The sequence below is a fragment of the Vibrio sp. Y176 genome (genome assembly GCF_033438945.1).
The window spans coordinates 1-230,686 of the sequence record NZ_JAWOQS010000005.1 but is presented as its reverse complement, the minus strand read 5'-3'; the positions used below and the strand labels follow the sequence as shown (position 1 = coordinate 230,686).

At 44.5% G+C, this 230,686-nt stretch carries 198 protein-coding genes, 4 tRNA genes and 1 other annotated feature (1 of these 203 cut by a window edge); of the genes, 120 read left to right on the top strand and 82 right to left on the bottom strand.

Annotated features, from left to right (window positions below; translation table 11 throughout):
* Positions 1 to 1,748, top strand: partial view of a maltodextrin glucosidase gene (malZ, locus tag R7O13_RS14655; RefSeq protein WP_318304142.1) — the 3' portion only. Its footprint begins 79 nt before the window's first position; the window shows 1,748 of its 1,827 coding nt (coding positions 80–1,827); the start codon falls outside the window, past its left edge; its stop codon occupies positions 1,746 to 1,748.
* A gap of 174 nt (positions 1,749 to 1,922) precedes the next feature.
* The gene (locus tag R7O13_RS14650; RefSeq protein ID WP_005387278.1) at positions 1,923 to 3,383 is read left to right on the top strand and encodes a sensor domain-containing diguanylate cyclase; all 1,461 of its coding nucleotides are present in this window, start codon (positions 1,923 to 1,925) and stop codon (positions 3,381 to 3,383) included.
* Between the two features lie 51 nt (positions 3,384 to 3,434).
* Here the strand turns inward: R7O13_RS14650 and dusC are convergent, their stop codons facing one another.
* Positions 3,435 to 4,394 (bottom strand): tRNA dihydrouridine(16) synthase DusC, encoded by a 960-nt coding sequence (gene dusC, locus R7O13_RS14645; RefSeq protein ID WP_017633856.1) that lies wholly within the window; start codon positions 4,392 to 4,394, stop codon positions 3,435 to 3,437.
* A gap of 170 nt (positions 4,395 to 4,564) precedes the next feature.
* On the opposite strand from dusC, the gene R7O13_RS14640 reads away from it, so the two are divergent.
* Positions 4,565 to 5,182, top strand: a complete 618-nt coding sequence (locus tag R7O13_RS14640) for a YecA family protein (protein WP_005380818.1) — start codon at positions 4,565 to 4,567, stop codon at positions 5,180 to 5,182.
* 79 nt (positions 5,183 to 5,261) lie between these two features.
* On the opposite strand, the gene dsbB is transcribed toward R7O13_RS14640, so the two are convergent.
* Entirely contained in the window at positions 5,262 to 5,798 is a 537-nt protein-coding gene (gene dsbB, locus R7O13_RS14635) for a disulfide bond formation protein DsbB (RefSeq protein WP_031779052.1), read from the bottom strand.
* Positions 5,799 to 5,881: 83 nt separating this feature from the next.
* Positions 5,882 to 7,468 carry a Na(+)/H(+) antiporter NhaB gene (gene nhaB, locus R7O13_RS14630; RefSeq protein ID WP_005380822.1) on the bottom strand — a complete coding sequence of 529 codons (1,587 nt, stop codon included), beginning with the start codon at positions 7,466 to 7,468 and terminating at the stop codon, positions 5,882 to 5,884.
* A 639-nt stretch (positions 7,469 to 8,107) separates the two neighbouring features.
* Here nhaB and fadR point away from each other — a divergent pair.
* Positions 8,108 to 8,947: a fatty acid metabolism transcriptional regulator FadR gene (gene fadR / locus R7O13_RS14625; RefSeq protein ID WP_005380824.1), complete on the top strand. Its 840-nt coding sequence runs from the start codon at positions 8,108 to 8,110 to the stop codon at positions 8,945 to 8,947.
* A 110-nt stretch (positions 8,948 to 9,057) separates the two neighbouring features.
* Here fadR and R7O13_RS14620 read toward each other — a convergent pair whose 3' ends face one another.
* A complete protein-coding gene (locus R7O13_RS14620) occupies positions 9,058 to 9,867 on the bottom strand; it encodes a hypothetical protein (protein WP_017821380.1) in 810 nt (269 codons plus the stop codon).
* A gap of 652 nt (positions 9,868 to 10,519) precedes the next feature.
* Here R7O13_RS14620 and R7O13_RS14615 point away from each other — a divergent pair.
* The 4 genes from R7O13_RS14615 (at position 10,520) to R7O13_RS14600 (ending at position 12,030) form a co-directional block, all read left to right on the top strand.
* The gene (locus R7O13_RS14615) at positions 10,520 to 11,086 is read left to right on the top strand and encodes a hypothetical protein (protein WP_318304137.1); all 567 of its coding nucleotides are present in this window, start codon (positions 10,520 to 10,522) and stop codon (positions 11,084 to 11,086) included.
* Between the two features lie 23 nt (positions 11,087 to 11,109).
* Positions 11,110 to 11,253, top strand: a complete 144-nt coding sequence (locus tag R7O13_RS14610; RefSeq protein WP_318304135.1) for a hypothetical protein — start codon at positions 11,110 to 11,112, stop codon at positions 11,251 to 11,253.
* A gap of 10 nt (positions 11,254 to 11,263) precedes the next feature.
* A complete protein-coding gene (locus R7O13_RS14605) occupies positions 11,264 to 11,602 on the top strand; it encodes a hypothetical protein (RefSeq protein WP_062730501.1) in 339 nt (112 codons plus the stop codon).
* Between the two features lie 182 nt (positions 11,603 to 11,784).
* Complete coding sequence (locus R7O13_RS14600; RefSeq protein ID WP_226975267.1) at positions 11,785 to 12,030, top strand: hypothetical protein; 246 nt, start codon at positions 11,785 to 11,787, stop codon at positions 12,028 to 12,030.
* A 78-nt stretch (positions 12,031 to 12,108) separates the two neighbouring features.
* On the opposite strand, the gene metG is transcribed toward R7O13_RS14600, so the two are convergent.
* Positions 12,109 to 14,184 (bottom strand): methionine--tRNA ligase, encoded by a 2,076-nt coding sequence (gene metG, locus R7O13_RS14595; RefSeq protein WP_005387290.1) that lies wholly within the window; start codon positions 14,182 to 14,184, stop codon positions 12,109 to 12,111.
* A 162-nt stretch (positions 14,185 to 14,346) separates the two neighbouring features.
* Between metG and apbC the strand changes: the two genes are divergently transcribed.
* The 3 genes from apbC (at position 14,347) to R7O13_RS14580 (ending at position 18,521) form a co-directional block, all read left to right on the top strand.
* Positions 14,347 to 15,423, top strand: a complete 1,077-nt coding sequence (gene apbC, locus R7O13_RS14590; protein WP_318304132.1) for an iron-sulfur cluster carrier protein ApbC — start codon at positions 14,347 to 14,349, stop codon at positions 15,421 to 15,423.
* A gap of 180 nt (positions 15,424 to 15,603) precedes the next feature.
* Positions 15,604 to 16,245 carry a uridine kinase gene (udk, locus tag R7O13_RS14585; protein WP_005380833.1) on the top strand — a complete coding sequence of 214 codons (642 nt, stop codon included), beginning with the start codon at positions 15,604 to 15,606 and terminating at the stop codon, positions 16,243 to 16,245.
* 188 nt (positions 16,246 to 16,433) lie between these two features.
* A complete protein-coding gene (locus R7O13_RS14580; RefSeq protein ID WP_318304130.1) occupies positions 16,434 to 18,521 on the top strand; it encodes an AsmA family protein in 2,088 nt (695 codons plus the stop codon).
* Between the two features lie 62 nt (positions 18,522 to 18,583).
* Here R7O13_RS14580 and cobO read toward each other — a convergent pair whose 3' ends face one another.
* Entirely contained in the window at positions 18,584 to 19,189 is a 606-nt protein-coding gene (gene cobO, locus R7O13_RS14575; RefSeq protein WP_005380837.1) for a cob(I)yrinic acid a,c-diamide adenosyltransferase, read from the bottom strand.
* A 117-nt stretch (positions 19,190 to 19,306) separates the two neighbouring features.
* Here cobO and R7O13_RS14570 point away from each other — a divergent pair, with 117 nt between their 5' ends.
* The gene (locus R7O13_RS14570) at positions 19,307 to 19,756 is read left to right on the top strand and encodes a low molecular weight protein-tyrosine-phosphatase (RefSeq protein WP_025767219.1); all 450 of its coding nucleotides are present in this window, start codon (positions 19,307 to 19,309) and stop codon (positions 19,754 to 19,756) included.
* A 60-nt stretch (positions 19,757 to 19,816) separates the two neighbouring features.
* On the opposite strand, the gene R7O13_RS14565 is transcribed toward R7O13_RS14570, so the two are convergent.
* The gene (locus R7O13_RS14565; protein WP_318304128.1) at positions 19,817 to 21,376 is read right to left on the bottom strand and encodes a SulP family inorganic anion transporter; all 1,560 of its coding nucleotides are present in this window, start codon (positions 21,374 to 21,376) and stop codon (positions 19,817 to 19,819) included.
* 332 nt (positions 21,377 to 21,708) lie between these two features.
* The gene (gene rne / locus R7O13_RS14560; protein ID WP_318304126.1) at positions 21,709 to 24,783 is read right to left on the bottom strand and encodes a ribonuclease E; all 3,075 of its coding nucleotides are present in this window, start codon (positions 24,781 to 24,783) and stop codon (positions 21,709 to 21,711) included.
* A gap of 639 nt (positions 24,784 to 25,422) precedes the next feature.
* Between rne and rluC the strand changes: the two genes are divergently transcribed.
* Positions 25,423 to 26,367, top strand: coding sequence for a 23S rRNA pseudouridine(955/2504/2580) synthase RluC (rluC, locus tag R7O13_RS14555; RefSeq protein ID WP_021033985.1), 945 nt, complete (start codon positions 25,423 to 25,425; stop codon positions 26,365 to 26,367).
* Positions 26,368 to 26,425: 58 nt separating this feature from the next.
* Here the strand turns inward: rluC and R7O13_RS14550 are convergent, their stop codons facing one another.
* On the bottom strand, positions 26,426 to 27,007 hold the full coding sequence (locus R7O13_RS14550; RefSeq protein WP_213889477.1) for a Maf family protein: 582 nt from the start codon (positions 27,005 to 27,007) through the stop codon (positions 26,426 to 26,428).
* Between the two features lie 149 nt (positions 27,008 to 27,156).
* Between R7O13_RS14550 and yceD the strand changes: the two genes are divergently transcribed.
* The 15 genes from yceD to R7O13_RS14475 all read left to right on the top strand — a co-directional run bounded on the left by yceD (position 27,157) and on the right by R7O13_RS14475 (position 40,305).
* Positions 27,157 to 27,681: a 23S rRNA accumulation protein YceD gene (yceD, locus tag R7O13_RS14545; protein ID WP_005387307.1), complete on the top strand. Its 525-nt coding sequence runs from the start codon at positions 27,157 to 27,159 to the stop codon at positions 27,679 to 27,681.
* Between the two features lie 59 nt (positions 27,682 to 27,740).
* Positions 27,741 to 27,911 (top strand): 50S ribosomal protein L32, encoded by a 171-nt coding sequence (gene rpmF / locus R7O13_RS14540; protein ID WP_005396978.1) that lies wholly within the window; start codon positions 27,741 to 27,743, stop codon positions 27,909 to 27,911.
* 10 nt (positions 27,912 to 27,921) lie between these two features.
* Positions 27,922 to 28,947 (top strand): phosphate acyltransferase PlsX, encoded by a 1,026-nt coding sequence (plsX, locus tag R7O13_RS14535; RefSeq protein WP_017633846.1) that lies wholly within the window; start codon positions 27,922 to 27,924, stop codon positions 28,945 to 28,947.
* Between the two features lie 5 nt (positions 28,948 to 28,952).
* Complete coding sequence (locus tag R7O13_RS14530) at positions 28,953 to 29,903, top strand: beta-ketoacyl-ACP synthase III (RefSeq protein ID WP_262638642.1); 951 nt, start codon at positions 28,953 to 28,955, stop codon at positions 29,901 to 29,903.
* Positions 29,904 to 29,978: 75 nt separating this feature from the next.
* Positions 29,979 to 30,902, top strand: coding sequence for an ACP S-malonyltransferase (gene fabD, locus R7O13_RS14525; protein ID WP_005387313.1), 924 nt, complete (start codon positions 29,979 to 29,981; stop codon positions 30,900 to 30,902).
* 45 nt (positions 30,903 to 30,947) lie between these two features.
* Positions 30,948 to 31,682 carry a 3-oxoacyl-ACP reductase FabG gene (gene fabG, locus R7O13_RS14520; RefSeq protein ID WP_025767222.1) on the top strand — a complete coding sequence of 245 codons (735 nt, stop codon included), beginning with the start codon at positions 30,948 to 30,950 and terminating at the stop codon, positions 31,680 to 31,682.
* A gap of 246 nt (positions 31,683 to 31,928) precedes the next feature.
* A complete protein-coding gene (gene acpP, locus R7O13_RS14515) occupies positions 31,929 to 32,162 on the top strand; it encodes an acyl carrier protein (protein WP_004406112.1) in 234 nt (77 codons plus the stop codon).
* Positions 32,163 to 32,255: 93 nt separating this feature from the next.
* Positions 32,256 to 33,506 (top strand): beta-ketoacyl-ACP synthase II, encoded by a 1,251-nt coding sequence (gene fabF, locus R7O13_RS14510; protein WP_033905745.1) that lies wholly within the window; start codon positions 32,256 to 32,258, stop codon positions 33,504 to 33,506.
* A 107-nt stretch (positions 33,507 to 33,613) separates the two neighbouring features.
* The gene (gene pabC / locus R7O13_RS14505) at positions 33,614 to 34,429 is read left to right on the top strand and encodes an aminodeoxychorismate lyase (protein WP_065274708.1); all 816 of its coding nucleotides are present in this window, start codon (positions 33,614 to 33,616) and stop codon (positions 34,427 to 34,429) included.
* Entirely contained in the window at positions 34,426 to 35,442 is a 1,017-nt protein-coding gene (mltG, locus tag R7O13_RS14500) for an endolytic transglycosylase MltG (RefSeq protein ID WP_005372950.1), read from the top strand. Before pabC ends, mltG begins: the two co-directional genes overlap by 4 nt.
* Positions 35,439 to 36,071 carry a dTMP kinase gene (gene tmk / locus R7O13_RS14495; RefSeq protein WP_005387350.1) on the top strand — a complete coding sequence of 211 codons (633 nt, stop codon included), beginning with the start codon at positions 35,439 to 35,441 and terminating at the stop codon, positions 36,069 to 36,071. Before mltG ends, tmk begins: the two co-directional genes overlap by 4 nt.
* 24 nt (positions 36,072 to 36,095) lie before the next feature.
* A complete protein-coding gene (locus R7O13_RS14490) occupies positions 36,096 to 37,058 on the top strand; it encodes a DNA polymerase III subunit delta' (RefSeq protein WP_005372955.1) in 963 nt (320 codons plus the stop codon).
* Positions 37,049 to 37,816 (top strand): TatD family hydrolase, encoded by a 768-nt coding sequence (locus R7O13_RS14485; RefSeq protein WP_005372957.1) that lies wholly within the window; start codon positions 37,049 to 37,051, stop codon positions 37,814 to 37,816. The genes R7O13_RS14490 and R7O13_RS14485 overlap by 10 nt, the downstream gene beginning before the upstream one ends.
* Before the next feature lie 444 nt (positions 37,817 to 38,260).
* On the top strand, positions 38,261 to 39,691 hold the full coding sequence (gene ptsG, locus R7O13_RS14480) for a PTS glucose transporter subunit IIBC (RefSeq protein WP_005372959.1): 1,431 nt from the start codon (positions 38,261 to 38,263) through the stop codon (positions 39,689 to 39,691).
* A gap of 212 nt (positions 39,692 to 39,903) precedes the next feature.
* Positions 39,904 to 40,305, top strand: a complete 402-nt coding sequence (locus R7O13_RS14475) for a hypothetical protein (RefSeq protein WP_005372960.1) — start codon at positions 39,904 to 39,906, stop codon at positions 40,303 to 40,305.
* A gap of 68 nt (positions 40,306 to 40,373) precedes the next feature.
* Here R7O13_RS14475 and R7O13_RS14470 read toward each other — a convergent pair whose 3' ends face one another.
* The 3 genes from R7O13_RS14470 to R7O13_RS14460 all read right to left on the bottom strand — a co-directional run bounded on the left by R7O13_RS14470 (position 40,374) and on the right by R7O13_RS14460 (position 43,092).
* Positions 40,374 to 40,469 carry a MetS family NSS transporter small subunit gene (locus R7O13_RS14470; protein ID WP_005372963.1) on the bottom strand — a complete coding sequence of 32 codons (96 nt, stop codon included), beginning with the start codon at positions 40,467 to 40,469 and terminating at the stop codon, positions 40,374 to 40,376.
* Positions 40,466 to 41,932, bottom strand: coding sequence for a sodium-dependent transporter (locus R7O13_RS14465; protein ID WP_318304119.1), 1,467 nt, complete (start codon positions 41,930 to 41,932; stop codon positions 40,466 to 40,468). Before R7O13_RS14465 ends, R7O13_RS14470 begins: the two co-directional genes overlap by 4 nt.
* Positions 41,933 to 42,501: 569 nt before the next feature.
* Complete coding sequence (locus R7O13_RS14460) at positions 42,502 to 43,092, bottom strand: outer membrane protein (protein ID WP_213963874.1); 591 nt, start codon at positions 43,090 to 43,092, stop codon at positions 42,502 to 42,504.
* Positions 43,093 to 43,219: 127 nt separating this feature from the next.
* Between R7O13_RS14460 and R7O13_RS14455 the strand changes: the two genes are divergently transcribed.
* Together R7O13_RS14455 and R7O13_RS14450 are read left to right on the top strand one after the other, a co-directional pair.
* A complete protein-coding gene (locus R7O13_RS14455) occupies positions 43,220 to 43,312 on the top strand; it encodes a YnhF family membrane protein (protein ID WP_005372970.1) in 93 nt (30 codons plus the stop codon).
* Between the two features lie 44 nt (positions 43,313 to 43,356).
* Positions 43,357 to 44,508: a patatin family protein gene (locus R7O13_RS14450; protein ID WP_005372971.1), complete on the top strand. Its 1,152-nt coding sequence runs from the start codon at positions 43,357 to 43,359 to the stop codon at positions 44,506 to 44,508.
* 108 nt (positions 44,509 to 44,616) lie between these two features.
* On the opposite strand, the gene pyk is transcribed toward R7O13_RS14450, so the two are convergent.
* Complete coding sequence (gene pyk, locus R7O13_RS14445; RefSeq protein ID WP_005372972.1) at positions 44,617 to 46,059, bottom strand: pyruvate kinase; 1,443 nt, start codon at positions 46,057 to 46,059, stop codon at positions 44,617 to 44,619.
* Between the two features lie 407 nt (positions 46,060 to 46,466).
* On the opposite strand from pyk, the gene R7O13_RS14440 reads away from it, so the two are divergent.
* Positions 46,467 to 47,684, top strand: a complete 1,218-nt coding sequence (locus tag R7O13_RS14440; protein ID WP_005372973.1) for an ROK family protein — start codon at positions 46,467 to 46,469, stop codon at positions 47,682 to 47,684.
* 363 nt (positions 47,685 to 48,047) lie between these two features.
* Entirely contained in the window at positions 48,048 to 49,001 is a 954-nt protein-coding gene (locus R7O13_RS14435) for a chemotaxis protein CheV (protein ID WP_005372976.1), read from the top strand.
* Positions 49,002 to 49,073: 72 nt separating this feature from the next.
* On the opposite strand, the gene R7O13_RS14430 is transcribed toward R7O13_RS14435, so the two are convergent.
* The 4 genes from R7O13_RS14430 to R7O13_RS14415 all read right to left on the bottom strand — a co-directional run bounded on the left by R7O13_RS14430 (position 49,074) and on the right by R7O13_RS14415 (position 55,152).
* Positions 49,074 to 52,148 (bottom strand): error-prone DNA polymerase, encoded by a 3,075-nt coding sequence (locus tag R7O13_RS14430; RefSeq protein ID WP_318304116.1) that lies wholly within the window; start codon positions 52,146 to 52,148, stop codon positions 49,074 to 49,076.
* Positions 52,149 to 52,175: 27 nt separating this feature from the next.
* A complete protein-coding gene (locus tag R7O13_RS14425) occupies positions 52,176 to 53,579 on the bottom strand; it encodes a Y-family DNA polymerase (protein ID WP_262638640.1) in 1,404 nt (467 codons plus the stop codon).
* Positions 53,580 to 53,583: 4 nt separating this feature from the next.
* Positions 53,584 to 54,276, bottom strand: a complete 693-nt coding sequence (imuA, locus tag R7O13_RS14420) for a translesion DNA synthesis-associated protein ImuA (RefSeq protein ID WP_186584799.1) — start codon at positions 54,274 to 54,276, stop codon at positions 53,584 to 53,586.
* A 129-nt stretch (positions 54,277 to 54,405) separates the two neighbouring features.
* A complete protein-coding gene (locus tag R7O13_RS14415; RefSeq protein ID WP_005372980.1) occupies positions 54,406 to 55,152 on the bottom strand; it encodes a YciK family oxidoreductase in 747 nt (248 codons plus the stop codon).
* 254 nt (positions 55,153 to 55,406) lie between these two features.
* Between R7O13_RS14415 and sohB the strand changes: the two genes are divergently transcribed.
* From sohB to R7O13_RS14375, 8 genes are all read left to right on the top strand, one after another.
* Entirely contained in the window at positions 55,407 to 56,468 is a 1,062-nt protein-coding gene (gene sohB / locus R7O13_RS14410; protein ID WP_005385819.1) for a protease SohB, read from the top strand.
* A 208-nt stretch (positions 56,469 to 56,676) separates the two neighbouring features.
* Entirely contained in the window at positions 56,677 to 57,357 is a 681-nt protein-coding gene (cmk, locus tag R7O13_RS14405) for a (d)CMP kinase (protein ID WP_021033981.1), read from the top strand.
* A 110-nt stretch (positions 57,358 to 57,467) separates the two neighbouring features.
* Positions 57,468 to 59,138: a 30S ribosomal protein S1 gene (gene rpsA / locus R7O13_RS14400; protein ID WP_005385817.1), complete on the top strand. Its 1,671-nt coding sequence runs from the start codon at positions 57,468 to 57,470 to the stop codon at positions 59,136 to 59,138.
* Positions 59,139 to 59,351: 213 nt separating this feature from the next.
* Positions 59,352 to 59,633, top strand: coding sequence for an integration host factor subunit beta (gene ihfB / locus R7O13_RS14395; protein WP_005385816.1), 282 nt, complete (start codon positions 59,352 to 59,354; stop codon positions 59,631 to 59,633).
* Positions 59,634 to 59,914: 281 nt separating this feature from the next.
* A complete protein-coding gene (locus R7O13_RS14390; protein ID WP_206957918.1) occupies positions 59,915 to 60,211 on the top strand; it encodes a LapA family protein in 297 nt (98 codons plus the stop codon).
* An 18-nt stretch (positions 60,212 to 60,229) separates the two neighbouring features.
* Positions 60,230 to 61,405, top strand: a complete 1,176-nt coding sequence (lapB, locus tag R7O13_RS14385; RefSeq protein ID WP_005376665.1) for a lipopolysaccharide assembly protein LapB — start codon at positions 60,230 to 60,232, stop codon at positions 61,403 to 61,405.
* An 84-nt stretch (positions 61,406 to 61,489) separates the two neighbouring features.
* Positions 61,490 to 62,191 carry an orotidine-5'-phosphate decarboxylase gene (pyrF, locus tag R7O13_RS14380; protein ID WP_017821659.1) on the top strand — a complete coding sequence of 234 codons (702 nt, stop codon included), beginning with the start codon at positions 61,490 to 61,492 and terminating at the stop codon, positions 62,189 to 62,191.
* 499 nt (positions 62,192 to 62,690) lie between these two features.
* Entirely contained in the window at positions 62,691 to 64,529 is a 1,839-nt protein-coding gene (locus R7O13_RS14375) for an extracellular solute-binding protein (protein ID WP_318125769.1), read from the top strand.
* 60 nt (positions 64,530 to 64,589) lie between these two features.
* On the opposite strand, the gene R7O13_RS14370 is transcribed toward R7O13_RS14375, so the two are convergent.
* The 10 genes from R7O13_RS14370 to dsrO all read right to left on the bottom strand — a co-directional run bounded on the left by R7O13_RS14370 (position 64,590) and on the right by dsrO (position 76,670).
* The gene (locus R7O13_RS14370) at positions 64,590 to 64,829 is read right to left on the bottom strand and encodes a hypothetical protein (protein WP_005385812.1); all 240 of its coding nucleotides are present in this window, start codon (positions 64,827 to 64,829) and stop codon (positions 64,590 to 64,592) included.
* Positions 64,830 to 65,035: 206 nt separating this feature from the next.
* On the bottom strand, positions 65,036 to 65,809 hold the full coding sequence (locus R7O13_RS14365) for a hypothetical protein (protein ID WP_005385811.1): 774 nt from the start codon (positions 65,807 to 65,809) through the stop codon (positions 65,036 to 65,038).
* 102 nt (positions 65,810 to 65,911) lie between these two features.
* Positions 65,912 to 66,490 (bottom strand): membrane integrity-associated transporter subunit PqiC, encoded by a 579-nt coding sequence (locus R7O13_RS14360; RefSeq protein ID WP_318304112.1) that lies wholly within the window; start codon positions 66,488 to 66,490, stop codon positions 65,912 to 65,914.
* The gene (gene pqiB / locus R7O13_RS14355) at positions 66,490 to 68,136 is read right to left on the bottom strand and encodes an intermembrane transport protein PqiB (protein ID WP_318304111.1); all 1,647 of its coding nucleotides are present in this window, start codon (positions 68,134 to 68,136) and stop codon (positions 66,490 to 66,492) included. Before pqiB ends, R7O13_RS14360 begins: the two co-directional genes overlap by 1 nt.
* Positions 68,129 to 69,460 carry a paraquat-inducible protein A gene (locus R7O13_RS14350; RefSeq protein ID WP_318304109.1) on the bottom strand — a complete coding sequence of 444 codons (1,332 nt, stop codon included), beginning with the start codon at positions 69,458 to 69,460 and terminating at the stop codon, positions 68,129 to 68,131. Before R7O13_RS14350 ends, pqiB begins: the two co-directional genes overlap by 8 nt.
* Positions 69,461 to 69,763: 303 nt before the next feature.
* The gene (locus R7O13_RS14345; RefSeq protein ID WP_005376684.1) at positions 69,764 to 70,816 is read right to left on the bottom strand and encodes a c-type cytochrome; all 1,053 of its coding nucleotides are present in this window, start codon (positions 70,814 to 70,816) and stop codon (positions 69,764 to 69,766) included.
* Positions 70,817 to 70,824: 8 nt separating this feature from the next.
* On the bottom strand, positions 70,825 to 71,388 hold the full coding sequence (locus tag R7O13_RS14340) for a c-type cytochrome (RefSeq protein WP_372059261.1): 564 nt from the start codon (positions 71,386 to 71,388) through the stop codon (positions 70,825 to 70,827).
* 277 nt (positions 71,389 to 71,665) lie between these two features.
* Positions 71,666 to 74,758: a tetrathionate reductase subunit A gene (locus R7O13_RS14335; protein WP_318304108.1), complete on the bottom strand. Its 3,093-nt coding sequence runs from the start codon at positions 74,756 to 74,758 to the stop codon at positions 71,666 to 71,668.
* Positions 74,759 to 74,775: 17 nt separating this feature from the next.
* A complete protein-coding gene (gene nrfD / locus R7O13_RS14330) occupies positions 74,776 to 75,906 on the bottom strand; it encodes an NrfD/PsrC family molybdoenzyme membrane anchor subunit (RefSeq protein WP_318304106.1) in 1,131 nt (376 codons plus the stop codon).
* On the bottom strand, positions 75,903 to 76,670 hold the full coding sequence (gene dsrO, locus R7O13_RS14325) for a sulfate reduction electron transfer complex DsrMKJOP subunit DsrO (RefSeq protein ID WP_005376699.1): 768 nt from the start codon (positions 76,668 to 76,670) through the stop codon (positions 75,903 to 75,905). Before dsrO ends, nrfD (R7O13_RS14330) begins: the two co-directional genes overlap by 4 nt.
* Positions 76,671 to 76,848: 178 nt before the next feature.
* Here dsrO and R7O13_RS14320 point away from each other — a divergent pair, with 178 nt between their 5' ends.
* The 5 genes from R7O13_RS14320 to R7O13_RS14300 all read left to right on the top strand — a co-directional run bounded on the left by R7O13_RS14320 (position 76,849) and on the right by R7O13_RS14300 (position 82,497).
* Complete coding sequence (locus tag R7O13_RS14320; protein ID WP_238843895.1) at positions 76,849 to 78,681, top strand: sensor histidine kinase; 1,833 nt, start codon at positions 76,849 to 76,851, stop codon at positions 78,679 to 78,681.
* Positions 78,682 to 78,705: 24 nt separating this feature from the next.
* Complete coding sequence (locus tag R7O13_RS14315; protein ID WP_238843896.1) at positions 78,706 to 79,308, top strand: response regulator transcription factor; 603 nt, start codon at positions 78,706 to 78,708, stop codon at positions 79,306 to 79,308.
* A 102-nt stretch (positions 79,309 to 79,410) separates the two neighbouring features.
* Positions 79,411 to 79,809, top strand: coding sequence for a hypothetical protein (locus R7O13_RS14310; RefSeq protein WP_005376702.1), 399 nt, complete (start codon positions 79,411 to 79,413; stop codon positions 79,807 to 79,809).
* A 64-nt stretch (positions 79,810 to 79,873) separates the two neighbouring features.
* A complete protein-coding gene (locus R7O13_RS14305) occupies positions 79,874 to 81,985 on the top strand; it encodes a protein-disulfide reductase DsbD family protein (RefSeq protein ID WP_238843897.1) in 2,112 nt (703 codons plus the stop codon).
* A complete protein-coding gene (locus tag R7O13_RS14300; RefSeq protein WP_238843898.1) occupies positions 81,982 to 82,497 on the top strand; it encodes a protein disulfide oxidoreductase in 516 nt (171 codons plus the stop codon). The genes R7O13_RS14305 and R7O13_RS14300 overlap by 4 nt, the downstream gene beginning before the upstream one ends.
* A gap of 49 nt (positions 82,498 to 82,546) precedes the next feature.
* Here the strand turns inward: R7O13_RS14300 and R7O13_RS14295 are convergent, their stop codons facing one another.
* Entirely contained in the window at positions 82,547 to 82,768 is a 222-nt protein-coding gene (locus R7O13_RS14295) for a hypothetical protein (RefSeq protein WP_005385790.1), read from the bottom strand.
* A 423-nt stretch (positions 82,769 to 83,191) separates the two neighbouring features.
* Between R7O13_RS14295 and R7O13_RS14290 the strand changes: the two genes are divergently transcribed.
* The 7 genes from R7O13_RS14290 to R7O13_RS14260 all read left to right on the top strand — a co-directional run bounded on the left by R7O13_RS14290 (position 83,192) and on the right by R7O13_RS14260 (position 90,280).
* A complete protein-coding gene (locus R7O13_RS14290) occupies positions 83,192 to 84,004 on the top strand; it encodes a TIGR02594 family protein (RefSeq protein ID WP_054577663.1) in 813 nt (270 codons plus the stop codon).
* A 2-nt stretch (positions 84,005 to 84,006) separates the two neighbouring features.
* The gene (locus tag R7O13_RS14285) at positions 84,007 to 84,441 is read left to right on the top strand and encodes a hypothetical protein (RefSeq protein ID WP_017821643.1); all 435 of its coding nucleotides are present in this window, start codon (positions 84,007 to 84,009) and stop codon (positions 84,439 to 84,441) included.
* Positions 84,442 to 84,658: 217 nt separating this feature from the next.
* A complete protein-coding gene (locus tag R7O13_RS14280) occupies positions 84,659 to 85,792 on the top strand; it encodes an efflux RND transporter periplasmic adaptor subunit (protein WP_064368623.1) in 1,134 nt (377 codons plus the stop codon).
* Positions 85,785 to 87,056 (top strand): TolC family protein, encoded by a 1,272-nt coding sequence (locus R7O13_RS14275; RefSeq protein ID WP_318304102.1) that lies wholly within the window; start codon positions 85,785 to 85,787, stop codon positions 87,054 to 87,056. Before R7O13_RS14280 ends, R7O13_RS14275 begins: the two co-directional genes overlap by 8 nt.
* Positions 87,053 to 88,267 carry an ABC transporter permease gene (locus tag R7O13_RS14270; RefSeq protein WP_318304101.1) on the top strand — a complete coding sequence of 405 codons (1,215 nt, stop codon included), beginning with the start codon at positions 87,053 to 87,055 and terminating at the stop codon, positions 88,265 to 88,267. Before R7O13_RS14275 ends, R7O13_RS14270 begins: the two co-directional genes overlap by 4 nt.
* A 2-nt stretch (positions 88,268 to 88,269) precedes the next feature.
* The gene (locus R7O13_RS14265; protein WP_132936824.1) at positions 88,270 to 89,553 is read left to right on the top strand and encodes an ABC transporter permease; all 1,284 of its coding nucleotides are present in this window, start codon (positions 88,270 to 88,272) and stop codon (positions 89,551 to 89,553) included.
* A gap of 22 nt (positions 89,554 to 89,575) precedes the next feature.
* Positions 89,576 to 90,280, top strand: a complete 705-nt coding sequence (locus R7O13_RS14260; RefSeq protein ID WP_025767247.1) for an ABC transporter ATP-binding protein — start codon at positions 89,576 to 89,578, stop codon at positions 90,278 to 90,280.
* A 65-nt stretch (positions 90,281 to 90,345) separates the two neighbouring features.
* On the opposite strand, the gene R7O13_RS14255 is transcribed toward R7O13_RS14260, so the two are convergent.
* Both R7O13_RS14255 and R7O13_RS14250 read right to left on the bottom strand, forming a co-directional pair.
* The gene (locus R7O13_RS14255) at positions 90,346 to 91,029 is read right to left on the bottom strand and encodes a topoisomerase I (protein WP_213911088.1); all 684 of its coding nucleotides are present in this window, start codon (positions 91,027 to 91,029) and stop codon (positions 90,346 to 90,348) included.
* A 75-nt stretch (positions 91,030 to 91,104) separates the two neighbouring features.
* Positions 91,105 to 92,022, bottom strand: coding sequence for a leukocidin family pore-forming toxin (locus R7O13_RS14250; protein ID WP_005376731.1), 918 nt, complete (start codon positions 92,020 to 92,022; stop codon positions 91,105 to 91,107).
* A gap of 1,100 nt (positions 92,023 to 93,122) precedes the next feature.
* Here R7O13_RS14250 and R7O13_RS14245 point away from each other — a divergent pair.
* Positions 93,123 to 94,097, top strand: coding sequence for a DUF1852 domain-containing protein (locus tag R7O13_RS14245; protein WP_017636059.1), 975 nt, complete (start codon positions 93,123 to 93,125; stop codon positions 94,095 to 94,097).
* Positions 94,098 to 94,127: 30 nt separating this feature from the next.
* Positions 94,128 to 95,156: a methionine synthase gene (locus R7O13_RS14240; RefSeq protein ID WP_005376742.1), complete on the top strand. Its 1,029-nt coding sequence runs from the start codon at positions 94,128 to 94,130 to the stop codon at positions 95,154 to 95,156.
* A gap of 813 nt (positions 95,157 to 95,969) precedes the next feature.
* Here the strand turns inward: R7O13_RS14240 and R7O13_RS14235 are convergent.
* Positions 95,970 to 96,989, bottom strand: coding sequence for a DUF2955 domain-containing protein (locus R7O13_RS14235; RefSeq protein WP_213966768.1), 1,020 nt, complete (start codon positions 96,987 to 96,989; stop codon positions 95,970 to 95,972).
* A 9-nt stretch (positions 96,990 to 96,998) separates the two neighbouring features.
* Entirely contained in the window at positions 96,999 to 98,063 is a 1,065-nt protein-coding gene (locus R7O13_RS14230) for an HlyD family secretion protein (protein WP_318114166.1), read from the bottom strand.
* A gap of 99 nt (positions 98,064 to 98,162) precedes the next feature.
* On the opposite strand from R7O13_RS14230, the gene R7O13_RS14225 reads away from it, so the two are divergent.
* Positions 98,163 to 99,023 carry a LysR family transcriptional regulator gene (locus tag R7O13_RS14225; protein WP_318114165.1) on the top strand — a complete coding sequence of 287 codons (861 nt, stop codon included), beginning with the start codon at positions 98,163 to 98,165 and terminating at the stop codon, positions 99,021 to 99,023.
* A 150-nt stretch (positions 99,024 to 99,173) separates the two neighbouring features.
* Complete coding sequence (locus R7O13_RS14220; RefSeq protein ID WP_005457944.1) at positions 99,174 to 99,716, top strand: hydrolase; 543 nt, start codon at positions 99,174 to 99,176, stop codon at positions 99,714 to 99,716.
* Positions 99,717 to 99,755: 39 nt separating this feature from the next.
* On the opposite strand, the gene R7O13_RS14215 is transcribed toward R7O13_RS14220, so the two are convergent.
* The 3 genes from R7O13_RS14215 to R7O13_RS14205 form a co-directional block, all read right to left on the bottom strand.
* Positions 99,756 to 100,652: a 1-aminocyclopropane-1-carboxylate deaminase/D-cysteine desulfhydrase gene (locus R7O13_RS14215; RefSeq protein WP_005376749.1), complete on the bottom strand. Its 897-nt coding sequence runs from the start codon at positions 100,650 to 100,652 to the stop codon at positions 99,756 to 99,758.
* 107 nt (positions 100,653 to 100,759) lie between these two features.
* Positions 100,760 to 102,046, bottom strand: coding sequence for a HAMP domain-containing sensor histidine kinase (locus tag R7O13_RS14210; protein WP_318304096.1), 1,287 nt, complete (start codon positions 102,044 to 102,046; stop codon positions 100,760 to 100,762).
* The gene (locus R7O13_RS14205) at positions 102,043 to 102,720 is read right to left on the bottom strand and encodes a response regulator transcription factor (RefSeq protein ID WP_053349650.1); all 678 of its coding nucleotides are present in this window, start codon (positions 102,718 to 102,720) and stop codon (positions 102,043 to 102,045) included. The genes R7O13_RS14210 and R7O13_RS14205 overlap by 4 nt, the downstream gene beginning before the upstream one ends.
* Before the next feature lie 152 nt (positions 102,721 to 102,872).
* Between R7O13_RS14205 and R7O13_RS14200 the strand changes: the two genes are divergently transcribed.
* From R7O13_RS14200 to R7O13_RS14190, 3 genes are read left to right on the top strand one after another with little or no spacing between them, the layout of a single operon-like run.
* Entirely contained in the window at positions 102,873 to 103,913 is a 1,041-nt protein-coding gene (locus R7O13_RS14200; RefSeq protein WP_080996823.1) for a glycosyltransferase family 2 protein, read from the top strand.
* 2 nt (positions 103,914 to 103,915) lie between these two features.
* Positions 103,916 to 105,322, top strand: a complete 1,407-nt coding sequence (locus R7O13_RS14195) for an ArnT family glycosyltransferase (protein WP_045412049.1) — start codon at positions 103,916 to 103,918, stop codon at positions 105,320 to 105,322.
* A 4-nt stretch (positions 105,323 to 105,326) separates the two neighbouring features.
* On the top strand, positions 105,327 to 105,749 hold the full coding sequence (locus R7O13_RS14190; protein ID WP_065274686.1) for a GtrA family protein: 423 nt from the start codon (positions 105,327 to 105,329) through the stop codon (positions 105,747 to 105,749).
* Positions 105,750 to 105,875: 126 nt separating this feature from the next.
* On the opposite strand, the gene R7O13_RS14185 is transcribed toward R7O13_RS14190, so the two are convergent.
* The 3 genes from R7O13_RS14185 to R7O13_RS14175 all read right to left on the bottom strand — a co-directional run bounded on the left by R7O13_RS14185 (position 105,876) and on the right by R7O13_RS14175 (position 112,947).
* Positions 105,876 to 106,826, bottom strand: a complete 951-nt coding sequence (locus tag R7O13_RS14185; RefSeq protein ID WP_318304093.1) for a hypothetical protein — start codon at positions 106,824 to 106,826, stop codon at positions 105,876 to 105,878.
* 3 nt (positions 106,827 to 106,829) lie between these two features.
* Positions 106,830 to 110,351 (bottom strand): T6SS effector BTH_I2691 family protein, encoded by a 3,522-nt coding sequence (locus tag R7O13_RS14180; RefSeq protein WP_318304092.1) that lies wholly within the window; start codon positions 110,349 to 110,351, stop codon positions 106,830 to 106,832.
* 262 nt (positions 110,352 to 110,613) lie between these two features.
* The gene (locus R7O13_RS14175; protein WP_318304091.1) at positions 110,614 to 112,947 is read right to left on the bottom strand and encodes a YgiQ family radical SAM protein; all 2,334 of its coding nucleotides are present in this window, start codon (positions 112,945 to 112,947) and stop codon (positions 110,614 to 110,616) included.
* Positions 112,948 to 113,372: 425 nt separating this feature from the next.
* Here R7O13_RS14175 and R7O13_RS14170 point away from each other — a divergent pair, with 425 nt between their 5' ends.
* The 3 genes from R7O13_RS14170 (at position 113,373) to R7O13_RS14160 (ending at position 116,979) form a co-directional block, all read left to right on the top strand.
* Complete coding sequence (locus R7O13_RS14170; RefSeq protein WP_256913635.1) at positions 113,373 to 115,829, top strand: EAL domain-containing protein; 2,457 nt, start codon at positions 113,373 to 113,375, stop codon at positions 115,827 to 115,829.
* 86 nt (positions 115,830 to 115,915) lie between these two features.
* On the top strand, positions 115,916 to 116,626 hold the full coding sequence (locus tag R7O13_RS14165; protein WP_005376761.1) for a hypothetical protein: 711 nt from the start codon (positions 115,916 to 115,918) through the stop codon (positions 116,624 to 116,626).
* A gap of 152 nt (positions 116,627 to 116,778) precedes the next feature.
* Positions 116,779 to 116,979, top strand: a complete 201-nt coding sequence (locus R7O13_RS14160; RefSeq protein ID WP_005376762.1) for a DUF4250 domain-containing protein — start codon at positions 116,779 to 116,781, stop codon at positions 116,977 to 116,979.
* A gap of 21 nt (positions 116,980 to 117,000) precedes the next feature.
* Here the strand turns inward: R7O13_RS14160 and metR are convergent, their stop codons facing one another.
* Positions 117,001 to 117,912 (bottom strand): HTH-type transcriptional regulator MetR, encoded by a 912-nt coding sequence (gene metR / locus R7O13_RS14155; RefSeq protein WP_005386724.1) that lies wholly within the window; start codon positions 117,910 to 117,912, stop codon positions 117,001 to 117,003.
* A gap of 281 nt (positions 117,913 to 118,193) precedes the next feature.
* Here metR and metE point away from each other — a divergent pair, with 281 nt between their 5' ends.
* Complete coding sequence (gene metE, locus R7O13_RS14150; protein WP_318304090.1) at positions 118,194 to 120,476, top strand: 5-methyltetrahydropteroyltriglutamate--homocysteine S-methyltransferase; 2,283 nt, start codon at positions 118,194 to 118,196, stop codon at positions 120,474 to 120,476.
* Between the two features lie 133 nt (positions 120,477 to 120,609).
* On the opposite strand, the gene R7O13_RS14145 is transcribed toward metE, so the two are convergent.
* From R7O13_RS14145 to R7O13_RS14110, 8 genes are all read right to left on the bottom strand, one after another.
* A complete protein-coding gene (locus R7O13_RS14145) occupies positions 120,610 to 121,002 on the bottom strand; it encodes a GspS/AspS pilotin family protein (RefSeq protein WP_005386726.1) in 393 nt (130 codons plus the stop codon).
* 3 nt (positions 121,003 to 121,005) lie between these two features.
* Entirely contained in the window at positions 121,006 to 121,302 is a 297-nt protein-coding gene (locus tag R7O13_RS14140; RefSeq protein ID WP_005386727.1) for a YciI family protein, read from the bottom strand.
* A 115-nt stretch (positions 121,303 to 121,417) separates the two neighbouring features.
* Positions 121,418 to 121,813 carry an acyl-CoA thioester hydrolase YciA gene (gene yciA / locus R7O13_RS14135; RefSeq protein ID WP_005376768.1) on the bottom strand — a complete coding sequence of 132 codons (396 nt, stop codon included), beginning with the start codon at positions 121,811 to 121,813 and terminating at the stop codon, positions 121,418 to 121,420.
* A gap of 225 nt (positions 121,814 to 122,038) precedes the next feature.
* Positions 122,039 to 122,602 (bottom strand): septation protein A, encoded by a 564-nt coding sequence (locus R7O13_RS14130; RefSeq protein ID WP_005386728.1) that lies wholly within the window; start codon positions 122,600 to 122,602, stop codon positions 122,039 to 122,041.
* Between the two features lie 198 nt (positions 122,603 to 122,800).
* Complete coding sequence (locus R7O13_RS14125; protein WP_017634694.1) at positions 122,801 to 123,043, bottom strand: hypothetical protein; 243 nt, start codon at positions 123,041 to 123,043, stop codon at positions 122,801 to 122,803.
* 111 nt (positions 123,044 to 123,154) lie between these two features.
* Complete coding sequence (locus tag R7O13_RS14120) at positions 123,155 to 125,695, bottom strand: hybrid sensor histidine kinase/response regulator (protein ID WP_151514976.1); 2,541 nt, start codon at positions 125,693 to 125,695, stop codon at positions 123,155 to 123,157.
* Entirely contained in the window at positions 125,688 to 126,872 is a 1,185-nt protein-coding gene (locus R7O13_RS14115; RefSeq protein ID WP_225474058.1) for an acyl-homoserine-lactone synthase, read from the bottom strand. Before R7O13_RS14115 ends, R7O13_RS14120 begins: the two co-directional genes overlap by 8 nt.
* Before the next feature lie 156 nt (positions 126,873 to 127,028).
* Entirely contained in the window at positions 127,029 to 128,288 is a 1,260-nt protein-coding gene (locus R7O13_RS14110; RefSeq protein ID WP_005376774.1) for a dicarboxylate/amino acid:cation symporter, read from the bottom strand.
* 543 nt (positions 128,289 to 128,831) lie between these two features.
* Here R7O13_RS14110 and R7O13_RS14105 point away from each other — a divergent pair.
* The gene (locus R7O13_RS14105; RefSeq protein ID WP_054577046.1) at positions 128,832 to 130,373 is read left to right on the top strand and encodes a long-chain-fatty-acid--CoA ligase; all 1,542 of its coding nucleotides are present in this window, start codon (positions 128,832 to 128,834) and stop codon (positions 130,371 to 130,373) included.
* Positions 130,374 to 130,499: 126 nt separating this feature from the next.
* Here R7O13_RS14105 and R7O13_RS14100 read toward each other — a convergent pair whose 3' ends face one another.
* From R7O13_RS14100 to R7O13_RS14065, 8 genes are all read right to left on the bottom strand, one after another.
* The gene (locus R7O13_RS14100; protein ID WP_005376777.1) at positions 130,500 to 131,195 is read right to left on the bottom strand and encodes a Crp/Fnr family transcriptional regulator; all 696 of its coding nucleotides are present in this window, start codon (positions 131,193 to 131,195) and stop codon (positions 130,500 to 130,502) included.
* Positions 131,196 to 131,391: 196 nt separating this feature from the next.
* Positions 131,392 to 132,198, bottom strand: a complete 807-nt coding sequence (gene trpA, locus R7O13_RS14095) for a tryptophan synthase subunit alpha (protein WP_054574754.1) — start codon at positions 132,196 to 132,198, stop codon at positions 131,392 to 131,394.
* Positions 132,198 to 133,388 (bottom strand): tryptophan synthase subunit beta, encoded by a 1,191-nt coding sequence (gene trpB, locus R7O13_RS14090; RefSeq protein ID WP_005445041.1) that lies wholly within the window; start codon positions 133,386 to 133,388, stop codon positions 132,198 to 132,200. Before trpB ends, trpA begins: the two co-directional genes overlap by 1 nt.
* A gap of 64 nt (positions 133,389 to 133,452) precedes the next feature.
* Positions 133,453 to 134,892 carry a bifunctional indole-3-glycerol-phosphate synthase TrpC/phosphoribosylanthranilate isomerase TrpF gene (gene trpCF / locus R7O13_RS14085; protein WP_318304087.1) on the bottom strand — a complete coding sequence of 480 codons (1,440 nt, stop codon included), beginning with the start codon at positions 134,890 to 134,892 and terminating at the stop codon, positions 133,453 to 133,455.
* Between the two features lie 13 nt (positions 134,893 to 134,905).
* On the bottom strand, positions 134,906 to 135,916 hold the full coding sequence (gene trpD, locus R7O13_RS14080) for an anthranilate phosphoribosyltransferase (protein WP_017635721.1): 1,011 nt from the start codon (positions 135,914 to 135,916) through the stop codon (positions 134,906 to 134,908).
* A gap of 37 nt (positions 135,917 to 135,953) precedes the next feature.
* Positions 135,954 to 136,562, bottom strand: a complete 609-nt coding sequence (locus R7O13_RS14075; RefSeq protein ID WP_054730331.1) for an aminodeoxychorismate/anthranilate synthase component II — start codon at positions 136,560 to 136,562, stop codon at positions 135,954 to 135,956.
* A 16-nt stretch (positions 136,563 to 136,578) separates the two neighbouring features.
* Complete coding sequence (locus R7O13_RS14070) at positions 136,579 to 138,144, bottom strand: anthranilate synthase component 1 (protein ID WP_025767265.1); 1,566 nt, start codon at positions 138,142 to 138,144, stop codon at positions 136,579 to 136,581.
* Between the two features lie 126 nt (positions 138,145 to 138,270).
* Positions 138,271 to 138,374, bottom strand: a sequence feature (Trp leader region).
* Entirely contained in the window at positions 138,321 to 138,446 is a 126-nt protein-coding gene (locus R7O13_RS14065) for a trp operon leader peptide (protein ID WP_005376787.1), read from the bottom strand. It overlaps the preceding feature by 54 nt.
* A 95-nt stretch (positions 138,447 to 138,541) precedes the next feature.
* On the opposite strand from R7O13_RS14065, the gene rnm reads away from it, so the two are divergent.
* Both rnm and R7O13_RS14055 read left to right on the top strand, forming a co-directional pair.
* Entirely contained in the window at positions 138,542 to 139,399 is an 858-nt protein-coding gene (gene rnm, locus R7O13_RS14060) for an RNase RNM (protein ID WP_005386777.1), read from the top strand.
* A 59-nt stretch (positions 139,400 to 139,458) separates the two neighbouring features.
* Positions 139,459 to 140,079, top strand: coding sequence for an L-threonylcarbamoyladenylate synthase (locus R7O13_RS14055; RefSeq protein WP_005376791.1), 621 nt, complete (start codon positions 139,459 to 139,461; stop codon positions 140,077 to 140,079).
* A 93-nt stretch (positions 140,080 to 140,172) separates the two neighbouring features.
* On the opposite strand, the gene R7O13_RS14050 is transcribed toward R7O13_RS14055, so the two are convergent.
* Positions 140,173 to 140,883 (bottom strand): calcium-binding protein, encoded by a 711-nt coding sequence (locus R7O13_RS14050; RefSeq protein WP_005376796.1) that lies wholly within the window; start codon positions 140,881 to 140,883, stop codon positions 140,173 to 140,175.
* Between the two features lie 565 nt (positions 140,884 to 141,448).
* Here R7O13_RS14050 and rluB point away from each other — a divergent pair.
* On the top strand, positions 141,449 to 142,387 hold the full coding sequence (gene rluB / locus R7O13_RS14045; protein WP_005376798.1) for a 23S rRNA pseudouridine(2605) synthase RluB: 939 nt from the start codon (positions 141,449 to 141,451) through the stop codon (positions 142,385 to 142,387).
* Positions 142,388 to 142,573: 186 nt separating this feature from the next.
* On the opposite strand, the gene R7O13_RS14040 is transcribed toward rluB, so the two are convergent.
* Together R7O13_RS14040 and yeiP are read right to left on the bottom strand one after the other, a co-directional pair.
* Positions 142,574 to 142,894, bottom strand: coding sequence for an HI1450 family dsDNA-mimic protein (locus tag R7O13_RS14040; protein ID WP_005376800.1), 321 nt, complete (start codon positions 142,892 to 142,894; stop codon positions 142,574 to 142,576).
* Between the two features lie 2 nt (positions 142,895 to 142,896).
* Positions 142,897 to 143,463, bottom strand: coding sequence for an elongation factor P-like protein YeiP (gene yeiP / locus R7O13_RS14035; protein WP_005376801.1), 567 nt, complete (start codon positions 143,461 to 143,463; stop codon positions 142,897 to 142,899).
* Positions 143,464 to 143,657: 194 nt separating this feature from the next.
* Here yeiP and R7O13_RS14030 point away from each other — a divergent pair, with 194 nt between their 5' ends.
* The gene (locus R7O13_RS14030; RefSeq protein ID WP_318304084.1) at positions 143,658 to 144,425 is read left to right on the top strand and encodes a nucleotidyltransferase domain-containing protein; all 768 of its coding nucleotides are present in this window, start codon (positions 143,658 to 143,660) and stop codon (positions 144,423 to 144,425) included.
* Here R7O13_RS14030 and R7O13_RS14025 read toward each other — a convergent pair.
* Positions 144,422 to 146,785: a DNA polymerase II gene (locus R7O13_RS14025; RefSeq protein ID WP_318304082.1), complete on the bottom strand. Its 2,364-nt coding sequence runs from the start codon at positions 146,783 to 146,785 to the stop codon at positions 144,422 to 144,424. The genes R7O13_RS14030 and R7O13_RS14025 overlap by 4 nt on opposite strands.
* Before the next feature lie 427 nt (positions 146,786 to 147,212).
* Here R7O13_RS14025 and uvrY point away from each other — a divergent pair, with 427 nt between their 5' ends.
* From uvrY to nspC, 10 genes are all read left to right on the top strand, one after another.
* The gene (gene uvrY, locus R7O13_RS14020) at positions 147,213 to 147,857 is read left to right on the top strand and encodes a UvrY/SirA/GacA family response regulator transcription factor (RefSeq protein WP_005386783.1); all 645 of its coding nucleotides are present in this window, start codon (positions 147,213 to 147,215) and stop codon (positions 147,855 to 147,857) included.
* A 1-nt stretch (position 147,858) separates the two neighbouring features.
* Positions 147,859 to 149,691, top strand: coding sequence for an excinuclease ABC subunit UvrC (uvrC, locus tag R7O13_RS14015; RefSeq protein WP_318304080.1), 1,833 nt, complete (start codon positions 147,859 to 147,861; stop codon positions 149,689 to 149,691).
* Between the two features lie 46 nt (positions 149,692 to 149,737).
* On the top strand, positions 149,738 to 150,295 hold the full coding sequence (pgsA, locus tag R7O13_RS14010; protein WP_005394805.1) for a CDP-diacylglycerol--glycerol-3-phosphate 3-phosphatidyltransferase: 558 nt from the start codon (positions 149,738 to 149,740) through the stop codon (positions 150,293 to 150,295).
* A gap of 463 nt (positions 150,296 to 150,758) precedes the next feature.
* Positions 150,759 to 150,832, top strand: a tRNA-Cys gene (locus R7O13_RS14005).
* A 36-nt stretch (positions 150,833 to 150,868) separates the two neighbouring features.
* Positions 150,869 to 150,944: transfer RNA gene (locus R7O13_RS14000), tRNA-Gly, on the top strand.
* A gap of 78 nt (positions 150,945 to 151,022) precedes the next feature.
* A tRNA-Leu gene (locus tag R7O13_RS13995) sits at positions 151,023 to 151,109 on the top strand.
* A 13-nt stretch (positions 151,110 to 151,122) separates the two neighbouring features.
* A tRNA-Gly gene (locus R7O13_RS13990) sits at positions 151,123 to 151,198 on the top strand.
* Positions 151,199 to 152,096: 898 nt separating this feature from the next.
* Positions 152,097 to 154,973 (top strand): pyridoxal phosphate-dependent class III aminotransferase, encoded by a 2,877-nt coding sequence (locus R7O13_RS13985; protein ID WP_053350827.1) that lies wholly within the window; start codon positions 152,097 to 152,099, stop codon positions 154,971 to 154,973.
* An 18-nt stretch (positions 154,974 to 154,991) separates the two neighbouring features.
* Entirely contained in the window at positions 154,992 to 156,236 is a 1,245-nt protein-coding gene (locus R7O13_RS13980) for a carboxynorspermidine synthase (RefSeq protein WP_012841628.1), read from the top strand.
* Between the two features lie 103 nt (positions 156,237 to 156,339).
* A complete protein-coding gene (nspC, locus tag R7O13_RS13975; RefSeq protein WP_054577687.1) occupies positions 156,340 to 157,473 on the top strand; it encodes a carboxynorspermidine decarboxylase in 1,134 nt (377 codons plus the stop codon).
* A gap of 77 nt (positions 157,474 to 157,550) precedes the next feature.
* On the opposite strand, the gene R7O13_RS13970 is transcribed toward nspC, so the two are convergent.
* Together R7O13_RS13970 and R7O13_RS13965 are read right to left on the bottom strand one after the other, a co-directional pair.
* Entirely contained in the window at positions 157,551 to 158,063 is a 513-nt protein-coding gene (locus tag R7O13_RS13970; protein WP_005376814.1) for a glycine cleavage system protein R, read from the bottom strand.
* 221 nt (positions 158,064 to 158,284) lie between these two features.
* Entirely contained in the window at positions 158,285 to 159,187 is a 903-nt protein-coding gene (locus tag R7O13_RS13965) for a DUF3943 domain-containing protein (protein WP_005376815.1), read from the bottom strand.
* Positions 159,188 to 159,378: 191 nt separating this feature from the next.
* Between R7O13_RS13965 and R7O13_RS13960 the strand changes: the two genes are divergently transcribed.
* Positions 159,379 to 160,611: a CinA family nicotinamide mononucleotide deamidase-related protein gene (locus tag R7O13_RS13960; protein ID WP_318304078.1), complete on the top strand. Its 1,233-nt coding sequence runs from the start codon at positions 159,379 to 159,381 to the stop codon at positions 160,609 to 160,611.
* Between the two features lie 83 nt (positions 160,612 to 160,694).
* Here R7O13_RS13960 and yfaE read toward each other — a convergent pair whose 3' ends face one another.
* The 4 genes from yfaE to ubiG all read right to left on the bottom strand — a co-directional run bounded on the left by yfaE (position 160,695) and on the right by ubiG (position 165,683).
* The gene (gene yfaE / locus R7O13_RS13955) at positions 160,695 to 160,976 is read right to left on the bottom strand and encodes a class I ribonucleotide reductase maintenance protein YfaE (protein ID WP_005376817.1); all 282 of its coding nucleotides are present in this window, start codon (positions 160,974 to 160,976) and stop codon (positions 160,695 to 160,697) included.
* The gene (nrdB, locus tag R7O13_RS13950; RefSeq protein ID WP_005376818.1) at positions 160,976 to 162,109 is read right to left on the bottom strand and encodes a class Ia ribonucleoside-diphosphate reductase subunit beta; all 1,134 of its coding nucleotides are present in this window, start codon (positions 162,107 to 162,109) and stop codon (positions 160,976 to 160,978) included. Before nrdB ends, yfaE begins: the two co-directional genes overlap by 1 nt.
* Before the next feature lie 82 nt (positions 162,110 to 162,191).
* Positions 162,192 to 164,474, bottom strand: coding sequence for a class 1a ribonucleoside-diphosphate reductase subunit alpha (gene nrdA, locus R7O13_RS13945; RefSeq protein ID WP_005376819.1), 2,283 nt, complete (start codon positions 164,472 to 164,474; stop codon positions 162,192 to 162,194).
* 501 nt (positions 164,475 to 164,975) lie between these two features.
* Complete coding sequence (gene ubiG / locus R7O13_RS13940; RefSeq protein ID WP_005376820.1) at positions 164,976 to 165,683, bottom strand: bifunctional 2-polyprenyl-6-hydroxyphenol methylase/3-demethylubiquinol 3-O-methyltransferase UbiG; 708 nt, start codon at positions 165,681 to 165,683, stop codon at positions 164,976 to 164,978.
* Positions 165,684 to 166,158: 475 nt separating this feature from the next.
* Here ubiG and gyrA point away from each other — a divergent pair, with 475 nt between their 5' ends.
* The 3 genes from gyrA to R7O13_RS13925 all read left to right on the top strand — a co-directional run bounded on the left by gyrA (position 166,159) and on the right by R7O13_RS13925 (position 170,214).
* Entirely contained in the window at positions 166,159 to 168,870 is a 2,712-nt protein-coding gene (gene gyrA / locus R7O13_RS13935) for a DNA topoisomerase (ATP-hydrolyzing) subunit A (RefSeq protein ID WP_017636128.1), read from the top strand.
* 123 nt (positions 168,871 to 168,993) lie between these two features.
* Positions 168,994 to 169,617, top strand: coding sequence for a tetratricopeptide repeat protein (locus tag R7O13_RS13930; RefSeq protein ID WP_054701274.1), 624 nt, complete (start codon positions 168,994 to 168,996; stop codon positions 169,615 to 169,617).
* 42 nt (positions 169,618 to 169,659) lie between these two features.
* Positions 169,660 to 170,214, top strand: a complete 555-nt coding sequence (locus tag R7O13_RS13925; protein ID WP_017636126.1) for a hypothetical protein — start codon at positions 169,660 to 169,662, stop codon at positions 170,212 to 170,214.
* Positions 170,215 to 170,332: 118 nt separating this feature from the next.
* Here R7O13_RS13925 and nrfA read toward each other — a convergent pair whose 3' ends face one another.
* Positions 170,333 to 171,760, bottom strand: a complete 1,428-nt coding sequence (gene nrfA, locus R7O13_RS13920; RefSeq protein ID WP_025767277.1) for an ammonia-forming nitrite reductase cytochrome c552 subunit — start codon at positions 171,758 to 171,760, stop codon at positions 170,333 to 170,335.
* 450 nt (positions 171,761 to 172,210) lie between these two features.
* Here nrfA and nrfB point away from each other — a divergent pair, with 450 nt between their 5' ends.
* From nrfB to R7O13_RS13845, 15 genes are all read left to right on the top strand, one after another.
* On the top strand, positions 172,211 to 172,813 hold the full coding sequence (nrfB, locus tag R7O13_RS13915; protein ID WP_025767278.1) for a cytochrome c nitrite reductase pentaheme subunit: 603 nt from the start codon (positions 172,211 to 172,213) through the stop codon (positions 172,811 to 172,813).
* 1 nt (position 172,814) lies between these two features.
* Positions 172,815 to 173,501 (top strand): cytochrome c nitrite reductase Fe-S protein, encoded by a 687-nt coding sequence (gene nrfC, locus R7O13_RS13910; protein WP_086046905.1) that lies wholly within the window; start codon positions 172,815 to 172,817, stop codon positions 173,499 to 173,501.
* Positions 173,498 to 174,469 (top strand): cytochrome c nitrite reductase subunit NrfD, encoded by a 972-nt coding sequence (nrfD, locus tag R7O13_RS13905; RefSeq protein WP_213876414.1) that lies wholly within the window; start codon positions 173,498 to 173,500, stop codon positions 174,467 to 174,469. Before nrfC ends, nrfD (R7O13_RS13905) begins: the two co-directional genes overlap by 4 nt.
* 9 nt (positions 174,470 to 174,478) lie before the next feature.
* Entirely contained in the window at positions 174,479 to 176,386 is a 1,908-nt protein-coding gene (locus R7O13_RS13900) for a heme lyase CcmF/NrfE family subunit (RefSeq protein WP_213876418.1), read from the top strand.
* Positions 176,364 to 176,897 (top strand): DsbE family thiol:disulfide interchange protein, encoded by a 534-nt coding sequence (locus R7O13_RS13895; protein WP_005376839.1) that lies wholly within the window; start codon positions 176,364 to 176,366, stop codon positions 176,895 to 176,897. The genes R7O13_RS13900 and R7O13_RS13895 overlap by 23 nt, the downstream gene beginning before the upstream one ends.
* On the top strand, positions 176,884 to 177,294 hold the full coding sequence (gene nrfF / locus R7O13_RS13890; protein WP_053306573.1) for a heme lyase NrfEFG subunit NrfF: 411 nt from the start codon (positions 176,884 to 176,886) through the stop codon (positions 177,292 to 177,294). Before R7O13_RS13895 ends, nrfF begins: the two co-directional genes overlap by 14 nt.
* 146 nt (positions 177,295 to 177,440) lie before the next feature.
* Positions 177,441 to 177,617, top strand: coding sequence for a hypothetical protein (locus tag R7O13_RS13885; protein ID WP_020480909.1), 177 nt, complete (start codon positions 177,441 to 177,443; stop codon positions 177,615 to 177,617).
* 271 nt (positions 177,618 to 177,888) lie between these two features.
* Complete coding sequence (locus R7O13_RS13880) at positions 177,889 to 178,485, top strand: GTP cyclohydrolase II (RefSeq protein WP_025767283.1); 597 nt, start codon at positions 177,889 to 177,891, stop codon at positions 178,483 to 178,485.
* Positions 178,486 to 178,660: 175 nt separating this feature from the next.
* A complete protein-coding gene (locus R7O13_RS13875; protein ID WP_213973228.1) occupies positions 178,661 to 179,923 on the top strand; it encodes an imelysin family protein in 1,263 nt (420 codons plus the stop codon).
* Between the two features lie 92 nt (positions 179,924 to 180,015).
* Positions 180,016 to 181,398: a di-heme oxidoredictase family protein gene (locus R7O13_RS13870; protein WP_318304073.1), complete on the top strand. Its 1,383-nt coding sequence runs from the start codon at positions 180,016 to 180,018 to the stop codon at positions 181,396 to 181,398.
* A gap of 10 nt (positions 181,399 to 181,408) precedes the next feature.
* Positions 181,409 to 182,446, top strand: a complete 1,038-nt coding sequence (locus tag R7O13_RS13865; RefSeq protein WP_151514963.1) for an imelysin family protein — start codon at positions 181,409 to 181,411, stop codon at positions 182,444 to 182,446.
* Positions 182,427 to 183,509 (top strand): DUF1513 domain-containing protein, encoded by a 1,083-nt coding sequence (locus R7O13_RS13860; protein WP_025998733.1) that lies wholly within the window; start codon positions 182,427 to 182,429, stop codon positions 183,507 to 183,509. Before R7O13_RS13865 ends, R7O13_RS13860 begins: the two co-directional genes overlap by 20 nt.
* A gap of 153 nt (positions 183,510 to 183,662) precedes the next feature.
* Entirely contained in the window at positions 183,663 to 185,204 is a 1,542-nt protein-coding gene (locus R7O13_RS13855) for a L,D-transpeptidase family protein (protein WP_005376852.1), read from the top strand.
* Positions 185,205 to 185,370: 166 nt separating this feature from the next.
* Positions 185,371 to 185,919 carry a DUF882 domain-containing protein gene (locus R7O13_RS13850; protein WP_025998732.1) on the top strand — a complete coding sequence of 183 codons (549 nt, stop codon included), beginning with the start codon at positions 185,371 to 185,373 and terminating at the stop codon, positions 185,917 to 185,919.
* Between the two features lie 129 nt (positions 185,920 to 186,048).
* Positions 186,049 to 186,705 carry an MBL fold metallo-hydrolase gene (locus tag R7O13_RS13845; RefSeq protein WP_005376855.1) on the top strand — a complete coding sequence of 219 codons (657 nt, stop codon included), beginning with the start codon at positions 186,049 to 186,051 and terminating at the stop codon, positions 186,703 to 186,705.
* Between the two features lie 18 nt (positions 186,706 to 186,723).
* Here R7O13_RS13845 and R7O13_RS13840 read toward each other — a convergent pair whose 3' ends face one another.
* Entirely contained in the window at positions 186,724 to 187,389 is a 666-nt protein-coding gene (locus tag R7O13_RS13840; protein ID WP_005386825.1) for a DUF2982 domain-containing protein, read from the bottom strand.
* A 273-nt stretch (positions 187,390 to 187,662) separates the two neighbouring features.
* Between R7O13_RS13840 and R7O13_RS13835 the strand changes: the two genes are divergently transcribed.
* The 6 genes from R7O13_RS13835 (at position 187,663) to R7O13_RS13810 (ending at position 193,665) form a co-directional block, all read left to right on the top strand.
* Positions 187,663 to 188,067: a MarR family transcriptional regulator gene (locus R7O13_RS13835; RefSeq protein WP_318304070.1), complete on the top strand. Its 405-nt coding sequence runs from the start codon at positions 187,663 to 187,665 to the stop codon at positions 188,065 to 188,067.
* Between the two features lie 414 nt (positions 188,068 to 188,481).
* The gene (locus R7O13_RS13830; protein WP_017636112.1) at positions 188,482 to 189,573 is read left to right on the top strand and encodes a TRAP transporter substrate-binding protein; all 1,092 of its coding nucleotides are present in this window, start codon (positions 188,482 to 188,484) and stop codon (positions 189,571 to 189,573) included.
* Between the two features lie 115 nt (positions 189,574 to 189,688).
* Entirely contained in the window at positions 189,689 to 190,228 is a 540-nt protein-coding gene (locus tag R7O13_RS13825; protein WP_053306570.1) for a TRAP transporter small permease subunit, read from the top strand.
* Positions 190,229 to 190,240: 12 nt separating this feature from the next.
* Positions 190,241 to 191,527 (top strand): TRAP transporter large permease, encoded by a 1,287-nt coding sequence (locus tag R7O13_RS13820; RefSeq protein ID WP_005376871.1) that lies wholly within the window; start codon positions 190,241 to 190,243, stop codon positions 191,525 to 191,527.
* Between the two features lie 151 nt (positions 191,528 to 191,678).
* Positions 191,679 to 193,034, top strand: coding sequence for a cache domain-containing protein (locus R7O13_RS13815; RefSeq protein WP_005376873.1), 1,356 nt, complete (start codon positions 191,679 to 191,681; stop codon positions 193,032 to 193,034).
* Positions 193,027 to 193,665 carry a response regulator transcription factor gene (locus R7O13_RS13810; RefSeq protein ID WP_318304067.1) on the top strand — a complete coding sequence of 213 codons (639 nt, stop codon included), beginning with the start codon at positions 193,027 to 193,029 and terminating at the stop codon, positions 193,663 to 193,665. The genes R7O13_RS13815 and R7O13_RS13810 overlap by 8 nt, the downstream gene beginning before the upstream one ends.
* 40 nt (positions 193,666 to 193,705) lie before the next feature.
* Here R7O13_RS13810 and R7O13_RS13805 read toward each other — a convergent pair whose 3' ends face one another.
* Positions 193,706 to 194,182 (bottom strand): MarR family winged helix-turn-helix transcriptional regulator, encoded by a 477-nt coding sequence (locus tag R7O13_RS13805; RefSeq protein WP_005376877.1) that lies wholly within the window; start codon positions 194,180 to 194,182, stop codon positions 193,706 to 193,708.
* Between the two features lie 387 nt (positions 194,183 to 194,569).
* Here R7O13_RS13805 and R7O13_RS13800 point away from each other — a divergent pair, with 387 nt between their 5' ends.
* Both R7O13_RS13800 and R7O13_RS13795 read left to right on the top strand, forming a co-directional pair.
* Positions 194,570 to 196,141, top strand: a complete 1,572-nt coding sequence (locus tag R7O13_RS13800) for a BCCT family transporter (protein ID WP_005376879.1) — start codon at positions 194,570 to 194,572, stop codon at positions 196,139 to 196,141.
* Positions 196,142 to 196,372: 231 nt separating this feature from the next.
* On the top strand, positions 196,373 to 198,256 hold the full coding sequence (locus R7O13_RS13795) for a methyl-accepting chemotaxis protein (RefSeq protein WP_005376880.1): 1,884 nt from the start codon (positions 196,373 to 196,375) through the stop codon (positions 198,254 to 198,256).
* A 72-nt stretch (positions 198,257 to 198,328) separates the two neighbouring features.
* Here the strand turns inward: R7O13_RS13795 and R7O13_RS13790 are convergent, their stop codons facing one another.
* Entirely contained in the window at positions 198,329 to 199,048 is a 720-nt protein-coding gene (locus R7O13_RS13790) for a 3'-5' exonuclease (RefSeq protein ID WP_005376881.1), read from the bottom strand.
* 8 nt (positions 199,049 to 199,056) lie between these two features.
* Positions 199,057 to 200,946 carry a DUF294 nucleotidyltransferase-like domain-containing protein gene (locus tag R7O13_RS13785; protein WP_033905640.1) on the bottom strand — a complete coding sequence of 630 codons (1,890 nt, stop codon included), beginning with the start codon at positions 200,944 to 200,946 and terminating at the stop codon, positions 199,057 to 199,059.
* Positions 200,947 to 201,260: 314 nt separating this feature from the next.
* Between R7O13_RS13785 and R7O13_RS13780 the strand changes: the two genes are divergently transcribed.
* A complete protein-coding gene (locus R7O13_RS13780; protein WP_025767291.1) occupies positions 201,261 to 201,902 on the top strand; it encodes an outer membrane beta-barrel protein in 642 nt (213 codons plus the stop codon).
* Between the two features lie 89 nt (positions 201,903 to 201,991).
* On the opposite strand, the gene R7O13_RS13775 is transcribed toward R7O13_RS13780, so the two are convergent.
* The 3 genes from R7O13_RS13775 to R7O13_RS13765 all read right to left on the bottom strand — a co-directional run bounded on the left by R7O13_RS13775 (position 201,992) and on the right by R7O13_RS13765 (position 204,290).
* Positions 201,992 to 203,182, bottom strand: a complete 1,191-nt coding sequence (locus tag R7O13_RS13775) for an amino acid aminotransferase (protein ID WP_017636105.1) — start codon at positions 203,180 to 203,182, stop codon at positions 201,992 to 201,994.
* Positions 203,183 to 203,514: 332 nt separating this feature from the next.
* Positions 203,515 to 203,814 (bottom strand): hypothetical protein, encoded by a 300-nt coding sequence (locus R7O13_RS13770; protein WP_005376885.1) that lies wholly within the window; start codon positions 203,812 to 203,814, stop codon positions 203,515 to 203,517.
* Between the two features lie 245 nt (positions 203,815 to 204,059).
* Positions 204,060 to 204,290, bottom strand: coding sequence for a hypothetical protein (locus R7O13_RS13765; protein ID WP_017636104.1), 231 nt, complete (start codon positions 204,288 to 204,290; stop codon positions 204,060 to 204,062).
* Between the two features lie 258 nt (positions 204,291 to 204,548).
* Here R7O13_RS13765 and R7O13_RS13760 point away from each other — a divergent pair, with 258 nt between their 5' ends.
* Positions 204,549 to 205,940, top strand: coding sequence for a PLP-dependent aminotransferase family protein (locus tag R7O13_RS13760; RefSeq protein WP_262597377.1), 1,392 nt, complete (start codon positions 204,549 to 204,551; stop codon positions 205,938 to 205,940).
* Positions 205,941 to 206,038: 98 nt separating this feature from the next.
* Positions 206,039 to 206,263: a hypothetical protein gene (locus R7O13_RS13755; protein WP_017636102.1), complete on the top strand. Its 225-nt coding sequence runs from the start codon at positions 206,039 to 206,041 to the stop codon at positions 206,261 to 206,263.
* Positions 206,264 to 206,353: 90 nt separating this feature from the next.
* Here R7O13_RS13755 and asnS read toward each other — a convergent pair whose 3' ends face one another.
* Both asnS and R7O13_RS13745 read right to left on the bottom strand, forming a co-directional pair.
* Entirely contained in the window at positions 206,354 to 207,754 is a 1,401-nt protein-coding gene (asnS, locus tag R7O13_RS13750; RefSeq protein ID WP_017636101.1) for an asparagine--tRNA ligase, read from the bottom strand.
* A gap of 189 nt (positions 207,755 to 207,943) precedes the next feature.
* Positions 207,944 to 209,569 carry a methyl-accepting chemotaxis protein gene (locus R7O13_RS13745; protein WP_318304063.1) on the bottom strand — a complete coding sequence of 542 codons (1,626 nt, stop codon included), beginning with the start codon at positions 209,567 to 209,569 and terminating at the stop codon, positions 207,944 to 207,946.
* A gap of 293 nt (positions 209,570 to 209,862) precedes the next feature.
* Between R7O13_RS13745 and queD the strand changes: the two genes are divergently transcribed.
* A complete protein-coding gene (gene queD / locus R7O13_RS13740) occupies positions 209,863 to 210,225 on the top strand; it encodes a 6-carboxytetrahydropterin synthase QueD (protein ID WP_005376896.1) in 363 nt (120 codons plus the stop codon).
* A gap of 89 nt (positions 210,226 to 210,314) precedes the next feature.
* Here queD and R7O13_RS13735 read toward each other — a convergent pair whose 3' ends face one another.
* From R7O13_RS13735 to R7O13_RS13715, 5 genes are all read right to left on the bottom strand, one after another.
* The gene (locus tag R7O13_RS13735) at positions 210,315 to 210,782 is read right to left on the bottom strand and encodes a GNAT family N-acetyltransferase (protein ID WP_318304062.1); all 468 of its coding nucleotides are present in this window, start codon (positions 210,780 to 210,782) and stop codon (positions 210,315 to 210,317) included.
* A 94-nt stretch (positions 210,783 to 210,876) separates the two neighbouring features.
* Entirely contained in the window at positions 210,877 to 212,592 is a 1,716-nt protein-coding gene (locus tag R7O13_RS13730; RefSeq protein ID WP_031778938.1) for an EAL domain-containing protein, read from the bottom strand.
* A 211-nt stretch (positions 212,593 to 212,803) separates the two neighbouring features.
* Positions 212,804 to 214,165: an L-serine ammonia-lyase gene (locus R7O13_RS13725; RefSeq protein WP_005376899.1), complete on the bottom strand. Its 1,362-nt coding sequence runs from the start codon at positions 214,163 to 214,165 to the stop codon at positions 212,804 to 212,806.
* 97 nt (positions 214,166 to 214,262) lie between these two features.
* Entirely contained in the window at positions 214,263 to 215,516 is a 1,254-nt protein-coding gene (locus tag R7O13_RS13720) for an aromatic amino acid transport family protein (RefSeq protein WP_005388284.1), read from the bottom strand.
* A gap of 345 nt (positions 215,517 to 215,861) precedes the next feature.
* Positions 215,862 to 216,461, bottom strand: coding sequence for a CoA pyrophosphatase (locus R7O13_RS13715; RefSeq protein WP_005376901.1), 600 nt, complete (start codon positions 216,459 to 216,461; stop codon positions 215,862 to 215,864).
* Positions 216,462 to 216,692: 231 nt separating this feature from the next.
* On the opposite strand from R7O13_RS13715, the gene R7O13_RS13710 reads away from it, so the two are divergent.
* A complete protein-coding gene (locus R7O13_RS13710) occupies positions 216,693 to 217,232 on the top strand; it encodes a heme NO-binding domain-containing protein (protein WP_005388282.1) in 540 nt (179 codons plus the stop codon).
* A gap of 7 nt (positions 217,233 to 217,239) precedes the next feature.
* On the top strand, positions 217,240 to 218,940 hold the full coding sequence (locus tag R7O13_RS13705; protein ID WP_151514958.1) for an ATP-binding protein: 1,701 nt from the start codon (positions 217,240 to 217,242) through the stop codon (positions 218,938 to 218,940).
* Between the two features lie 365 nt (positions 218,941 to 219,305).
* On the opposite strand, the gene pabB is transcribed toward R7O13_RS13705, so the two are convergent.
* Positions 219,306 to 220,670: an aminodeoxychorismate synthase component I gene (gene pabB / locus R7O13_RS13700; RefSeq protein ID WP_318304059.1), complete on the bottom strand. Its 1,365-nt coding sequence runs from the start codon at positions 220,668 to 220,670 to the stop codon at positions 219,306 to 219,308.
* 270 nt (positions 220,671 to 220,940) lie between these two features.
* Between pabB and R7O13_RS13695 the strand changes: the two genes are divergently transcribed.
* The 8 genes from R7O13_RS13695 to R7O13_RS13660 all read left to right on the top strand — a co-directional run bounded on the left by R7O13_RS13695 (position 220,941) and on the right by R7O13_RS13660 (position 228,830).
* Complete coding sequence (locus R7O13_RS13695) at positions 220,941 to 222,458, top strand: fumarate hydratase (RefSeq protein ID WP_005376905.1); 1,518 nt, start codon at positions 220,941 to 220,943, stop codon at positions 222,456 to 222,458.
* A gap of 174 nt (positions 222,459 to 222,632) precedes the next feature.
* Positions 222,633 to 222,818, top strand: a complete 186-nt coding sequence (locus tag R7O13_RS13690; protein ID WP_005376906.1) for a hypothetical protein — start codon at positions 222,633 to 222,635, stop codon at positions 222,816 to 222,818.
* 256 nt (positions 222,819 to 223,074) lie between these two features.
* Complete coding sequence (locus tag R7O13_RS13685) at positions 223,075 to 224,451, top strand: YcjX family protein (RefSeq protein WP_318304058.1); 1,377 nt, start codon at positions 223,075 to 223,077, stop codon at positions 224,449 to 224,451.
* The gene (locus R7O13_RS13680) at positions 224,448 to 225,488 is read left to right on the top strand and encodes a TIGR01620 family protein (protein WP_318304056.1); all 1,041 of its coding nucleotides are present in this window, start codon (positions 224,448 to 224,450) and stop codon (positions 225,486 to 225,488) included. Before R7O13_RS13685 ends, R7O13_RS13680 begins: the two co-directional genes overlap by 4 nt.
* Positions 225,489 to 225,588: 100 nt before the next feature.
* Positions 225,589 to 227,133, top strand: a complete 1,545-nt coding sequence (gene tyrR, locus R7O13_RS13675; RefSeq protein ID WP_017820442.1) for a transcriptional regulator TyrR — start codon at positions 225,589 to 225,591, stop codon at positions 227,131 to 227,133.
* A 36-nt stretch (positions 227,134 to 227,169) separates the two neighbouring features.
* Positions 227,170 to 227,754 carry a ribosomal protein S5-alanine N-acetyltransferase gene (rimJ, locus tag R7O13_RS13670; RefSeq protein WP_005376916.1) on the top strand — a complete coding sequence of 195 codons (585 nt, stop codon included), beginning with the start codon at positions 227,170 to 227,172 and terminating at the stop codon, positions 227,752 to 227,754.
* Between the two features lies 1 nt (position 227,755).
* Positions 227,756 to 228,343 (top strand): HD domain-containing protein, encoded by a 588-nt coding sequence (locus tag R7O13_RS13665; RefSeq protein ID WP_005376917.1) that lies wholly within the window; start codon positions 227,756 to 227,758, stop codon positions 228,341 to 228,343.
* Positions 228,344 to 228,356: 13 nt separating this feature from the next.
* Entirely contained in the window at positions 228,357 to 228,830 is a 474-nt protein-coding gene (locus R7O13_RS13660; RefSeq protein ID WP_064354115.1) for a DUF2947 domain-containing protein, read from the top strand.
* A 43-nt stretch (positions 228,831 to 228,873) separates the two neighbouring features.
* Here R7O13_RS13660 and R7O13_RS13655 read toward each other — a convergent pair whose 3' ends face one another.
* Positions 228,874 to 229,836, bottom strand: a complete 963-nt coding sequence (locus R7O13_RS13655; RefSeq protein ID WP_318304055.1) for an integron integrase — start codon at positions 229,834 to 229,836, stop codon at positions 228,874 to 228,876.
* A gap of 236 nt (positions 229,837 to 230,072) precedes the next feature.
* Here R7O13_RS13655 and R7O13_RS13650 point away from each other — a divergent pair, with 236 nt between their 5' ends.
* Entirely contained in the window at positions 230,073 to 230,489 is a 417-nt protein-coding gene (locus tag R7O13_RS13650) for a lysozyme inhibitor LprI family protein (protein ID WP_025507156.1), read from the top strand.
* The last annotated feature ends 197 nt before the right edge of the window (positions 230,490 to 230,686 follow it).

The following is a 230,686-nucleotide window of genomic DNA, read 5'->3' as shown; positions in this document are numbered from 1 at the left end:
AAACCGAGACATTGGATTTTGATTCCGTCTATGTGCGTATTGAGCCGGACAATGAAGAATATCTGGTCGACATGGCTCAAGTAGGAACGGCTGGTGAATTATTACTATGGGAGGCATCGTTTCGACCAAATCAAGATCGAGATGTCACACATTATGTGTTTAAGCTCCTCAAAGACGGACAACAATACTGGCTCGATGCACGAGGCGTACAAAAGCGTATTCCACCCAAAGAGTTCCACTTTAAGTTGAATGTGGAGCATCAACCACCAAGCTGGGTCCAAGAGCAAGTTTTCTATCAAATCTTTCCTGACCGTTTTTCTGCTAGTAAAAGTGAGTCCGATATTCGCCACGCTTATGCTCAGTATGATTCTGCATCGATCGTCAAGGCGTGGGGAGACGCGGTAGGCTCTCACCAAAATACCGGGGCGCGTGAATTCTTTGGCGGCGACCTCAAAGGTGTGGAGCAAAAGTTGGACTATCTTGAACAGCTCGGCGTTACTGCGCTTTATTTTAATCCGATCTTTTCTTCACCAAGTAATCATAAATACGACACCACCGATTACTTCACTGTTGACCCTATGTTCGGCACCAATGATCAGTTTGCTGAACTGTGTGAGAAAATCCGCGGTAAGAATATGAAGATTGTCTTAGACGCGGTGTTTAACCACACATCAGTGCATCATCCTTGGTTTGATATAGAACAAAAAGGAGAAGGAGCGTATGGCAATCCGCAGTCAAAGTTCCGTGATTACTACTTTTTCGAAGGCGAAACCAATCACTACATTGGTTGGAAAGGCATTGGTAACTTACCGGTTCTGAACTTTGAAAATGAACAGGTGCGCGACTACATCTACCAAAGTGAAGATTCTGTCATCAAGTATTGGCTGAAGCCACCGTACTTGGTTGATGGCTGGCGGTTTGATGTAATCCATATGCTTGGCGAAGGAGACGGCGCGAAAAACAATGCTCATTATGTGGCAGCGTTTCGTAATGCGACTAAGTCAGTAAACCCGAATGCTTATGTGTTAGGTGAGCACTTTTTTGAAGCAACGCAGTGGTTGCAAGGTGATCAAGAGGATGGGGCGATGAACTACTACGGTTTTGCTCATCCAGTTCGAGCTTTTATCGCACGACAAGACATTATGTACGATCCAATCAACATTGATGGTTTGGAGTTTAAAGCATGGTTGGACGAAGCCAGAGCAAAAATCCCATTTTCTAATCAGCTATCGCAGCTAAATCAACTCGATAGTCACGATACTGCTCGGTTTATCACACTGGTTGATGGTGATAAGCGTAAAATGAACATCGCGCTAGCAATGCTTATGACTTACGTTGGCACGCCTTGTCTTTACTACGGGAGTGAAGTCGGTCTAGAAGGAGGTCTAGACCCGGATAATCGTCGCTGTTTTCCTTGGAATGAAATCGAAAGTTCACAATGGCTATCGCTTTACCAACAATGGATCAAGATACGTAAACAATGTAAGCCTTTACAGTCGGGCTGTATTCAATGGCTGCATTGCACTGACAACCAGTTGGCGTACGCACGTGTACTAGGTCGTGAAGCAGTCGTTGTTATGATTAATCTCAGTGGTAATGAATGTTCAATCGATTTACCTATGTGGCAACTGGGCTTGGAGGTTAGCCAAGTTGTATCGTTGTTAGATGACACAGAACAGCTTGATTATAAAGGTCATATCTCTGTCAATATGTCGGCACAGAGCTGCAAATTATGGCGACTAAAGTGACACCACACTCTATATTGATTAAACTCCTTTAATATATAAACGGTCTCAAACAGCGCGCACACATTTGTTTGGTCTCTTGTTATCTGGTGCTGCATTGCATGCGTCACCAGATAACGAGTATCAATTTAATAGCAGTCATAAGAGACTATTGACCTTTCATATGCATGGTACTCAATGGTAAACCAAAGGCGATTTAGCCTCTCATTTGTCATCTTTTTTCCTCTGGCGTTATTTGTAGTGGTTTTACTCGTGACAACGAAAAATTACTATGATGCGGTTAACCGCTATATCGATTCTGAGTATTCGCGTATCGAGCGTGCAATGTCTCGCGGTATTAAAGTACTCACGGCTTTAGATTACAGCTTCACCAACTATACCAATTACGCTAACCCACTGTTTGAAGAACATAATTCTTTAGTCAAAGAAGGGCTTTGTTATCTTTGGCCTATAGATGTGTTATTACTCGAAAGTGTTTATAGTGAAGGGTTACCTGCGGTTGACCTTGATTATATGATCGTAGGGGACGAAAGCTTATGTCAGCAAGGTTCAACGATTAACCAGTTAGCTGAACAAAAGGCGGGTTTTGCGCCGTCATTGTCATTTCTGCACGATATTGAATCGCACATTGTTGGAATCCATTACATTGACAAGCGCGGTTACGTTATCTCCTCACCCGATACCTACGCAAAAAATTTCACAAGAGAGCTTTTGTCAACGCTAAAAGCCCGACCTTTTTGGCAAAAAACCGCGCAAGATAAAGTGAACATTACCTTGGCTGGACCAGGGCCTGTGTTGGACTCGATGGAAGGTCAAGTCATTAGTATGACGGTACCCGTCTATGAGAAAGGAGAACATCAAGGTGTTTTGTCTATTGATTTTGACATCAATACGCTCATGGCTTCGTCGCTAGGTCTTGTTGGTCAGTTTCATTTGGTTTCCAATTTACAATCCATTCCTTCAAACAGTACACGAATCAAACCAGTCGAATTAGAGCGATTGAGTGCGAATCACAGCATGTACTACGAGTACAACCTTTGGGATGAAGCTAAGAACCTAGCGGTTTTTGAAAAATACAGCCTTATTGTCGCACTATTTATTTACGTGCTGAGTACAGTCGTCTTGTTCTATGTGAATATGCATAGCGAGCGACGTTACTTTAAAGAACTGGCAGCAAGAGACCCAATGACCAGCTTATTGAATCGTCGAGGTATGCAAACCGTGTGGCGTAATAAGATGACAAAAAAACAGGTTGCTTTGGCAGTGTTCGATATTGATAACTTCAAGAAGATCAACGACACCTATGGTCATGATGTCGGTGATTCTGCAATTCAGCTTGTTGCAAAATGTATACGTGAAAATATTCGCCATACCGATGTTGCCTCAAGGTTTGGTGGCGAAGAGTTCGTTTTAGCTATTTATGACGAAGATTCAGAAGGCATTAAACTCATTTTAGACAGAGTAAAAAAAGCCATAGATGAGCGCTCGATACGCGTAACGAAAGAAGGCTTTACGATCTCTGGCGGTGTGGTGTTTAGTAAAGAGAGCCGAGTAGAAAACTTTGATGAATTGTTTAAAGCGGCGGATGAAAAGTTATATCAAGCCAAAAGTACCGGCAAAAATAAGATCTGTTACTAGGATTTAGGTACAAAAAAGGACGAGATATTCGTCCTTTTTTGTGTTCGGGAGTTATGCAACCTGAGAGTTTAAGTCATCGCGGTAGCGTTGAATATGCTCAACAATTGGTGCGGCTTTGTTGAACGTTCTGATTTCTCTAAATAGGTCTTTTGCTTCAGGATAAGCCTGACGTAAGTAAGAGAACCATTGTTTTACGCGGTTTGGGTAATACAAGCCTTTATCGCCTTTCATCTCAAACTTGGAATAATAGATGAGCAACTCAACCACCTCGGGCCATGACATTGGCTGGTGGTTATGTTTTACCATATTGCCTAAGTTAGGGATATTGAAAGCGCCTCGGCACACCATCAAAGAGTTAACGCCAGTCGTTTCAATGCAACGTTGACCGTCTTCATAATTCCAAATTTCACCATTCGCTATCAGTGGGATATCGAAACGTTCGCGAATTTGGTTGATGTAATCCCATTTTATCTCAGAAGCTTTATAACCACCTTGTTTAGTACGTGCGTGTACGGTCAATTCATTTGCGCCAGCAGACTGAATGGCATCGACAATTTCAAAGCAATCTTCAGGGTTCTCCCAGCCAAGACGAATTTTTGCAGTTACGGGAATGGCTTCTGGAACGGCTTCTCGACAAGCTTTAACCACACGGTGAATGAGCTCTGGATGCTGGAGTAGCGCTGCTCCACCTTTACTTTTGTTGACCATTTTGGCTGGGCAACCAAAGTTTATATCAATACCTCTGGCGCCAAGGTTTGCCGCTTTAATTGCGTTCTCAGCCATCCAGTTCGGTTCTTGTCCCAACAATTGCACATGTACTGGCACACCAGATGCAGTCTGAGAACCTTGCAACAGCTCCGGGCATAAACGGTGAAATACATGATCGGGTAATAGCTGGTCGATTACGCGAACAAACTCCGTAACACACAGGTCATAGTCGTTTATCTCGGTCAGGATTTGGCGCATCAAATGATCTAAAACGCCTTCCATTGGGCCTAGTACAACTCGCATAGCTTGCCTAATACAGTTTGGTGGTAAAAAGGAGGGCGATTGTAGCGATGTAAGTTAAGTTTGTCATTAAAAGAGTCGAAGCGCCCAATGCAGTCAAACACACAACGTTAGGTTACGTGCTTTTGAGCTCTGAGGTATAATGCCGCCAAATTTATGGGAAACCAGATGTCATGCAATACACATTGATTGAAAAAGGTGAAGTTCACGTCGATGAATCTTGCCTATTTATCGAAGGCGCAGTGTTAGCTGCGAATCTGACGACAAAACCACTCGCTCCTGAAAAGTGGTTAGAGCCGCTATTAGGTGAGGGATTCAAAGCGATTCAACCAGCTGTGGAAGAGCAAATTCACAAGCAGCATAACCGAATTCAACGAAACGAATATTCCGTGCTAGAGCTAACAGGCAAAGAACCTGAACAACTTGCTGATTTTGCCGAAGGCTTTATGTCTGTTTGGCCAATGATTGAAGAACAGTGGCAAGACGTTGAGCTCAATGATGGATTACAGCGTATGCTGCAAGCATTACTGACCACTTTGATGCTGGCGATCGATGAGCCAGCAACGCAGCAACAGATGCGTGACGCAGGTATTGAAACGCCACCGGCCCTGACAGATTTAGTCGACCAGCTTGATTTAATGGTCGGTGAAGTCGCGCTGGGCGCGGATGAGTTGATGGTAGGCAATAAAGCTCAAAGCCTAAACCCATTCAAAGGTATCGGGCGCAATGATCCCTGTCCTTGTGAGAGCGGAAAAAAATTCAAGCAGTGCTGTGGTCAATCACGCGGCTAAAGCGAATCGCCGCGCTATCCACTTAACAAAAAGCCGACCAGATGGTCGGCTTTTTGTTAATTTTTACGCGTCAGTAGGATTAACGAATTGGATTAACGCGTTTTGCAGGGAAGAATTGTGCAATTACAATTAATGCCAAAGCGATTAAATTGCCTGCAAAAATTACTACTAACCATTGTGGCATTGATAAATCAAGGAGCTGCCACACAACCTTAGAGCAATCACCATATGCTTCAAACATCCAAGGAACCCACTGATTGAGCGGAGCCCAGCTGGGGAATGTGACGAATAAATCGCAAGTCGCGAATGGTGATGGATTAAACTGGTAGTCAACGTGCTGCATTGCAAGTAACAAACCCTTGTAAGCACTTAATCCCCAGCCTATCAAACCTAGCCAGCGGAAAATTGGGTTCTTGGGTGCCAATATACCAACCATTGCAGCGACGCCCACTCCCATCATCGCGACTCTTTCATAAATACACATGACACATGGTGCAAGCATCATGACGTGCTGAAAATAGAGGGCGCATGCTTCAAAGAAAACGACGAATAGCAGAAGCAGTAGCCACGATAAACGTCCCTTTGAAAACTGGTTAAGTGAATTTAAAATAGTCACGTTTTTGTTCCTGTCTGAAATAGAAAAAGCTCTGAATACTCAGAGCTTTTTATCGTGGATAAGTTTCCTAATCAACTCAAATTTTAGTGACCACCGGATACTACGGGAGTCAGATCACCACTATGAGGTAAAATCCAACCAGCTTCGTAGAAAGAAGCTGTTGCAGGCTCTAGGAAGAACATGATTCCCATCAGACCGACAATCGCAAGAACGACGGTGTAAGGCAGCGCCATGATAACCATTCGACCGTAAGACAGACGAATTAATGGAGCGAGAGCCGATGTGAGTAAGAATAGGAATGCCGCTTGACCGTTTGGCGTTGCAACAGAAGGCAGGTTAGTACCAGTATTGATTGCCACCGCCAGTAAGTCGAACTGATCACGAGTAATGAGACCCTCAATGAGTGCAGTTTTTACTTCATTGATGTAAACCGTACCAACGAACACGTTATCCGACACCATAGATAATAAGCCATTCGCCACATAGAACAGAGCTAGCTGAGTACCTTTATCTTCAACGGCAAGCACCGCATCGATGACTGGTTTAAACAGCTCTTGGTCAATGATTACGGCAACGATCGAGAAAAATACTGCAAGCAGTGCAGTGAAAGGCAGGGCCTCTTCAAACGCTTTCCCCATGGAGTGCTCTTCAATGACACCAGTAAATGCGGTCGCTAATATGATCACAGAAAGGCCAATTAAGCCGACAGCCGCTAAGTGCAAAGCGAGTGCAACGATCAACCAAACCGCAATAAGACCTTGAACCCAGAGTTTTGCGACATCTTGATTTGTTCGCGTTTTACGCTCTTCACGGTCAAAATCGACGAGGATCTGACGAACGTTATTAGGAAGCTTCGCGCCGTAGCCAAACACTTTAAGCTTTTCAACTAAAGCACAAGTGATGAGACCACAGAAAAATACAGGTAGTGTCACTGGAGACATACGGATTAGGAATTCACCAAATAACCAACCCGCTTGGTCTGCAATAATTAAGTTTTGAGGTTCACCAACCATCGTGGTTACGCCACCTAAGGCAGTACCTACACCAGCATGCATCAACAAAGAGCGCAAAAACGCACGATAGTTTTCTAGGTCATCACGCGTTAGTTCAGTGATCGTGTCATCTTGTGTATGGTCATGGTCACCGATAGGGTTACCAGACGCTACTTTGTGATATATAGAGTAAAAGCCGATCGCCACGCTGATAACAACGGCGATAACCGTCAAGGCATCCAAAAATGCAGACAAAAATGCCGCAGCAAAGCAGAACGCGAGTGATAGTAGGGTTTTAGAGCGAATGCCAAGTAAAATTTTGGTAAAAATGAACAGCAATAGCTGCTTCATGAAGTAGATGCCCGCAACCATAAACACCAGAAGTAGCAGTACTTCGATATTTGCTACTAATTCGTGCTTAACTTGCGCAGGGCTAGTCATGCCGATAGCAATGGCTTCAATAGCAAGTAAACCGCCAGGTTGTAATGGGTAGCATTTTAATGCCATTGCTAGCGTGAAAATAAATTCAGCGACCAACAACCATCCAGCTACAAATGGGTTTATTAGGAAGAATACAATCGGGTTAATTATTAAGAAGGCTATAATGGCAACTTTGTACCAATCAGGCGCTTTACCAAGGAAGTTCTTGATAAAAGCGTTTCCGAGCGATATCGGCATGATAATTCTCTTTATAACAAAATTATGAATAGACACTACAATAGTGCTTAAGTATCTGTTTGTTAGACTTATTAACTAGTCTTTAAAAACAATAACTTAGTAAAACAACAATCCTTTGTTTATTGTAGTCTTGCCAAGTTACTTCCCCTGAACTCAAGCACCGCTCACTTTCGACCGCAAACTCTACACTCAGGCATTTATTAGTCAATAACAAAACGTGATGCTACCGACTAAAATGACTTTTTAAATGTAATAACGCGATCAAAACGGCGTTACTATACCATGAAAGTCTTAAAAAAATCCTCTTGGATTTTAAATGACGGTCAGTGACGAGAAAAGGCAAATTAAGAAAGAATATTAACTGTGATATACAAAGTAATTTTTCATATTTTGAATATAAAAATGTGACACGGTTGTCTTTATTTCTCCGAGATTTGTGAGCTGTTTAATTAAATGAAAATTCATATTTTACTGCTTTCGCTCGCATGTTAGAGCCTCTTAAATTGACACAACATATAGAGTATTAACTCTATGTTATGGAGTCATTTCCACTATTGATCGTAAATTTTCTCAAACCGCTAAGTAGTGGTATGATGAGTAGTATCGACCCTCAGAAATCAATATTGGATAAAAAGTAGAATGGTCATAAAGGCGAAAAGCCCTGCGGGATTCGCAGAAAAATATATTATCGAGAGCATTTGGAACGGCCGTTTTCCTCCAGGCTCAATTTTACCTGCTGAGCGCGAGCTGTCCGAACTGATTGGTGTTACTCGAACGACTTTAAGAGAGGTTCTTCAACGACTAGCCCGTGACGGATGGTTAACTATCCAGCACGGCAAACCTACGAAAGTTAACCAATTTATGGAGACCTCTGGCCTGCATATTTTGGATACTTTAATGACGCTAGACGTTGATAATGCGACAAACATTGTAGAAGATCTGCTTGCGGCACGTACCAACATCAGTCCTATCTTTATGCGCTATGCATTTAAAGCGAACAAAGAGAGCTCTGAGCGTACAATTAAGAACGTAATCGAATCTTGTGAAGCTTTAATGAATGCGGCTTCCTGGGACGAATTCATCGCTTCTTCGCCGTATGCTGAAAAAGTTCTGCAGAATGTGAAAGAAGATAACGAGAAAGATGAAGCGAAGCGTCAAGAAATCTTGATTGCTAAAACGTTCAACTTTTACGATTATATGCTTTTCCAGCGCCTAGCATTCCATTCAGGAAATCAAATTTACGGTTTGATCTTTAATGGTTTGAAGAAGCTCTACGATCGTGTCGGTAGCTACTACTTCTCAAATCCAGCTTCTCGTGAGCTAGCTCTGAAGTTTTACCATCAATTGCTCGAAACTTGTGAAAGTGGCCAGCGTGAGCAACTACCAGTAGTGATTCGTCATTATGGTATGGAAAGTGCGTTGATCTGGAACGAAATGAAAAAGCAATTACCAACGAACTTCACGGAAGACGACAGCTAAGCGCTGACAAGTTGGATAAACGAAAACCGCAGTGCCTTAGGCCTGCGGTTTTTTTGTTTTTATTTATAAGTCGGCGACGAACCAAGCACCAATAATAAGGTATGGAACGTTTATCCTGCTAGTGAGAGTCTGGGTAACGGTAGATATAATGACTCTACGACATCTGAAAGGACATGGTCGTAAGTATTGAAGATGGTCAATGACAAGTCCGATGTGACGCCATAAAGCTCTGCTTCTGTTAAGTCGACATGACTCCCTGTCACGTATTCATTTAGCGTCTGTATTGAGCGCGTGGAAGCAGGAGAGGTAATGCTAAGTGGAGCGATAACCGCTAGTTGGTTTAGCTTACGCATCATGACCGATGCATAGTTTTTGAAACGCTCATTTCCGCCTTGTTCTCCTAAATCTTGAATGCTGATTCGTAACTGAGTCAGGGTCTCCAAGCTATCCATAATGTTTTGCCAGTTCATGTGATACTCATTATGCAAGTCATCTCTTTGCTCAACCGCTAGCCATGCGATGGTTACTTCATCCATCAAAAACAAGCAATGACGAATTAACTTACCATGCTCCATCTGGTTTCTTGCAACACTATGGTCATTCCATTGTTCAAGTAGTTTCCCTACTTTAATCTGTAATACGCGATACATGGGTTTGTTTTCAAACCGTGATGTTTCGACTAAAAGATGCAGCTTGTTAGTCAGAGCATCATGAAGAGCGTCCAATTTTTGTTGATCGTTTTGTTGGAATTGAAGCGAGTAGTGAGTAGCAGCTCGGTGGTGTCTCAGAAGGTGAACAACATCTCGCAACAATGTTAACAGCTGATATTTGCGCGCATGTTGCTGCTCTCGTTTAGAAGATAAGTGATATATTCCGGCTAAAATAGCGATGGACAATAGTGTGGAAATCAAAACAAACATAACCAACTCCTTGTTAGTGTTTGGACCTAACAAGGAAGATTGCAGTTTTGATGCCAAACAAAAACTCAATTTAAACAATTGGTTATATTGAATGTTCTTTTTGAATGGTCGTTGTTGGTGCATGGATTCACCAAATTTGTGAATATGGTTGATTATTCGGTGTCGATGCTTGGTGTACGCGTTATTCTTTGTGAGTTACATATTGATTACTTTTTGTAGTCTGATTCAAGTCACAATGTTTAGAAATTAAAATACTCGAACACTTCATATGATATAAGTTGTCTATTTTGTTGATTGTTCGAGGTAATTAATTTGTCTAATAAATTCGACCTATGCTTCAGTACTCACTCAAAGATAACGCTCCCTATCGATACAAATGATGAGGATAGGTACCTTCAGTTTCGTAAGGACAACCCACATATATTTGGTAGTTTTATTCCCGCAGGTACTCCTTTCATACTGAACGAAGGCTCTGTGAACAACATAGCTAAGTTGCGTAGCGAGAGACCTGATATAGCTTGTGCTCTTGATACTGTAAAAAGTTGGTCACAAGAAACCAAAAGAAATGTAGCCAATCTAACACGTGAGTTTGGCGATGAAAACTAACAAGCGGTAGCCCTCCTCTATGAAAAAGAGATTAAGCCTTTTTTAGATGCTACTAATCATACTATGGGGGGGGGGAATCGATGAGTATACTGCAGTAGGTGCTGCCGCTACTGCTGTTAATGAAAAGCAAGTCAGATTGAGTAATTTCGGGAAAGCTTTGCTCAAATATCAAAACGCCTTACTAGATGTACGTACAGCCTCACGAAGTGGTGCGCAGAAAAAGGAGCTTGTGAAGCTTGGATATAGAGTTAAAGAAGCTCACAGTTCTTTGAATGCAAAATTTATAAAAGAGCTTGCCCATTATGCAGGACGAGTTAAAAGTAGCCGTGGAAACATTTGGAGCAACCCGAATAGGGCTGTCAATATCGCGCGAAGTGGCAGGGATATAACTAAGTTACATTTAACATCTATAGCTAACATCCGCTCAATTCGATTTCTTGAACAAAGCTCTAGTATTGTGGGTAAAAAGATCATCATGATTGATGCTGGTGTTCGCTTTAACAATGTTCGAAATGCCAAGAATAACGGAGAAAATTGGCAAAAAGAGCAGCAATGGAAGTTGCAGGGTTTGGTGCGAGCAACGCTGCTGGCGTTTGGACCACATCCAAAGTGATTGTATCTGGAATGGGAGTCGCTTTGGCTGCTGGCCCATTTGGAGTAGTAGTATTAATAGGTGTTGGTTTAGGGGCTGGTTATGCGGCTGCAAAAATGGGTGATTGGTTTGGGCAAGGTTTAGCAGAAAAAACCTATGAAACTAGCTCTAAAGTAAATTGGTTTTAAAGGAGTAGTTGTGTTTTGTTTCGATCTTATAGTGATGATTGTTGGTTGGACATGGTTACTGAGCACATTGGTTTTTATTCGTGTATCAGCAAAGCGGATTGAGACAAAAATATTGCAGGATGGTCATGATCCAATTGGCTGGGACAGAAATGGGTGGGGTTTTAGATTTCCCATGTACGCCTCAGTGTTGATGCGAGGTAAACCTGCGAAAGTATCGCTGGTAGAAGACAAACTTATTCTAAAGTACGCGACGGTCTTTGACCGAGTGCTTGCGTATATTGTCACAATAAGCTTCGTGATGGCACTTGCTTTGGGAGCAGTAATGGGGTTGGGGCCTGAAGAGTACTGAGTGAAAACCAGTTAAGCGCAGGGCTCTGTAGAACGGTGAATACAAGCCTAGTTGAAAAGCCAAATCCTAGTAAAGGGAACAAAGTGTTTTATTTTGATATTGTAAACATTATTGTTGGATGCACTTGGCTAGTGAGTACCTTGTTTTTTATTCGTATATCGGTAAAGCGGATTGAGAAAAAGATGTCGAAGGATGGTCATGGCCCTGTCGGTTGGGATAGAGATACCTGGGGGGTTAGATTCCCAATGTATACTACAGTTTTAATGCGAGGCAAGCCTGCGAAAGTATCACTTGTAGATGATCAGTTAATACTAAAATACGCAACGACATTTGATCGAGTTCTCGCTTTTGTAGTCACGATCAGCTTTGTACTTTTCCTTGCATGTGGCGCGATTATTACTTGGGGTCCAGAAGAATTCTCTTTGTAGTACAATCAAGCTTAATCGATAAGCTTAACTGCGAGAAAAGGCTTAACTGATTTAGTTAAGCCTTTTCAATAAAGATACTTACATTACGCGCATGCCAGGTTGAGCGCCTTCGTGTGGCTCAAGGATCCACAGGTCGCTACCACCAGGGCCTGCCGCTAGGATCATACCTTCAGACATACCAAACTTCATCTTACGAGGTTTTAGGTTTGCTACCATTACCGTTAGCTTGCCTTCTAGCTCTTCAGGTTTGTAAGCTGACTTGATGCCAGAGAATACCTGACGAGTTTCACCACCGATGTCCAATTGGAACTTAAGCAGTTTGTTGGCTTTTGGTACTTCTTCACAAGAGATGATACGAGCGATACGCATATCTACTGCAGCAAAAGCATCGAACTCAATCTCTTCAGCGATTGGTTCTTTGTCTAGCTCGGTTTGGCTAGCCTTGTTCTTTTCCGCTTCAGCTTTCTCTTTCGCCGCCATTTCTGCCGCCGCATCTTCTTTAGACGCTTCGATCATCGCTTCAACATTCTTCGGATCGATACGGTTGAACAGTGCTTTGAACTTAGTGATCTCGTGGCCTGTTAGTGGAGCAGCGATGTTTTCCCAAGTTAGCTCTTGGTTTAGAAACGCTTCAGTACGCGCAGCTAGCGATGGCATTACTGGTTTCAGGTAAGTCATCAGTACGCGGAATAGGTTGATACCGACAGAACAGATGTCTTGTAGTTCCTGATCTTTGCCTTCTTCTTTTGCTACAACCCACGGTGCTTTTTCATCAACGTATTGGTTAGCTTTGTCTGCCAATGCCGTGATTTCACGGATTGCACGACCAAACTCACGCGTTTCGTAAAGCTCAGCGATACGGTCAGCCGCAGCAACAAATTCGTTGTAAAGTTCAGGCTCTGCAAAGTTGTCAGACAGTTTGCCTTCAAAACGTTTCGCGATGAAACCTGCGTTACGAGATGCCAGGTTAACGATCTTGTTAACAACGTCAGCGTTTACGCGCTGAGTGAAGTCTTCAAGGTTAAGGTCTAGATCGTCGATACGGCTGTTTAGTTTCGCAGCGTAGTAGTAACGTAGACACTCAGGGTCTAGGTGCTCTAGGTAAGTGCTTGCTTTTACAAATGTACCTTTAGACTTCGACATTTTTGCGCCGTTTACGGTTACGTAACCGTGTACGAATACGTTGTTAGGCTTGCGGAAGCCAGAACCTTCTAGCATTGCTGGCCAAAATAGGCTGTGGAAGTAAACGATGTCTTTACCGATGAAGTGGTACAGCTCTGCTGAGCTGTCTTTTTTCCAATACTCGTCGAAATCTAGGTCGTCGCGCTTGTCACATAGATTTTTGAAAGAGCCCATGTAGCCGATAGGCGCGTCTAGCCACACGTAGAAGAATTTGTTTTTCTCACCAGGGATCTCGAAGCCAAAGTATGGTGCGTCACGTGAGATATCCCATTGCTGCAAACCAGATTCGAACCATTCTTGCATTTTGTTCGCTGTTTCAGCTTGTAGCGAGCCAGAGCGAGTCCACTCTTTTAGCATGCTTTCAAACTGAGGTAGGTCGAAGAAGAAGTGCTCTGAATCTTTCATTACTGGCGTCGCACCAGAAACCGCAGATTTAGGATTGATCAGTTCTGTTGGGCTGTAAGTCTCACCACAGTTGTCACAGTTGTCACCGTACTGGTCTTCAGACTTACATTTTGGACAGGTACCTTTTACGAAACGGTCCGGTAAGAACATCTCTTTTTCTGGATCGAACAGCTGAGAGATAGTGCGGCTAGAGATAAAGCCATTTTTCTTCAACTCAAGATAAATGTGTGACGCTAGCTCACGGTTCTCATCTGAGTGTGTGCTGTGGTAGTTATCAAAGCTGATATCAAATCCAGCGAAGTCTTTTTGGTGCTCTTCGCTAACTGCGGCAATCATTTCTTCAGGAGTAATACCCATCTGTTGCGCTTTAAGCATGATTGGCGTGCCGTGAGCATCGTCAGCACAGATGAAGTTTACAGTGTTGCCGCGTAGGCGTTGGTAACGAACCCAAATGTCCGCTTGGATATGCTCAAGCATATGACCAAGGTGGATCGAACCGTTAGCGTACGGAAGGGCACAAGTTACCAGCATTTTCCTTGACGGAAAGTTTTTTGGATCGTTTGCCATACTTAATATTCGCTTTTCTTGATAGGTATAAATAAATTTTGATGGATAATACTACCCCATGAACTGATTAACTCCAAGGTGTCAAACTGCGGAATGCCTTAGTTTTTTTGGGGTTCTGGTTGAGCCTGGACGGTGGTAGCATGACATCTAAAAGGAGGGCTTATGCATCAGTTCACTTCAAAACAAGATTTTTGTCACTGGTTTAACCAATTCCAACATCCACAGTTGGTGGAAAACTGGGCAGATATTCATGGCGCAATTTCGATTACGACACAGGGTTCTATTGATATAACGTTGCCATTCGCAAGTAATGAGCTTCAAACCGTACTGCATGACTGGATCAAACAGCAGCAAGCCTCAGGTAAAGTGGCTGAATTCCCATTTAATATTCGCCTTGGAGTTAAAGCTTTAGAAACTCAAGTGGCTAACTCGGTTAAGGGTGTTACGAACATCATTGCCGTCAGTTCTGCGAAAGGTGGCGTTGGTAAATCTACTACCGCAGTCAACTTAGCGTTGGCGATTGCTCAATCTGGGGCGAAAGTGGGATTGTTGGATGCAGATATCTATGGTCCGTCTGTACCTATGATGTTGGGGCAAGAAGATGCTAAACCAGAAGTTCGTGATGGCAAGTGGATGGAACCCATTTTTGCTCACGGCATCTATACTCATTCTATCGGTTATTTGGTGGATAAATCAGAAGCGGCGATATGGCGCGGTCCAATGGCTTCAAAAGCGTTGTCGCAGTTATTAACTGAAACAGATTGGCCAGATTTGGATTATTTGGTGATTGATATGCCGCCAGGTACGGGGGATATTCAATTGACTCTGTCACAACAAATTCCGGTAACAGGTAGCGTGCTAGTCACAACACCGCAAGATTTAGCCCTTGCCGATGCAAGGAAGGGAGCGGCAATGTTTAACAAAGTCCATGTCCCGGTTATTGGTGTTGTGGAAAACATGAGTTATCACATTTGTAGTCAATGTGGCGCGAAAGAGCATATTTTTGGTATGGGCGGAGCTGAAAAAATGTCGCAAGAATTTGGCTTAGCATTGTTAGGACAAATTCCGCTTCATATCTCTATGCGAGAAGATATTGACGCTGGCGTGCCAACGGTAGCAAGACGCCCAGAAAGTGAGCATGCAGGGTATTATAAGCAACTTGCCGATCGCGTATGTAGCACGATGTTTTGGCAAGGCAAAGCAAAACCAGATGCGATTAGCTTTACAATGGTGAACTAAGTTTACTATGCCTGTTGGTTGATAATTGCACATTTTAACGTTTGCTCGGAGGTTAATCCTCTGAGCAGGCAGAAACTTATGACTAAACCCTAATTCCAACTAGTAACTATGGGGTGAACTCCCTATAATCAGGCAGTTTATCTTTTTATGTGACTAGAAATCATCATCGGGTGCAAACTAATGTCTGATAATAATCAATGCGTCATCGTAGGTATTGCTGGCGCTTCTGCTTCTGGAAAAAGTCTGATCGCGAGCACTATTTATAATGAGCTTCGCGCGAAAGTAGGCGATCATCAAATCGGTGTCATCACGGAAGATTGCTACTACAACGACCAAAGCCACTTAAGCATGGAAGAGCGAGTAAAGACGAACTACGATCACCCGAGTGCGTTGGACCACGACCTACTGTGTGAGCACCTAGAAAAATTGGTACGTGGTGAAGCAGTAGAAGTGCCTGAGTACAGCTACACTGAGCACACAAGAACAATTAACACCACCACAATGACACCTAAAAAGGTGATCATTCTAGAAGGTATCCTTCTTCTTACAGACCCTCGTCTTCGTGATTTGATGCATGCGACAGTATTTATGGACACACCGTTAGATATTTGCTTGCTTCGCCGTGTTAAGCGTGATGTGGAAGAACGAGGCCGAACTATGGAGTCTGTTCTTAAGCAATACCAACAAACAGTACGTCCGATGTTCATGCAGTTTATCGAACCTTCTAAGCAATATGCGGACATTATTGTTCCTCGCGGCGGTAAAAACCGTATCGCAATTGATGTATTAAAAGCTCACATTGCAAGACTTTTGAAAGCTTAAGCCTATAGACGGCTATATCGCTTTATTTTTAAGAGAAGAAGTGGCACCTTAAGTGCCACTTCTTTTTTTGTTTTTAAATTAGTCAGTTGCAGGTTAAAACCAGACACTTTTCACGCTTTTGTGGAACTGTCAGCGGTAAATGGAGTCTGCGCTTATAATTGTAAAAACACTCGAGCAAGGAAAAACAAATGAAGAAACTGCTCTTAATTCTAGCAATACCGATTGTGGTCATTTTGGTCGCAATTTTAGCGTTAACCATCTTCGTCAATCCGAATCAGTTTAAACCCCTTATTGTTGAGCAAGCGCAAAAGCAAACGGGATTAGAGTTGGTGATTGAAGGGGATATCAGTTGGCAATTTTTCCCATCGATTGGCTTTGAGTTGGGACATACAGAATTGCGAAACCCACAAGGCTTTAGTAAACCCAATTTATTCAAAGTTGATACCGTTGGTGTAGACATCTCTGTTATGCCACTTTTTAGTCAACAGCTTGAAATTGGAAACGTCACGCTTGATGGTGCTGAGTTCTACATTGAAACCAAGAAAGATGGCAGCAAGAATATTGATGCATTGACGAAAGCCCAAACACAACAAGCAGAACAAGAGAGCAATGCTGCGCCTACGCAAAATGGTGAAACGCAAACTTCTGGTTCTGATTGGAGTATTAATCTTGCTGGCGTTACGGTTTCTAACGGTTCATTAGGAATGCAGGATAAGCAAGCCGGTAGTTACACCAAACTTTATGATATTTCATTAAACCTTTCCGAATTCGCTTTTGACAACTGGACAACGGCTGATTTTGGCGTGAAGGGCGAAATGAACGACCAAAAGTTCACCGCGAAAGGTCAGGCAGACTTTAAGCTAGAAAAAGGTTTGGCAAACTACGCGCTAAAGAACATCAACTTTGATGCGACATACTCTGACCCTGCCAATAAAATTGAATCGGCAACGATCGGTTTAGACACGTTTGAATTCGATAAAGTAAATAACCTGACTTATGCCATTAAGGGTGTCGCTGGTGGTATGAAGTTAGATATGCAGGGTGCTGGTCAACTTAGCGTGGACAAGGCTATCAGCAAAGTACAGTTGGATAAGTTAACTCTTAAATCGACTTTTGAGGGTGATGCTTTACCTCAGTCCCCGATGAAAGTCGACATGGTGTCTGATCTGTCTTTCGACCTAACGAAAAACCATCTGAGTTTTGTTCTAGAGAAGTTAACAGCGAATGCTATCGCCCTAGATGGTAAGGCAGATGTGACACTCGGTGATATTCCTAAAGTACGCTTTGCTCTCCATAGCCCCAATATCGATCTTGATGAGTTTTTAGGGTTAGATAAGCAAGCTGCCGAAGGTAATAAGCCTGCTTCTGGTGGCGAGAGTGCTCCTGCCGGACCTGAGGTTGAGCCTGATTTGTCTGCGTTGAAAACGTTAGATGTAAAGGGTGACATTACCATCGACAAATTCAAAGCGGCAAATGCGAAGATGGAAGCGGTAAAAACGAGCTTCACTGTAAATCGTGGCGTGTTTGAGCTTACATCTTTTAGTTCGAAGTTGTACCAAGGCTCAATCTCAGCGACAGCGAAGTTAGATGCACGCCAATCACCAGCGACTTACAGTGTTAAAAAGTCAATCAAAGGCGTGAAAGTTCAACCGCTACTTATAGACGTTGCTGAAAACGACAAACTTGAAGGGACAGGTAACATTGATGTGAATGTTACAGGTAAGAGTCTCACGCCTACCGGTATCAAGAAGAATCTATCTGGTACGGTTGTTATCAATTTTGCTGACGGTGCGGTGAATGGCATCAACGTTGCTCAGTTGATTCGTGAAAACTATGCGAAATTTAAAGGGCAAAAAGTTGAAGGCACCAATGAAGCTAAGAAAACAGACTTCAGTGCGATGACGGCGACATTGAAACTCAACAAAGGTGTTGTATCAACGGATAATATGCAAGCTCAGTCTCCATTGTTACGTGTTCGTGGTAAAGGTACCGCAAACTACATTAATGAAACAGTCGACTTTACTATCAGCACGTCAGTTGTAGGCAGCCTAGAAGGCCAGGGCGGTAAAGATATAGATGAGCTGAAAGACATCACGATTCCAATCAATGTGTCTGGTAAGTGGGCAGAACCTAAATTCAAGCTCGTATTCGATGATGTTCTGAAGCAGAAAGCTCAGAAAGAAATCGATCGTGGCGTAGAGAAGCTAACGGACAAAATCAAAGACGAGAAAACCAAAGATGCGGTCGATGGTTTATTGAAGAATCTTTTCAACTAACCGTGCGTGAAAATCAAAAGGGTTGGCATTTTGCCAACCCTTTTTAAATTACTCTGCGAGTGTTACCAATCGACGCCTTTGAGGGCTTTTACGCCAGATTCAAATGCGTGCTTTACATTTTTCACTTCAGAAACGGTATCGGCCATTTCAATCAGGGTTCGATGTGCGCCACGCCCAGTAATAATAACCGACTGCATTTTAGGTCGGTTGCTCAGCGCTTCGACCACTTCGTCTAAGTCGATGTAGCCGTAGCTCACCATATAAGTTAGCTCGTCAAACAAGATGACATCGATAGAGTCGTCTTGCAGCATGCGCTTACATTCTTGCCATACGCCTTGCGCTGCTTCGGTATCAGCGGCTTTGTTTTGAGTTTCCCACGTAAAGCCGGTTGCCATTACTTGGAATTCAACGCCGAGTTTCTCAAGTAGGTTGCGCTCACCGTTGTCCCAAGTACCTTTAATAAACTGCGCGACAGCACAATTCAAACCATGACCCACTGCGCGTGCGATCGTACCGAATCCTGATGTCGATTTACCTTTACCATTTCCGGTAATGATCAGTAGCAGACCTTTTTCCTCTTGAGCAGCAGCGATTTTTGCGTCTACCTGTTCTTTGACTTTTTGTTGGCGAGCTTTATGGCGTGCTTCTTTATTTTCTTCGATAGACATAATACTTCCTCAATTCCTTTTCGTGCTGTGCCCAAGTTAATTTGGGTTCATTGATTTATCTCGCTATGATAGACCAACATATCGTGAAGAAAAACCACCGATAATTCAGGGAATAAAATGAAGAAAATACTTGTTGTTTGTATGGGAAACATTTGTCGGTCACCAACTGGAGAGGCAGTGTTAAGAGCGAAAGCTCAAAAGCTAGGCGTTGAAGTAGAGGTTGATTCGGCAGGTACAATTGGCTACCACGCAGGAAACCGACCGGATTCAAGAGCGATGGCAGCAGGAAAGCAGCGAGGTTATTCTTTTAAAGGAATGCAAGCGCGCCAAGTCACCATTGATGACTTTGAAAAGTTTGACCTTATATTAGCCGCAGATAAAGCAAATTTGGCCGATTTATTGGATATTTGTCCGTTGAAGTATCGACACAAAGTATCGTTATTTTTAAGTCATTCTGAGTCAGGTTACGACGAAGTCCCGGACCCATATTATGGTGGGGAAGATGGCTTTGAACTGGTGCTTGATTTAATCGAAGAGGCATCAGACGCAATTTTGAAGAAGCTATAATCGCCGTGCTTGAAGACAATAGAAAAAGGGATGAGCTCAGCTCATCCCTTTTTATTCGTGTTAACCCGCTAGTATGTCGGTTGCGACTTTGTAGCTTGGGTCTTCCTTCACGTTAATTTCAACCAAGCTGCCAGCTTTGTCCAAAAGTTTACGACAATCTGGGCTTAGGTGACGAAGGTGCAGCGTTTTACCTTGAGCATTGTAACGCTCAGCCAGTGTTTCAATGGCTTCAATTGCAGAGTGATCTGTCACGCGAGAGTCTGCAAAATCGACAATCACATCTTTTGGATCTTCAGGCGCGTTAAACAACTCCAGGAAGTTAGCCGCAGAGCCAAAGAAAATAGGGCCGTGAATCTTGTACTCTTTTGAACCTTCCTCGTTTAAGCACGTGTCGGCATAGATGTGCTTAGCGTGTTGCCATGCAAACATTAATGCAGAAACGATAACACCAACCGCTACGGCAACAGCAAGGTCAGTAAGAACAGTAACAACGGTCACAAGAACAATAACGAAGAAGTCTTGCTTCGGTACGCGGCGTGCTAGCTTAAATGTTGCCCATTCGAATGTACCAATGACAACCATGAACATCACACCAACCAGAGCAGCGAGTGGGATCATTTCAATTAGCGAAGAAGCGAATAAGATAAACATCAATAGAGCGATAGCCGCAACGATACCAGATAGACGGCCGCGACCACCTGAGTTTACGTTGATCATCGACTGACCAATCATCGCACAACCACCCATTGCGCCAAACACAGAACACGTCATGTTTGCCATACCTTGACCGATACATTCGCGGTTAGATTGACCACGAGTATTCGTCATCTCATCTAAAACTGTCAGTGTTAGTAGAGATTCAATTAGACCAATGGCCGCGAGAATGATCGTGTATGGAAGAATGATTTGTAGTGTCTCTAGTGTAAATGGTACCGCAGGAATAGAGAAGGTTGGTAGTGAACCTGCGAGTGTTGCAGCTTCATCACCAGACATTGTACGCAGGAAGTCAACAACAGTGCGAGTTTCCAGATCCAAGCCAACCACTAAAGCCGTCACCGTTACGATCGCAACAAGTGAAGAGGGTACAGCTGTTGTGATTTTTGGTAGAAAGTGAATGATTGCCATAGTCAGCGCAACCAAACCAAGCATTAGCAGCATCTGGTCTTGTGGTAGCCAAGTAAGCATGCCGTTGATGTCTGGCGCTTTAAACTGACCCAACTGAGCTAGGAAGATAACAATAGCCAGACCGTTCACAAAACCGATCATCACAGGGTGAGGTACGATACGGATGAACTTACCCAATTTAAACATACCAGCGGCAATTTGAAGAATACCAGCGAGCATGATGGCTGCGAATAGGTACTGGACACCGTGAGTCGCGACAAGCGAAACCATTACGACTGCCATGGCACCTGTTGCACCAGAGATCATGCCAGGACGACCACCGAAAATGGAAGTAATAAGACCAACGATGAATGCAGCGTAAAGACCGACCATCGGATCTACGCCTGCGACGAACGCAAATGCGACAGCTTCAGGAACCAATGCTAGCGCAACGGTTAAGCCTGATAGCACATCATTTTTTACGGAGTGCTTAGAAAATTGGGGAAATTCGAACATGTTTGTTTTTAAGTTCTCTTTGCAATGAGTTAAACCCGACACATATTCGTATTTGCACAAGCCACTGGAAGGTTGAATTTTAATCAAACATTGCAGTGTAAACCGTAGTATTAAAAGAGCAGCATCAGAATGGTGTCGAAAACTTGAGTCGGCGCATGCTACCGAAAAGTGTGATTAAGTTCAAGAATGATACGAATAATGGCGTACAAATGTGATCACGAATTGGTATTTATATGAACAATTTTTTGGGCAAATATGAAGATAAAAAAGGCTACCAGATGGTAGCCTTTAATTTATTTATGCCGTTAAGCAGTTGAACGTAATGATTTAGCCTAGTTAAAGTTAGGCTTTGTCATCTCTGCCGATGCACGGTTTTTAGCCACTTGGCTACCTGCACCTTTAGCTTGGTAACGTTCGGTTTTGAACGGCGCTGCTGCAACCGTGATTTCGCGTAGCTCTTGAGGGCCAGGTGCTTTCGTCATCGGTGCGCTAGCGTTTAGCTTAGCCGCAACTTTAATGGCTTCGACTTTAGGCTCTGGTTTATCTACTGGCGCTTCGGCTGCAATCTCTTTTGCTGCTTCAACGATAGGCTCTTCAGCAGGTGCCGTTTCTACAATGACATCAACCGGTTCAGCATGTTCAGTTACAGGAGTTTCAACGATAGGCTCTACCGATGCTGTTTCTACTACTGCCGATTCAGCTTTTTCTGCGATTACTGTTTCAACAACAGGTGCTTCTACTACTGGAGCTTCCACTTTCGCTTCAACGGTTTCTTGAACCTTGTGTTCAACAACTGGCGCATCTGTTACGACAGGTTGCTCGCGACGAATAATCACTTTACCCATTGCCATTTCTGGACACGCAAAGCCACCTTGGATTGTAGGTACTGCTGCTACAGCTTCTTCCTTAACTCGCTCTTCCTTCTTAGGTGCTGGTTTCGGAATGTAACGTGGCATTACTTTACCCATAGCCATTTCAGGAGAAGCGACACCTCCCTTACGTAGGCGGAACGGGTTAGGGCGGCGATCACGGCCACGGCGACGACGCTGGCCGCTTGCACGCAGGTGACGTGGCGAACGACGATTACGACGTTGCTTAGACTCTGCTTGCTTGTTGTCTTGCTGTGCCTCTACCGCTGCTTCTGTTGGTTTTTCAACTTTAGCTTCAACCGTTTCTTGAGTCTTAACCGCTGTTTCTTCGGCTTTCTTCTCAATAGCTTCTTGGTCCTTAACGCGTACAGACTTGTTCAATTTGCGACGTTGGCGGCGCTCTTTCACTTTTTCTGCTTTCGCATTTTGCTGCTTCGGTTTGCTCTCTTCTGGTTTTGTTTCAGTACGAGCTTCCGCTGCTAGCTGCAGACCTTTTTCCGCTACTTTTGCGTTTGCTTTCTGCTCTTGGGCTTTATCTGCCTGTTGAGCTTTAGGTTTACGCTTTTGGTTACGGTTTTGCGGTTTATTTGTTTGTTGTTGAGCTTCGTTTTGCTCATTAGCCTGCTCATCACGAGGCTTACGACGACGTCGGTTATCGCGATTGTCGCGGTTATCACGATTATCGCGCTGGTTGCTATTGCGACGACGATCGTTACGATCACGTTTGTTAGGTCGATTATCGCGATTTGGTTTTTTCTCTTCCTGAGGTTTCTGTTCTTCTTTTGTTTCTTCAGAACCACCGAATAGGAAGCTACCAAGTGCTTTAAACAGACGGCTGAACAATCCAGGTTTCTCTTCTTGTTCAACGTTTTGTTCTTTCTTCTTCGCCTCAGGAGCTGGTTTAGCTGCTGGTGCAGGTGCGGTTTGAGACGGAGCCGCAAAGCCTTTAAGAACTGGCTCTTCAATTCGTTTTGGTTTTACGTCAACTTCCGCTGGCTCTTTACCTTCTGCTTCTTTCATTGCTTCCAGTTTCTTAGGAAGTAAGTAAGAAATCAGATCGAACTCTTCGCCTTCACGAACACGGATAACTTCAAAGTGCGGTGTTTCCATATCAGAGTTAGGAACAACCGTAATTTTCACTTCTTGAATGCGTTCGATATGGTTTACTGAACGACGTTTTTCGTTCAATAAGTAAGAGGCGATTGGCACAGGTACGACTGCAAGTACTTGTGCTGTGTTGTCTTTTAGCGCTTCCTCTTCAATTAAACGAAGTACAGAAAGTGCTAGAGATTCGTTGTCGCGAACGACACCAGTTCCGCTACAGCGAGGACAGATGTGATGGCTTGCTTCTGCAAGAGAAGGGCTCAAGCGCTGGCGTGACATCTCCAACAAACCAAAGCGAGAAATACGACCGATTTGTACACGAGCGCGGTCAAGGCGAACGGCTTCACGTAGACGGTTTTCTACTTCTCGTTGGTGACGAACTGGGGTCATATCGATAAAGTCGATAACCACTAAGCCACCTAAGTCACGTAGACGCAATTGGCGAGCAATTTCGTCGGCTGCTTCTAGGTTCGTGTTTAGAGCTGTTTCTTCAATATCGCCGCCCTTGGTTGCACGAGCAGAGTTGATATCGATAGACGTTAGTGCTTCAGTCGGGTCAATAACAATAGAACCACCAGATGGCAGACGCACTTCACGTTGGAAAGCCGATTCAATTTGGCTTTCGATTTGGTAGTGGCTGAATAGTGGAACTTCGCCTTCATATTTCTTAACGCGGTTAAGGAAATCAGGGCGCACCAATTGAATGTGCTCTTTTGCACGTTCGTAGATGGTGTTGCTATCAATTAAGATTTCGCCAATATCACGACGCAAATAGTCACGGATTGCACGAACGATAACGTTACTTTCTTGGTGGATTAAGAATGGAGCAGGGTTAGAGTCCGCTGCACCTTTGATTGCACCCCAGTGGTTAAGTAGTACATTCAAATCCCACTCAAGCTCTTCAGCACTCTTGCCAACGCCAGCAGTACGTACGATTAGGCCCATGCCCTGAGGCAGTTCCAAAGTACTTAATGCGGCTTTTAGTTGAGTACGCTCGTCACCTTCGATTCGACGAGAAATACCGCCAGCACGAGGGTTGTTAGGCATCAGAACAAGGTAACTACCAGCAAGAGAAATGAAAGTAGTAAGAGCTGCGCCCTTGCTTCCACGTTCTTCTTTTTCCACTTGAACGATAACTTCTTGGCCTTCCGTTAGCACTTCTTTGATGCTTGGACGACCTTGGTAGGTGTAACCTTCAGGGAAATATTCGCGGGCAATTTCTTTGAGAGGGAGGAAACCGTGACGCTCGGCGCCGTAATCAACAAATGCGGCTTCTAAGCTTGGTTCGATACGTGTGATACGTCCTTTGTAGATATTCGCTTTTTTAGATTCATGACCTGGACTCTCGATATCAAGATCGAAAAGTCGCTGGCCATCAACCAGAGCGACACGCAACTCTTCTTTTTGAGTTGCGTTAATTAACATTCTTTTCATTGAAAATTCTCGTTGTCTTTTCTTTTATATCTTTCTTGTCGACTTGCCACTGTTTTTTCGCTCTTTCACGGTGCCTGATCCCATGGCTTGTATTTTGCAGCCTCCCGGCTGGAAGGGGATGCTCTCGGGCACTTCAGTCATCACAAGCCTCTTGTGGTTTCTGTTGGAAACGTAGACTTGTGACCCGCTATTTGGGCGGTAGGTACTCAACGTGAATATGCGAGGAGTAGGGTGGCAAGAGTGTTGAATTCGATGTGTCTCACGCCAATGCTGCACTCGACCTTCAACGATCTACTCACATTGCTTGAGGATAAATGATTGGTAATGAATAAAATGTAACCAAACCTTCCTTAGCAGCTGTGAACTATAGCAGTGCGCGTGGCTATCAGCAATCTGCTTTCACGCAAACGATAGAAAATTTGCCGCTAAACTCAAAATTTCTAATTTATAACTGGCTGTTTCATAAGCAATTGAGATGTGCAAACTGTTCAGGACAGAAAACAAATTGAGAACTTGATTGAGAGTTTTAATAATTTAAACAAAAGCTTGGCGAAATTTAGACCAGTATGTGTCACCGAGTGTTTCTTTTACGACAAGAATAATGTGAAGTCGCACGAAATTGAGTTTACAATACGGCTCATGAACGAAATAAGAACAAAAGTCCAGTTCGTCGACATTGACGAAGATATGGCGGGTCAGCGCATTGATAATTTTTTGCGCAACCAATTAAAAGACATTCCTAAAAGCATGATTTATCGAATTGTGCGTAAGGGCGAAGTGCGCGTAAATAAAAAGCGTATAAAAGCAGAGTACAAGTTAAAAGCAGGCGATCTCGTTCGTATTCCACCGGTGACCGTCGAGAAAAAAGATGACGATGTCGCACCAAGTACGAAACTTAACAAAGTCGCTGAGTTGGAAAATATGATTATCTTCGAAGATGATCATATGTTGATTCTAAACAAACCATCTGGCACCGCTGTGCATGGTGGCAGTGGTTTAAAGTTTGGTGCGATTGAAGCGCTTAGGGCTCTGCGACCTCAAGCTCGCTTTCTTGAACTTGTGCATCGTATTGACCGTGATACTTCAGGGATTTTGCTGGTTGCTAAGAAGCGTTCTGCACTTCGTCACTTGCAAGCCCAGTTTCGTGAAAAGACAGTAAAGAAGTTTTACTTAGCTCTTGTCATGGGGCAATGGAAAAGCAGTTGTAAGGTTGTGAACGCGCCACTGCTCAAAAACGAAGTGAACAGTATTGTTCGTGTTAACCCTAATGGTAAGCCGTCAGAAACGCGTTTTAAGATTTTGGAAAAGTTCGAACAAGCTACATTGATTCAGGCGAGTCCGATTACTGGTCGAACTCACCAAATCCGAGTTCATACGCAATACACTGGTCACCCAATCGCTTGGGATGATCGCTACGGTGATCGCCGCTTTGATGCTTATACAGGTCAAGTTGGTTTAGATCGTTTGTTCCTACACGCGGCAAACATTAAGTTCCAACACCCATCAAATGATGAGTGGATGGAAATCAACGCACCGATGGAACCGAAACTAGAAAAAGTGTTGGCGGGTTTAAGAAACGCGTAACCATGTTTTCCTCGCGGATGCAAAAGGGAGCCACAGGCTCCCTTTTATCGTATTTGGGTTAAAGGACATCGAGTCCTTGAACATGCAATATATCAATCAAATCAATCAATGGTAGTCCGACAAGTGTGTTCGGGTCTTTACCAACTAATTTCGTAAACAAACAAATTCCCATGCCTTCGGCTTTAAAGCTGCCTGCGCAGTAAAAAGGTTCTTCCCTGTCGACGTAGCGTTCGATTTGTTCAAGCGTTAAATCTCTAAAGTGCACCTCGAAAGAATCAAAGCCGACTTCTGTATGGTTTGTGACGGTGTTATGTACTGCAAGACCAGTATAGAAAGTGATGACTTTTCCACTTTGAGCCAAAAGTTGATTTATCGCGTTATCTCTATTTAAAGGCTTGCCAACGATTTCACCATTAATGACACAAACTTGGTCACTGCCGATAACTAAACTTGCTGTATCCGTCTGGCAAGATATTGCTTTCTCTTGGGCCAGTCTCTGCACAAGTTCAGTTGGCGTTTCTTGGTCAAAAGGTGTTTCATCGCAATCAGGTGATAAACAAACGAATGGTAGTGAGAGCTTTTCAAGCAGTTGTTTACGAAAAGGGGAGGTTGAGGCTAAAACCAGTTGGTAATTTTTCATTTTGAATTACAATTCGTGGGAGCATTTCCAATAGGATAATCGATCAAAAATGATTCTGGCTAATGCTCTGTATGTTAAGCGTAAAAAAGTACAACTTTTTTGCCTTTTTCTTTGACTAATTTTGATTTGGAAGATAATATTCGCGCCCTATGCAAAAGGTAAAAATACCGCGAACGGTTGACCCAGCTAAAGCTGCACAGAAACGATTGGATTACGATGGCATCATCCAAGCTAGTCTTTTCAAGCGCTTAGTGGAAACAACTGAAGGCGTAAAACGCGACGCAGAAGTCTCATTGTCATTTGGGATGGATGAACAGCGACTCGTTGTTATCTCTGGTAAAGCTAACATCGAAGTCGATTTAGAGTGTCAGCGTTGTAATGAGGTATTCGCACATGAGTGCGAAGTTGAATTCCTTTCTACTCCTTACTACGGTGAGAAAACAGAACAGGAAGCACCAGAAATTTATGATTTGGTAGATCTAAATGAATATGGTGAATTAGACCTCATACAACTTGTTGAAGACGAGTTCATCTTAGCATTACCTCAAATTGCGATGCACGATGAAGCGGATTGTAGCGTTGATTCAAATAACATGGTTTTTGGTGAGATTCCTGAAGAAATTGAGGAAGAAAAACCGAATCCATTCGACGTTTTGAAAAGTCTGAAAAAGTAATAGGTGTGGTAGCCGATTCTTCTTCAGGTTTTTAACCCAATAGTATAGGAGTAGGGTCAATGGCCGTACAGAAAAACCGTAAAACTCGTTCTAAGCGCGGTATGCGTCGTTCACACGATGCGCTAACTACAGCTGCTCTATCTGTAGACGCGACTTCTGGTGAAACTCACCTACGCCACAATGTAACTGCTGAAGGTTACTACCGTGGTCAAAAGGTTATCAACAAGTAAGGTTGAACCTTTGCAAAGTATTACCGTTGCACTTGATGCAATGGGCGGGGATTTCGGTCCACGCGTAACAGTGCCTGCCGCCGTGCAGGCACTGTCTCATTTCCCAGAGCTAAAAGTGATTCTTATTGGTGATCAATCTCTGATCACGTCTCAATTATCTCAACTCGGTACCTCGACCAGTTCCCGCTTGACTATTCTTCACAGCGAGAAAGTTATCTCGAACTCAGAAAAACCTTCATTGGCGTTACGTAATAGCCAAAATAGTTCTATGCGTATGGCTATCGATTTGGTTTCTGAGCAGAAAGCGGATGCTTGTGTTAGTGGTGGCAACACCGGTGCATTAATGGCACTATCGCGTTTCATTCTTAAGTTACTTCCTGGCATTGAACGTCCTGCTTTAGTTTCCGCTTTACCGACGATTACCGGAAAGCGCACTTGGATGCTAGATCTGGGGGCGAATGTATCGTGCGATGCTGATAGCTTGTTCCAATTTGCTGTAATGGGCAGTGCATTAGCTGAAGAACACTTGGGTCGTCCTCCTCGCGTTGCTGTACTCAATATTGGCGCAGAAGAGATTAAAGGTAACGATTTAGTCAAACGTTGCGCAGAAATGCTTTCTCAGACCGATGCGATTAACTTTGTCGGTTATATTGAAGGTAATCAAATTTTGCATGATGTTGCGGACGTCATTGTTTGTGATGGATTTGTCGGCAACGTATGCTTAAAAGCCAGTGAGGGAACAGCTCAACTTTTTATCGAAAAAATTAAAACCAGCATAATGGCATCAACGATAAAGGGTTGGATAGCTAGAAAGTTGTTTTCTAGGCTGTTTAATGAACTAAAAACACTGAACCCCGACCAGTATAACGGCGCAAGTTTGCTAGGATTGCGCGGCATTGTCATAAAAAGCCATGGAAGTGCGGATGTATCTGCGATTGTCAATGCACTTGGCGAGGCAGTACACGAGGTCAAACGACAAGTACCAAGCCGTATTAGCGATCGTTTGGAAGCGGTTTTACTCGAGAGGCATTATTAGTCTTCATGTATAGCAAAATTTTAGGTACTGGCAGCTACCTGCCATCTCAGGTGCGTACAAACGCAGATCTAGAGAAAATGGTAGATACAAGTGATGAGTGGATCGTTGCTCGCACGGGTATTAAAGAGCGTCGAATTGCTGCAGAAAACGAAACTGTAGCAGACATGGCATTCTACGCAGCTGAAAACGCTATCGATATGGCGGGTATTGATAAAAACGATATCGACCTGATTATCGTAGCCACAACGAGCAGTAGCCATACTTTCCCTTCATCTGCGTGTCAGGTGCAGGCAAAGCTTGGCATTAAAGGTTGTCCAGCTTTTGACTTAGCCGCTGCTTGTTCTGGTTTTGTGTACGCATTATCTGTTGCAGACCAACATATCAAATCTGGTATGTGCCAAAACGTACTTGTGATTGGTTCAGATGCTTTGTCTAAAACGTGTGATCCGACAGACCGTTCAACCATCATCCTATTTGGTGATGGTGCCGGAGCCGTTGTCGTAGGCGCTAGCCAAGAGCCTGGCATTATCTCTACCCACATATACTCGGATGGTCAATTCGGAGAGCTTCTAAGCCTACCTGTACCTGTGCGGGGGCAAGATGCGGATAAATGGCTTCATATGGCTGGGAACGAAGTATTCAAAGTCGCTGTCACTCAGCTATCGAAACTAGTAAAAGATACGCTTGAAGCCAACAACATGCATAAGTCTGAACTAGACTGGCTAGTGCCGCACCAAGCGAACTACCGCATTATTTCAGCGACAGCGAAGAAACTTTCGATGTCACTAGACCAAGTCGTGATTACACTTGATAAACACGGCAACACATCAGCTGCTACTGTGCCAACAGCACTAGATGAAGCGGTACGTGATGGTCGTATTAAACGCGGTCAAACTCTGCTTCTTGAAGCGTTTGGCGGCGGATTCACTTGGGGCTCGGCCCTTGTGAAGTTCTAAGTTTCACAAGAATTCAAAATTTAAGGTGCACTTGGTGCATCTTATTTCTTTTTACTTTGCTTAAAGGAAAACAACATGAGCAAGTTTGCTATCGTATTTCCAGGTCAAGGTTCTCAAGCTGTAGGTATGCTTGCAGAACTAGGCGAACAATATGACGTAGTAAAACAAACATTTGCAGAAGCATCTGACGCACTAGGTTACGATCTATGGGCGCTTGTTCAAAATGGACCTGCAGAAGATTTAAACGAGACTTTCCGTACTCAACCAGCTTTGCTAGCTTCATCTGTTGCAATCTGGCGTGTATGGCAGGAACTTGGCTTAGAGCAACCAGCCAACCTAGCTGGTCACAGCCTAGGTGAGTACTCAGCACTTGTATGTGCGGGTGTTATTGACTTTAAAGAAGCCATCAAGCTGGTTGAATTACGTGGTCAACTTATGCAAGAAGCAGTACCAGCTGGTACTGGCGCAATGTACGCGATTATCGGTTTGGCTGATGATGCGATTGCAAAAGCGTGTGAAGACGCAGCGCAAGGCGAAGTGGTCTCTCCAGTAAACTTTAACTCGCCTGGCCAAGTCGTTATCGCTGGTAGCAAAGACGCAGTAGAGCGAGCTGGTGCGCTATGTAAAGAAGCTGGTGCGAAGCGTGCGCTTCCTCTTCCTGTTTCAGTACCTTCACACTGTGCACTTATGAAGCCAGCAGCGGAAAAACTTGCTGTAGCTCTTGAGTCTATCGAATTTAACTCACCACAGCTGCCAGTTATCAACAACGTTGATGTGGTTGCTGAGACAGATCCTGCAAAAATCAAAGATGCGCTTGTTCGTCAGCTACATAGCCCAGTTCGTTGGACTGAAACAGTTGAACTGATGCACGAACAAGGCGTAGAAAATCTTCTTGAGCTTGGCCCTGGTAAAGTTTTAACAGGTCTAACAAAACGTATCGTGAAAACGCTAACTGCAGCAGCAGTGAATGATATCGCATCGCTAGACGCTGCGAAGTAATCCATCAAGCGATAAATTTGCGATAAGAAAAGGAAACACAACATGATGAATCTAGAAGGTAAGATCGCGCTAGTTACCGGCGCAAGCCGTGGTATTGGCCGCGCGATCGCGGAACTTCTTGTCGAGCGAGGTGCTACGGTTATCGGTACTGCTACTTCTGAAAGTGGTGCGGCTGCTATCAGCGAGTATCTTGGTGATAACGGTAAAGGCTTAGCGCTTAACGTGACTGATGTCGAGTCTATCGAAGCGACATTAAAAACGATCAACGAAGAATTTGGTGTGATCGATATTCTGGTGAATAACGCTGGTATTACTCGTGACAACCTATTGATGCGCATGAAAGATGATGAGTGGAACGACATCATCGATACCAACCTAACGCCTATCTACCGCATGTCTAAAGCGGTTTTACGCGGTATGATGAAAAAACGTGCGGGTCGTATCATCAACGTAGGCTCTGTTGTTGGTACCATGGGTAATGCTGGTCAAACTAACTACGCAGCAGCGAAAGCGGGCGTGATTGGTTTTACTAAATCAATGGCTCGTGAAGTTGCGTCTCGTGGTGTAACAGTGAACACTGTTGCTCCTGGTTTCATCGAAACTGACATGACTAAGGCGCTAAGTGATGACCAACGTGCGGCAACTTTGTCGAACGTGCCAGCAGGTCGTTTAGGTGACCCACGTGAAATTGCATCAGCAGTAGTTTTCCTTGCTTCTCCTGAAGCAGCGTACATTACTGGTGAAACTTTGCATGTAAATGGTGGCATGTACATGGTTTAATGCGACAGTTTATGCAAAATAAGCTATTTTACATTGTGAAAAATAGCCTATAGTTGCAGTTAACTGTCATGAACTTGTCATGCTTATGCGCAAGATTTGTGCATGATTTAAGTCAAAAATGTATTGAAATTCGGTTAAATTCGCTAATTTTGTGGTTTGACCAGCAAGGACCCCCTTGCAACTTTCAATAGTTCGAATAAACTACGGAATCATCGCATTAGGCGAAATCTGTAAAGGAAAAGAAAAATGAGCAACATCGAAGAACGCGTAAAGAAAATCATTGTTGAACAGCTAGGTGTAGACGAAGCAGAAGTTAAAAACGAAGCTTCTTTCGTTGACGATCTAGGTGCTGATTCTCTAGACACTGTAGAACTAGTTATGGCTCTAGAAGAGGAATTCGACACTGAGATTCCTGACGAAGAAGCTGAGAAGATCACTACTGTTCAAGCTGCAATCGACTACGTAAACAGCGCTCAGTAATTAGCTCTCCCAGGCGGTCTCCTAGACCGCCTGTGTTCTTTCTAACTTCTTCTATCCTCTCATAGAAATATTCAATTCCCGGAGAATTATATCGTGTCCAAGCGTCGTGTAGTTGTCACTGGCATGGGTATGTTGTCACCGGTAGGCAACACAGTAGAATCATCTTGGAAAGCCCTGCTAGAAGGTCAAAGTGGTATCGTAAATATCGAGCACTTTGATACTACGAACTTCTCAACTCGTTTTGCAGGTCTTGTTAAAGATTTCGATTGCACAGAGTACATGTCTAAAAAAGATGCTCGTAAGATGGACCTTTTCATCCAGTACGGCATTGCAGCGGGTATTCAAGCTCTTGATAACTCTGGCTTACAAATTACCGAAGAAAATGCGGCTCGAGTTGGTGTTGCTATCGGCTCAGGCATTGGAGGTCTTGACCTTATCGAAACTGGCCATACCGCATTAGTAGACAAAGGCCCTCGCAAAGTTAGCCCATTTTTTGTTCCTTCGACCATTGTAAACATGGTTGCAGGTAACCTATCTATCATGCGTGGTCTTCGTGGTCCAAATATCGCGATTTCTACCGCATGTACTACTGGCCTGCATAATATCGGCCATGCAGCACGTATGATTGCCTACGGCGATGCAGATGCGATGGTTGCTGGTGGTGCAGAAAAAGCTTCTACGCCTCTTGGCATGGCTGGCTTCGGTGCAGCTAAAGCGCTATCTACTCGTAATGACGAGCCTCAAAAAGCGTCTCGCCCATGGGATAAAGGCCGTGATGGTTTTGTTCTAGGTGATGGTGCTGGCATGATGGTGCTTGAAGAGTACGAACACGCGAAAGCACGTGGCGCGAAGATTTACGCAGAACTGGTTGGTTTTGGTATGTCTGGTGATGCTTACCACATGACATCTCCAAGCGAAGACGGCTCTGGTGGTGCACTTGCGATGGAAGCGGCGATGCGTGACGCTAACATCACAGGTACTCAAGTAGGTTATGTGAATGCTCACGGTACTTCTACTCCTGCTGGTGATGTTGCAGAAATCAAGGGCGTGAAACGTGCTCTTGGTGAAGAAGGTGCGAAGCAAGTTCTTGTGTCTTCAACTAAGTCGATGACGGGTCACCTATTAGGTGCTGCTGGCTCTGTTGAAGCAATTATCACGGTTATGTCTTTGGTTGACCAAATTGTTCCGCCAACCATTAACCTTGATGATCCAGAAGAAGGTCTAGACATCGACCTTGTGCCGCATACAGCGCGCAAAGTTGAAGGTATGGAGTACGCTATCTGTAACTCGTTTGGCTTTGGTGGTACAAACGGTTCTTTGATCTTCAAGAAGTTCGCTGAGTAACACTATCTAACCTAATTTAGATAAGCGAAACTTGTATTCTAACGGCTCGATGCTTAGCATTGAGCCGTTTTGTTTTATTTGTTGTCTGCTAATTTGAAGGTACGTGAATGTTTTGGGTAAATGGAGTTCCGCAAACGCATGTAGAGCTAGGTGATCGCTCATTCCAATACGGTGATGGAGGCTTTACCACCATCCTGACCCAAAATGGAGAGTTGGTTTACTGGCAGGAACATACTGAGCGCATGAGTGCTTGCCTTGACGCTTTGAAGATCTCTTCACCTGACTGGAAAGTTGTGCATGATTGGGCAAGCAAAGCGGTTTTATCTGACGCACGAGCGGGGGTGAAGATTCACGTTAGCCGCGGTATTGGCGGGCGAGGGTATAGCCCTAATGGGATTGAAAGCCCTATCGTGACGATTTCCAATTTTGCGTTTCCTTCTCATTATTCATCTTGGCAAGAACAAGGTGTGGACTTGGGCGTTTGTAATACTCGTCTAGGGATTCAACCTTTACTTGCGGGACATAAGCACAACAACCGTTTAGAGCAGATTCTCGCCAAGGCTGAAATCGACAATACAGAGTTTGCAGATGCAATAACGTTAAATGTGCAAAACCATGTCATTGAAACTACAATGGCCAACCTTTTTTGGGTTAAAGGTAATAAAGTATTTACGCCGGAGCTGACCTTATCAGGCGTTACGGGCGTAATGCGTCGTAAGGTGCTTGAGTTACTTAAAGTAAGTCATATTGAAGTCATCGAGGGGCGTTTTATACTTCCAGATTTGCTGAGTGCTGACGAGGCTTTCATGTGTAACTCAATATTAGGTGTCGCACCTATTCGCAGCATAGTGACATCGAACTCTAAGACTATATTTCCGATAGGAAAATTGACTCAACGACTGCAAGGGAATTTAACTACGTGATTAAAAAACTGTTGGCTTTTGTTGTGCTGATCGCAGTGATAGGCGCAGCAGCTGTTTTTTATATAATTTCACAGGCTAAACAATACGTTGAAAAGCCTATTCTATTGGAACAACCTCAGCTGTTTACTGTAGAAAGTGGTACAAGCTTTCATCATGTCATGCGCGCCTTAGTTGAAGATGAGGTGATTGAAACATCGGAGTACATCCGTTTAATTCCTCACTTATATCCAGAATTGTTGCAGGTGCGAGCGGGTACTTACCAACTTGAGCCTGGTATGTCGCTTTCGCAAACATTGGAGCATCTGAATACTGGAAAAGAATACCAGTTTGCGATCACTTTTGTTGAAGGCAGCCGCTTTTCTGAATGGGTAGATCAACTAAAAAGTGCTCCTTATTTAAAGCATGATTTAACCGATCTTTCAGAAAAAGAAATGGCTGCGAAGCTCGGAATTGAGAGAGAAAAGCTAGAAGGGTTGTTTTTAGCAGAAACCTACCATTACACAGCGGGTGCGAGTGAAAGCCAGTTATTAAAACGAGCGCATCGAAAACTCAATAAAATACTGGATGCTAGCTGGGAAGCTCGTCAAGAAAAGCTGCCATTACAGGACAAATATGAAGCCTTGATTCTCGCGTCTATCATCGAGAAAGAGACGGCTATTGATTCTGAGCGTGAGCGCGTCGCTTCTGTGTTTATCAACCGATTGAACAAACGTATGCGGTTACAAACTGATCCGACAGTTATTTATGGTATGGGTGACGCCTACGATGGCAACATTCGTAAGAAAGATTTGCGTACGCCGACACCATATAACACCTATACCATCAATGGTTTGCCACCAACACCGATTGCGATGGCTGGTGAAGCTTCCATTGAAGCGGCTTTGAATCCAGAAAGCAGCAACTATTTATATTTTGTAGCAAGTGGAAAGGGCGGACATGTATTCTCGAAATCCCTTGCTGAGCACAACCGTGCTGTTCGTGCCTATTTAAGAGAACTAAGAAAGAACAAATGATGAAAGCAAACTTTATTGTCGTTGAAGGCCTAGAAGGCGCGGGTAAAAGCACTGCGATTAAAACCGTTTTAGATACGCTAAAAGCGGCCGGTATTGAGGATATCGTAAATACCCGTGAGCCAGGAGGCACACCGCTAGCAGAAAAAATGCGCGCTCTGGTGAAAGAAGAGCACGAAGGCGAAGAACTTAAGGACATGACGGAGTTGCTTCTTCTGTACGCTGCACGTGTTCAGTTGGTTGAGAACGTGATCAAACCAGCTTTGGAAAACGGTCAGTGGGTGGTTGGTGACCGACACGATATGTCGTCGCAAGCTTATCAAGGTGGTGGCCGTCAGATTGACGCATCGTTAATGAAAAATCTCCGGGATACAACGCTTGGTGATTTTAAACCTGCTCTCACTCTCTATATGGATATTGACCCTCGTGTTGGGCTTGAGCGTGCACGTGGGCGTGGTGAGTTAGATCGTATAGAGAAGATGGATATTAGTTTCTTCGAGCGTACACGTGAGCGTTATTTGGAGATTGCTCATGCCGATCCTTCCATCGTTATCATTAACGCAGAACAGACGATTGAAGGCGTGTCGCGTGATATTCGGGACGCTCTAAACGAGTGGCTAGCTCGTCAATAAGTGAAACGTAAATTTAGGTGACTCATGTTAAATGATTATCCATGGCTACAGCCAATATGGGATAACCTCAAAGTAGGGTTAGAGTCGGACAGAATACCAGGTGCGCTTTTATTACAAAGCGAGCAGGGCTTGGGCATCGAAAAACTTATCGAGTTTTTTAGCCAAGCACTTCTTTGCCAAAATTACGCGAGTGAAGCATGCGGTTTTTGTCATAGCTGCCAGCTAAATCAATCTCAAAACCACCCTGATTTACACTGGATCAAGCCAGAGAAAGAAGGAAAGGCGATAACGGTGGACCAAATTCGCGCTTGTAACCGTCTTGCTCAGGAATCATCTCAGCTTAATGGTTACCGCCTATTTGTAATAGAACCGGCGGACTCTATGAACGAGTCGGCATCGAATGCGCTGTTAAAGACGCTAGAAGAGCCTGGGGCAAAGTGCTTGTTTTTGCTCGTTACCCACAATCAGGAGCGTCTGCTCCCAACGATTCGTAGCCGTTGCCAACACTGGGTTGTTGCGCCTCCGTCAGCGGAACAAGCGATGCAATGGATGCACGAACAAGGGGCGAAGCAAGTTCCTGCTTATGCCTTAAAACTGAATATGGGCTCTCCAATAAAAACATTGGATGCGTTAAATAATGGCGATCTCGAAGCTTACTTGGCTTTTGAACGCAGTTTTATTAAGGCAATGTCTTCGCCTGTTTCAGACGTTTCTGAGTGTGCTTCTTTAATCGCTAAACACTCAGAGCAATCACTAGACTGGGCATGGTATTTACTGACAGATGCTCAGAAAGCGCAGTTTGGTGTATCAGAAGCTCAAATGCTTCCGGGCGCGACAAAGTTTCAACCGGACAACTATAACGGTTTGTACTCATCAGCGAAGGCGCTGATGAACCTGAAAGCTCAGGTGCAAGCCTTTCCTGGCCTGAACCTTGAGCTACTATCAATGAATTGGTTAATTGAATCACGAGAGGCATTATGTTCGTAGATTCTCATTGTCATTTAGACAAATTGAATTACGACGATCTCCACATCAATGTGGAAGACGTTATTAACAAAGCTAAACAAGCAAACGTAACTGAACTACTTTCTGTTGGAGTAACGCTGGATTCTTTCCCGAAAATGATGGAAATGATCGAGCCTTATGACAATGTTTATGCTTCGTGCGGTGTGCACCCACTTGATGTTGAAAGCGACTTTTCGATGGACGTATTGCGCCACCATGCGTCGAATGCAAAAGTCGTCGCTATTGGCGAAACGGGTTTAGATTATCATTACAAGCCCGAAACGGCCGCGTTACAGAAAGAGCGCTTTGAGCAACACGTTGATCTTGCAGTGGAGCTCAACAAACCTTTAATTATCCATACCAGAAACGCACGTGCGGATACTCTAGATATTTTGCGTAAGGGTGGGGCAGAGAAATGTGGTGGTGTTATCCACTGTTTTACAGAAGATCTTCCATTTGCTGAAGCTGCACTGGAGCTGGGGTTTTATATTTCTATCTCGGGGATTGTTACTTTCCGTCAAGCTACAGAGTTAAAAGAAGTGGTGAAGACTCTACCTTTAGAGAAGCTTCTTATTGAGACAGATTCTCCTTACTTGGCTCCTGTCCCTCATCGTGGCAAAGAGAATCAACCCGCTTATGTTGTCGAAGTCGCTTCTTATATTGCGCAACTCAAATCGTGCTCTCTTTCTGAAGTGGCACAAAAAACCACCGAAAACTTCCGAAATCTTTTTTTGCGATGAAAAAATAATAAGAGCATAAAAAAGGAGCTTAGGCTCCTTTTTTGTTGATAAAAACAACAGATACGCTCACGAGTTTAATGTTTACTAAAAATGTTGATTTAATAACATTCAAAAATCACAAATGTAATTTTGTTACTAAAAATAACATTGAGGCGTATTTTATTTACGCCTTAAAATTAATTATATAAATAATTAATTCTTTATAAAACAGTAATATAAGTGCAATGCAAACCTTTTCATCGGCTGTTTTTGGGTGTGATCCAAGACTTGTTTTGAAACTAAATTTCGTAACTGTGTGGAAAGTTTGAGGGTCATCAATATATATTTAGAGCCGGAAAATATAATGCAGTTGTGGTTACATTTTCATTGGGTGCTAACCTTTAGGCTACGGGGGTGTGCCGTTAGTGCCCAAATAATACTTATAAATTTATCAGGAGCATAAACATGTTTAAGAACCTTTTTGCTAACCTGCAAAAAGTTGGTAAGGCTCTGATGCTTCCAGTATCAGTTTTACCAGTTGCAGGTATTTTATTAGGTGTGGGTGCTGCCCATCTAAGCTTTATTCCAGAGATCGTTTCTAATCTTATGGAACAAGCTGGTGGTTCAGTATTCGGCCAAATGGCACTTCTATTTGCAGTAGGTGTAGCTTTAGGCTTCACTAACAACGACGGTGTTGCAGGTCTTGCAGCTATCGTTGGTTACGGCATCATGACGGCAACGCTAGGTGTAATGGCGGGCGTTATGGGTGTTGAGAAAATCGATACAGGTGTACTAGGTGGTATCCTTGTCGGTGGTGTGGCTGCTTGGGCATTCAACCGTTTCTTCAAAATCCAACTTCCAGAGTACCTTGGCTTCTTCGCTGGTAAGCGCGCAGTGCCAATCATCACTGGTTTTGCTGCGATCATCCTAGGTGTTATCCTTTCTGTTATCTGGCCACCAATTGGCGGTGCAATTTCTGCATTCTCTGATTGGGCTGCACACCAAAACCCACAGCTAGCATTCGGTATCTACGGTGTTGTTGAGCGTTCTCTAATCCCATTCGGTCTACACCACGTATGGAACGTACCGTTCTTCTTCGAAGCAGGTTCTTGTGTTAACGCTGCCGGTGAAGCTCAAAATGGTGTACTAACTTGTTACCTAGTTGCTGATGAAGCATCTCGTGCTGCTGGTAATGGCTTCGGTCAGCTAGCGGGTGGTTACATGTTCAAGATGTTCGGTCTACCAGCTGCAGCAATCGCAATTGCTCATTGTGCTAAACCAGAAAACCGTGCAAAAGTAATGGGTATCATGGCGTCAGCTGCACTGACTTCATTCCTAACTGGTATTACTGAGCCAATCGAATTCTCATTCCTATTCGTTGCTCCACTACTATACGGTATCCACGCTCTACTAGCTGGTTCTGCATACATCGTTTCGAATACTCTAGGCTTTGTACACGGTACTTCTTTCTCTCACGGTCTGATCGACTTCCTAGTTCTATCTGGTAACGCTCAGAAGATGGTGCTAATGATTGCCGTTGGTCTAGTTTACGCAGTAATTTACTACGTAGTGTTCCGTGGTGTAATCACAGCGCTTGACCTAAAAACACCTGGCCGTGAAGATGAAACGGAAAGTGCAGCTGTAACTTCTGGCTCTGATATGGGCGGTGAACTGGTTGCAGCGTTTGGCGGTAAAGCTAACATTACTGGTCTAGATGCATGTATCACACGTCTACGTGTAGCAGTTGCAGATACAGCAGCTGTTGACCAAGACAAGCTAAAACAACTAGGCGCTGCTGGTGTTGTAGTTGTAGCTGGTGGTGTACAGGCTATCTTCGGTACTAAGTCTGATAACCTAAAAACTGAAATGGATGAGTGGATTCGTAACCACGGTTAATCGCAGTCATTCATAGTAATGCATAAAAGGAGGCTTCGGCCTCCTTTTTTAGTTCCTATTTTATTAACTGACAGTTCCTTTTTAGTGTGATCCTAAACTCATCTTTACTTTTGTCAGCTTTTTCATACATCGAGCTTACCCATCGTTGACATATTGATATGCCATTATGTTTGAATAGCGAATAATGTTTTTTTGAATAATTGATAACGTGTATGAAGAACAAATTCATTTTAGTTTTGGGACTAGTTTCTAGTACGGCAATGGCGGCAAGCGAACCAACGGATCTATCAGTTGGTATGGCTGTCGATCAACAATTAAGTGTTGTTGTAGAGTTAGATAACAAATATCGTGGCATTATCGGAAACGATGGTATGGCGTTTGATTACATCGCTAAGCGTGGAACATTCGATCAAAACATGCCTGTGACTTGGTATGTCGGCGTTGGTGGCTGGTATGAATGGGATGACGAGTTTGGTGTGAGAGTACCACTTGGTGTGAACTGGGATTTATCACGCGGCTGGGACCTTTATGGTCAAATACACCCAGAGCTAGATCTTTACAAAGGTGCTGACTTGCAACTTGGCGGCGCCGTTGGCATCAAGTACAGTTTCTAGAATTGAACTAATGTATGTACAAAAAACGCCGGTAACTACCGGCGTTTTTTTATATGGAACTTAACGTTCTATTGTTTATCCATGGCTCGCTTGATGCAAACGGCAGCGCCGCCCCAAGTGATACCTAAACCAATAACCATCATAATAATTGCGCTGATTGTCATTTTGCTGTCTCCTTGCGGTTCACTGCGTTGATCACTAGACCAAAGATAAAGAGTGCGGCGATAAGTGCCCAGCCTAAAGTTAGATCATAGCCACCGTAGCCTTCAGTAATTAGGGCGTATAGCTTGGTCGCTAAGATAATGGCGAGCATGATTGGTGTAACGAAGCGTAAGCAGATCTCGAACCATTGACCAACAGAGAAATCAGAGCGCTCGTTAACGTAATTACGTACTTCTGGCACGCGCTTCAATAGCCACGCCATCAAGACAATCTCAACCAGACCACCAACCATGATGCCAACGTTGTTTGCAAAGTGGTCTACTAGATCGAGTAGCAGCAGACCGCCATTGGTAGCAAACGCCATAGAGACAACGAAGCCAATACCAATCACAACATTTGCAGCTTTTTTACGGCTCCACTTCAGCTTGTCGATAATGGCTGAAGTTACGGCTTCCATAATTGAAATATGCGAACTTAGACCAGCAACCACCAGTGCAAAGAAGAACAGTGGACCAAGAATATATGGGGCAGGTAGTAGGTTAATTGCCGCAGGTAAAGTAACAAAAGCCAAGCCAACGCCTGCAGATACCACCTCTGTTAACGGCTTACCTTGCTCTTGAGCCATGTAACCCAATACTGAGAAGATCATGATGCCGGCTAGGATCGAGAAGCCACAGTTGATCAACACGGTCATAAACGCGTTATTCGTTATGTCCGACTTTTCTGGTAGGTAGCTAGAGTAAGCTAGCATGATGGCGAAGCCGATACTTAGCGTAAAAAAGATCTGACCATATGCCGCTGCCCATACTTTCACATCCCAAATTTTGCTGAAATCGGGTTCGAACATGTAGTTCACGCCATCTAGAGCTCCTGGCAAGAAAATCATACGTCCGATTAAGAAAATCACCATCAAGAATAGGATTGGCATCATAATTTTAGATGCTCGTTCAATTCCTGATTTCACGCCTTTGGCAATGGCGGTGTAAGTAATTGCCCAAGCAATTACCATGGATAAAGCAATCTTCCATTGAATACTGCCTAAGTCTGTTGGTGAGTTGCCACCTAGCTTTAGGTATTCACTAAAGAAAAATGCGTTGGTATCGGTTCCCCAACCTTGAGTGAACGACAACCCAAAGTAAGAAATCGACCAACCGATAACAGCCACATAGTAAACGGCAATAACTGCAGCCACACCAACTTGGAACCAGCCAAGCCATTCAAATTTAGAATGAATTTTCGCAAGTGTTTTTGGTGCCGAGCCTCGGTATTTTTGTCCCATACTGAACTCAAGGATCATAAATGGAATACCGGCAGTGATCATGGCAAAAATGTAAGGAATAAAAAATGCGCCGCCACCGTTTTCATAGGCCATGTATGGGAAACGCCAAATGTTTCCCAAACCGATAGCAGACCCAACTGCTGCTAAGATGAATCCCGCCCGGGATCCCCATTGTTCTCGCTTCATATTTGACTCCTATAAGACTCCCTGAGGAATGAAGCTCTCTACGTAACACAGTAATAATTGCGCCAACAGTTGGAAGAAAGGACCGCTGTTATCCATCAGCTTTTCTATCCTTAATTCTAACTTCTTATAATTTTATAGAGCTATATTCTGGCTACTGTAAGAGAAAGTAGATTATTAATCTTAAAATTTTGATGTGTGTTTGATAAAACTGAAATATTTATCTGTTTTCACTGATCAGACTAACTTCTAATAATACTTAGCGCAATAGAATCTAAATGTTAATTCAGATGCGTTGTCTGGTTTTAATCTTGTTAAATTTGAGTTTGATTGTGGTTTTGTGTGGGTGGGTGGTTGTTTGTCTGGAATAAATGACTGGGATCTAATAATTGCTTTGGTATTTAAGACTATTTTGATTAATTAGGGCGTACGGCTATCTTTTGTGCACCTATCTAGATGATGCTTCGTTACTTTGCCAAACAATGGTGTTTAGACGATATCCTTTATCGGCTCTGTGCAGGACTCGTTCAGCGTTCTTTGTGACGAGCCCTACAGAGGAACATGCATAAAAATTAGAAGCGGAAACTAAAACCAACATTTGATTGGAATTGGTTCATCCAATCAGTATCGAACTTAATGATACAGTTTGAGCCGTCATTAGGTAGATTACAGGCGCCAGATGTATCGTTATCAACGACCGTTCCTAACCATCTCAGTTGGGCTGTTAATGCAAAGTTCTTTGAAAATTCATATTCCAGCCCTGCAAAAGCGCTAGCCGAAAATCCGTATTTTTTGTCTACCCAATCCACATCGGCATAAGAAGCGCCCAAACCTACACCGATATAGGTTTGCCAATTTTCTGCGACAGGATAGTACATGCTGCTTTGGAAGTGCAGATAATGGATATCTGCTGAGTTGGACAGCTTTTCAAGTTCCGTCGATTGATTGGAGTAAAACAATCCGATCCTTCCTTTTTCTAAGGGAGTCTCGACTGAAAGAGCGTAGTTCACTGCGGGGGCGAGATCGTATGTATTACCACTTTCATCCTCTACTTGGCCGCCTCCTGTATAGCCTATGTATGGTGTAACGATGATATTCGCTTGTGCATTGATAGCAGTACTCATCATCATGATTCCTACTAGCCAGCTGAGTTTTTGGTTCATGCCCTATCTCCTTATTATGACTAAGCTAATTGTGATGGGTTAGTCAAAATTGCGCGACTAAATTAAGCAAATCTTGAACATATTTCACACCGGTGTTATTAATTTGTTACATGTTAAGGAGGTGTTTATGGAACACGATCTAAAATCCGCATTAATCATTGTGGTGACTGTTTTTGCAGTGCTTTTGTCATTTGGCATCATTGCTATTACAACAGCTTAAGATAACCACTTTTACCAAACGTTTTAACAAAATGGCGTGAGCCTATGATACGTAACAGCGGTATAATCACAGAAAGCCATGCAGAGCTTGATGTAAAAGTTTATGAGCACTTTAGGCATGGTAAAACTGCTTTAGTCACTCAAGGTGGAGGGCAGAGAGGGATTTTTACCGCTGGCGTTTTAGACGCCTTTTTACTTTCCAACTTCGATCCTTTCGATGAATTCTATGGCACCTCTGCCGGAGCACTTAACTTATGTTCTTACTTGTGTCGTCAACATGGCATGGGCAAAGCTTTTATTACCGAGCTGACAACGTCTCCTGAATTTTTTAATCTGTTTCGCTATATCCGAAAGCAGCAGTACTTAGGTTTAGAGTGGGCATTAGAACGGATTCAAGATTTCCCATACAAGCTTGACCTTGATTTAGGTCGCAGCGCATTGGGAAAACGAGGAGCGTTTGCTGCGGTAACGAATATAGAGACGCTATCAGATCAATATCTACCAATCTTGGATGACTCGTGGTTTAACACTATGCTAGCGACATGTGCGATTCCCAAGTTGTACCACGGACCTGTCGACGTAAATGGCAATAAGTTTGTTGATGGCGGCGTGTCTGCCTCTATCCCTGTTCAAGAAGCGTGGCGTCAGAATGCTCGCAACATTATTGTCATTCGCACAGAGCCGTTTTCAGAGATTGAAGCGAGAGCCCAAAGTGAAGTGGGGGATGTGCCTGTCGAATGGTATCGAGAGTCTATCAACTCAGTACAGCAATCATGGCAGCAAAAAGTGAATCAGTGGAAGCTGGATTGGGCGTCGTTCTTCCAACAAAAAATTAATGCAGCACATCAATCGAAGCTTGCAGGGAAAATGCTGTTAAATGGAGGCCGTTGGTTGTTCGGTGCCGATAACTTGTATCGTTTAAGTCATCTGATTGGTGAGAATTTTGATTCAGGTTTAGCCGACATGCTGATGATTCATTATCAAACATTTGAGCTCACTCAGGCCTTTATATCTGCTCCACCTGACGACACTTTTATTTTACAAGTTGCGCCTAAAGAGGGACTTCGTTCTTCTTCTTTGTTAAGTGACCAAGAGTCACTAGAGCATGACTATCAACTTGGGCTTCAAGCTGGGTTTAACCTAGTTCAACTCTATGACCAGCTGGATGTTGAAATTGATGGTAGAGAGAGTGCATAAACCTTCTTACGTTCACGATGTGCGCAATATACAAAGCATATAAATAAGGCTCCATTTTCGGAGCCTTATTTGCGGGTTCTTGTGGTTAATTCCAGTTAGGTATAACGACTACGCTTGTAGAATGCGCATGCAGTTGGTTGAGCCCACAACATCCATTACATCGCCTTGAGTAATAATGACTAAATCACCTTTGTGCAAGAACCCTTGCTCTTTAAGGCTAGTAATCGCTGCTTGAGCCGTTGGTAAACCCGCATCACTTTTTGACTCGAAATATACAGGTGTCACGCCTCGGTATAATGCTGCTCGATTTAGTGTCGATTCATTCCGTGATAAGGCAAATATTGGCAAGCCAGAGCTTAAGCGAGACATCATCAACGCAGTCCTGCCGGACTCAGTTAACGAGATCATCGCTTTAATTCCTTCCATGTGATTCGCAGAGTACATGGTTGCCATTGCGATGGTTTCTTCAGCGGTTTCGAAGGTTCTATCTAAGCGATAGGTTGATAGACTTGCCTCCGACATTTTTTCTGCCCCCACACATACTTCGGCCATAGATTTGACCGTTTCTACAGGATATTTACCTGCAGCAGTCTCTCCAGACAGCATCACCGCGTCAGTGCCGTCTAGAACCGCATTGGCTACATCCATCACTTCAGCACGCGTTGGCATTGGGCTAGTAATCATGGATTCCATCATTTGTGTCGCAGTAATCACGATACGGTTTAAACTGCGTGCGCGGCGAATCAGTTTTTTCTGGACACCTATGAGCTCAGGGTCACCGATTTCTACACCAAGGTCACCACGTGCAACCATCACTACATCGGATGCGAGAATAATGTCGTCAATAGACTCATTGGTCGCGACGGTTTCTGCTCGTTCGACTTTAGCCACTAACATGGCTTCAAGGCCTGCATCTCTGGCTAAGCGTCGAGCGTAATGCATGTCTTCGCCGTTACGCGGGAATGAAATAGCAAGGTAGTCTACTTGAATTGCTGCGGCGGTAAGAATGTCGGCTTTATCTTTCTCTGTGAGCGCATCGGCTGACAATCCGCCGCCTTTTTTGTTGATCCCTTTATTGTTGGACAGTGGACCACCGACAATCACACGGGTATGAACTTTATTACCCTCTACTTTGGTAACTTGCAGCTGAACGCGTCCATCATCGAGTAATAAAATGTCATTTGGTGAAACATCTTGCGGTAGTTCTTTATAATCTAACCCTACAGATTCTTGATTGCCTTCACCTTTTGGTAAATCACTATCTAATGTGAATTTATCGCCCACATTCAAAATGACTTGGCCGTCTTTAAACGTTGATACACGGATTTTAGGGCCTTGTAAGTCACCAAGAATTGCAACCTGACGCCCAAGTCTTGCTGCAATGGTACGGACTTTGTTCGCACGTTGAATGTGGTCTTCACTGGTTCCATGTGAAAAATTCATACGGACAACGTTTGCACCGGCTTTGATGATCTCCTCAAGTATATTGTCCTTATCCGTTGAAGGACCCAGCGTAGTGACAATTTTTGTTCGTCTTAATTTGGAAGTCATAGATTCTCCGATGAATGTGTGTGTACAGGTAACTTGAACTCTATCCTTACTTTACGCAATCGCTCTCAAGGTTAGCCTCGCTTAGCCCACACCTTAAAGCTACTTGAATATAAGTATATGCACAGAATGTTTACATTAAGAGTAACCCCGGTAAAACAGACAGATATTCGACAGGCAATGGCCTTATTGATAAAAATACGCTGCTTTAAAGGCATTACTTCATAATTTAGTGAATAAAAATAAGTTATTTTTCAAACAATTTAACAGGAGTAGATTCTTCGTTATTTGATTGAATACACAAACAAACAGGTTTATACGTGATGCTTGTCACGGGGATTTATTAATTCACTTCACAATTAGTTCGCAAAGTAAAAAAATTGTCCCGTTATAGAATTTCGGAGTGCAAGATGTACATGGCTCAACCGGGCCATATTGATCATATCAAACAGGTCAATGCTGGTCGTGTATATAAACTAATTGACCTAAAAGGTCCTATTTCTCGAATTGATTTGTCCAAGCAGAGTGAGCTTGCTCCTGCTAGTATCACCAAAATCACTCGAGAATTAATTGAAGCGCACTTGATTCATGAAACGACAGTACAAGAAGCGACGAGTCGTGGTCGACCTGCTGTCGGTTTGCAGGTCAATAATGAAGGCTGGCAATTTTTGTCAATGCGTTTGGGGCGGGGTTATTTAACCATTGCTTTGCATGAGTTAGGCGGTGATGTACTAATCGATACTAAAATCGAGATACACGAGCTTGATCAAGACGATGTGCTTGAGCGCCTGCTTTACGAAATTGATGAATTCTTTCAGACTTACGCGGATCAACTTGATCGTGTTACCAGTATTGCCCTTACGCTGCCTGGTCTCGTGAACTCAGAGCAAGGTGTCGTTTTGCAGATGCCTCATTACAATGTCGAAAATCTTGCTCTTGGACCAGAGATATACAAAGCAACGGGCTTGCCAGTTTTCATTGCCAATGACACGCGAGCTTGGGCATTAGCAGAAAAGCTTTTTGGTCATTCTCAAGATAATGACAACTCCGTTCTTATCTCTATCCACCACGGTTTAGGTGCGGGCATCATTCTGGATGGGCGCGTTTTGCAAGGCCGTCACGGTAACATTGGTGAACTCGGGCATATTCAAATTGACCCAAATGGAAAACGTTGTCATTGCGGCAATATAGGCTGTTTGGAAACCGTTGCCAGTTCTCAGGCAATTCGTGAAGAAGTCGTAAGACGAATCGCTGATGGCGAAGACTCTATTCTTGCTAAACAAGAGGAAATGAGTATTGAGAGCATTTGTGAAGCCGCTGCAAACGGTGATCCTTTGGCCGTCGATGTGATTGAAAAACTTGGAGGCTACTTAGGCTCTGCAATTGCTATTGTGATCAACTTATTTAACCCTGAGAAAATCTTGATCGGTGGTGTGATTAACCAAGCAAAAGATGTGCTTTATCCTGCGGTTCGTCGCTGTATCGAAGAGCAGAGTTTACCTGTTTATCACCAAGATCTTGAGCTGGTGGAGTCTCGTTTCTATAAGCAAGCCACAATGCCTGGTGCCGCGTTGATTAAGCAAGCGTTGTACGATGGTCAACTATTGATGAAGGTTGTGGAAGGTTAAGTACTTTTTAACATGATGATGTGCCTGGCTGTTGAGACTGCATTTGTAGGTGATTTAGGGTGAGACTTAACGGCTCACCCTTTTTGATCGCCTATTACTAGAATGGGAATTTGAGTTATGTTGCATTGCTATATCTGCGCCATTCATGTAATTTCCTAAAAAGCTCAAGTAAATAAACAAAATGGCTTTCAATGTGCTGCGTGACTTTGCGTCTGATGCAAAGAGAAGTAATACGCTAAAACTGTTGTACTTTAAAGCTGTGCTCGAAAAGCCAAATATTTTAAGGTTATTTGGTTATATAACCTTGCTGTGTCTGTACTGATTTCGAGTAAAATAAGAATTATCCATAATTTAGGTAGTAGTATGTCCGGAGTGTTAAATACGGTTGACCAGCGTACAAACTTGGTTGGTGAAAATCGACTAGAGCTTCTGCTGTTCACTTTAAATAGTCGCCAATTATTTGCGATTAATGTGTTCAAAGTGAAAGAGGTCATCAAGCTTCCACCGTTAACCAAGCTCCCTGGATCGCACTACAATATTCGTGGGGTTGCTTCTCTACGAGGTGAAGCGGTACCAGTGATTGATTTACGAGGCGCAATTGGTTTTCCTGCTTTACGTGGTGAAGCGGAAGAAGAAAATTTGATCGTGACAGAGTACAACCGCACGGTGCAGGGCTTCTTAGTCGGTCCGGTTAAAAACATTATTAATACGGCATGGACTGAAATTCAGCCGCCTCCTTCTACGTCTGGTCGCTCGAATTACCTCACGGCTATCACGCAAATCAAAGAGGGGGATGCCTCTCAAATTGTCGAAATTATTGACGTTGAAAAAGTTTTAGCAGAGATCGTGCATTACGACGTGACTATTTCGGAGGACATTCTCGATCAAGAATTGGCCCAAGCAATGGTCGGGCGTAATGTTCTGATTGTAGATGATTCCTCTACAGCTCGTAATCAAGTTCGCGATACGCTTTCTCAATTGGGTATGAATATCATCGAGTGTCGTGACGGGCTAGAAGCGCTAACGGTTTTAAAACGTTGGTGTGATGAAGGTAAAGATGTAGAAAAAGAGCTGTTGATGATGATTACGGATGCTGAAATGCCTGAAATGGACGGTTATAAACTGACCCATGAAGTGCGCCAAGATCCACGTATGTCTAAGTTGTTTATCACATTGAACACTTCTCTGAGCGGTAGTTTTAATGAAGCCATGGTGCAAAAAGTAGGCTGTGATCGCTTTATATCTAAATTCCAACCGGATCTGCTGGTTGAAGTTGCTCAAGACCGATTACGCCAGATGCTTTCTAAAAGTGCATGATTAGATCTAGTGAAATCAGAGGGAGCGCACCTCTCTCTGATTTTTAACATCTCTCTCCTTAATTCCTCTGTACTAATGGAAATCCCGAGATTTACTTTGTAGATTGTTCAAGTAGTGCGTGCAATCAATCAACTTACCAGCAATGACGTGCGTGACTTCTCCCTCTCTTTCAAGAATGCCTTTCACCATTAATACTTTAGCGCCTAAATACGCTTGCTTTTGGGCTCGTGCTGTCGCTTGCCAAACGACCACATTAATGTTGCCCGTGTCATCTTCTAACGTAAAAAATGTCACGCCAGCGGCGGTGCCTGGAGATTGTCTTCCTGTTACCACACCTACCACTGTGACCAGTGACTTATGCGGTTTCTCTGTCAGTTGCCTCATGCGGGTAAAGTGAGGGAGTTTGCCCGTTTCTTCTAATAATTTAATTGGATGGCGGCTAAGAGATAGTCCCGTGCTTGCGTAATCCTCAATTAAATTTTCATATTCAGAAGGTTGAGTCTGGTAGCTAACATTGGGTTCTTCGACCTTGTGAAACAATGGTAGGTCAGATAAGGAATCCATTGCTGCCCAGCGAGCATTATAACGATTTCCCGATAAGGCCTGAAATGCATTGGCTGAAGCCAATAATTCAATATCACTTCGGTTTCTTAATATCTGCTTTACTTCTTGAATCGATCGGTAACCATTAAGTGGTTTGCGCTCAATAAGCCTTTGTGCGCTTTCTGCGTTAAAGCCTTTCACCAAGCGAAAACCAAGTTGCACGCCGAGCCTGCCATTCGGACGTGAGACGAGATGATGTTGATATTTTGAATGATTGACGCACACCGGCAATACTTCGACGCCATGTCGGCGAGCATCTTGTACTAATTGCGATGGGCTATAAAATCCCATTGGTTGGCTGTTCAACAATGCAGTGCAAAATTCGGCTGGGTAATAATATTTTAACCATGCAGAACAATATGCCAGCACTGCGAAAGACGCTGAATGACTTTCAGGGAAGCCGTACTCACCAAAGCCGCAAATCTGATCGAAAATGCGCTCAGCAAACGCTAAGTCATAACCTCTCTCTTGCATACCATTGATCAGTTTTGGTCTGAATTTAGCGAGATCGCCATTCTTTTTCCATGATGCCATTGCTCGACGGAGTTGATCGGCCTCGCCGCCGCTAAACCCTGCGGCTACCATGGCTAGCTTGATGACTTGCTCTTGGAAAATAGGGACGCCCATAGTCCGCTCAAGAACGCTTTTTACTTCTTCCGATGGATAACTGACAGGCTCTTTGTGATCTCGTCGTTTTAAAAAAGGATGCACCATATCACCCTGAATAGGGCCTGGACGAACAATTGCAATTTGAATCACTAAGTCGTAATAACAAGCAGGCTTTAGGCGAGGAAGCATGCTCATTTGTGCACGAGATTCAATTTGGAATACGCCTATCGTGTCAGCTTTTTGGATCATGCGGTACACGTGTGGATCATCTTGTCGGCGAGTGATTTCGGAAATAGAGAGGGATCGTTGGTGATGTTTCTCGACCAGCTGAAAGCACTTTTTGATGGCGTTTAACATGCCGAGTGCGAGTACATCGACTTTTAGTAGCTTCAAGCTTTCTAAATCGTCTTTATCCCATTGAATGATAGTGCGATCTTCCATCGAGGCATTTTCAACAGGTACCAACTCATATAAAGGGCCAGATGAAATTACAAAGCCACCTACGTGCTGAGATAAATGGCGTGGGAAGCCAATGATCTCGTTGACCAATTGGATGAACTGCTGCCCTTTGAGAGATTCTGGTTGTAAGCCCAGTTCAATAATTTGAGCTTGCCAGCCTTGGCGGCGATCTCGGCGATTAACGTTCTTAATGAAAAAATCCAATTGGGTCTCTTCAATCCCTAGTGCTTTACCGACTTCACGCACGGCACTTTTAAAGCGATAGCTGATCACTGTTGCAGCAAGTGCTGCACGCTCACGGCCATATTTTTTGTAAATATACTGGATAACTTCTTCACGGCGCTCGTGTTCAAAGTCTACATCAATATCCGGCGGTTCCTTACGTTCTTTACTGATAAATCGTTCGAATAAGACAGCGATTTGTCGAGGATCGACGGCGGTAATTTCCAGGCAATAACACACCACAGAGTTTGCAGCGGAACCTCGCCCTTGGTAAAGAATGCCTTGCTGTTTCGCGAACATTACGATGTCGTGAATAGTAAGGAAGTAGTAGTGGTATTTCAGCTCTTGAATAAGCGCTAGTTCATTCTCGATGGTTTGATTGACTTCTGCTGGCACGCCTTCAGGAAAACGCAGCTTTTTACCGCGTTCGACCAACATACGTAAGTAAGAGTCGGGTGTGTAACCATCTGGGATCAGCTCGGTAGGATATTCGTATTTTAAATCGGAGAGCTTAAACTCGCATAAATCGGCGATGTAAGTGCTTTCTTCCAGCCATTCTGGTTTGTAAATCCGAATCAACTTTTTAAAAGGACGAAGTGCTCGCTCAGTATTCGAAATACGATCAAAACCGAGTTTATCGACGCTACACCCATGCTTTATAGCAGTAAGTACATGCTGTAATGGCAAGCGTTCAACATCATGCATGAGAACGCCTCCGCAGGCAGTTATAGGTAATTGAAATTCATGTGCTAACTGCTCGCAGTGCGCAATGTACTCAGTATCGTTGTTACTCAAATGGCGCTGAATCGCTACCCACAAACGATTAGCGTGGTGTTGATTGAGCCAGCGCCCCCAATAGTGATCACTCTCTTGATGTGTGGGCAGCCACAATACCAAACAATGTCGAACCGACATCAAATCCCATTCGAACAGTTGATAGTTGCCTTTTTCACTGCGTCTCCTTGCGTTTGTGATGATACGACACAACTCGGCATAAGCCTTGCGACAAGGGCAAAGCAGTACGATTTGGCATTCATCATTTAACCAAAACATACTTCCAACGATTTGTTTGATATCGAGTTTATGTTGTTCGATGGTCGCATGGGCTTTGACAACGCCCGCGACTGAACATTCATCCGTTATGGCTAGAGCTTGATAGCGATAGAAAGCAGCTTGGAGTACCAGCTCTTCTGCATGAGAAGCCCCAGTCAAAAAAGAAAAGTTAGACTGACAAAATAGTTCCGCGTAACTCATAATGATCCAACAAAAATAACTGTCGATTTAACAAAAATAGCCATGAAGAAACCAGTGCTTGTGCTGATCACGAAATATCCATAACCAGCGGCCTTGCTTGGTGTGTGCAATGTAGTAATCACGCATGATCTCATCACCATCCCACCACCCAGAAACTATTCGCTCAGGTCCGTGGACCAAAGAAACTTGTTCTTGCAATACAATGGGAGTGGGTAATTGCATTGCGGGGCGTAGTATGGAAGGTATGGCGTGCCCCTTTTCATCCGGAGCATCAGCAGGGCGATACTGACTGGCCTTTTCTGGTCTAGGATCGCAAGCAATATTGGGTTTTAAAACGGCACTTTTCCCCAATTTAGCTTGCAGTAAAGAGAGCAGCTCTAAAGCATTCATGTTTCCTTTCTGCCCAGCAAAGAGATCGCGTGATGCACTAAGAGGCTCACCTTGACGGATGACTTTTAACGTTAGCCCTGTGACTGGGCCATTAAGCGAGAGTGACTCTAAGCTCAAACTCGCTAACTGTTGCCAACGCTGACATAGGTAATCACCTTGCGCAGAAGTGAGTTGAAGGTGTTGCTCTTGTTTCTCACGCTGGTGGAGTGTTAAACACAGTTCAAAAGCGACCTTATCTCTTAATTTAAGAAAGGTTTCGAGTTGACGAAGTAATTTGGCCAACGGCTTTTCAATCCACTGAACGTTTTCGATCTCAAACAAGAGCTCTAAATAAACTTGGAAGGATTCGGTAGGGTGATAAAAGTCGACAGGGTGTTTAAACTGCCCAGTCAGTCGACCAACGTAGTTCACCAAATCGATATCAAAGCGTCGTGCGATGTCTTGCAATGGCAGTTCAAGCAGGTTTTGCAATGTGGTGACGCCTACACGTTGTAACTTCTCTACGGTAGCGTTTGATAAATCTGTCAGTTTTAACGGTAGTGGTGATAAAGCTTTTTGTATGGCAGATTTGTCTTCACTGATGACGTTCGCTCCTGATATTGCCATCAATTTGGCAGCAAAAGGCGAAAAACCACATCCGAATTGAAAACTCAGTTTCAGCTCCGATAAGTGAGCTCTGACTTTATTCCAATAGTTTTCAAGCCCTTCATACAGAGCGAGCATTGGAGTAGCACGCAGTAAAATACCTTGGTTTGGCATCAACACAACGTCAGATGTGATCAAATACAGCCATTGAGCAATTTCTTGTAACTTGCTCCATTCGGTGTGCGGATGATAAGGATGCACTTGTAAATCTCGACACAAGGACGCAGCACTGCCTAGTCCCATACCTGGCTTAATGCCTTGTTGTTCGGCAATCTCGTTGTATTGAATAATCTGGCAACGTTGGCTTTCGACAATCACCACGGGTTGTTCTTGGTTATCACCAAAGAGTGCGTCTAGCTGCAGGCGAGGGAAGTGCAAGTAAATCCACAGAGCCATATCACTAACCTTGGTTCGCCAGTGGGAAATTGACCACAGTCGAGTGCACAGTTTCAGATGATGGTTTCACCAGTTGCGGGTAATGGTGTTGGAAGCCGATACTAACGCTACCTCTATTCCAGCCTCCTTTCCTTTTCAGCACTTCAACATTAATCCCTTGCTCGTCGCCTTTCAGTTTTAAACTGAGTGACACAGGCAAAGACAAGCGGTTGATAGTATCTGTTTTAAGCATAAAGAGAGGGCAACTCCCTTGTTCACTTGCTACCTGTAAGCGTTTCACTTGATGTATTTCAAGCTCTTCTTGCCATAACAAAACATTACTGCATACCCCACTTTTCAGACATTGCTCTGCAGCCCAAAGAGCATCTTTGGGGTGAGTTGGAGTAACAACCCACACTTGGTTTATATCCAACCCGATGTAGTGTAAAAACAGAGAATTCACTAGCGCAGGTGGTTGAATAAATGCGGTCATACCATTGGTCTGAGTGGCTTTTAAATAGGGAGCGAGCAAACGCAATTCACCAATACTACCAATAGATTCCATCTCCACTACGCCATGAGGTGGAAAGCCTCCGCCGAGCAAATCATCTAATTCAGAAAAACCGGAACTAGTCTGCAACTGCTGAGGATCTGCTTTCGTTAAATTTGCTTGCCAAACAAGGTGTTGGCTTTTTAAGTTCTGAATAATATCTTGCATAATAAATACCTGTATATACATACAGTATATTTCTGTGGGAGAAAGTCGCAAGATTTTTATGAAGAGAGAGATGAAAAAAGGCAGCGTTTGCTGCCTTTTCAATCGATTATGTGAGGTAACCTGAATGAGTTATTTACGCTTCGGTTGAGCGTCGATGCACTGACCGTTCACATCGGTAACCGCAGGATCCATTAAGTGCAAATATAGCGGCATGATATCCAGTGGCGTTTTGAGAGTATTCGCATCTTCACCCGGATATGCTTTTTCACGCATGCGAGTACGAGTGGCACCAGGGTTAATTGCGTTAACGCGAATCGGTGTATCACTCAGCTCGTCAGCTAAAACTTGCATCATGCCTTCTACGGCAAATTTAGAGATAGCGTATGGCCCCCAGAATGCGCGGCCAGAGTGGCCGACGGTTGAAGAGGTAAAGATAATACGCCCAGCTTCTGATTTACGCATCACAGGCAGTAGTGCTTGAGTCATTAGCACTTCGGCTTTCACGTTGATCTGCATGATATCGTCGAAGTCTTCCTCTTTGATTTGATCAAATGGACACAGCGAACTCAAGACACCTGCGTTGTGTAATAGACCATCCAAGCGACCAAACTGTCCTTCGATTGTCTCTGCCATATCAATGTAATTCTGCTGAGTTGCGCCCTTGAGATCCAATGGAATGATAGCTGCTTGTGGATAGCCAGCAGCTTCAATCTCATCATAGATAGATTCAAGGTTTTGCACATTTCTACCCAAGAGAATAACAGTTGCACCGTGCTCGGCATAAGAAAGCGCGGCTTGACGGCCGATGCCATTACCAGCGCCAGTAACAAGAATGACTTTACCTTTTAGAGCATCAGCTGAAACGGAGTAGTTCACGGCGATAAATCCTTATTATTGTAAGAGGGTCCATGATAGTTAATTGACGCTAAAAAACGCCTGTTTCTCAATGGAAAATCTTGGTAATCGTGACAAGATGGTTACAATACACCAATTCATGTGTTATACCAATTCCAGAACTTTCGTTAGGTATGCTATCAATCAGAACAAGTGGTTACAAACCGCGCTGCCTTCTCGCTGATGTTTCTGCGTAACATACTAACGTCATCTGAAATGAGATAAAGGAGCTCTCGTTGGAATTTTTATTAGATTATGGTCTGTTTCTGGCCAAAATTATCACGGTGGTTGCTGCGATAATTGTTCTGCTCATTATTGCAAAATCGGCTGGTGGCAAATCGGGTGCGGCGAAAGGGGAGTTAGAGATTACCAACCTTTCAGAGCAACACAAACAATCTGTTGAGCAGTTAGAGCATCATTTGCATGACGATGCTTTCATCAAGGCTCGAGATAAAGCCGTCAAGAAAGAAGAAAAAGAGAAGAACAAATCTCGCGAGAAAGAAATCAAACAAGCGAGCAAAGACGGTTCATTAGATAGCAAGCGTGAACCACACCTATTTGTTCTTGATTTCAACGGTAGCATAGACGCAAAAGAAGTCGCGTCTCTACGTGAAGAAATCACCGCTATTTTGGCTGTCGCACGTGAAGGTGATGAAGTGTTACTTCGCTTAGAGTCTGGCGGTGGTATGGTTCATGGTTACGGCCTTGCCTCTTCTCAACTGGACCGAATCAAAGCGGCGGGTCTTCCTCTGACCATCTCTGTTGACAAAGTTGCGGCAAGTGGCGGTTACATGATGGCATGTGTAGCAGATAAGATTGTTTCTGCACCATTTGCAATTGTGGGTTCTATTGGCGTTATCGCACAAATTCCTAACTTCAACAAACTGTTGAAGAAACATGACATTGAGTACGAACAACTAACAGCGGGTGAATATAAACGCACGCTAACGATGTTCGGTGAGAATACCGATAAAGCGCGCGATAAGTTTAAGCAAGAACTTGAAGAAACACATGTCTTGTTTAAAGACTTCATCCGTGAGCGTCGTCCTAGTTTGGACCTAGACAAAGTAGCCACTGGTGAGCACTGGTTCGGTACACAAGCGAAAGAGCTTGGTTTGGTGGATGACATTAGTACATCTGATGATATCGTTGTTGCAGCATGCAAAGATAAAACTGTACTTTCTGTGCATTATGTACAAAAGAAAAAACTGGCCGACAAGCTAGCAGGTGTGGCGGGTAAAGTCGCTGATAGTGTGATTTTAAAGTTAGCTGAGCGTGGTCAAAAGCCGATTGTTTAATCGAGCTTAAGTTCATGATATTTAAAACGGCGAGGGCGGAAGCCCTCGCCGTTTTTGTTGAACTTTATGTTTATTGATGAATCCAATTACGCATTAGGTGTAATGCTTTACACGACATTTTTCCTCGCTCCAAAGACTTATTACCCGTATAATGTGCGCCTCGAAAACCGAGCAAATTGCTGAAAAGAAACTATTGGTGGAGAAGAACATGTCCTCTCAAACTCCGGTTGTAACCGTAGATGGACCTAGTGGTGCAGGTAAAGGCACTTTATGTATGTTGCTGGCGAAAAAGTTGGGTTTCCAACTCTTAGATTCTGGCGCAATTTATCGTGTACTTGCACTCGCTGCGATTCACCACGGTGTCGACACCGAGTCAGAAGATGCTCTTGTCCCACTAGCAACCCACCTAGACGTTCAATTTATCGCGGAAGGTGACTTAGTTAAGGTCATTCTAGAAGGCGAAGACGTGTCAGGGGAGCTTCGCAAAGAAGAAACAGGTATGGCAGCATCTAAAGTTGCGGCTTTGCCACGTGTTCGTGAAGCATTACTACGTCGTCAGCGTGCATTTGAGACCGCTCCGGGTCTGGTTGCTGATGGTCGTGATATGGGCACAATTGTATTCCCGAGTGCGCAAGCAAAAATCTTCCTTGATGCGAGTGCTGAAGAGCGTGCAAATCGACGCCTTAAACAGTTGCAAGAGAAAGGGTTAGATGTTAGATTTGCTGACCTTTTAAGCGAGATCCAAGAGCGTGACGACCGAGATCGTAATCGCCCAGTGGCGCCATTACGCCCTGCCGAGGATGCGCTTGTGCTAGATTCTACGTCGATGACTATCGACGAAGTAGTAGAAAAGGCACTACAATATATCGAATCGAAGCTAGCTGAGTAATAATACTCGACTAGGCTAAGAGCGTTGGTCGCAAGGATGATGACTGGCGAATTTAATAACCCCATGCGGTAGGATACCCGTGGAAGTTTAATTTATTGAAGATTAATTAAATGACTGAATCTTTTGCTCAACTCTTTGAAGAGTTTCTAAACGAAACAGAATTCCAACAAGGCAGCATCGTTAAAGGTACTGTAGTAGCTATCGAGAACGGTTTCGTTCTTGTTGACGCTGGTCTTAAGTCTGAATCTGCTATCCCTGCTGAACAGTTCAAGAACGCTGCTGGCGAACTTGAAGTTGAAGTTGGCGCTGAAGTAGACGTAGCTCTAGACGCTGTTGAAGATGGTTTCGGTGAAACTCAACTTTCTCGTGAGAAAGCTAAGCGTCACGAAGCTTGGATCGTACTTGAGAAAGCTTACGAAGAAGCTGAAACTGTTGTTGGTATCATCAACGGTAAAGTTAAAGGCGGTTTCACTGTTGAACTAAACGGTATCCGTGCTTTCCTTCCTGGCTCTCTAGTAGACGTACGTCCAATCCGCGACACTGCTCACCTAGAAAACAAAGAGCTAGAGTTCAAAGTTATCAAACTTGACCAAAAACGTAACAACGTAGTTGTTTCACGTCGTGCAGTTATCGAATCAGAGAACAGCGTTGAGCGTGACGAGCTTCTAGAAACTCTACAAGAAGGTTCTGAAGTTAAAGGTATCGTTAAGAACCTTACTGACTACGGTGCGTTCGTTGACCTAGGTGGCGTTGACGGTCTTCTACATATCACTGATATGGCTTGGAAGCGCGTTAAGCACCCATCTGAAATCGTTAACGTTGGTGACGAGATCCAAGTTAAAGTTCTTAAGTTCGACCGTGAGCGTACTCGCGTATCACTAGGTCTTAAGCAACTAGGCGAAGATCCATGGGTAGCAATCGCTAAGCGTTACCCAGAAGGTCACAAACTAACTGGTCGCGTAACTAACCTAACTGACTACGGCTGCTTCGTTGAAATCGAAGAAGGCGTTGAAGGTCTAGTTCACGTTTCAGAAATGGATTGGACTAACAAGAACATCCACCCTTCTAAAGTTGTTAATGTTGGCGACGAAGTTGAGGTTATGGTTCTTGAAATCGACGAAGAACGTCGTCGTATCTCTCTAGGTCTGAAACAGTGTAAAGCTAATCCATGGCAGTCATTCGCTGAAGCACAAGCTAAAGGCGACAAAGTTACTGGTAAGATCAAGTCTATCACTGACTTCGGTATCTTCATCGGTCTAGAAGGCGGCATCGACGGTCTAGTTCACCTATCTGACATTTCTTGGAATGTTGCTGGCGAAGAAGCTGTACGTGAGTACAAGAAAGGCGACGAGATCTCTGCAGTTGTTCTAGCAGTAGACGCTGAGCGTGAGCGCATCTCTCTAGGCATCAAGCAAATGGAAAATGACCCATTCAATGCTTACGTTGCTGACAACAAGAAAGGTGTTCTAGTTAACGCTACTGTAACTGCTGTTGACGCTAAAGGCGCTACTGTTGAAATCGCAGAAGGCGTTGAAGGTTACATCCGTGCTTCTGAAGTATCACGCGATCGCGTAGAAGATGCTTCTCTAATCCTAAGCGCTGGTGATGTTGTTGAAGCGAAGTTCACAGGTGTAGACCGTAAGAACCGCGTAATCAACCTATCTATCAAAGCTAAAGACGAAGCTGACGAGCAAGAAGCAATGGCATCTATCAACAAGCAAGATGACAATGCATTCGGTAACGCAATGGCTGACGCTTTCAAAGCTGCTAAAGGCGAATAATATACTCGCTTAAGCAAAAAAGGAGCCGCAAGGCTCCTTTTTTATATTTGGTCATATTTAAGTAGTAATACTAATGACAGTAAACTATCTTAATAAAAGGCATTTCTTCATTGCGCATTTTGCATAAAATTTGTCTAGAATTGTCAGCAAGTGTTTGTTGGAATTAGTATTACTTACTATAATAAGTGATAAAGATACTCAAAGAGGGCAACTATGACTAAGTCTGAACTGATTGAAAGACTCTGCGCTGAGCAAACACACTTATCAGCGAAAGAGGTAGAGGATGCTGTAAAAGATATTTTAGAGCACATGGCCTCTACACTAGAGAGCGGTGACCGTATCGAGATCCGTGGCTTTGGTAGTTTTTCTCTTCATTACCGCGAGCCTCGCGTAGGTCGTAACCCTAAAACGGGCGATAAAGTGGAATTGGAAGGTAAATACGTTCCACATTTCAAACCAGGTAAAGAACTTCGTGAGCGTGTAAATATTGGTTAATGCACTCTTATTAGTTTGAAAAAAGCGGCATACGTTTGTGTATGCCGCTTTTTTGTAATGTATCCAAGTTAGTCATACATCCAAGATCGTTTACTAATCTAATTGTGGATTCAGCCGTTTTCCTTGCTGCTTTCTATACCCAAATAACTTTAACTTCTAAGCATGTCTACAAACTAAGCATCTTGAGGTTACTTGGGTATAGATTATTGCTAATATACGTAGTCTGAAGAAGCATTTTCCTGCATAATCTTACCGACTTACTCCTAGAAGGGTGATGTAACATGAAAATTATAAAAATCGTTGCTGTTTTAGCTCTCTTTTTAATTGCATTGGCGTTAGGTTCCCAAAACCAAGAGCTCGTGACTTTTAACTATCTTCTAGCAAAAGGAGAGTTCCACTTATCTACGCTATTAGGTGTAGTATTTGTGGTTGGCTTTGCTTTAGCGTGGGTTATCTTTGGTAGCATCCAACTGAAAACTCAGCTACAGGTCCGTCGTTTAAAGAAAAAACTGAAAAAGTACGAACCAACTGAATCAAGCAACGCTGCTGATAAGCCAGCCATTGAAAAACAGGCATAAGGATAAGGCTTAACTTTAATGCTTGAACTACTCTTCTTGTTGTTGCCTATAGCTGCTGCGTATGGCTGGTATATGGGGCATCGCAGCGCTCAGCAAGACAAGCAGAAGCAATCTCATCAAATCTCTCGTCAGTATATGACGGGTCTTAATCTGCTGCTCTCTGACCAATCAGATAAGGCTGTCGATCACTTTATTGAATTGCTCCAAGTTGATAACGAGACCATCGATACTCACCTTGCGTTGGGTAACCTGTTCCGGTCTCGTGGTGAAGTCGACCGCGCAATCAGAATTCACCAAAATCTTATTTCTCGTTCAGGCTTAACACTGGACCAAAAGAACCTCGCCCTTCAACAGTTAGCGAAAGACTACATGGTCTCTGGTTTTCTTGATCGTGCAGAGAAAATCTTTGAACAGTTAGTCGAAGAGCCAGATTACAAAGAGGCGGCTCTTCAACAATTAGTGACCATTTATCAGCAAACACGAGAATGGGAAAAGGCGATTTATTACGCGAACCAATTGGCTAAGTTAGGTAATAAACGCTCAAGGATGCGTGCAAATATTGCCCATTTTTGGTGTGAAATAGCCATGCTCGACCAAGCTGATGGGAATACTAATAAGGCAATACAGCATTTTAAAAAAGCGTTAGCGGAAGACCCGAAGTGTGTTCGAGCAAGTATTGCTTTGGGACGAATTTACCTAGAGTCTGAAGACTATAAGCACACCATCAAATATCTGACGGGGGTACTTGAGCAAGATAAAGACTTTATCAGTGATGTCTTGCCAACTATTGCAGAATGCTATCATCATCTGGGTCAGGAAGATGAACTTGTCGAGTTTCTGAGAGCTTGTATTGATAAGAAAGCAGGCGTATCAGCCGAGTTGATGTTGGCTCAATTAGTTGCTCATCACGAGAACGTTGGGGCTGCTCAAGAGTTACTGACGAAACAATTGCTGAAAAACCCAACCATGAAGGGCTTCTACCGTTTAATTGACTACCACATTGCAGAAGCAGAAGATGGTCGAGCGAAAGACAGCCTATCAACACTACAAGCGATGGTGGGTGAACAGTTAAAAGTGAAACCGCATTACCGATGCCGGAAGTGTGGATTTTCTACCCATTCCCTTTATTGGCATTGTCCGTCCTGTAAAGGATGGGGGACGATCAAGCCAATCCGCGGATTGGATGGTGAATAATTCTTAATGCAGCTGGCAGAGTTTCTGTCCGCTGCATTTTTTTAACTTTTTATTTAATAAGAACCAAAACAGTTAGGAGATGAAATGATCGACCAAAAAGTTATTGTCGCACTGGATTATGATAACCAAGCAGATGCACTTGCGTTTGTAGATAGAATTGATCCTGCGTCATGCCGACTAAAAGTTGGCAAGGAGATGTTTACGCTATTTGGTCCTGATTTTGTACGTGAACTCCATAAACGTGGTTTCTCTGTATTCCTAGATTTAAAATTTCACGATATTCCAAACACCTGTTCGAAAGCAGTTCGCGCTGCGGCTGAAATGGGTGTATGGATGGTGAACGTACACGCGAGCGGTGGTGAGCGTATGATGACGGCATCACGTGAAATTCTTGAGCCATATGGTAAAGATCGTCCACTTCTTATCGGTGTAACGGTACTAACCAGTATGGAACAAAGTGATTTAGCTGGTATTGGTTTGAATGTTGCGCCTCAGGAGCAAGTTATTCGTCTAGCAACCTTGACCAAAAACGCAGGCTTAGATGGTGTCGTATGTTCAGCGCAAGAGTCCTCATTACTGAAGAGCGAACTAGGCCAAGAATTTAAATTAGTGACCCCTGGTATTCGACCTGCTGGCTCAGAACAAGGTGACCAACGCCGTATCATGACGCCAGTAGACGCTATCCAATCAGGTTCAGATTATCTTGTGATTGGTCGCCCTATCACTCAAGCGTCAAATCCTGCAGAAGTGCTGAAGTCGATCAATGAGAGCTTATCTAAAATGTAAGCACTGTCTCGATTGTATGGAGAAAAGTGAGGCTAAGATGCCTCACTTTTTATATCGAATGAAAATACTAATCGCGGTAAAAAACCATTCCTTTTAACCAGCTATGTCTGATCATTTACTCGCTGTAACAGGTATATCGGGGCCAATTGAGATAAAGGTTCTGCGGTTTACTCTGAGTAAAGTAGGGCTTGGTACTATGCCGTTCACACTTTTGTAACATAACTCACTGTGATGCCTCGAAAATGCAACCATGTGTTATTGATGGCTTGCGTTACAAATGTCTAAAGAATACTATGGCGAAGATGCATTCACTGCGTTGTAAGGTCTAGGATGACCTAGTGAAACTCTTTGAAATTAATATAGAAGCTGGCAGGACGTCACTTCATATTACGTTCCTATTATTTCCTATCTGCGTATTTTAAATCGCAGCTTTCTGTGAGCTTTCACACGCTGTCTTCCTTGTTACGACCTTAGTGCGCAAACACAACAAGGAAGAAACATGACTAAAAAACTGCCATTTTCAGTACTAGCAACACTGACCGCTGCCAGTTTTCAACTGAGTGCGGCAGAATTGCCAGCTGATATCGAATGGATTTCAAACAACAACGAACCTCTATTTGCCTCTGAAGAGGCGGTACGAGGTGGCACCTATCGCACTTACATTCAGAGCTTTCCGCAAACATTACGAAGTGTTGGTCCAGATGCGAACTCAGGTTTGCGCCAATACTTAATGGATGGTTCACCAAAACTGGCTCAGCGTCATCCAAATACTGGCAAATGGATCCCTCAACTTGCTAAGTCATGGGCATTTGGAGAGGACAACAAAACCGTATTCTTTAAACTCGACGAAACGGCCGAGTGGTCAGATGGTGAAAAAATTACAGCAGATGATTACGTCTTTATGATGAAGTACTACACGTCAAAAGACATTATCGATCCGTGGTATAACGACTTCTTCACAAACAGTATTGTGAGTGTTGAAAAAATTGATGACTACATGATCAAAGTCAATCTTGCTGTAGCTCAAAGTCATGACTCACTTATGGTTATGATTAACATGCCAAGTAATGGTTTTCAGCCTCGTCCTGAACACTTCTTTGAAGGAGAAAAGGACGCAAATAACGATGGCATGCCTGATAACTTCGTCAGAAAGTTTAACTTTAAATCTGAGCCAACCGCAGCGCCTTACTACATTGATCAAGTGAAGAAAGGTAAGAGCGTGACATTCAAACATGTCGGTGAAGATTGGTGGGGATACAACAACCGCTACTATAAAAACCGTTATAACGTTGAAAAGGTTCGCATTAAGGTGATTCGCGATCCTGATATTGCCATGAAGCACTTTGAGAAAGGCAACTTAGACTACTTTGAGATGGTGCTACCAAGCTTTTGGCATGACAAAACCAATAGTGATGTGTACAAAAAAGGCTATATCCAAAAGTACTGGGGCTTTAACGAAGCACCGCAAGGAGCTGGTGGTCTTTGGATGAACACAGCGATGCCGATGTTGGATAACCTAGAAGTGCGTAAAGGTGTTATGGCAGCCACTGACTATGACGGCATGATTGAAAACATCATGCGTGGAGATTATTCACGTAAACCGCATGGACTCGGCTTTGGTCATGGCGAATACGATGATCCTAACAATACACCGCCAAAGTTTGATGCTGATGCGGCGGTTAAACACTTCGAAAAAGCGGGCTTTGACAAAGTGGGCGCAGATGGTATTCGTGTTAACGACAAGGGCCAACGCTTGAGCTTTGCTATCACCTACGGATACAACTCTTGGACACCGCGTATTGCATACCTGAAAGAGCAAGCGAAACTTGCTGGTCTTGAGTTCACGTTAAACTTGGTGGATGGCTCATCTGCGTTTAAATACATTCTTGAGAAAAAGCATCAGTTAGCGTTTTTGAATATGGGCTCTGGTGAGATCCCTGCGTATTGGGAATACCTACACTCGGATAATGCAAATCGACCACAAACGAATGCTCACACCAACTACAGCAGCCCTGAGCTAGACAAGTTAATTGAAGCGTATGATTCTGAGTTTGATCAGGAGAAGCGTTACGACTTGTCGCATCAAATCCAAAACTATGTCAGCAAAGCGAATATCATCGTTCCTGGCTACATGGTGCCTTATTCTCGAGTTGCTCATTGGCGCTGGGTTAAAATTCCTAAAAACGGCATGACAAAAGCGACAGAATGGGTGCTTCATCCAATGGATATCGGTAATTTCTGGATTGATAACCAAGTAAAAGAAGAGACAGAGGAAGCGATGGACGAGGGTAAAACCTTCCCAGAATTAACGGTAATTGATGATCGTTACAAATTGTAAGTCATTAGTTTAGATAGAAAATGATAGCCCCGGTAATGAATTTTATCGGGGCTTTCTTTTTTACTTAATAAGGTAAGACACTTCTAAAAGGTAGGTTTTTGCATCACCAAGCAAAGAGAAAGCTTTATCGATGGTTTTAAATCGATCATCAAGCGAGTCGCTTGATATCAGCTGGCTGAATGTTTGCAACGAGAAAGCTTCGTTTGCTTTGAAGAACTGATGTACGTTTTCAAGCTGCACTTTATGAATATGCTCCACCTTATTTAGGGCGGTGGTTAGATCGGAAATGTTAATCGACATTGCTACTCGGGAACCTTATCAACAAGACCTATATGAGGTCATAGAGTGGGGTTTTATATTTTGCGACAGAGAGTAACACCGAAGAGCAATTTATAGTCTGATGAAGATCAATTTGCCTTATTTAAGCATCTGTAACGCGGCACTAGACGTGTACCTAGAGCTAGTACACGTTACAACGCTTGAATATAGGCTAGGGTTTCACCTGATCAAAAGTAAAAGCCAAGTCCGACTAAAAGCCCTTGAGAAGCTGTATCATATTCAAATACTCCCTCATTTTTGTAATCAACCCAGGTCGACTTGTAAGCTAAGTTGAGATCAGACCATTCGTTAAAACGATAACGAACACCAGTTTGAATGGCATAAGTGAAGTGAGTATCGTTGCCAAGTCCGGCGTCGATGCTGGCATGAAATCGCCAGTTTTCGCTCAATTCATCAATGAGTCGCAAGCCAACTAAAAAATCGACCCAATCTTCTTGTAATGACAGTCTATCTTCTAGTACCCGGTTGTCATTACGATACAGCTTGCCGGTGATGTCATTGTCCCACCAACGTAATCCAAACATATAATCCAGTTTACCAAATGAATATTGTTCGCGTTGGAATGCCTTTGCTTCTAGAACACCTTGCCGTATTTCGATGTCCGCACGATAACGAGCGTTAGGCAGAGCGCCCTTGATATTATTAACATCACCACTTAAGTTCATGAAACTATAATCTATGTAGTAGCCCCACTTACTTTGGTAAATACTCTCGAATCGCAACATCGCCCCAATATCGAGGTGGTCTACGATGAACTTAGGATCGACATCCACCTCTGATGAAAAGCGACCAATACTGGTATCCCCGTGGATATTCAGTCCTAGCATGTACACTTCTATGCTATTTCGCCAACGAGATTCTTGTGTCTCGGCTGAGAGCGCTACTGATGTAGGTAATACAAGAATGAGTGAGGAGAGTGATAGCAGGTTACATGGTTTCATCCAATTTCCTTTTCGGCTTTTCGTCAGCTTTCAGCTTAGTAGAAGTCGCTACACTCTGCATAAAAAAGGGAAGCAACTTGCTTCCCTGTAATTAACATTGACTTAGAGTTGTTTGGCAATGTCTGAGGTTAGGCTTTCTAAGCCTATGGATAAAGCGTTGACGAGCGCTTCATAGCCTTCATCTTGAAGCGGCTTTGAGATTTGTATTGGCGCACTGTTTTCGACCTTACCTTCGGCATTAATGAGTAACCATTCTCCCTCAATTTCGATATTACCTTTGTAGCTGCCATTAAATTTATTTAACGTAAGCTGTAGTTTGGCTTCACCGCTTTGATCCAACAGATTATTCATTTCAGCCGGCCAGTAATGACTTTGCTTGTGACGCAGCTCCGCGACGACTCTCTGAGTGATTTGCTCAGAAATACTGTGCGCCCATTGATTGTGTTTCGCCTGAATAACTTGGGTCTCAGAGGTTCGATAAACAATGCCACTATCATTCAAATAACTCGCCAATGTCACTGGACGAACAACTAAAGTTGGGCGCTGAGCGATATCAGAAGAGCTCAGCGTCACTGGTTCCACCTTAGGTAGAAGGTACATAGCTCCTTTAGTTTGCGGAGCGCTACTGCAACCCGTTAGACCGACAAATAGCGCGATAGACAGAAAGAATACTCGTTTCATTAGTTTTGGCCTTTAACTGGTATTGGGTCACTGATTTCATCTTCTCCAAACACAAGAGAGTTTGGCTTTTCGTTTAGCTGTTTAAGTACGGGTTTAAACTCTGTCATCACGCTTTCTAATTCTTTTAGCGTGGCTTCCATTTCGCTGTACATGGTTGAGTTGGGCCCATAACCATCGAGTGTTTTTTGTAATTGCTGTAAGCTTTGGCGAATATCTGTTGGAATCTCTTGCGTTTCTTTTTGATTCAAAAGTTTATCAATACTGTCCGCCACGCGTTCTGCTGAAGCTAACGTTTTTTCGGACGTTTTTAACGTTGAATTGAGAGAATCTAGCGTTTCTTCCATCGGTAAGTTATTAATCTTATTTAGGAAGTCGTTCACTTGGCGCTGAACCTGCGCAAAACCACCACGCATGGTTGGGAAAACATCTAAATCAGCAAACTTACTCGGTACGTAAGGCTCGTCATTTGGATAGAAGTCGGCGTCAACATACAGTGCGCCTGTTAATAAGTTACCTGTTTTTAAAGTACCACGTAGGCCTTTAGCAAACTCACTCTTCAATTTATCTTTTAACATTGGTAAAGATTGGGATTGGAAATCGCCATAAACACGGCCGAGCTCGATACGTACCAATACAGGGATTTTTTTCGCAGAAAAGTTCTCTTCTGGGGTTGGAAGTCGCATTGGTACACGCATCACAGTACCAACTCTCAAGCCTCGATATTCGACAGGTGCCTTACGTTTAAGTCCTCGTACCGATTCATCAAAAAGCATAACGAATTCAATATAATCATCGTACATACCTTCTCGAAGTTGTTTAATATCATCGTACAAGCGGAAGTTGACCATATTTTCAGTGAGCTGTTCACCGGATTCAAGACCTGGAACGGTATCGAAGGTAACACCACCCGTTAGCATGCTCTCTAATGAGCCAAACTTGACTTCGAACCCTTCAGCATTGAGCTGTAAATCTACGCCAGAATTCAGCCAGAACTTGGTACGAGTGCGCACTAAGCTGTCATAAGGCTTGAAAATAAAGAGTTGGTATAACGCTTTGCGAGTGTCAACATCAAAGCTGGTTTTCTCTACGCGACCAACCGTAAAGCCTTTATAAATGACGGGGTCACCAACGCCTAGCTTACCAGCCTCGCGGTGTGTTAACACAAGGCGTAACCCCTCTGCATCAGGAGAGGCGACTGGGGGAACATCTAAGACCGTAAAGCGCTCTTTCTCTATTTTAGATTTACCCGGCTGAAGTTGGATATAAGCGCCAGAGAGCAAGGTTTCTAAACCTGAAACGCCATCACGGCCAATACGAGGCTTCACCACCCAAAACATGGTGTCATCTCGCAGCATGCGTTCTGCATCCTTGTTCATTTGTGCCTTAGCGATGATGTGATCGTAATTTTCACTGAGAGTGACTTCAGTAATCAGTCCGACTTTTACATTCAATGCTCGGATTTCGGTTTTGCCAACCTCAATCCCATCTGCGGTTGGCAGTTGGAGAGTAATTTGTGGGCCTGTACTGTTGATATATTGGAACAGCATCCACGCTCCCATGGCTAGCGCAAGGATCGGGACAATCCATATCGCAGAAATCTGCTTTTGCGGTTTTATTTGAGCGGTTACGTTGTTCTCATCACTCATATTTGGCTTTCTCGTTTAAGTTGTCAGAAATCGGCTCCTGCACTTCGTTTTGTGGCAATTGCCACAACAAACGTGAGTCAAATATCATTGCAGAAAGCATAGTAAAAATGACCACTGCCGCGAAAGAGAGCGCAGCAGGACCTGGATAAATCGCCATTAAGTTTTGCAGCTGAACCAGTGCAACTAAGATCGCGACGACGAAGATATCGATCATGGACCAACGGCCAATAAACTCAGTTATACGGTAGATCTTTAAGCGTGAAATACTCTCTTCGTGCGGAAGATATCGCGCTTTTTGCGCATTGTAATACAGCCACGCGAGTGCCAGCATTTTCGCCATTGGAATAAATACGCTAGCAAAGAAAATTACCATCGCAATAGGGTAAGAACCTAAATGCCAAAGCAATATTACCCCCTCCATGATAGTTGAACCTTCTGCATGTCCAAGGCTTACGGTGTACATCATAGGGTAGAGGTTCGCAGGGATATAGAAAATGATTGAAGCAAACAAAAGCGCCCAAGCTTTTTGTAAATTGTCTGCGGGGTTGTATTTGTGAATAGGGCTTTTACAACGAATGCAGTGTTGGTGTTTTTTAGCTTCAATAGGGTTGAGCTGGTGGCACGTATGACAACCAATATGGTTGTGGTTATGGTGCGTATCACCCTCTTTTACATCAGGTAGCTCGATAGCTGGAATAAAGTGCCCCCAGAGCCAGCTTTTGTCGACCATTGATATGCATTTGACTACCAGAACGGTATATACACAAAACGCCCAGAATGAAGTGCCCATTCCTATGTCTGCGAGGGAAGCGATTTTAATTAAGCTGACCAACACGCCAATCAAAAATACATCCACCATTAACCAAGGTTCGACTCGAAACAGAAGACGGCATAAAACTTTTGCCATTCGTTGCTGCTTTTTAGAGGGGGTATGTTTACGTGCTTTTAATGCTTCAAGGTGAAGAAAGAGAATGAGACCAACATAGATTGCAGGCAAAACGATAACTGTTGCGAGTAGCAGCACACCCAAAAGCACATTTTGAAACTCAGCCAGCATTTTGGCAGCGTGCAACAAGGTGATTTCTTGCGACAACCCTTGCACGCTGAACGACATAAAAGGGAAAGAAATGCTTAGCACTAACATGATCAAACATGCCGATGATATGGCGATCACGCTTTGGTAAGGCTTGGCATTCACTTTAGTCAGCGAATGCGAACATCGAGGACATTGTGCTTTTTGCTCCTGTTCGATATCGGGAATGCGAACAACAAGGCCGCACTCTTCGCATGAAATTAACTGACGGGAATTAGGTTGAATACTCATCGGGTAGGTTTTAGATTCATTTGCTTTAAGAATACTCTTTTTTCACTAGGCACGCTTGTTTTGATTCAGGAGTTTACGAGTTTCTTACTTTTGGCATTAGAGGATATGGGAGATCTAAGACATAAACGAAGTCGCGTTTGGTACAAGATTTTACGGCGAAGATGAGTATGTTGGAAGTCGAAAATAATGTGATATTGCTTGTCTGTGGAGGGGGGTAATTACTTGTTTTTAAGGGTAAGTAACCCTGCCCAGATAATCAGAGCAGGGAAAAAGAGCATTTTATTTAAGGTACTTAGTTGTACTTTACTTGACCGTTCCGCTCTTAAAGGCATTGGAGCCGACTTGCGTACCGTTGAGCGTTTTGCCGTAATAGCCTTGGTGCTGGTGATATTTCTCCGCGTTTGCGGTGACATTGCCTTTGAATCGAGGATCTTGTGGACGCTCATGGCTGTTGACGTATGCTGCGACATCCCAAGCTTCTTGCTCTGTCAGCTGCACACTTTTCCCAAGCGGCATGTTTTCGTAAATAAAATAGGCCGCTGTGTTAATCCGGTGCATACCTGCGCCCCAGTTATACGCATATTCGCCCCAAAGTGGTGGAATGTATGAATGGTCGTTGGTGTCTTTGATGCCTGAACCGTCGGCGCGATGGCAAGTTTCACAGTTCTTTTCGTAGACCAATGCGCCTCGCTCTATTGATGGTTCTTGCTCAGGGGCGGCGATTTTTGGGTAGCCACGCCCAGAGAGATTACCCCGCTTTTCAATTGGTAATGCTTGTGCGATGGCTTCGGGCAACGGGAAGTCTTTTGCTTTTCCACCAATTTGCAACGTTTTTGCGTCTAGTTCTGGAATGGGTTCATCCGCCATACCATGTTTGTCAAGCAAGCCGCCCATCGCTAACCAGTAGGCGTAAGCACTAAGGGCAACAATTTCTGTCGAATCGTAAGCGGGCGCTTTACCGTTCATGGAATACTCGAAACAACCTTGGATACGGTCAGCATAGCTGTTTACGCGATCGTTTTTCTTACGATATGCCGGGTATGCCATGTAAGCTGCCCACAGTGGCGCAGCGTTTGCTTTTCGTCCTGCCTCCATATGGCAGTTCACACAGTTTTGTTCGTTGCCAACGTATTTTCCGCGCATTTGTTGTGAGTTAACAAAGAGCGAGTAACCGCGTTTTACTTGCTCACCAAATGCGGTGTTTGGGATTGTGCTGAGATCACGCGGTTTTAAGTATTCACCGTGCTTTTCTTTTTCTATCGCAGGTAGCTCTTTCTGGCGGTCCGGTAATGGAGCGTTAGCTAGTACGAGCGTAGAAATGAAAGGCAGTGCGAACAAAGAATAGAAACGTTTCATGACTGCTCCTAGTAACGTAATGAGGCAAAGTAGTAAGCAAGATTTTCGATCTCTTTGTCAGTGAGATTTTTTGCGATGGTCCCCATCATATTGAGCGGGTCGCCACTGCGAGTGCCGTTTTTCCATGCCATCAATTGCGTTTTTAAGTAATCAGCATGTTGGCTTGCGAGGCGAGGGAACTTGTCGACGCCCATACCGCTGGCTCCATGACAAGTTGCGCAAGCTGGAATATTTCTATCCCAATCGCCTTGGAAAATTAACTTACGATACGGGTTACGAATATCAGCTTGGTCGCCGCGTTGTTCTGGATTCGTGAACTCATAGCTCGGGAGGTTAGCAAAGTACTCCATAACTTCCTTACGGCCTGCGGGATCGCTGAGTTCCTTCGCCATGCCTTGCATGACCACATTTTGGCGTTCGCCACTAAGGAATAGTTCGATTTGAGTGTTGAGATAATTCGCGTTTAAACCAGCGATCATCGGCGCGATATTTGGCTGTCCCATGCCATCTTGGCCGTGACAACCGCTACATACGCTGGCTTTTTCCGGAATAGACGAGGCGCTTGCGCCCATAGTGGTTGCTAACAAACAGGCCACCACCACTGGAAGAATTTTTGACATGCTGACTCACTTTAATTTTTATTAATATGTCTAAGTGCTACTTGGTAGTCACTCGGACGATATTGTCGGCCTTGTCAATAATGAAAGGTATTGTGGATTTCCACATATTTAATAAGTGTAAATGGCCGTATTTGTTTTTATTGGTTGTTCTATAAGCTATAAAAACAAAGTGGTGAAGAGCTGCACAAATCGGCAGCTCTAAGTGGTAGAGACGTCTTAACGTGCGGCGTTACGCTTTGCGGATTTTGGCCGGCAAGGACTGACGTGCCGCGGCGCCCACTACCCAATCCAACAATACACCTTTACCTTCTCGGGTAGGATCAATTAAGCCAATGTCGTTAATGTTGACGCCATCTTGGCTGCGCGTTTTTACGGGTTGTTGTTTATCGCCGATCCAGTGCGAGCGTTGTCCTAGCTCGGTATGACCAAACCCATGTTCAAATCCGAGTGTGCCAGGGCGAATCCCGTTGACTATCATCGCAAGTGCTTTGGTGCTTGCAGATGGTGTCTCGATAACAAACTCATCACCCGTTTTAATGCCTGCGCGCTCGGCATCGATTGGATGGATGTACACTGGGTTTACGCCTTTAATCGAGTTCAACCTTGGCGATAGGTTGGATACCGCACTGTGAATATTGGATTTAAAGTTCGTTAGGCTGAAAGGCCATTCTGAGCTTGGGAACTGGTCTTCCATTGGTGTGCCATCGGCCAGTTTTTGTGGATGCCATGTTGGGCAACCCGTGTAGAAATCACCGGTCATGGTGTTTCTTGCGCTGCCGACACGTTCATTCCATATCGCGACAGGTCGTGTCCATTTGTGCTTCATTTGCTCACCTTGATACGCTTCGGTTGCATTTTCAAAACGTCCACCGCGAGCAAAAATAAACGCCACACGTTTCATCTCATCCGCTGTCAGCGTCTTCTGCATGGCTGGCATTAAACGCTCTAGGCCGGACCACGCAATGTCTTCTGCCGAAACTTCAGGCACCCCGCCTTTCACATAAGCCAAGTTTGCCGCGGAACGTAAGTAGAAATCTTCAGCGCTGTGGAGAGCGTGCCAATTCCCTTGCGCATCTTGAATCGCGTTGTCACCAAAGCCGCCTAGTTGCATTTTCTTGGCGACATCAATCAAAAAGTTTTCTAAGCAAATTGAACGACCATCGGCGGTTTTCTCTGTTCGCGCTTCCACAATCGGCCAGCGAGCGGTGACGGTTTTCACCGGAACGTCGTGCCAAGGCGTTGCCATACCCCAGCTTTCGTAGGTGACCGTGTCCGGCACAATATAATCCGACAATGCGGTGGTTTCGTTAATGAACGCATCAACAGACACAATCAAACCGAGTTGTTTTGGATCTTTAAGCTTGTCTTCCAGCAGCGTTTTCAAACCGGGCACACCATACATCGGGTTCGCCATGTGGTTGATCCACGCTTTAACGCGATATGGATAACCATCAATAGCCGCAGATAGGTGTTCTGTCAGCAGTGGCGCTGCAAACGGATACCAAGGTGCGCGAGTTGGATAAGGGGATTCACCAGCCTCAACGCGACGTTTGTATTCGCTGGTTTTGTGGTATGGGAATTTACTGCGCGATAAAAAGACGCCTTTCGGGCCGACTTTGCCAGCAAATTTGGTGAAGTCGTAACGAGGACCCGCAGCGGAAGTTGGGTAGCCACCCGCTTTCGCCATCGCGCCGCCTTTCATGTTGATGTTACCAATCAACGCATTGAGCATCATGATGGTAAACGAGTTATAGAACCCATTGGTGTGCATGTTGCCACCGTGGGTATCGACCACCGCTTTTGTGCCATAGCTTGTGAAGCGTTTCGCTAGTTCTGCGATTTGCTCTACAGGGATCTCACATTGTTGACTGTAGAACGCAAGGCTGTATTTAAACGCCTCTTCTTTGAGCCTTTGTAGAGACGATTTTACTCGCACTTCGCCCGATGCAAGCGAAACCGTTTTATCGACAAACAGTGCCGCTTCCTCAGCTTGGGTATGAACACCAAATTCGCCGCTTTGCTCATCCACGATGACGTACGGGTCGGAGTCAGACAACGCTTCGCCCTCGAATGGCAGATTCAAGTCCGACGCGCGTAAAAACGTGCCGTTTCTCGGGTGCTGATTATCGCTTATCACGAGATGCGTAGCATTACACCAGTGCGCGGTGCCGGCTCGTTTCATCGCGTTTGCCCCCGGCTGCGCCAAGAAGGTTTTGTTGTAGCGTTGGTTTTCGATGATCCACTGGATCATGCCAAGCACGAGGGCAGAGTCGGTGCCCGGTTTGATTGGTATCCAGCGGTTGTTGTCACCGGCAGCCAAGCTCGATGAACCCGCAGGCAAACTTGGCGTGATGATGGAGTATTCCAAGCCACCTTCTGTTCGCGCATTGGCGAGTTGGCGCGCCTGACGCTTAAAAGGGTTGCCAGCTTGCGCAGGCGACATACCGATGAAGATGATGTATTCCGCATTATCAAAATCTGGCTTTAAGTGTGCGTTCTTATCTAAGTCGTTCATAAATGCGCCGCTGCCAGCACGAAATGCGTAGCCGCAGTAAGAGCCGTGATGCCCAAAGTTACGTGTACCATAGCTGTTGAACGCGAAGCGTTTAAATATGTCGTCTCGGCCTTCGTTGCCGGCGTTGGTCATTAACAGTTGGTTGGCTTTCGGCCCATATTCTGGGTTTTCAGGATCAACGGGCGTTGTTAAATCGCGAATGTCGCGTAAGCCATCAACATGGCCTTCACCAAATAAATCACCACCTTCTACGACTTCTTCTATCAATTGCTCGTAGCTGATCGGAATCCATTTTCCTTCGCCGCGTTTTCCAACTCGTTTCAGTGGCTGAGTAATGCGGTACGGGCTGTTGCGAATTTCTAACATCCCATTGCCACGTGCGCATGCTGTTGAACGACCGTCAAGGCCCGCTTCTCCTGCCAAACTTAAATAAGCATCTTTGACTGGCGTTTCGAACGGCATGTGTTGCTGATGAGAGAGTGGGTGATATGGGTTGCCAGTAATGCGCAAAATCTCGTCGCTGCGGTTATCAATGCGTACACGCAATCCGCACAGTGACCAACAACCAAAACACATCGATGGTGCAACGCGCTGATTTGGATTAGGGATTAGGTTGCCTTTGCTGTTGACCGTGTACTCTGGTTCAAGCGAGTTACCGTGGTGAATATCACGCGTTTTTTCTCCCGCAGTGCCTTCGAGCGCACCCTCGACCATGTGTTTGGTGGTGGTGGCGTAACCCGCAGCGAATGCGCCAAGCCCACCCACTGCAATGCCTGATTTCAAAAACTGACGGCGTTTGTTATCCATGATGAAATCCTCTTTGATTAGCGTTCAGTTAAGGTGAGTGATGAGGCTTTTACTTCGATCTTTTGTTTTGGCTGAACCAGCTCCGAACCGAGCAGTGCCAGTGCAAGCCATAATCCGAGCATGCCGATAATGCCTATCCAGCCATTTCCATCCATAGTGAGTTGGTATGGATACAGCCCTGCATCGAACTTGGCGATGGTTTGCACTTCCATGATGGTAAACCAGCGAATCAGCCATGCACTTGCCAGTGCGGCAGCAGACACAAAACTGAGCCCTATGACGTGACGAAATCTGGCTGATGCGGACTTTTTGGTATCGCGCAAGAAGATGAAAGCGAGCAAAACACAACCTAAAACGACAAAAGTGAGCAGGGCAATGTTGTGCATCCATTGTTCGCTAGAATAGAGCGAAAATGCGGAATTGTTGGATGCCCAAATCGGTAGCAGTATCAGCGTTAATACACCGCTGGTAACCACTGATTTTTTAAGTAAATTAGTATCGCCAGATGTCAGCGTCTTTGACTGACTAGGCAGCAAGAGCCAAATCAACAGAGAAAATCCGACCGCGCTCATAAACGCAGTGACAAACCAAAGAACCGGCGACGCGGGTTGGTGCCATAAAGAGCGCGATTTAACGACTACAATTTCAGCGCCTGTGTAGACTGCAATGGTGATGCCTGATAGCACCGTGATAACAGATACCATAAGCATGACTCTACGAGAGAGCGCCCAGTCACCCAGTGACAGCTTTGAAATTAGAGGCAGTACTTTCCCTGGCTGATTACGTAAGTTGATCAGATCCTCGCGGAGATACAGCCATGCAGTCACTACCGCTAAACCTGAGAAAACAGGCAAGAAAAGCGACCCTAAAGACATCCATGACCACGGAGTGATGTGTGCGTAAAAATGCCATGCGCGTCCCGGCTGGTGAAGGTCGCCAGTTAACGCTAATGGCCCCACGATGGCGCCGATGGCCAGCGTCAGAACAAGCGCAGCGCGCAGTCTGTGACTGGTGTGTTTTTCAAATAATAGGGCGATTAGGAATAAAACAGCAGCCGCATAAGCCGAACCGATGTAGAAGAAATACTGCACCGCCCACGGGAGCCAAGCCATCGCTTGAGGTTGGACTAACACTTCGGTGATGTTCATGCGCGATCTCCTTGTGGGTCGTAAATAGCAGGTTGTCCGTCGATGTGGCTGGTGAAGCGTTCATCCATGCCGATGTAAAACACGTGAGGCTTGGTGCCTTCATTGGGTTTTAGCACTTTGATATCGTCTTGGTGCTTCGCAATTAAGCGGCGGACTTCACTTGATGGATCATTCAAATCACCAATTACACGTGCTCCGCCAACACAGGTTTCCACGCAGGCAGGCAATAGACCTTTTTCTAGACGGTGAGCACAGAAGGTACATTTATCTGCGGTGAGCGTGTCCTCATTGATAAAACGAGCATCATAAGGGCAAGCTTGTACACAGTACGCGCAGGCGACGCAGCGACTGTTATCCACCATGACAATACCATCTTCGCGCTGAAAGGTTGCTTGAACCGGACACACTGCCACGCAAGGTGGGTTGTCGCAGTGGTTACAAAGGCGCGGTAGCATAAAGGCTTTTGCTTCTCGCGTGGCTGTAGAGCCATCATCTAACGTAACTTCGTATTGCTTTACGGTGGTTCGGAATTGACCAATTGGCGCTTGGTTTTCAATGCTGCAACCTACGGTGCACGCTTGGCATCCGACACATTTACGCAAATCTATCACCATGGCATAACGCTTGCCGATTTGTCCTTTTCGGTCAGCGGACTGGTTATTTCGAATAATGTTTCCCGCAGTTGCCGTGCCAATGCCTGCGACTGGAATTAACGCGGCTCCGGCTGTGACCGCGCTGAGAAAGCGACGTTTGGTGGAATCCATAACTCACCTGCTTTTTTGTTGTATTTGAATTGACTGATTCCATTGTGAGAAATGCACTGCGAGGCTTATATTGTGGATTTCCACATACCCAGATCAAACTTGATCTAAAACAAATGTGGTTTAGGGAAGGTAGCTGTTATTCTTGTCGTACTCTCTTGACGGAACGATTCGACTCATCATGAAAAAAGCACTGTGGCTTCAGCTTTGGATTCTTTGCTTAGTTGCCTTTGCATCTTTGACTCAGGGCGCAGTTTCTGAACAAGCAGATCTGCAAGGAATGCAAGAGCAAAAAGCAGAGCAGCCACAGGCCAAGCAAAAAGTCGAAGTGGGCGTGTTAGCGATACGCGGCCATCTTTATGCTGAGCAGAGATGGCAACCGACCATTGATTGGCTCAATCAGCAAATTTCCGATGTGCATTTTGTCCTTCATCCCCTTAACTTGGATGAAATGGGCAAAGCGGTGAAGTTTCAGACCATGGATTTCATCTTAACCAACCCAGGTCAGGCAGTGCGATTGGGCAGGCAATACGCGCTGTCGTGGATGGCAACGCTAACCAGCAGAGCCCCACAAAACTCGAATTACGGCATTGGTTCGGCGCTTGTGGTTCGAGCCAATTCAAGTTATCAAACGGTGCAAGATGTCTCAGGACGTCCCGTTGCGGCGGTATCAGAAAAAGCGTTTGGTGGTTATCTAACGATGCGCTATCAAATAGTCGAAATGGGGCTTAATCCAAACGATTTCTTTTCTGATGTCCGCTATCTTGGTTTTCCTATTGATGCCAACCTGTATCAATTACGTGATGGTAATGTGGAAGCGGCCGTCGTCCCTGCTTGTTTATTGGAACAGATGCTAAGTGAAGGGCTTTTACAACCGGGTAATTACCGAGTTTTAAATCAACAGCCGAACGAGCGCTCGTTATGCGCTGTTTCCACACCGCTTTATCCTAACTGGTCATTTGCCAAAACAGAGCGCGGCTCAGCTCAGATCGCCAAACAGATTGCGCAAGTATTGTTAGCGATGCCACCTGAACACCCTGCGGTTATTGTGGCAGGCGCGTCAGGTTGGACGTCCCCCGTCAGCTTGCTGAGCATCGACAAACTTTATCAGGCGTTGGATCTCCATCCGTTGCAACAACCCTGGTGGAGTGAGGCTCTACGCTGGCTGCGTAGTCATCAAGAATGGGCATGGGCTCTGTTCATGTTTGTGATTGTGTTGAACGCGTACCACTTTTGGCTTGAGTATCGATTTAGCAAGAGTAAGCAAGCGTTGGAGCAGACATCGTTACGATTAAAAGAGAAAAGTGAACAGTTAGAACATTCACAAAGGGTCGCGATTGTCGGAGAAATCGGCACTAGTCTTGCCCATGAACTCAATCAGCCATTGGCGGCCATTCGCAATTACAGTGAAGGCGGTTTACTTCGCTTGGCCAAAAAGCGCCCTCATGAAGATATTGTCCCAGTGCTTGAGAAAATACAGGGGCAAGTTGAACGAGCCGATGCAATTATTCAGCGCTTAAGAACGTTGATCCGCAAGCGTAGTGTCGACAAAGCGCCGTGCGATCCTCAAGTACTCATTGATGACACGATTGAGTTGCTCCATTTTCGAATGCAGAAGCAAAATATTTCGATTGTGACCAGTACAGAAGGGAACATTCGTCCGTTACTTGTCGATGCAGTTGGCGTACAACAGGTTTTAGTTAATGTGATCAGTAACGCGATTGATGCGTGTACTTTGTTCCAAGAGAAATATCACTCATCAGGTTATCAAGGTAAAATTGCCCTGCATAGTGACTACCAAGTCAATCAACTTTCCATTCGAGTATTGGACAACGGCACAGGGTTGCAGCAAGAGAATCCAACTCAAGCATTTGTGAGTAGCAAAGAAGAGGGGCTCGGGCTGGGGTTAGCCATTTGTCGTGATGTAATGGAAATGCATGGTGGCGAGTTTCTCATCAGCTCGACAGCACCACATGGTTGTTTGGTTGAGCTTGTATTTCCATATCAAAACTAATCTGAACTAGGCATAGGAGCATTCATGAGCAGCGGTGAAAAGCAGCTATCTGTTTTTGTAGTCGATGATGATGAATCGGTGCGTGACTCTCTCGCTTTTATGCTGGAAGAGCATGACTTCAACGTGACGACTTTTGCTGATGGGCAATCTTTTCTCGATAAAGTGAACATTCATCAGGCCGGATGCGTGATCCTTGATAGTCGAATGCCCAACCTTCGTGGTCAGCAAGTGCACCAAATTTTAAATCAAGCCAACAGCCCGTTGGCCGTTATTTATCTGACAGGGCATGGTGATGTCCCGATGGCGGTCGATGCATTGCAAGCTGGGGCGGTCAATTTCTTCCAAAAACCAGTCAAAGGCGATGAACTGGCACGAGCCATTTTGCAGGGACAGGCACGGTCTGCCACAAACCTCGATATGGCAGCAGCAAAATCGGCTTATGAGTCGCTCACACCTAGAGAAAAAGACATTTTACGTTTGATCATTGAAGGAAAACGCAACATTCGTATTGCTGACGAACTTTGCATAGCAATGCGAACGGTTGAAGTACACCGAGCCAATCTATTGAAGAAGTTCTCGGCAAAAACCGTCGCAGAGTTGGCATATATTTATGGCAAGCTAGATTAAAGCTTAGCGAGTGAAGCCTCTTAAGGCTATTTAGAGGATACAACTTGAGCTTTATGACGACTCGCGTATTATCTTCTTCGTTCTTACTTTATCTGAATTCTTATGAGTTTGTTGACTAAACGACATCACACGCCACATAAGCGGGCAAAATGGCTACTGGCGATAATTGGCTGGGTGGTCGTTGTGTGTCTGATGCAAAATTCAGGCTTTGCATCGTCATGCTCTATGAAATATGAGACGGAATCGCCCGCGGTTTCACTTGCTGATGAGCGTTCGAGCGTCAAGTCGATTGATACTAAAGAAACCAGCAAGTGCGAATTGTCTGAAAAGTTAATTCAGTTTTCTCAACATCAACTCGATGTATTTATTGTTGTTCTGTTTGTCGGTCTTTTTGCTTCGGCAATTTGGTTGTGCAGTGCCTATATTGGTGCGCAACATTGGACGGAACCGATAGGCCGTAAGTATCGAGTCCACCTGACTTTCTGTGTGTTCCGAGAATAAAAGCGTGCTTTCTGACCACTAGCGTCAGTTATTTAGCACCTTTGTCTTTTAACTAGGAATCACTATGAATCAAATTACTAAACTGACTCAGTTTGCGTTCATGTTTTTTATGACGCTTGCTTTGAGTTTGCTCTCTCTAAGTATTTCAGCTCAAACTACTGATACAGGTTGGCTAACCAACCCACAACATCCTCCAGTGCAAACGCGCTTTGTGCTCACTGGTCAACAAGAACCGCAAGCCAAAACACTTACAGGTTATTTGGATGTCAAGTTAACCGGAGACTGGAAAACTTACTGGCGTTCACCTGGTGAGGGCGGCGTAGCACCATCTATTGATTGGCAAAATTCACAAAATTTATCCAAAGTGGATTGGCAATGGCCGCACCCACAAAAATTCGAACTATTAGGTATCGAGACTCTTGGGTACAAAGGCGACACTTTGTTCCCCATGACGCTGCACGTCGAAGACATGTCCAAACCTGTCACGATTGATGCGGTACTGACACTTTCTTCTTGTACGACGATTTGTGTGCTGACGGACTATCAAATTCAATTGACGTTCTTGCCTTCTGATCTAACAGTCGATGAAGACGTGATGTTCAGTTACGCTCAAGCAGTGAGTAACGTGCCGCAGCCATCGCCGTTTATTGATGTTACTCAGGCGAGTTGGGATGCGAACCAATCGAAACTACAAATCAAGTTAAAGAACAGTCAGGGTTGGCAACAACCACAAGTGCTGGTGGATGGTGTCGATGAAGCAACGCGAGACTATAGCTTCAAGCTTGAAGGAATGCATCAAGAAGGAAACATCGTCACCGCGAGCTATATCGTTGATACTTGGCTGGGCGATGTGGAGTTAGATGGTCAGTCGCTGTTTGTGACCATCAAAGACACCAATTTACTAGCAGAAGAAACCACTCAAGCAACTGCTGAGGCAATAGTTGAACCGTTGCCGAGCACGTCTCTAACGAGTGTTTTTCTATTCGCGTTGCTCGGCGGTTTAATTCTTAACATCATGCCTTGCGTTCTTCCGGTTTTGGGGATGAAGCTAAGTAGTATTGTTGCCGCTCAAGGTATCGAGCGTCGTCAAATTCGCGCTCAGTTTGTTGCCTCGTCACTTGGTATATTAACGTCGTTCTGGATTCTCGCTGGTTTTATTTTGGTGCTTAAGCTAACAGGTAATGCCATTGGCTGGGGCGTGCAATTTCAAAGCCCTTGGTTCTTAGGTTTGATGGTGTTGGTCACCACTTTATTTGGGGCAAATATGCTGGGGCTGTTTGAAGTCCGTCTATCATCGGGTACCAATACATGGCTGGCCTCGAAAGGTGATAACTCCCTAGTTGGTCACTATGTTCAAGGTATGTTTGCCACATTGCTTGCGACGCCTTGCTCCGCGCCTTTTCTAGGAACGGCCGTGGCGTTTGCCTTGGGTGCCGACGTATTAACGTTATTTGCAACCTTTACAGCATTAGCATTGGGTATGGCACTGCCTTGGCTCTTAGTCGCTGTGTTTCCAAATATCGCGCTGAAACTACCAAAGCCTGGCTCGTGGATGAATGTCGTTAAAATCGTGTTTGGCATAATGATGCTGGCGACTAGCATTTGGCTACTTTCATTAATGGCAAATCATGTACCGATGTTATGGATTGCACTTATAGCTGTGGTTGCTTTTGTTGTAATGATGGCAAGAGTTAAGAAAGTGTATGGTGAGAAAGCGCTTGCTGTATCCGGAACTGCGTCATTAGTGTTGATAGCTGGTGGCTTATTACTTGGTAGCGTCACTGCCGACCAATGGGCGACACCGCTTCCTGAGGACTTAGCGTGGCAGAAGCTTTCTAACTCGGCGATTGAAGATCACGTCAATAATGGGCGAGTGGTGTTTGTTGATGTAACGGCAGATTGGTGTGTCACGTGTAAAGCGAACAAGATCGGTGTGATCTGGCAAGATCCTGTCTACTCATTGCTGCAAAGCCCTAATGTAGCGACGTTAAAAGGGGATTGGACACATCCGGACGGCTCGGTAACTGACTTTTTACGAGCTCATGGGCGTTACGGTGTGCCGTTTAACATCGTCTATGGCCCGGCGGCGCCACAAGGTATCCCGTTACCTGTTATTCTGACTGATGATGTTGTTTTAAGCGCGGTGAAACAAGCGAGTGGGGGAACCATTCAATGAGTTCGACAAAGCAGCGTAGAACATTCCGATATTGGCTCGTTCAAATCGTACAGATGGTGCTCATTGTCACCGTCATTTCCATCGCGATGGATTGGTATCGCACTAAAGATATTCCTAAACAGGAGTTACCACCATTGAGCTCCGTATTGAGCGCTGGTGAACACTTCGATGCCATCGCGCAAAGTTATGAACAACCTGTCGTTGTTTATTTTTGGGCGACTTGGTGTCCCGCTTGTAAATTTGTAAGCCCAAGCGTGAGCTGGCTGAGTGATTACTACACCGTAGTTGGCGTTTCTGGATCGTCGGGACCGAATGAGCGTGTGGCGCAGTTTATGAGGGCAAAAGAATATCGTTTCGAAAACATAAACGATCCTTCAAGCGATATTATGCGTGAATGGAAAATTAGCGTGACCCCAACCATTTATGTTTTAAGAAATGGTGAAATTTCCTCTGTCACAACTGGCGTTACCACTCCGATAGGAATACTAGCGAGAATTTGGTTAGCTCGATAACGCTATAAAAATCCGATATTCAAAATATTGAGTATCGGATTTTTTCTTTTTATTTTCTCGCTCTAACGGGAATAATAATGTGTGCGTATGGCATACCATTCCACATCACGTATGGGCCATCATAACTTGAACCGGTTGGTAGAGAGTCGAGCAACACTTGGTCTAGGGTAATAATCATCATGTGTGGTTCTTCCACAATCCATTGGTTATCGTCCGTTATTCCTTCTGAAAATGGGTCGGTGTTATTGGCGCCGCCATCACCCGCTAACATGCCAAAAAGTACAATTAACTGAAATGAAATTAGTTAAATAGTCAGATTAATAAATCAAAGCTCAATTTAATAAAAAATTAAAGTTTGATAAATTTAATTATAGATTGATCTTAAAAAGGAGTTTTATTTAAATTTAAAATAGTAATTGATAGTTTTACTATGTTAATTTAAGTGTTCTTTTATAAACATTTTTCGTCTATTAATACGCATGGTTTAAAACATCTGGCTGTTCTGCTTTGAAGCGTGACCAAAAGATGCTAAATAGATGTTTTTAGTGATATGAGCTGAGTTTATTTGTAATCTATATTTTCAACACCTAATTTCCCTCGTATGGCTAATCGTATAAAACAACATTTTATCTTTATTGTTGTCACGCTAAAGCGTACTTTCTTAATTATATGATTGGTTATAAAGGTAACGAGAATGGGATTAAAAATCCGTGGCTCTGTTGGTATAAATGGCACTAATTCGAAAAATGATGTTAAAGCAGTTCAACAATTTTTAAATGATAACCAAAAGAGAATAGGTTTTACCCGACTGTTGGTTGTTGATGGCTCGTTAGGGCGGAGTCCTCATTTGTCGAAAACAGTAGAGGCAATAAAAGTGTGTCAGCGTAAGCTACTTTATATGGTAAAGCCAGATGGTCGGATCGACGTAAATGGTAGAACTCATCGTAAGCTCAATGGATTACCAACCTATAGCTCATTGAAAAATGATCCTCATGATGCTCAAAAACTAGTAACCAAAGTACCTTGGATGAAAACAGCGTTGGGAGAAATTGGACAAAAAGAAGTTTCAGGCACTAAGGGCAATCCAAGGATTTTAGAGTATTTTACAGCATCTAAGTTCTGGGGCACTGATGACTCTGGAGGTCAAAATGCTTGGTGTGGTTCGTTTGCCGCTTGGGTTTTTAAACAACACGGAATCACTCCAGTAAAAGAAGCTTATCGAGCAAAGGAGTGGAAGGGTTTTGGTAAAAACATCTCAGAACCTATACATGGAGCTCTAGGGATTAAATCGAGAAAAGGTGGTGGGCATGTTGCTTTTGTCGTGGGAAAGAGCCCTGATGGTAGGCATTTGTACATGTTAGGAGGAAACCAAAGCAACCAAGTCAACATAGCAAAGTACTCTATTGATGTCTGGGACAAGTTCGTAGTACCGAGTAACTACGATGAAACAAAAGGTACTTTACCTGTATATACAAAAGGCTCTGCCTTAGCAGGAACGGAAAGCTAAATATGAAGAAATTTATAAGTTTGCTAGGCTGTGTGAGCTTATCAGCTTGTGCTTCACAGGGAGTGTACTCTCAGAATGAGGTACTCAAAGATGCGATATTTCAAACGCCCTATTCTGCAGTGGTGAAAATTACAGGTTTTGAAAAGTTTGCTGAACACGAGGAAGATGTTCTCTTTAAAGTTCAAGCAGAAGTGATTCAGAAACTTCGTGGAGACGTTGGGTCTGAGATTACTTTCAGTATGTATGGCGAGCTAGGAGATGAGCCCAATATACACAATGATCCTGTCATTCTCACACTATGTCGTGATAAAGATACATATTATTGGCCTGGAACGGGGGCTGAGTTTGGGGCTAATCAAGAGAACATATTAAACGCTCAAGAAACAGCTGCTCACTTGGATACAGATCAGCGCCATTTTGCACATTGTTCAGAATGAAAAGGGTGGCGGTTGAAACGAGCGGTTACAGAGCTTGTTAGTCGCCATCGTAGACAACGTCTTTGCTGAATGATTCTTTAGTTTTTGATTGTCAGAGCCGACTGACAAAACCATACCAACTGTGACAACCAAACCGCTATTAAAGCAGGATATTATTCCTTCAACTTTGTGTTTTAGGAGTAGTCATTAGACTACCCAATAATTGTTGGAATAAATAATGACGAAACGTTGGTTTGTCTCCGCTGTGAGCTTCGCGCTGCTCGGCGGTGGTACGTATTTCTATCTCCAATCTGCTGCTCAACCAGAATTGCTGCCTACATTGATTGTGGAAAAAGGCACGATTGAAAAACAAGCGGTGGCTGTTGGTAAAATTGTCCCTGCACACTCCGTGTCTATCAAGTCACAAATCGACGGTATCGTCGGTGAAATTTACGCGAAAGTTGGTGAAAAGGTGAAGCAAGGCCAGCCGCTGATCAAAGTGCGTCCAAACCCAACACCCCAAGCATTAACGGATGCATCGGCAGAGCTCATGCGTAGCGAAGCCGATCTGGAATCCGCCAAACAAAAACTGTCCAACTTAGAAAGCTTGGTCAAGCAGGACATTATTCCAAGTAACTACGACGAATACGTAAGTGCGCGCTCGGCAGTCAAATCTGCGCAAGCGGACGTATTGCAAAAGCGCCAGAATCTCGAACTCATCCGCAGTGGTGAGGCGTCTATCGGCGATGCACGTTTAACGTCGACGATCTACGCGCCAATTGATGGCACGGTACTCAACCAGAAAGTTGAGGTCGGAGAGCCGATCATCTCGACTCAATCAAGCCAAGCCGCGACTGAAATGATGTCATTGGCCGACATGAACAGTCTGATTTTTAAAGGTAGCGTCAGTGAGCATGATGCTGCGCAGTTGTCTCCGGGAATGCCCGTTATGTTGACGGTTGCGCCTTATCCTGATGTGGCGATTTCTGGTGTGCTAACCAAAGTGGCGATTCAATCTGAGAACCTTAACTCACCAGAGGGCAATGCTTCTGCAAAAAGTTTTGATAACGGTTTTGAGGTTGAAGTGGGAGAACTCAAGATCCCACAAGATGTGTTGCTTCGTTCTGGTTTTTCATCGACGGCTCAAATCATTCTGAAGAAGTCTGAAAACGTGCTCACTCTACCGGAGCGCGCTCTGCAATTTGATGGTGACGCACCGAATGTTCTGATCCCCGATAGCTCAGAACAAGGGTTTCATAAACAACCTGTGAAACTCGGTCTGTCAGATGGCATCAATGTCGAAGTGCTTGACGGCGTGGAGCTTGATGAAGAGGTTATCGACAACAGTATGATGGGAGCGGCGCATGGTTAAGCTGCAACGACCAACAATCGCCTTTGTATTGTTGGCTACCACGCTCAGTTTGCCTACCTATGCAATTTCTATTGAACAAGCTTGGCAACAAGCAAAGCAGAACGATCCAAATTACGAAAAAGCGAAAATCGGCGTCCAGCTTGGCGAGGTTGGTGTACAGAGTAGCCGCAGTGCGTTATTGCCGGGTTTAAGTGCCAGTGCGTCAGCGGATTGGAATGAGTCCTCAAGCCATTCGAACAGTTACGGCGCTACCTTAACTCAAACTATTTGGGATAGTAGTTTGTGGTCGGAACTGGATCAAGCGAATGCCAATTATCTCAAAGTACAGTTAGAGTTATCTCAAGCGCATAACGAGCTTGCGCAAAAGTTGCTCACCGCTTACCTAGATGTGGCAAGCGCACAGGGCGACCTCAAATTGGCGCAGTCCAAGCTGGAGGAGGGGAAAGAACTTCTCAACATCATCGAGAAACGCTATCGAGCAGGCAAAGTGAAGTCGGTTGATGTCGAAGAGATGAGAGCGAATCAAGTCTCTGAGCAAGCAAGTATCCTCAATGCAAAAGCCGATCTCGAAGTGAAAAAAGCAGAGCTTGCGGCGTTAATCAATCAAATGCCGGAGAGTGTCGACCAAATTCGAACGGATTCTTTGATTCAGCCGCCGATGCTGGTGGACTCTCAGGAGCAATGGCTAAAGCTGGCTAAAGACAGCAGTCCAGAGCTGTTGGTGGCGGCGCAGATGGTGAAAGCGAGCGAGTTCGCGAAAGATTCAGCTAAAGGTGGATACTACCCAACCGTCAAAGGCAGTGTGGGCTACAGCGATGGTGACAATCGTTCAAACGGCGAGTTTAACGCTGGGATTAGTTTGAGTTTGCCGATTGACCTCAATGGTGCAGTGCGAGCGAAAGTGGACGAAGCATCGTTGAACATTTTAAGCGCCAAGCAAGATATGCGTAGAGTGGAAATTGATATTCAGAAACGAATTATTCAGCAGTTTACGCAGGTCGATATCAACTGGAATCAAGTTTTGATAGCGAACGAGCTAGTTGAGTCGCGCGCCAGAGTGTTGCAAAGCAAAGAGAAACTTTACGACGCTGGCCTGCTTGAAGTGTCGGAAGTTATCAGTGCACACAACAGCTTGTTTGAGGCGAAAAACAGTCTGCAAACCAACTTGTACAGCTATTGGCGTAAGAGAATCGGCTTACTGCAAACCGCAGGGAAACTCGATGACGATACCATGGCGTTGATCTCTCGGGCTTTTCATTCATGAGCAGCCTGTTGCAGCAAACTTGGCAAACGTTGATGGCGCACCGCATGAAGAGCGTGCTAGCCATTATCGCGATTGCTTGGGGCGTGATCTCTGTGGTGGTGTTAATCGCACTTGGCGAAGGCTTTTATCGCCATCAGACCCAGTCGTTTTCATTTATGATCAACAATGTGCAAGTGGTGTTTCCGTCGACTACCAGTAAACCGTGGCAAGGGTTACCTTCAAGACGACAAATTGATATTCCACAAGAAAAAGTCGACATGATCAAACAGTCGGGCTTCGTGCAACAGGCGTCGAGCGTTTACGCCAAATGGGATGCGAATATCACCAATCTCAAAGGACAGAATTTATCGAGTACGGTCAGCGGTATTGATACGTCTTACTTTCCTTTAATGCAACGCAAGCTGCAATCCGGTTCGAGAAACCTGTCACCAAGTGATATGGACAACCACACTCGCGTGGCAGTGTTAGGCGATCAAATTGCGCAAATGGGCGGAATCCAAATCGGGGATAGGCTTAAAGTCAACGGCATTCCGTTTTTGGTGATTGGGATAACCGTTGGTGAGGACACTGGCATTTCATTCGGCGATAGCCGCACGGTTTTCATTCCTCAAACAACGTACCGCGATTTGTGGGATGCGAAACCTTGGATGGTATTGATGAAGCCGAGAGAAGGGATGGATGCATCGTCATTTCGACAAAATATCGTAAATTTTTTCGCCAAGCAGCTTCATTTTGACCCAAGTGATAAAGATGCGGTCGAATTACCCGATTTTAGTGAAGGTGCGGCGGTCATCAGTGGAATTTTGCGTGGCATTCAGATTTTTCTCGGAGCGAGCGGTGCGATGACCATGGCGGTCGGTGCGCTTGGTGTTGCCAACATCATGTTTTTATCCGTCACTGAGCGCACGCGTGAAATCGGTGTGCGTTTGGCGATCGGGGCGACTCAAAAATCCATACTCAGTCAGTTTATTCTTGAGGGGCTTATTTTGGTAGCTGTGGGCACGGCATTAGGTCTGATGTTTTCGTATGCCGTGGTATCTGTCCTAAGCAGCATGGGATTACCGGAATGGATTGGTTTGCCTGTGATCACGCCAGATTCCATTGCTTGGTCTTTACTTGTGACGCTTATCTTGGCATTGATGGCATCGTATTTCCCAGCAAGGCGAGCATCACGTCTCACGCCAGTCATTGCTTTGAGTGCGAGGGCTTAGCCATGTTGTTACCGATGAGACAAATTTTCCAAGAAATGGCCGCAGAAAAGCTGAGACTGGGTTTGACCATTCTAGCAGTAGCGTGGGCGACCCTTTGTATCGCTGCTATGTTGGCGGTAGGTGAGGGTATTCGTCAGGGCGTATTGAAAACCGCACAAAATGGTAACGGCAACTTGATTTATTTGACCGGAGGGATGGCCACCGTCGACCACGGTGCTTTTCACCAAGGTAAGTTTCTGACACTAAAAATGGACGATTCAGAGGTTGTTCGAGCGTTACCCGATGTAAAAAGCGTTGCGCCAACGGCGAAGTGGAAAGAGCGCATCACCGTTGGTGACAGAAGCTCGTGGCAAGAGCCGTTAGCGGTCACGAGCGAGTTTCAATCCATGACCAATTTGGTGCCGATGGCGGGGGGACGATGGTTAAACCCACTCGATCAAAAAGAGACGCGCAAAGTCGTTGTACTGGGTTATGAACTGGCAGCCGACTTATTCAACCCGAATGAGGACTTTAGTTGGTTTGCGACAGTCACATTGCAAGTCAACCCTGTGGGGAAAAAGGTAAAAATCGGCAATGAGGAGTTCACTGTTGTGGGCGTATTGGAGAAAAACAGCGCCCAAATAGAACTGGGGGATCTTATCAACTATTCCAGCTTTGTGCCGTTAGCGACGTGGAAGCGATTTCATGTCAACGGTGAAATTGGTGGCATCAATGTGCAGCCACAAGCGGATGTAGACCGAGAAGCCTTAGCAAAGACGATCAGGCAAGTGATTGCCCGTAAACACGGGGCAAGTGTCAGTGATGAACAGGTCGTCCAAGTCGATGATATGTTCCTTAAGCAAAAGAGTATGCAGCAGTTTCTGATAGGTTTGCAGAGTTTCCTTGGCATTATCGGCTTCGTGACGTTAGCTGTTGCTGGTGTTGGCATCGCCAATGTGATGTATGCCACCGTAAAGCGATCTACGCGTGATATCGGTGTGCGCATGGCAGTCGGTGCAACCCCAACGGCTATTCGCATGCACTATTTAGTACAGTCTTTATTGACAATGATGATGGGGGGGGCGTTTGGGTTAGCCGTGACGTACGCGCTGGTGTCTGCCATCAGTTCCATTCCTTTAGAGGGCAATGCTTTTTATGAACAACTGGGTAAACCTGTCCCTGAGTTGTCGTGGGTCGTTGTCGCGATTGTCATCCTCACCTTAGTGATCATTGGTGTGGCATCTGCATGGTTACCTGCAAACCGAGCCGCAAAAGTCAGCCCGTTGGAGGCGCTACAAAGTGAATAACAACAATAACTCTGGAAAGAACATGTCGAACAAGCCGCTTGTTGAGCTGACCAACATCTGTAAATACTACTCAAGCGGGGAGGCGGAAGTTCGCGCGCTAGACGGCGTTGACTTAACCATTAATCAAGGTGAGTTTCTTTCGATTCTTGGCCCGTCCGGTTCAGGCAAATCAACGTTGATGAACATGCTCGGCTGTTTAGATAAGCCCACCGATGGCAAGTACCAACTTGGCGGCCAAAACGTCGCAAGTTTAAGTGCGAATGAGCTGGCTGGCATTCGTAACCAAAAGATCGGATTTGTCTTCCAAAGCTTTAACTTATTGGAATACGCGACGGCGCTTGATAACGTGGCACTGCCGTTGGTTTACTCTGGTATCAAAGCCAAAGAACGTCGCCAGCGCGCAGCTAAATTGCTAGAGCAAGTCGGGCTAGGGGATCGTTTAGACCATAAACCAAACCAGCTTTCTGGTGGTCAAAAACAGAGGGTCGCGATTGCAAGAGCCTTGGTCAACGATCCGCAAATCATCTTAGCAGATGAACCAACGGGTGCATTGGATTCAAAATCCGGCGCAGAGATTGAAGCCTTGTTCAACCAACTCCACGCCGAAGGTAGAACGCTGATCATCGTGACGCACGATAACGCTCTGGCAGAGCGCACTAAACGCATCATCACCATCAAAGACGGCAAGGTGATTTCGGATAGGGTGCCGGTAAGTAGGGAGAAATGAGCTTTTCTTAATTGAGAACTGAGTTTTAAGGGAAATAGCGATACAGAGGCTATCTCCCTTTACTTTTATTCGCGATGTTCGTTTTGTCTCTCTTTTATCAAGTCATGCTTTTGTTCTTTAAGTAGAGTGATTGCGAGCTTAGTGTCCTCAATCAATTTACTGTTATCGTTGAGATCTTTGCTCTTCAAAGGCAAAACTAGATAATGAATGCTGCCATCTGCATTCTGTACTCCGGTAGCGATGATGACATCACCTTCAGACGCCGTACCAAAATACTCTGATACGACTTTGGTTTCGCTGACACCGTAGCTATCCAAATAGGATGACTCCGTATTGTCAAACAAGATAGGAACCCCTTGCTTAGCTAATGTTCGCAATTGTTTTTGCTTTTGATCGTCGAATGGATAGTCGGTCGTACTGATGTAACTTACCTGTTCAGCTTCAATAAAATCGTACAGTTCATTGCTCAGTTCATTTAATGGGGCAGATATCCAAGGTGTAGCTGGAATGACGTCGGAAGTATCATCATTGCGACTTTGTGGTGTTGGAGCGGTAACCACCTTTTGAGCAGCATTGCTCTCAGGAGGCGTTACACTTATTGTCGCAGCATCTTCTGTCTTGATTTGCTCGTCAAGGCTTGCAACAGGTTCGGTCTGGTCATTCTTGTTATTTGAATTAATTAGAAATATGGCGAGTACTGCACCAAGTGCTAGCGCCGATCCAGTCAAGAGTTTTTTGTTACTTGTCATGTGTCATGTCTTACCGTTTATTTCATTAGTAAATACGGCGGCCACTTATTTATTCCGTGGCCGCAGGCTAATAAGTTAGTGGTAGAGATCGTCATTCCAAGAGATAGTTACGGCTCGGCTAGTCTCTGTCCATTGACTGCTATCACGATTTTTCTTCCAGGTATTTTCTGGAGTGGTATACCAGCTACACCAGTCGCGACCAAAGTAGTAATTGGTTTTTCGCCAACCAGCAACCAGCTTGACCTCTGATGTATCTAGGCCATCTTGAATGTCATTTTTTCTATATACGACGCCGACTTGTGGTTTAAAGTCTGAACGCATAACGACAGGTAACTCATTGTAATCAATCAAATTACCCATGTCACAACTGGTCCAACGATACAATAACCAGTCTTTAGCTGGCGTATTATGGCGGATAGTCTTGTTTTCAATTAACCAATTAATGCTTTCGTTAGCTTGGTTAAAGTCGGCAACCGTTTGAAACTCTGGCTGGTCGTACGTTACACGGTTGCTCCAGGAGATTCCCCCACTAATATTTGGAGAAGTAGAAGCACTAAATCCAAGGTTAAAATCTAGAGACTCACTGACAGATGCCGTTGCAATGGTGTTTTCGGGAGCATGGCTCATGTGGCGTAAAGGGGCACCATTTAAATAGCTCAGTGCCAGCTTAAAAGCCGTTGGAACGGTGTAACGGTAATCTCCCCCAGTGGCAAAACCATAGATTTGTTCTTTGTTTGGAACATTAGTCATGTCGAAGCCAGAGCCGCCATTTAGGATCAACTTAGCTTCTTTAGCGCCATTTGGTAGTAAAGATTGGTTCCAGACATTTTCTAAAGAATAAATTAAGCGGATTTTTTTCGAGCGTGCATCACCATCATCAAGCTGAAGCAACGTCGAAGTGTAAGATTTTAATGTATCTTCAGCATGTGCTGGTGCTAAAGAACCAAGTAAAGCGAGTGCGATAATACTCGCGGAAAGATGCTGTTTTTCCATTATTTTTTCCTATTAGTCAGCCCATAAAGACTTTTGTTTTAAACCATCTTGATGGGCACTTTATAATTATGGACAGGTTATAAATTCAAGCTCAATAAATGAGCGGTGAAATAGTGCATCTTGTTTTTTATTAAAAAAAGAAAAAGGATAGATTCGTGGGATTAATGTCTCATAGTTTTTAAATTCACCACTCAACTATAATAAATAAGAATTTGGTTATTAAGTCTTGTCTTTTTAAGTTATTGCTTAATTTTAATTTTCTAATGTTGTGTTGAGATTTTCTATTGATAAAAGTGAATTTTATAAATGTTATCCATGTTATTTTTAGGGTTTTTGTTATACCAAATTAAGTAAAGTATCGTTATGTGGTTATCTCGGGTTTATGGGTTTAATTCAAATTAAAACAGTGGTTTATGTTTTTTTGTTATTATTTTTTTAGAGCTTAATGTAATAGTTTAGTGATAAAGTCCGTCAATGAAGTTGCCATGTTCGTGTATGAAGTTATATGTGCTTTTACAGCAGGAAATTAAACTTTACGTTTAAGATGGTAAAGATAGAAAAAGAAATAAATAAGATTATTAAATAATCATGTTTCGAGAATATCAAATGTAACGTACTTCTAATTAAACGAATGCTTGAATAAACGATGGAGTGTGAAAAGTGCTATTTAAGTTACGCTGTCCTATATTCCAGTTGGCGTATTGTTTATACAATGCGTTTTCTCGGCTTAAAACTGGTTTACGTACTGCTAATCTCTTATCCGTTTCTTAATTACACATATTGGCAATATGCTCGCCAAGTTACGTGTATTGGTGTCAATGAAAAACAGTATCTACGATAGCTCTCTCAGGGTTGGAACTCCCACTATGAATTTCCTTCATGTTCAATGTGAAACAATACCAATATTACTCAACTCGTGAAGCAAGTATAAAAAAAGGACTGCTCTGGTGTTAGGCACTGCGACGGTCATTTTTGTACGAACCGTTCGTCGTAAGTGCTGTGCAACCTAACGATTGGGAAAACCAAAAAACAAAAAATGTCCCCATGCACAGAGTTAGGAAAAGTCTGCTTTATCTAAGGAAATAGGATACCAACTCACGATGAATAACGATTTCACATTTGCTATCAAAAGCATTCGCTTTGATGAGAATTACCAACCATCAGACAACACGCGAATCACTACCAACTTTGCTAATCTGGCTCGCGGAAACTACCGCCGAGAGAATCTGCGCAATGCGCTCCGAATGATCGACAATCGTTTTAATGCGTTGGCATATTGGGATAACGCGCAAGGTGACCGCTACTCCGTTGAACTTGAAATCATCTCCGTTGATATGGATATCCAAGGTAGTGGCGAAGCCTTCCCATCGATTGAAGTGCTCAAAACTAACATTGTTGATCACAACACTAACGAGCGCATCGAAGGCATTGTGGGCAATAACTTCTCTTCATACGTTCGTGATTACGACTTTAGCGTTTTGCTGTTGGACCACAACAAAAACCAGCCACAGTTCAGCATCCCAGCGAACTTCGGTGATTTGCATGGCAAACTGTTCAAAGCTTTCGTTAATTCTGAGTCTTATAAACAGCATTTCAAAAAGCTGCCAGTGATTTGTCTGAGTGTATCGGACAACAAGGTATATCGACGCACCGAAAACCAACATCCTGTTTTGGGCTTTGAATATCAGCCGAACGAATCTTCGTTGACGGAGCAATACTTCAAAAAGATGGGCTTACAGGTGCGCTACTTTATGCCGCCAAACAGTGTTGCACCATTGGCATTCTACTTCTTCGGTGACTTGTTGAACGATTATTCAAACCTAGAGCTTATCAGCACGATAAGCACGATGGAGACATTCCAGAAGATTTACCGACCTGAGATTTACAATGCCAACGCGGTTGCCGGTAATTGCTACCAGCCAAACTTAAAAAACCTAGACCACTCGCTAACTCAAATCGTTTACGACCGAGAAGAGCGCAGCCAACTGGCGATTGAACAAGGGAAATTTGCCGAGGAGCATTTCATCAAACCTTATCAATCTGTGCTTGAACAATGGTCTGCAAATTACGCGTAAAAGATAACGAGAATCTAGAAAGGAATGACGATGAAAACACTATTACCGACTTCAACGGCTGGCAGCTTACCGAAACCTTCTTGGCTGGCCGAACCAGAAAAACTTTGGTCACCGTGGAAACTGCAAGGTGAAGAACTGATTGATGGCAAACGCGATGCGCTACGTGTCGCTTTGCAAGAACAAGAACTGGCAGGCGTTGATATCGTCAGTGATGGCGAGCAAACTCGGCAACATTTTGTGACGACCTTTATTGAGCATTTAAGCGGCGTAGATTTTGAAAACCGCAAAACGGTGACTATTCGCAACCGTTATGAAGCAAGTGTTCCGACTGTGGTTGGCCCAGTAAGCCGCACAAAGCCCGTGTTTGTTGAAGATGCCAAGTTCTTGCGTCAGCAAACTAAGCAACCTATCAAGTGGGCGCTTCCAGGCCCTATGACGATGATCGACACACTTTATGATGATCATTACGGTAGCCGTGAAAAGCTGGCTTGGGAATTTGCAAAAATCCTCAACCAAGAAGCGAAAGAGCTTGAAGCGGCAGGTGTCGATATCATTCAGTTTGATGAGCCTGCGTTTAATGTGTTTTTCGATGATGTGAACGAGTGGGGCATTGCGTGTTTAGAGCGTGCGATTGAAGGGCTGAAATGTGAAACTGCAGTGCACATCTGCTATGGCTACGGCATCAAAGCGAACACGGATTGGAAGCAAACGCTAGGCACTGAATGGCGACAATACGAAGAAGTATTCCCTAAATTGCAGCAGTCAAATATCGATATTATCTCGCTTGAGTGTCATAACTCGCGAGTGCCTATTGAGTTGCTTGAGTTGATTCGCGGTAAGAAGGTGATGGTTGGTGCGATTGATGTCGCTACTAACGAAATTGAAACGCCAGAAGAAGTAGCGAAAACATTACGAGAGGCGTTGAAGTACGTTGATGCCGACAAGCTTTACCCATGTACCAACTGCGGTATGGCACCTTTGTCTCGTGAAGTATCGACCGCTAAGCTCAATGCGTTAAGTGCGGGTGCGGAGATCATTCGTAAAGAGTTGGTGGGTTGATATTAATACTTAGGCTCCGCGCCATGAACTAAAATTAGGGTCAATCTAGCGAGTTTAAATGAGAATAGGAATCGGATTACAGCTCGCTAGGAAATAGCGATAACTTTCGCACTTCAAAGCACTCGGTGGGTAGATCCTGAATCACCTCGTCCCTCGCTGTTCAGGATGACGGATGTTGGAAGATACATTGCTCGCCACCCACCAGGTATTAGAGCAGCTCCAAGGTAGGGTCATTCCAGCGAGTCTAGACGAGACTAGGAATCTATTAACAACTCACTGGAAAATGGCGATAACCTTAGAACTTCAAAGCACTCGGTGGGTAGCTCCTGAATCACGCTCGTCCCTCGCTGTTCAGGATGATGGATGTTGGAAGATACATCACTCGCCACAAAACCGATATTTGAGCAGCTCCAAGATAGGATCATTCTAGCGAGTTTAAACGAGGCTAGGGATCGGGTTACAGCTTGCTATGAAATAGCGATAACTTTCGCACTTCAAAGTACTCGGTGGGTAGCTCCTGAATCACGCTCGTCCCTCGCTGTTCAGGATGACGGATGTTAAGAGATACGTTACTCATCTACCCAACTATTTGGCTTGTATTCAAATTTGGGTCATTCCAGCGAGTCTAGACGAGACTAGGAATCTACTAACAACTCACTGGAAAATGACGATAACCTTAGAACTTCACAGCACTCGGTGAGTCGATCCTGAACCACGCTCGTTCCTCGATGTTCAGGGTGACCGTTTTAAATAAAAATGCCGCTCACAGTAAAGTGAGCGGCATACATTTCCCGTTTCCAGCCTCGGCCAGGTTTAATTCAACTCCACGTTCTTCATCTCAGGATGCTTTAGCAACATCACACGAATCCAGTGATGCACCACCCACATCACCATTGCGGTGAGCAGAACCGCGACGAAAATCGAGCTGAAACGGTACAAGATCGAAAAGAACGCGTCTTTTTGTTCTGGCACCAATGAGGTCGTCAGCGGAACCGATAGGGCAGACATGGCAGAAAACGCGATAGCCGCTTTAATTTGCCCCTTGGTGAGCCACAAGCAGAATGGCCCCATCGCAATGGTAAAGGCGAGCCAAAAGAGTAGCCCATGCCCATACCAACTGCCCAATATCAGCTGAACAGCCATCCCTGCGATGCAGCCTAGTGCGGTGCCGATGATGCGAATTTTTGCCATGGCGAGCGAGCCCGCTAAAGTCATTGGGGTTAGGATGATCAAAATGGAAGCTTGTGCGGATAACGAGTCATATAAGTCCGCTACTTGGAATACGATAAACGCCGCCATCGCCACTACCCAACCCATGGCAACTTGGCTGATGTAGTCAATATCGCTTTTCACTGGGGTCGACATCTCAATGTGCTCGGTGGGGAACTTTGGCTCAGGGAACAACCAATACGCGAATGCGCAAACAAAAATATTGCTGAACGCCATCACCCACATGTTGACATTGAACTCTTCAATATCCATGAAGTTATAGCTGGCAAAATTCAACACAATTGAACCCACTAACAGCCCCATGTAACCAAACAAATAGGTTTTCTGGCTCATCATTGCAATGCACTTGAACAGCATCATGATTCCGACGGCAATGGTCATTAATGTTGGATGAAACTGCAAGTATTCCAGCAAAAATGTGGCTTGTATGGTTGTCCACACCGCAGAGAAAAACACGATCAATAAAGCCGAAAGATTAAAGTTGTCCATTCTGCCCAATATAAACAGCGGCATCATGATGGCAAAAAATCCGTAAGACCAACCGAAGATCATGCTTAGCGCGAGCCCTAAAGAGCAGCCGAACCAAATTCGTAAGGTTTTCATTGTCGCCGCCTAGTAAATGAAGTGGAACCAGCTTGCGAGGTGAATCTGTGCTTGCGCCATCCACTGCCAGAAAATGCTGTTGTCTGGGTATAAAACAATGGTAGCGCGAGAGCCGACAAACAGTGCTGGTGGTAACTCTTCACTGCTGGTTAGGTTCACTCGTGTACGCTGTGCATCACGTACCCAGCGGTTGTTCACTTCTACTTTGGTTAGTGCGCCATTAGGCGTTTGTTGTGCGGCTGCTACACCGTAATCGCGGCTAGCTAAATCAAAGTCGTACACTGAACCTGGGTTGGCATCAAATGTGACCAAGGCGTGGAAAGTCTTGTCTACGTTCGCGACGGATTTTTCACGAAAATCAGCGGCTACCCAAAGTGATCCTGTTGGTACAAATGTCAGCAATGGCATGTTGGTGTTTGCCATCGTGCCAACTTCTAGTTGCAGGTTGGTCACGACACCATCACTGGGAGCGAGTACCGCGGTATTTGCCAAATCAAGTTGCGCCTTTTCGATGCCATTTTTGGCAATTCGAACGGCGGTGCTTTGACCTTTTTGATCGCCTAATTGCGCCTCAATGACTTTTAAGTTTTGTCGTTCCGCTTTAAGCGCTGCACGTGATACCTGATTTTGGGCAAAGGCATTATCGAGTGTCGATTGAGAGATGACTTTCTGCTTCGATAGTGTCAGTAAGCGGTTGTACTCGCGGTGTGCATTATCAAATGTCGCTCGTGCGCGGGCAATATTGGCAAGAGCGGCTTCGCGTTGAGAATACAGTGTTGCTTCTTTTTCATAAGCGGATTGCAGAGACAGCTCCGCCTGTTCAAGTGCTATCTTGTATTTACGATCATCAATCGTAAACAACACATCGCCTTTTTGAACGGACTGGTTATTCTCGATGAGAACGTCGGTCACTTTACCAGATACCTCGGGTGCGACTTGGACAACGTATCCTTGTACTCGTCCTTCGGTCGTTAAGGGGGCGTGGCGGTCAGCAATGATAATGTACAAAAATAGTACGATGAACAGGACAATCAAAGTTCGCATCCAGTGTTTGAATTTTTGTTCAGCCGTCATTACAAGTTCCGTTAAACATATTGGATAGCGGATTATAGAGAAGTCACCCACAATTCAGTAGAATGATAATACGAACATGAATGACCTAAAAATAGGACAATGAACGTTAGTTTTGATGATATTTACCTATTCACTCAGACGGTGGTTCACCGCGGTATAAGTGCAGCGGCAGAGGCGAATCAACTACAACGCTCAAAAGTGAGTCGTCGCCTGCAAGAATTAGAGAAATCGCTCGGGGTACAGCTTTTGATCCGCACAACTCGCAGCATTGAGTTGACGGAGCACGGGAAACGCTTGTTTGAGTTGGTGGGGCAGCCTATTGACCATATTCAGCAAGGTTTAAATGCCATGCATGAATATCAACAAGAGCTGACGGGCAAGGTGCGTTTAGCCATTCCTTCCGCATTGATGAGCTCTGCCGCGTTTAACGCGATCATCACCGAGTACACAACGCGGTATCCGGATATTTCGGTCGAGATTGAAAACCATCAAGAGAGTGTCGATCTCAAGCGTCAAGCGTTTGATTTGCAGCTTCTTCCGAGCGTGGTCAAAGTCACCGATGACAGCTATGTGCAGTTCAGTCTTTTGCCTTATCGTAGTCACTTTGTTGCGTCAAAAGCCTATCTAGAATCGCATCCGCCAGTAAAAACGGTGGAAGATCTTAAGCAGCATCGCCTTTTAACTAATCGTTACAATGCCGATTTGCTCGATTCAGATCTGCATGTGGCGTTGCGCTCGGACGACCTCAACTTGCTGCGCTCGATGGCGATAGCAGGAAACGGCATCGCGTTTATTCCTCAAATTCATTCCAAGCCTGCACTGAGAGACGGTTTGTTGGTCGAGGTGCTGCCTCAATTCGCGCATCCGAAGCAGCATCTTACTCTGATTTATCCCTCGGCCTTATTTCTGCCCAATAAAGTCAAAGCCTTGATTGAACTAATTCGAGAGAAATTTAAATAGTCAGTTCAAACCACCCTTACCTAAGGGCAAATGTGTGAGCGAAGGTCATCTTTCTAGGTTTTATTGCTCTAACATGAAAGGGTTCTGATACATTAACTGTTGCTCAACTTGTTGAGTATGGTTTGTGGTCGCACAAGATAGGAGATGGAAATGTTATCGAAAGGAAACACGGGCCTGATTGTGGTGGATGTTCAGGGCAAACTCGCTACATTAATGCATGAAAGCGACGCACTGATTGAAAATATCACGAAACTGGTAAAGGGTGCCAAAGCACTAGATTTGCCTATTCTGTGGCTAGAACAGAATCCAGAAAGGTTGGGCCCAACCGCGGAGCCGATTCGTGAAGTGCTTGAAAGCACGCATTTACCTATTACCAAGTACACGTTTGATGGTTGCAAAGAGGCGACGTTTAAGGTCGCGGTGGAGAACGCGAAAGTTGATACCTGGTTGGTTTGCGGTATTGAATCCCACATTTGCGTCTATCAAACCGCGGTTTCTCTGCGCCAGTCCGGTTATCGCGTTGAATTAGTCACGGATTGTGTATCTTCCCGAACCGCTGCCAATAAAGCGCTCGCTCTTGCGAAGTTAACCGCTAACGGTGTGGTGCTCACTGGGCTAGAAATGTGTTTGTATGAAATGGTCGAAGATTGCCGAGCACCTGAATTCAAAGAAATTCTGGCGCTCATCAAATAGTGTAATCACTGGAATCAACAACAACTTTATCTGAACACGCTATTCAAATTCTCGTTGATATCTTGGCAACATCGACTCGTTGCCAAGTAACCCGCCTTGGTGAATGTAAATCACCGTTTTATCTGTGTTCTCTTCCAACCAAGGGGTGAGGCATTGCCACATATACGGGTCGTATAACAGGTCAAATTCGAGGTCGGTTTGCTCAAAGAGTGCTTTCCATGTGATGTAATCTTCTTCGTACAAGCGACCAAAATGGTGTTTGTTGCGGATGGTTAAAATGGTTGGGTGGCTGTTTTCACAGAGCTGGTTGAACTGCTCAGTTAAGTAATCTGCATCGCCTACGCAAGGGCAAGTTAGCACTTCTATGCCGTGTGGGCTTAAATGTTTATGAAGATATAAAGCGGTCGTGCCAGTGCCTGATGGCAGGGCGACGGTAAACTGTTCTTTACCTCTCAATCGCGTCCAATCAAGAATTTCTCGTGCTAACTGTTTGATGCCAGCTTCAGCGAGGTGGGAACGTCCACCCTCTGGAATAAGCAATGTCGACTCATCTAATCTTCGTACCTGGTGGATGTATTCACTAGGGTGGAGTTCGCTACCGATGTCTTGCATGGCGGTGATTTTCATACCCAAATCGAGAGCGCCGCGATAGTTTCCGATGGGGGAGCTTTTTAGCCAAGATGGAATGTGATGAACATAAAACTCAAATGCCCAACCTTTAATCTGGGCGAGAGCCGCTAGCGAATACATCGCGTTGGATTGAGCAGAGCCGTAACTGATGAGGGTTTTGATGTCGCTGTTTTGCGTTTCCATCAACGCCATAAACTTACGTGCTTTGTTCCCAGAAAAGTGAGAATGCAGCATGTCATCACGCTTAAGAAAAAACGTATGACCGTTGAAGTTGTGTTGAGTTATCGGGCTTTCAGAGAGTTTCATGTGACTGCTGACGTGTCCAACCACGCGACCTTGCCGTTAAAAAGGGCGCGTAGTGTAACGCCATTAAACCCAGATAAAAAGTCTGTGTTTCAGTACAACCATTTCGGTTATTCCTGATGCTCTGACGCAAGATCAATTACTGCCTCACAACCACCCTCTGGATGTGTACCAATCTTAAATTGCCAGCCATAGCGTTGGCACAAATCGTCCACAATCATCAAACCTAATCCGTGCCCATCAGAATGTGGAATGGTTGAAAAGCCTTCACCTTCATCGCGCACCGAAATGGTGTTTTCATCCATATTGATATGAATTGATCCCGAAGGTGTTGCGGCGATGCCGTTTCGAATCAGGTTGCCAAGAATAATGGTCAACACGGCATTGGTCGCGCGCGTTCTTGGGTTGCCGTCGATCTGTACATTAAAGCTGAGTGCTTTCTCATCCGCCTGAGCTTGGCTTTGGAAGATGATTTGGTTGAGTTCTTCTTCGGTGATGCTGCGTACTGGTGAGTCATCTGCATTACGCTCGTAACGCACTAAGCCGAGTAGGGCATCCACCATGGTCGACATCTGCTGCGTTGCATCTTGAATTCGGTTCACCTGGCGGGTCTGGAAATCCGTGTTCGCACTTCTTGCCAGTAAACTGCTTGAGCCTTTCATCACTGTTAATGGTGTTCGCAGTTCATGACTCGCGTATCGTGCAAAGGCTTGCTCACGCTTGATGACTTGATTGATTTTGTGGCGGTACTCATTCAGCTCATCTGCAAGGGTTTGGAACTCTTTAGCTGAGCCCTCGGGCACACTAAAAGTTTGCGTAGCATCGCCTTGATGATGGTCGAGTTGAGTTTTAAGCGCATTGACGGGTTCAATCAAGCGTTGTGATAAGCGCAGCAGGAGGCTACCAAACAGGAACACCAGCACGGCGACAATGGACAGCACCATAGCGACGACGAGAATGAATTCCTCTGAGGTGATCTCGATTTCATCAATCAAGGAAACCAGAATAACGGGATGTTCAATGCCTTTGTAGGTGTAAGTGCTCATGTAAACCATGCGCGAGTATTCACCGTCTTCTACTTCATCAAGAAAGTGCTTTTGACCAATCAGGTATTTTTGATAGCGCTCGGCAACCAATGAGATGTCGTTGTATGCAGTGGTGAGTAGGTCAAGCTGAATACTGCCTTGCTCTGGGTGGGACTGGAAATGTTCAATTGCTTCTTTTTTGTCGACCATAATACGACGCTCGCCCACGCGGTCTTCAGACCAAAGCAGGGAGCCGGTAATCAACAAAAAGCAGAAGATGCCAATCACGACCGACACAAAAGAGAAAAACAGAGCGAGTCGCCCTGTCATACTTTGTGTGCTTTGCGTGCTAGCAAGTAAGCGATTGATCATGCACCTGTCTCCAAGCGGAAGCCGACTTTCGGTACGGTGATCAGCACATGTTGTTCAAATGGCTTATCAAGTTGGTTGCGAAGTTGGTAAATGTGGCTGCGCAGAACGTCGTTGTTTGGCTCGTTTTCTTGCCAAAGTTGGAAGGCGATTTCTTCGCGTGTCACCACGTCTGGTGCGCTTTTCACAAGCATTTCCAGAATGGTGTAAGTGGTGGGGTTTAGCGCCAGCAGTTTATCTTGGCGGTAAGCTTTACGCGTTTTTTGGTCGATAGAGACTTCGCCATATTCCAACTTGCTCGACGCGACAGTGCCACGGTAACGGCGGATCAGGGCCATCATGCGCGCTTCAAGAATATCCAGATCGAAAGGCTTGGTCAGATAGTCATCAGCACCGTGTTGGAAGCCTTTGAGCATATCGTCACGGCTATCAAGTGCAGTCAGCATAAGCACTGGTGTGTTGTTGCCCGCGTCGCGAAGTTTATTACACATGGTCAGGCCATCCATGCGTGGCAACATGAGGTCGAGCAAGATGATGTCGAAGGTGTTTTCCATCGCCAGTTTCAAGCCGAGCTCGCCGTTGTCTGCATAATCTAGTTCCATACCTGCACACTCAAAATAATCGAACAGCACGCCTGCGATTTCTCGATTATCTTCGACTAAAAGTACGCGTTTCATGTATTTCTCTCCAAGTGGGCGGGTTTTCGAAAATAAGACTTCGTCTTAACCGAACATTATTCACTAAGAACGTGAAAAAGATGTCAACAACATCTCTTTCACATTGATGTTTGTAGACTGGATTCATTCATCGGATTTAGTGGAAGAGTAGCATGTCAACCTTCAACACTCACGCTGCAACCTTTTCAAAGGTGAGCCAACACACTGAGCCTAAAACAGTTTTGTCTGTTGTGGTGCCATTCTTTAACGAGCAAGAAGTCTTGCCTGAATTTCATCGTCGTTTAGCCGCCGTTTTGGATGAAATGCCAGAACGCTGCGAAATCGTCTATGTGGACGACGGTAGCAAAGATGACAGCCTAATGATCGCGCAAAACTTTTCTCAATCTTCTAGCGACGTTCGTTGTATTGCACTAAGCCGTAACTTCGGCAAAGAGTCCGCCATGAGTGCGGGGCTGGAACACTGCCAAGGTGAAGCGGTGATCGTGATTGATGCTGACTTGCAAGACCCGCCGGAGTTAATCCCGCAAATGGTATCAAAATGGCGTGAAGGGTATGACGTGGTGAACATGCAGCGCAGTGAACGCCACGGCGAAACTTGGTTCAAACGCTTCTCGGCCGCTTGCTTTTACAAAGTGCTGAATAGCATGGCGAAATTGGATGTGCCGGAGAACGTGGGCGATTTCCGTCTACTGAGCGCAAAAGTGGTTAAACACATCAATGCGTTGCCAGAGCGTAACCGGTACATGAAAGGCATCTTTTCTTGGCCGGGTTTCAAGCAAGTGACGGTTCAGTTTGAGCGTGACGCTCGTTTCTGTGGTGAAACCAAATGGAACTACCTCAAGCTGATTGGCCTTGCAATGGACGGCATTACCTCGTTTTCCATTCGTCCTTTGCGTTTAGCGACACTTGCCGGTGCATTGGTGGCGTTCAGTGCCTTTATCTATGGCGCATTCATAGTGATGAAAACTGTTGTGTTTGGTGAGCCTGTCACTGGCTACCCATCCATGATGGTCGTCCAACTTGCATTGGGCGGTGTGCAACTGCTGTCGATTGGCCTTTTGGGTGAATACATTGGCCGCATTTTTGTCGAGACCAAGCAACGTCCTCTTTATCTTGTTCAGTCTGTTTACGAGCAGCCTGCAAAACATCAATCCATCCAAACCATGAAGTTTAAATTGGGAGAAACCGCGTAATCATGAGTATTAATAAAACCCATCTGTGGTTGTTGTTGGCGTTTGCTCTTTTACTCCGTCTTATTTCACTTGCCGCTTACCCTTTGATGGACACCACGGAAGCCCGCTACGGCGAAATGGCGCGCTTAATGGTGGAAACCGGCAATTGGCTTACCCCACAGTTTGATTACGGCGTGCCTTTCTGGGGGAAGCCCCCCCTGTTCACTTGGATGAGTGCTTACGGCATTGAGCTGTTTGGATTGAATGAATTTGCAGTGCGCGCGCCTCATTGGTTAGCGGGTGTTGCGACGATTGTTTTTGTTGCTTTCATGGCGCATCGCGCTGGCTTTAATGCAGTCATCGCAGCGTTGGTACTGGCGACGTGTGGCATCTTTTCAATTGCGGCGGGTGCGGTGATGACAGACATGGCACTGACGTTGGCAATGACGATGGCGATGGTTGGTTTTTACTATTGCTGGCTCGGCAAAGACAAACACAGCCGACTGTGGGGTTACCTCGGTTTCTTTGGCTTGGCTTGCGGGCTGTTAGCGAAAGGTCCAGTGGCGATCGTGATCATGGGCATCGCAGTATTTCCTTGGCTCGTGATTCAGCATGGTTTCTTTGGTGCCTTCAAAGCCTTGTGGCAGCGTTTTCCAATTGTATCGGGGTTGGCGCTCATGCTGGCGATTGCTCTACCTTGGTACATAATGGCTGAAATGGCGACGCCTGGATTTATTGATTACTTCATTGTTGGCGAGCACTTTAAGCGTTTTGTTGTCAGCGGTTGGGAAGGGGACCTGTATGGCTCTGCTCATGATCAACCACGTGGGATGATCTGGGTATTCTGGCTGCAATCGGCTGCGCCTTGGTCAATCGTATTGCCTATTTTGGCATGGAAACGTCGTAAGGTACTCAAAGCCATTGAAACCGATCATCAAGGTTTATTTAGCTTCCTGATGTGTTGGCTGATTTCTCCAATGATCTTGTTCACCATGGCTGGGAATATTTTGCCTGCTTACGTGCTACCGGGTGTGCCTGCATTAGGTATCTTGATTGCGATGCTGGTGGATAAACACGATTTCAAATGGCTGACCGGAACGGCAGCGGTGTTGCCAGCCCTGCTTATGATTGCGATGTTGGTTTTGAATATGGGCAAAGCAGATAGTCGCAGCGACCGCATCATCTTCGCGCAAATTAATGACAACGCTCCGGTCTTTTATATTGGTAAGCGCCCGTTCTCAGGCCAGTTCTATAGTCATGGTCAGGCGAAAAAGCTTGAAGACAAGAATGACTTAAACAATCTGAAGAAATTCCACCTGATTGGTAAATCGCAGCAAGTGGATAGCATGATTCATGAAAATGCGTTGAGTTGTACCAATGAGTTCACAGCAAAATCGAAACGCTCACTCTACACTTGTGTGGTTGGGTAACGGAATGCGCAAATTAACAAAGTTTGCTTCGTTAGAAAGGTTTGCTTCGTTAACAAGGTTTGCTCTGGTAGGTGGTGTCGGCTTTATGGTCGACACCCTTATCTTTTCTGTGTTGTTCCATTGGTTTGGTCTGGAGCTGATGCTGGCTCGTGGGATAGCATTTTTGTTTGCAGCAACCACGACTTGGCTTGGCAATCGCTGGCTGACTTTCTCTCAAGCAGAAAAAACCAACCCTTTCGCTCAATGGCAAAAATTTATGGCGAGTGCCTGTATCAGTGCTTTGCCGAACTTTATTGTGTTCAAAGGCGTAACGCTCGCGCTTGGAACGCAAGGAGTGATGGTCTATTTGGCTTTGATCTTAGGCATATTGGCAGGCATGGTGAGTAACTATTTACTCAGTGCAAAATGGGTGTTTAGTAGAGGATAGAAAGGTTCGGGCTTACTCTCCTATCCTCGAGTTAAAAATTCGTTATTTGAACCAATTTTTCTTTTTGTACATCAGAGTAAACCTAAAGCTTTTCATGGGGATGTAAAAAGGTAAATAAGCCAAGGTTTATACCTTGGCTGCCGTTAGTTCAGATTTTGATTGTTCGATTTCAGACTCGGTTTGCCACTTACCGTTGTAAAGGTATTCACGCTCAGGAAGCGGGGCATTTGACGCTCTTAAATCAAATACCTCTTCGGTTTGATATTCTCTACTACAAACTGGAATACTAAAGAGCCTTGATTCTGGCTTTGCTTCAAACAGCTTTTTATGATCATCGACCTCTTTACAATCCAGTTTGTAGACCTCTGACAGTTGTGTGACCATGGATTTTAAATCCGCTTCAGTTTTAAAGAAAACGTAACAATCGAATCGATCTTGTGAGCGAAAGACAATCTTTTGAGCAGTATCTTGGTATTCGCACCTGTCATACTTAAAATAGAATTGGAGTACTTTTCTTTTCTTATTGTAATCAGCAAAAAGCCAATCTTCTCGCTCTCCAACTCTCACTTCTGTTGGTTCATCAGGCTGGCGTTTTAACATACCAAATGAAAGCAAAATGAAGGCACCTGCTCCCGCTAATGCCATTGGACCAACCAGTGCTACCATAACCAAACACACCACTGTACCTATCCAGCCAACGGCTTGCGTAGCGGTATTTACCCACTTAGGCATATTGCGACGCTTTCTCATCACAAAGCCTTTGCTAGAAAAAATATAGTCATAGCGATAATCGAGGCCAAACAATAGGTAGCTGAGTCCGTACCCCATTATTAGCACACTAACAGCAACATACCCCATCATAGGGTCTTGGCCTAAGGTATACCAAAATAAGAAAAGAACCACTGACATGATGGCAATTGGAACTAAGCTGTCAAATATATATGAAAAACGATTCGCTTCCTCGATATCATATTTACGCCATGTTGTTAAATTGTCTCCTGAGAGGATCTCTTGCTCTTGCGCCTCTTGATAAACCGCCAACTCTTCTGGGGTGATATAAAATGGTGAATATGCCAAGGGTTACTCCTGAAAACCTAATGTACCAACAACGGGTGTGAGTGATTTTTTAATGATGTTTTGTTTGGTATTGTCTGAAATCACGCTATGAGTTGCACTCTGTTTTACGCTATTTTGGAACCAATACTCACGCTTTGATGGGGCATCATCTTCCACATCATACGCTACTTGCATGGCAAGGTATTGATCGGTTTCTTTAATCGGTAATGTTACCTTATACACAAGAAACTCTTTGCTAGCTTGGCTCTGTGTTTGTAGCGTGACTAAATCTGCGTTTTGATACCAAGAGCCGGACGTCAAATCACCCTCTGTTGCCTTGGTGTTGGTACTCACTGTAACACCATTTGTTGCAGCACGACGTGGCAGCTGAATATGCACTTCCAAACCAACTAACTCTCGATGCGTATAGCCGGGATAAGCCTGTATTTTTTCAATAGGCTGATGGTATACCGTTGGCTGCTGAATAATAGATTGTAAGTCAAACAGTGCTTGCTGCACCAATGCTGAATTGTGCTTCTCTCTTTCGGGCAAGCTTGCAGATTGGCTCCACTGAGTACGACTCGGGTGATAACCCCAAGGCAGTTTATCTAACCATTTTTGGAAATCATCTTGTTTCAGTTTGTTGAGTTTATAATTGATGGCTAGGTATGCTAACGTGAGAACAGTTAAAACTGCGGTAACAGGTCCACCAAAGGTTAAGTTTAGTGTTAATTTCCCTGTGAATCCTCCGTACGCTTGGATTATACCGACTATCGACATACCGGTTAATGCAGCAGTATTTGCTACATGCAGATATTTTTCTTGACCATAAGCTTCATCAGCACTCTGCCAAGAACGATATGCCTCAATACCCGCAGCCAACGCTCCTAAAGCCCCTGTAATCGCGAGCCATTTATTGAAGACCTTTAAGTCATCAAGGATCAAGTTTTCAAAGCCATTGGCATTTCGAACGACTAACTTTTTAAGAGTTTTCAGTGAGTGCTTTCTTAGTTTCTCATTCCCTTTAACATTATCCCATAATTTACCCGTCCGAATACCCGTCCAAGCACCGGCCGTGTAAAACAGCTTTTGTTGAATATCCAGGAAATCATCTTGGGTCATGAGCCCAGTTTTTTGAATACTGTTCATTGCATCAGCAAATGCGAGGCAGTTAAAAATCAGAGCTAAGAAGCCCAAACCGCCTACATCTTCAAACCGTTTCTTGAGGTTGTTTAATCGGTTATCCCATATGTCTTTACGCATTCGAATTGTTGCCTCAAGTACGTCATCTGGAAGTTCTATGTACTGAGGGTATTCCAACGTCGCAACGGCCAAGCTTTTTTGAAGGTGCCGCTGTTGCTGGAGAGCCTTCTTATACTGCGTGTTTGATATAGTTTTATCACCCTTGTTGAAGGCTGCTAACACTTCTTTGTTTTGGTTCGATGCGATGAGTTTTTTATCATGATTGGATTTCCAAGAACCAAAACTTTGTGCGTAGCCTTTGTTGATATTGATTGGAGTGTTTATCGACAAACGTTCTACAACGGCAGCTCTTAGGTAAAAACTTGTTCGGGTGAGCGGTTTTGACAATAGAGATATCATTAAGATAGACGCTTGGGCTGTTAGGCTAACGCCAAACTCTATTACCCCCTTGAGTAAAGCGCTGTTAGTCACTTTGAATATGCTATCTAGCCCATCGAATCCTTTTGCTATATCTCTTAGAAATTCGGTTTCTGCAGTATTTGGGTTAGAAATAAAGTCCATTACTTTTGCATACATACCCACACGGTTACTTGCTGTCGAAACGTAGTCCATAAACTGTTTGTCTGAGCTTTCAGTGTCTGGAACAATTTTGGCGACGTCTACTTCACCTACCTGATTTGAAACTTGTTCAGGAATTAATTTCTCCACTTGTTTAAAGAGACTACGACTAAACCCGGAAGTGTAGAGTGCAAGTAAACTGGTTGGTTTTTCCCATTGGCTTTCAGCCCACTGTCGGTCTTCTTCTTGCATCACCAGAGTAAATGACTCAACGGCTTGCTTGTGCAGTTGATACAAGCTGTACTGCGTGTCTTCGCTGTATAGGTCGAAGGTTCTCTCAAGATGATGAGGTGTCAAAGATTCCATTACAGCAATAAAGTCGCGTTTGACCGAAACCACTTGGGCTAGCATGGTTTCTTTTTGTTCTGACAGCTCTTGCATCTCGCTCAGCATTTGCTTCCAGTTGAGCTGCTGACGCCAGCGTTCAGTCGCTATCCATTGTTCGTATTTACCAAAACGGCTCGCAGAAATTCGATATTTGTCCTGTATCGCTTTAGCAATGTCACTTTGGGTATGTTGGTGTGATTCAATCGCTCCAGCGGAAAATTTAGCAGGATAGCCGGACTGAACTGAGCTTTTGTTCTGCTCTGCCAAATTAAGTTGGTGAGAGGAGTCATAATAGTCAGCCATGTCGGTATAAAACGACAGCTCTTCGCCGTTACGCTTAACGCTAGCTGGCATGTCTATCTCGTCACTTGATCCAAACATACACAGTTGCATGGCAGTCTGCATCAAGTTCCACTGGTTTGAAAACTGGTCAGTGAAAAGGCGGTAAGGGCTTGCGGCACCAACAAAATGCAGTGACATATCTTGAATGTCTGCGGCGTAATCTTTTATCGCGACGAAGTAGCCTGATTCTTCTTCTGGAATCGCAGAGGTTAAATCGCTTTCGACTGCGACAGGTTTAAAGACAGAACCATCTTCATCTGCTTTGGTGGCGATGCCAGAATCCGCAAAGCGACCATCATCGACGGCAGAAGATTCAATATCAGCGACTTGGGTTAACTTATCTATTGGTGCAATGTTGTGCTGATTCTCGTTTGAGGACAGAACAATGGTTTGCATGCGATCGATATGATTACTCGGATTGTTAAGTACGCGCATGAACGTGTGCCATGTCCACCGGTGCTCAGAGAAGCAAATCGATAGTACGCTTCCGTTGACGTAAGTAAGGAAGGGCTTTGCATCTTGTGGTGTCCCACGCTGCTCTGATTTTGGGCTTTCTGATTCTCCCAACTTATAGAGCGTGAATTGCGTTCCTTTGATTTCGTATTCGTCTAAGCTTTTGTTGATTGCATCATAGACATACAGCCAACCGTCGCGCAGTTGACGCAGGGTGTAACCAACGGTATTGAGTTTGGCTGGGCCTTGGCCTTTCCATTCTTCAGGCAAACCAAAAGGTTGTGTCTCTTCTGTTTCTAGCTGATCGATGGCATAGCGGACTGGGATAAAGTGCGCAGGTGATGCTTCCGTTGCTTCTTTCTCAGTTTTTAAATTGAGAGGCTCTCGTTCAGACGGCGGTGGCGGATCGATTTTTTTTGTTTCTCCCTCCCAAAACATACTGCGCTCTGGGGGTGAGCCAGCAAGATCATCAGATTCCGTGGTTGGAACGATATTCAGCGATTTCAGTGTACCATCGCTTTCAAATGCCTGAACGGCCTCCTCATAGGTATAGCTGTTGTCATACCAGAACATAGAAGTTTTTGGGGGAAGTGGATTATTCATCGTTAGCCCATGTTTAAGAGTTTTATTCTATTACGCAAATATCGCACCAAAATAAAGCAATTAAAAATCAATGAGTTAGATTTTTATGGTTTTGCTTCAATCAAATAATTGTTTGTTTTTCCAATAAGTTGGTTGGTGTTTACCATTTTTTGTATTGATTGAATCAAAGTTTGAGTTGTGAGTGATGCCTCAATGAGCCGACAAAACAAAAGGGCTCCAGAGTTAACTCTGGAGCCCTTTCTAGTATTTAAGCTCTAAATAATTAGCGACGCTTTGGTTTACGTTGACCAGCTGGTTTGCCTTGTCCTTGCGGGCGACCTTGGCCTTGCGGCTTGCTACCTGCCGGGCGGTTTGCACCGTTGCCGCTAGGACGTTGGCCGTTGCTTGCAGGGCGTTGACCACCTGTAGCTTTGCCCGAACCGTTACGGTTGCCAGATGGTTTACCATCTTTTGAACCGCCTTCAGAGCGTTTGTTCAAATGACCACCGAAGCCTGGTTGGTTTTTGGTATGTTTGGTTGCAAAGCGGTTTGCCCCGTGACGACCAGATTTACGACGTTGCGCAGGTGTTTGTGCTTCAATGTCTTCTGCAGGAACGAGACAGCCTTGTTTGTCACCAATCAAATGTTTTTTACCCATACTGACTAGGGCTTCACGGATCATTGGCCAGTTTGCTGGATCGTGGTAACGCAACAGCGCTTTATGCAGGCGACGTTGACGTTCACCTTTTGCTACAGGTACATCTTCACGTTTTTTGTACTTCACGCGTTTCAGAGGGTTTGTCTCTGAGTAGTACATCGACGTTGCGTTACACATTGGCGAAGGGTAGAAGTTTTGTACTTGGTCACATTCGAAGTTGTTCTTTTTCAGCCACAGAGCAAGGTTCAGCATGTCTTCGTCTTCTGTGCCTGGGTGCGCAGAGATAAAATAAGGGATTAAGTACTGCTTCTTGCCTGCTTCTGCACTGTATTTCTCGAACATCTCTTTAAAGCGATCGTACGTACCCATGCCTGGCTTCATCATTAGATCAAGAGGACCTTTCTCTGTATGTTCCGGTGCAATCTTCAAGTAACCGCCCACGTGGTGAGTCACGAGCTCTTTCACATATTCTGGTGATTCAATCGCAAGGTCGTAACGTACGCCAGATGCAACCATCACTTTCTTCACGCCTTCAACTTTACGCGCTTCGCGGTATAAATCGATCGTGTGTTTGTGGTCTGTGTTTAGCTTGTTACAGATGCCCGGGAATACACAAGAAGGACGACGACAGTTCGCTTCCGCTTTTGGATCTTTACAGCCCAGGCGGTACATGTTTGCGGTCGGGCCACCAAGATCGGAAATTGTGCCAGTAAAGCCCGGAACTTTGTCGCGAATTTCTTCAATCTCGTTGATGATAGATTCTTTCGAGCGGTTTTGAATGATTCGACCTTCATGCTCGGTAATCGAACAGAAAGAACAGCCACCAAAGCAACCACGCATGATGTTCACAGACGTCTTGATCATGTCGTACGCAGGAATTTTTGCTTTGCCGTACATAGGATGAGGAACACGCGCGTAAGGCAGGCCAAACACAAAGTCCATCTCTTCGGTCGTCAATGGAATTGGAGCTTGGTTTACCCAAAGTTCACGATCACCATGGCTTTGAAGTAACGCTCGACCAGAGTACGGGTTCGTTTCTAGATGCAATACACGGCTTGCATGCGCATAAAGAATACGATCGTTTCTTAGCTTTTCAAACGAAGGTAAACGGACCGCAGTCGTCGCAGCATCGTGGCGTGATGGGCGAATCGTGATTGGTTGTGCAACTGGCTCGTCTTTTTTAGTTTCACACTGAGTTTCTACTTCGTATGGGTTCTTTGGTACGAACGCTTCTTTACGAGGTTTTTCAATACGAGAAGAATCAATAACCGTGTAGCCTTCTGGCGCGACTGGCAAGTTCACGGCAGTACCACGAATATTGGTCATGGTGCTGATGTCTTCGCCGTTTGCGATGCGATGTGCTACTTCGACAAGTGCGCGTTCTGCGTTACCAAAAAGTAGGATTTCTGCTTTTGCATCAAATAGTACCGAACGGCGAACTTTATCTGACCAGTAATCGTAGTGCGCAACACGGCGTAGGCTGGCTTCGATACCACCTAAAACAATAGGTACTTCTTTGTAAGCTTCACGACAACGCTGAGAGTAAACCAAAGTCGCGCGGTCTGGGCGTTTGCCACCTTCGTTATTTGGTGTGTACGCGTCATCGTGACGAAGTTTTTTATCCGCAGTGTAACGGTTGATCATGGAGTCCATGTTACCCGCAGTGATCCCGAAGAACAGATTTGGCTTACCAAGTTGCATGAACTCATCTTTATTTTGCCATTCTGGTTGAGCAATGATACCGACACGGAAACCTTGTGCTTCTAGCAGGCGGCCAATGATAGCCATACCAAAGCTTGGGTGATCCACATAAGCGTCACCGGTTACAATGATAATGTCACAGCTATCCCATCCTAGGGCATCCATTTCTTTGCGACTGGTCGGCAAGAAAGGTGCCGTACCAAAACACTCTGCCCAGTATTTTTTGTACTCATGAATAGGAGTGATGTTATTGGTCATATTTTGCTCTCTGTTCCAGGGAGCGCGAATTATAGCGATTTGATTATCAGGTATCTATAACAAACTCATCTATTCCAGCTTAGTTCATCGAGTTTTATTTGGTTTGTAAAAATATCAATGCTCTATCGGCGATTTTCTGTCTAATTTCACCTTGAAAGCCTCATGGTTATAGATCGGTTCATGAAAAATGTCGCAATCTTAATACAAAGTATAAGCAATGGTGTGCTTATATGGGGTAAAGCCTATAATCAAATTAGTGCATATTAAATGCAAAAGGCTGAGCTGCTCTGGAAATAGTTCTAAGTCGATAGGCTTATCGTTGACACAATCCATCTATAAAGAGGATCGGCAGGTCCCAACTGGAATGTCGCGAATTGACTGTGAATTTTGAGCCTTGGGCTAATTACAAAAAAAGGGGCTAGGGTATGAGTGAATCTACGACAACAGTGCATCCAAAAATGCAAACGACTTCCAGTCTAACTCCTGTTATAGAGTGGTCTTACGATATTGATACTCGCGAGTTCGAATGTGATCAGCAAGGAATGGCAAAGGCATTTGGGATAAGTACGCCAGTAACCAGCCTAAATAACTTGTTTGATCATATGCTGATGGGGCAACAAGAAACGCTAAAACAACGAATTCTAGAAGTGGAACTCTTTGGCGGACGGGGGCGGTTTTCTTGTTGCATGATGCTAAAAAACGTTAACTTAGTGCACGTTACTATTAGTTTTGAAAGGCTCAATAAGCGCATTATCCAAGGCACTATCATTCCACAATTAACAATCACTGGTTGCGAGGAGTTAGCGAAAATCCTCGAAACGATTTTTGATTTGCCAAATGTAGGCGTTTTAGTTGCCGATGAAGATACGCGCATCTTAGGTTGTAACCGTGCCTTTGAGTTACAAATGGGCTATCAAAACCGAGATCTGGTTGGGCTTAAAACTCATATATTCAGTACCTCTCACCATAGCCAAGCGTTTTATGATCAGCTGTGGCAGCAAATTAATGATGAAGGATGTTGGTGTGGTAACTTGCTGAGCAAAACAGCAAACGGTAGCAACCAAGCTCATCATCTTTGTATTTACCGACTTACGTTTCACTCTGGACGAATTCTTTATCTCGGATTTTCTACGGATATTTCTGCTTCGTTGTTGTGGATGAAAAATCGTTGTGAACAACAGCATGATTGGGCTGCCTTTTTACCGACGAGGAAAGAATTTGAACTCCAATTAGCTACCTTAGCGAATGAAAGCAGAAATAAAGAACTCAACATTGTTATGACACTAAGACCCAAGTTTTCGGAGAGATACTTGCTTGAACAGCAATTAGGTTTTGCAGATTTTATTATGCGAAGTCGCTACACCAGTATTGCGGGGCAGTTATCTCGGGATGTGTTTGTCGTATGCTTGCAGACCCCTCATTGTCAATGGTTGAGCCCGGTTCGTTTGATCCAAATTGCCATGAAAGGGTTCTTTAATGAGCTTAGAAATGAAATGGGCACAAAAATGCATGCCACTATCGTTAAAGGCCAAACTGGTGTGTCAATCCTTGGCTATGATACGAACCGACCAAGACAAGCGCTAGCACATGCAGCACAAGCAATGTTGTCCTCTATTTCCGGTGAAGGCAGCTATTTCAACTTTTACGACAGTGAACTTCACTCTGAATTAGTGAAGCGCCAACATCTCGAGGCGTTTTTGGAGGCGCAAATAGAGAGTGGGCTAGTGGACGTTTACTTTCAACCGATTATCGACGTTCAAACCGGAAGAGTGGTTAAGTTCGAGGCTCTCGCACGCTTCTATGATGAAAATGATGCGTATTGTACGCAGAAGATGATCGCTATTATTGAAGATCTAGAACTCATAGCGGCACTTGATGATGTGGTCTGCCAAGCTGCGTTGAAGCACTTTCCGCGCTTACAAGAAATTTATGGCGAGGAAGTGGGCGTGACCATCAATCGCTCCCTCAATACGAAATTGGATTCTCTTCAGATCCTTCAGCGGTCGCATGATTTGATTAAAGCCAGTGGTGTAGACCCTAAGCGAGTAACTATCGAGCTAACAGAAACCGCGTATTTTGAACAAGATGAGGAGCACACTCGAGCTCTAGAGGAAGTGCGGAAAGAGGGCATTGAGATCGCGATTGATGACTTCGGTACTGGGTATTCTTCTTTTTCTTATCTAGAAAAAGGGCAGTTTGATTTACTGAAAATAGACCGAAAATTCATCAAGAACATTCATAAAGGGAGCACCAGCTATAACATTGTGAAAATGGTCACCGAGCTTGCACAGCAAATGAATGTAAAAGTGGTTGCTGAAGGCGTGGAATCTAAGCAAGAACTTCAAGTATTGGCAGAAATCGGTGTCGATTACATGCAGGGCTTTCTATTTTCTGCTGCCGTGCCTGTCGATTTGATGGATAAAGCGGACAGTTATGAGCATCTGTTCTCTGACATCGCGATTGAGTCTAAGCAAAGTGATGTGTTGCAATCTGTGAGCCATGAACAAGTCAGGTCTATGGACCCTGGAGAACCGCTCTCCTTGGCAGTGGAGTACATGAATTTGAATCCAAGCTTGCCTTTAGTTGTTCTCAATGAAAATCGTTGTGTTGGGTTAATTACGAAAGAGACGGTGAATTTACACCTAACGCCCTCGATGGGCACAGAGCGAGAAACTGAACGAGAAAGCCGAATTTGGAAACGTCCTGTTAATCAGATAATGAGCACCGAATTTGTGTTGGTTGATGAGGATTTACCTGTCTCTGTTATTCGAGAGTTGGTTAAAACCGGGATTCGTTTCCCTTGGGTACTGTGTAATACCAAAGAAGAGTACCGTGGAGTTTTAACGCAGGAAGACGCGTTGAAGTATCTTGCTTCTCTGTGAATAAAATTGTCTTACCGTTTTAGCTCATTTGGGGGCCGACTTTCGGTGGTTTGGCGATAGTTGATTTGATATTATCGCCCCCCAAAATGACTTTTGAGCGTGCATTCAACATGATTCAACAATTGCTGGTTACTTTCCCTCCGATGCTATTTGGCGCACAAGCGCTACTGACTTTGCTTCTAATCAAGGGCGATATTTGTCCTGGTCAGCGAGGACGTCTTCATAAAATGTTGCCTGCAGTAGCTGTATTGTGGCTCGCTGTTGCGTCACTTCGCATTGAAGCATTTATGATCGTGTTTGCTATTTTCTACTTCTATTCTCAGGTTCAAACCAAGAAAACGCGTGAAAAAGGGCCACTATGGGCGATGCATTTAGCGAATGGTTTGGCCTTTGCGTATGTGAGTATTCAAGTATTTGAGCAATCAAGCTGGCCAGCATCGATAGCGATGGCGCTAATGATATTTTTCCTTGGGGCGTCATTTTCTCAATTGCTGCTTACGATAGCTCGCAGCAGATTACAGGCATTTCACCGTATTTTACCAGTTACGGGCATTGTGTCTGGAATGCTATTAGTCATCGCAACGTTGTTTGCTTCTTACCAGTTAAATGAAGCCACACTAAACGCTGCGACACAGCCGATCTTGCTGTCTTTAGCTATGCTAATTTCTTCAATTATTGTGTGGTGTTGGCATATTTTTACGCATAAGAAACCAGAAAAGGTGCAACTGAGCGTTGCCTTGTTTCTAGCACTCGCGTCGATGACGAGCCTGCAAGGTTTATTCTCTCTCGCGGCTTAACCTCTATTCTAAAGACAAAGCTAGACAGCTTATATCCAAGTGCTTTCTTGGTGCTTGGGTATAAGGTGATCTCGTTTTAGAGCGCACTCACTTTAAATTCGCGTGATTACTACTACGCTTGTTTATATACCTTGTCGAAGAGGAGAGTCGCGATGGATTTAAGCAATGTAGGTAATCTGGACAGCACTATTTTGCTAGGTATCGTCAACGAAAAGCTACGTTTAGAGTGCGACAGTTTTGACGAGTTAGTATCAGTGTATGAGATGGATGTAGAGTCTGTAGTCGGCAAGCTTGATATGCTCGGTTATCAGTACGATCCATTGACTAACCAATTTAAAGCATATCAACGCTAAGCCTTTCATAACCCAAATCTTTTAAGCCACCTTGATTCCGTCAAGGTGGCTTTTACATTGTAGCCTCGCGGTTGCGAAAAAAGCTTGTAAGTAACGCTTTTCTTTCTCTGAGTGACGCGTTGCAGCAAACAAGCGACGCCATAAGCCTTGGCCGAAAGGTTTACTGGTAATAAGACCTTGGCGAGAAAATTCAGAAATCGCCCAATTGGGTAGTGCCGCCACCCCTAATCCAGCAGAGACCATCTGAACTAACATGAGAGTGTTGTCGGCTTGCTTCCATTTCGCAGGTTCTATTCCTGCTGGCTGAAGAAAGTGTTTTACGACGTCTAGCCTTTGTTTTTGAACCGGATAAGAGAGCATGGTTTGATCTGCGAGATCTTGCGGCTCAATAATTTCTTTTTCCGCCAATGGGTGGTTGGTTGCGGTAATTAAACGCATTTCAAAGTCGAATAGAGGCTCGTAGTGGACTTCGGATCGAGGTTGGATATCGGAAGTAATAACGAGATCGAGTTCGCCTGCCAATAGAGCTGGGAGTGGTTCAAAGCCAAAACCAGAGGAAAAGTCCAATGTTACGCTAGGCCAAGCAAGTTGGTACTCCCTAAGTGCAGGCATTAGCCATTGGAAGCAAGAGTGACATTCAATGGCCATATGTAATCGGCCATTGACGTCCTCTTTCAAGCTCGCTAAATCATTTTCTGCTCTTGCGAGTTTCGGAAGGATATCTTCTGCAAGACGCAATAGGATTTCTCCCTCTGAAGTGAACTTCACCGGACGAGTCTTTCTCAGGAACAGTTGCCCTCCAATTCGCGCCTCCAAATCTTTGATCTGATGAGACAGTGCCGACTGAGTGAGATGTAAAGCGGTCGCTGTCGCCGTTAGAGAGCCAGTGTCTCGAAGCGAAGTGAGTGTCCGCAAATGTTTTAGCTCTATCATGAATTCCTTTCATCCTTTGTTGCTCGCTATGAACAGAATAGCAATCGTGTAAATAACTTAACGACAAAAAATGGATATGTAAACGTCTAGACGTCTATTTGTTGTTTTTATTTGCGAATCATGTCGCTTCATGATGAATTTTTTTAATAAACAAGTTGAATAAATGGACGTTGTTCTAATATCAGATGAGAGCGATAGTTTAGCCATCCAGACATCTTATTCTTTACCGAAAGATGCTCTGAACCAAACAAATTGAACAAAATTGAGAAAGGAATAGGGACATGGCGACAACGACTCACATACTAGGTTATCCACGCATTGGTGAAAAAAGAGAATTAAAATTCGCTCAGGAGAAATACTGGCGAGGAGAAATTGATCAAGCTGAGCTTAAAAAGGTTGGGGCAGATCTACGCGCCAAAAACTGGCAAACGCAAACGGATTCAGGTTTGAGTTTTGCCACCGCTGGCGACTTCGCTTGGTACGATCATGTACAGACGACCACGTTGCTATTGGGTCATGTGCCAAAGCGTCACGCTGATGGTTTCCCTAACCTGGATACGTTGTTTAAAGTGGGTCGCGGTCAATCTCAGGCGGGTTGCAGCTGTGCGGGCGCTGCGGCATCGGATATGACCAAATGGTTCAACACAAACTACCATTACATCGTCCCTGAATTCAGTAAGGACGATACGTTTGAAGTGAGCTGGCCGCAACTGTTTGAAGAAGTCAACGAAGCGCTTCAAGCTGGCCACCAAGTGAAGCCTGTTTTGCTTGGCCCAGTCAGTTACCTTTACTTGGGCAAAGAGGTCGAAGAAGGGTTTGACCGCTTAACCCTGCTACCACGCTTACTTACCGCTTACCAAGCTATTTTGGCAAAGCTAGCAAGTCAAGGTGTTGAGTGGGTTCAGATTGATGAGCCAATTTTGTCACTGGAGCTAGAAAGCAAATGGGCTGATTCGTTTAAGCTAGCCTACCAAGTTATTCGAAGCGATGTAAAAGTGCTGCTAACGACGTACTTTGACTCCGTAAGCGATACGCTAGACAAAATTGTAGAGCTACCGGTGGATGGTTTGCATATCGATTTATCTGCCGTCCCTCAGCAGCTTGACGATGTGGTTGCCAAGTTACCGGAGGGGTGGGTGCTTTCTGCTGGCGTTGTGAATGGTCGTAACGTGTGGCGTTCGGATTTAAGTGCCCAACTCGAGCGTCTACAGCCAGTCAAAGAGAAACTGGGCGACAAACTTTGGGTTGCCAGTTCATGTTCTCTGCTACATAGCCCTGTTGATTTAGCACTGGAAACAGAACTAAGCGAAGAAGTAAAAAGTTGGTTTGCCTTTGCAAAACAAAAAGTGGCAGAAGTCGCCTTGCTTGGCCGAGCGCTCGATGGTGACCAAAATGCGATTCTCGCTTGTGATACCTATAGCCAGCCAATCAAAGCGCGCAAGACAGCAACACATGTGAATAAGCCTCAAGTACAAGCGCGTATAAACAACATTACCTCGTCACTTGCCGAGCGCAGCGCACCTTATGCAGAGCGTGCCGCGCATCAAGCTGAAGTATTGGGCTTGCCTTTGTTGCCAACAACGACAATCGGCTCTTTTCCTCAAACGGGTGAAATCCGGGTGCAGCGCAGCGCTTATCGTACAGGTCAATTATCTGAGTCTGAATATATCCAAGCACTTAAAGGACATATTGCTGACGCAGTAAAACGTCAAGAGGCGCTCGACCTAGACGTGCTTGTTCACGGCGAAGCAGAGCGTAACGACATGGTGGAATACTTCGCTGAGAACTTGGCGGGTTTTCAAACGACCAAATTTGGTTGGGTACAGAGTTATGGTTCTCGCTGTGTGAAACCTGCCATTGTAGTTGCTGACATTGAACGTGAAAAACCGATCACAGTTGAATGGTCGACGTACGCACAATCGCTAACCAGCAAACAGATGAAAGGCATGTTGACTGGACCAGTAACGATTTTATGTTGGACGTTCCCACGTGAAGACATCACACGTCAAGAAATTGCGCAGCAACTTGCTTTGGCACTGCGTGATGAGGTGTCTGACCTGCAAGATGCAGGCATCAATATCATTCAAATTGACGAGCCAGCCATTCGAGAAGGTTTACCACTCAAAAAACGCGATCACAAAGCGTACTTAGAATGGGCCGTAAATGCCTTTAAGGTCTCTGCGGCAAGTGCAAAACCAGAAACTCAGATTCACACTCATATGTGTTACAGCGAGTTCAATGAAATCATTGATTCGGTTGCGGCACTCGATGCGGACGTCATTACCATTGAAACATCTCGCTCAAATATGGAGCTGCTGAAAGCATTTGAAGAGTTCAATTACCCGAACGAAATTGGCCCTGGTGTTTATGACATTCACTCACCAAACATTCCTACGGAAGAATGGATTGAAGGTTTAATCAAGAAAGCGGCAGAAAAAATTCCGGCTCAACGTTTGTGGGTAAACCCAGATTGTGGTCTGAAAACACGAAACTGGAAGGAGACAGAAGCCGCATTGGCAAATCTGGTTTCAGCGGCGAAGAAGCTCCGTGCTGAGCTGGCGTAACACATCGTTACAGCAAATAAAAACGGAGACTGTGGTCTCCGTTTTTCTATTCTTAATTGTTAACTTTCGTTTTCAGATTATCCAATAATAGCGAATCATCGTCTCATGCCGAAAGCAACAAAAATTACTGTAGCTACTTCACCTGAGTACAAGTCTGTGCGGAAACCAACTCATCTGCCATCAACTGACCGCGAGAATTACGTACCTTAATACGATACATCAAGCCCATATCAATTTGCTTGCGAACTTCTGGGTTGCTGCAGTAGGTATAGATACTGGTATTCAGTACTTGATTTAACGGCTTTGCACCGAGTGCGCCATCGTTATAAATCATCATCATCTCTACAACATTTTTGTTGGATGAGACACGCATTATTTGCAGTGGACCGTACTCTAAAGGGAGGCCCGCAGACAAGACTCCTGCTCGGTTTGATGCCATAAGCTCAAGTTGGCGCTGATTATCATCGGTTGATGAACAGCCAGCCAGAGCACCAAATACCAAGAAAAGACACAGTAATTTTTTCATAAATTAAAACACTTTTTTGAACGGTTTCACGATTACATGATCGTAAACACCAGCCGCTACATAAGGATCGGCTTCTGCCCACGCTTTAGCATCCTCTAGCGAGGCGAATTCAGCGATGACAGTTGAGCCCGTAAATCCAGCTTCTCCAGGATTGTCAGAATCTATCGCAGGCATCGGACCAGCTGTAAGAAGGCGACCTTCGTCTTGTAGCTTTTGTAAGCGATCCAAGTGTTGTGGGCGAACGCTCATGCGTTTTTCCAACGAGTTCTCAACGTCCTGTGAAAAGATGACATACCACATAGCATAGTTCCTTAATTGGTAGGGTAAAGTGTTAATTTAACGCCTTTTTTGTGTCTCTCACAAGTGAACAACAGAAAATGTGAGATCCTTTCTAACTGTTAGCGTTGTAGGTTGACTAATTCTGAACCGGACGTGGTTTACCTTCACTGTCAATGGCTACGTAGTTGAAGGTCGCATCACAAACCATGAAGCGTTCGCCAACACCGTGAGCTTTGACGGGTTTGACCCATACTTCCAAATCGACACTCATGGATGTGCGGCCGATCTTAGTGCATTCGCCGTAGCAGCATACGACATCGCCCACACCAACAGGTTTTTTGAACGTAATGCTTGATACCGAAACGGTGACAACGCGACCACAAGAGATCTCTTTTGCCAGAATCGCGCCCGCTAAGTCGAGCTGAGACATTATCCAACCGCCAAAAATATCGCCATTGGCGTTTGTATCTGCAGGCATTGCAAGGGTACGAAGCAGCATTTGACCTTTCGGAGAGCTAATTTCTTGACTCATTGTGACATCCTAAATCTTAAAGGCGCTCAAACTAAGCGCCAACATAGTAAATACCTAGAACCAAAGGTCCTTAAAAAACCGCAGATACCGGACCAGAGAAAGTTGGTTTACAGCAGCAAGAATGGTCTGAAAACGGTACGTTGTTTGAGCGGTTTACTGATACATGGAGCAAAACAGCGACCCTAAGGTCGCTGTGAAGTCGCGGATTATAGCAAAACTGAGTTTTTAATCATCAGTGGACACATCGGATGAGTTATTTTTTTGTTCTTTTGGCATGTGTTTATAAATGTAAAAGCCAGTCGCAATCATGTAGGCAAATGTCGCGATCAACATTCCAAATACTTTGAAGTTAACCCAAACATCCAACGGCAATTCGTAAGCAATATAAATGTTTAGGCCAGCGAAGAATGAGAAGAAGCCAACCCAAGCCCAGTTAATCTTTGCCCAAACAGCGTCAGGTAACGTAATTTCCTTGCCTAGCATACCTTTGATGGCTGATTTTCCCAATGCGTGGCTCACTGCTAAGCCAATCGCCAGAATCGCGTAAATGATGGTGACTTTCCACTTTATAAAATTGTCGTCGTGGAAGAAAAGGGTCATGCCGCCGAAGATAGTGACGATAACAAATGTTATTAGCTGTATCTTTTCGACTTTCTTATACAGCGCATAGGTGACGACAAGTTGAATGGCTGTTGCTACGATCAGTGCACCTGTCGCCACGTAGATGTCGTACAGCTTGTATAAAGCGAAGAAAACGATGAGTGGTATAAAGTCTAGGATCTGCTTCATGATGGCAAAATCTACCTAATTATTGAATTGAAGACAGTCTAACGGAATCTGACAAGATGTGAATACTGAGGAAGTTAAGGTAAGAATAGTAACGCTTAGTATATCGTACAGCCCGCAAGCTTCTTCCACGTCGAAACAGCAAATGGAAGGAATAAAAATTGCCGCGTGAAGCGGCAATAGAGTTGAGAGTTTTAAACCTTAAGCCACACGTTGATATTGGGAAATAAGCGTTTTTACATCTTCTAAATAGCCTTCCCGCAGTAAGTTATCGACCGTTGCTTCTAGCTCTTCGAGAGACATCGTGAAGCAAGTGGATTTACCAGTCATCAGGGTCAGATATTGATGATACTCTTCTTCTGTATAGTGGCCTAAGCGATCAAGTAACAGTGTTTTGATTCCATGATGAATCAAGCCGTAGTATGTATGTCGATGAAGTAACATGGCGATCTCCTTATCAAGCTCATACGCTACTCATTTGCAGCCTGCTTGACCTTCTGGATAATTCGATTTACTCCAATAATGCACATCTAGTGCCAATTCTATATTTGCAAATTAAAAAGTGCTGGAAGGTGCAAAATTCTCGTTCTGTAACCATCTTTGGATGACGACTTGAAGTGCATTTAACGTGGTGGGCTTTTCGAGCCTGTCATCCATGAGTTTCGAAATTAGCTCCAACTCTCTAGCTCCAGACTCACCAGATAAGGCAATGATTGGAACGGAGGATGTGATTTGCTTAATCCGCTGGCTGGCGTCAAATCCATTCATTACCGGCATTTGGACATCCATAAGAACGAGATCAATCTTGTGAGAGTGGAATAGTTCTACCGCAGAGGCTCCATTATTTGCTTGTAAGCTGTTGACTCCCAATCTTTTTAAATACATCTGTACCAAGGTGCGTTGCACCTCTTTGTCATCTACAATGAGCACTGTTGGTGCATCTTTACATACTTGTACGTGTTGAGCTGAATGATTTTCAGAATGTGATGCAGTTGCTTTCCAGCTATCAAAGTCCGGTGCTCTTAATGTCTCTGGTTTTGGTGCGTTTGGTACGACTGGGAAATACAAGTAGAATTCTGTGAACTCGTTCAATTCAGACTGGCACTCTATTCGTCCTCCGAAGGAGCGCATAACACGTTGGCAATAGCCCAAACCTAAGCCACTGCCTCCGCTTTTTTGATACGAGAAAAAGTCATCAAATATCTTGTGTAAGATACTGCTATCTATACCTGGCCCACTATCTCGGAAGATCAGAATGTTTTCGTAAGCCCCCGTCTGGGTACGAATCTCAATTTGACTGTCGGGATAAGAATCAAAATAGTAGATAGCGTTACGAATCAAATTGAAAATGACAAAGTTAAACAGGGTCTCATTTAATTTCGCGACAAAATCGTGTGCCTGTGGCAGGTTAATTCTCTCTATTATTTGATCGTTTTCAAAACCATAACGGCTTACTGCTTGGTCGATGGCTTTATGTATGGAAGTGAGAGCTAAAGGCTCATGCTCTGGTGAACTGTCGCTAACTTCTCGTAAAATAATATCGATAAGTTGTCGACCGCGTTGTATAGCGGCTTCACCTTTATCAATTTCTCTTTTTAGCGTATCCAGTGAGGCGTTTGACTCTATATGCTGTTTTAAAGCTTCAAATTGTAATTGTACTTGAGCGAGAGGGTTACGCATTTCATGTGCAATGGAGTTAGCCAGCGCACGGCTTTGGCGTACCTTTCTATCGGCTTCAATGGTGCTCTGGATGCGAACTAATAACGTTTGCAGAGCTGAGATTTCTTCATTAGAAAACAGCTTATTATCTATTTTATGTGAAGAAATCAGCAAGTGAGTAACAGACTTTCCACGACCGAAGAGAGGCATAACGAGCGCAGTATTGCTTGAGCGCATACGCTCGTAGAGCTTTCTCATAGACCCTTTAGAAGAGGAGGCATAATCAATTTCTTCAGACAACTCATCAAGCACGAGAACTGACTTGCTTGACGGCAGGTACTCTTCGTAAAACGTTTCTGTGTAATTGCTAGTGACTAGCTGTAGCTTGTTGTTTGGTATGTTAAGTAACGATGCCAACTGACGCATAGCATCATCTATTGAGCGTTTAAACTCTTCCTCTAACCCAAGGATTTGCTGAACGGGAGTGTGTCGTTTCCCATAAATAAAATACGAAGCGAAACGACTGACTCGCTTAAAAAGCAAGTGCCAAGTGATACCGATAAGCGCACATAAAGGTACCGCAACAAGCCATTGGTTATCTTCAGAGATAGGAATAAATATCGCCCCTAGCGGCAGAACAAAAATGGCGCAGACTAAGAGCGCGCTTACCGTTAAGTACGTGAGATATTTAGCGCTGTAGAAGCGAGAGGTAAGTAGGGCATAGCCCACAAACAACATTTCGCTGATTGAAAGTGCTGGTGGTAACCAAGTTAGGGAGAAGTCGCCAAGGAAATACGTCATTCCAAGGTGTATCACTGCCGTAGATAACATGAATACCAAAATGCCAGCGATCATATAGTTGCTTTTTGCTAGCGTGAGCTTGCTGCTGTTAGCGCGCATGGCAATCAAGTTAAGCAGCGTTAGTACCACGAAAGCTAGCAAACTAATGAAAAAATATGAGGTATGTGGGCCAAATTCAATGACGAACTGGCTTGGACCACTAATGGTGACATTTTCGACAGTAAGATTCGGCACTAAGTTGATGTACAGTGAATACGTTGCTAGTGCGACAAAGACGACTTTTTGCCAGACTTTGACCGCTGCTTTTTTTACATCTGCGGTTAACTGGCAAGAAAAATAGAATGCAAACGCAAAGGCGAAAAAAGACGCTAAGTTCGCTAACTTAGCCATAAAAATGCCACCAACAGAGCCTAATTCTGGCAATAAATCGGTATGGAAATAGGCGTTGCTGCTTATCCAAACAATGATACAGCTGGAATAAGCGATGTAAGGCGCGTGATGCGAGCCTAAGATTGATTCACTCTTCTGTTTTAGGCGATAGCAGTAATACAGTAACCAAGCGAATACTATTAGTACAGTCGCGTACAATGCCATTGCTTTTGGGTAAAAGAGACCGTGCAAATGAACATCAAGCATGCTCATTCACCTTTTTATCCATTCTTTTTGTTCGTACGCAATGTTTGTAGTCGCGAAATTGTATGTCTTGAAATGCTTCAACCATCATACCTAAATTCCAGAAACCGCGGTATGTCTTGGTACCGTCACCGTTAATGTCGCGGTATCCTGAGTGAAAGTAGGCACTTAAATCAATAGATTGATAGAAATTTAACATAAACACTTGCTCAATAATGGTAAAGCCGAGCTTATAGCCTGCTTTATAGAGCTCGCTCATCATAGTTTTTTGCGCCAGATACAAAAAATACAGCTTTTGTTGGATGTTGCCTCCCACCGTAAGGCGCAGCACTTCGCAAACCGCTTCAGTGTTCTTTACACGAGATTGAAACTGAGCATCAAACTCAATAAGAGTGTGCTCATGAGTTAGAGCACGACACTCCAAAATACCCAGTTGATTGAGAACACTGTACCCATGATTAGGAAAGCAAAACTGCCATTGTTCGTTACTAAACTGTGGTGAGTAACTGAGCCAGTTATTTCGTTGATGCCAGCTTTGCACTAAAGCGGAGGAGACCATGATTGGTGAAGATGACGATTTGAACAAGAGCGCAAAGTGCTGCCCTTTTTGAGAGAGTGATAAAAGAGGCAAGATTTCAAACCATTGTTCAGTTTGGACGAAAAGCTCAAGATTACTCAGTGTGACCGCTTCGGAAATCGGCATTAACGCTGCATGATTTGGCAGCATTACCTCAAGATCGCAATCTGCGATATCTTCAATTAACACGCTAGTATAGCTGTGGTCGTCAAACGGAAGCGGAGTAGGAATCGCAGCTTCGTTTGAAGGATATTTTTGCTTGATTGCTTCGATCTCGCATTGACACCAGAAAACCATCCAATGCGGGTAACAATCTGCGGCAAGTTGTTCAAGTAAACGAATCTCTTCGGAGAAACCTGTCGGATACTGTTGCACTAAATCTCGATAATCCATTAACTCAAATAGTGCAGAAAGACTTTTTGATGCGTGTTTAGGAAAGAGAGATTTAAGCAGTTTTATTCGATACAGAGCAACCTGTTGAAAAAGAGCATCTCGTTTTTGTTTCGTTAGGGTAAGAATAACTGAGTCAACCAGTGCCTGCTGCTTTGATTCGATCGGCAAATTTGTTTTGGTGAGATATTCCAAAGATTGCTCAAGACTCATGATATAACCTAGCTCTAACGTTTTGTTATATTTTGTAATGGTTTATATCATTTTGAAAAATTTATGCCATCGGTTTCTATTTGTATAGTTACGTAATGCAAGAAAAGACAAAAAAACCGCTCATTATGAGCGGTTTTTGGTCTATTCAAGAAAGAGTTAGGCTTCTTGCTTTTTAAGCTCAGCTTCTGCCGTTTCTTCTTCAATTAGCGCATCAACGATAACTGCACATGCAGCATCACCTGTGATGTTCAGTGCTGTACGAATCATATCGAAAATACGGTCAAGAGCGAATAGCAGCGGTAGACCTTCAATTGGAATGCCAGCGGCAAGAAGCACTGCAACCACTAGGAAAGAAGGGCCAGGAACACCCGCTTGACCAACCGCACCCAATGTAGACGTTACGATAATTGCAATGTAAGCGCCCATGCCTAGATCGATATTGAACAGTTGAGCAAAGAAGATAGCAACCAAGCCATAGTAAATCGCATTACCTGACATGTTGATCGTTGCGCCTAGAGGCAGAACAAATGATGCAGTTGAATTTTTTACGCCCAGCTCTTTTTCACAGGTGTCCATTGTGACAGGCAGTGTTGCCATAGAAGACGCTGTTGAAAGCGCAACTGCTTGCGGTTTCTTCATTGAAGACAGGAATTTCTTCGCAGATGTCTTCGTGAAAACATGCACCATTGCTGGGTAAACAACGAAACCGAAGATTAGGATGGCAGCAACGTAAACAACGAACAGTTTGAATACCACCATTAGCGCACCAAAACCAAACGTACCGACTGCTTCTGCCATCAGACCAAATACACCGATAGGTGCAATGATCATTACTTTGTTGATCATCCAAACCATTGCGTCAACGATGCAGTTAACACCATTGATGATTGGTTCACGACGTTCTTTTGCTTGCTTAGAAATCGCAATACCAAAGAACATACAGAAAACGAGGATCTGTAGGATGTTTGCTTCATTTAGTGATTGGAAAACGTTGGTTGGGATCATACCAGTGATGGTTGCCCAGAAAGTAGGTAGTTCACCTTTTGAAGCGTATTCTGCTGAGAACATGCCTTCAACGCCAGAGACGTCGATACCCATGCCTGGTTGGAATACTTCACCCATAAATAGTGCAAGTGCAACGGCTAGGGCGGATGTTAAACCAAAATAACCTAGAGTGACGATGCCAACTTTACCTGCTGACTGGCTGTTCCCAAGACCAGCGGCGCCAGAAATCAAGGCTACAGCGACCAAAGGAATAACCAACATTTTGATTAAGTTGATAAAGATAGCACCTAAAGGAGCGAACACTGTCGCATCATGACCCATCATGGCACCAACGGCTGTGCCCACGATCATGGCGATTACGACTTGTACGCCAATGTTGTTTAGCAAACTCTTTTCTTTTAACACTTCCATAACCTCTGTGCTAATAAAATGTAAAATCCTAAAATTACCCACTAACCATAAATGGATTTACGGATAATTATCTCGCCTTGCTTTTTACACTTATCGTTTACAATTGGCAATATGCAGCAAGGTATTATTGATGGATTAATCGATATTTTATTGACGAACGATAAAGTTTTGTTCAATAGCAAACGTTTGCTATTGATTTTTCTTATAAGGGTCGCGCTTAGGATTGTTCAAGTTTATTTTTCTTTATTTGTTTTCTTTTTGTTAATTTTAACCGCTTTTGTATTTGCTATTGCAGTCAGAGTTTTTAGTGACTTGGGTTGATATTTATAACAATTCATCTCTTTCAAGCTCACACTTTTATTAATTTGCCTTCTGAAATGTTAATTGCTTTACATTCTTGGCTCTAATTGCGTTGTAAACATAATGTTAAATTGTAATGACTGGTGAGACTCAAATGCTGACGATCCAGTGTTAGAGATAACTTGCTTAGTTAATGCTCCTGAGCTGATTAGACGAGAAAGACAAGTAAGAGGTGAAGAGACTATGATGAATCTTGCTGCTGCGTTACAAAGAAATGCTGCGAGTAAACCAGATAAAACGGCGTTGATATGTGGCACTGAAAAGATAAATTATGCGCAGTTTGATGCGATCGCCGGCAAGATCGCAGCGTCTTTAATCAATAAAGGCGTAAAGCCAGGTGACCGCGTTGCGATTTCATGCCCAAACATTCCTTTTTTCGCGTTTGTTTATTATGCAATACAAAAAGCTGGCGCGGTTGCAGTCCCATTAAATGTGCTTTTGAAAGCGCGAGAAATTAAGTATCACTTAGAAGATTCAAAAGCGAAGTTTTATTTCTGCTTTGAAGGGACGAAAGAACTGCCAATGGCAAAAGAGGGTGTCAAAGCCTTTGAACAAGTCGATACATGCGAAGGCATAGTCGTATTGACTCAATCTCAAGATGAAAGCTATTGGAATGGTGTAATAACTCTCAATGCGTTTATAGCCGATGTCCAACCGTTGCCGGATTATATACCGCGTAATGCGGATGATACATGTGTGATTTTGTATACATCAGGGACGACAGGCTTACCAAAAGGCGCTGAACTGACTCAGCAGAACATCATAATGAACGCTCTGGTGGCACAAAACATTATGGGCAGCCAGGCCGATGATATTCACTTAGTAACTTTGCCTTTATTTCATACATTTGGTCAAACCGTCCACTTAAATGCTAGTGTTTTGGGCGGCGCAACATTGGTGTTAGTGCCTAGGTTTGAGCCTAAACATGTTCTTGAGCTGGTGGAAAAACATAGGGTGACGATATTTGCTGGTGTGCCAACGATGTACATCGGTCTGCTTCATGTGCAGCATCAATTTGATACCTCGTCATTGCGTGTTGCAGTAAGCGGTGGTGCGCCATTACCAACCGAAATCTTTCGAACCTTTGAAGAAACATTTAATGTGCCGATCTTAGAAGGATACGGGTTGTCGGAGACAAGTCCTATTGCATGTTTTAATCATTTAGATCAGGAGCGTATACCAGGCTCGGTAGGTCAACCGGTTCAAGGCGTCGAAGTAAGAGTTATCGACATTGAAGGCAATGCACTACCGATAGGCGAAGAAGGTGAGATTGTTGTGCGTGGTCATAATGTTATGAAGGGATATCTTGACCGTCCAGAAGTTACTGAATCTGCGCTACAAAATGGTTGGTTCCATACTGGTGATGTGGGCCGCTTTGACAGTTCAGGTAATTTATTTATTGTCGATAGAATGAAAGATCTGATCATTCGAGGTGGATTTAATGTTTATCCCAGAGAAATTGAAGAAGTTTTCATGACTCATCCTGCAGTTTCAATGGTCGCGGTGATAGGGATTCCAAATGAAGAGTATGGCGAAGAGATAAAAGCTTACGTTGTACTTAAACCAAAAGAATACATTGACGCCGATTCATTACAAAAGTGGGGTAAAGAGCAATTAGCCTCGTTTAAATATCCTCGTTATGTCGAAATTCGTGAACACCTCCCGATGAGTGCGACAGGAAAGATTTTGAAACGTGAGTTGAAATCTGAATTGAATATAGCTTAGTCAATTCAATGGTTTTTGTGTCACAGCGCCACTTGCCTAAGTGCAAATGGTGTTGTGCTCTTGACCAATTAGATGCATAAGGTTTTTAGCTATCGTTAGACAATACTTACCGTTTGTTGAATGGATCTATTGCTCGAGTTCTTTAAAGTATTCTTCTAAGCGTTTCGGATTGGTAATGGTTACTGAGCCATAGTTTAGCTCTAGCATCCCAATACTTTCTAATCGTTTTAGTATCTTGTGTACGCTCTGACGAGTTAGCCCCATCATGTTAGCGATATGTTCTCTTGTTACCCTGACAACGCATGGTCGAGTATCGATCGCTTGATTAAGTTGGTATTCAGCAAGCAGCAGCAACCTTTTGGCGACTCGTTCTTCAATTCCTCTAATCGCGTCATCTTCGATAACAGAAATAGCAGACCATAAACGGCGGCTAAGTAAGTCGAGTATAGTGGGGTAACTTTGAGGGTATTTGGCGAGTAACTGGCGAAATTTATCTCCAGGAAGCTCCATTACAGTCACGTCCGAATGCGCGGTCGCACCAAAAATACGAGGCATACCGGGAGAAAAAACATTGTCTCCAAACCAGCCACCAGCTTCGAAAATCATCAGTGTGACTTCTTTGCCTTTTGAACTAATTGAGTTCACTCTCACTGCACCTTGAGCTATGACCATAAGAGAAGATTGAAGTGCACCTTTATTGCAAATCAGTGCTTTTTCGTCGAAGCAGCGAACCTTAGTCATTTGCGCTGCTTCACTGAGCCCTTTATCTGGCAGCCCTGATAGTACAGGACATTTGGCTAGCAGTGTTTTGACTTCTTCCATGTAGCAACCTTACTGCACATTGCTTTATTGAGTTAGTTAAGTGACCCAAGCTTAACACTCTTTGAGTGCTCTGCTTGAGATAGATTTGGAAAGTGCGGGCGTTGAACAAAAAATGACGTGGTATAAACGCGATAGTAAGAAAACGCCCACTAAACATAATGTTAAGCGGGCGTTGTTGTGTCATATCAAACTGAAATTATTTTTGAGTGGCAGCTTTCATTGCAGAAACGAATTCACCTAGCTTGTCGAGCATAATTTGTGGCTGCTCAACGTTCGCTTCAATGATTTTGACCACGGCTGAACCAGAAATTGCACCAGCCGCACCAGATTCTAGTGCTTGTTTCACCTGTGCAGGCTCAGAGATGCCAAAACCAAGTAGCGCTGGTGGTGCATCAAATTGGTTCAGTCTATCGAGCATATGACCTACAGGCATGTTTGCTTTGGTTTCTGCGCCAGTAACACCTGCACGAGAGAGTAGGTAAGTGTAGCCGCCACCTAACTCTGATACTTGCTTCAGTGTTTCATCACTTGCTGTTGGTGGTGCGATGAAGATTGGGTGAATATCAAACTTCTCTGCAGCCGCAACGAACTCAGTACTTTCATTAGTTGGTACGTCTGCAATCAAAACAGAATCGATGCCTGCTTTTGCACAACGCTCATAGAAGTTCTCGATACCACGAGAGTAAACAAGGTTCGCGTACATCAGAAGGCCAATAGGTAGCTCTGGGTACTTAGCTCGGATCTTACCAATTTGTTCGAAGCAGATATCCGGTGTTGCGCCTGAATCTAGAGCACGAATGTTCGCACCTTGGATAGTCGGGCCATCCGCAAGAGGATCTGAAAATGGAATACCGAGTTCAAGGGCATCTGCGCCAGACTCGACCAGTGTTTCCATGATTTTGTAAGACTGCTCGGCGTTTGGATCGCAAACCGTTACGAACGGTACAAATGCGCCTTGGTTCTTTTCGTTTAGGCGCTCAAACATCTTTTCATAACGGCTCATTAGATTGCTCCTTTTTCTTCTAAGATGGCGTGTACGGTGAAGATGTCTTTGTCACCACGACCTGATAGGTTAACGACCAATAATTGCTCTTTTTCTGGATTCTCACGAGCCATACGCAGTGCATGAGCCAGTGCGTGAGAAGATTCTAGAGCAGGGATGATACCTTCGTGACGCGCAATTTCTTGGAATGCTTCTAGTGCTTCATCATCCGTCACGTTGTCATATTCAGCTCGGCCAATTGCGTTTAGATGTGCGTGCTGTGGACCAACTGAAGGGAAATCAAGACCAGCAGAGACAGAGTATGACTCTTCAACCTGACCGTTTGGATCTTGCATCAATGGCGCTTTCATACCAAAGAAAATACCCGTTTTACCATGTTTAAGTGGTGCACCGTGCTGGTCAGTATCGATACCTTTACCTGCTGGCTCAACACCAATTAGGCGAACGCTTTCTTCTTCGATGAAGTCAGCAAACATGCCAATCGCGTTTGAACCACCGCCCACACATGCGATAACCGCATCAGGAAGACGACCTTCACGTGCCAAAATCTGATTCTTCGTTTCTTCACCAATCATGCGTTGGAAGTCACGCACGATGGTTGGGAATGGGTGAGGACCTGCCGCTGTACCTAATAGGTAGTGTGCATCTTCATAAGTTGCAGACCAGTCACGCAGCGCTTCGTTACATGCGTCTTTAAGTGTTGCTGAACCCGAGTGGACAGGAATAACTTCTGCGCCCATTAGCTTCATACGGAATACGTTCGGGCTTTGACGCTCAACGTCTTTTGCACCCATGTACACGCGACACTTAAGGCCAAGCAGTGCACATGCTAGTGCGGTTGCAACACCGTGTTGACCTGCGCCAGTTTCAGCGATGATTTCGTTTTTGCCCATGCGTTTCGCAAGTAGCGCTTGACCCAACACTTGGTTAGTCTTGTGGGCACCACCGTGAAGTAGGTCTTCACGTTTTAGGTACAGTTTGGTTTTCGTACCTTTGGTTAGGTTACGAGTTAGAGTTAAAGCCGTTGGGCGGCCCGCATACTCTTGAAGAAGCGTCATGAATTCGCTGCGGAATTCTGGATCTTCTTGCGCGTCGATAAACGCTTGCTCTAGTTGCTCCAGTGCTGGAACTAGAATTTGCGGAACGTACTGACCGCCGTATTCGCCAAAGTAGGCATTCAGTTTTGCCATCGTTATATTCCTTCTCGTATTTTTCGCTACGAATAGCTTTAAATTTTTTAGCTGATATCCAGCTTTAGTAGCTGCGAATAGCGGTGAATGCCGCGAGCAACTTCTGTGAATCTTTTTTGCCTGGTGCGCTTTCTACACCAGAGTTTAAATCTAATCCCAAGCAACCTAGTGTCGCTGCTTGTTGAGCATTTTCTGGCGACAGTCCGCCCGCTAGCATAATTTGACTTGGGTCGCCGATCAGTGACCAGTCGAACACTTGACCAGTTCCGCCAGTTTGAGTGCCAACTTGCGCATCTAATAAATGGCGATCAATGTTGTCTGCTAGCAGTTCTGGCTTGGCATCAGTCACGCCGTAAGCTTTCCAAATTTCTACCGTTGCTGGCAGTTCGGCTTTGAGTTGGTTTACGTAAGCTTGGTCTTCTTGACCGTGCAGTTGCACCGCTTTTAAACCCAAAGAGGTGACGATAGAAGCAACAAAATCGATATCGTGATTTTGGAAAACGCCTACATAGTTCAGTGGAGCACCGCTCATGGTTAAGCGAGCACTTTCAAGGTCAACCGCACGCTTCGAATTCTCGACAAAAATCAGACCACCAAATACCGCACCAGCTTGGTACGCTTTCGCTGCGTCATCTGGGTGCGTTAAGCCACAGACTTTGTTTTCGCCTAACGTCACTTTACGTACTGCAAGTTCAAGGTTGTCTTCCGCCATCAGTGAACTACCAATCAAGAAGCCGTCTGCGTATTCCGCTAAATCACGAACTTGTTGATGTGTATAAATGCCAGATTCTGAGATTACTGTTGCGTTAGGAGCCAGTTCACGAATGGTCGGTGCCAGTTCTTTCGTACGATTCAAATCAGTACTTAGGTCGCGAAGGTTACGGTTATTGATGCCGATAACGCGTGCGCCTAGCTTAACTGCACGATGAAGCTCTTCTTCGTTGCTCACTTCGGTCAAGATACCCATGTTCAGGCTGTGCGCTGCTTCCTCTAGCGCTTTGTACTCTTCGTCATTAAGGACAGAAAGCATCAGTAGCACGGCATCAGCACTGTAATGACGCGCTAGGTAAACTTGGTAGGTATCTACCATGAAGTCTTTGCACAGAACCGGTTGTTTGACTTGACCACGCACTTGAGGAAGAAAGTCAAAGTTACCTTGGAAGTACTTCTCGTCTGTTAGGACTGAAATCGCATCAGCATGGTTGTTGTAAACCGATGCAATGTAATCCAAGTCGAAGTGATCACGAATCAAACCTTTAGAAGGAGATGCCTTCTTACATTCGGTGATGAAGGCCGTCTTTTCGCCACTCAGAGCATCGTAGAAGCTGCGGTCCGATGGCAGCAAATCAGACTGAAATGTGCTTAGCGGTTGAGACACCTTACGGTCTGCTACCCACTGATATTTGTCGCGGACAATTTTCGCCAGTACTTCTGCCATTTCTGCTTCTTTCTTAGAAACGTGTTCAGACAGGTTGTCAGCTTGCTGAGTGTTGAAGTCAGTCATCTTCTTCAATTCCTTAAGCGTGTGCGGCAAGTTGTTGTACCAATTGGTACGCCTTGCCTGAATTCATTGCCTCAATCGCTTGTTGCGTGTTGGCTTTTAAATCTTCGTGGCCGAATAGACGCATTAGCAGAGCAACGTTTACTGCCACTGCACCCAACTGTGCGTCTGTACCTTTACCCGTCAGGATATTGGTAATGATCGCTTTGTTTTCTTCAGGATCGCCACCTTTGATTGCTTCTAGTGGGTGCGCTTCTAGACCGAAGTCTGCAGGTGTTAATTTGTATTCTGTGATCTTACCGTCTTTGATTTCGGCAACGGTTGTTTCACCGTGAATTGCTACTTCGTCCAAGCCACTGCCGTGAACTACAGCGGCGCGCTTCATACCCATTTGTAGCATGGTTTCTGCGATAGGACGAACCAGTTCTTCACTGTAAACGCCCATCAATTCGATGTTAGGACGAGCAGGGTTAATCAGTGGGCCAAGAATGTTAAAGATGGTGCGGGTTTTCATGGTTTGACGCACTGGCATCGCATGGCGCACACCACCGTGGTACTGAGGTGCAAATAGGAAAGCAACACCAATATCGTCTACCGCTTTGCGCGTATCTTCTGCGCTCATAGCTAGGTTGATACCAAATGAATCAAGAAGGTCAGAAGAACCCGATTTGCTGGAAACGCTGCGGTTACCGTGTTTCGCTACTTTTAGACCACATGCTGCAGCAACAAACGCCGCAGTGGTTGAAATGTTGATGGTGTTGTGACCGTCACCGCCAGTACCTACGATATCTGCGAAATCGTAATCTGGGCGAGGGAATGGATTTGCGTTTGCCAGCAGTGCTTTGGCCGCGCCTGCAATTTCGTCTGGCGTTTCGCCTTTGATTTTTAGTGCAGTTAGTGCTGACGCCATCAAAATTGGGTCTAGTTCCCCACGGATAATGATGTCGAATAGCTGTTGGCTCTCTTCCTGAGTAAGCGATTCTTGCTCGTACAGTTTGGTAATAATAGGGTTGATGATTGCTTCCATATTTCCTCTCCTAAATTTCTTATGTGCCAAGTGCTTTTTAAGCAGTGAGTGGGTTCGCTGAAGTTTGTTCTTCAAGTGCCCATTCGATGGCATTGGCCAACAGTGTTGCTCCGTAGGTCGTCATAATAGATTCCGGGTGGAACTGGAACCCGCAAACTTTATCTTCTTCATGTACAACAGACATTACCAAGTTATCCACTTCTGCTGTGATGGTTAGGCTCTCAGGAACCTTGGTCGCAACCAGCGAGTGGTAACGTGCAATTGCAAGTGGTGATGGTAGGTTTTGGTAAATCGCATGGTTTTGGTGCTCCATCATAGAGACCTTACCGTGAATGATTTCGCCCGCGCCAGCAACGGTGCCACCGTACGCTTCAACAATCGCTTGGTGACCAAGACAAATGCCGATCATCGGCACTTTGCCTTTCATGCGTTGGATAAGCTCAGGCATTGAGCCTGCTTCTGAAGGAGCACCAGGGCCTGGCGATAGCAGAACCACTGGGTTTTCAAGCTCGTTTACCGCTTGTTCGATGGTTTCTGCTGGGATGTTGTTTCGGTAAATCTTGACCGAGTGACCTAACGAGCGGAACTGATCCACAAGGTTGTAGGTGAACGAGTCAAAGTTATCGATAAAAATGATATTAGCCATCTCTGAACCCTATTCCTTATTGTGACTTATGCGCTGCTTGGATAGCAGAGATTACCGCTTGTGCTTTGCCGCGCGTTTCGTCTGCTTCCGCTTGCGGATCAGAGTCGAACACCACGCCAGCACCAGCTTGAACTTGAGCAATGCCGTTCTCAACGTACGCTGAGCGGATCACGATACAGGTGTCGAGTGTGCCTTCACCAGTTAGGTAACCAACCGCACCGCCGTAGCTACCGCGACGTGCGCCTTCCACATCGCGAATCAACTGCATTGCGCGAATCTTTGGTGCACCAGTGAGCGTGCCCATGTTCATACAAGCTTGGTATGCGTGCAGTGCGTCTAGGTCTTCACGCAGTTGACCAACCACACGAGACACCAAGTGCATCACGTGGCTGTAACGGTCGACTTTAAGAAGGTCTGCTACGTGGCGAGTGCCAGCTTGAGCAATACGAGCGACGTCGTTACGTGCTAAGTCAACCAACATCATGTGTTCTGCGTTTTCTTTCATGTCGGTGCGTAGTTCAAGTTCGATGCGGCTATCTAGGTCGAAATCGATCTCTCCATTCGGGCGCTTACCGCGGCGACGTGTGCCTGCAATTGGGTAGATTTCAATTTGGTTGGTATCGGTTTCATACTTAAGCGCGCTTTCAGGTGATGCGCCAAACAGAGTGAACAGCTCATCTTGCATGTAGAACATGTAAGGGCTTGGGTTACTTTGTTTCAGTTCTTTGTAAGCCGCCAGTGGAGAAGGGCAAGGTAGAGTGAATCTACGAGACGGTACAACTTGGAATACATCGCCTTTCACTACGAACTCTTTTAAGTCGCGAACGGTTTGGCAGAAGTCTGCATCAGACACGCTAGGTTCTACCGTTACATCTGTTATTTGCTCTGCACTCGGCAACAGTTTTGGCGCTGCACACTGGGCGCTAATTTCTGCAATACGAGTCTCTAACGCTGTTTTCTCTGAACCATCAACAAACAACGTCGCTTGAAGCTGGCAAGATTCCGTTTGATGGTCGACAACAAGTAGTGTTTCCGCTACGTAGAAAACGTAATCTGGACACTGATTTGTTGCTTCGGCATTACCAAGCGGCTCGAAGTTTGCGACTAAGTCGTAGGCAAACAGACCACCAAGGAAAATCGCGTGTTTGTCTTGCTGTGAAATATCAAAACTATGCTGAACCAAACGCAGCGCATCGAAAGAAGAGGCTTCACGTAGTCGAGAGTCTTCATCTAACGTGTCGCATGGCTGGTTAAACTCCAAAGTTAGCGTTTCGCCATCGAACTTGCTCTCAACGTCACCACGGATGTTCTGGTTTAGGTGAGACAGTAGGTTTTTACCGTTATTGGTCAAGGCGTGCATGCTAACGGTATGGCCGAAGCAAACAATGCGAACCGCTGAATCTACGATTAGCAGGGATTTTAAATTTTGCTTTGAATCGATCTCAGCAGATTCCAGCAATAGGCTGTCAGTTTTGTTCTCACATAGTGTGTGGAACAAGCGAGTCGGGTCTTGAGTATAAGGGACGGAAGCCGTTAGCACTTCAAGCTGTCCAAGTTTCTTAATTTCAATGGCCTTGTTCACAAGACCTCCTTGTAGCTGTTTAAATCTTCCTGCCGTACATAGTCGCATAAAGCAAACGTTCTCCCAATCTAGAGTTGGCTATATTCGATTAATGTTTAGGCAGTTGAATGTGAAATGAGCAACAAAACAAAAAAGCCCGCTTAAGTAGCGGGCTTTACAACGTTTGGTTCTATAAACTAGAAGTATACGTTTGCCCACCAAGAACTAGTCCAAGTGCGCCACCAAGCAAGATCTGATGAGTTTGCCTTATTAAGACAAACCGCAACTTTCGCTTTTTGGTTTTGGTTAAATTCTTGTAACATGGTGAACCTTAAATTACGTACTTTGTATTTGTGTACTAGTTAACTAGTGCGAGAGTAAAAAGTCAACCCCAAAACGGCATTAAAACGATAAAAATATGAGAATTGATTTACATAGTCACACCACTGCATCGGACGGTCGGTTAGAACCTAAAGATTTAGTGGAAAGGGCGCTGAGTTTTGATATCGAGGTTTTGGCGATCACTGATCACGATACGGTTGACGGTTTGGCGTTAGCTAAGCAATACGTTCAAGATAATAATTTGCCGATAAAAATCATCAATGGCATTGAGATATCGACCGTCTGGCAAAACAAAGACATTCATATTGTCGGCCTGAATATCGATCCGGAAAATGAACAATTATCTGCCCTCATAGAACAGCAGAAGCAGCATCGCATAACACGATCTGAGTTAATTGCAGAGCGACTACAAAAAGCAACTCGAGTAGGTGTGCTTGAAGAGGTAAGGCAAATCGCCGGTGATGCTCCAGTGACAAGAGCGCATTTCGCGAAATGGTTGGTAGATAATGGTTACGCAAAAACCATGCAAATGGTGTTTAAAAAATACCTAACGCGTAATAACCCAGGTTATGTACCACCGAATTGGTGTTCGATGAAGGATGCGGTTGATGCTATCCATGCGGCTGGTGGAATGGCGGTATTAGCGCATCCTGGTAGATATAAGTTGACAGCGAAGTGGATTAAGCGTCTTCTAGCAGCGTTTGTCGAAGCGGGTGGTGATGCGATGGAAGTTGCACAGCCACAGCAAGCGCAACAAGAAAGGCGCAACTTGGCTGATTATGCTATACAATACAAACTATTAGCCTCTCAAGGCAGTGATTTTCACTACCCATCACCGTGGATGGAGCTAGGAAGGAACCTATGGTTGCCTGCTGGCGTCGAACCAGTTTGGAAAGATTGGGGAATAGATCCTTCGTTGAATAATACTCAGTAATACGAAGTCGAGAACCCATAAAAATATAGAGCCGAGAGGCTCGATAATGAGGAATTACAATGAGCCAGTTTTTTTACGTTCACCCAGAAAACCCACAGGCTCGCTTGATTAATCAAGCAGTAGCAATCATTCGTAACGGCGGCGTTGTGGTTTACCCTACTGATTCAGGGTACGCACTTGGCTGTCAGTTGGAGAACAAACAGGCACTGGAACGAATCTGTCAGATTCGTCGTCTGGATGATAAGCATAACTTTACTTTACTGTGTCGTGATTTGTCGGAGCTTTCTCTCTATGCGCGAGTGGATAACTCTGCATTCCGACTGCTGAAAAATAACACACCAGGTCCTTACACCTTCATCTTCAAAGGCACAAAAGAGGTGCCGCGTCGTTTGATGAATGCAAAACGTAAGACCATCGGTATCCGTGTTCCAGACAATCAAATTGCCTTGGACTTGTTGGAAGCATTAGGTGAGCCGATGATGTCTACGTCGTTGATTCTACCTGGCAGTGACGTAACAGAATCTGATCCAGAGGATATTCGCGATAAACTAGAACATGCGGTTGATGTGATTCTTAATGGCGGTTACCTAGGTGAACAACCTACGACTGTAATTGACTTTAGCGAAGGTGAACCTGTTGTGGTTCGTTTGGGATCTGGTGACCCTGCACCATTCGAATAGTAGACGCACACCACCGTCAAACAAAATAGGAGGCATCGCGCCTCCTATTTTTGTTATCATATCGAATATCTCATTGAACTTAACTGATTGAGGTTAAGCGAAATCGAAAATGTCGATACCATTTTGTTCTGCATAGTTGATGTATGCAGAGCTCACACCGTTTAGTGTCACTTCAACATTGTATTCATCACTTGAGAATACTGCCCAGCCACATTCATTGTAAGATAAAGTCAGATCATCCGCTGAATCCAAGAACGTATCTCGAATGCCATCGTTATCAGTGTCTCGGCCCATATCAAAGACAAGTTTGTCATGGAAAATATTAAAATCGACAATGTCGGCTTTAACATCAATATCGTTGGAAGACACTGGCTGATCAGGTACACCAATAGCCAGGCGGTTTGTAAGCACGAAGGTGTCGTCTCCACAGCCACCGCTCAGTACTGATTCACCATCACCAACAACGAGCGTGTCGTTACCCCAGCCACCACTCAAGTAGTTGTTGCCTGAATAATCAAAAATTGTGTCGTCGCCGCAGCCACCAAAGAGTTTGTCGTTTCCTAATCCGCCGGATAGGAAATCGTTTCCAAAGCCGCCAGAAACAAAGTCGTTACCTCGGCCACCAAGCAAGGTATCATCTCCCCAGCCACCGAAGACAATATCATTACCTCCGTATCCTACAAACTTATCATCACCACAGAAGCCGAAGAAAATATCGGTTGTTTCAGAGCCTTTTGTGCCTGTCATATCGTCATCTTGAGATGTCCCAAAAATCCAATTTAGGTCGAGATTTAGCATAGACATTGTTCTATTCCTTTTTGTCTGATTTATGCCAATCGCCGAGAGTGCAGAGCGAACCTAGAGAGTCAGAGTACACGATAGCATTAGTGTTATTTTTGATGTGAACTAATGACTTAAAGACAATTTTTGTCTTGTTACCCACGACCTTGCTTTGCTATGAGCGCTCATTGCCTGCGGTGATTGGTATTACTTAGCAGCAAACAGGGACGGCTTATTTTTCGTTGCTTTCTAGCAATACGAACAGTAAACACACCCCAAGTGGTTATTGTTGTAACCCTGACAATTTTATCAGGTACCGCGTGGTTAAAGTGGTTCAGGAAGACCGATATTAGTGGGATTCTCGTTGAGCAATGCCTGCATTAAGTAGTAAAAAAGTTGCAGAATAGGACAAATATTTCGGTCATTTTTGATGTGAATTTTGGTGTGGAGAATGGCGCCGATTTAGCTTACATTAACTAAGAAAGTTACGTATAATGTCCGACCGAAAAATCCCACTGAAATGGGTAAATAGCAAAATGCAGACCAATCCTGGTCTAGACGTCTGTGAAGACGACACATAGGTAGATAAATGAGCGAAAAGTTACAAAAAGTATTAGCACGTGCTGGTCACGGTTCTCGTCGTGAGATTGAATCGTTAATTAAATCTGGTCGCGTTAGCGTGAACGGTGTAGTCGCTAAGCTTGGTGAAAGACTTGAAGACGAGAGCAGCGTAGTTCGTATCGATGGTCACATTGTCTCTGCAAAGATTCAAGAAGAAGTGATTTGTCGTGTACTTGCGTACTACAAACCTGAGGGTGAACTGTGTACTCGTCACGATCCAGAAGGTCGTCGTACTGTTTTTGATCGTCTGCCAAAAATTCGTGGCTCTCGCTGGATTTCAGTTGGTCGTCTGGATGCGAACACTTCTGGTCTTCTACTTTTCACAACGGATGGTGAACTGGCGAACCGCTTAATGCACCCAAGCCGCCAAGTTGAACGTGAATACCTAGTACGTGTGTTCGGTGAAGTAACTGAACAGAAAGTTCGTAATCTAGTGAAAGGTGTTGAACTGGAAGACGGTTTAGCTCGCTTTGAAGATGTTGTTTACGCGGGTGGTGAAGGCATGAACCACACGTTTTACGTTGTTATCAACGAAGGTCGTAACCGCGAAGTTCGTCGACTATGGGAATCGCAAGAGTGTACCGTTAGCCGTCTGAAACGTGTTCGTTACGGCGACATCTTCTTAGACAAGAAACTGCCTCGTGGCGGTTGGATGGAGCTTGACCTGAAAGAAGTAAACTACTTGCGTGAGCTTGTAGAGCTTCGTCCAGAGAAAGAAACCATGCTTGATCTGAACAAAGACAACACGTCACGCAAACGTGAGCGTGCACGCAGCCAAAAAATTCGTCGCGCAGTTAAGCGCCATGAAGAGCGTGTTAACACGCCAAAAGGTCGCAGCAACAACCCTTCTCGTCGTAAGCCGAAGAAGACTGCTGGTGACCAAGGCGCACGCAACAAGCATCGTTAATCGATAGCAAAACATCAGAAAGGCTTGCCAATTCGGCAAGCCTTTTTCTTATCTGTTACATAACAAAAGGATCTAAAGCCTATATAGAGCAGGGTGCTTTGTATAAACAAATATCTCAGCTAGACGAAAACAACAGATAAAAAATACCAGCACTAGGCTGGTATCTTTGTTCATGATGAAGAAACGTTAATCGCGTTTCCAAAGCATATGGCAGAACTTATGTTCAGGGTCTCGGCTGATTAGCATACGAGCAAATACGTCATCAAGAACGTCATTTTCCTCATTTACTAGGCCGATACGAACCTCTGCATATACTTCTTTGTCGATCTCGAAGCCAACATGTTCAACCCAGTCATCACCAGTTTCAACAAGTTCTGCGGCACCACGATCTTCAAATTGCGCAGTAAACAGAATCACGTCAGCAGGCTCTAGGTTATCTGGAGCCATCTCAAGGAAAATGTCGTACGCTGCGTCGATGACGTCGTCGTAAGAAATCAAATCAGACATGCTTATGCTCGGCTCATGTATTTACGTTCAGCTGTGTTAATGATAACTCGGTCACCAGTTGCAATGTACTCAGGAACCTGGATGACAAGACCTGAAGCGAAGCGTGCTGGTTTAGTACGAGCAGATGCAGAAGCACCTTTGATTGAAGGGTCAGTTTCTTCAATCACTAGCTCAACAGAAGATGGTAGTTCAATACCCACTGCAGCACCGTTAACAAGGATAATGTGGATACCTTGTGTATCTTCGTTGATGAACAGCATGTCGTCTTCAACTTCATTGTGCTTGAATGTGTATTGTGAGTAGTCTTCGTTATCCATGAAGATGTGCTCATCGCCGTCAGCGTATGAGTACACAACTGCACGTTTGTTCATTTCTACCGTTTCAACAACGTCATCAGACTTGTAACGCTCATCTACACGTGCGCCCGTGTTTAGATCTGTACAACGCATTTTGTAGATTTTAGCGCCGCCACGACCGCCAGGAGTCGTTACTTCGATGTCTTTAACGAGAAGAGTTTTACCATTAGACTCGATTGCGAAGCCTTTTTTGATTTCACTTGCCTTTGGCATTGTATATTCCTATTCATACTTATTAAGCAAAACTCGGTGATTATAGCGCTAAGTTAGCCGCCTAGCATTAAAATTCATTGCAGAAATTTGTTGTTACTCCCATGACTAAACACCTGAATGGACTTGATTCAGTGAGTCGGCTAAGAGAACATATAGCCCAACTTCTTGAACCATCTGAGAACACGTTTTAAGTCATGTCTCTGCCTGTTATCGATCCTAAACAACCATTTCAACCAGAGTTTGCGCCTTTAATTAGGGAAGTCACCGCTTGTCTCAAAGGTGGACTGGGGCAAAACTTACACAGCGTTTATGTATACGGTAGTGTTGCTCGTAAAACAGCGATCGCAGGGAAGTCGAACTTAGACCTGGTTGTCGTTACTCAATCATCCTTTGAGCACAATCGCGCGACTTTGCTCAACACAATTAAGTGGCGTGCGCAGCAGAGTTACCCTCACGTTAATGGTGTATCGGTCCGTACAGCCTTAGTGAGCGAAGTAGCTAATTTAGATAGTATTTTCACTTGGGGCTTTATGCTTAAGCATTGCTGTGTCTGTGTTTATGGTGATGATCTAGCAGACTGCTTCGGTGATTACGTCCCAAGTTGGGAAATTGCTAAGCACTGGAATATGGATGTGGAAGATTGGATTACGGTGTATCGCAAAAAAATCGTACAAGCGAAGACGATAGAAGAGCAGGTGGCCGCCCAGCGCGTGATTGCTAAAAAGTTACTAAGAGCGTCATACTCTTTGGTGATGTATCGAGATAAACGTTGGTTTGATGACCCCGTAGAGTGTGGCAAGGTATTCTTAACTTATCATCCTGAAAAGCAGCTTGAGATCGAGCGGCTAGAAATTTTACTTTCTGGCCGGGGGATTCCCAAGCGTTCTGTTATCGGGCTAATTGATGCGTTTGGTGATTGGTTAGTCAAACAGTACCAGAAAACAGAGTTTCGTATCGGCTAAAACAACCCCATTTGTGGCGCTGAAAGCCTGTCAAAGTCCGTCCCAATGAAAGGGAGAATCGCATCTGCAACGGGTTTGAGTTGTTTATCAATGTAATGTTGATAATCAATCGGGCTATTGAGGTACTCATAAGGTTCAGGGCCGTTCACGGTAATAATGTATTCAATTCGTCCTTTGTTTTGATACTGTAATGGGCGGCCAAGCTTGGCATTTATCTCATCCGCTAAACGAGCTGCACGCACTTGTGGCGGGACGTTTTTCTGATACTCATGCAGTTTTCTGCGCAGTCGCTTTTGATACACCAACTGTTCATCAATTTCACCGTTGTTAGTTTTCTCAACCATCTCTCGGACATAGTCGCTTGGATCTTCACCATGGAAAATCATGCTATAGAGTGTATTTTGAAATTTCTGTGCTAACGAGGTCCAGTCAGTACGGGCACTTTCTAACCCTTTAAATACAATCCGTTCTTGCTCTCCTTCACCGATTAAACCCGCATAGCGCTTTTTCGAGCCAGTTTCTGCGCCACGAATCGTTGGCATAAGGAATCTGCGATAATGGGTTTCATACTCGATTTCCAACATAGATGTTAGGTTGTACTCAGAACGCAGGTGTTCTTGCCACCAAGAGTTGATGTAATCAACTAATTGATTTCCAACAGCGTCAGCTTCTACTTGACTGTATGGTCGATTCAACGACACGAATGTGGAATCCGTATCGCCGTAAATCACTTGATATCCTTGCTCCTCAATCAGCACCTTAGTTTGCTTCATGATTTCATGTCCGCGCATGGTAATACTAGAAGCTAACCGAGTATCAAAGAAACGACATCCCGATGAGCCCAGTACGCCATAAAAGGAGTTCATGATGATTTTGATTGCCTGAGAAAAAGCTTTTTCATTGTTCTTCTTTGCAACATCACGTGCTGCCCAAAGCTTTTCAATCATTTCTGGTAAAAAGTGTTTCGTACGATGGAACTGCCCACCGCGAAAGCCAGGTACAGCCTGATTTTCTTCTTTTCCAATATCGAGCAATAACCCCTCAACTAACCCCATAGGATCAATCAAGAACGAGCGAATAATCGATGGATATAGACTCTTAAAATCCAATACTAAAACAGAATCATATAGGTTAGGGATGGAGTCCATCACGTAACCGCCGGGGCTCGCAATCCAATTTTCAGGGTGTAGGTTTGGGGCAACGTAGCCTGCTCGGTGTATCTGAGGCATGTATAGGTTTGTGAATGCTGCAACCGAACCGCCGACACGATCTAGTTCGACACCAGTGAGACGAGAGCGCTCTATTGCAAAGTCAAGCAGGTGAGTGTGATTGAAAATCTTGTTCACCAACACGCAGTCTTGTAAGTTATATTTAGCCAGCGATGGTTTGTCGGAGCGGTACATACGATTGATCTCATCCATACGGTCATGCACGTTGTGGATTTCTTTACCTTCCCCCAAGAGTTCTTGAGATACAGACTCTAATGACCAAGATCGAAAGTGGTAAGTAGCCGTTTTTAGCGTATCGATACCATCCATCACAACTCGCCCGGGAATGGAGATAAACCCTTGTTGGCTTTGAGATGAACTTCTAAAAAAGCTGGCTTGGTCTGCTCTGCCAAGCATTAGCTTCATGTTGTGCCATTCTGCTCGTTTGTGTAGCAGACGAAAGTCAAAATCAATGACATTCCAACCGACAATGACATCGGGGTCGAATTTTTTAAACCAATCGATGAGTGCTTCTAGAAGCGCTTTTTCATCCTTAACCCATTGTATCGGTGTCTCCGAAGGTTCTGGTTCTCCGATCATGATAACGCGGGAATCCATGACGCTGTCTAATCCGATTGAGTAAAGAATGCCTTTCTCAGAGCATTCTAGATCTAACGAGACAACGTTTAACTTCGGCTCATATTGCCCCGCACGGCATTTTGCGCTCTGGACGCGTTGGTAGCCATTGGTGCGAGTCACATTGCCTGTAAACTCGATACTGCCTTTGATAAAACGCTCCATTAGGTAGCGATCGGCGAGGCGAATATCACTTTCATACGTAGTGATATCTTTTTGAGCGAATGTGTCTTTGAGTGCGAGAGCGTCTCTGGTTACATTGGTATAGCAGGCAGCAAGAGGCGTATGTTCAAACGTTTTGAGATCCAAAAGGCGGATGTCGACGAATATGTTTTTTTCTCGTGCGAGTGTCTTTGCTTGCTCTGAGTGTTTCTGAGCGATGAAAAATACTGGCTTCTCACCATTAATAAGTAACTGAGTAGGACCTGCTTCTGTCGAAAGCCACAGCTCGATTTGAGTTTGACCTTTGATGTCTCGTGCCTGTCGAGTTAGCAGGAAGCCTTGTTGAATATTCAAATGTGAGAAACCTTAGAAAACTTGAAGAACGTTAGTTTAACACTAAGAACTGTGAAAATAACCAGTAAAGAAAGCGTCTCAAATTTTTGCTGGAATTAGTGATTACAAGTTAGTCTTTGGTGCAAGAGGGACAGTGTCATTTTAAGTTATTGCGTGTTTCTCTGGGCAATATGAAACCTAGTTACTTGATTTATTGTACTTAATGTTGTTAATTGTCTTTTCTTAGATTTCGGTTCTGCTCATCACGCTCTAAAATAATAGAGTGGTTTATGAATAAGTTCTTGCTAAAGTTTGCGTTTCAGCACATATTCATAGAAAGCAATTTTTTGTCGATTACGTTAGTATATAGGCAGTCATACTGATATCCACATTTAACAAATAATGGTTATGTGGGTGCAGAACCAATACAAAGTGTGGAGATACAAGTTTGATAAATGTTTTCCTTGTAGATGATCACGAGCTGGTTCGCACAGGGATACGACGTATTATTGAAGACGTCCGTGGAATGAACGTAGCAGGAGAAGCTGACAGCGGTGAAGATGCAGTAAAATGGTGTCGCAGTAATCATGCTGACGTCGTTTTAATGGACATGAACATGCCAGGAATTGGTGGCTTGGAAGCCACTAAAAAAATTCTTCGCGTGAATCCTGATGTGAAAATCATCGTACTTACCGTTCATACAGAAAACCCGTTTCCAACCAAGGTGATGCAGGCAGGTGCGTCTGGTTATTTAACCAAAGGTGCTGGCCCTGACGAAATGGTGAATGCGATTCGTGTAGTTAATAGTGGACAGCGTTACATCTCACCAGAGATTGCGCAGCAGATGGCATTGAGTCAATTTTCTCCAGCCTCTGAGAACCCTTTTAAAGACTTATCCGAACGTGAATTGCAGATCATGCTTATGATCACCAAAGGCCAAAAGGTAACGGATATTTCTGAGCAACTTAATTTAAGTCCAAAGACAGTCAACAGCTATCGCTACCGACTCTTTAGTAAATTGGACATTAATGGTGACGTTGAGTTAACTCACTTAGCGATTCGCCACGGAATGCTGGACACCGAGACCCTTTAGCGTGAATCCTCCTTTCGATTCGGCTTCCTTTCTCAAGACAGTAACTCATCAGCCCGGCGTTTACAGAATGTACAACGCCGAAGCTGTTGTAATCTACGTAGGTAAAGCCAAAGACCTTAAAAAGCGCCTTTCAAGCTACTTTCGAAAAAAAGTAGACAGTGAGAAAACTCGCGCGCTTGTCAGTAATATCGCCAAAATAGACGTCACGGTGACTCATACTGAGACAGAAGCGCTGATCTTAGAGCATAACTACATCAAGCAGTATTTACCGAAATACAATGTGTTGCTGCGAGATGATAAGTCTTACCCTTATATCTTTATTAGCGGTCATAAGCACCCACGGCTTTCTATCTACCGTGGCGCCAAGAAGCGCAAAGGTGAATATTTTGGCCCCTACCCAGATTCTGGTGCAGTAAGAGAAACATTGCATTTGCTGCAAAAGATATTTCCTGTGCGCCAGTGTGAAGACACTGTCTATTCCAACCGAACGCGCCCATGTTTGATGTACCAAATTGGTCGTTGTGCAGGACCATGCGTTAATACCATCATTTCTGATGAAGAATATGCAGAGTTGGTTGGCTTTGTGCGCATGTTTTTGCAAGGCAAAGATCAGCAAGTACTCAAACAGTTGATTGAGAAAATGGAAGATGCCAGTCAGCAATTGCGCTTTGAAGATGCCGCTAAATTTCGCGATCAAATCCAAGCGATTAGGCGTGTTCAAGAGCAGCAGTACGTCTCAGAAGACAGCATGGATGATATGGATGTACTCGGGTTTGCTCAGGAGAATGGTATCGCGTGTATCCATATCCTGATGATACGCCAAGGCAAAGTGCTTGGTAGCCGTAGCCATTTTCCGAAAATCCCACAAAATACAAGCCAGCAGGAAGTGTTCGATAGTTTTCTGACTCAATACTATTTGAGCCATAACGAAGCACGTACAATTCCTTCTCGTATTATTTTGAATCAAGAGTTGGCAGAAGATATTGCGCCAATACAGAAAGCGTTAAGTGAAGTGGCAGGCCGTAAGGTTCATTTTCATACGTCGCCAACTGGCTCTCGAGCAAGGTATCTCAAGCTTTCGAACACGAATGCACTAACGGCGATTACCACCAAAATCAATCACAAGATGACGATTAATCAGCGTTTTCATGCGCTTCGCGAAACATTGAAGTTGGAGTCTATAGCTCGAATGGAATGTTTTGATATCTCCCATACGATGGGGGAAAGCACGATTGCGTCATGTGTGGTGTTCAACAACGAAGGCCCCGTAAAGCAAGAGTATCGTCGCTACAACATTACTGGGATTACCGGTGGTGATGATTACGCAGCAATGGGACAAGCGTTGGAGCGCCGTTATTCGAAGCAATTGGACGTAGAGAAAATTCCCGACATCATCTTTATCGATGGCGGTAAAGGTCAGTTAAATCGTGCGCATGACATCATTTCGCAGTACTGGGGGGATTGGCCAAAGCGACCTATCATGATTGGTATTGCAAAAGGCGTTACTCGCAAACCAGGTTTAGAAACGCTGATTACAGTCGATGGGGACGAGTTTCATTTACCAAGCGATGCTCCTGCGCTGCATCTTATCCAACATATTCGTGATGAAAGCCATAACCATGCTATAGCGGGGCACCGTGCTAAGCGAGGTAAAACCAGACGTACGAGTGCACTCGAAGGGATTGAGGGAATCGGCCCTAAACGACGTCAGGCGTTACTCAAGTACATGGGTGGGTTACAAGAACTTAAACGTGCAAGTGTCGAAGAAATCGCCAAAGTACCGGGAATAAGTCACTCTTTAGCAGAAATTATTTTCCAAGCATTGAAACAATAAGGAAAATCGCGCAACATTAAGCCGCAATGTGTAAGAGAATAATAAAATGCGTTTGAATATCCCGAACATTCTGTCTCTTCTTAGACTGTTCCTAATCCCTGTTTTTGTGGTTGTCTTTTATCTACCTTATTCATGGGCACCGTTTGCAGCAGCAATGGTGTTTTGGGTAGCGGGTTTTACTGACTGGCTTGACGGCATGTTGGCCCGTAAACTTGGCCAAACTTCTCGTTTTGGCGCGTTTATTGATCCTGTCGCTGATAAAGTGCTAGTGGCAACGGCATTGATTCTAATCACGGAACATTATCATTCAATTTGGGTGACCATTCCTGCGGTAACGATGATTGCGCGAGAAATCATTATCTCAGCATTGCGAGAATGGATGGCTGAAATCGGTAAGCGAGCAAGTGTTGCGGTATCTTGGGTTGGCAAAGTAAAAACTGTTTCGCAAATGTTCGCCTTATGGGTGTTGATATGGCGTTACGATGAATGGATGGTTTGGCTAGGCTTTGCGGCCTTGTATGTGGCAACTTTCTTGACATATTGGTCAATGATTCAATATTTGGCTGCTGCGAAAGACGATCTGTTGAATGAAGAGCACCATTAAATTCGGATGTTAGAAAGCAGGCTTAATAGCCTGCTTTTTTGTATCTAAGACAATCTACAGCATTTTTTGGCTTCTCTCGCTTTTCAATGCTTGCTAACGGCCATGTTTGCAATTTGTATCTGGGGCTTTTGCTTCGATAGAGTTCTATTTGTGATCTAAGTCTTGTTTTTGTCCTTGGAGAGTCTTAGAGAGGCGAGTCTTCTGATTATTAATACTTCAATGCACGCAACGCACGGCCAGCAGTGTAAGGCGTAGCCAAAGTTTTATGATAAACAAGTGTATTTAAGCGATTTTTAGTATTAAAACTAAGCAATCCATCGTCTTTCGCACAAATTCTAGTCAAACGATTTAAAAAAATAAAAATAGTGTTGACTCGATCGCTCGAATCCGTAGAATGCATCCCGTACCCAAGAGAGCACGGCTCGAAAGGGTGGTGAAAAAGCTTAGCTTTATTCACAAATGAGGCGCCTTGGCAGAGTGGCTATGCAGCGGATTGCAAATCCGTGGACCTCGGTTCGACTCCGGGAGGCGCCTCCATTGTTCTTTTGAGAGCGAATGGCTTTCGAGAAAAATGCGACACTAGCTCAGTTGGTAGAGCGCAACCTTGCCAAGGTTGAGGTCACGAGTTCGAACCTCGTGTGTCGCTCCAAATTTTATTGATATGGCATTTAGCGGTATCAGATGGTGTTTTACTTTTCTGTAAAGGCATCACAAAGAATATTTGTGTGCCCTGGTGGTGGAATTGGTAGACACAAGGGATTTAAAATCCCTCGACGTTCGCGTTGTGCCGGTTCAAGTCCGGCCCGGGGCACCATCTCATATTAAATGCGACACTAGCTCAGTTGGTAGAGCGCAACCTTGCCAAGGTTGAGGTCACGAGTTCGAACCTCGTGTGTCGCTCCAGATTTAAGGCCTAACATGAAAATGTTAGGCCTTTTTCGTATTTTTTGAAAATCTCAAACTTCTTTTCTGTCACAGACTTCGTTAAGTAACGAACCCTTTGTCTCATTGACTCAAGTGATTGTTCATTCTGCCACTGCAAAACATCTTAGCCATTCCTACTAGTCTATGTTTAAACCATCACTTGTGGAGAATAACCACTCTTGCTCCAGGCAAAGCTGTGACGAGAATGCTATCTTTTTAAATGTTCCGGATATAGAAAGGAATGTTTTACGATTAAGCAGCACAACCTTACATCTCTGTTTAGATGAGGTGATGATATCTCAAGAATATTTGTTTAAATAACAGGTGTTTGAGAGAAGCAGAAAAGCATAGATCATGAATATGAACATGCGAGTTGCGATGGGGTATGTTTTGTTGTGATTTACATCACTGTTACTAATATGAAAAATCGTTGCCAGAAGATTTTATTTTGTGATAAATTCGCGCGCAATCTCGGAGCGTAATTAACAACGTTTGATCTCTGGGGGATACGCGTAGTGACCATTCAAGCTGATTGTGACACTGCGTAGGGTAGGTATCGGCAAAGCCTTTTGTCGATAGACGGGATACTAATGCTGTAAACGCGGCATATTAATGGGAAACCCAACATTGAAACCTTTGAATAAACACACACTAATCAGCTTCATACTGCCGAAATGTCCTGTTTTACAAAACGGGTGCATTACAGAACCTTGATTAATCCCTTTTACATATAAAGTCGCGAGTATCGTGGCGGATGATCTGTATTTGTCATTTATGCACTGACAAATGCGGAGGGGTATTCACACCTCCTGTAATTTCATTCTAATGATTATTAATACAGGATACAGAATTATTATAATTCAAGGGATTATGTAGTATGAGCACTGCCTTTGAAGTCGATAGCAATATCGCAAACATTTTTTCGTCTCAGGTTCCTATCGTTGAGGGAACGTATGACTTAACGCCAGATCAGGTATTGATTGATCAGGCTGAGCATGAATCTGAAGTACGTTCTTATCCACGTCGTTTGCCGATCGCAATTAAACAAGCCTTTGGGTGCTTGGTTGAAGATACGCGTGGACAGATCTTTCTAGACTGCCTTGCGGGGGCAGGCACTCTAGCTTTGGGGTATAACCATCCTGAAATAAACCAAGCGCTGAAAGAACAATTAGATTCAGGACTGCCATATCAGACGCTAGATATTGCAACATCAGCAAAAACGACGTTTATTCAATCCGTTAAGTCTTTTCTTCCTCAAGAGTTAAGCGAGAACAGCGTTATCCAATTTTGTGGCCCGTCTGGAGCTGATGCGGTTGAAGCTGCGATCAAGCTAGCGAAACAAACGACAGGTCGTAATACCATGTTTGCTTTCCGTGGTGCATACCACGGTATGACAAACGGTACGATGGGCATGATGGGTAACTTAGGCACCAAAGCTCGTCGAACTGGTTTGATGTCGGATGTGCACTTTATGCCTTTCCCATACAACCTGCGTTGTCCTTTTGGGCTTGGCGGTGATGAAGGTGCTAAAGCAAGTATCCGCTATATCGATCGTCTTTTAAACGATGATGAGTCAGGCATTATGAAGCCTGCCGCGATTATCGTGGAGCCAGTGCAAGGTGAGGGTGGTGTTGTTCCTGCGCCAGCATTCTGGCTACGAGAGTTACGTCGTATTTGTGATGAACACGGTATCTTACTGATCTTCGATGAGATCCAGTGTGGTGTTGGTAAAACTGGCTACAATTTCGCGTTCGAAGAGTCGGGCATTGTTCCAGATATTCTGTGTTTATCAAAAGCAATTGGTGGTGGTTTACCAATGTCGCTATTGGTTATCAACAAGCAACATGATACATGGAAGCCGGGCGAGCACACAGGTACATTTCGTGGTAACCAGCTAGCTATGGTCTCTGGTGCGAAAGCATTAGAAATTATCCAGCGTGATAACCTTGTTGAGCATGCCAATGTTGCGGGTCAGTACCTGCGCTACGGCCTTGAAAGTATTCAAAAGCGTGTGAACTGTATCGCAGAGGTTCGTGGCAAAGGTTTGATGCTAGGCGTGGAGATTAAAACTCCAAACGGTGAGCTCAATAAATTTGGTGAACCTCAAGCGGATAGTGAACTCACACTTTCTATTCAACGCGCAGCACTCGAGCGTGGCTTGATCGTTGAGAAAGGTGGACGCGAAGGCGCAGTAATTCGTTTCCTTCCTCCTCTTATCATCTCGTTTGAGCAAATCGACTTTGCTTTACGTGTATTTGAAGACGCGATTTTAGCCGCTGGCGGTAGTCACATCGAAACTCAGCCACAAGATGAATGGAAGAAGCATTTCATCCACACTGGAGAGATGGGCAGCAATGAATTTGCTTCGGTGATGAATCACACTACTACGGCAATGAAGTCAGTGTTTGAACAAGTGACTGCACCGTATTCAGGTATGGATCCAAAAGCATTGGAAGCAGCGATTCACGACGTTGATCTTGATAATGGAAATGCGCCTCTTAAATCCGTTATCGACGATGCTGCTGATCTGGTCGCGAAAAACGCAATTTTTACTCAACATCCAGATTGTATTGCTCACCTGCATACTCCACCGTTGATGCCAGCGATTGCGGCAGAGGCAATGATTGCGGCTTTGAACCAGTCGATGGACTCATGGGATCAAGCTTCATCAGCGACTTATGTTGAACAGAAAGTTGTGAACTGGCTATGCGATAAATATGAGTTAGGTGAAAAAGCGGACGGTATCTTCACGAGCGGCGGCACGCAAAGTAACCAAATGGGTTTGATGCTTGCGCGAGATTGGATTGCTGACAAACTCAGTGCACACTCAATTCAAAAGCTTGGCCTTCCTGAATACGCAGACAAGCTACGTATTGTATGTTCGAAAAAATCCCACTTCACGGTTCAAAAATCAGCGTCTTGGATGGGATTGGGTGAAAAAGCGGTCATGACCGTCGATGCTAATGCCGATGGAACGATGGATGTCACTAAGTTAGACGAAGTTCTCAATCAGGCCAAAGCAGAAGGTTTGATCCCATTTGCCATTGTTGGTACAGCGGGTACAACGGACCACGGTGCTATTGATGACTTAGACTTTATCGCCGATATCGCAGCGAAACATGACATGTGGATGCACGTCGACGGTGCATACGGTGGAGCTCTGATTCTAAGTAGCCAAAAAGCGCGTCTGAAAGGTTGTGAGCGTGCACATTCCATCAGCGTAGACTTCCATAAGCTGTTTTACCAAACCATCAGTTGTGGTGCGCTATTGGTAAATGACAAGTCTAACTTTAAATTCCTGCTTCACCATGCAGACTATTTGAACCGCGAACACGACGAACTACCGAACTTGGTGGATAAGTCTATTGCGACAACTAAGCGTTTTGATGCGCTCAAAGTGTTTATGACGATGCAAAGCGTAGGGCCAAAAGCCCTAGGCGATATGTATGATCATTTGCTTGAACAGACGCTTGAAGTGGCGGACATGATTCGAGATAACAAACACTTTGAGTTGTTGGCTGAACCATCACTATCTACGGTTCTGTTCCGCGCGACACATGAATCAGCGGATCTTGATGAACTGAACAAAACGTTGCGCTTAGAAGCGTTAACACGCGGTATCGCGGTATTGGGTGAAACCATTGTCGACGATAAAACTGCATTGAAATTTACGATTTTGAACCCGTGTCTGACGACGGCGGACTTTGAATCTTTGCTCTCAAAAATCAATACGCTAGCGGCAGAGCTAGTTTAACAAAGGTAACGGAAAACTATGGCAATTCTACAGATTGGTGCAGGCGGCGTTGGCTGGGTAGTTGCACATAAAGCAGCACAAAACAACGACGTTCTGGGTGATATCACAATCGCATCACGTACCGTAGGTAAGTGTGAGAAAATCATCGAATCGATTCAGAAGAAAAACAATCTGAAAGATTCAACTAAGAAATTAGAAGCGCGAGCGGTAAACGCGGACGACGTAGATTCTTTAGTTGCTTTAATTAAAGAAGTACAACCTGACTTAGTGATCAACGCAGGTCCTCCTTGGGTGAACATGTCTATTATGGAAGCATGTTACCAAGCTAAAGTGTCATACCTTGATACATCTGTTGCGGTTGATTTGTGCTCTGAAGGCCAACAAGTACCTCAAGCTTACGATTGGCAGTGGGGTTACCGTGAGAAGTTTGAAGAAGCGGGCATTACAGGTATTCTTGGTGCTGGTTTCGATCCGGGCGTAGTATCGGTGTTTGCCGCATACGCAGTGAAGCATCTGTTCGATGAAATCGATACTATCGACGTAATGGATGTAAACGCAGGCGACCACGGTAAGAAGTTCGCAACTAACTTTGATCCAGAAACGAACATGCTTGAGATTCAAGGCGATTCGTTCTACTGGGAAAACGGCGAGTGGAAACAAGTACCTTGTCACTCACGTATGCTTGAGTTTGAATTCCCGAATTGTGGTTCACACAAAGTGTACTCAATGGCGCACGACGAAGTTCGATCTATGCAAGAGTTCATCCCGGCGAAACGCATCGAATTCTGGATGGGCTTTGGTGACCGTTACCTAAACTACTTCAATGTGATGCGCGACATCGGTCTACTCAGCCCAGATCCACTAACGCTTCACGACGGTACGGTTGTTCAACCTTTGCACGTGCTAAAAGCACTACTACCAGATCCAACATCACTCGCGCCAGGCTACACTGGCCTAACGTGTATCGGTACTTGGGTTCAAGGTAAGAAAGATGGTAAAGAGCGCAGTGTATTTATTTACAACAACGCTGATCACGAAGTCGCATACGAAGATGTTGAACACCAAGCTATCTCATACACCACTGGCGTACCAGCGATCACTGCGGCTTTGCAGTTCTTCCGTGGCAAATGGGCAGACAAAGGCGTGTTCAACATGGAGCAGCTAGATCCAGACCCATTCCTAGAAACCATGCCATCTATTGGTCTAGATTGGCATGTTCAAGAACTGGAGCCAGGACAACCTGTTATCCATAAATTGAAGTAAGAATTTAGCGACTCTTATTTGTACGTTTAAGCCGATGCACTTGCGTCGGCTTTGTTCGATTTTATAGTGTCTTTGCTAAGGCGAAGGGACGTAAGGTATCAAAATGCAACAAAACGAACTAAAAACGCCATACTTCATGATCAATGAAGACAAGCTGATTGAGAATCTAGAGAAAGCAAAACAGCTAAAAGACATCTCTGGTGTGAAGCTTGTATTAGCACTGAAGTGCTTCTCAACATGGGGTGTATTCGACATCATCAAGCCTTACCTAGACGGAACAACAAGTTCTGGCCCGTTTGAAGTGAAGCTTGGCTACGAAACGTTCGGTGGTGAGACACACGCATACAGTGTGGGTTACAGCGAAGATGACGTTCGCGATGTGGCGGACATCTGTGACAAGATGATCTTTAACTCTCAGTCACAGCTAGCGGCTTATCGTCATATTGTCGAAGGTAAAGCATCGATTGGCTTGCGCCTAAACCCAGGTGTGAGCTATGCAGGGCAAGACTTAGCAAACCCAGCGCGTCAATTCTCTCGTCTTGGGGTTCAGGCTGATCACATCAAACCGGAAATTTTTGATGGTATTGATGGCGTAATGTTCCACATGAACTGTGAGAACAAAGACGTGGATGCGTTTATCGGCTTACTCGATGCTATTTCAGATCAGTTTGGCGAGTACCTAGATAAGCTGGACTGGGTGAGCATGGGCGGCGGGGTATTCTTCACATGGCCGGGTTATGACATCGAAAAGCTTGGCCTAGCGCTGAAAGCGTTTGCTGAAAAACACGGCGTGCAAATGTACCTAGAACCGGGCGAAGCGATCATTACCAAGACGACTGACCTAGTGGTCACTGTGGTTGATATCGTTGAGAACGTAAAGAAAACCGCGATTGTGGATTCAGCAACAGAAGCACACCGTCTTGATACGTTGATTTACGACGAGCCTGCATCGATTCTAGAAGCGTCTGAAAATGGTGAACATGAGTATGTGATCGGCTCGTGTTCATGCCTTGCGGGTGACCAGTTCTGCGTGGCGAACTTTGAACAGCCGCTAGAAATTGGACAACGTCTGCATATTCTTGATAGTGCGGGTTACACCATGGTGAAATTGAACTGGTTTAACGGTCTACGTATGCCGTCGGTCTACTGTGAACGCTCGAATGGTGACATTCAAAAACTGAATGAATTTGACTACTCTGATTTCAAACGTTCACTATCTCAGTGGTCAGTGAAATAAGACGTATCGCGCCATAAGCACCAAAAGAGCAGCTTAATCGCTGCTCTTTTTATTGGGGAAACGATAACAGTACGTGATTAACTCTCCACAATCACACGAGTGTCTTCACTCAGAGATTCTAACTCATTGGCTATGTCTTCAATTTCTAGCTCGCTAGGCAGTTTTATCGCCATTTTAGCGCTGAATAAGCTAGAGCTTACCCCTCCGCCTCCAGCAATGAATACACGCTGACAATCCATATCTAAAATTGAGATACCTTGATTATCGAGAACGTGAGTAATTTCATTCACAATACCCGCTCTATCGTTGGCATCTAAACGAAGTTGGAAGATAGTGTCTTCACGATATGAATGAGGCTCAGAGTCGACGAACCTAACAACAAGAGTCTGACAAGAAGAGAACGCCTGTTTAACGATGTCGGCATTTTCTCTTGGAAGCTCTACTTTGATGACACCTGCAACTTGGTCTTCGATAAAGTTTACTTTGCTGATGAGCCATTTCCCGCCGTTTTCGTGTGTGATTGCAGCGAGCTCTTTAATCGTGGCGGGTGACGCTTGTCCGACAAAATTAACAATAAATACGGTGTTCATAATGTCCCCTCCTGGAATCAAGGTTTGGACGCAGTACGAATAAACGTGCTACTTAAGTTATTGGAATAAATCCTTTTATTTAGTGTAGGTGCTAAGGGCAGGTAATGTTTGATGAAAGTCAATTTTTAACACTAATTCGTGATGGAAATAATTAAAATAATGTTCAGAGCACAAAAAAGCAGCCATCGTAAGGCTGCTTTTTACCGAGTATCAACTTAGGATTAGAACGTTACTTTTAACTCGACACCATAAAATTGACTGTCATAGTTTGCGCCTGCGTCCATGGCGAATTTTGCAACATCTTGGTTTCCAAACCAAGGTGATGAATTGAATTGTAGTTCTGCACTACCGCCCCATGCATCAGTTACCCAATAATGAATATGTCCAACAGGGTTTAAGAAGAAGAGCGAAACATCACCTGCGGTTTCAGAGCCCATAACTTCGCCGCCGTTTGCAATAATGTCTTGCTCAGCCGTTAACATCATTTCACCAACAACAGCACCAAAGAATGGTGTGATAAAAATATCCTGCCAAGATGGTACTTCTGCGAACGCCTCCACGCCATACTCCCAAAAGAACGTCGACATAGTTGCGGAGTACAAAAACGACTGAAATTCATTATAGCCAGCGTGACGTGCTGCCGTGTAGTAAACGCCGCCAAAATATGGGTGCATGATGTAGTTGAGGACATGTTCATCGCGATCCCAAACGGGGCCGTCAGAGACATTATCTTTCCACTTTTGCCCCAACTTACTCATGTCTCGGTCTTCTTCGTCCCATTTGGTGATACTTTCTGGAAGAAAAGTCATCATGCCTACGGTCGCGATACTGAGACCTAGAATGGTGTAGGTTTGACCCATCAGATAATCCCAGTCTTTATCTTGAGGGATGATGAGATGTTTAGGCTGAAGCCCTGCGTCAAGGTTTAGCGAATCATCATTATTCTGTTCATACATAACACCGCGATTTTGAGCCTCGAAGGTGTACAGAGTCGTCGTTTCGCAGTAACCTGACAAGCAATCAGGTGTGTAAGAAAACTCTGTATGACGGCTTAGGTCATAGTGACTTGCGTGCGCAAGCGCTGACGAAGCCAAGCAAAGGCCTGTTAGAGTCGTCTTGAACATGGATGATTTTGACACAAAGGTCTCCGAGTTAATGGTGTATGTTCGGGCTCGTAATTATCCCTCAAAACATCAATCATTTAAACACTTGACCCTTATTTAGTCCCAACAAACCTCGGCGAGATTTGTCCAAATAAAAAGAAAAATAAGCGCTATAACGAAAATAGGATTGTGCTTACGTTCAGGAGTCAGTTGTGAAAATAGCAATGCTTAGTACTGGTGAGGAAGTCCTCCACGGTGATATTGTTGATACTAATGCGGCATGGTTGTCTAGCCTGTTTTATCAACATGGATTTGGCTTAACAAAGCGCTCAACGGTTGGTGATAGCCTATCGAGTTTGGTTGAAGAGTTTTTAATGCTCAGCTTTAACAACGATGTGGTTATTGTTAATGGTGGTTTAGGCCCTACAACGGATGACATGAGTGCTGCCGCCGCCGCGAGAGCTGCCGATTGTAAACTGGTGCTATTCAAAGAGTGGTTGCAGCATCTAGAAAGTTTGTATGCTCGACGTGGCATCCCTATGCCGGACAGTAATTTAAAGCAAGCAATGCTGCCAGAAGCGGCAGAGATATTGGACAACCCGATAGGCACTGCTTGCGGTTTCAAAATGCTGATTAATGATGCCATTTTTTATTTCACACCGGGTGTACCAAGTGAATTTAAGCTCATGGCAGAGACGCAAATTCTTCCCGATCTGAGAAGAGTGTTTCCCGATGTTCAAGGTTCATGTTGTAGTCGAATCTACACGTTTGGTCTGTCTGAATCCGGTATTTCAGATAAGCTAGATCAGCTAAAACTTCCTCAAGGCTATGAGCTAGGGTATCGCTCTTACTTGCCTTTTATTGAAGTGAAACTTTTTGGTCCTTCAGATCAGCTTGAACAGCGTTTGAAACTAGTACAGATAATTAATAAACACCTTGAGAGTAATACCGTTAGTATTGACTTACCTATGGTTGAAAATGTCGGCCAGTTGTTGGTCGATAAAGGACTAACAGTGTCGACCTCCGAAAAAAGTAGCAGGGGATACTTAACGTACTGGCTAAACAGTGATGAAAACGCTGAAAAGCAACTAGGGCATGGTTGGGTACTACCGAGCCTGACTCAGGCGATGGGCAACAGCGGAGATCCATTAGCAGAAACGTTTGCTCTGGCTGGTGCTACGCGAGAGAAGTGTGGGACGGATTTATCACTCGTCACTGGCCATATTGAAGAGGGCGTTTTTTCCGTCGCTTTATCGACACCGTCAGGCGAGTGGGGAGCATTATATAAACTCTCGAAAAAGTATCAGCGCAATGATCAAGTTAAAGTGATCAGCACGGCAGCACTAGACTTGTTGCGTCGCTACCTAGAACGTAAACCGATGTTTGCGCATTATGCATTTTTAGAGAAAGTTAAAGAGATGCACCTCCCGAGCAGTGCTTTATAACCAAAGCTCTCTACAGTAGTCTGAGAGACAAAAAAGCCAAGGTGATTACCTTGGCTTTTGCATTTTATACCGTCGAGTCAACGTTATGCGCGCTGCTTTTCTTTCATCGCGTAGTTAACGCCGCTAAGTGACAAATCTGATTTTGCTTTACAGATACAAGGTAATATTTCATCACTTTGTGTGTAAGCCATGGCAAAACCAACATACTCCACTTCACCAGACTCCAATTTGCAGCGACAGGCGCCGCAGTGCCCATCACGGCAGTTGTATTCTGGTAATAGGCCAGCTTGCTCCATTGTTTCCAAAATCGTATTGGAAGGGTTGGATTCAATGCTGATCAGTTTGTTGATTTTGAGTGTTGCCATTACAGCTCGAATCCTTCGAAGTCATCTGCGCGAACTTCATTGTCAATTTGACCCACAAGGTAAGAAGAGATTTCTGCTTCTTGAGGCGCAACTTGAACGTTATCTGAAGACAACCAAGCGTTAATCCATGGAATTGGGTTGGTTGTTGCTTCTGGATACGCTGCTGGTAGACCTACCGCTTGCATACGAATATTTGTGATGTATTCAACGTATTGGCTTAGGATGTCTTTGTTTAGACCGATCATAGAGCCATCTTTGAATAGATACTCTGCCCACTCTTTTTCTTGCTCAGCCGCTTCTTTGAATAGGTCAAAACAGTCCTGTTTTGCCTCTTCTGCGATTTGCATGAAAGTGAAGTCATCTTGACCGTTACGTAGCAGGTTGATCATGTGCTGCGTGCCGTTTAAGTGAAGTGCTTCGTCACGAGCGATCAGCTTGATGATTTTCGCGTTACCTTCCATTAGTTCGCGTTCTGCGAAAGCGAAAGAACATGCGAAACTGACGTAAAAACGAATAGCTTCTAATGCGTTAACAGACATCAAACAGATGTACAGCTTCTTCTTAAGATCGTACAGACTAACCTTAACCGTTTCACCGTTAAGGACATGCTCACCTTCACCGTAGCGATGGTAATCATTCGTCGCTTGAATCAAATCGTCGTAGTAGTGCGCGATGTCTTTTGCACGCTTCAGAATGTGCTCGTTCTCAACAATATCATCAAACACCACAGCAGGGTCGTTCACGATGTTACGAATAATGTGTGTGTAAGAACGAGAGTGAATCGTTTCAGAGAAAGACCAAGTCTCAATCCAAGTCTCTAGTTCTGGCAGAGACACAAGCGGCAGCAGTGCCACGTTAGGGCTACGACCTTGAATAGAGTCAAGAAGCGTTTGGTACTTCAAGTTAGAGATGAAGATGTGCTTCTCGTGATCTGGCAGTTTGTTGTAATCGATACGGTCGCTAGATACGTCTACTTCTTCTGGACGCCAGAAGAAAGAAAGTTGTTTCTCGATAAGTTTTTCGAAAATCTCAAACTTTTGTTGGTCGTAACGTGCAACGTTTACTGATTGACCTAGGAACATTGGTTCCTTCAATTGGTCATTCTTTTTTTGGTTAAAAGTACTGTAAGCCATAATGCCTCAATTCCTTTTAAACCTCCCCGTAAGGGGAGGTTATCGATAGTCTGTCTTTACGGGTTCGCTAGGTACGGGAAGATTAAATCTTACAACCGCCGCCAGCACAATCGTCATCTTGTGGTTGAACAGCGTCTTTCTGTTCATCTTTCGCGCCATCACGAGTGTTGTGGTAGTAAAGCGTTTTCACACCAAACTTATACGCTGTTAGCAGGTCTTGAAGTAGTTTCTTCATTGGAACCTTGCCAGTCTCGTAACGTGACGGGTCGTAGTTAGTATTAGCAGAGATAGCTTGGTCAACAAACTTCTGCATAATACCCACAAGGTGTAGATAACCGTCGTTCGAACCGATATTCCAAAGCAGTTCATAGCTGTCTTTAAGTTCTGTGAACTCTGGTACAACTTGCTTCAGGATACCGTCTTTCGAAGCTTTTACTGAAACGTAACCACGTGGTGGCTCAATACCGTTAGTTGCGTTTGAAATCTGAGAAGAAGTCTCAGAAGGCATTAGCGCAGTCAGTGTTGAGTTACGTAGGCCGTGCTCCATAATTTCTTTACGTAGGCTGTCCCAGTCGTAGTGCAGCGCTTCGTCACAAATTAGGTCGATATCTTTCTTATACGTATCAATCGGCAGTAAGCCTTTCGCGTAGTTCGTCTCGTCGAATGAAGGACACTTACCTTGTTCTTTCGCCAGTGCTACAGATGCTTTCAATAGGTAGTACTGCATTGCTTCGAACGTACGGTGAGTTAGGCCGTTCGCGCTACCGTCAGAGTATTTCACGCCATTCTTCGCTAAGTAGTAAGCAAAGTTAATCACACCAACACCTAGCGTACGACGGTTCATAGTCGATTTGTATGCCGCTGGTAGAGGGTAATCTTGGTAATCAAGCAGTGCATCTAACGCACGAACAACAAGATCGGATAGCTCTTCGAAATCATCTAGAGACTTGATAGCACCTAAGTTGAATGCAGAAAGCGTACACAGTGCGATCTCGCCTGAGTCATCTTCAACGTTAGTTAATGGTTTCGTTGGCAGTGCGATTTCTAAACATAGGTTCGACTGACGAACTGGAGCGACTTCAGAATCAAATGGGCTGTGAGTATTACAATGGTCCACGTTCTGGATGTAGATACGACCCGTTGATGCACGCTCTTGCATTAGCAGAGTGAACATTTCAATCGCTTTAACCGTTTCTTTCTTGATTGAAGGATCGTTCTCGTACTTCACGTATAGACGCTCAAACTCTTCTTGGTTTTCGAAGAATGCGTCGTACAGACCAGGTACATCAGATGGTGAGAATAGCGTAATATTGCCGCCTTCAACTAAACGTTGATACATCAGTTTGTTTAACTGAACACCGTAGTCCATGTGACGAACACGGTTTTCTTCAACACCACGGTTGTTCTTAAGTACCATTAGTGAGCGTGCTTCACCGTGCCACATTGGGTAGAACACAGTAGCTGCGCCACCACGTACACCACCTTGTGAACAACATTTTACTGCTGTTTGGAAGTACTTGTAGAACGGAATACAACCAGTGTGGAATGCTTCACCACCGCGAATCTCTGAGCCTAATGCACGGATACGACCTGCGTTGATACCAATACCAGCGCGCTGAGATACGTAACGAACAATTGAGCTTGCTGTTGCGTTAATAGAATCAAGACTGTCGCCACACTCGATCAGAACACATGAGCTGAACTGGCGAGTAGGGGTACGCACGCCAGACATAATTGGCGTAGGTAGAGAAATCTTAAATGTCGATGTCGCATCGTAGAAACGTTTGATGTAATCAAGACGCGTCGCTTTTGGATATTTCGCAAATAAGCACGCTGCTACAAGGATGTATAAGAACTGAGCACTTTCGTAAATTTGGCCCGTAACACGGTTCTGTACGAAGTACTTGCCCTCTAGCTGCTTAACTGCCGCGTATGAGAAGTTTAGGTCGCGTTTATGGTCGAGGTACGCATCAAGTTCGTCGAGTTCTGCTTTTGTGTAGTCTTCTAGAATATGTTGATCGTACTTACCCATATCGACGAGGCGAGACACGTGATCATAAAGCGTTGGTGGCTCGTATTGGCCATACGCTTTTTTACGCAGATGGAATACCGCTAGGCGAGCAGCTAGGTATTGGTAATCCGGAGTCTCTTCAGAGATCAGGTCTGCCGCAGACTTGATGATTGTCTCGTGAATATCTGTCGTTGTGATGCCGTCGTAAAACTGGATGTGAGCGCGAAGTTCTACTTGAGAAACCGAAACATTATCTAGACCTTCTGCAGCCCAAGTGATAACGCGGTGGATTTTATCCAGATCGATACTTTCTTTACGGCCATCACGCTTAGTGACGGTAAGTTGTTGGTTCATTCTGCTTTATTTCCCTAAGAAAACTGATAAAAGCCGTATTTTTGTTTGTTTATGTGCAATATGAGTAAAGCTTGCGGCGGCTTTGTGATCAAAGTCTATCTATATATTGTCGCTTAAACACAACATATAGGGGTTCATTTGTTTGCGGGTTACAAGATAGTGCTATTACACTGATTTATCAAGGTACAGATCGGGGATGACTTGTGGATAACTGACAAAATGAAAAAAATCAGTAAGTGAACACTAACCGATGAGAAAAGGGCAGACTTGAATGGTTAAAAGTACGGTTTCGAGATCGGTTTAGAAATAACCGCATGCAAAAATATTTTCCTTGATCTTTGGCCGTTTTTATCTACGAAAAATGGCTTGGTCAAAATGGAATCTAGAGCACGAATTTTAGCCATAAAAAGACAAAAAAAGCGGCAACTTTGTGCTACCGCTTCCGATTCATTTTCTTTAAAAAATGTCAATCACAAAACACATTTTTTAACGCAACAGCGTTCAGTATTTTTTAGTATGAACGATGTAGTTTACATCTACATTACGACCGAGTTTGTAGCTGTCATTTAGAGGGTTGTAATGAAGCCCAGTAATGCCCATTTCCGTCAGGTCAGTTTGGTCTATCATCTTCATCATTTCGGCTGGCTTGATAAACTTATCGTGCTCATGAGTGCCTTCAGGAACAATCTTAAGAAGCTTCTCAGCACCGACAATAGCAAATAAGTACGACTTAATGTTTCGGTTCAAAGTTGAGAAAAACACGTGACCACCGGGTTTGACTAGCGCAGCACAAGAGCGGATAACGGAGAGAGGATCTGGAACGTGTTCAAGCATCTCCATACAAGTCACGACATCGTAAGTTCCTGCGTTTTCTATAGCGTGGTCTTCTATTGTGCTCTGAATGTAGGTCAGTTGAGTGCCTGTTTCTAATGCATGTAGTCGCGCGACTTCTAATGGTTCTTTACCCATATCAAGCCCCGTCACAATAGCGCCTTCTTTTGCCATGCTTTCAGCAAGAATGCCACCACCACAGCCGACATCAAGTGCGCGCTTGCCAAACAAGCCATTTGCTTTTTCAAGTACATAGTTCAAACGAAGTGGGTTAATTTGATGAAGCGGCTTAAACTCGCCTTCTAAATCCCACCATCGAGAAGCCATGTCCTCGAATTTCTTAATTTCACTTGGGTCGACGTTTTGTGCTTTAGTCATAATTGGTTTTATTGCATTCAATCTGAGTCCTTTAGAGGGCGCCAGTATACTCCAACGTTTTACACCCAAACAACCTCGATGTGCTTAGTTAAGGGACAATGACAGAGTTCACTGGCGCGGCAATCGAGACAGGTGCCTGTAATTTGTAAAGCGCTCGCTATTGTTTTTGGTTCATCCTTGAACTGGTGCCAGTGACAATAACTCTAAAACCTGCATTTTCGCGTTGTGTGGTTAAAGGAATTTACCTCGCTTTTCCGCGTAAAGGGTCCGATTTTGCTCAATATTGACCGAAATATAACCACTAATCAGAAAGATATGGGATGAGTGTGCAAATTCTCGACATTTGATTCATAACCAAGCTCACAACCTGATAAAAGGAGAGGGAAAGTGATGCCGAAGTGATGAATTGTGTGTTATATTTTTGCACCTTACACGTATCGTAATTACGATCAGATAATAGAGGGATAATGGCTCTATGAGCGATTTAGCTAAAGAGATCACGCCCGTAAACATTGAAGATGAGCTTAGAGGTTCATACCTAGACTATGCGATGTCAGTCATCGTGGGTCGTGCTCTTCCAGATGTGCGTGATGGCCTAAAACCAGTACACCGCCGCGTTTTATTCGCGATGAACGTACTAGGCAACGATTGGAACAAACCATATAAAAAATCAGCCCGTGTTGTCGGCGACGTAATCGGTAAATATCACCCACATGGTGACAGTGCTGTGTACGACACAATCGTACGTATGGCTCAGCCGTTCTCGCTTCGTTACATGCTGGTCGATGGTCAAGGTAACTTTGGCTCGATCGATGGCGACTCTGCTGCGGCAATGCGTTACACCGAAGTTCGAATGGCAAAAATTGCCCATGAACTATTGGCTGACCTAGACAAAGAAACCGTAGACTACGTACCAAACTACGACGGTACTGAGCAGATCCCAGCGGTTCTTCCAACTAAAATTCCAAACCTATTGGTTAACGGTGCTTCTGGTATCGCAGTAGGTATGGCAACCAACATCCCGCCTCATAACCTTGGCGAAGTGATTGATGGCTGTCTTGCATACATCAATAATGAAGAAATCACTATTGATGAACTAATGGATTACATTCCTGGTCCTGATTTCCCAACGGCGGCGCTTATCAGCGGTCGTAAAGGCATTGTAGACGCGTACAAAACAGGTCGCGGCAAAATCTACATGCGTTCGAAAGCGGACATCGAAGTGGAGAAGAATGGTAAAGAGACCATTATCGTCACTGAAATTCCTTACCAGGTGAACAAAGCTCGCTTGATCGAAAAGATCGCTGAGCTAGTTAAAGATAAGAAAGTAGAAGGTATCAGTGCACTGCGCGACGAGTCAGATAAAGACGGTATGCGCATTGTTATTGAGTGTAAGCGCGATGCTGTGGGCGAAGTAGTTCTAAACAACCTTTACGCTCAGACTCAGCTGCAAACCACTTTCGGTATCAACATGGTGGCCCTAAACAATGGCCAGCCACAGCTATTCAACCTAAAAGATATGTTGAAGTGCTTTGTTGATCACCGTCGTGAAGTTGTGACACGCCGTACTATTTTCGAACTGCGTAAAGCGCGTGAACGTGCTCATATCCTTGAAGGTTTAGCTCTAGCGCTTGCTAACATTGATGAAATTATTGAGCTTATCCGTAAGGCACCTACACCGGCTGAAGCAAAAGCGGGTCTTATCGCTCGTGGTTGGGATTTAGGCAACGTTTCAGCAATGCTAGAGCGTGCTGGTACAGATGCTGCGCGCCCTGAATGGCTAGAGCCTGAATACGGTATTCGTGATGGTCAGTACTTCCTGACTGAGCAACAAGCACAAGCTATCCTAGATCTACGTTTACATAAACTAACAGGTCTAGAACACGAGAAGATTCTTGGCGAATACAAAACACTTCTAGAAGAAATCGCTGAACTCATGCATATCCTTGCGAGCACTGAGCGTTTGATGGAAGTGATCCGTGAAGAACTTGAAGCGGTTCGTGACGGCTTTGGTGACGCTCGTCGTACAGAAATCACAGCTGCGAGCCATGATATTGACATGGAAGAGCTGATCGCACGTGAAGACGTTGTGGTTACTCTATCTCACGGTGGTTACGTTAAGTACCAAGTACTGAGCGACTACGAGTCACAGCGCCGTGGTGGTAAAGGCAAGAGTGCGACTAAGATGAAAGATGAAGACCATATCGAGCGTCTTCTAGTGGCGAATACCCACGATAACATCTTGTGTTTCTCTACTCGTGGTAAAACATACCGCCTGAAAGTTTACCAATTGCCTCTAGCGAGCCGTACTGCGCGTGGTAAGCCAATCGTAAACATCCTTCCACTCGAAGAAGGTGAGCGCATTACCGCGATTCTACGTGTTGATGAATTCTCTGAAGACAAATTCATCTTCATGGCAACAGGTGACGGTACGGTTAAGAAAACGCCGTTGAACCAGTTTGCAAACGTACGTTCAAACGGCCTAATCGCTGTGAACCTACGTGAAGACGATTCGTTAATCGGTGTGGATATCACTAACGGCGAAAATGAAATCATGCTGTTCTCTAAAGCGGGTAAAGTGGTTCGCTTTAAAGAAGCAGAAGAGATTCCAGTACTTGATGAAAATGGTAAACCAGTTCTTGATGAGAATGGTCAGCCAGAGATAAAGTTTAAAGGTGTTCGTCCTATGGGTCGTACCGCCTCTGGTGTTCGTGGTATGAAACTGGCTGAAAATGACCAAGTTGTATCACTTATTGTTCCTTCGCACGAAGGCGACATCCTAACGGTTACAGAAAACGGTTATGGTAAACGCACAGCACTTAGCGAGTACCCGACAAAAGGTCGTGGCACTCAAGGTGTAGTTTCTATCAAAGTTTCTGAGCGAAATGGCCCGGTAGTTGGTGCTATCCAGGTTGTTGAAGGTGATGAAATGATGATGATCACCGACGCTGGCACGTTAGTACGTACTCGTGTGGGTGAAGTTAGCCAAGTTGGTCGTAACACACAAGGTGTAACGCTTATCCGTACTGCGGAAGATGAATCAGTTGTTGGTTTGCAACGTATTGAAGAAGTTGATGATGAAGAGCTGCCTGCTGATGAAGATGCAGAAGCGTTAGAGTCAACCGACGAAAATACGCAGCAAGACGCTCCAGCTGCTGATGATGCAGAGGAAGGTAACGAAGAGTAATCTTACATCGTTATCCTGATATGAAAAGCCGAGCCTTAGTTGCTCGGCTTTTTTGTATCTGTATCAACGCATTTAAAGTAAGAAATGCGTACACTGACGTTATCTTTGTTTACAGGACGTGTTATGTCTGTTTGGTTTTTCGCTGCCATCACTCTGATGGGGCTGTTTATCGTACTCTTATCACTGAGTGCATCAAAAGTTAAACCTGCTCAATGGTTTGGCTTTTGCCTGTTAGTACTTGTCGTGACGAGTGCCAGTTTCTTATTGCTGCATCAAACTCCGCCTAAACCAATACAAGCGGAAATGTCACGAATGATGACTGCTCGTGACATCATGAAAGAGATTCAAGACCAGTTGCGTGAAGATCCGAACAACGCTGAATTGTGGTTCCAACTCGGGCAGGGCTACCTGCTAGAGGGGGAATTTGATGGCGCGCTGATTTGTTTTGATTACGCGATCCAACTGACTGAGCCAGTCAGTGCCACGCAACTTGCCGCAAAAGCGACGACCTTGTACTACATTCACCAGCAATCAATGACGCAAGAAGTTAGCTTGCTTTTGGAGCAAGCTTTGCAGATAGAACCGCACAATGAAGCCGCTTTGTCTTTGATCGCAAATGATCATTTTCTGTCATTCCGATTTCAGGAAGCGATTGATGCCTGGGTACTATTATTAGATTCTAATGATCCAAATTTAGATAGGGTGCAAATCATTAACTCTATTAACAAAGCAAAAGAGCTGTTGTAAGCGTACAATTTAACAAGCAATAGAGGGAAAGGTGGGCAACGAATGAAAAATAAAGCACTAAGCATATTGGTTTTGCTGTGCGGCTCTGTGCTGGCGGGTTGTAGCTCTTCCGATCATTCTGGCTCTTCCTCTACGGTTTATTATTCATCGGGTTACTACGACCCGTGGTGGTACGATCATGACGACTACTGGATTTATTACTATCCGGGCTGTTGCGATAACGACGATGAATACAAAGAGAAACTGGAAGAGTGGTGGAATGGTTTAGATGAAGACCAACAGCAATCCATCAAAGACAAAATCGAAGATTGGAAAGACGACGATATGTCCGCCAATATCGATAACATGAAACGCCAACTTGACGATCATTGGCAATCACTGCCTGACGAGCAAAAGCAAGAGATTCGAACCCAATGGGAGAATCGTCCGGAGCATATTGAACCAGCGACTTTACAAGGCAAGGCGGTGAAAGAAAAGGTTCAACAAAGAAAAGCATTACCGGAAACGAAGATCCAGCGTCCAGTTGCTCGTCCAAATGTGCAGATACCTAAAGCACGTCCAAATATTCAACCTAGACCTAGGCTTCCTCGTCGCTAGTACATTCGATTTTTGTCTCTCGATAGAATCAGGATGAAGAGATAAAGATAATAAAGAAAGAAAAGGGGCGTTCAGTACGCCCCTTGTTGTATCTATAAGTTAACCGTTGCCAGTTAGACTAATACGTGGCTTCGCGTTCAGCTGCTGCTTTATCCCACTCTGGCGCTACTGTTTCTAGGAAGTGTTTCTTGTCTGCGTTCATCTTATCCATATCCATGCCCAGTGCTTGTTGTGCTTTCGCTTTGGTCGAGATATCTGGAATTTGAACAGGGTCAGTAATGCCTTTGGTTGCCAGTAAACGAACCAATTTGGTACGGGCGTCAGCAGCGCGGTCAACTGCAGTACCTAGTACTTCAAGTGCTACCTCAGGAGCATGCATGTGAACACCGTGAGAAGCAATCGCGTAGTCCCAACGCCATTGTGCATGGCGAATATCTTGTAGGATAGGTTCCATCTCTGCTTCTGTTGCACCTGCTTTCCACGCTGCTCCTGCTTCAAAGTGTGCCGCTACGATTTGCTTCTCGGCGGTTAGCTTCATGTTCAGTACTTGCGCTTTGCGAGTCGAGACGATGCCTTGTAGCTGCTCTTTAGTTTGGGTATGGCATTGCGCACAGGTGTCTTCAAAACGATCAAATGGGTTACCCACTTTGTGGTCTGTGTACACCGTACCGTCTTCTTTGGTCACTTTAGGCATGTGGCAGTCCACACACACCACTTTGTTTTTACCATGAATACCCGCTCTCCAAGTTTCGAAACCTGGATGTTGCGCTTTTAGCATCGGCGCTTTAGATACGGCATGCGTCCAATCTTTGAAATTCAACGCGTCGTAGTATTTCTCCATGTCATTAACGGTGGTGCCCATATCCCATGGGAATTTAACCGCTTTAGTTGGGCCGGTGAAGTAGTATTCAACGTGACATTGAGCGCAGACCGATGCTTGCTTATCTAGGCGAGACTGTTCATCAAAGTTTTTACCAATAGTATCAAAAGCACGCTCGACGTATGGGCGAGTCAGTGCTAGCGCAGGTTCGCCTTTCTTGAAGGCTTCAGAGCCTGTGTTGTGGCAATCGGAACAACCGATAGGGTTGACGATTTCTGAGCCTAAGCGTGCCCATTTACCTTCGAAATAACCGTCTTCACCACGTTCATCAATCACGCGAGCAACGTCTGGGCTTTTACAGCTCCAGCACGCCATCGGCATAGGGCCGGATTTTTCATCAGTCGGTGCGCCGGTACGTAAGGTTTGACGAACATCATCAATTGCGTAAAAGTGACCGCGCGCTTTGTTGTAGTCTTTCGCGAAGCCATAACCAGCCCACAGGATAACCATGTTTGGGTCTTCACTTAGAGCATCTTCAATGTGCTCACTTTCGGATGTTGCTTTCCAAGAATGGTATTGATCAGGGTGGTTCTGTTCAAAGACATCGTTACGAGGATCGATGAGGCCTTTTTCTTCTGCTGCCAACGGAGCGCCGACCAAAAATAATTGGCTGGCGAATAAGGTCGCAACCGCAATAGGTGCGCTCATCCAGTGTTTTATGCTCACGGTGTTACCTCCATATTCGTTTTTATTAGCAGCGTTGTGAGAAGCTATTCCAAATAAGAACTGGAGATCTACGATTAATAATATTGCTTAATTGGATAGATGAAATAGTGAGTGAATCTTGTCTTGTTTTAGATCAATTTACACCAGTGATCTCAGTCATGTTTGAATTTATATACCCCTAAAGTGGTAGTTGTTAAGTCATTGTTCTGCAATGCTTTGGGGTTTTAACCTTTTTAAAAATAGGGTGATTTAGTTCGCTTTTTGAGCAGGTGTTTCTACCCCTTATGAATAATAGAGGTATTATAAATATAGGTTTAGCGTTGTGGCTTTCCGAAATAAGAATTGATGTCATTTGAAGATCTAAAAAATATCTTCAGAGGAAATTAATTGTCGCTCAAATAAATAATTGAGAATAGTTATCAATTATTATCGAGCTAAGGAAAGAACAATATGGGCAATATAAAATTGACCATAGAGACAATGCTGAAACTTCTCTTCGTCTTTGCCATCTATGGTTTCTCCATCGCCGCCCATGCGACTTCTTCAGAGCCGATTGAAGGTGCTCAAGCTGAGCGTCATCAAGTCGAGTTGATCCGTGACCGAGACTACAAGTGTCTTCAATGTCATAAGGACGCCAAAGAGACTCTGAATCTATCGCATGATTCGCAAGCGTTATTGAGTCAAGGTAAGCAGCTCAATTGCACTAACTGCCATAGCAACATCGGCCCTGATCACCGTGAAGGCGCGCCTGATGTGATTAAGTTTTCTGCCGCGCAATCGAAAGAGGTACACGACAAAGTGTTCCTTGATCCAAGCATGATTCTTAAAGCCAACAGCCGATGTGTGGATTGCCATGCACCGACACAACTGAGAGAAAGCCACTGGACGCACGATGTGCACGCCAAAAACCTCACTTGTTCAAATTGCCACGATGTACACGCAGCGAAAACCAAAGCGTTGTCGTACGACAGAAAACAACTGATCAAGCAGTGTGTGGATTGTCACTCTGAATTTGCCGTCGAACCTGAACTTGCCAAAGAAGAGGAGAGATAGCATGAAATGTTCGAGAAGAAACTTTTTAGCCGGCAGCGGCGCGTTGATTTTAACTACAGGCGTTGCAGGCACTTCCGTTGTTAGCTCCTCTCTTTATGCCAGCAACCGTGAACAAGCGAAACGCATGGGTATGGTTCATGATGAAAATGCCTGCATTGGCTGTACCGCTTGTACCGATGCTTGTCGCGAAGTAAATAAAGTCCCTGAAGGCGTAACGCGACTTAAAATTCATCGCAGTGAACCGATTGGCGAGTTCCCAGATGTGGAATACCAGTTTACTCGTGAATCCTGTCAGCACTGTGATAACCCACCATGTGTATACGTTTGTCCAACAGGCGCTGCATACAAAGATGAAGCGACCGGCATCGTGGATGTACACAAAGAGAAATGTGTCGGATGTGGTTATTGCCTTGCTGCTTGCCCTTACCAAGTGCGCTTCTTTAATCCAGTCGATCACTCTGCGGATAAATGTAACTTCTGCCGTGATACCAACCTAGCGCAAGGTAAGCAGCCAGCTTGCGTGGAATCTTGCCCAACAAAAGCACTCATCTTTGGTGATTTAAATGACCCAACTAGCGAGGTGAGCAAAGCTATCGAAAGCCATGTTGTCTATCGCGATAAATCGCATTTAGGTACGCAACCTAAACTGTACAAAATTCCGCATAGCAAAGGGGAGGTGTCATCATGAACGGCTTCGAAAGTGCATTCCACTTTGACTCGTTAGTCTGGGATTGGATCATCGCGATTTACTTATTCCTTGCTGGGATGTCAGCGGGTGCGGTGATTATTTCTATCTATTTAAAACGCAAAGTGATTGAAGGTGATCCCGCAAACAACGGCATCATGAAAGCGATGGCTTGGCTCGCACCATTTGGCATCATTGCTGGGTTGGTAATTTTGATTTTCCATTTAACCAAGCCTTTAGAGTTTTGGAAGATCATGATCTACTACAACCCAACGTCTGTGATGTCGATGGGCGTGATCTTGTTCCAAGTGTACATGCTAGTGCTGTTTGTTTGGATTGGCGTTATCTTCCGCCATCAAATCATCAGCTTTTGTGAGGGTAAGTTACCGAGCAAACTGTTGGATTTTGCCGATGGCATTTTGATTAAGGCGGGGAAAGCCAACAACGCCATTGAATTGTTCTTGGGCTTCTTAGCCATCGTACTTGCAGCGTACACTGGCTTTCTATTGTCTGCGTTGAAGACTTACCCAATGCTAAACAATCCAGTACTGCCAATCTTGTTCCTGTTCTCTAGTTTGTCCTCGGGTGCAGCAGCATGCTTGATGTTCGGTATCTTGGTATTTAAAGAGTCGACCAGCAGCCCAAGTGTGTCTTGGGTACACGGATTTGAACGCCCAGTAGTATTGTTTGAGCTGTTTATCTTAGTGACCTTCTTTACCGGACTGATCTTCAGCGGTGGTCAGAACGAAGTCGCGGCTTGGAATGCTATTTCGAGTGGATTCTGGGCTCAATGGTTCTGGGTTGGCGTAGTGTTCATCGGCATGATAACGCCTTTGACTCTCAATTGGTTAACGCCTTCAGAAGTGCGCTACAGAGGCAGTTACGTTTTTGTGGTCACGACGTTGAGCTTGGTTGGCGTACTTATGCTGCGTACTTTCATTCTATATGCCGGTCAAATGACCATAGTGTAAGGGGGATAAATGGAAGCTGAGCTAGGGTTCTTCTTACTGATATTGGTGGCTGTAACATCGACTTGTGCATCGTTGCTGCATTGGCTACGTCGTGCTATGAGTAAGAAGGCGACATTGCCGCATCAAGTCGCGATGTCCCACATCATTAGCTTAGCTTCCTTCATTTGTTTAGCACTTCTGATCGTCTGCTTCGTGCAAGACAACTTCGCGTTGGAATATGTTGTTACGCATTCCAACAGTCAACTTCCCGTAGCATTCAAGATTGCTGCCGCTTGGGGCGGGCACCAAGGCTCCATGTTGTTTTGGGTCGTCACCTTGAGTTTATGGGCGTCGTTTATTGCATTTAAGTCACCGCTCAACGCCCAATATACTTGTGACTGTTTAGGAATCATGAACCTTCTTATTGCGACATTTGCTTGGTTCACGTTAATGACCTCTAACCCGTTCGAGTATGCCCAAGTATTGGCGTCGGAAGGACGAGATCTAAACCCAATGTTGCAAGATGTTGGGCTTATCATTCATCCACCATTGCTTTATCTCGGTTATGTCGGTTACGCAGCAATATTAGCTTTTGCATTAGCAGCGCTATTGGGTAAACAACCGATGAGCGATTGGTATGTGGTTGCTCGAAGCGCAGCGTTTTTTGCATGGGGAACGCTCACGTTGGGTATCTTGGTGGGATTATGGTGGGCGTACAATGAGCTAGGGTGGGGCGGCTGGTGGTTTTGGGACCCTGTGGAGAACGCTTCTCTACTCCCTTGGCTTACTGGTACTGCTTTGTTGCACAGCGGTGTTGTCGCAACACGTAACAGAGGCGCAATTTGGAGCACCTATGCACTGGCGTTTGCTACGTTCAACCTAAGCATTTTAGGGACATTCGTGGTGCGCTCTGGCGTGCTGACTTCAGTGCACGCTTTTGCGGTGGACCCAACTAAAGGTTTAGTGCTGCTTGGTGTATTGAGCTTGCTTGTCATCATCACTTTTGGCGTATTGATTTTGCGAGGAGAACAACTCCCTCGTTTCAAACTTCAATCTCTAGCGAGCCAAGCTTACACTGCTTATATCGCCAAAGGGCTGCTGGTTATTGCGACTGCCATCGTTTTTCTTGGCACTTTTTATCCGATGGTTTATCAACTGCTCGGCTTAGGGAACATTTCGGTTGGCGCACCTTACTTTAATAGTCTGACCTTTCCATTAAGCATACTGGCTCTGATTGCCTTAGCATTCATGCCAGTGCTGAAATGGACAAAAGGCGCAGTTCCGAGTGGAAGCACTGATATCGCGATTAGTATTGCGTTATCTATAGTCTCTGGGATCGGGTTTATGTTCTCAGTGAACGTACTGCATTTCGAAGTATTGCTAACCATAATATTGGCTACTTGGGTGATTGTGGCGCATCTCGTTATGCTGTTTCGTTGTTCCAATAAGCGCAAACTCATGCCAATCGTGATGGCACATATCGGTTTTGCGCTGGCGGTGAGTGGAGCTGTATTCAACAGTCACTACTCATATGAACATAATTTACGTGTCGAACCCGGCAGTTCTCAACAAAGGGCGGGGATCACTATTGATTATCATGGTATCGAATGGCTGGTGGGGCCAAACTACACCGCGGAACAAGGACAGATCACCTTGCACTTGGAAGATGGCCGCATGCTCAATTTCAACCCGCAAAAGCGTCATTACCCTGTGCGAGTGATGAATATGACCGAGCCTGCGATTCGTTCACTATGGCATGGCGATTATTACGTGACATTGGGTGACAAAGTCGATACTCATGCTTATGCGATTAAAGTTCAGTACCGCGCAGGTATTTGGTGGATATGGTCTGGCGGGCTACTAGCTGTGTTTGGTGCGCTATTAACCGGCCTAAAGAAAAGGAGAGAGGCTATCAATGCGATCGAGAAATACGCTTAAACTCGCAGGTCTGTTTGTGGCTGTTGCCGTGTTTGCTGTAGTAACTGCGGTGGCTTTGTCTGAGCGACCACATGTTGAATTGTCCCCACAACGAAATTTAGATGCACCTAATTTTCGCTCTACTTCTCTGATCTCTGATGACATGGTTTCTGAGCAGTTGTTCAAAAGCGACGGATATAAATTATTGAATGTTTGGGCATCTTGGTGCGGAGTATGCAAACGAGAGCATGAAGAATTATTGCAGTTAGCAGAACTCGGTGTGCCTATTATTGGGCTGAATTATAGAGATCAAAAACAAGCCGCTCGTGAATATTTGAGCTCTAAACGAAATCCATATATTGAAGTAATTAGTGACCCTAATGGAAAGCTCGCTGTGGAGCTAGGTGTTATCGGAACGCCGGAAACTTACTTGATTGATCCAAATGGTCGTATATTGATCAAATATCGTGGAGAGCTAACGGCAGATAAATGGAACGATATATTTTCAGGATACTTGAATGTTTCGATTTAATAATCTTCTCCTCACTTTAATCCTATTTATACTATTTTCTCCTTTCACGAGAAGTGCGGATATAGAACAGAATGTTGATCTGTTTGAATTTCATTCCGTTGAAGTGCAACAGCGTGCAACCTCGTTAGCCAAGGCATTACGCTGCCCGCAGTGTCAAAACCAAAACCTTGTCGAGTCTAATGCACAAGCGGCTAAAGACCTGAGGTTGAAAGTGTATACGATGGCCAATGAAGGCAGCTCAGATCAAGAAATAAAGGACTATCTAGTTGCTCGTTATGGGAATATTGTTCTGTACCAACCACCATTAAATTATTCCACGGCGCTGTTGTGGATCTTTCCTGTGCTATTTTTGATCTTTTTTGTCTTATATTCGATCCGAATGGTGAAGCGTAATTAATGTGACCGTTATTCCACTATTAAAAATAAATTGTGCACTTAACAAGCAGAATGTTATCATTTTTCCGAATTTATGAAGTTTCCAGTATAAAGAAAATAAAAATTTTGAGCTGGATAAGTAATAAAAGAACGAAATAGGTGCACGCAGTGGATTCAGTTATATTACAACTTAAAAAAGACTTCTATTCGCAGATTCGTGCATTGCAATCACCGAACCTGCCTCAAGTTACTTCAACGCTCGCCGTGTTGACCGACGAGGAAATCCAAGAACTCGAAGCAGTTTGGATTGAACTCGCCGTTTGGAAGCGCAGTCAGACCCATTAAAAGATAGACCAAACGACCTTCTTGAAACCCCAGACAAAATTTGTCTGGGGTTTTTTATTGTAGTTTTTTTAAATTGTTATAATATAACAATTGTTCAGTTGGAGAGTGTTTCTCTTTTGCTGTCTTGAGTGGATAACTGCCCTCAATTGTGATCTCTATATTGCAAAATGCGGTATCAGTCCCCATAGTTGAAGAGCAACGAGTAAATCCCATGAATGCAATAACGAAAACGCATCAAGCGCATCAAGCAATAAATCGAGTGAGTATAGATATGGCGGAAGTACGTGCCAGAGTAGATTTTAAAGTCGGGGCAAAAAGTAACATTGATGCCGAAATTCTGTCTTTCCATGGTCTGAAGACAGACAAAGAGCATGTTGCTATTATCTTTAAACAAGCGGACCAAACTCAGGACATGCCTTTAGTTCGTATGCACTCTGAGTGTTTGACAGGCGATGTGTTCCACTCTTCACGCTGTGACTGTGGTGAGCAACTAGAAGAGACGATCAATCGCATGGGCGAGTCCGGTGGTATCATCTTGTATCTCCGTCAGGAAGGTCGTGGTATTGGTTTGTACAATAAGATCGATGCATACCGCTTACAAAGCCAGGGCATGAACACGTACGAAGCTAACAACCATTTGGGCTTTGATGATGACCTGCGTGATTTCACAGAAGCAGCACAAATGCTAGAAGCTTTAGGCGTGAATAAGATCCGCCTCGTGACGAACAACCCTAAGAAAATTCGTGAGTTATCTGAGTACGGAATTGAAATTGGCGAGGTTGTCAATACCTCTGCACATATCAAAGATGGCAACGAAAATTATCTGAAGGCAAAAGTCTCTCACGGAAAACATGACCTAAAGGTTTAATCCTAAAGATAAAACTGACAATAAAGCCTGTGAAAAACCTCATTTTTATGAGGTTTTTTTTGTATCTGGAGTTGCAAATAAATTGTAAATTTGTATTATCTCGAGACTAAAGTGCAAATAAGAATAATTAGCACTACCAATACGATAATTGAAAAGCTCAACAAGGATGCTTCAGATGAATGCAAAAAAAGTTTTAGTCCAATCTATTGCTGCATCACTCCTCATTGCCAGTGGTTCTACCGTTGCTGCCACAGTAACTAAACAACAAGTAGTCGAACATTACGCGGACGTTGCCCATGCTGTATTTGCTGATTCAGTAACAACAGCGAAAGCGCTTGATGTGAAAATCGACGAATTTCTACAATCACCATCAGCGAAAAAGCTTGAAGAAGTAAAACAAGCTTGGCTAGATTCTCGCGTGCCTTACCAACAGTCTGAAGTTTTCCGTTTTGGTAACGCGATTGTTGATGATTGGGAAGGTCAGCTGAACGCATGGCCACTTGATGAAGGTTTGATTGACTACGTAGCGGCTGATTACCAATACGAATTGGGTAACGAGGGCGCTGCTGCCAACATCATCGCGAACACTAGCCTACAGATCGGTGCTTCTAAACTGGACGTTTCAAAAATCACTCCAGAATTGCTAGCGGATCTAAACGAAGTAGGCGGTTCTGAGGCAAACGTTGCATCAGGTTACCACGCGATTGAATTCTTGCTTTGGGGTCAAGACCTAAACGGCACTAACGCGGGTGCAGGTCAACGTGCTTACACTGATTTCGTTGTGGGTTCTGAGTGTACGAATGGCCATTGTGAGCGTCGTGGAGAGTACCTAAAAGCAGCCGCTGATCTACTGGTTCAAGACCTAGAGTGGATGGAAAAGCAGTGGTCTGCTGAAGTAAAAGGTAACTACCGTGAAGAGCTACTGAACGACTCAGCGGACAATGGTCTACGTAAGATGCTATTCGGCATGGGTTCTCTTTCTCTAGGTGAGCTAGCGGGTGAGCGCATGAAAGTGGCACTAGAAGCGAACTCAACTGAAGACGAGCACGATTGTTTCTCAGACAACACGCATAATTCTCACTACTACAATGAGCAAGGCATCTACAACGTTTACACAGGTACATACAAAGGTGTAAACGGCAAAGAGCTATCTGGTCCAAGTATTGCTGATCTTGTTGTTCAAAAAGATAAGAAAGCTGCGACCGACATTCAAAAGCAGTTTGATACAACACTTAGCCAAGTTGGTGAGCTAGTGACTTCTGCAGAGAAGAACAACCAGCACTTTGACCAACTTATTGCAGCGGGTAACGCACAGGGCAACGCGCTAGTAAACGACACCATCATGTCGTTGGTAGCACAAACCGGTGCGATTGAGCGCGCGGCAAGCATTGTCGGCATCGACAGCCTAAGCCCTGATACTGCTGACCACGAGTTTTAATAAGAAAACCATAATAAATAAGGGCTCTTTGTGAGCCCTTTTGCCGTTTGAGCTCGTTGTTATCACCCTTGTTGTCTATGTAGAGCAATGATATGAAGCCATACCTAATTTCTGCGCTAGCCGCGATCCTTTCTTCTTCTGCCATGGCTTACGATGTTAAGTCCGGTGGCAAAACCAGTGTTAAAAAAGACGGCGCGAATGCCTATTCTCTTCCTGCTGCTAACTTGCCAATGAGCAAACGCCTCGATTTTAGTGTCGGTAACAGCTTTTTCCGCAACCCTTGGGTACAAGCGCCAGCGTCAACGGACGCTCGTGACGGCCTAGGCCCGCTTTTTAATACCAATGGTTGTCAGAACTGCCACATCAAAGACGGTCGTGGTCATCCGCCAGAGAAAGATGATTTACATGCCGTGTCTATGTTAGTGCGCTTAAGCATTCCTACGATGACGCCAGAACAAAAGAAAGCTTACATCAAAGATGGCGGCATACCTGAGCCGACTTATGGTGGCCAGCTTCAAGATTTCGCCCTGCAAGATCAAACGCCAGAAGGCAAAATCGAAATCACTTACACCGATGTCCCAGTGAAATTTAAAGACGGTACGACGGTGACGCTAAGAAAACCTCATTTGAACATTACCGATCTGGGTTACGGCGATATGCACCCTGATACCGAGTTCTCAGCACGCGTGGCACCGCCAATGATCGGCCTTGGTTTGTTAGAGAGTATTCCCGACGAAACGCTACTTGCTTGGGCTGATGAACAAGATGCCGACAAAGACGGTATCTCAGGCAAAGTCAATAAGGTGTGGGATATTGAAAAGGACGACTTCTCGATTGGTCGTTTTGGCTGGAAAGCAGGACAACCGACGTTAATGCAGCAAAATGCAGCAGCATTCAATGGTGATGTGGGTCTTACGAGCCATTTATTCCCAAATGAAAACTGTACCTCGAAACAAAGCATTTGTGACGACATGCCAAATGGCGGCAAACCTGAAGTGAGTGAAAATATTCTCGACTTCGTAGAGTTTTACAGCCAACACTTAGCCGTACCTATTCGCCGTAATGTCAATGACCCTAACGTGAAACTTGGTCAGCAAATCTTTGCTGCGTCTGGCTGTGAAAGCTGCCACAAGACCAGTGTTAAAACGGCGAAACGACCAGAGTTACCAGCGCTTTCTGAGCAGCTTATCCACCCATACACCGACATGCTTTTGCATGACATGGGTGAAGGCTTAGCCGATAACCGTCCGGAATACCTAGCAAACGGCCGCGAGTGGCGAACAGCACCGCTATGGGGCATTGGTTATACCGAAGAAGTAAACGGACATACTTACTTCTTACATGATGGTCGCGCTCGTAACCTGATGGAAGCAGTGTTGTGGCACGGCGGCGAAGCTGAAACGGCGAAACAAAACGTCTTAGCACTGAACAAAAAAGAACGTGACGCATTGATTGCGTTTCTGAATTCTCTATAAGGAAGCAACCATGAAAAAAACACTATTAGTGAGTGCGATTGCCGCAACGTTAAGTTTGGTTGGTTGCCAATCGACCATCGGTTCGAGCTCTGCCAAGCCTGAGAGTACAAGTCATATTTCTCAAAGCGTGTACGAGGTGGAGTTTCAATCAGCTCAGACGTTTTTAGCGCAAACCACAGAACTTGAACAACGCTTCGCAGATTACTGCGCATCAGAGTCGAAAGATGATGCACAAGTAAAACAGCAATGGCATCAAACTATGCTTGTGTGGATGGCATTACAAGGTCAAGAACGTGGCCCTGCTACGGCGCTGGAGCAAAGCTGGAATGTTCAGTTTTGGCCAGATAAAAAGAACACCACTGGTCGTAAAATGTCCGTACTGACAAAATCTGATCAAGCTTGGAGTGCAGAAGATATCTCCACCCAAAGTGTCACCGTACAAGGTTTAGGTGCATTGGAATGGCTGCTTTACGATAAAGCGTCGACCTTATCTAGCAACGGCAATACTTGTGCGACAGGCGTTTCGATTGCTGAAAACCTTGATGACAAAGCGCAGATCATCGCGGATTCTTGGGCAGAGAACCCTTGGAAATCGCTAGAGATGACGGAATGGGAATCTGAGTACATTTCACTGCTCTCGAATCAGCTTGAATACAGCATGAAGAAGTTGAGCCGACCGCTAGCGAAGATTGGTAAGCCTCGCCCGTATTTCTCAGAATCGTGGCGTTCCGAGACCTCGCTTTCAAACTTAAAAGCCAACCTTCAAGGGATGGAAGCGTTGTACTTTGCTAACGGGAATGGTTTAGATGCGCTACTTAGAGGGCAAGGCCATGCAGATCTCGCAGACCGTGTCGTTCATCAGTTTGAAATGGCGTTAGAAACTTGGCCAGAAGATAAGAGCTTGTTTGCTGCACTACAAACAAAAGAAGGCTATCGCATGGTGCTCTCTCAATACAATAAGCTAGAGCAATTGAAGTACCTGATTCACGAAGAAGTGGCGATCGAGCTTGGCGTAGTTATAGGATTTAATGCAACCGATGGTGACTGATCAAACCCGCCGAACCTTGCTGAAAGCCGCTCTATTCGGGGCGGCTATACCTATGATGCCATTTGGTTGTGCTTCAACAAGCTCACGTGAACCTGCGTTGATCGGCTGTTCTATCATTGGTCGAGATAAATTCGCAGCGGTGGTGGCGGATGAGCATGGTATGCCGCTATCTTCATTGCCGATTCCTGAGCGTGGTCACGGTGTAGCAACCAACCAACAAGGCCACGCCGTAGTTTTTGGTCGTCGACCTGGTACTTTCTTCATGGTGTTTGATTATCGCTCAGAGCAGATGATCAAACTGCAACTAGCAACGCCAAATCGTCATTTTTACGGACATGGTGTTTACTCCCATGACGGCACGTTGCTATTTGCCACAGAAGGGGAGAGGGGGACAAGCCGCGGGATCATTGGTGTTTATGATGTGCAGAAGCAATATCAAAAGATTGATGAGTTAACGGGTTTTGGCCTTGGTCCTCATGAAGTGATCATGATGCCTGATGGTGTATTGGCGATTGGCGTCGGTGGCGTACACACTAACGGTCGTGAACCTCTCAATCTTGATAGCATGAAACCCAGCCTGAGTTACCTTTCACAGAAGGGTGAGCTACTGGATCAAGTGTCTTTACCGGATCATAAGTTGAGTATTCGCCATTTAGCTCATGATGGTGCGGAAACCGTGCTTTGTGGTCAGCAATATCGTGGTGAGCCGGACGAGTATCCAGCCTTGATCGCCATGCACACGCGTGGTGGTGAAATGCAAGATCTTCAAGCTGAGCCTGAAGAGTGGGCGCGTTTCAATCACTACGTTGCGAGTATTGCAGCAACCGATGAATGGATCTTAGCCACTTCGCCTCCGGGCAGTTGTTATGGTATATGGTCTAAATCTACGGGCAAATTGGTCGAGCTAAGTGCGTTACCAGATGCCTCTGGTGTTGTGGTCTATGGCGATGAGTTCCGAGTCAGCTCTGGGGCGGGAAAAGTGGTAGAGCAAAGGCCTGAAGAGTCAAAAAGTACCTTCGCAAGCGGAGTGCAATGGGACAACCATTGGTCGAGAATTATCTAGAAAGATCATTGAGTAATTACTTATAGAGAGTTTTGTTGTCGTTTTCGGCATCAGATTCTTAATTTTAAACCTGCAAGCTGTGAGATATTTGCCATACTTTTTATTATGGCAAGTAGCGCAAGGATCATTTCAGTGTTTGCTAGGGTTTTAATCATGACGGCACTTCTGGTGCCGTTTTGCAGCTTTTCCACCGTCGTTTCTCTCGAAGCTTCAGCGCAAGTCGAGCAAGAGGGAGCGGTACAAAAGCTGTCTGTAGAAAAAATGATCCATTATCCAGAGGTGATTGATCAACTGTATCAAAGCACCAATTACCGTTTGAACTGGGAAAATGAAAGTGATATTGAGCAGTTTCTTTTTCAAGTAAACCTGGTTGCACTTGCGGATGTCACCGATGAATTCGAAAATCAACTTCACCGGATAAACCAAGTAAGGTGGCAGGGAGATAATCTCGACTTCGATTTAGTGATGACAGATTCACTCTTGATGTACCTTAGTTATCTTGAGCAACTCCCCGAAGAAGGGATTAATTGGCTATTTACAGACAAAGCCCATGTTACGTTACCCGCTCCTAGCATCGATACTTTATCGGTTTTGAGTAATGAGATTACGGTTGGCAAACTTGGTCAGTTTTTGGCAAGTCTCCGGTCTCCATTACAAACAGATGATGCTTTCTACTCCGCCTATTCTTCGCTATCGGAACATTCTCAGTACCAATATCCTGCCTATCAACAAACTGGGCTAGCACGTGTTGGCGATATATTAGAAAACAGACCCCTATTGATTGAGCGAATGGAGATCGTAGGCGTAGATGTTTCTTACTTGGATTTAGTCACTGAAGAATATGACGAACAATTAGAGCTTGCGATAAAAGAGTTCCAGCGTATTCATGGTTTGAAAGAAGATGGCGTTATCGGCCCGAATACCATTCGATGGATCAACTTTTCTCCTCAAGAGCGATTGCATCTGCTGGCGTTGAATTCTGAGCGTTCAAGAATTTGGTCGAAAGAAAGGGATAATGTTGTCTTTGTTAACGTGCCTGGATACGAAGTCACGTATTGGCATGACGGTCAACCCTTGTTTGAGTCTAAAGTCGTGGTAGGGAGAGCATCAAGAAAAACGCCCATCATGTCGGTAGCACTGGATTCAGTTATTCTCAACCCAACTTGGAACGTGCCTTGGACTATCATGGTTAAAGACATTATTCCTAAAGTAAAACGTAATCCGATGTATTTGATTAACCATAACATTCAAATCATTCGGTCTTGGACTTCGAACGAAATTATTGACCCTACAACCATCAATTGGGCAACGGTGAATCCGAGAACATTTCCTTATCGTATGCGACAGGCGTCGGGCTTACAAAATGCACTGGGATTGTACAAGTTCAATATGCCTAACCCACAAGCTATTTATTTGCATGACACGCCAAGTAAGAACTTGTTTGAACAGGACAGACGCGCATTCAGCTCAGGATGTGTTCGTGTAGAACATGCAGACCAGTTAGCAGAACTTCTGTTCAAAACTCAGGGGTTGGAAGAACGTTTAGCGAAAAAGCGAGAAAGTTCTCGTCGGTCTAACACGTCAGTTCCTTTGGGAGAGCGCATTCAAGTACACATCATTTATCAAACAGCATGGTTGGAAGAGGGAACGCTTTACTACCGTGATGATATCTATAAGTACGATCACCGCAGTTGAAATCTTTAAGGAAAATTTACAAAACGAAGAATTCTCTTTTCGTTCAATAATTAATCAATAATTACTGCATCTGAAAATCAAGATGGAGCATTTTATGCATTTGACGTGACAAATGTGTTTGGTTAATGTCCACGACTTGTCTAGTTGTTGAGCACTGTATTTTGAAATGGTAAGTCGTAACTTTTCCCGCCGAGATTTCCTTAAAATGACCGCTGGTGGTGTGGTGTTGGTGTCTGCCCTGCCATCATTTTCTTGGGCTTCACTCCCTGACGAGCCACGTGCGCTGGCGATGAACAATCTTAATACTGGAGAGATCCTCGAAACATGCTATTTCGATGGAAAACGATACATTAATGATGAACTTCAAAGGCTGAATGAGTTTTGTCGAGACCATCGACGGAATGAGGTTCATCCGATGGATCGACGCTTGTTCGATCAAATAAGCCAAATTCAAAAGTTAATTGGTACAGAAGCAGAGGTGATCGTCATTTCAGGTTACCGTTCTCCTGCCACTAACGCCTCGCTGCGCAACGGGTCTTCTCGTGTAGCGAAAAAGAGCATGCACATGGAAGGAAAGGCCATTGATTTTCGTTTAGACGGCGTGAAGCTTTCAACGGTTCGTGATGCTGCATTAAGCCTAAAAGCCGGTGGCGTGGGTTATTATCCAGGTAGTAACTTTGTTCATATCGATACGGGAGCTGTTCGTTCCTGGTAGTGCTAGTTGAGACAAGGTTTCTAGTCTCAGAACGTCGTCGATTACCCACAGTTCAAAGCTTGAAGTCGCTAGGCCTTAGTGTCATAGTTGCGGCAGTTTTCATGCAAATTTATTCGGTATAGGTTATCTATGGCTCTGAAATACCAAGTTGTTCCAGTAACATCTTTCTCTCAAAACTGTTCTATTGTCTGGTGTGACGAAACCATGAAAGGTATTGTGGTTGACCCAGGCGGCGATGAAAAGCAGCTCGCTATGCTTATCAAAGAGCTGGGTGTTGACGTGGTAAACCTAGTGCTAACACACGGTCACTTGGACCACGTAGGTGGCACGGAACCGCTGTCTGCACTGCTTGGCGGTACAGAGATTGTTGGTCCTCACAAGGCAGATAACTTCTGGTTGCAAGGTTTGGAAGGTCAGAGCCAAATGTTTGGTTTCCCGCTGACAGAAGCGTTTGAACCGCACCAATGGCTAAATGAGGGTGACACTGTCACTTTTGGTAATCAAGTGCTGAACGTATTCCACACACCTGGTCATACACCTGGTCACGTTGTGCTTTACAGTGAAGAAGCGCGTTTAGCGTTTGTGGGTGACGTTTTGTTTAACGGTAGCATTGGTCGAACTGACTTCCCACAAGGTGATTTCAATACGTTGATTAGTTCTATCAAAGAGAAATTGTGGCCTTTAGGCAATGATGTCACGTTTGTCCCTGGTCACGGCCCTCAATCGACTTTCGGTCATGAGCGTAAAACTAACCCGTTCGTTGCTGACGAGATGCCGCTTTACTAAAAGTGCGTGTACTAAGCATTATTCTGGCTCGGCGGCAGCTAAGTATCGCCGAGTCAGTCCCACAAAATCCTCAGCCTCACGATCTAGATCACTTGCTGATATAAATAGATCGTAGCCATAAAAGCCTCTCTGATACTTCATCCGGTTGGCGAGCATCGCTAACAAACCTTTGTACTCAATCCCATCTCTGTTTATATACGGTTTAGGGTCAAGCACTATATCCTCAAACTTATCTTCACACTGATTTTGTTTCGCGCCTAAGTAAAGCAGTGCTCGCTGGCTGAGGAGAATTTCTGTCGCTATACGAGGGCAGATTGAATTTAAGTAGGGTGAGTAGTGTTTTAGACGAATACCGATCCAAGGTAGCGGTTGGTGCCACCCTTCCTGTTGGTAGCTACAAATACCGATTGACTCAATATTTCGCCATCGGACGACCCAACCTCCTTTAAAAAGGTGTTGCTGAAAGTGAGAAGCTGTCAGCGTAAAAGTGACTTGGCTTTTCTTAATCATCAAGATGGCGAAACCAACGATTGCAGACATCAAAATGACCGACAACATGGCTTGCTTCCATCCCGGAGAAATGGCAACCAAAAACAAAGTGATGAGTGCAACGAGCAACAAAAGTATTCTGTTGATAGGGGAGTCGGGTTTGAAATGTGAATTTGTTAGGTGCAGCGTTTCCATGCTTATAACCTCATCGAATACTTGTCCAAAAATGAGTGGGCAGCTTTATGTGCATTGATTTGCATTTAAAATAAAACAAACCTCTGTTTTTATACCCAGTATTCAATAAATCCGTTCATAAAATATCTGATTAAATAGTAGACGTTCTATGCTTTGAGCGCATTTTTCATCGCGTTTCGCCGCTAAAACCTACAAATTGCTTGTGAATTTTGGTATAAAACGCGCTTCAAATTTTCATCCCTGCTGAGATGCAGTGAACTGGAGAAATATTCAATGAGACTTGCTCATAAGCGTAAAGTGCAGATGAAACTGCAAAAACGCATTAAAGCGACAGTAGCAAACTTAGCTGCAGCACCTAAAGCAGTGAAGCCTGTTGCGGAAAAAGCAGTAGCACCTTCTGTTGCTGAAAAAGCTGTTGCGGAGAAAGTAGTAGCTGATAAAAAAGTAGCTGCAGTGAAAACAGTTGATGTTGCCCTTACTCCTAAGCAACAACAAGTATTAGACATCGTTATTGCGAATGCTGAAGGTATTAACCCTAAAGGCATCGGTCTAGCTGCAGGTCAAGAAGATACTAAAGCGGCATCATGGGCTACTGGCGCACTAAAGAAGCTTCTTGAAGAAAACCTAGTTCAAAAACAGCAGTTAGCAGGTAACAAAGTTATCTACAAAGCAGTTTAATTACCGCTACCGTTCTAGATTGAATACCTCGGCTGATGCCGAGGTATTTTTTTATCTTGGTATTGGAAATAATGCATTAAGTACTGACTTTAACACTACCAATAAGTGGTTTGTCACATTTTCTTAAATACTATGTAAATTTTTTGGCAGAAAAATACGTAAGTATTGTCTTTTATTTTTATTCATAGATAAAAATATAATTTATTGATTTTGCTATTATTAGTCTTTTGTCATGACGGTTTTCCTACGTACTTGTACGTAATACCTTAGGCTAATGCCTTATTGATGAATCACTCGCTTCCGTGTTCATGCCCATTTCGCATTAGACAACATTGTTACATCTTTTATACCGAATACAGCCAATCCTAATGAAATGGATGACAACAATTACCTTGGTGATAAAGGACGTGAACGATGAGTCTAATCCAAAAATCTTTAAAACGAGTGCTCAAAACAACCGCTGTCGCTGCCGCGATGGCACTCGCAGCGACTTCTGTAAACGCTGCTGAAAAAGTCTATCGTTTAAAGCTTGCTGAAACTTGGGGGCCTAATTTCCCAATTTTTGGTGATACCACAAAAAACATGGCCAAAATGGCGGAAGAGATGTCCAACGGACGTTTGCAAATCCGCATTGATTCCGCAAACAAGCATAAAGCGCCTTTTGGGGTGTTTGATATGGTTAAGTCGGGTCAGTATGACATGGGTCACTCAGCGTCTTATTACTGGAAGGGTAAGGTTCCAAACACACTTTACTTCACTTCTATGCCCTTCGGTATGTTGCCAACCGAGCAGTATGCATGGTTTTACTACGGCGGTGGTATGGAGCTGATGGAAAAAGTGTACTCTCCACATAACTTGATGTCTTTCCCTGGCGGTAATACCGATACTCAGATGGGCGGGTGGTTCCAAAAAGAGATCAAGTCCGTCGAGGACTTACAGGGTTTGAAAATGCGTATCCCAGGGTTTGCTGGTGAGATTTTGGCTGAGTTAGGTGCCAAGCCAACGAATATCGCCCCTGGTGAGCTATATACTTCTCTAGAGCGTCGCACAATTGATGCCTTGGAATGGGTTGGTCCATCGCTGGATCTACGTATGGGCTTCCACAAAATCGCTCCTTACTACTACACAGGTTGGCATGAGCCAGCGACTGAGCTTCAGTTCCTCGTTAACAAGCGCACCTGGAACCGTCTACCTGATGATCTAAAAGCGATTTTGCAAGTAGCCATGAAAACGGCCGCTTACGATATGTACACGCAATCGAAACACGAAAGCGGCAAAAACTGGGCATCTATTAAGTCTGAATACCCAAATGTTGAAGTAAAAGATTTCCCACCTGAAGTAGTAGCTGCGTTGAGAGAAGCAAACGATCGTTTGTTGAAAGAACATGCAGAAAAAGATGCTTTGGCGAAAGAGATTCAAGAGTCGCAAGCGAACTATATGAATCAAGTTCGACCATGGTCAGATATTTCGCACCGAGCGTACTTAAACAGTCAAGCTCAACAATAACGTTGTGAAGCAGGCGATGCCGAGAGGTTTAGCCTGCTATCGAAGCCCAAGAAAACTTCATAATGAATGCTCCGCACCATAGCGGAGCGCATCTAAACGTTCCACGGAGTTCGGAATGAGAAGTCTTATTTATATTGAGCGATTATTTAACCGCTTTAGCGATTTTCTCGGATGGTTATCCAGCATCCTGTTTATTTTGTTGTTAGCAAACGTTGTGTACGACGTTGTCATGCGTTACGTGTTTAATGATGTGTCTATCGCATTCCAAGAAATGGAATGGCATCTATTCTCTGCCGTGTTCTTGCTTGGTGTGCCTTACGCAATTAAGTCCGGTGGCCATGTTCGCGTCGACATTTTTTATGAACGCTTATCTTACAAAGCACAATCCATCATCGACATCATAGGCACACTATTTTTCTTATTCCCTTTTTGCCTACTGGTGGCTTGGTTTGGTGTTGATTTCGCTAAGGAAAGCTACGCGTTAGGCGAGACGTCTGGTGACCCAGGTGGCTTACCATATCGTTGGATTATCAAAGCGATGATTCCGCTGTCATTTTTCTTTATGGCGGTGAGTGGTATTGGATTGTTACTTCATTCAATCAACAAAATTGTCAACCCTCATCTCATCTATGCCGGTAATAACGGTAAGTCGTAAAAGGAAGTCATTATGATCGGTATAGTGATGTTTTTTGTTGCGCTCTTTGCGCTTCTATTGGGATTTCCCGTTGCCTTTACTTTTGGTGGTATCGCGCTGATTTTTGGTGTTTGGGCTGAAGGCATCGAGATGTTTGCTTTTATGCCATATCGAATTCAGTCCATTATGGAAAATACGGTGCTAATGGCCGTACCGCTGTTCGTTTTTATGGGGCTAGTGCTACAGAAAACGAAGCTTGCTGAACAGCTACTAGAATCAATGGGGCGTTTGTTCGGTGGCGTTCGCGGTGGTATCGCTATTTCTACCGTGTTAGTTGGCGCATTGCTTGCAGCTTCAACGGGTGTGGTAGGCGCATCAGTTGTTGCGATGGGCTTAATATCTCTTCCTGTGATGCTCAAGTACAATTACGACAAAGGTTTAGCGTGTGGGACTATTTGTGCGTCTGGCACGTTGGGCCAAATTATCCCACCTTCTATCGTGTTGATCTTGTTGGGTGATGTACTTGGCGTACCGGTAGGGGACCTATTTCAAGCTGCGATCTGGCCCGGTATTACACTTGTTGGCGCCTATGTGATCTACATTCTCATCTACGCGAAGTTGAACCCTCAAGCCGCACAGGCGATAGAGCGCGATGAGTCGATCAGTCGTAAGCAAGAAGTGCTCACCGCACTGAAAGCTGTATTGCCACCTTTAGCATTGATCATCGTGGTATTGGGCTCCATCTTTGCAGGGATTGCAACACCAACAGAGTCAGCGGCACTGGGTGGTGCAGGTGCGATTATTTTATCGCTATTGTATAAGCAGTTTAGTTGGTCGATGATTTATGATGCATCAAAAGAGACAGTTAAAGTAACCGCAATGGTCTTTGCGATCTTACTTGGTGCGACCGCCTTCTCAATGGCATTTACCTACACTGGTGGTGATTATTTAGTTGAAGAGTGGATGTTAGAACTGCCGGGTGAAAAGTGGGGATTCCTTATTATTACCATGGTGGTGATTCTGATTTTAGGTTTCTTTATCGACTTCGTTGAAATCTGTTTTATCATCGTGCCAATTATTGCGCCAGTCGCTGAATTGATGGGCATTAATATGACGTGGTTTGCGATTCTTATTGCGATGAACTTGCAGACGTCGTTCCTCACACCGCCATTTGGCTTTAGTTTGTTCTATCTAAAAGGTGTCGCGCCAGCAGGGGTTACTACGCGAGATATCTACAAAGGTGTGATGCCATTCATCGCGATTCAGATTGTTGTGTTGGCGTCTTTGCTGTTTTTCCCAGGTTTTTACGGTATGAGTTAATCACTCGATAAGAAAGAGATTTTGTGAACTGAGAGTTTTTACCTTTTGAGACAAGTTGTTAAGCTGTTAATTATGTCTATGCAGACACAATCGACTCGTTTGTACTGCTAAGATAGTAAGCTGTAAAGGCAGCGTTTCATGGAGGGAAGGGATGCCTCTCAAAGCAAAGTTAATTCTGCTGACACTGATACCCGTGGTATTGGTGTCAGCGAGTATCAGCTGGATCTCTATCTATCAAACCAAGACCCTTGGCAAAAGGGAGGTGGAGATCTTTCATCAAAACCTGATCCAATCAAAAGAAGCGGCGCTGAAAGATACGGTCGACGTCGCTTTTGACTCCATTTCTTACATCTACAACGATCCGACTTTAGAAGAGAGTGTTGCCAAAACGCGTGTGAAAGCGATTTTAAATCGTTTGAGTTATGGGTCGGACGGCTATTTTTTTGCTTATGATAAATATGGTACCAACCTTGTACACCCAGTTCTTCCGGAGCTTGTCGGGGAAAACTTACTCTATCTTGAAGACGAAAATGGCGATCGCTTAATCGAAGCTTTATTGTATCAAGCGCAATCAGGTGGTGGATTTCATCAGTACCTGTGGCAAAAGCCATCTACGGGTGAAGTCGTCCCTAAGCTTAGTTACGCTGCATGGCTCGATAAGTGGGAGTGGATGATAGGGACTGGGCTGTATATTGAGGATGTCAGCCGAGAAGTCGCCAATATGCGCGCAGCAGTGAACAAAAATATCGAAACGACATTTTTCTCAGTCGTCGTGATCTTAGCGGTGACCGTTGCTGTAATCATTGTTCTCACTCTGGCGATCAATCTGCATGAGCATCGCCTCGCTGATAAGAACCTGAAAGAATTGGCACATAAAACCGTGATGTTCCAAGAAGATGAGAAAAAGCATTTAGCGCGAGAACTGCATGATGGAATCAATCAGTTGTTAGTCTCCAGTAAATGTCATTTAGACTTAATGAGTCATAGACTGGAAGACGAAAAACTCAAATCCCACTTAGATAAATCACAACGATCGCTCGTCACCGCGATAAATGAGGTGCGGCATATTTCTCATCAGCTCCGTCCAAGCGCCCTCGATGATATCGGTTTAGAAGCAGCACTGACGACCTTGCTACAGGACTTTCATTCCCATTCCGGGATTGATATCGAGAGCAATTTCGATACTCAGCAGCATAAACTGACTTCGGAAGTCGCAACGACGCTATATCGTGTCGCTCAGGAGTCTTTGAATAACATTGAAAAACATGCGCGAGCGAAAAAAGTAACGGTTACTTTGCAAAAAATGGGCAATATGCTGCAATTACTCATACGTGATGATGGCGTTGGATTTGTGGTTAACCATGCAGTGCACCAACAAGGGATTGGGTTAAGGAACATGCAAGAGCGTGTAGAGTTCATCGGTGGTGAATTTGAGCTAATGAGTGAGCTTGGCTTGGGAACAGAGATTACTGTGCTGCTTAATTTGGATGAAATAGTTTATGGATAAACCGATTAGTGTAGTGATTGTCGATGATCATCAAGTGGTATTGGATGGCTTCATGGCTCGTTTGGAGTTAGAGCCTGACATCGAAGTGGTGGGCACAGCAAGTAATGGCTTGGAAGCGATAGAGGTCGCAAAGCACTTGCAACCGGATGTCATATTGATGGATATCAGCATGCCAATAATGAACGGTATTGAAGCGACTGGTGTGATTAAAGAAGCGCTTCCAGAGAGCAAAATACTTATGTTGACCATGCACGATAATCGCGAATACATCATGAAGGTCATGCAAGCTGGTGCGGTAGGATATATGCTCAAGGAAATCTCGGCCGAGAAAATGGTGCAAGCAATAAAAACGGTGAACCAAGGCTCGACGTATTTCTGTGAATCCGTCACACAAACGCTCTTTACCCAAGAAGTGGTGCCTGCCACGCAAAAAACGAATCCTCTCAGCCGCAGGGAAGAAGCGGTACTTAAATTGGTTGCTCAAGGAAACAGCAGCAAGAAAATCGCCACTTTACTCAATATTAGTTATCGAACGGTAGAGACGCATCGCCATAACATTAAGCACAAGTTGGACTTACATTCGACGGCAGAGTTAGCAAAATATGCGTTTGAAACTGGGTTGACTGAGTAGGAGAGTAGTGCCCGCAAAAAGCGAGCACGTGGGAGCGAAACTAATCGGCTTTGGTAATGCTACCAAGCTCTAGCATTGGAGCAACATCGATGTCCTCTGCATTCATCATCGTCGAGATGCGTTGAACGGAAGATAGTAGAAGGGATTGCTCCCATTCTTCCAATTTTTGGAATCGATTAATGAAGTGCTCTTGCAGCGGCGTTGGTGCTTGTTTTAAGGCTTCTTGGCCCTTGCTCGTAAGTACAGCATGCACTTTACGCTTGTCTTGAACACTGCGCTGACGCTCAACAAACTGGCCTCGTTCTAGTCTATCTAGAATGGTCGTTGCGGTCGCTTGGCTCATGTTAGTGTGGCTAGACAACTGTTTAATCGTCACGTTATCTAAGTCATTGATAGCGCGCATCAAAATCAACTGTGGAGCAGTCAATCCAGACTCTTTGCTCAGCTTTTTAGAATGTAAATCAATAGCGCGGATGATCTGACGAATCGAGACCAATACTTCTTCGTACTTTTCCAATTTATTCATCCAGTCTGTAGGGAACATTTATCGAGGCGACACTAACTTAAATGCGCCTTTATTTAAAGGGGGGAAATCAAAAATTACCTCTACAATTTTACGCCGTGTCCTCAATACCATTTTGTCGCGCCTTTTCGACAAAATAAGAAGAGCTAAAATTATTATAGCAATAAATGTTTGTGGTCTAACTATTGTAGTAGTGATTTGTTCTATCAAAGGCCGTAATTACACAGTGAAAAGTAAGTTATTGGATTTTTTAATAGCAAAAAGATAGACAAAAACGTGTCAAATGATAGGATCTTGCGCCTTCACGGAATGCAAAACGTATCGTGTTCGAAAGATTTTTTTGTTTGGTACGTAAAAACACTACAAAAATAGAGAGGAACGATGACAAAGGGTATAGATAAGTACAGTATCGATAGTACCGACTATACGGTAGGTCAGGACAACGTTCAAAAATGGGGTTTTGATGTTCATAACCCAGTTTTTGGTATTAGTGCAGGTTTAATTGCGCTGTTTCTTGTCGCTGCATTAGTTCTAGATGCACATACCGCAAAGACGGCACTTGATGGGCTGAAGTGGAAAATTATTGGTTCATTCGATTGGTTGTTCATTATTGCAGGTAACATTTTCGTTATTTTCTGTTTGGCGCTTATCGTCTCACCAATGGGTAAGATCCGACTAGGTGGTAAAGACGCTGTTGCCGATTACTCGTTTATGTCATGGCTTGCAATGCTATTTGCAGCTGGTATGGGTATCGGTTTAATGTTCTGGAGTGTTGCAGAACCTGTCGCTTACTTCACCGGTTGGTATGAAACGCCACTTGGTGTTGAGGCAAATACACCAGAAGCCGCGAGATTGGCACTGGGTGCAACGATGTTCCACTGGGGCCTTCACCCATGGGCAATTTACGGTGTTGTAGCACTTTCTTTAGCATTCTTTGCCTACAACAAAGGTTTACCGCTATCTATGCGTTCGATCTTCTACCCACTTCTGGGTGATCGTGCATGGGGTTGGGCTGGCCACATTGTGGACATTCTGGCTGTGCTTGCGACTTTATTTGGTCTTGCTACATCCCTAGGTCTAGGTGCGCAGCAAGCAGCAAGTGGTATTCATCACGTATTTGGTGTTGAGCCAGGCCTAGGTCTGCAAATCGTCGTTATTACCGTGGTGACTTTACTTGCTGTTGTTTCAGTCGTACGCGGCATCGATGGTGGTGTTAAAGTCATTAGTAACATCAACATGGTTGTGGCGTTCTTGCTACTTCTCCTTGTTGGTCTTATCGGTTGGGCGGCGAGCCTAGGTTCGATTCCAACCACACTTATGGCATACGTAGAGAATATCATCCCACTAAGTAACCCGTTTGGTCGTACGGACGAAGCTTGGTTCCAAGGCTGGACAGTGTTCTACTGGGCTTGGTGGATTTCATGGTCGCCATTCGTAGGCATGTTCATCGCGCGTGTTTCTCGTGGTCGTACCGTTCGCGAGTTCATCACAGCAGTTCTACTGGTTCCAACTGCGGTTACCGTTGTTTGGATGTCTGTATTTGGTGGCCTGGCGATCGAGCAAGTTGTTGATAAAGTAGGTGAGCTGGGCACAAATGGCTTGACTGACGTATCACTTGCTATGTTCCAAATGTTTGATGTTCTTCCATTTGGTAGCATGCTTTCTATCATCGCTGTTGTGCTGGTACTTGTGTTCTTCATTACGTCTTCTGACTCTGGTTCACTTGTTATCGACAGTATCACGGCAGGTGGTAAAGTCGATGCACCTGTACTTCAACGTGTCTTCTGGGCATTCATGGAAGGTGCAATTGCTGTTGCTCTGCTATGGATTGGTGGCTCCGAGGCGGTTCAAGCTCTTCAGGCCGGTGCCATTTCTACAGCACTGCCATTTACCTTCATTCTGCTTGCAATGTGTGTGAGCTTATTGATGGGTATGCGAACTGAGCGTCAGTAATTCGGCATTTTATAAAACCGTCTGACTAACAATTAATCAAAAGGCCAGCAATTTGCTGGCTTTTTTTGTGCGGTTTTTATGACGCTTGAGACAAAAAAATGACACATGAAAGTTCATATTTTACAAAGAGTTAATGTGCTATTTTGTTTTTTAAAAATTAGTGAATAGTCGTAAAAAAGTGTGTAATATTCATGCACCTTAACTGTTCTCCCAACTCAAAAAACTATAAATATGAAATTATCATTAAAACAAAAGCTTATAGGCGCAAGCCTTTCTGCTGTTGTTGTGATGGCAACAGCACTTACTTGGTTGTCGGCTGGTCAATTATTTGATCAGACTCGTTCAGGTGTCTATTCACGTGCGCAAAGTCTTAGTACTACTGCGTCAGAGGGAATTTCTGATTGGGTCAATATCCGTAAAGATATTGCCACTGCGTTCAATGATTACTCGACCGAGCAAGACGTTGTTCCTTTCCTACAACAAGCTCGCAAGGCTGGTGGCTTCGATGACATCTTCCTTGGTACACCAAACGGTGATATGTACCGCTCTCATCCGGAGCGTAACCGTGCTGATTACGACCCTCGCACACGTCCTTGGTACAAGGATGCTGATGCAGCGGGTAAGCAAATCATCACCGCCGCATATCAAGACGCAATCACGAATGCACTACTTGTGACCATTGCTGAGCCAGTAATGAAAAATGGTCAGTTTGTTGGTGTTGTTGGTGCGGACGTACTGATCGATCAGCTTATCAGCGATGTGATTAACTTAGATGCAGGTGAAAACGCGCATGCGATGCTAATCGACATGAATGAAGGCACCTTCTTAGCGCATCCAGATAAAAGCTTGACGCTTAAGCCTATCACCAGTGTTCTAAAAGATTTTTCAGAAGAGGCAATTGAGCGCGCCGCCGATGAAGGTCGTATCGAAGATACGGTAATCAAAGGAAAAGAGAAGCTTTACTACTTCAATAAAGTTCCTGGTACGCATTGGATGTTTGCGATTGAAATGGATCGCGCAACAGAAGAAGCTGGTCATGCGGTATTACTACGAGATCTATTGTTTACTGCTGTGGCGATCACGATTGTAGTTATTCTTGCAGTTTCTTGGCTAGTTGGTTTCTTGTTCCGTGACTTGAACCGCGTATCAAATGCACTGGAAGAAATTGCATCTGGCGAAGGTGACTTAACGCAACGCCTAGAACCACGCAGTGATGATGAAGTAGGTAAACTGGCGGAAAACTTCAACCGTTTTGTTGGCAACATGCACACAATGGTTACTAAGCTTAGCCACGTATCTTCTGCGCTTTCAGAGCAAGCACGCACGACAGCACAGCAAGCTGAGGAGCGTAGTCAGCGTATCTCTTACCAGCAAGATGAAATCAACATGGTGGCGACGGCTGTGAACGAAATGGCAGCAGCGACACAAGAAATTGCAGGTAATGCTGATAGTACGGCAAGTAACTCAGAAGAAGCGGTTCAAGCTTGTTCACACGGTTCAAGCCAAGTAACTCAAACGCAAGGCTCTATTCAGAACTTAGCGCAAGAAGTTCAAGTTGCTACTGATGTGATTCAAGAGCTAGAAGCACACGGAAATAGCATCAATACGATTCTATCAACGATTCAAGGCATTGCAGAGCAAACGAACCTACTTGCACTTAACGCGGCGATCGAAGCGGCACGTGCAGGTGAGCAAGGCCGTGGTTTTGCTGTGGTTGCAGATGAAGTCCGCGTATTGAGCCAACGTACTCATGCTTCAACGCAAGAGATTCAAGAAACTATCGAGATGCTACAAGGCACAACAGCCAAAGCGGTCGGTATTATGGGTGACAGTCGTCGTCTAGCTGATACCAGTGTTGATGATGCCAATGCGGCTGCAGCGAGCTTGACGCAAATCCACACTGCTGTTGAGCGTATCAGTGATATGGCAACGCAGATTGCTTCAGCAGCAGAAGAGCAAGCATCGGTAACCACTGAGATCACTCGTAACACTGAAGGTATTCGTGACGTGTCTAACGAGTTGTCAGTCGAAGCTCATCAAGCAGCAGAACAAGCTGCTCACCTGTCTGAGCTATCACACGAACTTGAACAAGAGATTCAACGCTTTAAGCTGTAATCTTGTCTCAAGCTAAGCAAAAAAAAGGAGCCATCTGGCTCCTTTTTTGATCGCTATTAAGCGTGAAGTATATTACAGCCAGAACTCACTGATGGGTTGCTCTTCACTGTAATGATGGGCGATTTGCGCTTGCAGTAGCTCTGCGGTAGCAATTGCATCGGTTAATGCATGGTGAGGCGTATAGTCTGGCAGCCCATAACGGCGTCGAGATTGCGCTAGCCGAACCGATTCTGGTTTTTTCCCTTTTAAACGCTCCCAGAGAGAGCCTGAACGTTTCTGTTGAATCGTTTCTTCAAGGTGCAGCGTATCTAAAACAGGAAACTCGATACCTTCCCCTAAACGGCTTTTGAGCGCTTTATCCAGAAACTCTCTCTCGATACGACGGTAATGAACAACAATGATTTTCCCGCTTAAGCATGGTAGCAGCTCGCTTAAGATATCGCCTAAGTCAGGCGCATCGATCAATTCGCTGTGAGTAATACCGTGTATAATGACTGAATCTTCATCGAGTGCACGCTGTGGACGTACCTTCCAATGACGCGAGTTACGTAGGAAAATTCGCTTCAGGTTAAACGGCACCAAACCAATAGTAATGATGTCATGTTTTTCAGGATTCAAACCCGTCGTTTCGAAATCTAACGCCACGAACTCTACCTCAGATAACGGTGTTTCTGGAGCAGGCGGCTTGTTGCTATAAAACGCAATTAAATTCTCATCTTTCGCCATCTCCAGCTTTTGTTCAAACTTCGTTGGCCACTGAATGGTTGGCTTCTGAAAGAGCTTTTTAATCATGCTAAACCTCACTTAAAGCTCTTGTTCGCTTGGTAGCGGAACTTAAGGAAATTTTGACCATTGCTTAGGATCTGGAATGCATCCTTTAGGTTGCGACGTTCAAACTCAGAGAGGTTTTCCGGTTCGATATTGTTATCAGGCTCAATGCCTAGTTCCACATCCGTCGCTTGGTGACGAATACGTACCATGGAAATAAATTCTAACGCGTCTTTTAAGTCTTGTGCTCGACCTTTTGGCAAAATGCCAGCATCAATAATGTCGTCAAGACGCTCAAACGAGTTCTGTGCACGTGAACCAACCGCCAGAGAGTGAACGCGAATTAAGTCGACCAGAGGAGCAGTACCGCGACGTTTGAGGTTGATGGAGTTGTTGTGTCTGCCATCTTTTTCCATCACGAAGTCTTTAAAGAAGCCCAGAGGTGGTGTTCTGTTTAGTGCGTTACGAGCCAAACACGCTAAGAAGCGGTTGTTCTTTCGAGCGCGACGAACAATAAAGCTAGTTAACTGTTCTGCCCATTTTAAGCGGCCATAGACGCCATCCAAGTCGAAAAAGATGGAGGCGTTGAGTAGTGCTTTCGGGTTCGGGTTATCAATCCAGTCAGCAAAACACTCTTCCCACTCTGAACGAGTCATGCGCCATAGTGGGTTGGTTGCCATAATATCGCCTGTGCAATATTTGTAGCCACAGGCATCTAACCCATCGCTGACGTATTTTGCTAGGGCTTCGAAGTATTTACCATGTTTCTCTTCTTGATAGGTCTCATCTAGAATGATGGCGTTATCTTGGTCAGTCACCAACAGTTGCTCATCTCGTCCCATTGAGCCAAGTGCAAGGAAACAATAAGGAATTGGCGGTGGGCCAAGCTCTTCTTCTGCCATTTCTAGCAGACGCTGTTTGAAGCTTCGGCCAATGACCGACATCGCGCTACCCACCATGTGAGAGTTGGCATCTTCATTGACCAGACGCACGAAGCTGCTTTTCACTTCTTCGGCAACAACGGCTAAATCTTCGATAGTCTGTTGTTGGAAAATACTACTCACCAACAACAACGAATTCTGAGATTCATAACGAACAATGTCGGTTGTTTCGATAATACCGATTGGTAATTGGTTTTTTACCACTGGTAGGTGATGTACGTTGTAACGCAGCATCGTTAACATTGCTTCATAGATGTAAGCGTTGTGGTCAAGAGACATGACCTCCGTGGTCATCACACTGGACACATCGTCCTGTGGGGACAAACCTTCAGCTAACACACGGGTACACAAGTCACGGTCAGTAATGATACCAAGTACTGGGGACTGTGGATCGTCTTCGTCACGAACGAAATCTGGGTCGACGATAAGTAAAGCCGATACGTTGTCATTCGCCATTTGCTGCGCGGCTTGCTGGATTGTCTGACCACGATCAATCGTATGAGCATCGCCAGTCAGCAAGGTTTTCACTTTCGACGTCGTCAGGTCATTGGCGTCTTTGTTTTCTGAAATGGCTTGGCGTAAACGAGCGCTATTTTCAACTTCAACAAAATCCGCAAAGGAATCAAAGTTATCGTAAATTTCTTGGAAAATGTCACCAGGAATACAGTAGAGCAGGGTATCCTCAATGGCTTTTACCGGAAAGCGGACTTTGTTATTGGTGAGCATGCCCATCTGGCCAAATAGGTCACCTTCGTCAAGGCGATTATACAGCTCACCTTTGCGTCGATAAACTTCAACAACACCGCTTCGCACCACGTATAAATCTTGGATATAGTCTCCAAAATGGATGATGGGGGTATCTTCTCGGTAGTACGAGATTTCGACACTCTCTGTCACCTTGTTTAGTGTTTCTTCAGGGAGTTCATTGAACGGGGGATACTTGGCGAGAAAGTTGTAAATCTCGAGAAGTTCTGCATCCATCAAAGGCGCCTTTTAGTTCGCAAATAATAAAGTAATCTTAACTTAGTTTTAAAACAGAGTCTTATCTGAACCGCGATTTTCGTGCTCAGTCATAAGATTCTGACATATCGCACGATAAGGGAGCTTCATTTTTACTACTATATGGTCACCTCAATTGAAAAAGACGTCGTCGATATGTTTTCTTCGTGATGACTGATTAGATCTTTTGCTGTTTCAGATCGTTATCACGTCTTGAGATTAAGCTATTCTTCTTGAGCCAAGTAGCTCAGGCGATGGAATACAGTGTTTAGATAATTCTCATGAAAGGAAGTCGAATGGTGAGAAATTTATTGCTTGTTTCTTTAGCTGCTTTGCCGGCGATATCAAGCGCAGCGGTCATGGACCAAGCAGAAAAATTTGGGTACGAACACATTCATTTGGATGTTGGTGCCGGAACGACAAACGAAGAATGGTTAGATAACTCTAATGCGACCACAGTTGGACTCGGTGGTAACTATTTGTTTACTGAGAACTGGTTGTTTAATGTTGATTACTCAGCGCAGTTTTTCCATCCGGATGATTTTACTCTTCGCATTGACCGCCTTTTGTTTGGTGGTGGTTACCGTTATGGAGTTACAGAGCAATTCGATATCTACGGGATATATGGAATAGGCGCAATCAAAGCGAAAGCGACGGACGACAAAACGGATAATACGTTGTCTTCCGATAGCGAATTGATTCAAGCTGTAACTGTTGGGGTGAATTACTTGCTCAGTGAAAAGCTTATTGCGACAGCTGAAGTGGAGTTGAATCGTAGTGATATAGTTGATGAGAACAATTTTAAGATCGGTTTTAACTACCAATGGCATAAAGTCATCGGCACTGGTCTTTTTTATCAGTTTAGAGATACTGATTACAGCGGTGAAAGCTCAGATTACGTCAATGAAGTTGGGCTGAGTTTGAAGTTTGTCTACTAGATCGGACGGGTTCGTTTTTGGCGTTAAGTTAAAACAAAAAAGGTCAGCTTATGCTGACCTTTCCTTTTAATAAAGTATGCGACAGTCGATTATAAAACCGCTGCAATGCCTTTACACAGAGGGCCCATATTTGACTTCGTCATACCAGCAACACTGATTCGGCCAGAACCGACAATGTAAATACCGAACTCTTCTTTAAGGCGGTTAACTTGCTCTTTAGAAAGACCAGAGAAAGAGAACATACCATTTTGACGTTCGATGAAACTAAAGTCTGCGTCCACACCCTCTGCTTTTAGTGTCGCTACAAACAGTTCACGCATTTCTTGAATACGGTCACGCATTTCTGCTACTTCAGCTTCCCATTCCGCACGCATTTCGGCGTTGCCAAGAATGTGAGTCACGACAGCGCTGCCGTGTGCAGGTGGGTTAGAGTAGATAGAGCGAATAATGGCTTTAACTTGAGAAAATGCGGTTGTTGCGACTTCTTCTGACTCAGCTACTAACGTGAAGGCACCTACGCGTTCATTGTATAGGCCAAAGTTTTTCGAGAAAGAGCTCGCGACTAGGATTTCTTTGTTGTATTTAGCAAAAGTACGAAGACCTGCAGCATCTTCTTCCACACCTTTAGCAAAGCCTTGGTAGGCGAAGTCGAACAGAGGAAGCAATTTCTTCTCTGCGACAAGTTTCGCCAATGTTTCCCATTCTTCAGCCGTAGGATCGATCCCTGTAGGGTTGTGACAGCAGCCGTGTAGAAGCACGATGTCGCCTTCAGATGCAGATTGCAGATCATTTAGCATCGCATCGAAGTCTTTGTCTTTTGTTTCAGCATTGTAGTAGCTGTATTGTGCCGTTTCGATACCAGCAGCAGTAAATACGCCGTTGTGGTTCGCCCATGTTGGGTTGCTGATCCAGATCTTTACATCGCCTAGTTGACGTTTAATAAACTCGCCGGCAACACGTAGTGCACCAGTACCACCCGGAGCTTGAGCTGTTTTAGCGCGTTTTTCGTTTACAATTTCTGCATCAGAGCCGAAAAGCAGTTTTTGCACTGCAATGCCGTACTCTGCTGTGCCTTCGATGGTTAGGTAAGATTTGGTTTTTTCAGTTTCAACAAGTGCTGCTTCAGCTTTCTTTACTGTCGCAAGAACGGGAGTTTCGCCTTGCTCGTTTTTGTAAATACCTACGCCAAGGTTAATTTTGTCTGCGCGAGCATCTTTTTTAAACTCTTCAGTAAGGCCAAGAATAGGGTCAGCCGGAGCGGCAACTACTTTTTCAAACATAATCTTCATCCATGTTAATCGAAGGGGTGTGCTAACATTTATACCTTTCAGCAATATTGGTTACAACCGTTACTGAAAAGAAAACCTAAAAAAGTTGCGATTTGAAACAGAATTCTAACATAACTAAAGCTTTTGCCATGAAAACGTTTGGTAGGCACAGAGTTTGAAGGGCATTTATGCCATGGTTGGAGAAGTTTTGCACACATCCCAATCGCTTCAATTCAGTGCTTTGCGTTAACGCGTTTATAGTTGTCTAGTGAGGATTTGTTGAGACAAAAACGCCCCACCAAAGGTGGAGCGTTTACTGTTAGAAGTATGGATATCGGTTGGGGTTATTTCTTCAGATTGATTTCCGACTCAACCGCATTGGTTTCGATGTCAGGGTTAGAAGAAAGTTTTTCAGTCGCCCAGTCGTTCATATGCTTTAAGATCGCTTTTAATGCGTGCTTTTCGGTTGGTACTTCTGTCTTTTCAACTTCAAGTTTTTGCTTCGGATGCGTACCCGTCGCATCTTCCGCAACGTGTAGCCAATCTGGGTGCCAGTAATAAGGTTGGCCGGAAGGAGAGCTCCAAGAATGTACGCCGTTGGATTCACCTTTGTATTTAATATCTTCTTCGTTGTATTTCGCCATTATTGTTTTCTCTCATAATCCATGAGTTGAGGTGTGCATCACCATTACTGTTTAAATGTAACAGATGTAATGAAAATTAATGTGATAACAATCGACTTATTTTGCCCTTTGAACGCTATAGAAGATGCGTACTTCTCATTCAGAAGAATTTACTATTTGGTAGGTTTTAGCTTTATTTGTGTTTAAAGCATACAACGATGGATTCGCCTACCTAATGCTATTCTTAAACGGTAATAGAGCCTAAACTACTCGTCATTCAAGTGTTTGAGAATCGCCGCTTTTGCATGCTCTTCTGTCGCTGTTTCTCCATCAGGGACTTCAAGGTCAGCCTTTTTGTGTTCACCCAAAGCATCTTCAGCGATATGCAGCCAATCAGGATGCCAATAATAAGGGGTGGTACTGCCAGGATGGTCCCAACTATGTACACCTTTATGTTTTCCGCGATACGAGAGATCGTCCATTGTAAAAACTTTCATCGCTTCCTCCTGATTTAAAGACAGTAGTTCGAAGTGAGTTTAACGCACTCAGTCCAACGTAAAACCTTGGCTTTTAGGTATTGCAAAGATGTGAGGCAATATGTGTGTAACGGTCAAAGTATGGGATATAAACGCTCACTTCGTGGCTGAAATATCTATTATAAGATTGATAAATTACGTTGCTAAATTGAATACTCCCATATCAGAATGCTGGCGCGAAGTATGCTATGGTGCGGCTGTAAGTGAAATGAGGGAAACATGAACCGATACCGTCAACTGGCTGAGCTGTTCAAAACGCAGATTCAGCAAAATACTTGGAGAGCAGGGGAAAAGCTGCCATCAGTGCGTGTAACAAGCCGAAACCATTCTGTCAGCGCAGGTACGGTATTACAAGCTTATCAGCTGCTCGAAGCACAAGGTTGGGTCGCAGCGAAACCTCAGTCTGGATACTTTGTTACTGCGGAGTTGGACCGCTTCGAACCGAGTTCTCCAGCCACTTCCGTTTATCGCTCCAGCATCAACGATGAACTTTACGACTACCTCAAAAATCAGGCCTCACCGAATGCGGTGAAGTTTGGCTCCGCGTTTCCAGACCCTGCATTGTTCCCATTAGAAGCGCTAAACCGCAACCTAGCCAGCTCAGGCAGGAAGATGGGGGCAGAGACGTTATTGGATAACTTGCCGCCGGGCTGTGAGTCTCTACGCCGTTTGATTGCTCAACGGTACATCCAACAAGGTATGGTGTTTACCCATGATGATATTGTCGTTACTTCTGGCGCATTAGAAGCGTTGAATTTGAGCCTTCAGGCCGTGACCCAGCCTGGAGATACTGTTGTAGTTGAATCACCGACGTTTTATGGCGCACTTCAAGCGATTGAACGTTTAGGTCTAAAGGCGATAGAAATAACGGTGGATCCGTTAACTGGACATTCAGTGGATCAAATTGAAGCGACTTTTGCCGGCAATGATGTTCGCGCATGTTGGTTAATGACTAACTTTCACAATCCAACAGGAACCTTATTAAGTGACGGGCAGAAGCAACGTATCGTCGAACTGGCTGACAAATACGATGTGTACTTGATCGAAGATGATGTGTATTCAGAGCTTTATTTTTCTGAAAAAAAGCCAAGCTCACTTAAAGCTTTTGATACACAAGAGCGCGTGTTGCATTGTGGATCATTTTCAAAAAGCCTTTGCCCTGGCTATAGGCTGGGCTGGGTGGTAAACAAACGCTTCAATGAGCAACTTCAAAAGCTGCAACTTATCTCGACGTTGTCAGGCAGTGCACCAATCCAGCAGGGTATCGCGCATTACTTGCAAAACGATAGTTATGATAGCCATCTTAGAAAACTGCGAAAGAATCTTGAGCAGCGGCAATTGGCGTTTATTGAACTGGTTGATAAGTACTTTCCCCAATCGATTCGTTACACGCAACCGGAAGGCGGCTATTTTCTTTGGATAGAACTGCCGAAAACAAAGTGCGGAAAAGCGATTTATCAAAAGTTATTGGAAGCGAACATCACTGTAGCATTTGGTCAGTTGTTTTCTGTCGCTCCAAATTATGAGAGCTACCTGAGGCTTAATACATCGTTACCTGTAAATGATGAATTAGAACAAGCCGTGAAGACGGTCGGAGAATTACTTCATTAGCCAACTGTTTACCTGTTTTTTGCTCAAACTGTATCAGTGGACGATACCGAAGCTGTGTTTCAATCATGGGCAGACAACCATTTAGGTTAGGAGCCGTAATGAAAAAGCAGTTGGTAAAGCATGAACTTAGGTTGATGGGTGTTGCTATTTTTAGCGCATTTTTGTTGGTGTTTGCACACTTGATATTGGCGAAATCTTTTTCTCATATGGTTTGGACGGAATACACTGCTGCCGTTATCCCATTTGTGATGTTTGGCTTGTGTGTGGTTGGAGTAAAATACGCAGCGCGAGCAGATGAGGATGACGACGAAAATAACAACTAGAGTGCATACACTGGTTGCTAGAAAATCATTCGTACAAATAAAAGACCTCCACATGGGAGGTCTTTTTAATTCGATATCACTAAAAAGTGATTAGAAGTTCGCAGAGCGAGGGGTACGTGGGAATGGGATCACGTCACGAACGTTGCCCATACCAGTTACGTAAGATACTAGGCGCTCGAAGCCTAGACCGAAGCCTGCGTGTGGCACTGTACCGTATTTACGTAGGTCGCGGTACCAGCTCATATGTTCAGGATCGATACCCACTTCACGCATACGTGCATCTAGAATGTCTAGGCGCTCTTCACGCTGAGAACCACCGATGATTTCGCCGATGCCCGGTGCTAGAACGTCCATCGCTGCAACTGTTTTACCGTCATCGTTAGCACGCATGTAGAATGCTTTAATGTCTTTCGGGTAGTTCTTAACGATTACAGGTGCTTTGAAGTGTTCTTCAGCAAGGAAACGCTCGTGCTCAGAAGACATATCGATACCCCATTCAACTGGGAATTCGAACTCACGACCTGAATCAAGAAGGATCTGGATTGCGTCAGTGTAGTCAACTTGCGCGAAGTCAGAAGAAACGAACTGCTCTAGACGAGTGATTGCTTCTTTGTCGATGCGTTGAGCGAAGAACTCAAGGTCATCGCGACACTCTGCAAGCACTGCTTTAAACACGTACTTGAGCATGTCTTCAGCCAGTTTCGCTACATCATCCAGTTCTGCGAACGCAACTTCAGGCTCAACCATCCAGAATTCTGCTAGGTGGCGGCTTGTGTTTGAGTTTTCAGCACGGAAAGTAGGGCCGAAAGTGTAAACTTTGCTTAGCGCACAAGCGTAAGCTTCTGCGTTTAGCTGACCAGATACGGTTAGGAACGTCTCTTTACCGAAGAAGTCTTCGTTGTAGTCCACTTTACCAGCGTCAGTGCGAGGAAGGTTTTCCATGTCTAGCGTAGATACACGGAACATTTCACCAGCGCCTTCAGCATCTGAAGCCGTGATCAACGGCGCAGATACCCAGAAGTAACCTTGCTCGTGGTAGAAGCGGTGGATTGCTTGAGATAGGCAGTTACGTACACGTGCTACTGCACCGATTACGTTTGTGCGCGGACGTAGGTGCGCAACTTCACGTAGGTACTCGATAGAGTGACGAGTTTTTGCCATTGGGTAAGTTTCAGCATCTTCAACCCAACCAACCACTTTAACGTCAGTGGCAGCAAGTTCGAAGTCTTGACCCTTTGCAGGAGATTCAACAATCTTACCAGTTACTTCAACAGAGCAGCCAGTCGTTAGCTTTAATACTTCGTCTTCGTAATTATTAAGATTATTTGGGACCACGGCCTGAATCGGGTCGAAACAAGAGCCGTCATATATGGCAAGGAAAGAGATTCCAGCTTTGGAATCACGACGTGAACGGATCCAGCCACGAACAGTCACTTCGCTGTCTACTGCTAGCTGACCTTTCAATACGTCTGATACAGGCGCGTAAGTCATGTTTTCAATATTCTCCATTGAGGTAAAAATTCAACTCAACGCTTACTTAAAGTACTTGTCTGATAACATTTTTGTTCAAAAAACAAGCTAAGCGCTGAGTTGGGTAGCATTTTACAGATTCAACGAGACATATTACCTGTCAATTCGCTCGCATCAACCTTTATATTCGTTTTGATGGGGAGAATCTCTCTATTTATTCACTCTTTTGTGCTCTGAAAGTGTGAATTGGTTTAGTAATTGCTCTAAACGTTCGGATAGATGCTCTAAATCAACACTAATATCACGCGTGTGCGATGCTGATTGCGATGTGTTGTTAGCATGCAGTGTAATCACATCTATTTTAGATTGAATATGCTGACTTACATCAGATGTGGTTTGCGTCTGGTTTTGGATATCTTCTGCATGTTTGAGAACTTGGCGCATCTCGTCAACAACGTTATGCATTGTGGCTGATAGTGCCTCGACATCGACAGAGCGTTGATGAGCAAACTGGCAGACGGTATCAACAGAAGTTAATGACTCTTCACTTCCTTGCTGGAATTGAGAAATGATATGTTCAATATTACCAGTGGCTTCAGCCGTCCTAGAAGCCAGGTTACGCACTTCTTCCGCGACGACCGCAAAACCGCGTCCTTGCTCTCCGGCACGGGCGGCTTCAATAGCAGCATTCAACGCGAGCAGATTGGTTTGTTCTGCAATACCCTTAATAACCACAAGAATGGACGACACTTCTTCGGTTCTTTGGTTTAGAGAGCTGATTTTTTCCCGTACAGTATCAATGTTACTCACTAGTTGTTTGATGTCTTCACTTACATTGTGTGCTTGGCTTGCACTATGAGTGGCGACATCAACGGTGTGATTGACCAAAACAGTAGCGTTGTTAGTCGAGTCCTCAACCGCAGTTTGTTGCTGCAACATATCGGTGATATTACTTTGTACTTCGTTGGTCTCTAGCTGTTGGTTATTGGCCGCTTTATCTGTGGACTGCGCGACAGCAGTTAGTTTGCTCGCGGAGTCGGCAAGTGAGTGAGAGGTGTCTTGCACACGTTCTAAGCTTTCGGAGACCGTATCCATGAATGAATTGATTGCAGTAGAAAGTTGGCCCACTTCATCCTGTTGGTGATGCATAAGTCGTTGAGATAGATCTTTGCTATGGCTCACATTCGACATGAATTTCGACGTTCTTTGAATTGGTCGTACAATGATTTTCTGAATCAAACTCATCGTTATGATGAAGCCCACAAATGCGATTACGGCCATTATTCCCATCGCAAACATTGCCTGTTTACTGATCATTGAATTGACATGATTCATGTTGTATTCCAAGCGAATCGCGCCCAACACTTCTCCTGCTGGTGCAACGTGGCAAGAAACGCAGTTGGTGCCACGGTAATTTTCGCTCGATTTCATTGGTAGTGCGACTACTAACCCTTTGCCCCAATCGGCTGAGATTGGTTCAATCACCAGTTCACCATTCAACGCTCGTTGATCAATATCATCGACAGGCTGCTGGTTTTGTTGCCCAGGTCCGTAAAGTTTGGTCACAGTATCAGCTCGCAACACGCGAACTGCTTCAATGCCTTCTTGGGCCAGGGCCTTTTGACGTAAGGTTTCTTTTTGCGACATGGTGCCCGTAAGCATCATCATATTTAGGCTATCGAAATAATTACTAGCCTTATCATGGAGTTGTTCACTAAGAACATCATTGATTAAGGTTTTTTGTTGATGGTATTGGTAAGCCGTAGAGGCAGCTAGAACGCAGCTGAAGACAGCAATTAACGCCAGTAAGAGCTTAAAAGTGATAGTTGAGCGCATAAATTTATAAGTGTAATTGGAACGAACTGCACAATATTAATGTGCACAAATGCGCACTGCGAACAACGAAATGAATGATTGTGACCCCACACATGTTGGGGATATGTAATTGTGATGTGAGTGCTGTGTAATCAAATGTTTGGCGCGTGACAGAAATACGGCGCTTTGGTGTGAGTGATAGCAAAGAGGCCAGGAACCAGCGGAAGTTTTTGCTACGCTTGTATGGGGTAACGCTTGTCTCTTGGCAGCGAATTCCTTAGTATTGCCTGTCTTTTTAAAGCCTGAGAATCAAGATGAAAACAGAATTATACAAAGAGTTTATGTTCGAAGCAGCACACCATTTGCCACACGTACCAGAAGGTCACAAGTGTGGTCGTTTGCACGGACACTCTTTCCTTGTTCGTCTTTATGTAGAAGGTGAAGTTGATCCACATACAGGTTGGGTAGTGGATTTTGCAGAGATCAAAGCTGCATTTAAACCAATTTACAATCGCTTAGACCATTACTACCTAAACGACATTGAAGGGTTAGAGAACCCGACTAGCGAAGTGTTAGCAAAATGGATTTGGCAGCAGCTTAAGCCAAGCTTACCACTGCTAAGTAAAGTCGAAATCAAAGAAACGTGCACAGCGGGTTGTATTTACAAAGGCGAATAAGTCACTTTCTATTGAGCATTAAACAAAGGCAAGCGAGAAGCTTGCCTTTGTTGTATCTGAATGCCCCAGTTTTGATTATGCTTCACCAGCTAGCTTAATGGATGTCGTAGAATCCATTCTTTTTCATTATCACCCAATGTTGTTTCCTCTGTATTAATGAATCCGCACGCATCAAAAAAACTGATAGCGTATTGCTGACTTTGTGGGACAGTGGCGCAAAGAGAGGTGCTTTTAGGGTTAATGGTATACGCATAAAGGAACAGTTTACGCAATGCCTCACTCCCAACCCTTTGACGTTGAAAACGTTGATCAATCATCAAGTATTTAAGCTCCAGTTCGTATCGTTTAGCAAACGGCGCATGTTGGGAGAAACCTTTATCGATAACAAGATAGCCTACTAATAGGTCATCAGAATAAATCGTAAAGAACGCCTCTGACTTACTACGTTTTTGATAAGCCATTTCAAACGGCGTAAAAAATCCTTTTTGCTCTTCTTGCACATCCAATTGCATCAAACTTGAAAAACCTTTCAGTTTGGTGGGTTTAATCGCAATCATCGCTCAATCACAAATTGGCGGCATACCTTTATGCCACCACGAGTTTTTATAGAGTATTAAACCTATTTTAAGTAACTAACCGAGTGAAGAAAAGCTAGCAATGAAGAGGGTAATAATAACCTTGGTGAATATAGGCGCCCAATGTTGTGAGTAAGTGAGCACTGTCTGCCGTTTCTACGCCTTCAACAATGACCGTGCAGCGATACGTATTGCCCATAGCAATTAACTGACGCAAGGTTTCTATCTTTTTATCATCAGATTTTAGGCCAATAACAAATTCTCGATCGATTTTGAGGTAGTCCGGATTCAGCTTGCTGATAAGCGCCACATTATTATTGCCGGTGCCAAAGTCATCAATACTGATTTTACAATCCAGAGCTTTTAGTTTCGCGACATTGCCATAAATCTCAGAGGTATAGTACATCGATGCATTTTCTGTGATTTCGATTGTCAGCAAACGGCAATCCCGATTAGATAGCTCTCTATATAGGATTGAAAAGTTACGCCCTCGCAGCAAAGAAGGACAAACGTTAATGCTGATAGGGATGGGCAACGCTTTTTGTTTGGTGTAGATGGAATCAATCACCAGTAAGGTATGAGTTAGCAGCAATCCATTGCGGATCAGTGTTTCAATAAACCGTTGCGTATTTTTTACCTTAAACCGGGAGAGGGCTTCGTAGTGCACAATCTTTTGTGCCGAAGTGTTATAAATCGGCTCCAGTTTTATTTTGAATTGTCGAATTGCGCACAAGTAAGCCATAAAGGCTTGTAGGGAGCGGTGACGCAGTATAATGAGAAAAAGTAAGCTCAGTAGAATGATACTTTGAAACGGTCCAGAGATGTAATACACCTCTTTATAGCCACTATTCTTTACGTGATAATTGAAAAAGCGTTCATTGGTGTTACCAATCTCTAACGACGTTCCGGTATTCGTTGATAGCTTCATACCGGAAAGAAAAAAACGTGAAATATGATTTTCAACATTGTCGGATAAGTTAATGTTTTTAACACGAACCAAAACAGTTGCGTTATTTAAGTCAAATGATTGGGTCGTGTAATTGTTATTGTTACTCCACTCTTCAAAGGCTTTTTTGCTGACAGGGACAACGGTTTCTGGAGTGACTAAGCATCGAATATTGAAACGATCTAGCATCATGCTCGATTCCACCAACTTCACATTATCAAATAGCGACTTCAGTTCGCTTTCATTAGCAAAGCAACTCCTGCGGGAAAGGCTCTCTGCAATTTCGAAGGCGTTATCCAGATAATTATGTTTAACGATGCTGTTTATCGCGTAGTAACAGATAGCAAAGAAAATGATCGCAGTGATCAACACAACCCACATCGCTTCTGAATAGATCTTTTTATTACGCAGGCAAATACGAAGTGCTTTTCGAAGACTATTGGTTGTGTATTGATTGATCTTCTGTTGATGTTCGATGCCATTCTGATGGTTGTTTTGCATAGTAAAAGGGATGAAGTATCCGGTCCGGTGAATGTTTTCGATAATGTTTTTGTTAGTGGTTAAGTGTTCTTCCGTGAGCTTGCGAAATTTCTTTCTTAGAGCGGCCACCGCGTTTTTAAAGCCATTTTCAGGCAGTGTCATTTTGTATTGTTGAGTGATTTTGCTTTCTATTAACCGCTGACTAATCGGCGTATTTAAACTGCCGTATGTGGCGATAGTTGACAGAATGGCGTACTCATTTGGGTTGACAGGAATGGAGTGGTGGAGTGACTGATTGAGCTCTAGAGATATTTCGTTTTCGGACAAGCAAACGCAGATTTGGTTTCCAATTTCAAACCTAATCATGTGTTGATGTGCTCCAAGTTTAATTTTTGGCTACGTTATCAATAAAGCTAGGGAAGAGATGTGATTTTTTACTGAGATATCCATAATATTTGGATATATTCAACGTTTTAGGTTTTTTTTACTTGTCCTGATAACGCATTTTCCTGGGTTTTTTAGGTATAAAAAAACCCGAGCACAGACTCGGGTTTTGATTGGTATTCAGAAAGGCGTGTTAGCAAATCACTTTGATTGCTAGACCACCTTGAGATGTTTCGCGGTATTTCGCGTTCATGTCTTTACCTGTTTCTAGCATGGTTTCGATAACCTTATCTAGAGAAACAGTTGGAGCTGAAGAGCGACGTAGTGCCATGCGAGTAGAGTTGATTGCTTTTACTGCCGCAATACCGTTACGCTCAATACATGGAACCTGAACCTGACCTGCAACTGGGTCACACGTTAGACCTAAGTTGTGCTCCATCGCGATTTCTGCTGCCATACACACTTGCTCTGGGCTACCACCCATAAGCTCAGCAAGGCCTGCTGCTGCCATAGAACATGCCACGCCAACTTCACCCTGACAGCCAACCTCTGCACCAGAGATAGACGCGTTGCGCTTGTAAAGACCACCGATTGCGCCAGAAGCCGCAAAGTAACGGATGTAATCTTTTTCAGTCACAGTTTGGATGAACTTATCGTAGTAAGCCAGTACCGCAGGGATGATACCACACGCACCGTTAGTTGGTGCTGTAACAACGCGGCCACCTGCTGCGTTCTCTTCGTTTACTGCGAAAGCAAACATGTTTACCCAATCAACAACAGACATTGGGTCGTTTGTTGTCTTTTCTGAAGTAAGTAGCTGCTGGCGAAGTGCTGCTGCACGACGAGGCACGCGTAGTGGACCAGGCAAAATACCTTCTTCATTCATACCGCGATCCATACACTCGCGCATTGTGCGCCAGATGTTCGCGAAATAAGTACGAGTTTCTTCATCTGAATGAAGCGCATGCTCATTCTTCATGGTTAGTGCGCTGATGGACAATCCACTTTCGTGGCATTGGTTAACCAGTTCCTCTGCCGTTGTAAACGGGTAAGGTACTTTTACTGGGTTCTCAGCTTCTTTACCGAAATTTTCTTCATCAACGATGAAACCACCGCCGATAGAGTAGTAAGTTTTTGAGTACGCTTTTTCGTCATCAATCCAAGCGTGGATCTGCATGCCGTTTTCGTGTAGCTCTAGGTTTGTTTTGTGGAAGTTCATTCCACCTTCACGTGGGAACGATACTGTGTGACAGTGCATGCCAACAGGAAGGCGTTCAGTTTCTTCTACACGAGCGATAAAGCCCGGGATAGAATCGATATCAACTTTCTCAGGAGTGTTGCCTGCAAGACCCATGATGATAGCAATATCTGTGTGGTGACCTTTCCCTGTCAGTGATAGTGATCCATAAACGTCAACGGTGATTTTAGTGATGTCGCGCAGTTTTCCCATTGCACGAAGATCATCAATAAACTCTTTACCCGCTTTCATTGGGCCTACAGTGTGTGAGCTTGAAGGTCCAACACCGATTTTATAGATATCAAAAACACTAATCATATCGATTACCTCAGAAGAAAGCCTCCCAAGGGGAGTTGGGAGGCTTAATTTTATCGTTATATTTTTGGATTAATCATACTGCACTGGGCAGAGATGATTAAAGAGCGCCGTAGATTACAGAACTAATTGCAGCAAGACCACAGATTGCTGTGAAAATTTGCACAGGTGCTGAAGTTTTGTACTTAGCCATCGCAGGAACTTTTTGCATTGCGAAGATTGGCATCAAGAATAGGATTGCCGCAATCATCGGTGCACCCATTGTTTCAATCATACCTAGGATGCTTGGGTTAACGATAGCAACGATCCAAGTTGTGATTACAATGAAGATTAGAGACATCTTCTCGATCTTACTTACTGGTGATTTTGAACGAGATTTCACTAGACCAACTAGACCTTCGTGCGCACCCAAGAAGTGGCCAAAGTAGCTAGAGGTGATCGCTGCGAAAGCAACCAATGGACCCATGTAAGAGATCAGTGGAGATTCATGCACGTTTGCTAGGTAAGAGAGAACAGAGATGTTTTGCTCTTGCGCCGTTGCTAGTTGCTCTGGAGACAGAGAAAGTACAACAGAGAAAACGAAGAACATAACAAAGCCCATCAGCATCATTGCTGCGCCACCGGTGATAGCGTCAGTTTTCTTAACTGCGTCATCACCGTATACACGACGTTGCTCTTTAGAGAACTGAGAAATGATTGGGCTGTGGTTGAAAGAGAACACAATAACAGGGATTGCTAGCCAAACGATAGCTGGCATTGCACCCCAGTCAGGTGACACTTCCATCATTGAAGTGTTCCAACCAGGAATTAGGTATACAGACAGTGCTAGTAGGATGAACACGAGAGGGTAAACCATTGCTGAAGTTGCTTTCAGCATAAGCTCTTTACCGAATACTACGCCTGCTGTCATTGCAGCAATAAGTGCACCAGAAAGTAGCCAGCGAGGAATAGATTCCATGCCCATTTGGTTAACTAGGAAAGAGTCAACTGTGTTTGTGATACCAACACCGTAGATAAGTACGATTGGGTAGATAGCGAAGAAGTAAGCGAACGTAATAAGGTTTGCGCCAGTCTTACCAAAGTGCTCTTCTACTGTGTCGGTGATGTCCGCTTCAGGGTTTTTCGCAGAAAGAACGAAACGAGCTAAAGATTTGTGTGCGAACCAAGTCATTGGTGCTGCGATTAGGGCTAGGATTACTAATGGCCAAAAGCCACCTGCACCTGCTTTAATAGGAAGGAACAGTACACCTGCACCTACTGCCGTACCAAAAAGGGACAGACACCAGGTAAAGTCTTTGTAAGAAAACTTACTAGACGATTGTGCGGTAGAAACCGCAGAAGTAGTTGTATTCATTTTTTAGTTACTCATTTTGGGAACAGGAAATAAGTCGGGAGTAATTTTGCAAGATTTTACACTAGGAAAATTAGATCTAAATCATTTATTGCTTACGCTTATTGAATGATATGTCAAAAACCTGCTTTTTATCACGAAAATGATGTGCTACTCGTGATTTCTGCTAATGAGTAAAATTAGAAAAACTTATCAATAGGGCTGTTTGTATAAATTTATTTCACCGCAAGCGTTTGCGGTGAAAATGGAAAATTAATCTAATGTGAATGAATGTTTATGAAGCAACGTTTTATTAATATTGATGCGCATAATGATCGCGCCTATAAAAGCACCGATATCAACAACTGTTTAATGTGAAATAATATGTTTTTGCATTGATTCGATAATTTGTGCCGTCATGCCCCAGATGAAATGCTGTCTATATGGGATAGCAAATACACGATGACTGCTTCTTTTTAGGTCAAATTTGGTGCTATACAATTTTTTGGGGTTCAGAATATGGTTGGCAGGAACCTCAAAAACTGACTCTACTTCATTTGGGTCAATATGCGTTTTATATTCCGGAGAAACAAAAGCCAAAAAAGGTGTCACATTAAATTGACTAATCGTTGGTAGTGTAGGCAGTTGACCAAACACATGAATATGCTCATCTTCTATCCCAACTTCTTCTTTGGTTTCCCTTAAAGCTGTATTCACGAGCTGAATATCTTCCTGCTCATATTTGCCACCGGGAAAGCTGATTTGTCCCGGATGATGGCGTAAGTGGGCTGCACGCTTAGTCAGAATGACTTGTAACCCGTCATCGCGTTCCACAAAACCGATTAAGACTGCCGCATCTCTCAGGGACTTTTCTTTCATCCATTTCAGTCGAGCAAGGGACTCTTTGTGGTAGCCCGTTGGAAGCCGAAATTGAAAGTTCTGTAGTAAATGAGTTTTGTCGATAACCAAACTGAGTCCTTATTTATCGTGCCTAACCATTATTTATTATACTCAAAGACGGCAAAGCGTATGGCGTTATCGTTACTGGTTACCAAATAAAGCATTCGCATTAAAACACTCGCCAGCACTTTCCCTCTTTGTGTTGTGTGTCTCACTCTGCTTGAACATATTAATTTGAAACTTATAAGGTTATACACCATTCTTTATTTTAGGACGTCACTATAGGGCAAGTATTGGCCAATGAAAGGGATTATTTTCACCGAGTTCATGGAGTTAGTGGAAGAGAAATTCGGTCTTGATGTGTTAGACCAAGTTCTCGATCTTTCTAACGATGAAGGTGTTTACACTGCTGTTGGTAGTTACGATCACAAAGACTTGGTTAAGTTGATCGTGAATCTCAGTAAAGTATCTGGTGTTCCCCCCGAGCAACTGCAAGAGGTGTTTGGAGAGTGCGTCTTTTTGAATTTACTTCGCTCTATTCCTAGTCACGCCAGTTTGCAACAGTGTGAAACGACGTTTCAATTTGTTCGCCATGTTGAAGATTTTATTCATGTCGAAGTTAAGAAGCTCTATCCTGATGCTAACCCTCCGCAATTTGATTTCATTAGTGAAAACCAATCCCAATTGGTATTTGACTACCACAGCGCAAGATGTATGTCTCACGTATGCTTAGGATTGATAAAAGGTTGTGCTGCACATTTTGGTGAGGTAGTTCATATCAAACATCAAAACCAGTCAGAAGATGGCAGCAAAGTACGTTTTTGGTTAGAGGCTCAATAAGAACGATATGACGGGAAGTTCCTCATTAGAAAGGAAACTCAAACGAGAAGTTGCATCAAGAAAAGCAGCTGAGCAGCTGTTGGAACAGAAAAGCTTAGAGTTATATGAATCCAACCAGCAACTCAGTGTTGCATTGAAAAAGCTGGAGCTGAAATCTAAAAAGGATCTTCGTAAGTTTGAGTTTGAAGAGCAAATTGATGCCACGTTGATTAAGTTCGGTCGTACTTTTTTATCGAGCACGTTCGATGAAGCAATGATAGCGAGCTTTATTGAGCAGCTCACTTCTAACTCGATCATTTCTGCGGCTTACTTGTTTCTTGACGCTACAAAGCTGAGCTCATTGCGTCGTCATCACTTTGGTCACTTACAGCTTCGTCATAACAACGAGATTTTAACCTCTCCTAATTGGCAGGGAGAGAATTTGCATTTGCCAGTTATCATTGATGGGGAAACGGTTGGGGAGTTGATTTTCTCTGTGTTGCAAGATCAAATCGATAAGTCTTTTATTTCCAAACAGATGGAGCTCGTGTCTGACTTAGTTCATGGTGTTATTGGTCGACACTTAAGTTTAGAGCGAGAGGTCGAGCTGAGAAAGCGGGCTGAGGAATCAGAAAAAGCGACGAAGGAGTTTGTCGCCATGATTAACCATGAGCTGCGAACTCCTCTCAATGGCGTATTGGGTAGTGCGGAGTTATTGAGTCGAACCCAATTAGAAGAAGAGCAGCGTCAATACTTGAGCAATCTGACTCAATCAGGGGACTTATTGAGAGTTATCATTAATGATCTTCTTGATTTCAGTAAGATGAATGCCGGTATGATGGAAATCATACATAAAGTCTTTGCCTGGGAGGAACTTGAAAAAGCCATCATGGGTGTATTTGCAGCTAAGGCTGCGGAAAAACGCATCCATTTCTCTATCGACAAAAAGCTGGGGATCCCGGAATTTTTAGTCGGTGACTTAGAGCGCATTACACAAATTTTGGTTAACTTAGTGGGAAACGCGATTAAGTTTACTCACTTGGGTGGCGTCGTGTTACGGGTGGAATGGCTTAACGGCACGGCTTATTTTGAGGTTGAAGACACTGGTATTGGCATCCCAATAAAAGCACAGCCGTCACTCTTTGATCCATTTGTCCAAGTTGATCGCTCGGCGAAACGCAGCTTTGAAGGCTCAGGTTTAGGTCTCGCGATTTGTAAAAATCTCGTGGATTTGATGCAAGGTCAAATTAGCTTTGAGAGTGAAGAGCGCAAAGGCACAACTTTTAAAGTTGCTATTCCTCTTGAGGAAGGGCAAGCACAAGGCACAGCAGAGGGGGAATTGGTCACCATAGAGCGAAGCGATTTAGCAGGACGCTCAATATTAGTGGTTGATGACATCAGAATGAATCAAGTCATTGTTACTCAAATGCTGAAAAAACTCGACATTACACCTGATTTAAAAGCCAACGGCAAAGAAGCATTAGAAGCGGTGAAAAGTAAAGACTACGAACTGATATTCATGGACTGCCGAATGCCTGAAATGGATGGTTATGAGGCGACGATGTATCTGAGAGAGCGTGGCTTTACTCATCCTATTATTGCATTAACCGCTGGCACTACCATCGAAGAGCGTCAAAAGTGCATTGATTCAGGCATGGACGACATCCTCACTAAGCCGTACACCGCAACCGATATCGAACAGATTATGTGTAAGTGGCTTGAGCAGTAGACGCTGCCTCTTAAAAAGTATGTTTGTTGGCCAACGGCTAAAAGCTAAAGTACATGCAAATAAAACACACAAAAAAACGCACCACACTGGATAATGCCGATCATTTAACGATGTTTTTTGGGTCATTCTAGCGAGCCTTGGCGAGACTAAGCATCTAGTAGCAGCACGATGAGCGGGTAATGAAACAAATTTGACCACAAAGTGCTTGAATAGAAGAACCTGTATCACGCTCCTTCGTCGCTGTGCAGGGTGATGAGATACAGAAATATGCCACTCGTTGTTAAACGAGCGGCATTATCCGTTCTGGAGGCGTTTTAGATTGTTTTAGTCAATAGCATTAAAGTGGCGTTGTGTGCTGTTGAAACCTACGATTGCAGCGCTGGCAAAATCTTTGAAAGCTTATCCAACGTTTCTTGATACTCAGAGGCGCAATCGCTATCTGCCACGACGCCGCCGCCAGCCCAAGCGTAAAGTTTGTTTTTTTCCGCTACAAGAGTTCGGATAGTAATGCTGGTGTCCATACGACCATGGCGTGAAATGTAGCCAATACTGCCGCAATACGCGCTGCGTCGATGCGGCTCCAGTTCTTCAATGATCTGCATTGCGCGAACTTTAGGTGCGCCCGTAATTGAACCGCCTGGAAAACACGCTCGCAGCAAATCCGCAGGAGCGTATTGTTCATCCAAATTTGCACGAATGGTGCTCACCAAATGATGAACGGCAGGGAAGCTTTCAATATTGAACAACTTTGGCACGTGAACGCTACCCGGTGATGCAACTCGACCAATATCATTACGCAGCAAATCGACAATCATCAGGTTTTCTGCCTGATCTTTTTCCGCTGTCTGCAAGTCATGGGCATTAGCGTTATCTTGCTTTGGATCTTCGCTGCGTGGTCGAGTACCTTTGATTGGTTTCGTTTCAATGACGCGATCTTTGAGCTCTAAAAAGCGCTCTGGAGAGATACTCAAAATCGAAGACTCAGGCATACGGATAAACGCTGAGAATGGCGCTTGGTTGGCGGACTCCAATTTCAGATACGCTTGCCACTCGCTGCCTTGATACGGTGCGTTAAAGCGCTGCGCCAAATTGATCTGATAACAGTCACCGCTCAACAAGTATTCTTGCACCTTGTCAAAGCGAGTGGCGTAGCTCTCTTTCGTCATGTTTGACTGCCAATCACCAGACAAAGCGAAGTCAACGGTTTGTTCTGCTTTTTGCTCGTTTAACCATTGCCAAGCTTGCTCGATGTTCTGACCGACTAAGTATGCTTTTTTTAGCTGGTGGTCAACAACAACGGCCCATTCATACAGACCTACCGCCATATCCGGCGTGTTGAGGTCCTTTTCTGCCACTTCTGGCATCGTTTCTACGCGGCGACCTAAATCGTAACTGAAGTAACCGAGCGCACCGCCGACAAAAGGCAGATCCAATTCTTTATTTAACTCTACGTGAGGAAGCCACTGTTCTTGCAACTGATGAAGCAGCGCAAATGGGTCACCTTGAGTTGAATAGGCATTCGATGGCGTTTCAACTTGTGTGTTGTCGGCAGTGGTTTCTAACGTTGCAATTGGGTTGGAGACCAACACATCGAAGCGGCTATCGATATGCGTTTCTGATGCAGAACGCAGCAACATCGCCCAAGGCTGGTGTTGAATGCGAGAAAAAAGGTGAAGAGCAAACTCTGGTGCGTATTCCAACGCTTTAAAATCAATGAATTGATTGTCCATGTTGTTCATTTGTGTAATTTGTGACAAAGAGATCGTTCACTGCATGGCATGTCATGGGCAGCAAGAGTATCATATTCCTCTGTATAGCCAAACTCCCTCTATTCATAGGGTTTTGAGATGGTTTACAAGTAGGCAACTTCAGCATTTCGTGTGTCGATATCAGCCGTTCGACAATTGTTTATAAAAAACGAAGCTCAAAAGAGCAATAAGCTCAACAAACACGATTGAAGCTAAGCCAATAATGGAAGCATAACTATAACGAGGCATGTAATGACGGTAATACGCAAGCAGGATGTGATCAGCAGTGTCGCTGATGCGCTACAGTATATTTCTTACTACCACCCGCTAGACTTTGTTCAAGCTCTTGAAAAAGCCTATCACCGCGAAGAGAGCCAAGCTGCTAAAGACGCGATTGCTCAGATCTTAATTAACTCCCGAATGTCCGCAGAAGGTCACCGTCCAATTTGTCAGGATACTGGTATTGTGACGTGTTTCGTCAACATCGGTATGGGCGTGCAATGGGATTCGACCGACATGACGGTTCAGCAGATGGTAGATGAAGGTGTTCGACAAGCGTACACGAACCCTGATAACCCGTTGCGTGCGTCAGTACTTATGGATCCTGCCGGTAAACGTATTAATACCAAAGACAACACGCCTGCCGTCGTACATATCAACATGGTTCCGGGCGATAAAGTTGAAATTCAGATCGCTGCGAAGGGCGGCGGTAGTGAAAACAAAACTAAGATGGTGATGCTAAACCCATCTGACGATATTGCTGAGTGGGTAGAAAAAACGCTACCAACAATGGGGGCGGGCTGGTGTCCTCCTGGCATGCTTGGCATTGGTATCGGCGGTACGGCTGAAAAAGCAGCGGTATTGGCAAAAGAATCTCTAATGGAACACATCGATATTCAAGAGCTTATCGACCGTGGTCCACAAAACGCAGAAGAAGAGCTTCGTTTGGATATCTTCAATCGCGTGAACAAACTTGGTATCGGTGCGCAAGGTCTTGGCGGTTTGACGACTGTTGTCGACGTTAAAATCAAAACTGCGCCAACGCACGCGGCTTCTAAGCCTGTTTGTTTGATCCCGAACTGTGCGGCGACTCGTCACGTACACTTCACGCTTGATGGTAGCGGCCCAGCAGAGCTAACACCACCTAAACTAGAAGATTGGCCAGATATCACTTGGGAAGCGGGCGAAAATACGCGTCGCGTAAACTTAGACACAATTACTAAAGAAGAAGTACAAGAGTGGAAGACAGGCGAAACGGTTCTTCTATCAGGTAAAATTCTGACTGGTCGTGATGCTGCGCATAAACGTATTCAAGGCATGCTAGATAACGGTGAAGGTCTACCTGAAGGCGTAGATCTAAACGGTAAGTTCATTTACTACGTAGGCCCTGTTGATGCAGTTGGTGATGAAGTCGTTGGTCCTGCTGGCCCAACAACATCAACGCGTATGGATAAATTCACCGATATGATGCTAGAAAAAACAGGCATCATGGGCATGATCGGTAAAGCTGAGCGTGGCCCTGCAACGGTTGAATCTATCAAGAATCACAAAGCGGTTTACCTAATGGCTGTCGGTGGCGCTGCGTACTTGGTGGCGAAAGCGATCAAGAAAGCTCGCGTTGTCGCATTTGAAGATTTAGGTATGGAAGCGATTTACGAATTTGAAGTTGAAGATATGCCAGTAACAGTGGCTGTCGACTCAAATGGTGTTAACGCGCACCAAATCGGTCCAGACACTTGGAAAGTGAAAATTCAAGAGATGGAAGCGTAAGGCAAAGGGCAATCTTGCTGCGTCTCAGCAGAGAGAATGTGACAAGGTGCTGATTTACCTAGCAAACAATTGACAAAAGTGCAGCGAAACCTGCACTTTTTGTCTATATAATTAAGGATATAAACCTTTAGGCATAGCAATCAAACGTTATGCGAACAATAATTAGGAGACGGCATGCCTCGTTTTATTCAGATTCTACAAATTATTCTTGCTGTAGTGATAGGTGGCTTTGTTGGCTATGACTTGATTCTTCACGGTATCAGCATCTTTGATGAAAAGTACGTGACCATCACATGTGTGTTGTGGTTGATTTTAGAAATCGCTCTATTTGTTATCTATAAGTTGATCGAAGACGACTAGGCTTAAAGAAAGCGGGTTCCTGTTTAACATAGTAATCAGCGCATATAGAGTTACTAATGCTGTAGATTAAGTAAGCCTCTGAACCACTCAGGGGCTTTTCTTTTTTTAATACAGCATCAAGCCGGATGTTTTGTTCATCTTTTATTAAGGTATATAAAGTTAAACTCATAGAATTCGGGATAGAACAGTATTCATAGATCGAAATTCGAAGTCGCTGACAACGTTGTTTTAAAGTGGAGTAAGATAAAGAAGCGTAATGAAGAGAATAAAGAAAGAAGTTAATGACTTTATCAACAGAGGTATGGACTCTAATGTTCGAATTGCTGTCACCGGACTTTCTCGTGCCGGTAAGACGGCATTCATCACGTCATTAGTGAATCAGCTTCTTCATACTGCAACCCATGACAATTTGCCTCTTTTGACTGTGGCTAGAGATAAGCGCCTTATTGGGGCGAAGCGTGAGCCTCAATCGAATATGATGGTGCCACGCTTTGCTTACGATGAGGCGATGAGCCAAATTCATGCGACTCCACCTCAGTGGCCAGTACCGACACGTGATGTGAGTGAGATTCGCTTAGCGCTCAAGTACAAACCAAATAAAACCACGAAAAAGCTGTTGAGTAAAACCGCAATTTTAAATGTTGATATTATCGACTATCCAGGAGAGTGGCTGCTCGACCTGCCTTTATTGGACATGGACTTTGCAACGTGGTCGCAAACTCAGTTTGATGCACTTAAAGGCCAGCGTGGCGATTTAGCCAAAGCTTGGCTTTCTAAACTGGAGAAAGTGGATCTCTTTGCAGAAGTGAATGAGAAACTACTTGAGAAAGTTGCACACACATACACAGAGTACCTTCATTCTTGTAAAGACTCTGGCCTTCATTGGGTTCAGCCTGGCCGCTTTGTATTACCTGGTGAGCTAGCAGGCGCGCCGGTGCTACAGTTTTTCCCGTGTCGTGTTGATTCAGAAAGCAAAGCGTCCAAGGGCAGTAACTTAGCGATGCTAGAAGCCCGTTTTCAGGAATACCAACAGAAAGTCGTGAAAGCGTTTTATAAGCATCATTTTGCGACCTTCGATCGCCAGATTGTACTGGTGGATTGTTTGCAGCCTCTCAATGCCGGTGATGAAGCGTTTTACGACATGCGCCAAGCGCTAGAACAGATCATGCATAGCTTCCGCTATGGTCGTAGTAGCTTTTTGCGTCGTCTGTTCTCACCAAAAATCGACAAAGTGTTGTTTGCTGCTACAAAAGCGGATCATATCACGCCCGATCAGCACCCCAATTTGGTGTCTCTGCTCCAACAAATGGTGCATCCAGCATGGCAAACGGCAGCCTACGAGAATATTGAGATGAGCTGCATGAGTATCGCTTCCATCCAAGCAACCACGACGGGGTTTATTTCCTCTGGAGATAAGACCATCCCGGCGTTACAAGGAACAACATTGGGTGGTGAGCCGATGACTATGTTTCCCGGAGAGGTGCCGAAAAAGCTACCAAATGCAGCTTATTGGCAAAACAACGGGTTTGATTTTACGTCGTTTCGTCCGATGCCCTCACCGAATGATGAGCCAGTGAAGCACATACGCTTAGACAAAGCACTGGATTACCTGATTGGAGATAAATTGAAATGAGTGAGTTGAAGCAAAAACAAGTTTTCTCTGAAAATGTAATGGAAAAAGAGCAGCAATCGAATCAACCGGAGTTGACGGCGCAGCAAACATTCGGCGAAAAAGAAACATTTGTACCTGTTGAAGTTAAAGAAGCGCACCAGGAGACCGAACAGGAATTGCAACTCGAGCATGTCATTCGTCCAAAATCGGGCAGAAAATGGCTCGCGACTGGCGCATTTGCAACTTTTGCTGGTTTGGTTGGCTGGCAAGCGGTGGACTCGGTTATAACCGCAATTCAGGCTTCTGATTGGCTGGCCTTAAGCTGGACGGGGTTTATTGCTGCGATCGCTTCGCTTGGTTTAGGAGCTATGGGTAAAGAGCTTTGGAAACTGCGAAAACTACGAAATCATTTTAGTGTTCAAGAAGAAGCAGAAGCACTTGTTAATAGTGAGAGCGTTGGGAAAGGGAAAGACTTTTGCGAAACCGTAGCAGAACAAAGTGGTGTGATGGCAGAGAATCCGGGCTTTGATCGTTGGCAGAACAGTATTAACCCTGCTCATAGTGACGCTGAAATTCTTGATATGTATGACTCGATGGTGGTGAGCCAACAAGACAAGTTGGCAACGAAAATCGTATCACAGCACGCAAGCGAGTGTGCGGCCCTAGTCGCCGTGAGCCCTCTGGCTGCCGCTGATATGTTGCTGGTGGCTTGGCGAAATTTCAAAATGATCGACAACCTCTCCAAGGTATATGGGGTAGAGCTAGGTTATGCATCTCGCATCAAGTTACTAAGAGCGGTATTTGTCAATATGGCGGCGGCTGGTGCCAGTGAGCTCGCTATTGATGCCAGTATGGATTTGATGTCGATGGATCTTGCTGGCAAAGTTTCTGCTCGTGCGGGGCAGGGACTAGGTGTTGGTATTCTAACGGCACGTTTGGGCTTGAAAGCGATGACCTTATTGCGTCCACTACCCTGGTATCCTGACCGTCAGGTTAAGTTGGGCACCATACGCAAGGCAGTGGCGGCGAAAGTTGCATCAATTACGATGAAACCGTAACGAATATCAACTTTGATGGATAGGATTGCTTGACGCCATTCCAAGCATGATAGAAACTACTGTCAACTTTTCCTGACAGTTGTGAATTGGGATATTTTAAGTGCGTCTTGAAGTCTTATGTGAAGATCGACTCGGCTTGACCCGAGAACTGCTCGATATTTTAGCGTCTAAAAGCATCGACTTGCGTGGTATCGAAATCGATATTAGCGGTATTATCTATTTGAATTGCCCGGATATTGATTTTGATACGTTTAGTGAGCTGATGGCTGAAATCCGCCGTATTCCGGGGGTGAAAGACGTACGTAAAATCCAGTTTATGCCGATGGAGCGCCACAATACGGAGCTGCTCTCGTTAGTTGATAACTTGCCCGATCCGGTTTTTGCCATTGATCTTAAAGGTGCCGTAGACATGGCAAACATGTCTGCACTTTCATTGCTTGGCCTTCACAAGCAAGAAGTGATTGGTACTCAAATCGGTGCTTTGTTACCAAGTGTTCGTTTCTCTCGTTGGTCTGAAGGTGTTAATGGTCGAACGCGGGAAAACCTTGTGATTGATGGCTTGGACTATGTTCTAGAGTTGATGCCCGTTTATATCCGAGACGAAGCGCAAAACTCGACTCTAGCGAGTACTCTAATGACGATTCGCTCTAGTCAGCAAGTTGCCAGAATTGAAGAAGCGCTACCGCTGCATAATCCTCTGGGTTTTGAGCACTTTGTTGGTATATCGAACCGTCATAAAGCACTAATGAACCAAGCTAAGAAGCTGTCTGTGCTTGACCAACCATTGTTGATTGAGGGCGAAACGGGGACCGGTAAAGAAATGCTTGCTAAAGCTTGCCACAGCCGTTCTAGCCGTGCGAGCAAACCATTCCTAGTTTTGAGTTGTGCTTCGATGCCCGACGATGTAGCAGAAACCGAACTTTTTGGTCATGCGCCGGGTTCATTTAATCATGAACAAGGCCACAAAGGCATCTTTGAGCAAGCAAATGGCGGGACGGTATTTCTTGATGAAATCGGTGAAATGAGTTCGCACCTTCAAATCAAGCTGTTACGTTTTCTACAGGATGGTAATTTCCGTCGTGTCGGTGCAGAAGATGAGATGCATGTCGATGTTCGTATCATCGCTTCAACAAAACATAACCTTGCCGAGCTTTCTGAAGCAGGAATGTTCCGTGAAGATTTGTATTATCGTCTCAACGTACTTACGCTCAGCATTCCTCCGTTACGTAAGCGCTCAAACGACGTTGCACCATTGCTTGAGTTGTTTGTGGCGAAACATGCTCAACAGCTTGGGATTGATAAGCCAGAGTTTGATGATGGTCTAGTTGATGCCCTTGCAAATTATCAGTGGCCAGGAAACATGCGCCAGCTGGATAACATGGTTCTTCGAGCGCTCACGGAAATGGATGGTGATATACTAAACGCGGATCACTTCAATTTACCTCAGCCTCAGTCAGTCGGCGCTGGTAGTGCAACGCTTAACATCGACGGTTCTTTGGATGAGATCATGCGTGATTATGAATCTCAAGTTCTGGAACGTTTGTATCAGTCATTCCCATCAAGCCGCAAGCTTGCTAAGCGCTTAAATGTATCGCATACCTCAATCGCTAATAAACTGCGTGATTACGGTATACGTAAGAATTAATCGAATTGAACGAAAAGACGGAATTAATCATTTGTAATGGAAGATAACAGCTCATCTATCGCCGTTCATAAGTTGGACGGTGACTTGCTTCTTCGTACCGCTGAAATCGGTGACGCAGATATGATTGCCGAATATTTTCAAGCGAACCGAGAATACCTGAAACCGTTTGAACCGAAACGTGAAGAGGCTTTTTTCTCAGTGAACGGTTGGTTGCAAAAGCTTATCAAGCTCAATGAGCTGCATCGAATGGGATTGGGGTATTATTGCCTTTTAGTCAGAGCCTCTTCGGGTGAAATGCTAGGTACGATATCCTTTAGTAGTTTGAGTCGTTTTCCTTTTTATTCTTGTAACGTCGGATATTCTCTCGCTGAAAAAGCGCAAGGGCATGGTTATATGCGTCGTGGATTAACCATGGCTTGCGACTACATGTTTAACGTTCAGAAACTGCATCGTATTCAAGCTGGCTACATGCCTCACAATAAACGCAGTGAAGCTGTGCTAGAGCATGTAGGTTTCAACCGAGAAGGGTATGCAAAAGATTACCTTTTGATTAATGGTGAGTGGCAAGACCACGTTCTAACGTCGCTTATTAATCCGAATTGGCAGCCAGAAGGGCGATAGTATGGAACGATTGGAAAAGCAGTTAGCACTTGTAATCGAGCTCGATAAGCTCAAAAGCATTTTGCGCCGAACTCGAGTTAAAAGTGCTGAAGGGCGCCTCGAAAATAGTGGTGAGCATAGTTGGCATGTCGCACTGATGGCAATATTGATGGAAGAGCATGCGAATGCACCTGTTGATATTTGCAGAGTGATGAAAATGTTATTGATACATGACGTAGTAGAGATCGACGCGGGCGATACCTTTGTTTATGATACTGCTGCGTCTCAAGAGCAAGCAGAAAAAGAAATTAGAGCTGCAGAGCGCTTGTTTGGTATGTTACCCAGCGATCAGGAGCAAGAGCTATTGGCGCTTTGGCATGAATTTGAAGCCGCGCAGACCGATGATGCTAAGTATGCAAAAGCACTCGATCGGTTAATTCCAATGCTCTTGAACTACCATAATAATGGTCAGAGTTGGAAGGAACATGGTGTCTCACGCGAACAAGCACTTACCATTAATAAACGAATTGAATTTGGCTCTGTTACCTTATGGGACAAAGCGAAAGAGTTGATTGAAGAAGCCACAGAGAAAGGTTGGCTGAAATCGTAATAAAGGAGACTGAATGTCTTATTTGCCTTTGGATGAATACCAAAGAAAATGGATTTTTACGCATCAGTCGATGCCTGTGCCAGAAGAAGATTTGGCTTTTATTAAGCCGATGAGCCAAGCCCGTTCAGCACAATTTTGGAAAGAAAATATCAGTGCTCAAAGCCCTGATATGGATAGACTTAGTTCCCAAGACTGGCCAATGAATGAGGCGAATTGGTCTGAAACTGTGGATTGGATGGCTGCCTGGGAGTCGGATGATCCTGACATGCTAGCGGAAGTTGAGGCACATATCGATTGGCAAGACGATGTGACCGTTTACTTTTGCTACGAGAAGTACAATGTCATCGAAACGAAATGGTCTATTTTTAAAAAGCACTGGAAGAATTTTCTCTTTTATGACGATGGTCCGATACTAATAGGACGTCGCCGTTCACAAGCACTTTGGTTTGATTCAAAAGGCAATGTGAAACTCGGTGTTCGTCAATAACGAGTTATAAAGCAAAGCCACCTTTCGAGGTGGCTTTGTTTTTCTAAAGGCTGGATAATGGACTCAACACACCGCCAGCCCCGCGCTCGATAACGTGAGTATAGATTTGCGTGGTTTTCACATCAGTATGCCCTAATTGTTCCTGAACAGTTCTAATGTCTGCGCCAGATTCCAATAAGTGCGTGGCAAAACTGTGTCTTAGTGTGTGGCAAGTTACAGTTTTCTCAATGCTTGCGTCGCTTGCCGCGCGCTTTACTGCTCTTTGTATTGCGCTTTCATTGATATGATGCCTTCTGAGTTCACCAGTGTCTCGATCTGCGCTTAACTTTGTTGATGGAAACAAAAAGTGCCAGTTAAAATCTAGCTCCGCTTTTGGGTATTTACGTCGTAAACCTTCAGAGATGTATACGCCCGCATAACCAGGCATGTGCTTATCTTTAAAGTAATAGTTTCTTGCTAAATTAACTTGAGCTTTGAGTGGTTCATGCAGTTCTTTGGCTAATGTGACTGTACGATTTTTACCTCCTTTTCCTTGCCAAACGCGAACTGCACCATAATCATAATCGATGTCTTGAACTCTTAAGCGTAAACATTCCATAACTCGAAGCCCTGAGCCGTAAAGCAGCTGAATATGGAGTCTATACCTCGGGTCGATATGCTGAACGAATCTTCGGATCTCCTCCCTGGTTAATACAACGGGAAGTTTCTTTTCGGTCAAGGGTTTCTGAAATCTCATATCAAGTGATAGTGGGGTTTTGAAATAATCACGATATAAAAATGATATTGAGTTCAGCGCCAAAGCTTGCGTTTTTACCGCAACTTTTTCTTCTACCGCTAAGTAACTCAGAAATTGAATGACATCATCTTCTGCTAGTGTTGATGGGTGTGCAAGCTGGTGAAAAGTGATAAAGCGTTTTATCCAAAATAGATAACTTTCGATAGTTTTATTCGCATAATGACGAGTAAGCATGTGTTCTTTTACACTAAGTAAAAACTGACTTTTCATGATAAATTAACCTGTTTATTTATACAGCTCTGTTAATGTATCACCACTTTTGAAATTAGCGTGCTGTGCGCCGACTAATTGCGCGCGCTACCACACATATTCATACTGTTTTTCTATTTGTTTCATACATATAAGTGCTACGATTGATAGCGCTTTTGATAAGAAAGAAGGCGGTAGCCTGCCATAAAAACGGCAAATCGCCATATAGAAAGCGTTATGTGCTTTCGGAGAAAACGATGAATAAGTGTCTAATCATCATATTATCTAGTCTTTCATTTGGTGCTCTTGCTGAAGAAGAGTCCATTGACTGTAATAATGCGATGACCACAATCGAGATAAACCAATGTGCTGCTATTGAACTAGAGTCAGCACAAGTTAAATTAGACAAATATCTAAGCACTAGCTTTGAGCATAACTCTCATGACCCAGAACTGATCGCAGCAATTAAGCTTGCGCAACAGGATTGGCAAGCATATATGTCCTCTCACTGTGATTCGGTTTATACGCAATGGCGTGATGGAACTATTCGTGGAATTATGGCGATATCGTGCAAAACTAAGCTAACTAAACAAAGAACGCACGAGTTATGGGAAAACTTTTTAACTTATATGGACAGTACCCCACCAGTTTTACCAGAACCAAGTGTAGAGTAGGTTTCAACCACGCACATAACAAACTGTTCAAGAGGGATTCGCAACGCGTGGCATTTTCACTATGCGTTGGTTTTAGTGGTTAAGGCGGTATGCAGTGGCTTTAGTATTGCGTTGCTCACCCCTTAACAGGGCGTTATGTTCTTGGAGGACGTGGTGGAGTATCAAAGAGATAGGGTAACTTTTAGCGTTTTCCATAA

Bases quoted from the DNA above. Each gene is read 5' to 3' on its own strand.
- rnm (WP_005386777.1), top strand. From the start codon at position 138,542: ATGAGAATTGATTTACATAGTCACACCACTGCATCGGACGGTCGGTTA.
- nhaB (WP_005380822.1), bottom strand. From the start codon at position 7,468: ATGCCGATATCGCTCGGAAACGCTTTTATCAAGAACTTCCTTGGTAAA.
- R7O13_RS14550 (WP_213889477.1), bottom strand. From the start codon at position 27,007: ATGAAAAATTACCAACTGGTTTTAGCCTCAACCTCCCCTTTTCGTAAA.
- R7O13_RS14310 (WP_005376702.1), top strand. From the start codon at position 79,411: ATGAGTTTGTTGACTAAACGACATCACACGCCACATAAGCGGGCAAAA.
- R7O13_RS14600 (WP_226975267.1), top strand. From the start codon at position 11,785: ATGTCGAAGGATGGTCATGGCCCTGTCGGTTGGGATAGAGATACCTGG.
- R7O13_RS13965 (WP_005376815.1), bottom strand. From the start codon at position 159,187: ATGTTCAAGACGACTCTAACAGGCCTTTGCTTGGCTTCGTCAGCGCTT.
- R7O13_RS13810 (WP_318304067.1), top strand. From the start codon at position 193,027: ATGGATAAACCGATTAGTGTAGTGATTGTCGATGATCATCAAGTGGTA.
- R7O13_RS13775 (WP_017636105.1), bottom strand. From the start codon at position 203,182: ATGTTTGAAAAAGTAGTTGCCGCTCCGGCTGACCCTATTCTTGGCCTT.
- apbC (WP_318304132.1), top strand. From the start codon at position 14,347: ATGCATCAGTTCACTTCAAAACAAGATTTTTGTCACTGGTTTAACCAA.
- R7O13_RS14255 (WP_213911088.1), bottom strand. From the start codon at position 91,029: ATGACAAGTAACAAAAAACTCTTGACTGGATCGGCGCTAGCACTTGGT.
- R7O13_RS13875 (WP_213973228.1), top strand. From the start codon at position 178,661: ATGAATGCAAAAAAAGTTTTAGTCCAATCTATTGCTGCATCACTCCTC.
- rne (WP_318304126.1), bottom strand. From the start codon at position 24,783: ATGAAAAGAATGTTAATTAACGCAACTCAAAAAGAAGAGTTGCGTGTC.
- R7O13_RS14250 (WP_005376731.1), bottom strand. From the start codon at position 92,022: ATGGAAAAACAGCATCTTTCCGCGAGTATTATCGCACTCGCTTTACTT.
- R7O13_RS14530 (WP_262638642.1), top strand. From the start codon at position 28,953: ATGTATAGCAAAATTTTAGGTACTGGCAGCTACCTGCCATCTCAGGTG.
- R7O13_RS14295 (WP_005385790.1), bottom strand. From the start codon at position 82,768: ATGTTAGCGGGTGATGGCGGCGCCAATAACACCGACCCATTTTCAGAA.
- R7O13_RS14320 (WP_238843895.1), top strand. From the start codon at position 76,849: ATGAAAAAAGCACTGTGGCTTCAGCTTTGGATTCTTTGCTTAGTTGCC.
- fadR (WP_005380824.1), top strand. From the start codon at position 8,108: ATGGTCATAAAGGCGAAAAGCCCTGCGGGATTCGCAGAAAAATATATT.
- R7O13_RS14120 (WP_151514976.1), bottom strand. From the start codon at position 125,695: ATGCTTGATGTTCATTTGCACGGTCTCTTTTACCCAAAAGCAATGGCA.
- R7O13_RS13980 (WP_012841628.1), top strand. From the start codon at position 154,992: ATGGCAATTCTACAGATTGGTGCAGGCGGCGTTGGCTGGGTAGTTGCA.
- R7O13_RS14485 (WP_005372957.1), top strand. From the start codon at position 37,049: ATGTTCGTAGATTCTCATTGTCATTTAGACAAATTGAATTACGACGAT.
- pyrF (WP_017821659.1), top strand. From the start codon at position 61,490: ATGATCGACCAAAAAGTTATTGTCGCACTGGATTATGATAACCAAGCA.
- R7O13_RS13865 (WP_151514963.1), top strand. From the start codon at position 181,409: ATGAAAAAAACACTATTAGTGAGTGCGATTGCCGCAACGTTAAGTTTG.
- lapB (WP_005376665.1), top strand. From the start codon at position 60,230: ATGCTTGAACTACTCTTCTTGTTGTTGCCTATAGCTGCTGCGTATGGC.
- fabD (WP_005387313.1), top strand. From the start codon at position 29,979: ATGAGCAAGTTTGCTATCGTATTTCCAGGTCAAGGTTCTCAAGCTGTA.
- R7O13_RS13970 (WP_005376814.1), bottom strand. From the start codon at position 158,063: ATGAACACCGTATTTATTGTTAATTTTGTCGGACAAGCGTCACCCGCC.
- R7O13_RS14230 (WP_318114166.1), bottom strand. From the start codon at position 98,063: ATGACGGCTGAACAAAAATTCAAACACTGGATGCGAACTTTGATTGTC.
- R7O13_RS14300 (WP_238843898.1), top strand. From the start codon at position 81,982: ATGAGTTCGACAAAGCAGCGTAGAACATTCCGATATTGGCTCGTTCAA.
- R7O13_RS13695 (WP_005376905.1), top strand. From the start codon at position 220,941: ATGACGGTAATACGCAAGCAGGATGTGATCAGCAGTGTCGCTGATGCG.
- R7O13_RS14075 (WP_054730331.1), bottom strand. From the start codon at position 136,562: ATGGCTAATATCATTTTTATCGATAACTTTGACTCGTTCACCTACAAC.
- R7O13_RS13880 (WP_025767283.1), top strand. From the start codon at position 177,889: ATGGCGGAAGTACGTGCCAGAGTAGATTTTAAAGTCGGGGCAAAAAGT.
- R7O13_RS13755 (WP_017636102.1), top strand. From the start codon at position 206,039: ATGAAAAAGCAGTTGGTAAAGCATGAACTTAGGTTGATGGGTGTTGCT.
- R7O13_RS14040 (WP_005376800.1), bottom strand. From the start codon at position 142,894: ATGTCTGATTTGATTTCTTACGACGACGTCATCGACGCAGCGTACGAC.
- R7O13_RS13760 (WP_262597377.1), top strand. From the start codon at position 204,549: ATGAACCGATACCGTCAACTGGCTGAGCTGTTCAAAACGCAGATTCAG.
- R7O13_RS13820 (WP_005376871.1), top strand. From the start codon at position 190,241: ATGATCGGTATAGTGATGTTTTTTGTTGCGCTCTTTGCGCTTCTATTG.
- cobO (WP_005380837.1), bottom strand. From the start codon at position 19,189: ATGTCTATCGAAGAAAATAAAGAAGCACGCCATAAAGCTCGCCAACAA.
- R7O13_RS13735 (WP_318304062.1), bottom strand. From the start codon at position 210,782: ATGATTGCGATTAAACCCACCAAACTGAAAGGTTTTTCAAGTTTGATG.
- R7O13_RS14240 (WP_005376742.1), top strand. From the start codon at position 94,128: ATGAAAACACTATTACCGACTTCAACGGCTGGCAGCTTACCGAAACCT.
- metG (WP_005387290.1), bottom strand. From the start codon at position 14,184: ATGGCAAACGATCCAAAAAACTTTCCGTCAAGGAAAATGCTGGTAACT.
- dusC (WP_017633856.1), bottom strand. From the start codon at position 4,394: ATGCGAGTTGTACTAGGCCCAATGGAAGGCGTTTTAGATCATTTGATG.
- yciA (WP_005376768.1), bottom strand. From the start codon at position 121,813: ATGAGTCAAGAAATTAGCTCTCCGAAAGGTCAAATGCTGCTTCGTACC.
- R7O13_RS14280 (WP_064368623.1), top strand. From the start codon at position 84,659: ATGACGAAACGTTGGTTTGTCTCCGCTGTGAGCTTCGCGCTGCTCGGC.
- R7O13_RS14165 (WP_005376761.1), top strand. From the start codon at position 115,916: ATGACTTTTGAGCGTGCATTCAACATGATTCAACAATTGCTGGTTACT.
- R7O13_RS14180 (WP_318304092.1), bottom strand. From the start codon at position 110,351: ATGAATAATCCACTTCCCCCAAAAACTTCTATGTTCTGGTATGACAAC.
- R7O13_RS13770 (WP_005376885.1), bottom strand. From the start codon at position 203,814: ATGGCGAAATACAACGAAGAAGATATTAAATACAAAGGTGAATCCAAC.
- trpD (WP_017635721.1), bottom strand. From the start codon at position 135,916: ATGGAAGCAATCATCAACCCTATTATTACCAAACTGTACGAGCAAGAA.
- R7O13_RS13725 (WP_005376899.1), bottom strand. From the start codon at position 214,165: ATGATTAGTGTTTTTGATATCTATAAAATCGGTGTTGGACCTTCAAGC.
- fabG (WP_025767222.1), top strand. From the start codon at position 30,948: ATGAATCTAGAAGGTAAGATCGCGCTAGTTACCGGCGCAAGCCGTGGT.
- R7O13_RS14125 (WP_017634694.1), bottom strand. From the start codon at position 123,043: ATGTTACTTCATCGACATACATACTACGGCTTGATTCATCATGGAATC.
- R7O13_RS14210 (WP_318304096.1), bottom strand. From the start codon at position 102,046: ATGATCAATCGCTTACTTGCTAGCACGCAAAGCACACAAAGTATGACA.
- R7O13_RS14340 (WP_372059261.1), bottom strand. From the start codon at position 71,388: ATGGGCGCAAGCGCCTCGTCTATTCCGGAAAAAGCCAGCGTATGTAGC.
- R7O13_RS14360 (WP_318304112.1), bottom strand. From the start codon at position 66,490: ATGAAACGAGTATTCTTTCTGTCTATCGCGCTATTTGTCGGTCTAACG.
- metE (WP_318304090.1), top strand. From the start codon at position 118,194: ATGGCGACAACGACTCACATACTAGGTTATCCACGCATTGGTGAAAAA.
- R7O13_RS14065 (WP_005376787.1), bottom strand. From the start codon at position 138,446: ATGTTACAAGAATTTAACCAAAACCAAAAAGCGAAAGTTGCGGTTTGT.
- queD (WP_005376896.1), top strand. From the start codon at position 209,863: ATGAAAACAGAATTATACAAAGAGTTTATGTTCGAAGCAGCACACCAT.
- R7O13_RS14260 (WP_025767247.1), top strand. From the start codon at position 89,576: ATGTCGAACAAGCCGCTTGTTGAGCTGACCAACATCTGTAAATACTAC.
- R7O13_RS14105 (WP_054577046.1), top strand. From the start codon at position 128,832: ATGATGAATCTTGCTGCTGCGTTACAAAGAAATGCTGCGAGTAAACCA.
- R7O13_RS13685 (WP_318304058.1), top strand. From the start codon at position 223,075: ATGAAGAGAATAAAGAAAGAAGTTAATGACTTTATCAACAGAGGTATG.
- R7O13_RS14055 (WP_005376791.1), top strand. From the start codon at position 139,459: ATGAGCCAGTTTTTTTACGTTCACCCAGAAAACCCACAGGCTCGCTTG.
- R7O13_RS14205 (WP_053349650.1), bottom strand. From the start codon at position 102,720: ATGAAACGCGTACTTTTAGTCGAAGATAATCGAGAAATCGCAGGCGTG.
- R7O13_RS14455 (WP_005372970.1), top strand. From the start codon at position 43,220: ATGGAACACGATCTAAAATCCGCATTAATCATTGTGGTGACTGTTTTT.
- pgsA (WP_005394805.1), top strand. From the start codon at position 149,738: ATGCGTTTGAATATCCCGAACATTCTGTCTCTTCTTAGACTGTTCCTA.
- R7O13_RS14275 (WP_318304102.1), top strand. From the start codon at position 85,785: ATGGTTAAGCTGCAACGACCAACAATCGCCTTTGTATTGTTGGCTACC.
- acpP (WP_004406112.1), top strand. From the start codon at position 31,929: ATGAGCAACATCGAAGAACGCGTAAAGAAAATCATTGTTGAACAGCTA.
- trpA (WP_054574754.1), bottom strand. From the start codon at position 132,198: ATGAGCCGTTATGAAAAGATGTTTGAGCGCCTAAACGAAAAGAACCAA.
- R7O13_RS13825 (WP_053306570.1), top strand. From the start codon at position 189,689: ATGAGAAGTCTTATTTATATTGAGCGATTATTTAACCGCTTTAGCGAT.
- R7O13_RS14145 (WP_005386726.1), bottom strand. From the start codon at position 121,002: ATGAAAAAATTACTGTGTCTTTTCTTGGTATTTGGTGCTCTGGCTGGC.
- yfaE (WP_005376817.1), bottom strand. From the start codon at position 160,976: ATGGCAACACTCAAAATCAACAAACTGATCAGCATTGAATCCAACCCT.
- R7O13_RS14115 (WP_225474058.1), bottom strand. From the start codon at position 126,872: ATGAGTCTTGAGCAATCTTTGGAATATCTCACCAAAACAAATTTGCCG.
- R7O13_RS14315 (WP_238843896.1), top strand. From the start codon at position 78,706: ATGAGCAGCGGTGAAAAGCAGCTATCTGTTTTTGTAGTCGATGATGAT.
- R7O13_RS14290 (WP_054577663.1), top strand. From the start codon at position 83,192: ATGGGATTAAAAATCCGTGGCTCTGTTGGTATAAATGGCACTAATTCG.
- R7O13_RS14335 (WP_318304108.1), bottom strand. From the start codon at position 74,758: ATGGATAACAAACGCCGTCAGTTTTTGAAATCAGGCATTGCAGTGGGT.
- R7O13_RS13765 (WP_017636104.1), bottom strand. From the start codon at position 204,290: ATGAAAGTTTTTACAATGGACGATCTCTCGTATCGCGGAAAACATAAA.
- nrfC (WP_086046905.1), top strand. From the start codon at position 172,815: ATGAAATGTTCGAGAAGAAACTTTTTAGCCGGCAGCGGCGCGTTGATT.
- R7O13_RS14175 (WP_318304091.1), bottom strand. From the start codon at position 112,947: ATGACCAATAACATCACTCCTATTCATGAGTACAAAAAATACTGGGCA.
- nrfB (WP_025767278.1), top strand. From the start codon at position 172,211: ATGGGCAATATAAAATTGACCATAGAGACAATGCTGAAACTTCTCTTC.
- R7O13_RS13925 (WP_017636126.1), top strand. From the start codon at position 169,660: ATGAAAAATAAAGCACTAAGCATATTGGTTTTGCTGTGCGGCTCTGTG.
- R7O13_RS14450 (WP_005372971.1), top strand. From the start codon at position 43,357: ATGATACGTAACAGCGGTATAATCACAGAAAGCCATGCAGAGCTTGAT.
- R7O13_RS14490 (WP_005372955.1), top strand. From the start codon at position 36,096: ATGTTAAATGATTATCCATGGCTACAGCCAATATGGGATAACCTCAAA.
- R7O13_RS14170 (WP_256913635.1), top strand. From the start codon at position 113,373: ATGAGTGAATCTACGACAACAGTGCATCCAAAAATGCAAACGACTTCC.
- R7O13_RS14565 (WP_318304128.1), bottom strand. From the start codon at position 21,376: ATGTTCGAATTTCCCCAATTTTCTAAGCACTCCGTAAAAAATGATGTG.
- R7O13_RS14200 (WP_080996823.1), top strand. From the start codon at position 102,873: ATGTCAACCTTCAACACTCACGCTGCAACCTTTTCAAAGGTGAGCCAA.
- nrfD (WP_318304106.1), bottom strand. From the start codon at position 75,906: ATGAACATCACCGAAGTGTTAGTCCAACCTCAAGCGATGGCTTGGCTC.
- nrfF (WP_053306573.1), top strand. From the start codon at position 176,884: ATGTTTCGATTTAATAATCTTCTCCTCACTTTAATCCTATTTATACTA.
- R7O13_RS14195 (WP_045412049.1), top strand. From the start codon at position 103,916: ATGAGTATTAATAAAACCCATCTGTGGTTGTTGTTGGCGTTTGCTCTT.
- yceD (WP_005387307.1), top strand. From the start codon at position 27,157: ATGCAAAAGGTAAAAATACCGCGAACGGTTGACCCAGCTAAAGCTGCA.
- ubiG (WP_005376820.1), bottom strand. From the start codon at position 165,683: ATGACTAAAGCACAAAACGTCGACCCAAGTGAAATTAAGAAATTCGAG.
- R7O13_RS14425 (WP_262638640.1), bottom strand. From the start codon at position 53,579: ATGGCTCTGTGGATTTACTTGCACTTCCCTCGCCTGCAGCTAGACGCA.
- R7O13_RS14225 (WP_318114165.1), top strand. From the start codon at position 98,163: ATGAACGTTAGTTTTGATGATATTTACCTATTCACTCAGACGGTGGTT.
- R7O13_RS14365 (WP_005385811.1), bottom strand. From the start codon at position 65,809: ATGAAACCATGTAACCTGCTATCACTCTCCTCACTCATTCTTGTATTA.
- R7O13_RS13690 (WP_005376906.1), top strand. From the start codon at position 222,633: ATGCCTCGTTTTATTCAGATTCTACAAATTATTCTTGCTGTAGTGATA.
- R7O13_RS13900 (WP_213876418.1), top strand. From the start codon at position 174,479: ATGGAAGCTGAGCTAGGGTTCTTCTTACTGATATTGGTGGCTGTAACA.
- R7O13_RS13660 (WP_064354115.1), top strand. From the start codon at position 228,357: ATGTCTTATTTGCCTTTGGATGAATACCAAAGAAAATGGATTTTTACG.
- tmk (WP_005387350.1), top strand. From the start codon at position 35,439: ATGATGAAAGCAAACTTTATTGTCGTTGAAGGCCTAGAAGGCGCGGGT.
- R7O13_RS14460 (WP_213963874.1), bottom strand. From the start codon at position 43,092: ATGAACCAAAAACTCAGCTGGCTAGTAGGAATCATGATGATGAGTACT.
- R7O13_RS13985 (WP_053350827.1), top strand. From the start codon at position 152,097: ATGAGCACTGCCTTTGAAGTCGATAGCAATATCGCAAACATTTTTTCG.
- trpCF (WP_318304087.1), bottom strand. From the start codon at position 134,892: ATGACTGACTTCAACACTCAGCAAGCTGACAACCTGTCTGAACACGTT.
- imuA (WP_186584799.1), bottom strand. From the start codon at position 54,276: ATGCAAGATATTATTCAGAACTTAAAAAGCCAACACCTTGTTTGGCAA.
- rimJ (WP_005376916.1), top strand. From the start codon at position 227,170: ATGGAAGATAACAGCTCATCTATCGCCGTTCATAAGTTGGACGGTGAC.
- R7O13_RS14100 (WP_005376777.1), bottom strand. From the start codon at position 131,195: ATGGAAGAAGTCAAAACACTGCTAGCCAAATGTCCTGTACTATCAGGG.
- R7O13_RS14470 (WP_005372963.1), bottom strand. From the start codon at position 40,469: ATGACAATCAGCGCAATTATTATGATGGTTATTGGTTTAGGTATCACT.
- R7O13_RS13710 (WP_005388282.1), top strand. From the start codon at position 216,693: ATGAAAGGGATTATTTTCACCGAGTTCATGGAGTTAGTGGAAGAGAAA.
- R7O13_RS14345 (WP_005376684.1), bottom strand. From the start codon at position 70,816: ATGAAACGTTTCTATTCTTTGTTCGCACTGCCTTTCATTTCTACGCTC.
- R7O13_RS14440 (WP_005372973.1), top strand. From the start codon at position 46,467: ATGTACATGGCTCAACCGGGCCATATTGATCATATCAAACAGGTCAAT.
- R7O13_RS14265 (WP_132936824.1), top strand. From the start codon at position 88,270: ATGTTGTTACCGATGAGACAAATTTTCCAAGAAATGGCCGCAGAAAAG.
- rpsA (WP_005385817.1), top strand. From the start codon at position 57,468: ATGACTGAATCTTTTGCTCAACTCTTTGAAGAGTTTCTAAACGAAACA.
- R7O13_RS13655 (WP_318304055.1), bottom strand. From the start codon at position 229,836: ATGAAAAGTCAGTTTTTACTTAGTGTAAAAGAACACATGCTTACTCGT.
- R7O13_RS13790 (WP_005376881.1), bottom strand. From the start codon at position 199,048: ATGATTAAAAAGCTCTTTCAGAAGCCAACCATTCAGTGGCCAACGAAG.
- ptsG (WP_005372959.1), top strand. From the start codon at position 38,261: ATGTTTAAGAACCTTTTTGCTAACCTGCAAAAAGTTGGTAAGGCTCTG.
- R7O13_RS13745 (WP_318304063.1), bottom strand. From the start codon at position 209,569: ATGCGCTCAACTATCACTTTTAAGCTCTTACTGGCGTTAATTGCTGTC.
- R7O13_RS14475 (WP_005372960.1), top strand. From the start codon at position 39,904: ATGAAGAACAAATTCATTTTAGTTTTGGGACTAGTTTCTAGTACGGCA.
- trpB (WP_005445041.1), bottom strand. From the start codon at position 133,388: ATGGCAAAACTGAATGCCTACTTTGGCGAATACGGCGGTCAGTACGTT.
- R7O13_RS13930 (WP_054701274.1), top strand. From the start codon at position 168,994: ATGTCTGTTTGGTTTTTCGCTGCCATCACTCTGATGGGGCTGTTTATC.
- nrdA (WP_005376819.1), bottom strand. From the start codon at position 164,474: ATGAACCAACAACTTACCGTCACTAAGCGTGATGGCCGTAAAGAAAGT.
- R7O13_RS13800 (WP_005376879.1), top strand. From the start codon at position 194,570: ATGACAAAGGGTATAGATAAGTACAGTATCGATAGTACCGACTATACG.
- R7O13_RS13785 (WP_033905640.1), bottom strand. From the start codon at position 200,946: ATGGATGCAGAACTTCTCGAGATTTACAACTTTCTCGCCAAGTATCCC.
- pqiB (WP_318304111.1), bottom strand. From the start codon at position 68,136: ATGAGTGATGAGAACAACGTAACCGCTCAAATAAAACCGCAAAAGCAG.
- gyrA (WP_017636128.1), top strand. From the start codon at position 166,159: ATGAGCGATTTAGCTAAAGAGATCACGCCCGTAAACATTGAAGATGAG.
- R7O13_RS14245 (WP_017636059.1), top strand. From the start codon at position 93,123: ATGAATAACGATTTCACATTTGCTATCAAAAGCATTCGCTTTGATGAG.
- rpmF (WP_005396978.1), top strand. From the start codon at position 27,741: ATGGCCGTACAGAAAAACCGTAAAACTCGTTCTAAGCGCGGTATGCGT.
- nspC (WP_054577687.1), top strand. From the start codon at position 156,340: ATGCAACAAAACGAACTAAAAACGCCATACTTCATGATCAATGAAGAC.
- pabC (WP_065274708.1), top strand. From the start codon at position 33,614: ATGTTTTGGGTAAATGGAGTTCCGCAAACGCATGTAGAGCTAGGTGAT.
- R7O13_RS13830 (WP_017636112.1), top strand. From the start codon at position 188,482: ATGAGTCTAATCCAAAAATCTTTAAAACGAGTGCTCAAAACAACCGCT.
- R7O13_RS14160 (WP_005376762.1), top strand. From the start codon at position 116,779: ATGGATTTAAGCAATGTAGGTAATCTGGACAGCACTATTTTGCTAGGT.
- R7O13_RS14030 (WP_318304084.1), top strand. From the start codon at position 143,658: ATGTCTCTGCCTGTTATCGATCCTAAACAACCATTTCAACCAGAGTTT.
- ihfB (WP_005385816.1), top strand. From the start codon at position 59,352: ATGACTAAGTCTGAACTGATTGAAAGACTCTGCGCTGAGCAAACACAC.
- R7O13_RS13730 (WP_031778938.1), bottom strand. From the start codon at position 212,592: ATGATTAGGTTTGAAATTGGAAACCAAATCTGCGTTTGCTTGTCCGAA.
- R7O13_RS13845 (WP_005376855.1), top strand. From the start codon at position 186,049: ATGGCTCTGAAATACCAAGTTGTTCCAGTAACATCTTTCTCTCAAAAC.
- R7O13_RS13650 (WP_025507156.1), top strand. From the start codon at position 230,073: ATGAATAAGTGTCTAATCATCATATTATCTAGTCTTTCATTTGGTGCT.
- R7O13_RS13860 (WP_025998733.1), top strand. From the start codon at position 182,427: ATGCAACCGATGGTGACTGATCAAACCCGCCGAACCTTGCTGAAAGCC.
- rluB (WP_005376798.1), top strand. From the start codon at position 141,449: ATGAGCGAAAAGTTACAAAAAGTATTAGCACGTGCTGGTCACGGTTCT.
- R7O13_RS14285 (WP_017821643.1), top strand. From the start codon at position 84,007: ATGAAGAAATTTATAAGTTTGCTAGGCTGTGTGAGCTTATCAGCTTGT.
- R7O13_RS14270 (WP_318304101.1), top strand. From the start codon at position 87,053: ATGAGCAGCCTGTTGCAGCAAACTTGGCAAACGTTGATGGCGCACCGC.
- R7O13_RS13835 (WP_318304070.1), top strand. From the start codon at position 187,663: ATGAGACTTGCTCATAAGCGTAAAGTGCAGATGAAACTGCAAAAACGC.
- R7O13_RS13705 (WP_151514958.1), top strand. From the start codon at position 217,240: ATGACGGGAAGTTCCTCATTAGAAAGGAAACTCAAACGAGAAGTTGCA.
- R7O13_RS14570 (WP_025767219.1), top strand. From the start codon at position 19,307: ATGAAGAAAATACTTGTTGTTTGTATGGGAAACATTTGTCGGTCACCA.
- pabB (WP_318304059.1), bottom strand. From the start codon at position 220,670: ATGGACAATCAATTCATTGATTTTAAAGCGTTGGAATACGCACCAGAG.
- R7O13_RS13895 (WP_005376839.1), top strand. From the start codon at position 176,364: ATGCGATCGAGAAATACGCTTAAACTCGCAGGTCTGTTTGTGGCTGTT.
- R7O13_RS13720 (WP_005388284.1), bottom strand. From the start codon at position 215,516: ATGAATACAACTACTTCTGCGGTTTCTACCGCACAATCGTCTAGTAAG.
- R7O13_RS13855 (WP_005376852.1), top strand. From the start codon at position 183,663: ATGACGGCACTTCTGGTGCCGTTTTGCAGCTTTTCCACCGTCGTTTCT.
- R7O13_RS14215 (WP_005376749.1), bottom strand. From the start codon at position 100,652: ATGAAACTCTCTGAAAGCCCGATAACTCAACACAACTTCAACGGTCAT.
- dsrO (WP_005376699.1), bottom strand. From the start codon at position 76,670: ATGGATTCCACCAAACGTCGCTTTCTCAGCGCGGTCACAGCCGGAGCC.
- R7O13_RS14620 (WP_017821380.1), bottom strand. From the start codon at position 9,867: ATGTTTGTTTTGATTTCCACACTATTGTCCATCGCTATTTTAGCCGGA.
- nrfD (WP_213876414.1), top strand. From the start codon at position 173,498: ATGAACGGCTTCGAAAGTGCATTCCACTTTGACTCGTTAGTCTGGGAT.
- R7O13_RS14650 (WP_005387278.1), top strand. From the start codon at position 1,923: ATGGTAAACCAAAGGCGATTTAGCCTCTCATTTGTCATCTTTTTTCCT.
- R7O13_RS14430 (WP_318304116.1), bottom strand. From the start codon at position 52,148: ATGAGTTACGCGGAACTATTTTGTCAGTCTAACTTTTCTTTTTTGACT.
- R7O13_RS14235 (WP_213966768.1), bottom strand. From the start codon at position 96,989: ATGAAAACCTTACGAATTTGGTTCGGCTGCTCTTTAGGGCTCGCGCTA.
- R7O13_RS14305 (WP_238843897.1), top strand. From the start codon at position 79,874: ATGAATCAAATTACTAAACTGACTCAGTTTGCGTTCATGTTTTTTATG.
- metR (WP_005386724.1), bottom strand. From the start codon at position 117,912: ATGATAGAGCTAAAACATTTGCGGACACTCACTTCGCTTCGAGACACT.
- R7O13_RS14640 (WP_005380818.1), top strand. From the start codon at position 4,565: ATGCAATACACATTGATTGAAAAAGGTGAAGTTCACGTCGATGAATCT.
- R7O13_RS14370 (WP_005385812.1), bottom strand. From the start codon at position 64,829: ATGTCGATTAACATTTCCGATCTAACCACCGCCCTAAATAAGGTGGAG.
- R7O13_RS14580 (WP_318304130.1), top strand. From the start codon at position 16,434: ATGAAGAAACTGCTCTTAATTCTAGCAATACCGATTGTGGTCATTTTG.
- R7O13_RS13870 (WP_318304073.1), top strand. From the start codon at position 180,016: ATGAAGCCATACCTAATTTCTGCGCTAGCCGCGATCCTTTCTTCTTCT.
- R7O13_RS14350 (WP_318304109.1), bottom strand. From the start codon at position 69,460: ATGAGTATTCAACCTAATTCCCGTCAGTTAATTTCATGCGAAGAGTGC.
- R7O13_RS14435 (WP_005372976.1), top strand. From the start codon at position 48,048: ATGTCCGGAGTGTTAAATACGGTTGACCAGCGTACAAACTTGGTTGGT.
- R7O13_RS13665 (WP_005376917.1), top strand. From the start codon at position 227,756: ATGGAACGATTGGAAAAGCAGTTAGCACTTGTAATCGAGCTCGATAAG.
- nrdB (WP_005376818.1), bottom strand. From the start codon at position 162,109: ATGGCTTACAGTACTTTTAACCAAAAAAAGAATGACCAATTGAAGGAA.
- pyk (WP_005372972.1), bottom strand. From the start codon at position 46,059: ATGACTTCCAAATTAAGACGAACAAAAATTGTCACTACGCTGGGTCCT.
- R7O13_RS13680 (WP_318304056.1), top strand. From the start codon at position 224,448: ATGAGTGAGTTGAAGCAAAAACAAGTTTTCTCTGAAAATGTAATGGAA.
- R7O13_RS14615 (WP_318304137.1), top strand. From the start codon at position 10,520: ATGCTACTAATCATACTATGGGGGGGGGGAATCGATGAGTATACTGCA.
- R7O13_RS13815 (WP_005376873.1), top strand. From the start codon at position 191,679: ATGCCTCTCAAAGCAAAGTTAATTCTGCTGACACTGATACCCGTGGTA.
- R7O13_RS13850 (WP_025998732.1), top strand. From the start codon at position 185,371: ATGGTAAGTCGTAACTTTTCCCGCCGAGATTTCCTTAAAATGACCGCT.
- R7O13_RS14390 (WP_206957918.1), top strand. From the start codon at position 59,915: ATGAAAATTATAAAAATCGTTGCTGTTTTAGCTCTCTTTTTAATTGCA.
- R7O13_RS14130 (WP_005386728.1), bottom strand. From the start codon at position 122,602: ATGAAGCAGATCCTAGACTTTATACCACTCATCGTTTTCTTCGCTTTA.
- R7O13_RS13780 (WP_025767291.1), top strand. From the start codon at position 201,261: ATGGTGAGAAATTTATTGCTTGTTTCTTTAGCTGCTTTGCCGGCGATA.
- R7O13_RS14050 (WP_005376796.1), bottom strand. From the start codon at position 140,883: ATGTCTATGCTAAATCTCGACCTAAATTGGATTTTTGGGACATCTCAA.
- R7O13_RS14375 (WP_318125769.1), top strand. From the start codon at position 62,691: ATGACTAAAAAACTGCCATTTTCAGTACTAGCAACACTGACCGCTGCC.
- R7O13_RS13840 (WP_005386825.1), bottom strand. From the start codon at position 187,389: ATGGAAACGCTGCACCTAACAAATTCACATTTCAAACCCGACTCCCCT.
- R7O13_RS14190 (WP_065274686.1), top strand. From the start codon at position 105,327: ATGCGCAAATTAACAAAGTTTGCTTCGTTAGAAAGGTTTGCTTCGTTA.
- udk (WP_005380833.1), top strand. From the start codon at position 15,604: ATGTCTGATAATAATCAATGCGTCATCGTAGGTATTGCTGGCGCTTCT.
- yeiP (WP_005376801.1), bottom strand. From the start codon at position 143,463: ATGCCAAAGGCAAGTGAAATCAAAAAAGGCTTCGCAATCGAGTCTAAT.
- cmk (WP_021033981.1), top strand. From the start codon at position 56,677: ATGTCCTCTCAAACTCCGGTTGTAACCGTAGATGGACCTAGTGGTGCA.
- R7O13_RS14110 (WP_005376774.1), bottom strand. From the start codon at position 128,288: ATGGAAGTGTTAAAAGAAAAGAGTTTGCTAAACAACATTGGCGTACAA.
- R7O13_RS14220 (WP_005457944.1), top strand. From the start codon at position 99,174: ATGTTATCGAAAGGAAACACGGGCCTGATTGTGGTGGATGTTCAGGGC.
- R7O13_RS13795 (WP_005376880.1), top strand. From the start codon at position 196,373: ATGAAATTATCATTAAAACAAAAGCTTATAGGCGCAAGCCTTTCTGCT.
- R7O13_RS14140 (WP_005386727.1), bottom strand. From the start codon at position 121,302: ATGTGGTATGTCATCTTTTCACAGGACGTTGAGAACTCGTTGGAAAAA.
- asnS (WP_017636101.1), bottom strand. From the start codon at position 207,754: ATGACTTACGCGCCTGTATCAGACGTATTGAAAGGTCAGCTAGCAGTA.
- R7O13_RS14465 (WP_318304119.1), bottom strand. From the start codon at position 41,932: ATGAAGCGAGAACAATGGGGATCCCGGGCGGGATTCATCTTAGCAGCA.
- rluC (WP_021033985.1), top strand. From the start codon at position 25,423: ATGAACGAAATAAGAACAAAAGTCCAGTTCGTCGACATTGACGAAGAT.